This is a genomic window from Archangium minus (genome assembly GCF_044360475.1).
In the GTDB taxonomy this organism is placed as follows: domain Bacteria; phylum Myxococcota; class Myxococcia; order Myxococcales; family Myxococcaceae; genus Archangium; species Archangium minus.
The window spans coordinates 12,815,586-13,042,406 of sequence record NZ_CP043494.1 but is presented as its reverse complement, the minus strand read 5'-3'; the positions used below and the strand labels follow the sequence as shown (position 1 = coordinate 13,042,406).

Below are 226,821 nucleotides of genomic sequence, written 5' to 3'. Positions count from 1 at the left end.
CTGGGATGGCGCCGTGTCTTTCTCTTTCATGCGTGTCTTCGCCTCGTGGTTGGGTTTGGGACGTGCCCGACGAGGACAAGATAGGTGGGCTGGGACCATTATTGAAATCGATTGATGGTATGTGTGATCATCCACGGCATGGATTTGCACGGCATCGATCTCAATCTGCTCGTCGCCTTCGACGCGCTCATGGCGGAGCGCAGCGTCACTCGGGCCGGGACGCGGATCGGAAGGACGCAGCCGGCGATGAGCGCCGCCCTGGCACGGCTGCGCGCGCTCCTGCGCGACGAACTCTTCGTGCGGGGTCCGAGTGGGCTCCAGCCGACGCCCCGGGCGCTCGAGTTGGCAGAGCCGCTCTCGCGCGCGCTGGCGCAAATCCAGCGCACGCTGGAGTTCACGCAGGTGTTCGAGCCAGCCTCCTCGACGGGGACGTTCACGATTGCCTTGCAGGAGCATCCTGCCTTCGTCCTGCTCCCGCGCCTGGTCCTGGCCCTGCGCACCGTGGCGCCCCACATCACGTTGCACGTGCGCGGCTTCACGGCACGGGACGAAGCGATCGGCATGTTGGATGCGGGTGAGGCGGACGTGGCTGTCGGGGTGCCTCCGGCATCGACCGATCGGATCCTCACGCGCCCCTTGTTCGAGGAGCGCTTCGTCTGCGTGCTGCGTAAGGAGCATCCGGCGGTCCGCGAACCGCTCGACCTCGACGGCTTCCTCGCGCTGTCACACCTGCTGGTGTCACCCGAGAATGATCGCTTCGGTCACGTGGACGCGGAGCTCGCGAAGCGTGGCCTGAAGCGCCGGCTCGGGCTGACGCTCCCTCAGATGTACGCGGCGCCGAAGCTGGTGGCCTCTTCGGACATGATCGCGACCCTGATGGAGGGGGTGATCGAGGCCTCGGGGATGGCGCACGCGCTTCGCGTCCTGCCGCCGCCGGTGGAGTTGGCGCCCGCGGTCTTCGTCCTGTCCTGGCACCGGCGCAACGATGCGCATCCTGCGCAGCGCTGGTTCCGCGACTGCATCGCGGCCCAGGTCCCGGAGAGGGAGTCGAAGAACTCGAGCGACGTGACCCGGCACAACACGCAGCGGGAAGGAGAGAAGCGGAAGAGGCGTTGAGACGTCCCCACGCCCGGGCCTAAGTATTGTGGCTAGGGAGCAAACTGCGTCGGTGAGCAAATCCTCCCGGAAACTCCAAAGCCATTTACAGCCCATCTTCGGAAGGTTTGGATACCCTCGCCCCATAGGTCCAGAGGTACCGCCCAGCATGAGGAGCCCGAGGTCAATTTATGGGGAGGCCACCCTGTTCTGGGTTCGTCCGGCCCACTCGGCGGATCTCGTTTAGAAACCGGTCCCGCTCGTTCGGTGTTTCGACATTGATCACCTCGGCCTGCGCCATGGTGAGAAGCTCATGCGCCTCACTTACGGTAGAGGGGGAACCGGATATGATGTAGGCACAGAATCGCGGGGTCCGCTTGAGAGTACTGCGGTCGAAAATCTTGCTCCAAGCGAGGAACGTTTGGCTGATCTCGCGCAGATCCTTCCTCACATCTACGCGGGTACCAACAACAGGCTCCATCAGGAGCAGTTCTCGGCTACCAGGAACAAAGTGGGTTATTTGTCCTGCGTAGTCAGCGGAAAGACTTAGGGTTTCACCCCTAAAATGCCTGCGAACATAGTGAGCGACCTTCCACGTCTGGAAGAAACGGTTACCTACGGCCTCTCGCCGAGGTGCATAGGGTGCTCCCTCGCGCTGATCATCTGGGCCGATGGGCCGGTGCGGCAAGACAACTTGCTCCACCCACGCAACAGGATCCACCACCCCAACAGGGATCTCTTTCTGTGATGCGAGTTCCACATGGGGGCCTATGCTGGCCGGGAGTGCATCGAAGCGGGTTGTTGCACCAAGATCTTCTAGCACCATCTGCATGGTGCTCCATGCAGCCATGCCCCCAACGCAGTTTACTCCTGGTACAAATGGCGCGCGCACGACATGCACCCGACGCCTCTCATCTGCAACAAGAGCAGCGAGTGGCACGCGCATGCCAGAGAAGGGGTCAGGCACAAAATGTACGATGCGAAAGTGCGCGCTCATAACGAGGTAGTCCTGATTTTATCAAGATACTCTTCTACAATCGACGATGCACGTTGAAGGCGCATCCACAATGCTCCCGCTAGCAGGGCCTCCTCAGGCTCAAGAGCTAGGCGGCATGCCTCCTGCACGATCATATGAGCGAATGTGCTCGATAAGTTACGCGCAGCCTCAGCCGCCAAGAGGGCTCCTTCTTGGAGGAGGTCAACAGGAAGCCCCCGCGCGAGGTTCCGCACATCAGGAGTCGAGAGCGCCGCTTGCGCGAAGTCCTTCGGATGACCCACCAGCGCATTGCCCATATCGATTCCCCAAGCCCTGAGTTCCAGGTGGGTAGGGTCGGGCTGCAGGAGGATGTTGCCTGCGTGCCTGTCCCCATTGTGCAGAATCGCGTCGAGGGTCATCAGGCGCCCGAGGGCGTCCATGTTCACAATAAAATGAACGCGACTCGAGTTCCAGTGCGTAACCGGCTGGACGACGCGGCTCAGCCACGAAGCGTCATTGCCTTCACCTGAGATCGCGCCTTCCGGCACAGGCGCCTTCAACTCTCGCCCTAGGAGCAATCCCAAAGCTTCTGCCAGGAGGGGTTGGCAGCCAGTATTCATCACCGACTTACGCACCCACCTGCGTCCGTCACTGCTGAGTGCGTAAGACGCATCACTCGAATTATCAATGGGCACGGTGTGGTCATCCACAACGGATGCCACGCGCTCAATACGGTCACCAAAGAGCGTAGGGAGCACCACGCTCTCATGTACCTTGGCCATGCCCTCTCCTCAAGACCCGCAGCATTGACCTGATCTCCGGGTCGACGCAACTGTCGGCCCACCCTGGGAAGGTGTCAGATACTTCGTACGCTCACGCAACTCCCTCATCGCCTGGCTCGTGGATTCATGCCCCAACCGCCGCGGGCTGCTCGAGAGCGCCCGCTCCGGGTCTCGCGGAGACGATGCTAGGCTCAGCCTCCTCGCCCCGGTCCCCACGCACACGGGACTCCCTGTTTCGGGGCCTGGAGCCGCCCCACCATGACCACCTTCCTGGAGTCGGACGAAGAGCTTGTCCTGCTGACGAGCTGTGCCGACACGGCCGAGGCCTCGCTGGTGCGCAGCCTGCTGGAGGCGCACGGCCTCACCGCGCTCGTCCAGGGCGAGCACCACCACGCCATGCAGGGAATGATGAGCGAGCTGCAGGAGGTGCGGATCCTCGTCAAGAGGAAGCACCTCGCCGAGGCCCAGGCGGTGCTCGATGCCTCCTCCGTACCGGACGAGGAGCCGGCCTCCCCTCCTCCGAGTGCCGGGTCCACCATTGCTCCGGCGCCCGGCCCGGCGAAGCTGGAGGCGCCGGATACCCGGCGTGCTCGCCGGCGCAAGCGGCTGGCCTGGGCGGTGCTCATCTTCCCGTTCGTGCCATTCCTGATCCGGTTGTTCGAGCAGGACGCCTCCAGCCGGCGCACCGAGGTCCCCTCGTTCGCCGATGACCATCTGTTCCTAGGTGAGGTCCTCCGCCATCTGCGGCGGTACGGCGAGGCGGAGCTCCACCTTCGAAAGGCCATCGCCCTCTATCGGCAGCGGTTCGCCGCCTCCGAACGGCAGGCGGCTTCCCTCCAACTGGCGGCCGTGCTCCTGGAGTGGGAGCGGCCCGTGCTCGCGGTCTCGGCCCTGGAGGAAGAGCTCCGCGCCATCCCCGGGTCGGCGGAGGAGAGTCCTGAGCGCTACCTCCGCCTGGAGGCGCTGGCCCTCGCGCATCGGTTCGCGAACCAGCATGAGGAGGCGGTGAAGGTCGCCAGGCGTGCGCTCGCGCTGGGGGAGCGGCTCCACGGAGAAGCACACCCGGAGTTGCTCGACCTGCTCGAGACGTACGCCGGAGCCCTGCGCGCGCTCGGCCGCGGCGAGGAGGCGCTCGTGCTGGAGGCCAGGCAGCAGCGGAGCTCCGCGCAGCAGGTGCCGTAAGGCCGCATTGGCACCTCGGGAGCCGGAGTCTTGACGGTGAGTGGGTCGCTTCTACGATCGCTCGATGGAATCCGAACTGAGGAGCGTCCTTTCAACACCAGGCGCCTTGTGGGCCTTCGTCACGCACACCGAGAGGGTTTCTGTCTCGGGGTTCGATGAAGTCGTGAAGTCGTTGGAGGCTCGGGTGGAGCGCGCCACCTGCCTCTACCATGCGATAACGGCGGGTCCCGGGTCTGGAATGGTCTTTCTGGTGGACGTGGATGTCCTTCAGGTGCGCGGGAAGGAGGTGTCGCGCACAATCTATACCTTCCAGGACAACGGGCTTTTCCCCACGACCATGGACTCCGTCCTCGGCGAGCTCGGAAGCACGAGTGTCCGGCGTAGCTACAACACCGTCATGGAGTGTCAGTTGTTGACGGAGTTGCGCGCTCTGAACGCCGGCGAGCCGGGTGCCATCCGGCGGGTCCTGTGTGTGAAGGATGAGGCCCTCGCTGATTTCCTCTATGTGGACAACCGGGAGAAGGTCCTGGAGTGGCTCGATGGCCGTAAGCCCATGACTACCGAGCCCGGCACGCAGCTCAGCGTTTTCTGCGAGGCCCCAAGCTATTACAAATCCCTGTTCGTCGGTTTCTACTCCCCGAGCTCCGAGCTGGCCCCCTTCATCGAAGCCGAGCTCGCGAAACAGGGAGTCGTTTTCAAGAAGTAGCGGGACTCGGGTCCACGGGCGATGTCTATACAAAGCCGGCTGACTTCACGACGAGCAGCGTGTTGCTTTGGTTCAACATTCACGTTTCACCCATGGGCCAGGGTGTCACGCAGCCGGCCCATGGTTTCAGTCGTTCTCTCGCCGCTCCAGCTCAACAGCGCAACGCCTGCAAGGTGCACTTCAAAATTCAATGAAGGCATCCCTTTTGAAATAGAACTCAAGAGCACGCACCAGATCCGCCGCCTGAAGGTCGGGTCTTTGTAGCATCGCATTCCTCACGACCGACTGTACAACCTGGATATCAAGTACAGGGACGAGGGAGAGCCTCTTCGCTTCGTCAGGAAGCTCATCTGAGTAGGGATCGCGCTCCAAGACCGCACACCGCGTTTCAGCCGTCCACGGTGGTCTTGTCTCCGCGAAGAGGAAGTCCTGCCAGTGGAACTCCTCGATGCGCTGCAGCACGTCACCGAGAAGCGCGAGCTGACTGTCCATGATCGTTCACCTCTCCCCTCTCCCATACCTCCCTCATGGGTGAAGCGGGTGCAGGGGCTCCCTCGACTCAAGGGGTGCGCTACCCTGCGCATGCATCCAGACGACTACGAGGGACACATGAGACCGGAGGACACGCAGCACCTGATGCATGCCATCGACCTGGCACGACAGGCCCGAGCTCGGGGGGACAACCCCTTCGGCTCGGTGCTGGTGGACGCGAAGGGGCGCGTCCTGCTTGAGGGAAAGAACAGCCAGGGGACGACGGGGGACTGTACCGGCCACGCGGAGTCCAACCTCATGAGCGAGGCCACCCAGCGATACCGTCCCGAGGAGCTCGTGGGCTCCACCCTCTACGCCAGCACCGAGCCGTGCGCCATGTGCGCGGGTGCCATCTTCTGGGGCGGCGTGCGGAGGGTCGTCTTCGCGCTCTCCTCCGAGCAACTGAGCCACTTCGTCAACCCCTCCGCGCCCACCCTGCGCATGTCCTGCCGCGACGTCTTCGCCCGCGGCTCCGAGCCCACCGAAGTGGTGGGGCCGGTGGCGCTGCCGGAGGCCCGTGAGGTGCACGAGGGCTTCTGGAAGTAAGCGAACTGTGCGGGGCTCGGTGAATGGAGCCTCCTCGGGTTATGAGTGTGCGCAACCATGTCCACACCCATGCCGTCCGTCCTGACCGAGGTCTCCATCCAAGCCGCATGGCAACAACTCTCGGTGCTCGGCCCGTCCTGGTCGAGCCTGACCGCGACGCCCCTCACCGCGGCGGTCGCCCTGCTTGGGGCGGTGACGCTGCTGAGCTGGGTGTTGCAGGTCGTCACTGGCAACTACTCCTGGGTCGACCGGCTCTGGTCCGTGATGCCGCCCGTGTATGCTTGGGTCTTCGCCCTGTGGGGTGGTAGCCCCAACCCCCGGCTCGTGCTGATGGCCGTGCTCGCGACCGCCTGGGGCGCGCGGCTCACGTTCAACTTCGCGCGCAAGGGCGGCTACATCCCGACCGAGGAGGACTACCGCTGGGCCTTCGTGCGTGACTGGCTGGCGAAGCACGATCCGCTGCATCCGCTCGGACGCGAGCTCTTCAGCCTGCTCTTCATCGCGGTCTATCAGCACGTCCTCATCGGCCTGCTCATCATCCCCGCAGCGTTCGTCGTGCACGGGCTGGGGAGTGGCGTCGCGCCTGGCGCCGGAGACATCCTCGCCGCCATCGCCTTCCTCGCGTTCCTCGTGGGTGAGACCGTGGCCGATGAGCAGCAGTGGCGCTTCCAGCAACGCAAGGCGCGTCTGTCTCCCGAGGAGCGCGCACGGGCCGGTGGTGACTTCGCGCGCGGCTTTCTCACGACGGGGGTGTTTCGCTACTCGCGCCACCTGAACTTCTTCTGTGAGATCAGCCTCTGGTGGGTCATTGGCTGCTTCACGTTGCTGGCGGGAGCGGAGGTGCTCAACTGGACCTGGGTGGGGCCGGTCCTGTTGACGCTGCTCTTCCAGGGCTCGACAGCGCTGACGGAGGCACTCTCCGTCCGCAAGTACCCGGCCTACCGCGAGTACCAGCGGACGACGTCGCGTCTGCTCCCGCTGTGGCCGCGCGGCTCTTTCGACTCGCAGTCCTCGCGGGACTCGTCGCGGACGGAGCAGCCGGGTTGACTTGGTTCTCGAATCGACTCCAGAGGATGCCATCCATGAACAAGAAGCTCATTTCCGGCCTGTCTTCCCTCCTTCTGCTCGGAACCTCCACTCCCTCATTTGGAGAAGAGTGGACCGGTGATGGGCAGCCCTTCAAGTACATCTCGAGCTGCGAGCTCGATCTCGACAAGAATGGCCTGCCCGATATGGTCATCCTGGCCGAAACGATCCAGGGCCGTGAGCTCATCGCCATTCTCAAGGAGAAGAAAGGGCTCAAGGCCTTCTCGATCTGGACGGGACCGGCTTCCAATGGAATGCACCTGAGGTGTGAGTTCGCCCAGTTCAAAATCAAGGAGGCTCCCACGGCCTCGGCGGATGAACCTGGGAAGGTCCACAAGACCAACGGGGCGGTGATTCATCTCTTCAAGCCGGAGTCCTCTCAACGCAGCTTCTACTGGGACAAATCCCAGTTCAAGGAGGTCAGCACGGGTGATTGAGCAACCCGGGCGGCAAGGCGCTGGGCGGAACACGACGCTCCACTCCCTTGTCGTCTAGAGCGCGGGCGCTGGTGACAGCGGAGGCGGGTTCATCACGGCCTGCTGCATCATGGCTGCTCGCGCGATGTCCTCGCCGTGACGCATGCGCAGGCGGATGGTGGCGGGCGTGAAGTCGAGGACGTCCCCCAGCGGCCTCTGGGGATTGAGCACGGTGATGGGGCAGTAGCGGTAGGCGCTGCCATCCTCCCTCTTCAGCTCCAGCCCCATCTCGTGGGCCTGCCGCACCAGGTCGTTGATGCGGATGAACTCCTGCACGTCGTTGAGCAGGATTTCATTGATGGTGATGTCCGTGAGGCTGCGCTTGGCGACGTCGATGATGTTGGCGGGGCGGACCACCTGCTCCGACGCTCCCGAGCTGCACGGGATGACCACGATCTCGGTCGGGTGGAAGGCCAGTGCATCCCCGAGCGGGGTGACGTTGCGCAGGCCTCCGTCCACGAACGCCTGCTCGCCGATCGCCTCCCAGATGACGGGCATCGTCGCGCTGTGCCACACCGCGTCCAGGAAGTCGGGGGCATCGCTGTCGACCTGCTCGTACTCTCCCGACACGAGCGAGACCCGGCCCACGTGGGCGGGGATGCGGAAGGGCCTCCCCGAGGCGTGCTTCTGGATGAGGGCTCGCAACGGTGAATCATCGTAGAACCCGAGCTTGCGCTGGACGGCGAGCCGGTAGGCCACGACGGGCCAGGAGAACTTCCGGTAGATGTCTTCCTCGCGGATGTTCAGCCAGAGGTTCATCAACCTCGCGTACTCCTGCTGGGCGAGGAGTGTGGCGTTGAGGGCCCCCACGGACACTCCGAGGATGCGCTCCCAGCGGAATCCGAACTCCTCGCGAAGGACGCGCTCGGCGCCGATCTGGAATGCTCCCTTGGCCCCACCTCCGGACAGTACGAGCGTGGCAACACGTTCCGACATGGCAATCGCCCCCGTGGATACGGTTCCATAGCGGTGCCGCTCAGGGGCTGGAATCACCCCGAAGCAGGAGGGAAGGGTCTCGGGCGAGACGCCGGAAGCCTCCGAATTGAATGGGCAAGCTGGAGTCTCGTGTTAGATTCCCTACTCTTCCTGACGGATAGGAAGCGAAAGGGTCATCGCAATGTCTATGAAGACGGGTTCGCGGTTCGTGATGTCCACCCTCGCCGTGGCGGCACTGTGGGCCGCGCCGGCCGTGGCGGCCGAGACGGGTGATTTTAGTGCCTGCTACGAGGAGTACAATTACTGCGTCGAGCGGGCAAACCAGGAGCCGGAGGACTGGATTCGGGACTACAGCCTTCAGCAGTGCTACTCCTTTCTCAACCTCTGCTTTGCAACGCTCTACTGTGGCGATGGCTACTGTGACCAGAGTGTTGAGACCAGTTATTTCTGCCCGGCGGACTGTCATTAGTCCCGTGTAGCGGGTTGCTCCACAGCGCCCGGGGTCTTCACTGTCAGGCCCCGGGCTGCTGGCTACTCGATGACGATGGGCACTTCGATCCACTCATAGAACTCGGCGAGGCAGGAGCTGAAGCCTTCGCACGCCTCCACGCCGGCGCCCCCCTTGCCATACACCCTCAGGACATAGCTGCCGGCCTTCAGCGCGGGCAGGGTGATGCGGACGTGGTTGCCATCCATCAGGAAGGCCTCCACCTGCTGCGAGTCCGTTCCGCCCTTCACATCCACGTCCACCTGCGAGAGCCGGTCGGTCGCCGGCAGCCACTCGATGTCGAACATGGCCCCACTGCGAAGGGTCGCCTGCTCCTGGCCATTCACACGGATGCGCCGGGGCGCGCGGAGCGCCTGGAAGACAGCGCGCATCTTCGTGCGGCCCTCCGTGAGGAGAAACTCGGTGCGCGGCTCGTCGACCGGGCGCAGCGTGCCATCGAAGCTGGGGTACTCGCAGCTGAAGGCGCCATCGAAGCTCAGGTGTGTATCTCCCCGGCTCCACACCTCGGTGGCCTCCCCGTTGATGGTGAGGCGGGTGTCAGCGGGGACTCGGTAGCAGTCTCCGCCCATGCTCCAGTCGAAATGGAGCACGGCCGTCTCTTCTGTACTCGTCTGCGGGACGTAGAGCCTCAGGTTCGGAATGTCTCGCAGCTCCCGGTGGAGGGGCTCGCGTCCGCAAGCGGTGACAGCCAGGGCCAGCAACGGCATGAGCTTTTTCATGGGCGCGCCGCCTTGCAGGGTCCACGCCAGCACTTGGATACAGGGAGTTGCACCGCGTGGTGTGCAGCCGGTTGTACGGCGGGTGCACACGGGGGACACGCGTTGCACGGATGCGAAGCACCACCTGAAGTCCTGGCGGCCGAGCACGGAACGTAACGTCGCCCATCAGCCAGGCGAGCGAGGCCCCCAGCGTGTCTGGAATTTCGGTGCGTCCAGGAGGGCCACCCAGGAGGGGAGCGCTGAATAACCGGGGCGAGCACTTTGTTCGCGCCCGAACGCCTATGATCCAGCGTGCGGGCGCGACAACGTCACGGGGACGGGTTCTCGCCTGCGGGTGTGCTCATCGATGCTCGATATTCCAGGGTACAGGGTTCTTGACCTCATTCGGGGCACGGGCTCGAACGCGCTCTTCCATGCAGTGCGTAAGGCCGACAGCCTGCCTGTCATCATCAAGACGCCCCTGGTGGCCTCTCCGGGCCGCGCGGAGAGCGAGCGGTACCGGCGCGAGTTTTCAATCCTGCAGCGGCTGCGGGACGTGCGGGGGGTGGCGAAGCCGTACTCCTGCGAGTGGATCGGCGAGCGGCCCTTGCTGTTGCTGGAGCGGGTGCAGGGCGAGCCCCTGTCCGAGTCCACGCCAGCGGGCCAGCCCCTGGAGCTGTCCCGGTTCCTGACTCTGGCCCTCTCGCTGGTGGCCACCCTGGGGGAGGTCCACTGTCGCAACGTCATCCACAAGGACATCAAACCCTCCAACATCATCCTGGAGCCCTCGGGAGACGCGCGGCTCATCGACTTCGGCGTGGCCACGCTGCAGACGGTGGAGTACCTGGACGCGGCTCCGATGCACCTGGTCGAAGGGACGCTGGCGTACATGTCGCCGGAGCAGACGGGACGGATGAACCGGGCGGTGGACTACCGCACGGACTTCTACTCGCTGGGCGTCATGTTCTACGAGTTGTTGACGGGACGGCGGCCCTTCCAGGGGAAGGACGCGCTCGAGTGGTTCCACGCCCATCTGGCGCGGACGCCCAGGCCTCCGCACGAGCTGAACCCGCAGGTACCCCCGGCCTTGTCCGCGGTCGTCCTCAAGCTGATGGCGAAGACGGCCGAGGAGCGCTACCAGAGCGCCGAGGGACTCCGGGCGGACCTGGAGCGGTGCCGCGAGGTAGTGGGCCAGGACGTGCGAGAGGTATTCGCGCTGGGCACACAGGACACGCCCATCCGGTTCCAATTGCCGCAACGGCTCTACGGGCGTGAGGCCCAGGTGTCCACCCTGCTGGAGGCCTTCGAGCGGGTGTCGCGAACGGGACGGCCGGAGCTGTTCCTTGTCAGCGGGTACCCGGGCATCGGCAAGTCCTCGGTGGTGAACGAGCTGCACAAGCCCGTGGTGGAGCGCCGTGGCTTCTTCCTGAGCGGCAAGTTCGACCAGTTCCAGCGGGACATCCCCTACGACATCCTGGAACAGACCGTCCGGGAGCTGGTGCAGCAGGCGCTCGCGAGGAGCGAGGAGGAGATAGCGAAGTGGCGCCAGCAGGTGAACCAGGCCTGGGAGGGCCAGGGCCAGCTGCTCGTGGACCTGGTGCCCCAGATGGAAGCGCTGGTGGGCCCACAGCCCGCGCTCCAGCCGGTGCCCCCGGGAGAGGAGGTCCGGCGCCGCTTCTATTGGGTGATCCGCCAGTTCTACTCGGTCTTCGCCACCCCGGAGCACCCCCTGGTGGTGTTCCTGGATGACCTGCAGTGGGCGGACCCCGCCAGCATCCAGATGCTCGCCCATCTGCTCTCCGAGAAGGACATCCCACCGATGTTGTGGCTGGGCGCCTACCGGGACAACGAGGTGAGCGCCTCGCACCCGCTCATGCGGATGTTGGAGGGGGTGCGCAAGGAGGGTGGGAATCTGAGGGAGCTCCGCCTGGAGCCGCTGAGCGTGGCGCAGGTGGAGCAACTGGTGGCCGACACGCTGCCGGGCTCGACGCGGGAGGTGGTCGCTCCCCTCTCGGCGCTGGTGCATGGGAAGACGGGTGGCAACCCCTTCTTCCTGCTGCAATTGCTGGTGGCGCTCCACCAGGATGGCCTGCTGGTGCGGGTGCCCGGAGGCGGCTGGCAGTGGGATGCCGAGGCGGTGCGGACGCGCGACTACTCGGAGAACATCGTCGACTTCATGGTGGGCAAGCTGCGCCAGTTCCCCGCTGGCACGCAGCACCTGCTGCGCCTGGCGGCGTGCGTGGGCAAGGTCTTCTCACTCCAGATGCTGGGCATCCTCGCCGACCTCGAAGAGGAGGGAGACGTGGAACAGGGGCTCGAGCCCGCGCTCCTGGAAGGCATGTTGGTGCGCTCCGGCCCGGCGCACTACCGGTTCCTGCACGACCGCATCCAACAGGCGGCCCATAGCCTCTGCTCCGAGTCGGAGCTCCAGGCCGTCCACCTGCGCATCGGCCGGCTGCTGCTCGGGAGCTTGTCCCAGGAGCAGCTGCGCGAGTCTCTCTTCGACGTGGTGGGCCATCTCAACGCCGGGACCGGGCTCATGGAGGACGCCACCGAGCGGCATCACCTCGCGCGGCTGAACGCCGAGGCGGGTGACAAGGCCAGGGCCGCGGTCGCGCTCCGCCCCGCCAGCACCTACTTCTCGACGGCCTTCTCGCTCATTCCCGGAGACCCCTGGGAGACGGACCATGCGCTGGCCTTCCATCTGCGACTCGAACAGGCGCTCTGTGAGCTCAAGAGCGGCAACATCGCCGAGGCTCGCCGCCTGGCCGAGACACTCCTCCCCCGGGCACGCTCCCGTTCGGACATCGCGGCCGCCTACGGCCTGAAGCAGGACGTCCACTTCGCCGCGGGTGAGCGTCAGGAGGGCGTCTCCTGCATGTTGGAATGCCTGGCGTTGCTGGACAGTCCACTCTCGCAGCACCCCACCTGGGAGGAGGCGAGGGCCGCGCATGAGGAGGTCTGGGCCCTGCTGGGGGAGCGTCCCATCGAGAGCCTCATCGACCTGCCGCTCATGACCGATCCGGACATGAGGCTGCTCATCGGTGCCCTCTTCAAGCTCTTCAATTCCGCGTACTCCACCAACCCCCCCCTGCTCGTCATCCTCTTGAGCCGGGTGGTCTCCCTCTCCCTGCGCCACGGCTACATGGAGGCCGCGGTGCCCGGCTTCGGCTGGTTTGGCGTCATCACCGGCTCGGTCTTCAAGCGGTACCGGGAGGGCCTTGCCTTCGCGAGGCTTGCCCGCGAGCTCGTCGAGCGCAACGACCTGTCCTCCATCCGGGGCGAGGTCTACCTCAGCATGCAGTTCAGCAGCTATTGGAGCCAGCCGCTCGCCCAAGCGCATGAGTTCGTCGTCAGCGGCTTCCAACACGCGCTTCAAGTGGGGGTCACGGCGACCGCTGCCTACTGCGGCCTCGATATCGTCCTGAACCGCCTGGCCATGGGACACAACCTGGAGGATGTCCACCAGGAGTCGCTCGTCCGCGGCGAGTTCCTGCTCAAGTCGGGCTTCCTGGATCCCCAGGAGTCGCTCCTGGTGACGCAGCGCTATGTGCAGCAGCTGCGCGGATGCACCCTCTCGTTCGGCACGCTCGATGGGGACGGCTTCGATGAGCGGGCCTTCGAGGCCCGGCTGCCGCCAGTCGCCAGGAGGAGCACGCGCACCTTCTGGGTCACCCGGCTCCAGTCGCGATTCATGTGCGGCGACTACGCGGGAGCCCGCAGAGCAGCGGACAAGGCGGCCGAGCTCCTGAAGGTCAACAATGGCATCCTCTACTTCCGCGAATTCAACCTCTACCGCGCCCTGGCCCTGGCCGCGTGTTTCGAGAGCGTCTCCGCGGAGGAGCAGCGCCAGTTCCTCGAGGACATCCAGCGTCACCAGCAACAGCTCGCGGAGTGGGCGGAGAATTGCCCCGAGAACTTCCACGCGCTCGAGCGGATGGTGGCCGCGGAGCTGGCCCGCCTCCAGGGGCGGCTGGATGAGGCGATACGCGCCTACGAGGAAGCCATGCGCTCGGCTCGGGAGACGGGGGCCACCCAGTACGTGGCACTGGCCGCCGAGCTCGCGGCGAACTTCTGGCGCACGCGTCAGGCCCCCCTCGTCGCCCAGGGCTTCGCGCGCGAGGCCCGGGCGGCGTACCTGCGGTGGGGCGCCCTGGGCAAGGTCCATCAGTTGGAGTCCCAGTGGCTCCACCTCTCCTCCGAGGCCTCCACCCAGGACGAGCTGACCACCAGCAGTACGGTCTCGACCCGCCTCGACGCGCTCACGTTCGTCAAGGCCCAGCAGGCCGTCTCCAGCGAAATCGTTCTGGAGCGGCTGGTGACCACGTTGCTGCACGCGGCGATCGAGAACGCCGGAGCCCAGAGAGGCGCCCTGTTGCTCCCCGACGGGGACTCGCTGTCGGTGGCGGCCATCTCCGATGCCCCTTCGGAGGGGGTGAGCCCCGAGCTGCCCTGGTCGCTCCTCTCCTATGTGCGGCGCACGCGGGAGCATGTGCTCATCGGCGATGCCTCCAGGTTGCACCCCTTCTCCGATGCGTACCTGACACGCAGCGGAGCGCGGTCGGTGTTGTGCTTGCCCCTGGTGAGGCAGGATCGGTTCTCCGGAGTGCTGTACCTGGAGAGCAACCTGGCGGCCAATGCCTTCAGCCCGGCGCGACTGACGTTGCTGGAACACCTGGCCTCCCAAGCGGCCATCTCCATCGAGAACGCCCGGCTGTACGAGGACGTCCAACACGCCCGGTGGGAATTGCGCCAGGCGAATGAAGAGCTGGAGCAGCGGGTGGAGGAGCGCACGCGAGAGCTCAGGCAGGCTCAGGCCCGGCTGGTGGATACGGCGCGCGAGGTGGGCATGGCGGAGGTGGCCTCCAACGTGCTGCACAACGTGGGCAATGTGCTCACCAGCGCCGTCGTCAACCTCGAGGTGATGCGCAAGGCGGTGGGCTCACTGCGCGTGGGTCGCCTGAGGCAGGCGGCGGCGCTCCTCGCGGAGCAGCGGGAGAACCTGGCGGACTTCCTGACGACGAACCCCCGAGGCCGGCAGCTCCCGGACTACCTGACGGCGCTGGGGGAGGAGCTGATGGGCGACCAGATGCGCCTGATGGAGGACATGGAGGCGATGAACCGGCACATCGAGCACATCCGCGCCATCGTCCAGGTGCAACAGACGTATGCGAAGAGCTCGCTGATGACGGAGGAGTGCGAGCTGGCCCAGCTCATCGACGACGCGCTACGCGTCCAGATGGCGGCATTGCAGCGCAACGGTGTCACCGTGCACCTCGAGCTGGGGGCGGTGCCGCGGGTGAAGGTGGACAAGCACAAGGTGCTGCAGATCCTCATCAACCTCATCAGCAACGCCCGGCACGCGTTGGACCCGATGCCCGAGGGAAAGCGCAACCTGTGGGTGAAGCTGAGGGCGGAGGGGTCGGTGGCCCGCATCCAGGTGGTGGATGATGGCGTGGGAATCTCCCCCGAGGTGAAGGGGAGGCTGTTCTCCCACGGCTTCACCACGCGCAAGGACGGCCATGGCTTCGGACTGCACTCCAGCGCGTTGGCGGCACAACTCCTGAATGGCCGCCTTTGGATTGAGAGCGATGGACTCGGCCGGGGGGCCGTGAGCACGTTGGAACTTCCGCTCCACTAGGTTGCTGCACAGGGGCTCCAGAGGCCCAGGTCGCCTCTCGGGAGGCCTCAGGGCACCGAGGCGGCCGCGGTCTGCCCGAGCTTCCGCGCCTCGGCTTGCGCGGCGGTGTCCAGGTGGGCGAGGCCCTGCTCGAAGTCCTTGCCCACCATCGCGTCCATGTCCATGAAGGCCGAGAGCGCCTTGGCCATCACGCTGTTCTTCCCTTCCATGACCCAGCTCACGCGGGTCCCCGTTCCGGACGTCACGAGCGTGAAGGTCGTCATGTTCGTGGCCTCGAAGGGCTTGAAGAACTCGAGCTTGAGGGAGACGCGCTCGCCGGGCTTGCTCTCCACGATGGTCATGCGACCCGCTCCGCTCTTATCTCCGCTCCAGGCGTAGCTGGCACCCGGGCCGGAGACGGGACCCTCGAAGCTCTTCGTCATGTTCGGGTCGAGCTTTTCGTAGGGCGACCACTGACCCCACTGATGAAAGTCGTTGATCAACGCGAAGACGACCTCCGCGGGAGCGTTGATCTGCGCGCTCCGCTCGACACGGAAGTTCTCCGGACGCGTGCTGATGAAGGCGAACACTCCGACGATGAGGACGAGGACGACGACGATTCCAATCTTGATGGCCATGTGAACAACACCTCTTTCAGAAAATCCGAACGAACTTCTCGGGCTCTGCAGACACGTCGAACGGGCACCCGCGAGATCGACACGCCCGGTGCTTTTTTCTCAGCGCGGCCAAGTACTCGGAATGACGGGTCTTTTACCTGTTCGCGGGGCGCGGGGCTCGAGCGGGCGCGCCTGCCTGTGAGGACAGTGGGCGAGCCTCGGGGTGGCGGCTCCCTTCCATCCCGGGCCATGCACAGCGTGAACTCATGCTCGGCAACCGTACGTGGGATGACTGGATTTCAGAGTACTCGAAGAGTCACACCCACTCTGTCAACCGCTTCTGCCACACCCTGGGCATCCCGATGATCGCGGCGTCGGTGCCGCTCGCGCTCGCCTCGCCTTTCGTCCCGGGGCTGTGGAAGCTCCCCGTGAGCCTCTTCACGGTGGGCTGGGGCTTTCAATTCGCGGGCCACGCCTTCGAGGGCAAGCCACCGGAGTTCCTCAAGGACTGGCGCTTCCTCTTCGTGGGCCTGCGCTGGTGGGCCGCCAAGATGGCCGGCCGGGCCTGACTCGCTCAGGGCCTGGTGAAGAAGAAGGAGAGCATCAGCAGCAGGCTCAGCCAGAGGTGTGGCAGGCCCAGGGCAAGGTGCAGGGTGAACACCAGGGAGGCGGCGAGGAACAGCCACTGGTGCGTCACCCTCTGGCGCGGAGTCACTCGGAGCGAATGCTCGGACCGAGGCTTCAAGCGCATCACGAACGGTGCCAGGTACAAGGGGAGGGCCCACAAGACGCGCGGACCCATGGCCCAGAACAGGGCGCCCACGAGCACCAGGCGGGCCTGGTTTGCCGCGGCGAGGGCGACGGACGCCGACTCCACTCCATCCAGGTGCTGCTCCCGGAAGAGCCAGGCGGCGGAGGCCATCAGCACCTCGGGAAGGACCAGCAGGGCCGCGTAGAGGCCCAGGACGCCTGCGGCTCCGAGCGAGAGCGGGCCGTGGGACTCGGGGATGAAGCCGCGCAGGGCCGCGAGCACCCCGAGCGCGACGAACAGTCCGACCATGAGCCTGGCGCCCAGGATGTTGCGCACGCGCAGCAGGCGGCGGAACACCGGACCGAGCACGGGGCGTCCCGAGAGGCGCGCGATGAGCAGGGCTTGGCGGTAGATGGGCTCGTCTGGGTGCTGCGTCACGGCGGTCTGGAAGAGTGCCTCGGCCTCACGGACGTCGCCCTGGTCCAGACAGACCAGACCGCGGGACATGAGGGCCCTGGCTTCTTCGGGATTCCAGGTCATGGCCTCCCGGCTCGCCTCGTCCGCGGAGTGATGCCGGCCCAGCGCCCGGAGCGACATCGCGCGCATGGCGTGGAGCTCCGGGTCCCCCGGAGCCAGCGCGAGGGCCTGGTCCAGGAACTCCAACGCCCGCTCGTGCCGTCCACCCCGCTGGGCCAGGTGGGCGAGCACGCGAAGGGGGTCGGGGGCTTCCGGGGAGAGCCGGTGGGCCTCCTCGGCATGCTGGGTGGCCTCGCGGCGTTGCTTCGTTATCGCCAGGGTTCGCGCCAGACAGACCCGGACCCAGGCGTCCTCGGGGTCGAGCGCGAGTGCCTCGCGGCCTGCCTTCAAGGCCTCCGGCATCTGATTCAGCTCCTGGAGGCATTGCCCGAGCAGGGCGTGCGCATGGGCACGCGCGGGCTCCTCCGCGATGGCCTGTTTCAGCAAGGGGAGGGCGTGGGCGTAGAGCCCCTTGTCCATCAGGATTGACGCGCGGTCATAGGCGCTCTGCATGGCGGCGCGCATTCAAGCACAGGGACGCGCAGGCGGGGGTAGGAGGGGCCGACGCGATCCGCCACCGAGTGTTATCCAGGCTGCGCCCAGGGGGCGTGCGCCATGTCTCAGACGTCGCTCACGCGGCAGGGCGCCCGCTGCCTCCACTCTGGCCGCCGATGAAGACATCCACTGCGAAAGCTATCGGCTCTCGGACGAGGTGGGGCCCTCATTCAGGGCTTGCGCGCCAATCTTCCTGGCCGCCTCGAGGAACTCGTCACTGAGGCGCGTGCCGCGAACGGCTCGCGCCAACGACAGCGCGCCATACATGAGGGCGAGCAGCGCGAGCGCCTTCTCCCGGGACTTCTCGCCCTGCCCGATCAGGCCACTCAAGTCCTGGATGAACCCGGCGAGCTCCCCCTCCAGGGCCTCACGATAGGGCTCGCCTTCCCTCGCGACCTCGGAGGTGATGCTCGGCAGGGGACAGCCGACCTCCACGCTGTCCCGGTGTTTCCGCGACAGATATCGGAAGAGCACGTTCAGCACCGGAGGGCGCGACGTGTCGCTCTTCGACCGCTGGATCAACTCGTTCCACATCGTCCGTGCCGTGCGCCGGATGGTCTCCGCGAAGAGCTGCTCCTTGGAATCGAAGTGTCCATAGAAGCCGCCCACCGTGAGTCCCGCCCCCTTCATCACGTCCATGACGGAGCTCGCTCGAATCCCCCGCTCGAGCAGCAGCGCGGCGGCGGAGGCCAGGATGGCGTCGTGCGATTTCTGCTTCTGCTCCGCTTTCTGGTTCATGGCGTGACCTCGCTCCGGAGGGGCTGCACTGCTCCGGCAAGACACCAATCATATGATGAACATGATATTCCACCCATCATTGTTCATGGCTCGCTCGGATCCCCTCCGAGCGAAGGTCAGGAAGTCCACCTCATAGCCGCTCGATGAGGGTGGCGATGCCCTGGCCGCCACTGACGCACAGCGTGATGAGCGCGGTCTGCTTGTCGCTCCGCTCCAGCTCATCGAGCGCGGTTCCGAGCAACATCGCCCCGGTTGCGCCGAGCGGGTGGCCGAGCGCGATGGAGCCACCGTTGACGTTCACGCGCTCGGGGTCGATCCCCAGCGTACGAATGGTCTGCAGCACCACGCCGGCGAAGGCCTCGTTGATCTCCCACAGGTCGATGTCTCGCGCCGTCATGCCCGCCATGCGGAGCGCCTTCTGGCTCGCCGGCGCGGGCGCGGTGAGCATCAGCACCGGCTCGCTTCCGATGGTCGCCATGGCGCGGATGCGGGCTCGCGGCTTGAGGCCCTTCTCCCGGACGTATCGCTCCGAGGCGAGCGTGACCGCGGCGGCCCCGTCGACAATGCCGCTCGAGTTGCCGGCGGTGTGGAGGTGCCGGATGGCCTTCGCGCGCGGGTAGGCCGCGAGCGCGAGCTGGTCCAGCGTCTCCCCCTTCGGGCCAACGACCGTTCCACCCAGGGCGGTGAAGGCGGGCTCGAGCGCGGCGAGCCCCTCTGCCGTGGTGTTGGGGCGTGGGACCTCGTCACGTTCGAGCACCACCGTGCCCGTGCGCGGGTCCTTCACGGGGAACAAGGACTTGGCGAAGCGGCCCTCTTGGATGGCCCGCGCCGCATTCCTCTGGGAGCGGAGCGCCACGGCATCGAGCTCCTCGCGCGAGAACCCCTCGAGCGTGGCGATGAGGTCGGCGCTGATGCCCTGGGGGACCTGGAATACGCGCTCGCGCAGGTGCGTGTTGTTGCCATCCTGGCCGCCGCCGTCGGAGCCCATGGGGACGCGCGACATGCTCTCCACGCCCCCGGCGATGACGAGGTCCATCGCGCCCGAGGCGACCCCCATGGCGCCGAAGTGGACGGCCTGCAGGCCTGAGGCGCAGAACCGGTTGAGCGACACCGCTGACACCTCGTGGGGCCATCCCGCGGCGAGCACCGCGCTGCGAGCCAGATTCGCGCCCTGCTCCCCCACCTGGGAGACGCACCCCGCCATCACGTCGTCCACCTCGCGGGGCTCAAAACCCTGGCGCTGCTGGAGCGTGTTCAGCACCTGCGCGAGCAGCTCCTGCGGGTGGATGCCCGAGAGCGCTCCCTTGCCCGCCTTGCCGCGCCCTCGCGGGGTCCGGACGGCGTCGATGACGTAGCTCATGCCCATGGCTTTGCTCCTTGACTCCTTGATATTACGCTGTTCATATTATGAGCGTAATGCGTTCTGTCAAGCCGGGGTACCCCCGCGTTTGAACATGGCGGCCAGGCAAGCACGACAATAGACAAGCAACGCCAAACATCATCCCGGAGAAGAGAAACGTGAGCGCACAGATTCAGTACGTCGAGACTCCGTTCGGTCGGCTGGCCTACACCCTTGACGGTGAGGACAAGGGGGTTCCCTTGCTCCTGGTCCAGCGCTTCCGCGGAACGATTGACGATTGGGATCCGCGGTTCGTGTCGGCCCTTGCCGCCCGCCGCCGAGTCATCCGCTTCGACAACGCGGGCATCGGTCGGTCGAGCGGCCAGGTCCCGGACACCATCGAGGGAATGGCCGAGGTGGCCCTTGCCTTCACGCGGGCGCTCGGCATCGAGCGGGCCGACGTGCTCGGGTGGTCTCTCGGCGGTCTCGTCGCCCAGCACATCACCCTGGCGGCGCCGGCATGGGTCCGGCGGTTGATCATCGCGGGTTCGACCTCCGGTGGCGGAGCCGAGGGGCCGGCACAACATCCGCGGGTCCCCGAGGTGATGACGAAGCCCGTGAATGACGAGGAGGACTTCCTCTTCCTGTTCTTCACCGGGACGGAGACCGGGCGCGCGGCGGGGAAGGCGCATCTGGCGCGGCTGAACGCGCAACCGCAGCGAGGGCCCCTGGTCTCGGGCGAGTCCTTCATGCGGCAGGTGAAGGCCATCTCCCGCTGGCCTGGCGTGCGTGACCGGCTCGGTGAGCTCACGCAGCCCATCCTCGTGGCCAATGGCGTTTCCGACGTGATGATCCCCGCCTACCGCTCCTACGTCATCTCACAGCAAGCGCCCAACGCGAAGCTGGTCCTCTATCCCGACTCCGGCCATGCCTTCCTCTTCCAGTACATTGAAGAGTTCACGGACGAGGTCCATCGCTTCCTCAGCTGAACACTCCCGCTCGGCCAGTCACGGACGCTGGTGATTCCCTGGCACCGCTGGTTGGAACATATTACGCTTATCATATGAAAAGGGCGTCCCAGGTCCGCGGCGGCGGGGAGGCCTCATGACGTGCGCACACCGAGGAGACATCATGAACGGCCGAGTCGCTGCTCCCAAGACCACGCGGCACCTCCAGGAGTTGGAGCAGATCCTGCGGGGAGAGGCACCACCCCCTCCCATCGCCCAGTTGCTGGGGCTCCAGATCCTCAGCGTTGAACCGGGCCGCGTCGTCATGGGGCTGGAAGCCTCGGCGCGCCATGCCAACCCCATGGGGACCCTCCACGGTGGGGTGATCTGCGATCTGTCCGATCTGGCCATGGGCGCGGCGATGGCCACGACGCTCGAGGACGAGGAGAGCTTCACCACGTTGGATCTCACGTCGAAGTTCCTCAAGCCCATCTGGAACGCGCGCCTGCGAGCGACGGGACGTGTGATCAAGCGGACGCGAACGCTCGGGCTGGTTGAATGTGACGTCGAGGATGAGAAGGGGAGCCTTGTGGCCAAGGTGGTCAGCTCGTGCATGGTCCTGCGAGGGGACGAGGCGCGCGGGCGATGATGGCCACGACACCTGCTCTGGAGGTCCGGCGCGCGGAGGCACGTGTGGATAGCCGTGGCCTTGCTGTCGCTGTGCGCGGCTCCGTTGAGCCTCGGGGTGAGCACGGCCAGCTCTGCGTTGTCGGGCTCACACCGGCGTTCGGCGCGGGCTCAGTGATTGGCGGTTGATGCGCGCGGCACACCGGCAGCGCGTTGGAGCGCGGCCGGCGGTTGCCCGAACGCCCGGACGAACGAGCGCCGCATCCTCTCGCGATTGCCGAAACCGTTCTCGCGGGCCACCTCCTCGACCGAGAATCGGCCGGACTCCATCATCAATCGCGCGGCCTCGATGCGCAGCCGTTCGATGGCCTTCGCCGGAGACTGCCCTGTTTCCTCGCGGAACAGGCGACTGAACTGTCGCGGGCTCAGGTGGGCGGCGCGGGCCAGCTCCCGGACGGACAGCTCGGCGCCGAGGTTTTCTCGCGCATAGGCGAGGGCGGTCTGAACCCGGTCGGATTTCGCGTCGAGGTCCAGCAACGCCGAGTACTGCGATTGGCCACCCGCACGCCGGTGGTAGACGACGAGCTTCCTGGCGACCATCCGCGCCGTCTCGGCACCCAGGTCCTTCTCCACGAGCGCCAGCGCGAGATCGACACCGGCGCTCATGCCGGCCGAAGTCCAGATGGGCCCGTCGACGACGAAGATGCGGTCCGCGTCCACCTCGATCTTCGGGTACTTCTGCTGCAGCGTGCGTGCGAAGAGCCAATGCGTGGTTGCTCGCCGGCCATCGAGCAGACCCGCCTCGGCCAGAATGAAGGCGCCGGTGCAGATGGATGCGATTCTCCGTGTCCGGCTGTCGGCGCCGCGAAGGTAGCTCAACAGGCCCGCCGAGGCCGGTGCGCCGTCGGTGTTGCCAGCGACGATCAACGTGTCGAACGTGCGGCGCTTGAAGGCCGCCGTCTGGAGCTCATACCCCAGCGAAGTCGCGACGAGCCCGCCGTGCTCCGAGACCAGGCTGATCTTGTACTCGATTGTCCCGGCCTGCTCGTTCGCCATCTCGAACACGGAGGTGACGGCGAGGCTCATGGCCGAAAACGAGGGGTAGAGAACCAGTCCAATCGTCCGCATGGGGGCTCCTGGATGAACCATGTTCGAATGTCCCAAAAGGTGGCATCTATGACGTTCGGGACATGCGGCCCCACGCTACTCTTCTCACCATCAACCAGCAACACAGCTGGCCGAAATGGAGAACGAAGATGGGCAGCGTCTCGAATAAGGGTAAGGCGGTCGTCACTGGCGCGTCGTCGGGCATCGGAGCCGAGTACGCCCTGCAGCTGGCCGTGCGTGGCTACGATCTCATCCTGGTTGCCCGTAATCGGGCCCGGTTGGACGCACTCGCGGCGCGGCTGAATGGCATGACGGGTCGCCAGGTCGAAGTGGTCGAAGCGGACCTGGCGGCGCCCGAGGGCGTGCGTCGCGTGGAAGAGGTCTTGCGCTCCGACTCCCGCATCACCTTGCTGGTCAACAACGCTGGCGTTGGAGCGGTCGCTCCTCTGCTGGAGTCCGACCCCGACAAGATGAGTGACATGATTGCCATCAATGTCCTGGCGCTCACGCGGCTCACGATGGCTGCCGCACCGGGGTTCGTCGCGCGAGGTGGCGGAACGATCATCAACATCGCCTCGATTGTCGCGATCAAGCCCGAGCTGCTCAACGGCGTGTACGGCGGAACCAAGGCCTTCGTGGTCGCCTACACGCAGTCCTTGCATCACGAGCTGCGCGACAAGGGCGTGCGTGTCCAGGCGGTGCTGCCGGGTGCTACGCGGACGGAGTTCTGGGACATCGCCGGTGCACCGGTCCACAACCTCCCGGACGCGATCGTGATGAGCGCGTCGGACATGGTCAGCGCCGCGCTCGCGGGCCTGGAGCAAGGCGAGCTTGTGACCATCCCTTCGCTGCCAGACGCGGCGGATTGGGAGAAGTACGACAACGCCCGCAACGCGCTCGCGCCGAACCTCTCGCACAGCAAGCCGGCCGCGCGGTTCTACATCGGGGCGGCGGCCGCGTGAGCCAACGCCCCTTGGGCGGACGAGCGATGAGGCGCGCTACTCCTCGCGGAGGATGAGGAGTCCGCGCGTCATGTCCACGACGTACACGTAGCCGTCCCCCGGGACACGCAGGCCAATGGCCCCGTCGAGGAAGTCGTCCCGGCCCGGGTCCGTCTCCCGGTAGGTGTTGAAGTACGCCACCTGGGTGGGTTTCGTGGGGTTGGAGACGTCCAGGACCCGCAGTCCCTCTTGATACCAGGTGATGTAGAGGCGCTGGCCCACCAGCACCATGTTGTGGATGGAGATGGCGGTGCGCAGGCGGAACTCGCCAATCTTCACCATCCGGGTCGGGTCCGTGATGTCCAGCACGCGCAGGTGCGCGTCGACGTTCTCTCCGCCCTCGAAGGCAATGGTGCGGCCGGCGAAAGTGCCCACCGCGGTGGCGTGGCTGTACTGGTTGGGGAAGCTATAGGTGCCGAGCGTGCGGACCTCGCTCGGGTTGCTCGCATCGGCCACGACGAGGCCCACGTAGCCATGGGCGACGTACAGCTGCCCATCCCGGGCGAACATGTCGTGAGGATAGGGGAAGTCGACGGTGTTGGGTGCCAGGTAGCGGTTGAGCAGGGTGGGGGACTGAGGCGTTGAGATATCGAAGATGAGCACGCCCGACTCGGCGGTGGTGGCGGCATACAGGCGGTTGCCGTCGACGAAGACCGTGTGGGCGTTGATGGACTCGCCCGGGACGTCCTTCAACAGCCGAGGGTCCGCCGGTTGCGAGATGTCGAAGACGAGGACGCCGCGTTTATCGCTGGCCACGTAGAGGGTGTTGTCCTTGGTCCAGGCGCTGTTCCAATAGCTGTCGGTGGGGAGCGTGAAGACCTTCTTGAGGACCGGGGTGCTCTTGTTGCTCACGTCGAAGACGGTGAGTCCGCCCGTGCGTCCCTTGTAATCCATGGACACCACATAGGCGTGCCCATGGGCCACATGGACGTCCACCGGTCGGCCCAGGGCCACGTGGCTCTCCGAGACGAGCCGCAGGCCGGAGGACTCGGACTCGCCCTCGCGCCACGTTAAGCGAGTGGCGTGGAAGGTGCTCCCCTTGCCGGTGACCCGGCCATTGGTGCAGGAGAAGTAGCAGCCGGTGAAGTCCGTGCCGCTGGGGGACTCGCAGGCTGCCCAGTTGTAGCGGACGATGCCTCCGTCCGGCTGGGTGCTCTGCGCGGAGAACTGGAGGGTCCGTCCGTCGCGCACGAGGGAGGTGATGGGTCTGCCATCGGCGAGGCCGGTCCCCCCGTCCGCCGAGAAGAGGACGTTGCTTCCGAAGAGCGTGCCCGCCGCCTCGCTGCGGAGGACCAGGTTGTAGTGAGCGCCCGGTGGCACGTTGGCGAGCGTGTCCCGTTTGCACGCGGAGAGGTCGAAGTAGCTGAGGTCACCACAATTCTCCGAGGTGCCTCCATCGTTGATGATCCGGCAGGCGGAGAGGCGGCCGGTGTCCACCAGGTCGCCCAACTCCTCGAGGGGCGTGGCCGTCCCATCCCACCCCGCATCGGGCGTGGGTTGGCTCGGGCTATCCGGGCATCCAAGGAGGGCGACAACGAGGAATGAGAACAGGTGCACCAGGGGGACACGGGTCCACTTCATTCGAGTTGCTCCGGGAGGAAAGGGGTCATCCTCTCCAAGTCTGCCTTCACGATGCAAGTCATCGGCGCCGATGTAGATTTTGAATCATGCGTTCTTCGCGCAGGCGGTGGGGCAGCTTTGTCGGAGTCGCCGTGCTGGTCGGGGTGCTTTGGTTCTCGGCGCGGCCCTCGGAGCCGGCTCCTTCCAGCGTCCCCCCGCGTGCTTCGGTCACCTCCGGAAATGGTGGCTTCGTACGAGGGGCGGACGCACCGGACTCGTCACAGCAGAGGCTTCCCCTGAAGGAGGAGCCCGCGAGCACGGAGCGCTGCCGGGTGCGCGGGCGCGTCACGGATGAGAACGACCAGCCCCTGCCCGGCATCCCGGTCGAGGTGCGGGTCGCCGGCCGCCGCTCCTCGCATCCCTATGCGTCGGATACCACGGACGAGCAAGGGCTCTACGCGCTCGAGTCCCTAGCTCCTGGCGTGCCCTATTTCCTCTCCGCGGATGGGCCGGGCTACGTCGCCGTCTCCCTGCCTCTGGAGCTCGACTCCTGCGAGTCACGGACGTTCGACATCATGTTGCCGCTCGGCGTGTCTGTGCGTGGCAAGGTGGTGGACGAGGCCGGCCTCCCTGTGGTCGGGGTGCGAGTGGGGCTGAGCCTTCCTCCGCCGGAAGGAGGGGAGGATGCACCCGTCCTCGTCTCCACCGTGTCCGACGCGGAGGGGACGTTCAGCCTGGATGCGCCGGAGCCCAGGGACTACATCGCTCATCTGTCGCACCCGGACTTCCTCGTCACTGAGTGGCCTGTGTCAGCTCCGGTGGAGGGGGCACGGCTGGTGCTGCGCTCTGGCACGAACGTGGAAGTCGAGGTGGTGGACGAGTCTGGACAGCCCGTCGCGGAGGCCGAGGTGTCCGTCCAGGCCACGGGCGCCGAGGAGTCCCATGAGGAGAAGACGGGCACCACGGACGAGCGTGGCAGGGTGACGCTGAAGGGTTTCGAGCCCGGGAAGTACGTGGTGAGGGCCCAGCTTCCCTCAGAGGGGCATCTGCGCACGGTGAAGCGGAGCGTGGAGTCCCGAGGCGTGGAGTCGCTGCGGGTGCGTCTGTCATTCGAGGCGGGCCTGCGGCTCTCGGGGGTGGTGGTGGATGGCGAGGGCTATCCGGTGGAAGGTGCGCGGGTACAGCTGGTGCCAGTTCCCCGAGTGGACGCACGTGAGGCGGATGACTCGCAGGAGGAGTCCGTTCCCGAGTCCCTGCAGGACACGTGGGACTCCGAGTCGGCGCGTCCGCTCCTGACGGATGCGCGAGGGCGGTTCACCGTGAACCATCTGAGGCCGGGCCACTACCAGGTGAGCGTGCGGAAGGAGGGATATGTCCTCCGGGCGCCGACGGGGCAGGGGGTGATGGACTCCACGCCGAGCGTCATCGTGTCCGCTGAGGCGCGTGAGGTCCGCCTGGTGCTCGACTTCCTGGGCATGGTGAAGGGGAGGGTGGTCCGTGAGGATGGCTCGCCGGTGCGCCGCTTCCGGCTCAATGACCTTCCCCTGGAGGACGAGCAGGGCGTGTTCCGCCATCCCTTCGAAGGTGATGGAGAGCGGGTGCTGACCTTCACCGCGCAGGACCTGGCGGGCACGGAGCGAAAGGTACGCGTGCGGCGGGGCGAGGCCGTGGACCTGGGCGACATCGTGCTGCGGTCCGGGCGCGAGGTGCGTGTGCGGGTGGTGGACGCGGAGCGCTCCAGGCCGGTGCGCGGCGCCCTCCTGGACCTGCGGACGCCCGAGCAGGGGCAGGCGGATTTGCCACGCTCGTTGCTCTTCCGGGAGACGGAGCTCACTCGGCACAGCGGTCAGCTCCGCATGTCGGCGCGCCACTTCATGACGAACGAGGAAGGGCTGGCGGTGCTCCCGTATGTGGAGCCGCGACCGCTGCTGCTGGTCGTGAACCATGATGAGTTCTTGGAGGCGCGTGTGCCGCTCGGAGCGGAGCTGCGGGAGGTGGTGGTGCCGCTGCACGCCGGGGCTCGGGTGGAGGGCACCGTGCGGGCCGGGACGGTCACCGTCGACAGCGGCACGGTGCAACTGCTCTCTCCGGATGGAGAGATCGCCGCGATCGCGGTCATCCATGAGGGCGCGTATGCATCCGGGCCCTTGAAGGCGGGGCGTTACACCCTCCAAGTGGGGCACGTCGTTCTCGACGACGGTCCTCCCCCCGTGTTCTTCCCTCGGTCCGTGGAGGTACCCGCGAGCGGGACGCTGGCGGTGGACCTCGAGGCCGCGCGGAGCGGGACCGCCGTGGAGCTCCAGGTCTCTACTGAATAACATCCCTGACGAGCTGGCTCCTCGGCTGCGATTTGAAGGGAATGTCGTAGAGCTTTTGGCTGTGCATGCTGTGCGTCTCGGAGGGGCTCTCGGAGACATTCATGCCGTGAAGCCTAGTCGTTCCAAATATAAAGTTTCGTGAAGGTTCGTGGCGGCCTATTCATTTCGTCAGTCCAACCCGCGCTCCTGGAGACGCATCATGACTTATCGCCATCTCGTCGATCCCGCCCTCGCTCCGATGCTCGAGAACGAGTTCCCGGCCCTCTCCGCGGCCAACCTGAAGGACTTCCGGGCCGCGCTGGTCCACCAGTTCGATGCGGGACCCAGCCCGGCGATCCGCTCCGAGGTGCGAGTACGTACCCGCGATGGAGGTCCGGAGGTCCGTTTGATCATCCACACCCCTCACGGTGGAGGGTCGAATCGACCGGCCATCTTCTTCATCCATGGCGGAGGCATGGTGCTCGGCGATGCGGCGATGGGCGAGGGAATCCGTGGGGCGCTGGCCCTGCGGCATCAGGCCGTTGTTGTCTCCGTCGACTACCGCCTCGCGCCCGAGACGCCCTTTCCGGGCGCGATCGAGGACTGCTTCGCGGGTCTGAAGTGGCTGTTCGCCCATGCAGCCGAGCTCGGCGTTGACCCCTCCCGAGTGGTGCTGATGGGCGAGAGTGCCGGAGGAGGCCTCGCCGCCTCGCTCGCCCAGCTCGCGCGAGACGAGGGAGGCCCGCGGGCCTGCGCGCAGATTCTCATCTACCCGATGCTCGACTACCGCACGGGGAGCAAAGAGGACCCTCACCCGAATCCCGTCACGGGCGAGTTCTCCTGGACGCGCGCGAACAACCGCTTCGGCTGGGAGGCGCTTCGCGGCGACTACGTTCCGACCGATGCGCGCGCAGGCCATTTCTCCGCGGCGCTCGGGCGAGACCTCTCCAACCTGCCGCCCGCCTTCATCGCGACGGGCTCGCTCGACCTCTTCTTCGAGGAGATTGTGGAGTATTCGCGGCGGCTGTGCCGGGCGGGTGTTTCCGTCGAGCTCCACAGCTATCCCGGCGCCATCCATGGCTTCAACTTCGTGCCCACTGCGTGGATGACGGAGAGCTTCAATCGGGACCTCCACGGCGCCTTGTCACGTGCCTTCGGAAGAGGAGAGTCGAGCTCTGAGCAGAAGAACGCGTGGTGAGCGCCGCGGCTTGACGAGAGAGCATGGTACACTCGCGGGATGCTCACCATTCGTAGCCACCAGCTCGGTGTCTTCGAGGAAGCACAAGCCCAACACTTCCTTCTCCATCTGATGGCGCACGTGCGCACCCACTTTCCCGAAGAGGTAGGGGTGTTGGACGACGCGCTTCTGCGTGCGCGCATCGAGCAGGGCGTCCGGCAGGGCCATGCGCTCGGGTTGGTGACGCGTCGGGACCTCTCCCGCTTCATCAACCTGCTCGTGGCCTCGGATTGGGAGTTCGCCAGGGCTCCGGAGCACGCCTGGATGAAGGACTACCTCGAGGATCCTGGAGTCTCGAGCCCGAGCGTACGGCTCGAGCGCCTGGTGCAGGAGTTCATCCGCCGCGGAGAGCTCGAGGCGCGTAACGCGGTGCTGCGCGAGGAGTTTGGACAATGATTTTCGGAAAGCCGTCTCCGTCCTCCCAGGACGGTGAGGTCGACGAGGATTCGCCCTCCACCCTTCCCGAGCCCATTCGGCCAAAGGTGTTGACGTTCGGCCCACCAGCGCGTTCTTCCGGGCCACCCCCCTCCGAGGACAGCGCGGCACCAACACCCTCGAAGCCGCTTCGCGTGGCGAAGCTCAAAGCCGCGGATACGGTGAGCCTCGAGGAGCCGCCGGTGGTTCCCTCCAACTCCACCACGACGTGCCCGTACATGGAGCGCTACGCCATCGAGGTGCTCGTCGTCGGGGCCCATGACGAGCCCATCGCGGAGCTCGCCGTGGAGCTCCGCAAGAGCGATACGGAGGCGCTCGCGAGCAAGACCGATGCCTCGGGACGTGCTCGCTTCGAGGCGCTCCAGAAGCAGCGTTATGACCTCTGCCTGCCGACGCTCGACTCGGCGACGTGGGAAGTCGTCGGCCGCGAGCCGCTCCCCGCCGAGCGCGCCCGGAGCGCTGGCAACGCCACCTGGCGGGCTCCCGCGAAAGCGCCGGAAGCGTCGTCGCCGCACGTCGTGGTGCAGGGGGAGTGCCTCGCGGAGATCGCCGCGCGTCATGGCTTCCTGTCCGAGGTGCTGTGGAACCTGCCAGACAACGGAAAGCTCAAGGAGCTCCGCGGCGCCAGCGCCCTCTTGTTCCCCGGAGACAAGGTTGTGCTCCCCGCCCTCCGCGTGAAGACGCAGTCCTGCGAGGTCGGTGAGGCCTTCCGCCTGCGCCGCAAGGGCGCGCGAGAGCAGTTCCGGGTGCGCTTCCTCTCGGGGGACGGAAAGCCACGCGGGGGGATTCCCTACCTCCTTACCCTGGAGCTCGAGGGCGGAGCCGAGGAGCGCAAGGGGGAGACGGATGGGGACGGCTATGTCTCCGAGCCGGTCCCTCCGGACGTCGACAAGGTCCGGCTCGTGCTCGGCAAGGAAGAGCCGCAAGAAGTCTATGAGTTCCAGATGGCGTATCTGGATCCGCTCGAGACGATCAGCGGTGTGCAGGCGCGACTCACGAACCTGGGCTACCCGTGTGGCGAGGTGAGCGGTGAGCTCGACTCGTTGACACGCCGCGCGCTGCGAGACTTCCAGCGAGACCACTCGTTGGAGGTGACGGGTGAGCTTGACGACACCACCCGCAAGAAACTCGAGGAGCTGTACTTGTCCTGAGGACGGTCAGTCCACGGCATCAAGGGGGGAAATCCATGCCGCCAAACATCACAGGGGTCCTGCCCAACGCGGGACCGAGCTCTGGAGGCCTTGCCGTCTCCATCCAGGGTCAGGGCTTCAAGGACGGAGCAACGGTCCTCTTTGGCGTCGCCCAAGCGCAGCTCATCCAGGTCACGCCGACGTTGATCACCGCGCTCTCGCCAGTTGTAGCGCCGGGTCCAGTCGCCGTGACCGTGACGAACCTGGATGGCACCACGCACACGTTGGTTGCCGCGTTCACGTTCCACGCGCCAGCCCTCCACAACATCAACCCGCTCGACGGGCCGACCGCGGGCGGGACGTTCGTCACCCTCTCTGGGGCTTACTTCGCCTTGGGCGCGCAGGTGTCCTTCGATGGCACGGCCGCGCTCTCCGTGGTGCGCACGAGCTCCACGCAACTGGAGGCGCGCTCGCCCGCGCATGCCGCGGGGATCGTCAACATCACCGTGACGAACCCGGACGGTCAGAGCGCTCAAACCCCGTTCACCTACCAGACGCCGACCCTCACGGGCCTCGCGCCCGCTCATGGGCCCATCACCGGAGGGACGAACCTCACGATCTCCGGGACGCACTTCACGCCGAGCGTCACCGTGACGATCAACGGCACGGTTCTCCCACTCGCGAGGAGCGAGGGCGGCACGTCCATCCAGGTCGTCACCCCGGCGTCGGCAGCGGGCGCGGTCAACGTCACGGTGGCGAACTCCGACGGGCAGTCCGTCACCCGCGTGGGCGCGTTCACCTACGACGCGCCGCCCACGGTCACGGGGGTGGATCCCCCGGCGGCACGCAACTCCGACGGAGCCTCCGTCACCGTCACGGGCACCCACTTCGTCAACGGAGCGACGGTCACCTTCGGAGGCGTCGCGGCGACGAGCGTCACCTTCGTGAACGCAACGACCCTCACCGTCATCGCCCCCGCGCATGCCGCGGGTCAGGTGGACGTCGTCGTGACGAATCCGGATGAGCAGTTGGGAACGCTCGTCAACGGCTTCACGTATGTGGACGGGCCCGCTCCCACGGACAACGAGGTCACGTTCCTGATGGACGGAGAGGAGTTCTTCACCGAGCTCCAGGTGCAGATGAATGCCGTCGCCGCCGCTGCTCCAGGTCCGCAGACCTACGTGCGGCTCGCTTTCTGGAAGATCGACGCCAATGTGACGCTCGGTGACCGCAATCACTTCAACGTGGTCGGGCATACGATCGTCGACTACATCGAGAACGTGGTGATGGCCGGTCACGATGTCGATGTGATCGTCTGGTACCCGAACGCGAAGGATCGCTTGAAGTGGAGAGACTTCGCGGAGGGCCACGATCATCTCGCCAACGAGTTGAGCCGGATTGATCGGGCAGCCGCCACGGCTGTCGTGGTTCCTCCGGCCCCGCCTCCCGGGCGCGTGCGCATCTACCTCGAGCGCTATGAGGGATGGACCGGCTCGAGCAACCACCAGAAGTTCGGGATCTTCTCCATCAACGGCCAGCGCACCGTCATCATGGGTGGCCTCAACCTGGCCGACTATTACTTCGACTCCGACGATCACAAGCTCTTCCTGGGCATGAACACCAACCAGGCCTGGCACGACACGGCCATCCGCCTCGTCGGGCCGGCGACGGACGATGTGGAGAAGGAGTGGGTGCGGCGCTGGCAGCGAGCCATCGACATGCAGGCCTCCTTGATCTCGCTTAACAACCTGGAGAACCAGGTCCGGTCGCGTTACGTGGGGATAGGCAATCGCAACACCATCCGCCAGAACGCGGTCGCCGTCACGCGCAACCGCACGCCGCAGCCGACTCCCTTCGGAGCCAATGCCACGGTCCGTATCGCCCTGACGCGCTCCGAGCGCTCCACGCGCCACCGCGAGCTCCGGGACCTGCTGCTCGAACGCATCGGCGCGGCGAACCACTACGTGTACATGGAGAACAACCAGTTCACGGATCCGGAGATCGTCCGGGCGCTCTATACCCGGAAGGCCGCCGTCCCGACTCTTCGCGTCGTCATCGTCACGAACATGCGGGATGCGGGCGAGGGGTATATGACGCGCCGGTCCTGGCTCCAGCTCGTCCTGCGCATGCCGCACCCGGTCTGCGTGAGGGTCCACTATGAGTCGGAGCGCCGGGGCGGAGGTATCAGGCAGGTTGCTCGCGCGGGCGCTGGTACGTGGAACGTCCACGACTCGTATGACCCCAACGACCCGACGGCGACGCGCTGGCTCGACGAGGACGCGCTCGAAGTCGATGCCGCATCGGGAGGGACCAAGCGGATCAAGTTCAGCCGTATCACCGCCGTCGAGTGTGGATTCCACTTCTACTCGCCGGTGTGCATTGCCCAGATCCAGCACCCGGTGACGGGAGTCATGGCGGACACACTCATCAACCCCTGCATGCACTCGAAGTTGGCGATCATCGATGACCAATACCTCGTCATTGGCTCATCGAACTGGACCTACCGGAGCATGCAATACGATGGCGAGATCGCCGCGTTCATCGACGGAGGCGCGCCAGGGGGTGGACCCACCGTCGTCACGCAGGTTCGGGACAGGCTGATCGGCCATTATGATGATCTCACGGCGCTCACCTTGAGCAACGTGGGCAGTAACTTCGAGAACACGGCCCACACCAACGTTCAGAACTGGCGCGTGAACGGAGATGCCGCGTTTGGCGGCTACAACAACTACATGCTGATGCCGCTCGTCCATCCGGACATCGAGCTCGCGAACGTCCGAGAGGCACCCGGTTTGAGGTCGATGCCGAACTACACGTGGATTTGAGGCTCAGGGCGCGTTGGAGGTCTTCTTCATACAGTCGCGCAGCGCCCGCTCCCCGAAATGGCGCCGGAGGAGCTTCGTTCCCATTTCGAGCTCCTGTTCCAGCAGGGCGTCACGCTCGGGGTCCTCGCCCTTGGCTTTGCTCAGGGCCAGCGCATAGCGCGAGCGGGACTCGCAGATCATTGCGGCATCCCGCTTGTGCTCGCCGAGCAGGAGGAGGGCGGTGCCCAGGTTGTTCTGGTGGCTGGCCCACTCCGCGGGCGTCAGCTCGGGAACCTCGACCTCGAGCGAGGTACGCAAAGCCTCCACCGCCTGCTGGAGCCGCACTGGGTCGGAGCTCCGCTTCCCGAGCTCCGACAGGGTGCTGCCCAGGGCGGCTTGTGTCATGGCCCAACTTCGGGGGACTCGCTCCCGGGTCCGCTCCTCCAGGGCGGCCCGGTAGGCGGCCTCCGCCTCTTCGAGGCGGCTCGTTCCGGATTGGCGCAATCCGAGCGCCTGGAGTGTGTCTCCCAGAAGGGTCTGGGTCTCTGCCCACGTAAGGGGCGCATGCTGCCGGGGCAGCTCGCGCAGGGCCGAGCGATAGGCGGCAACGGCCCGCTCGAGGTTGTCCGGGCTGGTCTTTTGAGGACGGGTCCCCTTGAGGGTGTCTCCCCGGCGGGAGTGCTCCTGGGCACGTGCGAGCGCCTCGTGCCACCCCTTGGGCCGCGGTTGGACCAGTACCAGCCGGACACGCTCGGGGCGCAGGTAGGTGCGCAGGTAGTCGGCCAGCTCCGTCTTGGAGGCAATGAGGGTCTGAAACTGCTGTCGCCGGACGTTGATGTGGTCTGGCCGGCCCGTGACACGCAGGTCCATGGCCATGTCGCGGGTGGTGAGTTGTTTCGCCGATTCCTTGAAGATGGGGTTGCTGTATTCGGTGAGCACCCATCTCGTGAATTGGATGAGGTTGGAGTCCGACAGCCGATCGAGCTTGCCCAGGACCTGCCGCGCGAGCGTTTGGACTTCCCCCGCGTCTCGAACGTCCACCTGCGCGGCGAGCAGCATCAGCCCATCCGCCTTGTGGGTCTCGACGTCGAAATGGAGGACCTGGGGAGAGTTCTTGAACACCTCTTGCAACGTGAGCTTGAGCAGGATTTGGGTGAGCTCCCCATGGAGGACCTTCCCCGAGAAGGAACCGGGCAAAGTCCAGGCCATGTACAGACGTGGGGACTGCACCGGTCCCTCCAGCTGCGCCATGGGCGTGCCGGGAGGCAGCTCCTGGGGAAACGGAGGTGGCCTGCGTTGCACAGCGGAAACACGCGTGGAGGCATCCGTTCCGGTGAGGCCCACGAAGGCCCGCGCCACTTCGAACTTCGCGTCCGCGACAGCCAGGGGGCCGGCCACCACCACCACGGCGTGGGCGGGGGTGTAGTGTTGCTTCACGAAGGTGCGTACGTCCTCCAGGGTGATGCGTTCGATTGACTCGGGAGTGCCCAGGGGTAGACGTCCGTAGGGGTGGCCCGGCAGCAGCCGCTCGTGCAGCCACCACGTCATGAGGACCTCGGGCATGTCCTGCTGGCGCAGTGTCTCCGCGAGCAGACTGCGCAGTTGCAGGAATTCGTCCTCGGTGAGCGGGCCCAAGGGGTCCCGCATCCGTTGGGCCTCTGCCGACAGCGTCCGTGCGAGTTTTCCCGGGGGAAGCGTGAGAGTGAAATCCGTCGTGTCGTGGGTGAGGGCGGGGCGGATTCGAGCCCCTTCGAATTCCAATTGCGCCTGGAACGACAGGGCGGGGTGCTTCCTGTAACGGATGAGGGTGAGGAAGGCGGACAGGTGCGCCAGACCCTCCTTGCCCGCGGGGTCATCCGTGGCGCCCACCCGGTAGGACACGGTCATGGAGACCTCGGAGGCGCCGGGGACTTCATTCACCAGCAATCGCATCCCACTGGGGTACGTCACAAAGGCACCCCTGACGGCATCGGTCCCGGGAGGTGGCTCGCTCTGAGGGGGCGGGGAGGTCGCGCAACCCGAGGGGCCGAGCAGCAACAGGACGGCAATGAGCATCATCCAGACGCTCCGGGTCTCGGTACGGGAGCGAGGGCTGGGACAAGCTTTCATGGTGAGGCGTCCAGGGGTGATTCCGTGTTTCACGGAAGTGGGTGGCTGCTCCCTGGAGCAGGAAATCCAGCCAGTGGTTACAGCGGGACGGGTGACAATTCTGTAAATCGCCAGGATGGGCGTTCGTGCGCGGGTTTGCCCGGGGGGGGGCTGCACGCGACCGCGGGTACCCTGCGCGGCAAGTTCTGGCAGGATGGGTGGCCGGGGTGGATGGAGCAGAGCCCCAGGAGAGAGGGGGAGCGGATGCGTCTCGCGGTGCTGCTGCTGTGTCTGGTGGTTTCCACGGCGAGTTTCGCCGACGAGCGGTTCACGGGCTTCGACCACTTCGTCAGCCAATACCAGTCAGCCCGCGCGGAGGCCCGGCCGGAGTTGACTCGCGCCTTCGTCGAGTGGCAGCAGGCACACGGGGGCTTCCCCATCGTCGAGCCGACGGGACATGCCGTGTTCTTCTATGTGGGAACGGGCCAGGAGAAGGACGTCCGCCTCATTGGAGAGTTCCGGCGCGCCGGTTATTACAACCATGCCTGGGACCCGGCCGGAGTGCCCCTCGTGCGTGCCGCCGAGGGTGGTGCGGTCTTCTTCACGCGGCTCTCGTTCGAGAAGGACGCCCGGCTCGAGTACAAGTTCGTCATTGATGGTGCGGAGAAGCCGGACCCGCTGAACCCCCGCACTTACGACGGAGCCATCGTCGGCGTGGTCTCCGAGGTTTCGATGCCGGGCTATGTGCCGCCCCGCGAGGCGGTCGCGCGCGAGGACGTCCCCAAGGGCTCGCTGCACGTCGTGGAGGAGCCCTGGGCCACGCCCAAGGTCACCATCTACCTGCCGGCGAAGTACGACGCGGCGAAGCGCTACCCCGTCATCTACACGCCGGACGGCGCTGCGTGGATCAACCATCTCAAGCTGCCAATCATTCTCGACAACCTCATCGCGGAGGGCTCAATCGAGCCGGTCATCGCCGTGATGACGGACCCGACCGCGGACCGCTCCAACTGGTACCAGTTCAATCCTGACTACCTCTCGTACCTGGAGAAGGTTGTCGCCTATGTCGACAGCCACTATTCCACGAGGGCCCGCGCCGAGGACCGGCTGCACCTGGGGACGTCCGCCGGCGGGCGCATCGCGCTCTACGTGGGACTGGAGCGTCCCCAACTCTTCCGCAACGTGGCCCTGCTCTCCCCGTCCCTGATGGGCCCGCCTTCCTACTACGAGCCCTGGTTCAGTCGCCGGAGGCGCCCCAACCCGAAGCTGCGAATCTGGCTCAGCGCGGGCTCGTACGAGGGCTATATCGTTCAGGATACCCAGATGCTGGAGACCTACTTCAAGTCGGTGGGGCTCAAACCAAAGACTGTCTACACGCACCAGGGACACTCACTTGGCGCCTGGCGATACCTGGCTCCCGACGTGCTCAGGTATTTCCTGGGGACGAAGCCACGCTGATCCACCGTCTGCTGTTTCCCGAGGCCCGCGGATGACTTCCGACGAAGAGCCCCCTGACACACAAGAGCTTCCTTCGACCTCCACACCGGCCTCCCAGCAGGAGCGGGAGGCGTGGTTGCGCGCGCAGCTCGAGGCCGCAGCCCCCGCCTGTGAGAGCTGGGGGGTGGTGCCCTCGCGGCTGCACGAGGCGCTGCTGCGGAGCTACCGGAGCGGTTCTCTTCCCGCCACCCTGTTCCTGGACGACCTGGTGCTGGCGCTGGCCTGTGCGGACGGCCTCGCGCGTGCGCAGCGGGAGCTGGACCGGCGAGCCAGCGAGCGGATTGCTCAGGCGGCTCGCCGTGTGGACCCCTCCGCCGCCTTCGCCGAGGAGGTTCGACAGGCGGTGCGCGAGCGGCTGCTGCTGGGCTCCGAGGGCAGCACGCCCCGCATCCTCGAGTACTCCGGCCGAGGCCCGCTGGCCGCGTGGGTGGGAGTTGTCGCCATGCGCCTGGCGCTCAACCTGCGCCGCGGCGTCCAACCGCTGAGCCTGGACGAGCGGCTCGTCACGGGACTCTCCGTGCCCTCTCCGGACCCGGAGCTCGCACTCATCAAGAGCGAGTACCGCGAGGCCTTCCAGCGGGCCTTCCGCGCGGCGCTCGCCACGCTGGAGGACACCGAGGTCAACGTGCTGCGCCTTCACTTCTCCAAGGGGCTGAACATCGATGACATCGGCCGCACGTATGGGGTGCACCGGGCCACGGTGGCGCGGTGGATTGCCCGCGCGCGCGAGCGACTGCTGGTGGGCATCCGTCGCCAGCTCATGGATTCGCTGCGCCTGGGGCCGGAGGAGTTCGAGTCCCTCATGGAGCTGGTGAGGAGTCAGGTTCACCTGTCACTCTCGAAGGGGCTCGAGCCCTGAGCTGCGAATCCCCATCGTGCGGGTTCTTCTCTGTAACAGGCAGTCCTTCTACTTCGACGGCAACCTGGTCTACACCGCGAACGTCAGCATGCCCGACCGCATGTACATCCTGCTGAGCTTCCAGTTCGGCAGTGCCAGCGGCTCGGGCGATGCGTCAACGCCGACAGGGCAGGGGAACGCGTTCGACATCCGCTACATCCGGGCCTGGAAGTTCAAGTAGCCGCCTTCCAGGGGGCCGCACGGTCACTCAGTGGGCCGTGCGAGTCCCCGGCAACAGGCGGACCAGCAAGGCCGCCAGCGATGAGGTCGTCGCCAGCAGCGTCACCGCCACCCATCCCCAGTGGGCCAGCATGAGGCTGCCGCTTGCCGCGCCGAGAGACATGCCGATGAACACGCCGACGAACAGCACGGCGTTGAGTCTGCTGCGTGCCGCGGGATCGATGCCAAAGACAATCGCCTGATGCGCCACGAGCGTGATTTGGACGCCGAGGTCGAAGCCAATCGCGCTGGCGGCGATCAGCCACAGCCGAGCGCTCGGCTCGAGCCACGGCGACACGAGCATCGTGGCGAACGAGAGGGCAGTCAGTCCGGCGCCCAGGCGCGTGACCACTGCGGGGCCGAAGCGATCCGCGATACGGCCTGCCACCGGCGCGCCCAGTGCCCCGGCCGCGCCGGCCAGGCCGAAGGCACCGGCGGCCGCGCTGCCCAGGTGGAACGGTGCGCCGTGCAGCATCACCGCGAGGGTGGACCAGAACGCACTGAAGCCGACCGAGAGCAGGCCTTGCGCCAGCGCGGCCCGGCGCAGCGCACCGTGCTCGCGCCACAGGCCGGCGAGTGAACCGAGCAGGGCTCGATACGTGAGCGTGCTGGTCGGGCGGAAGCGAGGCAGGCCTCGCCATGCCACCACGCCAATCATGGCTACGCTGGCAGCGGCAATCATGTACATGGCGCGCCAGCCGAAGTGCTCGGCGACCACGCCGCTGATGACGCGAGACAGCAGGATGCCGAGCAGCAGGCCGGTCATCACCGTACCCACCACCTTGCCGCGTTGCTTTTCGGGCGCCAGGGTCGCGGCGGCCGGCACGATGTCCTGCGCCAGGGTCGCCGTCAGGCCGACGGCGAAGCTCACCGCCAGCAGCAGGTGGATGCCCGGGGCGATGCTGCCCAGCAGCAGCGCCACACTCAGGAGGGCCGCCTTGATGAGGATGATGCGGCGCCGGTCGAAGCGGTCGCCGAGGGGCGTCAGCAGCAGGATGCCCAGCGCGTACCCGAGCTGGGTGAGCGTGGGCACGAAGCCCACCGCGGTAGCCGAAGCGCCGATGTTGGCTCCGATCACCCCCAGCATCGGCTGGCTGTAGTAGAGCGACGCCACCGACAGCCCGGCGCCCGCGGCGAGCAGCAGGCTCAGTCCACCCGATAAAGGCGCGCTGCCGTCATGGCTGGCGGTCGCGGGCCGAGACGACTTGGGCGTCGTGGTGGAGGCCGCCGAGGCCACGGTGCCGTTTCCGGCGGTGCTATGTACGGTGCGAATGAGAGACATGGTGTTCACCCCTGGCGTTGAAGTCGAGGCAACTGTGCGCCAGGCGTGTGGGCGTCGGTAGTAGCGTGCTTCGCACAATGGATATACGTTCCGCGTATAAAGCTGCTGAACGTGCTCCGTTATGCCCCAGCCTTCAAAGCCGCCTCGACCGCGTGTTTCCCAGCCGCGGAGGTCCCAACCCGCTGCGCCGTCCACCGCCGACCGGCTCGAGCTGATGCAGACGTTCGTGCGCATCGTCGACGCAGGCAGCCTCTCCTCCGCCGCCGCGCAGTTGGGCACCACGCAGCCGACGGTGAGTCGCCGGCTCCAGGCGCTGGAGCGCTCGCTGGGACTGCGGCTCCTGCAGCGCTCCACCCATGCCATGAAGCTCACCGAGGACGGGGTGCGCTGTTATGAGCGCGCGAAGGAGCTGCTGGCCAGCTGGGAGATGTTCGAGTCCGACCTGCGCGGCGCGGGCGACGAACCGGAGGGCTCGCTGCGGGTCGTGGTGCCTCACGCGTTCGGGCAACAGCTGCTGGTGGGGCCGCTGACGGAGTTCCTGAATCGCCACGCGCGGGTCTCGGTCGAATGGCTGCTGTACGACCGAGCCGCGGACTTCATCGCGGACGGCATCGATTGCGCCATCCACGTCGGCGAGGTGCATGACCCCAGCGTGGTGGCGATCCGCGTGGCCGAGGTGCCGCGCATCGTGGTGGCCGCGCCGTCCGTGCTGGCGGGCCTGTCCATGCCAACCCATCCCGATGAGCTCGCACGGCTGCCCTGGCTGTCGCTGCGCACGTTCTATCGCAACGAGCTCTCACTGACCCACGTGACCACCGGCGAGGTCCAGCCCATCGCCTTCCACCCTCGCCTGAGCACGGACAGCCTCTACGCCATCCGCAGCGCCGCGGTGAACGGCCTGGGTATCTGCGTGGCCTCGGCCTGGGTGCTCCACGAAGACATCATGCAGGGGCGACTCCTGCACCTGGTGCCGCGCTGGCAGGCCGCGCCCTTGCCCATGTATCTGGTCTATCCGTATGCCCGGTTCTATCCGGCGAGGTTGCGCACCTTCGTGGCGTTGATGCGGGAGAGAATCCCCGCGGCCTTGGCAGCGATGAAAAGGGGTTCAGACGATTCGTAGGGACTCGGGAGACGTCGGAGTAGACAGCTCGGACTCGGAGTGCTCGCGGTTCACGCACGCGACTGGTTCCACTCCAGGCGGTACGAGTACATCTTCGACTGGCCGGAGGCGCCGAGCCGCAGGAAGAAGGGCAGCAGCCGATCCCGAAACCACTCCGAGACCGCGCCGCTCACGGCCTTGCCGCTCCCGTTGCGGCGTGCGGCGCGGAAGATGGCGTCCACCCGGGGACGACGGGCCTTCTCGAAGGCGGCAAAGGCCTTCGCCGGGGTGGGGATGTCTCTCAGGCACTGGGCCAGCACCAGCGCATCCTCCATGGCGAGGGACGCGCCCTGACCCGCGCTCGGAGACATCGCATGCGCGGCATCCCCCAGCAGGCAGACCCGGCCCGAGTGCCACCGCGGCATCGCGTGCAGGTCATAGATGGGCCAGGGCCCCAGGAGCTTCGGCGTGGCGCGAATCACGTCGCTGACCCACGGCGGATCCTCCCGATGGAGCTCCAGGAGTCGCTCGCGCTCCCGGGTAGGGTCCGAGTGCTTTCGGAGTGCTTCCAGGTCCGGGCTCTCGGGCGCGCCGTTGTGGAACCACCAGATCTCCCCCGACGGCGTGACGAAGGCGCCGAAGAAGGCCCGCCGCCCGAAGAGCATGAGGTTGACGCCCGGCGGCACGGGTACCTGGACGCCCTGGGCGAAGCCACCGTAATCGAGGAGCCCCGTGAAGCGCGGGGCCGGGGCGTCCGGGAGGATGAGCGACCGCACCCGGGAGCGCAGCCCATCACAGCCGATGAGGAGGTCCGCCGACGCCTCCGAGCCATCCTCGAAGCGGGCCATGACGTGGCTCGGGTGGGTCTCGTCCACGGCCACGAGCCGCTGGCCCCACCGGATGTCCACGCCCTGCCGGGCGGCCTCCTCCGCCAGGAGTGCGTTCAACTGTCCACGTCGGATCATCGTCAGGGGCCTGCCGAACGCGCTCGCATCCCCGCTGCGATCGATGGAGCCGATGGCTTCTCCCTTTCGATTGATGAACTGGAAGGATTCACACGCGCTTCCCGCGGCAGCCACGGCGGCGGCCACTCCCAGCGGCTCCAGGGCATTCATCCCGTTCGGAGCGACGCCCAGGAAGGCACCTTCTCCCACCGCGGCCGTTGGCCGGGCCTCGATGATGGAGACCTCCAGCCCCAGCCGCTTGAGCCACATTCCCAGGACCGGTCCCGCGATGCCTCCCCCCACAATCAGCACTTTGCGCATGTCTCTCGACCTCCGTTTCCAGCTTCATATGCGGAGACACCGATTCACTTGCAGTGATGATTCGTGATCATATCGTACACTGATATGAACCTGTCCTCCCTCGACCTGAACCTGCTCCTCGTGCTGCACACGGTGCTCGAGGAGAAGAGCGTGGCGAAGGCCGCGGCGTCGCTGCACGTGACCTCTTCGGCGGTGAGCAATGCGCTCGGACGGCTGCGCGGCCTGCTGGGAGATCCCCTGCTGGTCCGCCAGGGGCGCGGCCTGGTGCCTACACGCAAGGCCACCGAGCTGGCCCCGCGCCTTCGAGCCGCGTTGAAGGAGTTGCAGGGGGCACTGGAAGAGGCCGACGCCCCCTTCGTGCCCGCCCAGACCGACCGGATGTTCACGCTGGCGTGCTCGGACAATGACCAGCTTGCAAGGGTGCCGAGGATCGCCGCGGTTTTCTCGGCGCGGATGCCTCGCGCGACGCTGAGGATCGTCAGCATCGACCAACTCGAGGCCACGGACGGACTCGCCAGCGGACAGGTGGATGCTGTCATTGGCCCGCTCGAGGCAGCCACGCCGGGACTGCACGCGGCGGAGCTGTATCGCGACGAAGCGGTGATGGTGGTTCGCAGGGATCACCCCAAGGTGGGCAAGCGGCTGTCGAAGCAGGCCTTCAATGAACTCCAGCACGTGGACATCTGGCTCTCCATTGAAGGGCCAGGTGTAGGGCACCGCTTCATCGAGGGTTTCTTTCAGCGGCACGGCCTGCGGCGGTCCGTCTCCCTGGTGGTGCCCAGCTTCGCCGCGGCGGCGATGGTCGCCGCGACCACCGATCTGCTCGCGGGCCTGCCGCGCCTCGTGGCGGAGTCACTCGCCCAACACCTGCCCCTGCGAATTCTCGAGCTGCCCGTGGCCCCACCGCCTTTTCAGATGCACCTCCTCTGGCACGAGCGCACACATGCCGATGAGGGAGCGCGTTTCTTCCGGGAGCTCGTCCTCGGAGCCATGCGCCCTCCTGGAGTGGGCTAGGCCTCGGCGCGACAGCCCTCTTATGCACAGAGCCTTCTGGTATATGCCTCCGCATGAAAATCGAAGACATCCAGCCAGAGTGGCTCACAGAACTTCTTCGGGCCGGGGGCTCTCTTCCTTCGGGAGCCGTGGCTGCGGTGCAGGTGGAGCGCTCGTCGCGTCATTTCTCCACGGTGGCGCGGCTGCAAGTCCAGTACACCGCCGACGCGCCTTCCACCGCGCCCACAGCCCTGTTCCTGAAGAGCAGCAACCGTTCCTCGGAGGTGGTGTTCCACACCGAGGTGAAGCCCACGCTGCGAGACGCCCCCGCGCTTCGCTGCCTGGGCAGCCAGGTGGAGCAGGAGGTGACCTGGCTGCTCTTCGATGACATGACCGGGACGCATCTATCACTTCCCGAGAACGTGCCACCCACGCGGGCCATCTATGAGCAGCTGGTGGACTGCCTGGCGGGGTTGCATGTCCAGCGCTGGGAGGACGCTCAGATGCGCGAGCGGTTCGCCACCCGGAATGGGGATCCGTCCTACGGCTTCCTCTTCAAGCAGACGCTGGGGGCTTTTGGTGCGTTCGTGGACGCTCTGGAGGATCGCCTCTCCGATGAACGCCGCGCGCTCTACGAGCGGGTGCTCGCGGTCTGGCCCCGCATGTGCCTGGATCGAATCCAGCAAGGACGCGGTGTGACCATGATCCACGGCGACTCCCATCCGTGGAACTTCCTGCTCCCCCGGCCAGGTCAGGCGGGGAGGCTCTTCCTGGCCGATTGGGCGGACTGGCGCTTCGATTCAGGCACTCACGATCTGGCCTTCCTCGTCGCGCTGCCTTGCTTCCCGGAGCAGCGCGCGCGGATGGAGCAGGAGTTGGTGCGGCGCTACTGGCGGTGTCTGAACAAGGGCGGCGTGCGTTACAGCTGGGAGGAGTGCTGGCTCGATTACCGCAAGTCGGTGATTGGCACCCTGCTCTTCCCGGTGTTCTGGTGGTCGCTCGGCAGCCCCAGCAGCATCTGGTGGCCCAACCTGGAGCGGGCGGTGCTCGCGTTCCAGGATCTGGGCTGTGAGGATCTGCTCTGAGCGTGGTACTGGCGGGGCAGTCCATCGAACGCGACGTCTGTATTCGCAAGTCTTAGGGCTCAGGAATTGATGGACAGGGGTCCTCCTCAGGGCCCCTCCGTTCCAGCCCGTTCCCTCAAAAATCCTCCCATATTCTTATACGCCGCAGGCGTGGTCCTCTGTATGCGTATCGTGAATTCGGCGTCTCCTACGACTCTCACCTGCCGATATTGCGACCGACATCACAATTCGGTGCTCTCGTTCGTTTTGGAATGAAACTGCCTTGTCGCAAGCGTAGTTTCCTGTGCCAACCCCCCCACACATGGAGTTCCGCCATGCGTCGTGTGTCACGCTCGTTACTGTTGCTGACCGGCCTCGCCGCCACCCCGTGCGCCTTCGCGCAGAGCACGCCGGTCAACCTCGCGCTGAACCAACCGGTCAGTGTTAGCAGCACCGAGAACCCGGCGGCGTTCAATGCGGCCAACGCCACCGACGGCCGCCTGGACACCCGCTGGAGCTCGGAGTTCGTGAGCCCCTCGTGGATCACCGTCGACCTCGGCAGTGAGCAGTCGATCGGCCGCGTGGTGCTGCGCTGGGAGAACGCGCACGCCACCGTCTACACCATCAACGTCTCCAACGACGGCGTCAACTGGACCACCGTGTACACGAACGCCAGCGGCAAGGGCGGCACGGAAGACATCTCGTTCAATCCCGTCTCGGCGCGCTTCGTCTCCATGTACGGCACGGAGAAGAACACCCAGTACGGCTACTCGCTGTTCGAGTTCGAGGTCTACGCCACCGGTAACGGCGGCAACCCGACTGATCCCACCGACCCCACGGATCCGGAGCAGCCGGGCACGCCGGGCACGGTGCCCACCGTGTCGTACAACGCGCGCATCTCTGGCAACCAGACGGAACCCGCGGCGCCGTTCGACATCACCGACGTGGCAACGTTCAACAACCCGTGGGGCCTCGACTTCCTGCCCGACGGCCGTGTCGTGGTCACTGAGAAGAGCGACCGCATGTACATCGTGACGTCCGCGGGCGCGAAGACGTCCATCGGCGGCCTGCCGGTCTCGGTGGGTGCCAACGGCGGTGGTGGCCAGAGCGGCCTCCACGACGTGGCGGCCTCGCCGAACTTCGCCCAGGACCGCACGCTGTGGTTCAGCTACGTGGCCAAGGCCGCGGACGGCAACAACCACCTCACGCTGGCGACCGCGCGCCTCGACGAGAGCGCCGGTGCCGCGAACCTCTCCAACCTCAAGATTGTCTGGCAGGAGCCGTCGCGCTATTCGATGCGCGGTCAGCCGGGCGCGCGCATCGCGTTCGCGCCGAATGGCCAGCACGTCTTCCTCGCCGTCGGCGACGGCGACATTCCGGACGCCAACGGCAATCGCGGTGTCTCCGCGCAGATGCCGGACACCGGGCTGGGCAAGATCATCCGTCTCAACCTCGACGGCAGCACCCCCTCTGACAACCCCGAGGCGTCGGCCGGCGGCGTGCGCGGGCAGGTGTGGGCCACCGGCTTCCGCAACCCGTACGGCCTGGCGTTCGACGCGAGTGGCAACTTGTGGGAGACGGAGATGGGTCCCGCCTCCGGCGACGAGTTCAACTTCATCGTCAAGGGCGGCAACTACGGCTGGCCGCTGGTGAGCAACGGCAACCACTACAACGGCGATGCCTACATGCCGGGCCAGCCGTATCCGCGCCACGACACCGCGCCGCAGTTCGTGCAGCCGGCGGCGCACTGGGGCTGGTTCTCCACCACCAACTCCATGTCGCCCTCCGGGCTGGCGTTCTACAACGGCAACCTGTTCCCGCAGTGGAAGGGCTCCGCACTGCTCGGCTCCACCTCGTCCATCGCGCTGTACCGCGTGGTGATTGACCCGGCGACGAACAACGTCAAGGGTGTCGAGCGCTACGGCCGCAGTGCGAACGGCGTGTACACCGGTGCGGTGCGCGCGCTGAAGGTGTCGCCGTTCGATGGCAGCATTTGGTACGTCAAGGGCGGCAGCGACGGCGCGCTGCGCAAGCTGACCCCGAAGTCGTGAGCGTCATGATGGGACCGGGTTGAACCCGGTCCCATCAGCAGGTTGCGGCCGTGTGGGAGTGGGCTTACATCGCGCTGATCACGACCTGTCCGCGCGCGCGCCTGCTCGCCATGTGCGCCACGGCTTTGCCGGCCTGCGCGAGCGGATACGTCTTGTCGATCACAACCTTCACAGCGCCCGACTGAATCAGCGCGCCGATGTCCTCGAGGTTCTTGCGCGATGGAACGAATTGAATCGTGCGCCACTGCCTGGACTTGAAGAGCGCCCCGAAGGCCATGCTGGGCAGCGTCCCCAGCCACTTGTGGGTGCCGATGCTGTTGGGCAGCAACACCCCGTTCGCGGTGAGGACGCGCGCCGATACCGACGGAGGGTGGTTCATCACGTTGTCCATCACGACGTCGTAGCGCGCGTCCTGCTCCGGGTAGCTCGTCTGCGTGTAGTCGATGACGTGGGAGGCACCGAGCGAACGCACCAGCTCGACGTTCCTCGTGCTGCAGACGCCCGTGACCACGGCACCCAAGGCCTTGGCAAGCTGCACGGCGAACGTTCCCAGGCCGCCGGAGGCGCCGTTGACGAGCACCTGCTGACCTGCGCGGACGCGAGCGACATCGCGGATGGCCACCAGCGCCGTCACGCCTGACATCACAGCCCCGGCGGCTTCCTCGAAGCTGAGCTTCGCCGGCTTGTGCGCCAGTTGCGTCGCCGGGACCACGGTGTATTCGCAGAAGGTCCCAGGAGCGCCGCGCTTGTAACTTCCCGTCCACACCGAGCCGAACACGGCGTCGCCGGGTGCGAATCCAGTGACGTGGGCGCCCACCGCTTCCACGACGCCGGCGACGTCCGAGCCGCGGACCGGCGACACGGGCGCACGGAGGCCCATCACCGGGCGCAACGCGTAGGGAGCTCCGAGGGTGGCGATGCAGTCCGGCGTGTTCACCGACGTCGCGTGCACACGGACGAGGACTTCACCGTCCCCCGGCGTGGGGATGTCGCTCTCGCCCTGCACCAGGACGCGTTCAGGCTCGCCATAACCGCTTTGCAAGATGGTTCGCATGTGGACCACCCTACGCGTGCGGAAATGGGCGCCCAACGGCGGATTTCGGGATGCTGGCGTGCAAAAATGTGCGCATGGACTGGGACGACCTTCGCTACGTGCTGGCGCTCCACCGCGAGAAGACGCTGTCCGACGCCGCTGCCACCCTCGGGGTCTCTCGGACCACCGTCGGGCGGCGCCTGAAGGAGGCCGAGGAACGGCTGGGCGTCCGGCTCTTTGACCGCACCGAAGAAGGCTTCGCGGCCACGGCTGCCGGCGACGAGCTGGCCGAGACCGCGGCGCGACTGGAGGCGGAGATCCACATGACAGAGGGGCGGCTTCTGGGCCGTGACGCCGAGCTTCGCGGTCGGCTGCGGGTCTCGACGGTGGACTTCCTGTTCGCGGGTTTTCCCGAGGTGTTTTCCAGCTTCATCCAGCGTTATCCGGGGGTGGAAGTGACCCTCGGCGTGACCAATGTGCAGGTCTCGCTCCTTCGCCGCGAGGCCGATGTGGCGCTGCGTCTGGACAACAATCCGGCGGAGGGATTGGTGGGCCGCCGTGTCGGTCGATTGCAGTTCGAAGCCTACGCCGCGCGTTCACTCGTCGAGCGGGTGGGCCCCGGTGCCACCCTCGCGGACTTCCCGTGGCTCCATTCAGACGAGCGCTCCGATGGACGTTGGCTCGATAACTGGCTGGCCCGGAACGCGCCGGGAGCCAGAGTGTCGCTGCGCTCCGACGACTTCGCGGTCCGCCGACGCGCGCTCTCCGCCGGCATCGGCGTCACCTTCCTGGCGTGCTTTGACGGCGACGCTGATCCAGGGCTGGTGCGCGTGGGGGCGCGCCTCTCCGAAGAGGCGCGCGATCTCTGGGTGCTGACGCTGCCCGAGCTTCGCAACAACAGTCGTATTCGCGCCTTCATGGACCACGTCTACGAAGCCTTCAAACCCCATCAGCGCGCGCTCGAGGGGGGCTCATAGGCCAGAAACGGCCAGCAGCTCAGGGGAGCCGGAAGACGCGCACGTTCTCTTCTCCCTTGCGCACGTAGACGAGGGCGTCGTGCGTCGGCAGGTAGAAGAAGCGGTTCTTGACGAGATCGTGCCATCCGCCGAAGGCGCCGGCCTCCCACTGTGGCGCCTCGCTGAGCTTGAGGGTCGTCGGGTCGACCTCGAAGGTCCGGTACTCGAAGCGCCCATCCCCGTCGCGGTCATATGGGAACGCGGCGATGTAGCGGTTGAGCGGTGGCACGTAGGTGAAGAGCATTCCCTCGAAGTAATCGGTGTAGCAGCGTGAGAGCTCGAGGTCGTGCTCCAGGTCCAGGCGCTCCCACTTCCCCGTGTCCATGTCGACCGTGATCAGCCTCGGAGGGAAGGTATCGTGTTGCGACTCCGGGTAGGGGAAGCTCACCAGCTTGCGATTGACCCTGACCATCTGGGCGAAAAACCAGGCGGGGGGCGTGATGACCTCCCAGTTCCAGGACTGGTCGTCGGTGTCGAAGGACCACCACCTCGAATAGTTGTAGTTCTCCGTGGGACCAAAGAGGTACCGGTGTTTCACCTCGTCCCAGAACGTCCAGCCGGCAGAGCCGCCGTATCCGGTCGCCCCGTCGTAGGTGGCACCCGGGGTGTTGAAGGGGTTGTGGCGCTTCCAGGTGTGGGTGAGCAGGCTGTAGCGCCACATCCGCCGGACGCCAAAGGCCACCTCCTGGAGGTCCGGGTTGTAGACGAGCCCGTTGTACGTGTGGCGGGCCACCGGGTGGCCGGTTGACGCGGCGGGCCGGTCCGGGTCGAAGAACTCATCCGAGAAGACGTCACTGTCCGGGTGGGCCTTGGCGTACTCCGCGGCGGGCGGGTAGTTGCTGTACGTGATTCCATAGGTGACGCCTGCCCAGTTCACCGGGTTATCGGGGAGCTGCTCGATGCTCCAGCGCATCTTCGCCATGTCGAAGCGGTAGAGGCCGTTGTTGGAGCTGTCGGCGTGCCCGCCGCCGAAGGCCCACCAGCGGGCGCGAGGCGCGTCGACCGCCAGGCCGGAGTAGGCGTTGATGACCGCGGCGATACCCCCGGAGCCGAGAGCCCGGAAGCCAGGGAGCGCCGCCTTGACCTCCGCGTCGAGCGAGGTGAGCGGCGTACCCGCGACCTCGATCCACCGCCCCTTGGGGACGAGCGCCCACGACCCCTGGTTCACGAGTCCCGACCCGTCACGCCCAGGGGTCCACACGTTGCCCTCGAGTTTGCCGGTGTCCGTGCCGCTGCCCCAGGTGAAATCAGGAGGCGGCCCCGCGTCGGGTGGCGGAGGGCCCTCCGAGGACGGAGAAGTGCAGCCAGCGTGCACTCCCGCGACGGAGAGTGCCAGGAAGAGAATCCAAGATGACGAATGTCGGTCCAGACGGACTGCGTTCATGTTCCATTCCTCGATAGGATTGCTGAACGGCCACGCCAAGTGCGGAAGGCGCTCCTGTGCGCCTGCCCCGATTCATAGGGCGATCATCCTAAAGTGATAGGCTGACGCACTCTGAGTCCTAGCCCGTGGCTCGCGTCGCTGAGCCGCTGAGCTGGTGTCAGAGAATTCGAGCGGCACTGACAACTCTCCAGTCGCTGACAAACTAAATCATTAGTTGCATTCCAACTAAGACCTTAGTAGATTGCGGCTCGTGCGAAATACGACCGTTCGATTCATCACCGCCGCCGCGCTCGCTTTGACGACGATGGCCGCCCAAGCGCAATCCGTGGCCTTCACGTTCGACGACGGCCCGCATGTCAGCGACACGCCGCGCATGAACGCGCAGCAGCGCAACCAGGCCCTACTGGATGCACTGGCAAAACATCGCGTGCAGGCCGCGCTGTTCGTCACGGCGGGGAACGGCGCCCATACCGAGGCGGGCCTGGCACTGGCGCGTGCGTGGGGCAAGGCAGGCCACGCGATCGGCAACCATACGATGACGCATCCGGACCTGCACAAGGTGCCGCTCGAGGCATACCAGCGCGAACTGCTCGAGTGTGACCGCATCATCCGCGGCCTGCCGGGTTATCAGAAGTGGTTCCGCTTTACCTTCCTGCGCGAAGGGAACACGCCGGAGAAGCTCGACGGCATGCGCGGCTTCCTCAAGCAGCAGGGCTACCGGAATGCGTACGTGAGCCTCGATACCAGCGACTGGCGGCTCAATGACAAGTTGGTGGAGACGCTGACGAAAAATCCCGCCGCCGACGTGAGTGCGATCAAAGAGGCCTATCTGAGTCACATCCGCCAGCGCGCCCTGGCCTATCGCGACTTGTCGCGGAAGCTGCAGGGCCGCGATATCGCGCAGGTGATGCTCCTGCACCATAACCTGATCAACGCGATGTGGCTGGATGATGTGATTGCGATGTTCAAGCAGATGGGGTGGACAATCACCACGCCGCAGGCGGCGTTCGCCGACCCGATCTATGCGCTCGCGCCGGATCGCCCGGTCGCGGGACAAAGCCTGCTGCTGTCGATGTCCCGCGTGCTGGGCCTCGGCAGGTTCGAGGGATGGGAACGGCTGGTGGATGACGGCGATTACGAAATCGCCGCGCTGGCTGCGAAGGGATTCTAGGAATCCAGCCGCCTTGTGCGGTAGCAGGAGACTCCCAGTCATAGGCGAACCCGACGGAGTCAATCTGCCGGCGGAAGTGGGCGACGGAAGGGCGTAAACACAGGGCGGCCCCCCAGGGCCACTCTCCCATACCGAGTTCAGTCGATGACCCCACACCTTCGCTGGAACCCCCTGGCCGCGCTCGCTGCGGCACTGCTGCTGGCCGCCTGTGGCGGACAGCCCTCCCAGCCTCCCGGCGCCCCGGGCACGGCCCCCCAGGGCTTGGACGCGGCGAGCACCGGGCTGGCGTACTACCCGCTGCTCACCCCCTTCGACCTGCTGGACACGCAGGACACGCGCTTCCCGGTGGCCGCGTACTACGCGCCCGGCACGTTCCTCCGGGGCGTGCTGACGTACCCGGTGCGAGCCATTGGCGCTGTGCCAGCGGCGGCGCGGGCGGTTGTGGCGCGCGTGGCCCTCACCGAGTACTCGGGCGAGTGGGCCGACTGCTACTGGTACTGGAACGACTCCTCCGCGCAGGAGGAGTTCGTCTGCCCGTGGACCTACAACGACGTGGGCAATGAGCCTGGCTCGCCCTCGCGCTACCCGGTCGTGAAGTTCTCCGCGGCCGGCGTCCCCGGGTACATCCGGCTGGGCTCGGGCCCGGCGCGGCCCACGTCGCAGGTGGTCATCCTCCCGCTGTCCGCGGACGGCACCCTCACGGTGGAGACGCAGAGCGGCGTCAACGTGCACGTGGAGCTGCTGGGCTACCTCGCGGCCCCCAGCCCGGGCGGGCTCTACCTGCACCTGCTGTCCCGGCCCCGCAACCTCTTCGCCACGCTGCAGAGCTCCCCGTCCACCGCCCAGGGCTTCAGCCGGCTGCTGCGGCCCGGTGAGTCCCTCCGGCTGCCCGTGCAGGGCACGTGGACGACGGACGTCAGGGACGCCAACGGGCTGGTGCGCAAGGAGCCCTTCACCGTGCCCCAGAATGCCCGGGTGGTGATTGGCAGCCTGGAGGCCTTCGTCGTGCCGCCCAACAGCACCTGGCACCTCCCGCTGCGCAACGCCGTGTACGCCGACGGCGAGGTCGTCCCCGAGGAGGGCACGACGTTGTGGGACGAGCAGGTGGAGCGCGGCCCGTTCTGGTCCAACGTCAACGAGGACGGCAGCGTGCGCCTCTGGTCCAGCACCGACACCTCCGTGAGCCTGGACGTGACGGGTTACTTCAGCGCCACGGCGGCGGACGACGGCAATGGCCCGGGTCTGCTCTTCACGCTGGCGCCCCAAGCCACCGCCGCGGTGGCGACGAACACGGGGAACTGGGACCGCCGGGCGCTGCTCACGCCTCCGGCCGGCCTGCCCCGCGCGCCGCGCGCTGTCTCCGGGCGCCTGCACTACCGCAGCGTCAACCTCAGCCACGGCAACGGGGCCCTGCGCCTGCGCATCGCCGCCGAGGACGTCACGCCCGCGTACACCCGCGCGCATGACCTGGTGGGCTCCGCGGAGGACTCGCTCGACGAGACCACCTTTGTCAGCCGCCTCGGCGCGGGCAACGCGCTGAACTTCCTCATCCAGATGAACATCGACAACCCGCCGGCCACCGACCACCTGGAGGTGGACGTGTTCGGCTGGTGGACCGCCGCGCAGTAGCGCGGGCCCGGGCGTCGACCCGGGGCGGCCTCAGTGCCCCGGGTCCGCGCCGCGCAGGGTGTCCGGCAGTGAAAAGGTCGCGCCCAGGCCCCTGCCGAGCATCTGTTGGCGAGCGCTTTGCTATGTGCCCCGCCGGGCAGCATTCGGGTGGCGAGGTGGGCGATGGCGGAGCAGTTCGAAGCACGCAAGGCGTTGGTGGCGAAGGCAGCGACGCTGTTTCCGAATGACACGGTGGTGCGGGCGCTGGCGCTCATGAAGCGCTATGGGCTGGACCGGCTGCCGGTGGTGGACGAGTCGCGTGGGGAGCTCATCGGCGACGTGACGGCCGAGGAGCTGCGGAAGGTGTGGGAGCACTCCCCGCTGGCCTGTATGTCGGAAATTCTTTCCCTGAAATCCTTGCAGGAGGACGACGACGGCACCTCCTGGCGCCCTCGGGTGTCGCTGGTGTCGCCGCTGGTGGACGTGTACCGCACCAGCAAGAAGTGGAAGCAGTAGCTCCGAGCCTCAAGGGTCCAGTGTCACGAGGCCGGGATTGGTTTCACCCGGCTGAAGAAATGACTTCAGCCGGCAAGTACTCCCGTTGCGGATGCAATACCGACCCGTCCTCCGCGTTTGAGAGTCCACCCGGAATTTTCCGGGGGTATTCGGACAGGGATTCTCGAACCATGCGGAAGCTTTTTCGACGTCCGTTCACCGCGCTGACGTGCGCGATTGCATTGGGACTCCAGGCGTGTGGCGAAGGACCGCCACCGGAGCAGGGTGAGGCGCCGCCGGCGGAGGTCGCGGCCGTGAACGCCCAGGCGCTCCCCTCCACCGCGCAGGACGTGGAGCCGGACATCCTGGTTGCGCTGCAGTCCATCCCCGGGCTCACGGTGCGGGAGGGCCCGACGCGCATCCCCGGCACGCGCTTCTTCATCCTCACCTATGACCAGCCGGCGGACCACTGGCACCCGGAGGGCCAGCGCTTCCAGCAGCGCATGACGTTGCTGCACCGCTCGACGCAGGCGCCCATGGTGCTGGCCAGCACGGGCTATGGCATCGGCACCAGCGCCGGACAGACGGAGCCCACCGCCATCCTCCAGGCCAACCAGCTCCTCGTCGAGCACCGCTTCTTCGGTCCCTCCATCCCCGAGCCCGCCAACTGGGCGCACCTGACGCTGGGGCAGGCCGCGGCGGACCACCACCGCATCGTCAGCGCCTTCAAGTCCCTCTATGGCGCGAAGTGGGTGAGCACCGGCGCGAGCAAGGGCGGCATGACGTCCGTCTACCACCGCAGTCTCTACCCGAACGACGTGGACGCCACCGTGGCCTACGTGGCGCCCAGCAGCCACGGCCCGCAGGACCCGCGCTACGTCCACTTCCTCAGTACCGTGGGCGACGCCGCGTGCCGCGAGCGCATCCGCGACTTCCAGCATGACGCACTGTCGCGTCGCGAGGAGCTGGTGCCCCAGGTCGCCGCGGCGGCGACGGCCGGGGGCGCGCCGCTCGACTTCCTCGGCGCGGACAAGGCGTTCGAGTTCATGGTCCTCGAGCTGCCTTTCTCCTTCTGGCAGTACAGCCCTCCCGAGACGTGCACCACCATCCCCGAGCCCGGCGCGCCGGCGGAGCAGGTGCTGGAGGCGCTGAGCGGCATCGTCGGCTACTACAGCTTCAGTGACCCGGCTATCCAGTACTACGCGCCCTACTACTTCCAGGCGGGCACGCAGCTGGGCAGCTACCGCTCCGACGAGCGGCACCTGCGCGGGCTCGTGCGCTACCCGCGGCAGTACGCACCCGCCGCCCTGGTGCCCTTCCCGATTGAGCCCTACGGGTTCGACTTCTGGTCCATTCCCCTCATCGAGACGTGGGTGAAGGCGCGCGGCGAGCGCATGCTGTTCATCTACGGCGAGCTGGACCCGTGGTCCACCAACGCCTTCGACGTGCGCGAGCGCAACGACTCGTACCGGCTCTTCGTCCCCGGCGGGAACCACAACTCCTCCATTTCCCGCCTGCCGGAGACCGAGCGCGCCTTCGCCGTGGAGCGGCTCAGCACGTGGATGGGCCTGCAGCCCGTGGAGCAGGAGCGCGTCGCGCGGAAGGCGGCCCGCCTGGCCTCGGGCGAGGAGCCGGTGCAGTCGCTCATCATCGACCGCCGCCGCCCGCCGTCCCAGGAGTAGCCGTCACTCGCCGGCCTCTACCGTTCCCAGGTCAGCCGCACCCGCGTGCCATGGGGCTCCAGTGTGTCGATGGTGATTCCCCACGAGAACCGCCGGGCGAGCCGCTCCACCAGGGAGAGTCCGATGCCAAAGCCCTCCTGCCCCGGCTCGACCGAGCCGAAGCCGACGCCGGTGTCGGAGAGGGTCCACGCCGTGGGCTCGATGCCGATGACGATGCGCCCCTCGCTCGTGTAGGCGAGGGCGTTCTTGAGGAGGTTTCCCAGCATCACCCGGGCCACGGGGGCAGGGAGGGGGGCCAGGACTTCCCCCGCGGACTCGATGGAGAGCTCGACGCGGTCGCTCTGGCGCAGGTGCTCGTACAGCGCGACCAGCTCACGTGAGACTCGGAGCAGCTCGCAGCGCTCCTCGGAGCGGCGCTCCCGCGCCAACCAGAGGATGCCCTCCGTGAGCAGGCCCATCTGGCTCACGGCCTGGCGAAGGCGGCGGAACGTCTCCGCGTCTCGGGGTGGGTCGAGCTCCAGAATCTCCACCGCCCCCTGGGCCACGGCCAGGGGCGTGCGCAGCTCGTGGCTCGCGTCGCGGTTGAACCGCCGCTCACGCTCCAGCAGCTCCTGGATACGTTCGTCCCGCATTCGCAGCGCATCGAGCAGCGCGCGCACCTCGGCCACTCCGCCATCGTCTTCGGGGAGCGCTCCGTCCTCTTCCCGCAGCCGTTCCACGAGTTGCTCCAGCGGCCGACCGAGGCGGCGGGCCACGACGTGGCCGAGCAGCGCGGCAGCCAGCAGCGCCAGCAGCGCGCTGGTGAGGAGCAGGTCGGTTCTCCGCCGAAGCTGGGACGTCGTGCTCGTCAGTGCGGACACGTCGAGCGCGACATACCGGGGATTCCCATTCGCCGCGCCAGGGCGCACCGCGACGTGGAAGTGTCCGTGGCCATTGGTGGGGACCTCGTATTCGCCCTGGGGCGCCTCCGCCAGTCGCTCTCTCAGCCAGGGAGGCAGCGAGGTCTGGCCGGAATACGTGGTGATGCCCGGCAGATGCGCCGGCTCGGGCCGGTCCGCCTCGGCGGCGACGAGCCGGTTGAAGATGACGTCCTCGAGGTCATAGCTGAAGAGCGTGAAGAACGCGCCCATGAGCACCAGCGCGAACGCCGCGGAAAGCCACATGGAGCGGAGCAGGAGATTACGAATCGGTCTGGCACTTGCTCGCATCCAGGCAGTACCCCTCGTTTCGCCGGGTGGTGATGGCATGCTCGATTCCCAACCCGGCGAGTGCCTTCCGCAGGGCGTAGACGTGGGTGCGTAGCGCGCTCGAGTCCGGCGCGTCGTCCCCCCAGAGCCGCTCCGCCAGCGTCTCCGTGGAGACGGCGGCGGGCGCGGCCTCCATGAGGAGCCGCAGGATGAGAGCCTCGGTGCGATGGAGCCGGACGGTGCGCTCGCCCCAGCGCAGCTGTCCGCTCTCTGGCTCCAGCGCGAGTCCTCCCAGGGTCAGTCGCCGCCCGCTCGGGGGAACGGGCCGGCGTGCCAGCGCTTCCAGGCGCCAGCGCAGCTCCCGGAGCGAGAACGGCTTGACGAGGTAGTCATCCGCGCCCGCCTGGAAGCCCTCTTGCTTGTCCTCGAGCGTGTCCCGGGCCGTCAGCATGAGGATGGGAACGAGCCGTGGTGCGAGCTGCCGGTAACGCTCGCACACCTCGATGCCGCTCATGCCGGGCAGCATCAAATCAAGCACGATGACGTCGTAGGCGTTGGCCAGCGCGAGCGCGAGCCCCTGGGGGCCGGTGGCCGCGAAGTCCAGGAGGAAGTCTGGCTCCAGGAACCGGGCGATGTTGGCCTGGAGGTCACGATTGTCCTCGACGATGAGCACGCGCATGGAGGGAGCGCCGGACTCCTGTTCCGGACGCAACGAGGATGGTACCAGCGGCCATGTCAAACGAGTGTCAACGCGTGACTGACGCGGGGTTGACCTGTGTGTTGGCAGTGTGGGTGCCCTCTCTCAAGGAGGAGTACCGCGATGACGCGCTTCCTGTTGCTGGGTCTCTTGTTCCTGTCCACCTCCGTGGCCCATGCCGCCCGTCCCACCGTGCCGATGGAGGTCCAGGCAGAGGATGGGGAACGGATTCCCGTACTGGTGCTGGAACCGGAAGGAGACGCCGCGAATCCGCCCGTGGCCGTCCTCCTGCACGGCCTTACCCGAAACAAGGAGGACTGGCTGTCTGATACCGCTCCCACGTATGGCGGGGCGCTGACGGAGAACCTGCTGCGCTCCGGCTACCGGGTCTACCTCATGGACGCGAGGCGGCACGGGGCACGGGCGACTCCCGACGCGAAGCCCGGCGCCCTCGCGAAGCGAGCGCACAACGGGGACACCGCGCCCTATCAGGCGATGATCGTGGACACCGTGCGCGATGCGCAGGCGCTCCTCGCGCGGGTGCTGGCCAAGGGCAAGCCACCGCGGGTGCTCGTCGCGGGTTACAGCATGGGCGCCCAGGTGGGGCTCCTGCTGGCCTCACGCGAGCCACGCGTCACGCATCTGGTGACGATGGTGCCACCGCACGTCGACCCCGTGCTGGGCGACGCCGCGCCAGTGAACCGCATGGGCGGGATTCAGCAGCCTTGGCTGCTGCTGACCGCGACGCGCGACCAGTTCTCCACGGCGGAGAACAACCAGGCGCTGTTTGAGGCCGCGCCTTCCAAGCGCAAGGAGCGCAAGGCCTTCGACAGCGGGCACGCCTTGCCGCGCGAGTACCTCGACGAGGTGCGCCGCTGGTTGAGCGAGACGCGATAGTCCCCACTCGACGATGCGTTGGCCCCGGCACCTGCCAGGGCGGGCCGCGGCACGACGGAAGACCTGAACGTGCCACGTTGACAGGCGCCTGTCGAATTGGCATATCCCTGTCCATGGCGAAACTCACGGCGGCAGGAGAGGTCTTCACGGAGCTGGTGCTGGAGGTCTTCCGCATCAACGGCCTGGCCTTGGAGGCAGGCGACGCGCTGACGGAGCCCCTGGGGCTCAGCAGCGCGCGCTGGCAGGTGCTCGGCGTGGTGGACCACGAGCCGGCGCCGGTGGCGAACGTGGCGCGCATCATGGGGTTGGCCCGTCAGAGCGTGCAGCAGACCGCCGACGCGCTGGAGCAGGCTGGCTTCATCGAATACACGGAGAACCCGCACCACCGCCGCGCGAAGCTCATCACGATGACGGCGCGGGGCCGAGAGGCACTTCGCAAGGTGGAGGCGCGCCAGGCCGCCTGGGCGAACCAGCTCGCGGCGAGGCTGGACGCGAAGACGCTGCAGACCGTGGCGGAAGGACTGCGCCAGGTGCGGCAGTGTCTCGAAGAGGCCGCGGCGCCCACCACTGGCCGCCAGGGTGGAGGTGCCCGATGAGCGGCACGTCGACGATTCCCCTCCTGCCTTGTGTCTCGCTCGACGAGACGTTGGACTTCTACCGGGCCCTGGGCTTCGAGGTGACGTACCGGCAGACCGCCCCCAATCCCTACGCCGTGGTGCGTCGCCAGGACTTCGAGCTGCACTTCTACGGCCTGAAGGGGCTGGAGCCCGCGTCCAGCCACAGCACGTGCCTGGTGGTGATGCCCGAGGTGGAGCCCCTGCACACGACCTTCGCCGAGGCGCTGCGCCGCGCGCTCGGCAAGCTGCCCGTGTCCGGCATCCCCCGCCTCACGCGGATGAAGCCGGGCCAGGGCCGGTTCACCCTGGTCGACCTGAACGGCAACTCGGTCATCTTCGTGCGGCGCGAGAAGGCCGGAGCCAGCCGCGGCGAGGAGTACCCGCCCTGGAAGGAGTCCGACTCCCGGCTGGCGAAGGCGGTGGCCGCGGCAGCCCGCCTCCGGGACTTCAAGACAGACGACGCCGCGGCGGCGAAGGTCCTCGACGTGGCGCTCGCCCGAAACGAGCCCGCCCCTCCTCTCGACCGAGCCCGCGCCCTGGCGGCCCGCGCCGAACTGGCGGTGGCCCTGGGGGACAAGGCACGCGCCAGCGCCCTGCGCGCGGAGCTCCAGCAGGTGCCGCTCTCCGCCGAGGAACGCCAGCGCCTCCAGTCAGAGCTGGGAGCCGCGGATGACCTGGAGCGCGCGCTCCGGTAGCGGGACTTCATCGAGGTGCCGCGCACCTGCCAATCGGGAGGTGCGTTCCCTGGCTGCAACTCCGCCTTGACTCCTGCTCACTCACGTAACATATGAAGTGGCATGAAGCGCGACAGTCGGCTCTCCGTTGCACTGCACGTTCTCCTCCATATGGAGGAGATGGCTCCCGTGGTGACGTCGGAGGAACTAGGGCAGTTGATGAAGGCGAATCCCGTGGTGGTGCGGCGGACCATGGCGGGTCTGCGCGAGGCGGGGATCCTGCGCTCGGAGAAAGGGCACGGCGGGGGATGGTCGCTCGCGCGCAAGCTCGATTCAGTGACGCTGGGAGACGTGTACGACGCGCTCGGAACACCCACCCTGTTCAGCATCGGCCCTCGTCACGAGAGCCCCGGATGCCTCGTCGAGCAGGCCGTCAATCATGCACTCGGCAAGGTGCTCGGCGAGGCCGAAGCGCTCCTCATGATGCAGCTGCGAAGCATCTCGGTGGCGGACATCGCGAAGAGCGTTCACCGCGATCGTTCTCGTCCCGCGAAGAAGAGACCCGATGTCCATGCAGGACGTGCGCGTCATTCCATCTCACACCGAAAGCGAGCTCCATGACTGCCATCACGCACCGCACCGTCAAGACGAACGGCATCCACCTCCACATCGCCGAGGCCGGTGAAGGCCCCCTCGTGCTGCTGCTCCACGGCTGGCCGGAGTCCTGGTACTCCTGGCGCCACCAGCTCCCGGTGCTCGCGGCCGCCGGCTACCACGCGGTCGCACCCGATGTTCGCGGCTACGGCCGCAGCGACAAGCCGCAGGCGATCGAGGCGTACAGCATGAAGACCCTGCTCGCCGATTATGTCGGCCTGCTGGATGCGCTCGGGGAGAAGACCGCCGTCGTCGTCGGCCACGACTGGGGCGCGGCGATGGCGTGGAACAGCGCCGCGCTCTACCCGGACCGCTACCGCGCCGTCGTCGGCATGAGCGTGCCGCACCTCGGCCGCTCACCCATGCCGCCAACGCAGCTCTTCAAGGCCATGTTCGGAGAGAAGTGGGTCTACATCCTCTACTTCCAGGAGCCTGGCGTCGCGGAGGCGGAGTTCGAAGCGGACATCCCGAGGACGATGCGCACGATCCTCGCCGGAGCCCCTGGGTTCGACTCGGAAGCCCTGGTCGCACGGGCCAAGAAGAAGGGCGACAAGTTCCTCACGGGTCTCGACACCCCCGGTCCGCTCCCCGCCTGGCTCACGGAAGAGGACCTGGCGTATTTCGTGAGGGAGCTCACGGGCAGCGGCTTCCGTGGAGGTCTCAATCGCTATCGCAACATGGATCGCGACTGGGAGGAGTTGCCCGAACTGGCGACGGCCAGAATCGAGCAGCCGGCTCTCTTCATCATCGGAGAAAAGGACCCGGGGCGCGCGTTTTCCCCGGTTGAGCAGATGAAGCCGTTGGTGCCCAATCTCAAGGATGTACTCGTCCTCCCCGACGCGGGTCATTGGATTCAGCAAGAGCGCGCAGCCGAGGTCAACGCGGCGCTGCTGGCCTTCTTGAAGGCACTGCCCGCCTGACCGGGAATGAGCACGTTGCTTCAAGCCGCCACAGCCCGAGAGTCAACGGGCCAGGCCCTCCACGGTCTCGATGTGGTTCAGGAGCGCCGCCGCGAGCGGGGGCACGACGGCGCGTGGAATCGCGTGCCCCATTCCGTCGATGGTCACCAGGGTGGAGCGAGGCAGGGTCTCCGCGAGGAACCGCGAGTTGGACTCGGGATTGGTGGGATCCTCCGGGGTGGCGATGACGAGCGTGGGCACGGTGACGTGAACGAGCTCCGCCCCCCGAGCCAGTCCGGAGGCGTCAGCCCGCGCGTGAGCATTCGAGGTGTCGTGACGGCCAGCGTGGGCGATGATGCGCTGCTCGAGTGCGCGGAACTCCTCGGCGTCGAAGGGAAGCTTCCTCCCGTTGAGTCTGCGCCAGTTCTCGACCCACCATTCGATTTGCGCCTCGCGGTCGCGCGGCTCGAACATGTGGCTCCAGAACGCGTACAGGTCCGGGTCGATGGGGGCTCGTGCCGTCGCGTTGGCGCGGGCGGGAGCGCCTTCGAGGGCGGGCGCCCCGATGACCGTGGCGCTGAGCAGCCGCTCGGGATGCGCGACCAGGAGCCACTGCACCAGGAGGCCTCCCAGCGACAGGCCCACGACATGCGCGCGTTCGATGCCGAGCGCATCGAGGATGGCCAGCGCGTCCTCGGCCATCCGGGTCGCGGAGTAGGGGATCCTGTCGAAGGCCCGGGTGGACGCTCCGGTGTCCCGGTGGTCATAGCGGATGACCCGGTGCTTCCGGGCCAGGCGCTCGACGAGCTCGTCGGGCCACACCCGTCCCGAGACGGTGGCGCCCATGATGAGCAGAACGGCGGGTGCATCCTCCGGACCTCGTGATTCGACCCAGAGCGAGACTCCCTCGGCCACCTCGACGAAGCGTTCCATGGTCCCAGCTTCGCAGAATATCAGGGGGGAGGCGCTGTCTTGCCCAGGCCAGGGTTGATCATCCCCTTGAGGGCCCACTCAGGGGGAGCTCGACGACGAAGGTCGAGCCCAGACCCGTTTCGCTGTGAACGGCGATGGAGCCCCCCAGGTTGTCGACGATCTGCCGGCTGATCCAGAGCCCGAGGCCGAAGCCCCCGTAATGCTGGATCGACACTGCCCGCTCGAACCTCTGGAAGATGCGCTCCTGGTCCTGCGCCGAGATGCCGATGCCATGGTCCCGGACGACGAGGCGCGCGCTTCTCCCCAACCGCTGTAGGTCCACCTCGACGGGCCTGCCCGGCCCGTACTTGATGGCATTGGAGAGCAGGTTGCTGACGACCTGATCCACGCGGAGCCGGTCCCACCTGCCGATGACGCCCGTGTCCGTCCTCAGGTGCAGTGAGCATCCCGCCCGGTCGAGTTCCTCCTTGTACTGCCCCAGCACGTCCTGGAGGACCTCTCCGAGGTCCACCTCCTCGAGATGGAAGTCGAGCCGGTTCGCCGTAATGCGGGACACATCCAGGAGGCTGTTCACGAGCTTCGCCAGCCGATCGATCTGCCCGTGGATCCGCATGAGCTTGCGGCTCCCTTCCCCCTCCGTCTTCCCGGCAGCCACTTCCGTGCGGTGTTCCAGGGCGTGCAGGTTCAGCTTCACCGAGGTCAAGGGGGTCTTGAGCTCGTGAGAGGCAATGGACAGGAACTCGTCCCGGACCGCGACGGCCTCCTTGAGCTCTTGCAGAAGCCGCTCCCGCTCCTCCTCCGCCCTCCGCTTGTCCGTCACGTCACGCGTCACCTTGGCGAAGCCGCGCAGCCTTCCGTCCGAGTCCCGCAGGGCGGTGGTGATGACATGCGCCCAGTAACGGCTCCCATCCTTCCGGACGCGCTCGCACTCGGACTCGTGCCGGCCGTGGAGGCTCGCCGTCGAGAGATCCTCTTCCACGCATCCCTCCCGTCGGGACTCTTCTGTGTACAGCTCCGAGACGTGCTGTCCGACGATCTCCTCCGCTGAATGCCCGTAGAGACGCTCGGCGCCCAGGTTCCAGGTCTCCACCCGGCCACCCGCATCCAACATGAAGATGGCGAAATCCTTCACCCCCGCGAGCAGCATCCGGAAACGCTCCTCGCTCTCGCGGAGTGCTCGTGCGACCCTGAGGTGCTCGGTCACGTCCCGCGTGAAGCACCGGGTGTGGAGGAACTTCCCGGTCTCGTCGAAGCGGACGCTGGAGGTGATGGAGACCTCGCGCACGGAGCCGTCCTTGCATCGAAGTCGCGCCGAGTACTCCACGAGCTTCTCCCCTCGCGTGAGCCGCTGGAGGATGTCCGCGATGGTTTCCCCGTCCGTGTGGAACTCGGCGATGTTGTGGCCGATGTATTCCTCGGCCGTGTAGCCGAGCGGCTCATAGTCTGACTTGTTCGCCCACAGGATGGTTCCATCGGGCGCGACCCAGTGAAGACCCAGGGCAGCCGAGTCGACGAAGTCAGCCAGGGCCTCCTGCGAGCGAGGATGGCAGGAGTTGATCCCTTCCTTGCCGTTACCCCTAGCGAGGGAGCGTGCGCAATTTTGTTGATCCATGAAGAGCACGCAAGGTGACGCTTGAGCGACGTGGAGAATTTCAGCTCCAACGACTCTACAGCGGATGGCGGTCCTCATCCGTTGGAAGGCCGGTGCAGGGAGCAAGCGAGCCGTTTCTCCCTCGGCACCCCTGCTCGCTGCAGCCCTTCCTAACACGGCAGTGGCGCCACTTCCAACTCCACCGGCTCACTTCTCCGCGAAACGCCCCTGTGCTCCTGCCATGTCCTCGCTGCCCCGCATGCTCCAGCGCTTCGTCCAGCTGAACCACTGGAACAGTCGCCGCGCTGGCCCCAATAGCAGTGGCAGACACGTGAGGCCCGGCCACTCGGCGCTCCTCTCCACCAATCCCTCCTTCACTCCATGGGCTAGCACGCAGCGAAGCCTGCCTACCATCGCCTCATCGTCCAGCACCGGCTCCGCCGAGTAACGCCTCTCCCAGAAACCGCCGCTCCAGTCCACCAGCCTCTCTACCTTCCTGAACAGATTGGAGCGCAAGTACTGCATGAAGGAGGCGAGCGCGGCACCCCGCGCCCACACCAGCCTCCCACCACCTCGTTCACCTCCGCGCTCGGACGCAGCAACAGCCGTCCCTGGAAGCACCTGAACGTGACGAAATAGAGACCCACCTCCTGGAACATCCTCAACGGCCAGCCCGTCCCCATCCCCTGCGTACGGTCCGCTCTCCGGACACCAACCTCTGGTTCTTTGACACTACCTCCGGCGGGGCGACGCCGGCACGCCACGGGCGGGGTGAGCGGGTGCAGCGGGCCGCTCTACCGCTTCGTGGCCTGGGTTGGCATGGGCCATCAAGGACGCGTCATGACATGGACACATACGCTCGTGCTTATTACGCAGAGCCTCCATGGCTTCAGCTACCCCTCCTCTCATCTGGTCCAGGAAGAGGGGGACCGCGTAAGCCTCCAAGGAAGAAGGAGGAACCACGGTGACTCGACTGATGCGCGGCCGCAAACCCACTGGGCCCATCATGGCGGAGCGCAAGTTCAAGAGTTCTGGTGGCGCTCGTGCCTCCATCCGTGTCCGTGCACCGGCCAGGGATTCGCGGACAGGCAACTACAGGTGCAGCGTGGAGTGGGTGCACTCGGGGAAGAGGGAGCTGTTCGAACTCTGGGGAATCGACTCCATCTCCAGCAGGAGTCGGGAAATGCCATCGCGCGGCGCCGGGCGAAATGGATTTCTTGTATGATATATTCTCTAACCGTTGCCTGGCGATGGCACAAGCCGATGTGCATGCGAAGCAATCCGCTCGTCGTGAGCTTGGATTCAAGCATTCTCGATACCTCGTGCGGCGAGAATGGCCCCCTCGGTGATGGAACGGTGGAGGTACTCGTTCACCCTTCCTGGCGTTCAGACGAAGGAACTCGAGCCCTGGTACGAGCAGGGCGAGAAGTGGCGGCGGCTCAAGGTCACCTCTCCGAGCAATATCGCCACGCACAGCGCCGAGCAGAAGCTGTACGTCGATGCGGACGGTCTGCTTCGCCGGCGTGATTACCAGGTGGACATCGCGGGTGGCGTGCCGAGCGTGCAATACATGAGCGGCCATCGGGAGATCTCCGGCATCGTCATTCCCACGGCGCGAAAGATCCACGGCCGTGATGCCCAGAACCACGCGGTCTCGGGGCCCTCGTCGTCTCCATCGAACTCGACGACATCTCCGTCGACTGAGCGGGCCGGAGCGCTCCCGAGCGCCCCCCGTCGGGTGTCCCCCGTCGGGTGTCAGACGATTCGTAGGGAGCGAGGCGTTGGTACGAGTCCTTTGACACCTTTCTGGGTGCTGGTGAAACACTTCCAGGCGCTGCTGCCTGCGGTGAACACGATGCAGCTGGAGCGGTATGTGAAGCGTGACTTCTCGGACGTGTCCGAGAAGTACATCAAGGCCTGACGTCGGCTGAACGAGGGCCGTCCGCACCGCACAGACCGGCCTTGCCGGTGACGGGGATGCGAGGCCCGATGAGCCGACACACCCCCGCCCAGGTCATCCTGCTTTGCCGGGCACGGGCGTGTTGAGCAACTGTTGCTCCCACAGGAACGCAATGCCGAGGCCAGCCGCATGGTGCTTGAGCAGGTCGACGAATTCAGCCACGTGCGCCGTCCGCGCGTGATCGCGCTGCCATTCGGACACGAGTGCCAGCCACGTCATCATGTTGGCGCCGGCCGCGATCATGCGTTGGATGGCCACCTGATGCGCCTCCACCGAAAAGGCGCCACACGCATCGGTGATCACCGTCACATCCCAGCCCTCGCCGAGGGCCTGGATCACCGGCATGGCGACACAGATCTCCGTATACAGGCCCGCGATGATCAGCTGCTTGCGCCCCGTGGCCTTGACCGCGTCCACGACCTTCCGGTCCTCCCAGGTGTTGATGAACGTCCGGTCGATCACCTCCTGGCCCGGGAAGACATCGGTGATCTGCGGGAAGATGAGGCCGCCTCGCTCGGCGATCACGCTCGTCAGAATGGTCGGGACGCCATAGGCCTTGGCGGCCTTCGCCAAGGCCGTTGCATGGTTGACCACCAGGTGCGGATCGTGGCTGTTCACGTTCGCGAGCTGGAACGGCTGGTGGTCGATCAGGACGAGGACCGAGTCCTCGGGACGAAGAAGCGAAGAGAGGCCGTTGCGGAAAGTCATTGGAGCATCCTTGTGCCGTTGTGGCGAAGTGGGTGATTGAGTGGTGCGCCAGCGACAACGCCGCTGGGAACCTCAATGTGGCGTTCTGGCGCTCGACGCGGTAGTACGATTCCGTGGCGAGCTGTGTCGCGGAAAGTGGAACGCTGAGTTGGACGTCGAAGATCTGCGAACGTTTGTGGAGGTGGCTGATGCCGGCGGGGTCTCGCCCGCGGCACTGCGGCTCGGCGTGTCCAAGTCGATCGTCAGCCGTCGGCTCGTCCGTCTCGAAGGAGAACTCGGCGTCCAACTGCTGACCCGATCCACCCGGGGGGCTGCGCTCACGGAGGCCGGGGCCACGTTCCGTGACCACGCCGCCAGGGTGTGCGCCGAGATCGACGCGGCAAGGGAGACGATCCTTCCCGCCGGTGACCTTCGCGGACGTCTTCGTGTGGCCGCGCCACTGTCTTTCGGCCTGACTCATTTCGCTCCCGTGCTCGCGGAAATGGCGCGACGCCACCCCCAGCTTCACATCCAGACCAGCTACAGCGATCGCTTCGTCGATCTCATCGCCGAAGGGTACGACTGCGCGATACGGGTGGGATACATCCAGGACTCCAACCTGATCGCACGACGCATCGCCACGATCCACGGGAAGCTCGTCGCGAGCCCGGCCTATGTCCAGGCACACGGGTCGCCCGAGACCCCGCAGGAACTGCTCGCTCACCAGTGCCTGATGCAGGGCACCGAGACCTGGCAGTTCATGGACGGCGACGAGGTCATCACGGTTCGTCCGCAGGGACGCTTCAAGGCCGACAACGGCGTGGCGCTGCTCGCGGCTGCGACAGCGGGCATCGGGATCGCGCTCCTGCCCGACTGGCTCACCGACGAACACGTGGCCTCCGGAGCCCTCGTGCCCGTCATGACGCGGCATCCACCACCCGCGGCGGGTGCGTACGTGGTTCGACCGCCGGGTCAGCATCCCGCACGGAAGATCCGGGTGCTGACCGAACTCCTGATTGAGCATTGCGACCTGTCCATGCGCTCTGCGGGATTCGCCCCTTAGGAGCACGACCGCCCTTGCATGTCGTCAGGCGTGTGCCCAGGGGCTGCCGGCTCAGTTCGAAGTGGGAGGCCGTCATCAACCCGGTGCCTGAGGGCCGTCGCAGGCTTTCTCGACCGTGCGGCCAAGCACTGCGCTGAGACGGGTGTTGATCCCGACGACTTCGTGAACGCGCGCCTTTTCGACGACATGGCGCCCTTCCACTTTCAGGTCGAAGCCACATGGCACCATTCCGTGTGGGGGGTGGAAGCCCTTAAGACCGGTGTGTTCGCCCCGCCGGCCTTGGTCGGACCGGTCCCTTTCGCCGACCTGCAGGCGATGATCGGCAAAGCGGAAGTGGCGCTGGAGGCGTTCACGCCCGACGAGGTCGACCAATGCGCGGGCAAGGACCTGGACCTTCAGATCGGGCCGCGGAGGCTCGCCTTCACGTCGGAGACGTTCATTCTCTCGTTTTCCCTGCCGAACTTCCATTTCCGCGCCGTCACTGCCTACGACATCCTCCGCGCTGGGATGACCAAGCACCCGCTCCTGCGGGCGCTGCGTAGGGCAGGAGTCAGCCGCCCGGAGGGTTCCATCGGCTGGCACGACCTACGGCACACCTACGGCACACCTACGGCACACCTACGGCACACCTACGGCAGCCACCTAGCGATGCGGGGCGTTGCTCTCAAGGTCATTCAGGAGTTGATGGGTCACGCCACCATCGAGATGATCATGAGGTACGCGCACCTGTCGCCCGAGGCGCGGGAGAGCGCGGTGCAGGAATTGGATCGGCCCATCCCCCAGCCACGCGCCGCTCTGGGCTAGAGACGCCAGAGGGGCACACTGAGGGCACATGATGAAAACGAGGACAAAGAAAAACCCCGAAACCCTTTAAGCTTGCTGGGCTTCTCGGGATGGAGGCGGCGGGAATCGAACCCGCCGCCTGGCTCTCCCAGAGCGGGCCTGGCGGAGTCTGACCAGGGCCAACGACTTCTCTCATTCTGGTGGAGAGAGAAGATCTGCCCGGGCCTTCACCAGACTCTGAATACTGGCTCAGGGCGCTTTTGCTCGGAGCGCATGGATGAAGACGCTCAGCGCTGGCCGGAGCTGGCGGCGGCTCGGATAGTAGAGGTAGTACCCAGGGAAGGACGGACACCAGTCCTCCAGAAGGCGCACGAGCTTGCCGTCGGCAATCGCCTCCGCGACGAGCTCCTCGAACAGGTAGGCAATTCCCAGACCGTCCACGGCGGCTACCAGGATCATGTCGCCATCATTATAGACAAGCGGCCCATTCACTCGTACGTCCAGTCGGCGGCGATGTTTCTCGAAGCGCCAGGCATACAAGGCGCCGGCTGAAGCCAGGCGGTAGTTGATACAGCGATGCTCGGTGTCGGTGAAGCCGTCGTCGATATCGATTTCGACCTGGATGTCCGGGTAGGCGGCCAGGAATCTGGGCAGCATGGGTCGCACGAGCATCATGGCTGCGTGCTTGACCATCGTCAGCCGGAGGGTCCCCGCTGGCGTTCCGCGCACGGCGCTGAGAGCGGCCAGGCCCGCGTCGATCTCGTCCAGGGCCGGGCGCAGCGTCGCGAGTAGCGCTTCTCCTGCTTCCGTGGTGGCCACGCTGCGAGTCGTGCGCGAGAGCAGCCTCACGCCAAGCCTCTGTTCGAGTCCTTTGATGAGACGGCTCAGGGAGGACTGCGGCATCCCGAGTTTCGCGGCCGCACGCGTGAAGCTTCCTTCTTCCGCCAGGGTCGCGAATGCCGCGAGGTCATGGATGCTCACCTATAATGCGATGGCGTCACGAGCGCTGCAGCTCGGTTACGGCCGTATCGGGTCGGACGGAGTCGACCAGGCCTGGGGTCTGCCTCGCCGCATGCTCGTGGTGGCCGGCGCCAAGGACGGCATTGTTCGTCCCCAGATGGCCACCCGCATGCTTGCCCTGAACAAGAACGCCAGGCTCTCCATTTTCGAGAACGTCGGGCACGCCCCTCATGTACCACCGCAGCCCCGGCGGCCTGACCCGGCGACCGGCCTGCGGGAAAACGCAGACCACCGGTGGAAACCCTCTCCAGCTGGACGACGGCCCCGGCACCCAACGGGGGGCGCGCGCTTTTGGAGCACCTGGAGTTGCCCTCGCTGCCTGGGAGGCTGGCCCCTCCGGCGCTCCTCCTCTTCCCCGGTACCGCCCGCCATGCCGATCGTCAGCGTGCTTGGCTCGCGGGAAATCACCTGGTCCCCTCCCCGAACTCGCGATCGCCACCTGCTCCTTTGATATTGCATTTCCTCTGTTTTTACCCATGCTTCCGATTTCCTCTACAGAACGAGAGGATTTGGCCATGCCCATTCAAAATTTGACATCGCATTTTCCCTACACTGGCTCCGGGCCGTACTGCTACGCCAATTCCTTCGCAATGATGTTCGGCGATGATGCGCCCTCCACGGCCGTGATCGAGATCGCCACTGGCAGCCCATTCGGGATGCAGCTGATCGGCGGCACACTGCCGTTCTTCGACCCGTACGGCTGGGACCCCGAGGCGGGCTTCGAAGGCGCGTTGACCGCACTGGGCTGGACGTCCACGGTCACCCAAGGCGGCGGCGCCGACGAGGCCCTCGCCCGCCTCAGAGCGTCCCTCATGGACGGTCCGGTGTTTATTGGCCCAGTGGAGATGGGGCATCTGCGGCATCAACCGGGCAAGAATGGACCTATCGGCGCCGACCATTACATCGTTGTCCTCGACGTAGACGACGAGCGCGTGCTCATGCATGACCCGCAGGGTTATCCGTACGTTTCCCTCCCGTTGAGCGACTTCATGACAGCTTGGCGAGCCGAGACGCTCAGCTACGGCGAGCCCTACACGATGCGCACCGGCTTCACCCGGATCGCGGAAGTATCGGATGAGGACGTCATCCGGGCGTCGATCCCCGCAGCGCTCCGGTGGCTGTCGATGAATGGCAACCACAACATGCCACCGGGCAGCCTCGGCAACGGCGAAGCCGCTGAAGGTCTCGCGACTCTCATCGAGACCGGCTGCGAGGAAGAGCTGCGCGACCACCTGATCCACTTCGCGATCCGGGTCGGCGCGCGCCGAGTCGCGGACGCCGCAACCTGCCTGGCGCGCGCCGGATACGCCGAGGCCGCGCGGATCGCGGCCGAACAGGCGCGTCTCATCGGCTCGACGCAGCACCCGCTGGTCACCGGCGACGACGCGTCGGCGGCCACCGCGCTGCGGGCGCTCGCACCGACGTACGACAAGCTGCGGGCGGCGCTGGAAAGTCAGAGCTGAACATGCCGCGCGGCGCGATCCCGACAGCCCCTCATGCGTACCCGCCCGGCGGATGGCCTGGGTGCGCTCCGCGGTAGTGCTCGCGCCGATGTCTCAAGCAGGGGAGGAGCCGGGGCTGGAGGAGGAGAGCCCCGCCTTTGCAGTGACGGTGGAGGAGCCGAGGAAGGAGCGCACACCCCGTATGGACTGGGCCGGGCTGCTGCGCAGGACGTTCGCCCTGGACGTGTTGAAGACGCAAACGACAAAAACCCCATCCGCTTCTCGCTCCACCGCCGGGTCTTCAGGCTGTCCAGGCGCTCGTCGGCTTTGCGCGTAGCCGCCCAGCCAGGCGACCTGTGTCCACCGCAGCAGAGCATGGGCTGCCCGCTGCATTCGCGCTCGCCCTAGCCCGAGTTGCGGCTGCGGCCCCCTGGCCCCTTCTGAGCCCCCGGCGCGCTCGTCCGTAGCTGTCAGGGCACCCCGCCATACTCCGAGCGGCCCCGCCAGGACCCGGCAGGTCCTAGCCCGAATGGAGGACCTTCCCATGCGTTTCCGAGCCTGCCTTGTACTTCTGCTCTTGGCCTCAGCCTGCGCTAGCGCGCCCGCCCCGCAGTCGATGCCACGGCCCTATGCCTTCGCGTCGGCTCCCACCTCGGGCCCGCGCATCCGGCTCGTTTCCTCGCCGATGGAGCCGACGCCGGAACGGTCGTGGATTGGAAAGCCGGATCTAGACAAGGCCAGGGCACTGCTATTTCGGGCACGCCAAGACATCGAGCCGCGTCAATGGGAACAGTTGAATCGCAAGCTCACCGCAGCGGAACGGGCCTTCGAGCGCTTCTCGCGCGCCGCGAAAGCGAGCGGGCAAGCCGCCGAGGTGGCGAGAGGGGCGGAGGGCGTCGCGCAGGCGGGACGCGCCAGGACGCTGGCCGAATTCCTCCCCCGGGTGGGCCCGTTGCTCGTGGGCCTTGTCCTGCTCTACCCCTCCAGCACCGCCGGGCCGGACATCGACCGCCGCCCGGAGTGGCTCGACGCCCAGCGGGAGTACGAGGCGCGACTGCTGGACGTAGCGGAGGAGTCACGGCGGCTCATGGAGGAATTTGAGGGTCAGGAAGCAGAGGAGGTCGTGCCGGACTTTGATTCGGATCCGGTTGCGGCGGTCACGGCTCCCACCTCTTGGCGGACTGAGACCAATCCGGCGACGGGGAAGCCCTACACCAGTGTGGAGGAGTATGACCGGATTCCTCGCCATGCGAATCAGACCTGCAAGAACAGTCTGCTCGACACACTTCAGGCGGAGAAGGATAAGCTCAGCGCGTCAGTTCCCCCCTTCAATCCGAAGGCGCCCAACTCAAAACAGATGGATAAGGCGCCGTGCTCTGCCATCCGGCTACGTATCGAAGCTCTGGAGAAAATTGTAGATAAGCGATGGGAAATTCAGAAAAAATGCTTTGGAGGAAAGCCCGATGAGGGCCACAAGAAAATAATGCTCCAACTCGAACGGGCAATCACAAAGGCCGAGAAGCTCGAAAAGGAGAATTGCGCTCCGGGTCATCCGATGGCGGATAAATAAGGTATGTCGCAAGAACTCATCGCAGCGATCAAGAGGCACGATACGGTCCAGGTCAGGGCGCTGCTGGCCGGAGGGGCCGATCCGAACGAGCCGCAGTCGAAGTGGCCGGGGTTGCGTCCGTTGCAGGTGGCTATCAACGAACTCTCCGATGGAGGCGAATTCGATGTGGTCCTGGCGCTCATCGAGCACGGCGCGGACGTCAACGCCTGGGACGTCGAGCGGGATATGACTCCCTTGTTGGTAGCCGTCTGCGAAAACGAGCTGGCGGCAGTTGAAGCGCTCCTGAAGGCGGGGGCTGAGCCCAACGTGTGCAGCAGCGAGGGGGACACGCCGCTGCGGGCATGCGTAGAGAGGGGCAATGTGGGCATGGCCACTCTTCTCCTGGGCGCGGGGGCGACTCGGACGATCAACGACTGGGGCGGGCTGACCGGATACACCGCGCTCGGGCACGCGGCACGTCGGCTGGACCTTCCGATGATCAAGCTGCTTCTCGACGCGGGCGCCGATCCGAGGGCCCCGGACGAGGACGGTCGACCCGCCCACTACCGTCTGCCGCCGCGCGCTGAATCCGATTCACAGACGTGGGACGCCGCGTTCGAGCTGCTCGGAGGAGCGAAGGACCGCATGCCGTTGTAGAACGGAGGTCGCGCGCCTCGGGCTCACGGGCGCGCAGCTCGACCTGGACAACCCCGCGCACTTGGACCCGCTCCAACGGGCCTACGAGCGCTTGCCGGAGATCGGCGGGCGCGCAGCCCCTTGCGGTTCGGCACCTGAGGCATCCCCTCATAAAAGGCCAAAGGCTTCACGGAAAACGAGCTGCTCGCAGACAAGTTGGGCGAAGCGTTCAATGAGAGGCCGCAACTGAGCTTCGGGCATGTTGGGCAGAGCCTGGTAGTACATGCAGCCCTGGCGGAAGAGGGAGTAGGTCCGCTTCTTGGAGGTGTTGGCTTTGAGGTCGCGCTCCATGCCGAGGCTCTCGCCAGCAGCGCCCAGCAACGTCAGCAGGGCACACGCGAGGGCACTCAGAAGCAGCAGCCTGTCACGCCTGTCCGTCTCCGCGATTCGGAAGGAGGACAGGCCCATGCCGAAGCGCAAATCCTTCACGTCCCTGAAACTCTCCTCAATGGTGAATCTCCCACTGTAGAGAGCCACCACCTTGGCTCCGGAAGCCTCTGTCAGGCTGGTGGCCAGACACCAGGGCTCCTTCATGCCTTTCTTCTTCACGCATACCACCGCGGCGACTTGCACCTCATCGGCCGTGACGCGTGCGCCTTTGAGCTTGCGCAGGTGGCCTGAGGTCGGCACCCACTCCGCCGCGCTCCGGCGCTCTCCCTGGGCGCTGGTGACGATGATTCGCTGACGGAAGCGCACCACGTACTCAAAGCGCAACTCCTTGAGCAGGGCGTAGAGCTTCTGGTCCGCGAAGCCCCGGTTGGCCAGAATCGTCACCTTCACCTCGGGCGCAATCAACTCCCGCAGTCGCAGCAGGACGCTGTCCTCCACGTCATTGCGCATCCCCTTGAGCGTGGACTTGTGGACCGTCAACCACACCAGGGGAGTAGAGCGACCGTGTCCGGTGCGCAGCGAGGCCACCAACGTGGTGTGGTCGTCCTCGTCGAAGTCCGTCCAGTCCAAGGCCACCACAGCCTCGGTGCGCTGTCCCATGACGTAGGGCACCCAGAGGGAAAACAAGTGCCACACGTCCACGCCCGTGTTGGACAGCAACCTGTCCACCTGCTTCACCCCGTGCTTGCCCTTCATCCCCCGCGCCACTGCCAGGGCCTGCCCGATGGCGTACACCGAGAGGCTCGCGGCGTGGATGACGCCCAGCGTCGCCAGCGAGAGCGACAACACCCTCTTGGCGTGGAGGTCTTCTCCGAAGAGTCCGGCGAGGAATTCATGCACCTGCTGTTCGTTGATGGCTTGAGTACCCACTTCTCCGGTAACACCCATGACCCTACTGCTCAAACCATATGGCCAGATACACGCTTCCTCGCCTGCTTGCTATATGAGGGGATGCCTCAGGGAAGACCCTGGAGACCGGTGACCCTAGCGAGCACCCGTCCAGCTGTTCCCGCCGCCATCCTTGAACGAGAACGTCCCGGTCGAGACCTCATCCTTCGAGAACAGGTTTCCCGCATTCGCCCGAGCGCCGGTGATGCTCGAGTTCTTGAGGGTGATTGACCCCGTGGTGCCAATCTTCCCACTGAGCGGGCTGGGCGGGGCCTTGTGCGAGTCATTGGCCTCCATGCCGAACTCGCCGGACTTCTCCAGGACGATGCGGACACCGTCGAACTCGGTGTCCTCGATCCGCTGTCCCTGTGTGGTCTGGACCATGACTCCGGAATAGACGGGGTCGATGATGTCGACGTCCTTCAACCGGATGCCCTGGAAGCGGATGGGCGAGTACGGCTCGGCCGGAGAGTACGGGTTGGCGGCGAACAGCCAGACCGCGCCCCACTTGCGCCGCGCGGACTCGTCGCCCTGCACGCCGTCGTCGTCCCACCACATGCGGCCGCCGCAGCGCTCCACCGTCAGGTTCTGGAGGGTGGTGAGCCCGGAGAACTCGTGCTGGGGCGCGAACTCGTTGTCCACGGTGATGCCCGGGTAGCGCAGGGTGTCATAGACCACCGAGTCCTTGATCACGTTGTCATGGCCGCCGTAGACCGCGAACCCGGCGGCCCGCCAGATGAGCCCCGCGGTGCAGCGCTCGATGACATTGCCCTGATTGGGACCCTCGGGCTGGTGGACCCAGGGCGTGTCACGGATGGGGGCTCTGTCCCAGGTGATGGCGGACCACATGGCGAAGGCGTCGTCGCCGGTGTTTCGTGCGGTGCAGTTCACGATCCGCGAGTTCGTGGTTCCGTTGCAGAGGTTGATGCCGTCCGCGATGGTGTTGCGGAAGCGGCTGTCCTGCCACAGCAGGTTGTTGCCGCCCTCGACCCAGCCGCCCACGATCATCCGTTCGATCCACAGCCGCTTGAAGGTCGCGTTGTTGTGCATGTAGCGGTCGAAGGCGCGCCCGATGCCGTCGTAGCTGTCCCACGGCCAGTTGCCGAGATCGGCCGCGGCCTTGTTGTAGCGGACCGTCCGGTTGCGCCAGGTGCCGAAGATGGCGAAGTCCTGGAAGGTGATGTTGTCGCCGCTCAGCCGGAAACCGAACTCGTAGTTGTAGCCCACCTCCTTCGTGGGCGGAGGCACGAAGCGCGTGTACCACATGCCCGCGCCCTGGACGGTCAGACCGGCGGGAACGTAGACCTTGGGGACGGCCGGGTTCTCGTGGGCCATCACGTAGTCGCCGGGCGGGAGGAAGATGCCGGGCTTGCCGCCGCTCACGGCGTCACGCAGGGCCCGCACCACCGCGGCCTCGGTGAACTCGCTCACGACGACATAGTCCGCCGGGGCGGAGAGCGGCGCGGGCACGAGCTCCAGATCCATGAAGTCCACGGTGACGGGGAGCGCCGCGGAGGCATCCGGTGAGACGAGCTTCACCACATCGCCCGGGTTGATGGTCGCCTCGCCGTCGGTCGCGAGCAGCACGTGCGCCTCGTCGTAGATGTGGTGCGCGGCGTTCCAGGGCAGCTGCAGACCAAAACCCTTATCGCTGGCGCTCGGGTTCTGAGGGAGCTCGTCCACCTGCTGGCGCGGCAGGGCGTTGTGCGTCTGGGTGTTGTTGGGGCCGGTGTAGAGCCAGGCGAAGTCCGAGTTCACCGTGAGCGTGGCGACCTTCGCGTCATTCACATACACATCCAGATGGGCCTCCTTCTCGTCCGGCACGCTGTAGCGCACCAGGACTGAGTTGGCCTTCACGCGGCTCGTCCACGCGACCGCGTCGCTGGGACCCTGCAGGGTCACCGCCTTGCGGCCCGACGCCTCGCCGGAGAGCGTGCCCTCCAGCCATGGGCCACTGAGGGTCTGCTCGAGCGTGGCCCCTCCGGAGGAGACGCCCGCCTCCGCCTCGTATTCGTCCCAGGGAACGGAGGCACCGCGCGGGACGGGAGTGTCGCCTGGGTTGTCTCCAGGGTTGTTGGGGGGAGTGTCGCTGCAAGCAGCGAGCAGAAGGCACGCGCAGATCGACGCGAGGATCGGGCGCATCATCGTTGGCAGACTCCGCTTCGAGAGGTGAAGCGCCAAAGTATAGGAGGGCCCGAGTGTCGCGCACCACGCGCTCCCAGGGGTGAGAGCGAACTTCCGCCACCGGCCACCAGCGCGTTCCTGTATCCCGGTGGGCCCACAGGATTGCTCACCGCGTCAATGTTCTCGCGGGAAGAAGGAGATGCCCATGTCGCGCACCGTGCTCATCACCGGAGCCAGCGTCGCAGGCCCCGTGCTTGCCTGGTGGCTGCACCGATTCGGGATGAATGCCACTGTCGTCGAGCGCGCGCCCAGGTTCCGCGACGGCGGCCAGAACATCGACGTGCGTGGAGCCGGCCGGGTGGTGCTGCGGCGGATGGGACTCGAGCGGGCCGCGATGGAGGCAGGCACGGGCGAGCTGGGCATCGCCTTCGTCGATGCCGACAACCAGGTGAAGGCCCGATTCGATCGGGACATGTTCGGTGGCAAGGGTCCGACCGCCGAGCTGGAAATCCTCCGCGGTGACCTCGCGCGCCTCGTCTACGAGCACAGTCGCGGCACCGCGGAGTACATCTTCGGCGACACCATCCAGGCGCTCGATGACCGGGGGAACGGGATCGAGGTCACGTTCAAGAATGGCGGCACTCGCCGCTTCGACCTCGTCATCGCCGCCGAGGGGATTGGCTCGTCCACGCGCCGGCTCCTGTTCGGGGATGCCGCCCGGCGGCGACCGCTCGACCTCTACATGGGCTATTTCAGCATTCCAAAAGGTGAGAACGACGGCGATCTCGCTCGCTGGTACAACGCCCCCGGCGGGCGCAGCGTGTTCCTCCGCCCGGATCGGAGGGGCGGCACGCACGCAGTGCTCACCCTCCAGCAGGCGCCCTGCGGCTACGAGAAGCTGTCACCCGACGCGCAGAAGCAGGTGCTGATGGAGCGCTTCGCCGATGCTGGCTGGGAAACGCCGCGTGTGCTCGAGGGGCTCGCCCGCGCCGATGACTTCTACTTCGAGAAGATTGGTCAGGTGCGGCTCGACCGGTGGTCGAAGGGCCGGACCGTCCTCGTCGGCGATGCCGCCTACGCCCCCAGTCCGATCAGTGGCATGGGCACGACCCTGGGTGTGGTGGGTGCCTATGTGCTGGCGGGCGAGCTGTCGCGCCATGACGACCATTCCGAGGCCTTCGCCGCCTACGAGCGGATCATGCGGCCCTATGTCGAGCAGGCGCAGGACGTGCCGAAGCTGGGCCCGCGCATCGCTCAGCCCCAGACGCGGTTGGGGATCGCGCTCCAGCGGGCCGTCCTGAACCTCGCGACGAAGCCGGGCCTCCGGGAACTCGCTGGCAAGCTGCTCGAACCTCCCGCCGAGAAAATCGACCTGCCCGATTACGGGCACGGCGCATGAAGCGGCGGGACGCCCAGCCACGAAGGAACAGTTTCAATAGCGCTGAGTTCTATTTTACCAAGCCTTGTCGCAAGGGCAGATTGTTCAGGAGAGGCGGGCAAGGGCGCGAGCATTCCCTTGATGCAGAGTGCTTTGGGTTTCCCACCGCGCGACGCCCGAGGCCATCCTCCGCGCGGTTGCGGCGGCGAGGGCGGCCAGTTAGACAAAGGGCTTTCTCCACCCTTGGACATGTTTCCATCGATGGCGCTGCCTCTCGGTCGACTATCGTCTGGCGCCCGAGACGCCCTTCCCGGGTCCGGTCGAGGACTGCTACGCCGCGCTCAAGTGGCTGCATGCGAATGCCGACGCGCTGGGCGTGGACGCGCGGAGGATCGCCATTGGCGGCGAGAGCGCGGGCGGTGGGCTCGCCGCGGCGAGGTCAGGCACGCTCTTCAAAGTCATTCCGGAAGAATGGCGGTGACGCGGATCTCGACCCGCATCTTCGGGTCTCCGAGGGCGGCGACTCCCAGTTCAGTCCAGATGGGGGCGTGGTTGGGCATGTAGTGACGGAACTGCTCAGCCATGGCCCGGTTGACCTCTTCGGGAAACCCCACGTGGTAGGAATTCACATGGACCACGTGCTCCCAGCTCGCACCGGCGGTAGCCAACGTTCGCTCGACGTTGCGGAACGCCTGGGCAATCTCATCCGTGAGCGACTCGGGGAACTCCCACTCATCGTTCCAGCCGCCCTGGCCTGAGGTCTCCACCCGGTTGCCAATCTTGACCGCCTGTGAATAGTGCAACAGCTTTCGTTGGCGGTCGCCATAGCCGGGGGTGACGAAGAATTCAGGTTTGTTCATGAGGTCTCCCAGCGGATACACCTGGCCCATAGTGCAGCTGTGTTGCATGTGTTGGAAAAGTCGTGGCCGTTTCCCTCTCTAACGATGCACGCGCTCCCCGCGCAACATCACGGCACGGGCCGCGTATCCAGGTTGGGCTTGACAGTCAGAGCGTCTTATGGGAGCAAAAACAGCAAAACATGTATTTTATGAACAACCGGCCTCCCATGATGAGCAGTTCCAACCTGACCGTGAGCCAGAGGAGCCGTGCCGCGCCGTGGGCGGTCGTGCTTGGTGTGGTGGCACTCCTTGTCACGGCGGGCTGCAAGGTCCATGACCCGGCGACGACGCGCGTTGCGGCGACCGAGCGGCGGCCCCTCTCGTGTGAAATCGGCATCGTCGGTGGTGGCCCGGCCGGGACCTACATGGCGTACCGGCTGGCACCGCGCTTCGGCGCGGGCATCTGCCTCTTCGAAAAGGAGGTTGAGGTCGGCGGGCGCTTGCGCGACGAGACGCTTGGCGGCGTGCGGGTTGGGCGGGGTGCGCGTCGTGTCAACGACGGCCAGGAGTACGTGAAGGAGCTGGCACGCGAGCTCGACATCAAACTCGAGACGCCAGCGCCGCGCGGCCACCTCATGCTCGTCAAAGGCCACTTCGGCTACTCCCCCGACGATTTCGTCGAGCTCTTCCCGGGGCTGAAGGGGCCGCTCGACAATGATCCGGCGACGACGCGCGAGGACGAGCTCTACGCGCTACTCCTGCGCGAGAAGGCCAAGGCGAAGGCGTATCCGAATTTCCGCGACTTCGTCGAGGCCGTCGCTGGCCCGGCCGCGGTCGAGTACCTGCGCAGCGTGTCGCGATTCCACTCCGACTTCGACCTCTCCCATTCCGCCGCCAGCTACATCGAAATCCTCGAGGAGGAGATGCAACTCTCGAGCGTCAACCATTACCCCGTCGGCGGCATGAGCATGTTTCCACTCAAGCTGGCCGAGAAGGCGGCGGCCCGGGGCGTGCGCATCTACACGTCCGAGCCGCTCCTCTCCTTCGATGCCGCAGGCCCCGGCCCGGGCGCCGGCTACGTCTTGCGAACGCCGAGCTACGACGTGAAGGTGCGAAAGCTCGTCATCGCGGCGCCGCCGTCGGGGTTCGACTTCGTCCAGGGCCCGCTCGCGGAAGAGCTTCGCGCGCAGCCCGCGTACCAGGCGCTGCTCCCGCTCCGCATCGTGGTCATCAACCAGCGCTGGAGCGCGCCCTGGTGGGAGACCGTGGACAACCCGAAGCGCGAGGACCTGACCGGCAAGCCGTTCCGGGTCTACACCACCGACCACTGCGTCCAGCACACGGAGATCCCTCGAGAGCCCTACCTGGCCGGAGCGCACGTCCTTCGCTCCGTCTATGCCGAGGAGCCAAAATGCGTCGCCTTCTGGGAAGAGCTGTTCAAGAAGGGCGGTCTTCCGGCCGTGGAGGCCGAAGTCGTGCGCGGACTGAACCTGACGTTCAACACGGGCGCTTTGGGGCAGCAAGTCGCCGTGCCCAAGCCGCTCGAGACGACGTTCCACGTGTGGCCGGCCGGCTGGTACTACGTGCGCTCCGGGACCTCGATGACCATCGCCGAGATCGAGCGCTGGTCGATCGAGCCGCTGAAAGGTCGTGAAGACCTGATGCTCGTTGGCGAGGCGTGGAGCACCCGTCCGGGCTGGGCGATGGGGGCCTACCGTACGGTCGACACGGTGCTCAAGGCCCGCTTCGGCTTCTGACCAGGCGGCCGAGGAGAAGGGGGCGAGCGCGGCCAACCTCTACGCCGAGCTGGGGGGCCTGGGGCCCGGGTTGCTCTCCACCCCGGTCCTGGGCGGGGCCTGCGACAGCCAAGCGGCCCCCACGCCTTCAACAGGGCCCCCATCCCTCCTCGACTTGATGTCCTGATAAGCTGAGCGCCGTTGATTCGCGCCCCTTCGATCCGCCTCTTGCCGGCCCTGGCCCTTCTGCTCTGTGCGACGGTGTGCCCGCTGTCCGCCCACGCGGGCCCGCAGTCTCTTCTGGCGGGCTGTACGGCGGAGCCGTTCGGCGGTGAGGGGTGGAGCTACACGTGCGATGACTTCAGTGCCATCCTCTCGGACCACGCGGGCGTCTCCGCCCAGAGGCTGTGGCAGCGAAGCCGCCGCACCTTCCAGAGACAGGCCGCGGGGGGAGTGACGTTCAAGGTGGCGAAGGCCACGCTGGCGGGCCGCAAGGTGCGCCTGCTGCGCATGCGCGCGAAGGTGCCCGAGGCGCAGGAGGCCTCGGTGTTCGCCGTCGTGCCGATGAAGGGAAAGGGGGCGCGGCGGGTCCTCTGCAAGGCCCGCGGCACGCCGGAGCTGCAGGCCCGCTGTGGGCGGGTGCTGGAGCAGCTCGCGGCGCACCCGTGGAGGGCCCTCCCCGAGGAGGGGGTGGCCGTGGCGCAATCGGATGCCGCGCTCGCGGGCCGGGAGCTCGTCGCGCCTGACGGGTGCAACCTCACGGCGGAGAATGGCAGCGGCCGGATTGAGTGCGGCGACGGCTCACGGCTCGATTGGACTCGGCTCCCCGATGCCTCCCGTCTGCGGGACTCCGTGCGGGAGGGCCTGCTGACGTTCAAGGACGTCCCCCGGGCGAGCTATCTGGAGTCGCGCCTTCCCTGCACCATCGACGGCGCCAGGACAGAGTGCACGTACCTGCGCATGCTTGACTCAAGTGAACGGCGGGAAGCGTACTTCGCCGGTGCGGTGGTGCGCGGCATGCCGACTGTCATCTCGTGCATCGCGGGAAGGTCCTCGCGGCTGTTGCCCCAGGCGTGCCAGCAGGTACTCCGCATCCATTGAGCAGCCCATTCACTGCGAAGGGCTCGGCCCAGGGGGTCGGTGACGGTGTCCGCGCCCGTGGACGAGGGCCTGTTTGCAAAGAGTTCGAGCCGTTCAGCTCCGGACGGTGAATGCAGAGAACCACCCCACTGCCTGACTTCGTTCGAGTTGCGGGGCTCGGTAATCAGCCTGATACGCTCCGTAGAAACGAGCCGGGTCGTGCTGCTCTGCCTCGTGAGGTGCAGTCCCGGTGTGGTCGAAGTGGCCGCCGACGTGAGCGACGAAGAGTGCGTGCCAGCGCTCCTCTTCTTGAAGTTGCTCCGTCGTCAGGCGGTACAGGACCCAGCGCCGCATCTCGTCGTGCGCCCCGACGAGGTGCGGCTCGGCCACCACGAAGAGGCAGCGCTCTCCCTGGTACTCGGCGATTCCCTCAAGGGCTCCGTCCCAGAAGTCGTTCACCCAGAGAAGGCGTACGTCCTCCTGGGCCAGCCGGCTGAGGTGCGCCAGGTCGAGGTCGGGCGGATGTTCTGTCATCGTCGTCACGAGTTTGCCGCAGATCCAGGACGGCTCAATCCTATAGCCTGATGGCCGCTACGCCGAGAGCGCCATCACGCGTCCTGAGACATGTCCAGATGTTCGGAGGTTCGAACCCCCCGTCGTGTACGGCTGGCAGCTGGGGCTGGCTCGCGGTGGGTTCACTCACCATCGTGAGCCCCTCGACCCTGATCGTCGAGGGAGCTCTTTCGGGCAACCACATCAACGTTCAAGGCGCTGGAGGCTACCTGAGCACTCCGTGTGATGGGAGTCAGCCCCGGTCCACCACCTTCACCGCGACCTTCCCCGAGTTCTTCACCCACCCACAGACACCTTCCGTCGTCATGCACTGAAACTGGCGGCCGGGGGCGTGTGACGCGCAGGGCTCCCCAGGGCGTGCAACAAACGGCAGCAGGGCCTGTCCTAGATGATGGGACGGCGGCCTCCCCGGCTCCGCTCCCCTCTAGATAAGGAGAGAGGCCATGAACCTCCGTGCGTTGTCCCTTGCCGTGCTCGTGGGTGCTGTCCTGGTGGGCTGTGGTGGAACCGAGGTGGCACCCGAGGAGGAGACGGGCCGCGCCACCGAGGCGCTGAGTGCGTGCACCACGCTCGTGTCATGTGAGGCCGTGAGCGGCCGGGCCTGCACCGAGCCGCGGGCGGAGCGCGACTGCTGCAGCGCCGCCGGCACGCCGGGCACCTGTACCTGTGTGATCAACCGCTGGTTCTGCGTTTATTGATCGCAACAAATGGCGGGGGCGCCTGTCCTGGAGAATGGGACGGTGGCCCTCCTGGCCCCGCTCCCCTCTACACCAAGGAGAGGTCATGAACCGCCATCTGTTGTCGCTCGCCGTGCTCGTGGGTGCCGTGCTCGTGGGCTGTGGGGGTACTGAGCTGCCGTCGCAGCAAATTCCATCGCAAGTGGAGGAGACGGGGACCACCTCGGCGGCCCTGGTCACCTGCTCCAACAGCTGCGGGATGTCACCCAGCATCTCCTGTACGGGCTCGACGTGCTCGGCCGGCAGCGAAAGCGTGACGTGCGATGGCGTCACGACCTACTGCCCGCCCCCTGAGCCCTTTCCGACCGAGTGCACCGCCACCATGCCCGATTGCACGGGCCAGCATGGCGGGTACTGCTCCCCGAACAAGTCGTCCATCTACTGCTGCATTCAGAACCAGTGGGTGGGCCAGTGTTTCTGCTCCCAGAACTCCTGGACCTGTCCTCTCTGAGGCAATGGCGGCGCGGGGTGGACGTGTAGTGGGAGGGGGCTCCCGAAGGTGTACTACATTGACGGGCCCCCCACCCGTCCCCATGTCCACCTTCCCCCCTGTTTCGGACCTCGAGGCGCTCGCCGCTCGCGTGCGAGAGGCCCTCCCCGACATCCAGGTCGATCGGGACGCCTTCCTGCGCGCCCTCGCTGCCCACCCCGAGGGCCATGGCCAGGCCGTGGAGCTCTACCTCGCCTTCGCCTGCGCGCAGGGGGACGCGTGGGCGCTCGGCGAGCTGGAGCGGCGCCTCGGGTCGCTCGTCGGCGCCGCCATCACCCACCTGCGCCCGGACCGCGTCTTCGTGGACGAGGTCCATCAGCGGCTGCGCCAGAAGCTGCTGCTGCCCCGCGAGGGCCAGCGCCCCAAGCTGCTGGAGTACGCGGGCAAGGGCCCCCTGGTGCAGTGGCTGCGGGCCGTGGCCCTGCGCGAGGCCCTCAACCTGCTCGCCCAGCAGCGCACGGGTGCGCCCCTCGAGTCCGACACCTCCCTGCTGGAGCTGCCCGCGCCCGGGCCGGATCCCGAGCTGACGCTCCTCAAGCACCGCTACGCCCCCGAGTTCAAGGCCGCGCTGGAGGCCGCCCTGCGCGAGCTGCCCCCGCGCGAGCGCAACTTCCTGCGCCTCTTCTTCCTCGAGGGGCTGACCGTGGAGCAGATCGCCCGCATGGATGGCACGCACAAGTCCACCGTCAGCCGCCGGATGGCGAGCGCGCGCGAGAGCGTGCTCACGCAGATGCGGCGCCAGCTCCAGGAGCGCCTGGCGCTGAGCGTCTCCGAGCTGGACAGCCTCGTGGGGCAGCTGCGCAGCCAGCTCGACGTGAGCCTGGCGCGCGCCCTGGAGTGAAGGAGACACCCGGTGGGGATGAGCCTCCCAGAGCAGGCGCTGGAGTGTCCCGAGGAGCACCTCCTCCTGGACTTCATGGCGGGCACCCTGTCCGCGCCGGGCACGGACCGGCTCCACGCCCACCTGGACCGCTGCGCGCTCTGCCAGCGGCTGGTGGGAGAGCTGGCGCGGGCCGAGAGCCTGGAGGCCTCCGGCGAGGGCGCGTGCGGGGAGCCGCCGCTGATGCCCGGGGCGCGGTTGGATCGCTACTTCATCCTCGGGCAGGTGGGCGTGGGCGGCATGGGCGCGGTGTACGCCGCGTTCGACCCGGCGTTGGATCGCAAGGTGGCCCTCAAGCTGCTGCACCCCGCGTCCTCGCTGGGGGACTCGCCGGAGGCGCGGCACCGGTGGCTGCTGGCCGAGGCGCAGGCGCTGGCGCGGCTGTCGCACCCGAACGTCGTCACCGTCTATGAGGCGCGGGTGCTCGGCGAGCGGCTCTTCCTCGCGCTGGAGCTGGCCGAGGGGGGCACGCTGGAGACGTGGCTGCGCGAGCGGCGGCGCTCGTGGCGCGAGGTGCTGGGGGTGTTCCTCGCCGCGGGAGAGGGACTGGCGGCGGCGCACGCGGCGGGACTGGTGCACCGGGACTTCAAGCCCGCCAACGTCCTGCTGCGCCGAGACGGGCGCGTGCAGGTGACGGACTTCGGGCTGGCGCGCCAGGTGGAGGGGCCAGGGGGAGGAGGCCGCGCGCCGTCGGGAACGTCCGTCACCACCTGGAGGGGCGCGTGCGCGGGCACGCCGGCGTACATGGCGCCGGAGCAGCGGGAGGGAGGCCGGGTGGATGCCCGGGCCGACCAGTACAGCTTTTGTGTCGCGCTGTACGAGGCGCTCCACGGTGAACGGCCCCCGGATGCGGAGGCGGAGGAGCAGCCCCGGCTCCCCCGGAAGCGGGGCGTGCCCGGACACCTGCGCCGAGCCCTTCAGCGGGGCCTGGACCCCACCCCGGAGCAGCGCTTCGCCTCCATGCCCGAGCTGCTGGCCGCCCTGGCGCGCGAGCCGCTCGCGGCCTGGCGCCTGCCCCTGCTGTGCACGGCCGCGCTGGGCCTGCTGGTGACGGGGGGCGTGCTGGGCGGAGCGCGCGAGGAGCCCTCGCCGTGTCAGGCGGGGGCCCGCCGGTGGGAGGGCGTCTGGGACGCGGAGCGGCAGCGCGTCGTGCGCGAGGCCCTGGAGAAGAATCCCTCCGCTGGGGCGGCCACGTGGAAGGGCGTCCAGGGCACGCTGGACACGTATACCCGCGCGTGGGTGGAGCACTACACGAAGGCCTGTGAGGCCACGCGCGTGCACGGCGAGCAGTCCGAGGCCCTGCTCGATGCGCGCATGCACTGCCTGGAGCGGCGGGCGCGCGACGTCCAGGCCCTGACGGAGCTGCTCGCCCGCGAGGGGGCCCGGACGGACACCTCCGTGTCGGCCACCTGGAGGCTGCCGTCCCTGGAGACGTGCGCCGCGCCCAATGCCCAGGCCGCTCTCCAGGGCCTGCCCGCCCAGGGTCCCCTGCGCGAGCGGGCCGACGTCATCGCCCAACGGCTGAGCGAGACGCGGGCCCTCTCGGCCACGGGGCAGTACCCGCTCGCGCTGGAGCACGCCCTCCGGACCCTCGACGAGGCGGCACGGCTGGAGCATGCGCCCACGCGCGCGGAGGTGCTCCTGGAGGTGGGCAGGCTGTACATGACGCTCCTCCAGGTGGAGCAGGCCGAGCGCACCCTGCTGGAGGCGGCGTGGACGGCCGAGGCCGGACGGTACGACCGGGTGGTGGCCGACGCCCGGATCTCCCTGCTGTTCGTCTATGGAGACATGCTGGCACGGCCGACCGTGAATGCTCCCTTCGTCCGCGAGGCCCAGGCCGCGGTGGAGCGCCTGGGGGGAGACTCGGAGCTGGAAGCCCGGTTCGAGAGCACCCTGGGCGGCGTCTTGATGGAGCAGAAGCAGTGCGCCGAGGCCCTGAAGCACATCGAGCGCGCCCGGGTGCTCACACAGCGGGTGTCTCCGCCGGACGCGTCGCCCGGGCTCGACATCCTGGTGACGCTGGGCCGGGGCCATCAGTGCCGGGGTGACCTGGACGCGGCCCGGGCCATGTTCCGCCAGGCCATCCAGCAGGGCGAGGCGTCCCTGGGCCCGGAGCACCCCGCGGTGTTCAACCTCCTGCTCTTCGAGGCGCGGGTGGCACTCGAGCAGGGCGCGCTGGCCGACTCCCTGGCCCTCTTCCAGCGCTCCCTGGACCTCCAGCTGCGAGGCCGGGCCCCCAACGCGGAGGTGCTGGGTGTCACCCACGGCATGCTGAGCGAGGTGATGCTCGAGCTCGGCCGGCTGGAGGAGGCCCGGTACCACGCCCTGGAGTCGCTCGAGCACTACGCGCGCCAGGGCAACATGCACCCCACGCGCCCGGCCTCCTCCTGGCGCCTGTTGGGCGAGGTAGAGGCGCGGCTCGGCCGGGTAGGGGAGGGACTGGCGCTGCTCGAGCGGGCGCTCGCGGCCTTCGAGCCCCTCGATGCGTACCAGGCCGCCAACACCCGGCTGGAGCTGGCCCGGTGGCTGTTCCGCTCGGGCCGGAACGTGCCGCGCGCGCGCCAGCTCGCCTGGGAGGGCCATCGCGTCTACGTGAACACCCCCTACCTGCTCCCCGCGGAGCTCAAGAAGGCGGAGCGGGTCCTCGCGGAGCTGGGCCTCAGCTCCGCGGTTCGAGCAGCCCCAGCGCCATGAGCGCCACCAGCGTCATCCTGGCAGCGCGTAGGCATCCCTGACTTTATATAACAACTTATATAGTTAGTGATATTATGCGCCCCGGCACCACAACCACCCAGAAGAGAAAAACGACATGAGCACGGCAGCTCAGATGACGGGGCCCCGCCCTCCGTGGACCCGGCGCTTCTTCCAGTTCCCCCTGGTGCGCATCGTCCTCGGCGCCCTCGTGCTCGTGCTGGCGGCGTTCACTCCTGAAGCGATCATCCATTCGTATGTGGCGAAGGCGTATCGGCCAGTGTGGCCAGAGGTACTGTCCGCCGTGGTGGCGCTTCTGGCGTACCGCTTTCATGTGCGGCGGGCCGAAAAACGCGAGGCTGCGGAAACGTCCGGCGCTCGTGCCGTGCCCGAAGTGGCGGTTGGGCTGGGGCTCGGGTTCGTGATGGTGGGGGCCGCCATCGCCGCCCTGGCCGCCGCGGGCGCCTATCACTTCACACGGATGAACCCATGGAGCTTCGCCCTCGTCGTGCCGATCGGCGAAATGGTGTTTGTCGGCGTGCTGGAGGAGCTCCTGTTCCGCGGCCTCCTGTTCCGCATCACCGAGCGTGCGCTGGGCACCTGGCCGGCGCTCGCGATCTCCTCCGTGCTGTTCGGGCTCGCTCACATTCCGGGCTCCTCGGCGACCGTGCTGGCCATTGCCGTCACCGTGGTGGCGGGCGTGCTGCTGACGGCCGCCTACCTCGTGACGCGCCGCCTCTGGCTCGCCATCGGCATCCACATCGGCTGGAACTACACGCTGGGCACCGTCTGGTCGATTGCGGTCTCGGGCCACCCGGCCAAGGAAGGTCTGTTGACCGGGCAGCTGAGCGGCTCGGAATGGCTGACCGGCGGCGCCTACGGCTTGGAAGGTTCGGTGGTCACGCTGGGGGTGCTGCTCATCGCGACGGCCGTCCTCCTGCGCTGTGCCGCGGCGAAGGGAATTACTCCGCGCTGACCGTGCCCGAACGCGGGTAGACGCGGTAGATGCGGTTGTTGGTGTTGGAGCGGACCCGGATCTCGTCACCGGCCACGCTATCAAGATTGACGTAGTCGACGAGCGTCCACGAACTGCCGAAGGTGCCGGCACCGTTGATGGTCTGCAGGTAGCCGGCGCGTGGACGCAGGAGCAGCAGATTGCCGGTGCCGCCCTGGGCCATCGCGATTTCGTTGCCGGCGACGCCGTCGAAGTCGCGCACACCGTCGCGCAGCGTCGCGTACTGGCTGCCGATCCAATAGCTGGTGATCGTTCCCGATTGCAGCGACACGATCCGCACTTCGCTCGGCAGCGCGAGCAGCAGTTCGGCGCCGGTCACGCCGTTCATGTCGCTGGCACAGTTCGCGATCTCGGTGCAGACCTTCCAGTTGGTGCCGCCGATGTAGAAGCTGCGCAGTCCGGCACTCCGGCCGTAGATCATCAGGTTGCTGCCCGCCTCCAGCGGGATTTCCTTGCCTGCGTTGCCGTCCATATCCGAGACCGCGCCGGTGGCCACCCGGGAGGCCGTGCCCACGTAATGATCGGTGATGGTTCCGGTCCGCGCGTACACGATGCGGAGCTGGGTCGGGGTGGTGACGGCGATCTCGTTGCCGGCGATGCCGTCCACGTCGGCGAATGCGCCGATCTCCCACGTGGCGCCGATGTTGAAGTAGGACGTGGTTCGAGAGTAATGCTTGATGATCGTGAGCTGGTTGCCCTGCTTCAGCACGACTTCCGCACCTGGCGAACCGTCCACGTCGATGACGGAGGCCAGCGTCCAGTAGGTGTTGCTCAGCGGGTAGCGGGTCGCGGTCGTGCCGCTGACCACGTTGAGCTCGCTGTAAGCGTTGCAGACGGCTTCATTGGTGCCGTTGCCGTCGAGGTCCGCGACCTGCAGCAGCTCGCCGTAGTAGGCGGTCGAAGTGGAGCACGATTGGGCGAAGGCCTTGGAAGGCACGGCCGTGGCAGCGGCCATGAGCAAGGTGAAGCCTATCTTTCCGAGCAGACGGTACATGGGGAACTCCTTGTAGGTGAGGTGCGACGAGACGGGTCCGGACGGCGACAGCATCGTTTTCGATCCGGACCCGGAGCGCAGGACGAACGACGGTGACGTTTCCCGCAGTGCACCGCCCGGTTCCACCAGGACCCAGGCGGTGCGTCGGGTTGCTACGAATCAGATGGGCGCGCAGGTGGCCTGGTTCGGATTGGCGCTGCTACACGAGGGGCCGCAGGAGTAGTTGCACGAGTAGGACGTCGCACGCCAACCGGTCGGGCACCAGGTGCCGCACTTCGTGAAGGTGCCGGAGTCGGGCACGCAGGTGGCCTGGTTCGGATTGGCGCTGCTACACGAGCCGCCGCAGGAGTAGTTGCACGAGAAGGACGTCGCATGCCAACCGTCCGGGCACCAGCTGCCGCACTTCGTGAACGTGCCGGAGTTGGGCACGCAGGTGGCCTGGTTCGGATTGGCGCTGCTACACGAGCCGCCGCAGGAGTAGTTGCACGAGAAGGACGTCGAGTGCCAACCGGTCGGGCACGATATACCGCACTGGTTGAATGTGCCGCTGTTGGGAAAACACTCCACCTGGTTCGGCGTGGCGCTGCTACACGAGCCGCAGGAGTAGTTGCACGAGTATCTCTGGGGGTAGTAGCCGCTTGGACAGGAGGTTCCGCATTGAGTCAGCGCAGACTCGGTGGAGCCGAGCTCCTCGGCCTCCACGGTGTCCACTGCGTCATCTTCTGCCTGGATGCCTCCGCAGGCGGCCAGCGCAACCACGGCGAACACCAACGACAGTCTCTTCAGCATGGGCTTGTTCCTTGAACGTAACCGTTCACCGCGCAGGCTCGGTTGAGGAGGAGGCAGAGGGGAGGTGACCGGAGAAGTGGTGCTGGACAAGGGGACGGCATACGTGGTGTAGCAGAAGCATGGCCGAGGTCGACCCCCGAGACGCGCGCATCGCGCAGTTGGAAGCGATGGTGGCAGAGCGAGACGCGCGCATCGCCGAGTTGCTGGCGAAGGTGGAAGCACTCACGGCGCGCGTGGCGGAGTTGGAGGCGCGGCTCAAGCAGAACTCGAGCAACTCCTCGAAGCCGCCCTCCTCGGATGTCCCCGGCACCCCGCGCCAGCGCAAGAAGCCCACGGGCCGGCGTCCCGGTGGACAGCCCGGCCACAAGAAGCACGAGCGCGCGCTGCTGCCGCCCGAGCAGGTTCAGCACGTGGTGGAGTTGGTGCCCGGGGAGTGCAGGGGTTGCAAACGACGGTTGTATGGGCAGGACAGCGCGCCCCGGCGTCACCAGGTGGTGGAGGTGCCGCCCCTATCGGCCGTTGTCACCGAGTACCGCTGCCATGCATTGCAGTGCCCTGACTGCGGAGTGGTGACGCGAGGGGATGTGCCCGCGCACGCGCGCAGCGCCTTCGGCGACCGGCTCGCAGCGCTCGCCTCGTTGTTGGTGGGTAAGTACCGCCTGTCCAAGCGGCTGGTGAAGGACGCTTTGTCCGACGTGCTGGGGGTGGAGTTGTCGGTGGGCAGCGTCAGCAACCTGGAGGGCGAGATGGCGGAGGCGCTCGCACCAGCGACGGCCGAAGCCCTCGACTACGTGCGGGCCTCACAGGCGGCCAACGCCGACGAGACGGGTTTCGCGCAAGGACGTGAGGGCGGCCGGGCCACTCGCGCCTGGCTGTGGGTGGTGGCCACGGCGCTGGTGGTGGTGTTCCACATCGCCACGAGCCGCGGCGGCAAGGTGGCCCGCCAGCTACTGGGCGCGGACTTCGCGGGCTTCCTCACCACCGACAGGTGGAGCGCCTACGAGTGGGTGGACGCGGGGCTGAGGCAGCTGTGCTGGGCACACCTCACACGCGACTTCCAGGGCTTCATCGACAGGGGAGGCCGGGGTGGGCGCATAGGCCGCGAGCTCATGCGCGAGCGCAATCGCTTCTTCAAGTGGTACCACCGCGTGCGCGACGGCACCATGACACGCGGGCATTTTGAAAAGCGCATGCGCGCAGTGGAACGCAGAGTGGGCCAACTGCTGCGCAAGGCAGCACGACGGGCGGAGAAGAAGACGGCCGGCATGGCCCGGGAAATCCTCCAGTGGGAGAAGTGCCTGTGGACGTTTGTCGATGTGCCTGGCCTGGAGCCCACCAACAACTTCGGCGAGCAATGCATTCGCCACGCCGTCATGTACAGGAAGACGTCCTTCGGCACGCAGAGCCAGGAGGGCAGCCGCTTCGTGGAGCGCATCTTCACCGCCACCACCACCCTCAAGCTGCAGGGCCGTGACGTGCTCGCCTTTCTGACTGAGACCCTCGCCGCGCACCGCCGCGGCCTGCGCGGGCCTTCCCTCCTGCCCACCGCGCCCGCACCTCAGCTCGCTCTCGCTGCCTGAGCTGGTGAACGGTTACCCTTGAACAATGGGCTCATCTGCTTTTCAGATGGCCGGCGCCTTCCTAGAGCCTCAACCCATGCTTTTCAAGTTAGGTAATATTATATCATAGTATGAGATATCCGCTCGCGCCAGGCGAAGACGGGAGCGTCGGATCGTAGGAGCACGAACGGACTGCTGCAGCGCGCCCACTGGAAGATACTGAAGGCGATGGAGGCGTATAGTGATGTCAGTAGGAGCCTTACGCCGTGGACACGTGCCCGACCGAGTAGATATGGCGGTCCTCGAACCGGTCGCTGGAGGGCCGCTCGGCCCAAAGCTGAAAGCGCACCAGGGTCCAGGTGGTCGGCTCGAATCCGACGAGCGCCGCTAGCGCGCCGTCCTCGTGCACACAGTCCTTCGCGCGTCCGGTTTCGGATGCGCGCAGGGCATCGAGCGCGGCATAGGGCGGTATGGAACCCGATTCGCGCGTAGCGAAACGCGCATGCGTGATTCGCGGCGACACTTCCGCATGCCATACCGACCAGGTCTTCACGCTCGGCCAGCCGAACGATTGCGTCAGGCTGACGAAGCCCGGTCCGCACAGGAAATCATTCATCCCCGCAGGTGACTTCCAAAGGTAGAACGGCGCATACAGGTTCTCGGAGTCCGACGGCTGCTGCACCGCCTTCTGGGCGCTGAGATAGGCCTTGAATACCAGGCCCGGGAAGCCATCCATGAGGTGGCCCTTTTCGGCGATGCGGCGGCCGATAATCGACATGTCGTAGTCGGCGGGCAGAACAAAGCTGTATTGCATGGCAATCATCGTGACTCCTCCTGAATGGAAACACGGGGTACTGCTGCGATTCCGCGGCCGAACGACCAATCCTCGGCCTCGGTGGTGTTGACGACCACCATGACGTCCTCTGGCCGGAGTCCGGGCGCATCGGCCAGCAATTCGACCAGTCGCCGATAGAATGCCTGTTTGACGTCGCTCGTACGGCGCCTGCCCGCCGTAATGCAGACCAGGACGTAGTTGTCGGAGCGAGGACCGCACAGGTAGTGCCGGTCGAATGTCAGTTCTTCCGGTTCATGCTGATGAATGATTTGAAAACGATCGTCCGGGGGCACTTCGAACGCCTCGACGAGCGCGCGATGCACGTTGTCGGACAGCGCCTTCAAGAACGCCGGCGATCGTCCTCTGCGCAGCGAAATACGGGCGAGGGGCATGGCATGCGGCTCCTTCCTACCAGAGTACTCATTGCGTTGGTTTCTTGTGTTGATTGACAGCGACATGCTAGCCAGCCATGATAATTAATAAAATCGGGAAGTTTCGAATCGATCGTTCGAAAAAGCGGGATGGTTGCATGCGCAGGGTGAATTTCGATCTGGATGCGTTGCGCAGCTTCAGCGTTGGCATGGAGCTCGGCAGTTTCGCCAAGGCCGCCGACAAGCTGGGCCGCTCGACCTCCGCCGTCAGCGCGCAGTTGAAGAAACTGGAGGAGCAGGCGGGAACGCCGATCTTGCGTAAGGAAGGGCGTGGCCTGGGCCTGACGGACGCTGGCGAGGTGCTGCTCGGTTATGCGCGCCGTATCCTGGAGCTGAACGACGAGGCGTGTATGGCGGTAGGTGGCCTGGAGCTGGAGGGGTGGGTACGGCTCGGCTTGCAGGAGGACTTCTGCGAGCACCTCTTGTCCGAGGTGCTGGGACGCTTCGCGCGCAGCCATCCGGGCGTGCGCATCGAAGCGAAGGTCGCGCGCAACGGGGAACTGGTGACGCAGGTGCAGACGGCGAAGCTCGACTTGGCGCTTGCATGGCATACGGGAAACCGTACCCCGCACATGGAGCCGGTCGGCGCGTATCCGCTGCAGTGGATCGGACCTGCCGACCGGCTACCTGGCCCCTGGGGCGAACGCGGCGAGCCGGTGCCCCTGGTCGCCTTCGAAGCGCCGTGCTTGGTGCGCAGCATGGCGACCGAGGCGCTGGATCGCGCCGGCATTCCGTGGCGGCTCGTGTTCACGAGTCCCAGCCTCGGCGGTGTCTGGGCGGCCGTCGCCGCGGGGCTTGGCGTCACGGTGCGCACGCATTTCGGCATGACGCCGAACCTACGTATCCTGAGCCCCAGGGAATACGGTCTGCCGGCGCTACCTGAACTCGGCCTTGCCATTCATCGGGCTGAAGCCGAGCCTGCGCCGGCTTGCCGGCGGCTGCTTGAAATCGTGCGTGAGCGCGTCGCGGAGCTGGGAGGCCGGCTTCGGTAGGTGTCGGCAAAGCGTGTGCGGCTGTCGGCGCGTAAGGCCTGGCCGCCCACGAGTCTCCTGACACAGCCTCGCCTTACGGGTGCGGCACCACCACGGAAGTCTTCACGCCGTTGATATCTCCCTTCACGTTGCCCGACCAGTCGGCGTAGGTGACGCCGCAACCCGTGCTACACGTCGTGGTCTCTCCCCAGTGGTTCGGACCGAACACGTTGTTGCGAAAGACGAGGCCTTCACCGTTCTCGACACCCACGTCGAATGCCCCGAGAGAGATGAAGTTGCCCTCGGCGACGTAGTTGCGCAACACCGTGTCACCGGTTCCCTGCGTGAACAGCACTGCGGTGATCGCCTGCCAGTAGTTGTCCACGGGTTGCCCGGTCCCGGCATTGAAGCCCGGCTCGAGACGGTTGTTCCGAATGGTGACCGGACCGCTACCGCCGTACGGGAACACGCCACCCGTGTGAGCCTCCGATGGATCGGCCAGGTGAGCGATGTAGTTGTCGTGCAACCAGCTGTTCTCAATGGTGGTGTTCTCCCCGCAGAGACACATGCCACCACTGTTCGCCACGTCCACACGGTTCATGTTGATGTAGCAATTTGGAGCGCATCCGTTCGTGGCGTGATCCGTGAGGGCGGCGTTGATTCCGCCGAGCGGCACGGGTTCCGGACGAATGGTGGTGTCGATAATGTTGAGCGTGAGTCCACCGTTCGAGTTGTTGAGGATGCTCCGTTGGGTGGTACCTGGGGGAGGCGCAATGATCGAGTTCTTGATCGTCACCGTGCCCGAGCAGTGCGTTCCGAGGTAGATGAATCCGCGGATGTAGACGTGGTCGAGTACAATGGATCCGCAGGTATAGAGGTCGAATTCGCCGTTGGGTGGTGAGATCACCGTGTAGCCGGCCGGCACCGGAAGCTGGGCGTCGGTTTGGCTGTACGTTCCGACACCCGGCGCACCGACACTCCAACGATCAGGAAACGTGTTCCCGGAACTGGATGCTGTGGTCGTCGAGGTCGGCTGCGCGGTCGTCGTTGAAGTCGTTGCCGAGGCCTCCCCCATGGTCGCCCCGCCGACAACCAGGAGCACCCCCAAGGCGACGATTCCCAGGGTCCGTCGTTTCCGCCTTCCATGCATCCAAGCACGCTGAAACATTCTCAAGCTCCTCCCTTGCTTTCAGGTCTTCTCAAGGTAATGAGGATTATGAGGGTTGTCACTGTAAAGGTGCTGGTGTTGGCACAAATGATTAGCAGGTTGTTGAAAAATTCTGCGGGGCACTTTGAGTCGTCCACATCACCAGGAGCAGACAGGCTCCTATTGCCCCGACTCCCCCCAATACCCCCATCAAGACAATGACTTTATTCCCACTGGACCTGCTGTCGGACTTCGCAGGCATTGAGTTTCCGAGGGGGTGTCAAAGAATTTGAAACGCGGGACTCGAACGAGAACGAGGCTCGGCGTAGACAGGTGAACCTCGCGATCCAGGAGGAGGGATACTACTTCGTCACTTCCTGAGGCAATTCGACATGACTCCCCACTTCCTCCCTCGGCTGCACGCCATCCACCCCGGATGGCGGCACCTTTCCCGCCTCCGCTGCGCCCGCATCCCGGGCCCTCCCACTCGCCACGGGCGGGCCACCAACCCCCCCGGACTTGCCACGGGCTTCACCCCCGCCGTGCTGCGGCGGGAAGGGACGGCGCGGCGGGGAAGGTGAAGCCGCACTGGTCCATTCGTTTTCCCGAATCTGGACCTTCCGGACGGACCAGATCGGACGCACGCTTGCGGCCCTCTTCATCGGAGGAGTTGCATGCGTATCGAAGTGCTCGAGGTAACGACAGAGGCGGAGGCCGCCGCGTGCTTCCGGGTGATGCACCAGCTGCGCCCGCACCTGGACGAGGCCACCTTCCTCGCCATGTGGCGGCGCATGACGGGGAGTGGCTACCGGCTCACCTGTGTGCGGGAGGACGGGCAGGTGCGCGCGGTTGCCGGCTGGCGACTCATCGAAATGCTCCACACGGGGCTGCACCTGTACGTGGACGACCTCATCACCCACGGGGAGGAGCGCTCGCGGGGCCACGGCGCGCGCCTGCTCGGCTGGCTGCGTGAGCGGGCACGGACGGAGGGCTGCCGCACGCTCGAGCTGGACAGCGGAACGCACCGCACCCGAGCCCACCGCTTCTACTTCCGCGAGGGCATGCACATCAGCTCCTTCCACTTCCGTCAGGAGCTCCCTTTGGGGGCACGGTAACGATGCCTCCATAAGGCATGGGACTCCTCGCGGTTCGAGTCACTGCCGCGCAAGCAGTGAGCTGACGACGTGTGCTCCAATCCATATCAGCGATACGACGAGCGCGAGCGAGGCGACGGCAAGCGCCTGCACACGGCGAATCGCGGTCCGGGTCCTGGCCGGATCATAGTCATTCACATACCGCCTCGTGGCGCGCGGCAGGAGCCATGCATCGTTTCCCTCCCCTCCAATGGCACGCACGAAGCGGGCGAAACCGCTGCGCGGGTTCATGCGGCTCATGAGGAGCAGAACGAAGCGAGACGCCGGCAGCCGGCCAGGGGGCTGCCGCTCCATCCATTCGAGCCCTCTCGCGAGTGCGGCCGAGGCGGAGGCCGGGCCGCTCGCGTCCTCGAAGCAGTGCCAGTCCCCATGCCCAGGCAGGAGCCATGCAAACCGGAGCCGGCCCGCATCGGCCCACTCCTTCAGACGGCGCACCGAGGCACACTGGCGCTCCCAATCCTCCCAGCACTGGAGCCGGTACCCGGCGATGTGGCCCAGGCGCCGTGAGTACCCGAGGTGATCTCCGGTGAAGAGAAACCGGCCACGGTACACGAGGCACAAGGAGCCAGGCGTGTGGCCTGGCTGCGGAAGCACGGCCAGTTCGGCCTCCGCCAGTGCGTCCTCCGCGATGGGCGTCCCCTCGAGCGTCATCGGGCCCGGGCCACTGCCCAGCTTGAACTCCACGTCGCCCGTGGCGGCAGCGTAACCGCCCCCCTTCGGGTTCACGTCCGCGGCGCCCATCACGCGGCGGCAGCCTGGGAAGCGCTTCGCGAAGTCGGCATGGTGCTGCACATGGTCCCGGTGCGTCAGAAACAGCCAGCGCACCCCACCCTGTTGCTCCAGCCAGAGGAACAGCTCCTCACTTGGCTTGGGCACATCCACCAGCAGCCCCCCTCCTGGCAGCTCGATGAAGTAGGCGAGTGCACCGGCGTTCTCCGCCGAGGGATGCCCGAGAACCCAGACATTGTCCTCGAGGCGGCGTGGCCAATCACGCCACGGCGACCCCAGCTCTCCCGGAGGAATGCGTGCCGAGGGCCGCTCAAGCCGAATCGCGCTGAACGGGCACGCCGCCGCCGCGGTCCGTGCCGCGAGGTACTCCTCTTTGTTTCGCGGTTGGCGCAACACGCCCGTGAAGGCCCCCGGGTCATGCGAGCCCGGCAACACCGAGGGACCGCTCGGTTGCTTGTCGCCGTCATCACGCTCGGCATGGGTAGGAGCCACCTCGCCCAGGAGTTCTGGGGCGAAGTTGCGGCACGTGGCCGCGCCGATGCACTTCCGCGTCACATACAGCCGGCCCCATTCCTCTGCCGCCGGTTCTCGGGACTGCGTGTTGGAGGAGTCTCTGTCCATGGGCAAGCCACCTCTGGCTGGTCGCTATAACCATAGCTCGCTCCCGGACTACTCAGATCGACGGAAAGCAGTTCGAGTTCGTGGAGGAGCGCGGGTGGCTCAAGAACATCGAGCAGGTTGACAAGCGCAGCGCCACATCATCTCGGGCCACCGGGCAGCAGCCGCCCCCGCGACGGGCGAGAAGGCCCTGGCCGAGACGGCGGCCTACATCCGCGACTTCGCTCACATTCGTTCGCCGGGCAATTCGCTGGCTTGCTTCACCCAAGCGGCGAACTGAGCTTCGTCGAGCCGGCCGTCCTCATGGATGTCGAGGTAACGCGTGTCCTTGGTCTTGGACTCGCCGGGCGGGACAGGACGCAGCGATGCGCCGCGGAAGAAAGCCACTTTGACGTACTTCGTGAAGCAATGGATGCCGAGGAACCAGCCCTGGCCCTCGACTCCGTACAGCGGCGAGTTCCATTTGACCGCCTTGCGCACGCCGGGGACGGTGCGCACGATGAGCGCGTCGAGGCGGCGCCCGACGTCGCTTTTCCAGCCCGGCATGGCCGCGATGTAGGCCTGCACGGCGGCGTCGCCGTAGGCCTTCGCGATCTGAGGGTTGCCGCCTGAGAGGAGGGTCGGCTTCGCGGCCACTGCGGTGCCGGTGGCTTTGGGCACTGCTTCGTGCGCCGGCAGTTTCTTCGCCGTGGCCTTCGTGGGCTTGCGGGCGACCTGCTTGGCGGCGGCCTTCTTTGCGTCCTTCGCCGACTTCTTGGACGTCCTTTTGGTCATTGCGTTCGCTTGATCGGGCATTACGGACTCCGTCACCACGTCATACGCGGAACCTGGCGAGCTTGCGAAATCAGCGGCCTCCGCGCTTGGAGGGCGCGGCCTTCTTGTCTGAAACGTTCAGCGCCACGGCCTCGCGGATGAGTGCCTTCAGGGCAGGCGCGTTGAGCTCCTCGCCCTCGTGGATGTCGATGGCGCGTCGCACGTTCCCCTCGAGGCTGGAGTTGAAGAGGCGGGAAGGATCCTTCAGGAAGGCGCCCTTGGCGAAAGTCATCTTCACGACTTTCTTGTAGGTCTCGCCAGTGCAGACAATCCCCTCGTGCGACCAGACCGGGGTCCCCCTCCACTTCAACTCCTCGAGGATGTCGGGGTCTGCCTCTTTGATCAACGCGCGGATCCGACCGAGCATCTCACCGCGCCAGTCGCCGAGCTCCGTGATTTTCTTGCTGATGAGCTGTGCTGCGGACTCGCCTTCTTGTCTGGCCTCGGAACGTGTCATTTCCGCCTCGTCGGAATGATTCGCATCTCTCTGTTTCGGCTACGGGACCCAGCCGGGCACCGCAGCCGTCTGCTTCACCCATGTCGCCATCTGCGCCTCGTCGAGCTTATCGCCTTCGCGGATGTCTGGGTTTCCATTCGTGTGGGGCCGACGCGGCCTTTCGTCGTGCGGTCGGCCGCACGTTCATCCGGTGCGTCGCCCACTGCGCCACTTGGAGACATACGGCAGCGCGAACAAGTACAGGCCGGTGAACAGAAGCACGATGAGCGGGAATAGCGCCAAGAGGCCCACCCAGACGACATTCTTCTCCTTTGCCATGGCGACGAGGTTGGCGATGACAGCCAACGTAAAGGCAATGGACAGCCAACGGTGGATCTGCCGAATCCATTTGGTCCAGTTCACGGAGACCACCTCTGAAGACGAGCCCGAATCGGAGCGGTTCATGAAATCCTCGCGAGCAGGTCGACGAGCTTCCCGCCCATCATCTTCCAGCCGTAGCGCGCGCCACCAAAGTTCTGCTTCTGGGACGGTTTGAAGCCCGACTGCACGAGAGCCAGGTGGGTGCCCGACGCCGTGGGCGTGAGCGTGAAGGTCACCACGGTGTCCAAGGCCATGTCGCCGACGACCCACGTGTAGCTGATCTTCCGAGGCGCTTCGCACTCGAGGAGCCGGCAGTTCACGGTGCCATCCCAACCTGGGAACGGCTGCGTCTTGAACGTGAACGCGGTCCCCAGCTCGGGCTTGAACCCGGTGACTGGCAGGAGCCACTCGGTGAGCAGCACGGGGTCGGTGAGCGCGCGCCACACCTTCTGCGGCGAATGATGCAAATCAAATTCGAATGAAATGGATTCGGTTTGCGATGGGGCGGTCTTGTCGATGAGGTTCATTCGTCCATTTTCTCCAGGAGTGCTTCAAGGCGATCGACGCGCTCCGTCCAGAAGGAGCGGTAGTGCGCGAGCCAGTCGATGAGCGGCTTCAACCCGCGCGGCTCCACCCGGTAGTAGACACAGCGCCCCTCGCGTCGGCCGTTCACCAGGCCGGCGTCTTTCAATGCGGCGAGGTGCTGCGAGACCGCCGGCTGCGAGATGGAGAAGCGCGCCGTGAGGTCCTTCACCGCCGCTTCGCCACGCGTGAGTGACTCGAAGATCGCCCGGCGACTGGGGTCCGCCAGCGCCTGGAAGATCTTGTCTTCGACTGCGGCCGCTCTCATGAGGAACATATAAGTCGTCACTTATGAGTCGTCAAGTACGCGGAGCGGGCCGCTTGGGGTGACTCTGGACAGGGGCGGACAGGACGCGTGCCGTAGGCAGCGTCCATCCGAGGGGTTCAGGCGCGCTCGTTCCCGGCGAACAGGGTGCGGGTCCAAGGCGCGTCGACCTCGTCGGCGCCGATGGCGACGAGCACGTTGGTCAGGAGCCCATCCGCGATGAGGCTCCTGACCTGGTCGTCGGACGCACCGGCCGCGCTACGCACGTACTCCACCTGCTTGGCGTAGCAGGCGCGGATGGCTTCGCGGATGGGAGGCTCCGAAGCCGCGCAGTTGGCGTGCATCAACACTCGCAGCAGGTCACGGTCGTCCTGGATGAGCCGCGCGTATGCGGTCCGCATCGCGGCCAGCACCGTCTCCGGCTCGAGGCCCCGCGTCTTCGCCACCGCATCCGCCATGTTCTCGCGCAGCAGCGCGGCGCAGTGGTCGATGACCGCCACGAACAGCGCCTCCTTGTCGGGGAAGAGCCGGTACACGTACGCCTGCGAGATGCCTGCGGCCTTGGCCACCTCCGCGGTGGTCGTGCCGTAATAGCCCCGCGCCGCGAAGGCCTGGATGGCGGTGCGGAGCACGGTGCTGCGGCGCTCGTCGGCGGTGGACAGCTTCCGGGAAGTCACGGGCATGTGAGTAACTAATTGCTCACTCCACTCACCGTCAAGGTCCTCCACCTCCACACCCCACCACACAGCGCCCCAGACTCCACAGGCATCCACGGCTCTGGGCTTCCTGCCGCTTGACACTAAAACTGTGAGTGGTTAATTACTCCTCACGGGTCGCCGAGCGGCCCTTTTTTCAGGCTTCATCTGTGAGTGGTCAATCACTCATTGTTCTCGAAGTGCCCAACAAGGGAGTCCACCATGAGCACCACCGACACCAACACCCAGGCGATTCGCAAGCAGGCGCAGCAGACGTTCTCCAACCACCTCGAGTACCTGTCGAGCGGCCGCATCAACGAGTGGGTGGACCTGTTCACCGAGGACGGCGTGCTGGAGTTCCCCTACGGCCCGGAGGGCTTCCCCAAGAAGGTCACCGGCAAGGGCGAGTTGTACGAGTACATGAAGAACTTCCCCAAGCACTTCCAGGTGCGGTTCAACGGGCTGCGATTCCACGAGACGACCGACGCGTCGCTGGTGGTGGCGGAGTTCGCCAGCGAGGGCAAGGCGTTGACGACGGGCCGCCCCTACGACCAGAGGTACATCTCGCTCGTGGAGACGCGTGACGGGAAGATCTCCCGCTACGTGGATTTCTGGAACCCGCTGGTCGCCATGAAGTCCCTCGGCTCCGAGAACCTCGGTGCCTCGTTCCTCACCTGAGGCCGGGTGATGAGCGGCCCACCGGCCCTGGTTCATGCCGGGGTCGGCGCCGCCCTTTGCCGCATGGGCTTGTCCCGGCGACGTGGGCAGTAGGTTGACGATGGTGACTTCTGCGTGACGGCCCCGGTCCTTCTCCTTCGACCAGGGGATTCCGATGACCCGAATCCAGCCGCAAGCGTCTCTGTAGGCGTGAGGGCAAATTTCAGCCTCCGCCCGTTCAACAAGGCAGGATTCATGCTCCATTTCGACCGTTCAAAGCTGTTCCTTCGTGCCGCGTGCTCGGCGCTGTTGCTCACGGGCGCGTGCACGCCGGTGAGCAGTTCGCCTGACGGGCAGGACGACGTAACAGAGGCCGCCACGAGTCCGTTGCTCACCTCTGGCGTGAGCTTCAAGACGGTGCTCGGCAATCGGTACGTGGGCGCTCGAAACAACGGCGGCGGCGAGGTGATCGCGACGGCGACGGTCGCGCAAGAGTGGGAGAAGTTCACGATCGATGACATCAACGGCGGGGCCCTCGAGAGTGGAGACTCGATCTTCATCATCGCGGGCACCGGGCAGTACTTTCAGGCCGCGAACGGCGGCGGCTCGACGCTGAACGCCGCCAGCTGGAATCGCCTTGGCTGGGAGACGTTCCGCATCGTCAAGCAGAGCGGGAGCGGCCCGATCGCCAACGGCGACATCGTCGGCCTGCAGACGGTCACGACTGGCAATTGGGTGTCGGCGGAGAACGGCGGCGGCAGCACGGTGTTCGCGTATGGCGCCGCGCTCGGCCCGTGGGAGCAGTTGACGATCTCTGGCTTGTCCGGAGGCACGACGCCGCCTCCCGCTACGCGCTGTGACTCTCCCGGCCTCGTCTGGAAGACCGCCAACAAGACCCACTACACGTCGTACCCGGATCCGGGTAGCGAGGAGTGCATCAAGTACAACGGCTGCACGTGGGCAGGGCAGTTCGCGGCGTGCGAAGGGAAGAAGTCGGAGGCGTGGGTGGCGGCGCACAACATCGCCGCGGTGTTCCCCAACATGAACGCGCTCAGGCTCCATGACCTTTGCTTGAGGTCCGGCTCGAAGACCATCGTGGTCACCGTGCTCGACACGTGCGCCGACTCGGACTGTTCTGGTTGCTGCACCCAGAACAGGGGGGACGCCGACGCGCTGATCGACCTCGAGAGCTATACCAACGAGCGCTGGGGAGTCCCTGACGGCAGGATCCAATGGGCGGACCTCGGTCCGACCCAGGGGAGCGGCTGCGACTGATTCCCACTCGGGTTGAAGTTGTTGGTCGCCGAGCCGCCAGCTGGCAATCCGTTCAGCCCTGAGCGGGCAGGCCCACGGCCTTGCCCGCGAAGCGACGGCGGTAGGCGCGCTCCCAGAGGCGTGCGCCGGGCAGACCGATGAGCGTCGGCGCGAGCCAGAATACAATCGCCGTGGCGTTGCCCCCGAAGTGGCGGGAGTTGAGGACGAGAAACGCCGTCAGCGTGGCGATACCGGAGCCGAACATCGCCCCCATGTGCTGGTACCACCAGTGCATGCGCTCCCTGGGCGGGCGCACCCAATACAGGAGCTGGCCCATCCCGGTGATGAGCCCCACCGGGGCGAAGGCCACGAGGAGCATCGCGCCCGTGTGGAGGCCCAGGCCCGCGATGGCGAGGGACGCCAGGACGGTGCCCCCCGTGAGCGCGAGGTCACCCGGGTGCCGGTGCGCCTCCGTCCGCTGCTTGAAGCGCAGCACCCGGACGCCCACCACGGCGGCGTTGGCGGAGATGAGCCCGATGTACGCGAGGAAGAAGGACATGGGGGACGGCGCGGGCCAGTTGCGCACCACCTGGATGCTGGAGAGCGCCATGCCCGTGGCCGCGGAGCACAGCATCGCGATGACGTAGGCCATGCCCACCTTGCGGTGCAGGAGCGTGCCCTTCTTCGCGACGAGGGGGAGCCACAGTGTGGCGAAGGCGACGGCTCCGCACGCGATGTGAACGAGGCGCAAGGGCGAATACAGGGCTTCCATCCGGGTCTCCTCGGGGTGGGTGCGACGCCGGGGAACAGTAGGGGGCGGGGGGCTGCGGCACATGTGCCACCCGGGCTATGTGCGCCCGTATGACTTCCGGCATATGACCCCCGCCGGGAGGTTGTCTGTACACTGCCGTCCCTGCATGGGACGCTTCCTCCACCACTACCGGCTGCAGGCCGTCGCACTCCTCACATGGGCCGTGGTGGGCATCCCAGGCGTGCTGGCGTTGCTGGAGGGCGATGGCTCGCTGCCGCTGCGTGTCGTGTGGGCCGTGGCCTATGTGTTGTTCGCCGTGGGCTTCTTGGTGGTGCAGCTGCGCGCGCCCCGGCGCGAGACACGCTGGCTGCTGCTGCAGGTCGTGTGTGCCCTCGTCGTGCTGGCCGCCCGGCCCACGGGTTTCGAGGCCGCGTTGCTCACCCTCACGGCCGTGCAAGCGCCGTTCTTCGGGCGGAGGCCGCTGGGCTGGGTGTGGGTCGGCGCCCAGACGCTCGGTGCGCTCGTCATCTATCTGCAGAGCTTCCCGGTGATGCGCGCGCTGCTCGTGTGTGCCGTCTACCTGGGCTTTCAGGCGTTCGCGATGAGCGTGGCGCGGCTCGCGAGGAGCGAGGCGGAGGCGCGCGCGGAGCTGGCGGCCGCGCACGTGGCGCTGAAGGCCGCGCAGGCGGACCTCGTCGAGCGGGAGGGGGAGCGGCAGCGGCTGGACATCGCCCGCGAGCTGCACGACTCGCTCGGGCACCACCTCACCGCGCTCAGCCTCAACCTCGAGGCGGCCGCGTACACGGTGCAGGGACCAGGCGCCGAGCATGTGCGGCGCGCACAGGAGGTCGCGCGGCGGCTGCTCGGTGACGTGCGCGCGGCGGTGACGGAGTTGCGCGAGAGCGGGCCGGAGGACGTGGCTCCGGCATTGCGTGCATTGGCCTCCGGGGTGCCGGGGCTGCGGGTGAGCCTGAGCGCGCCGGAGGTGCTGGTGCTGGAGAGCGCGGGGGCTCGCCGGGCGCTGCTGCGCTGCGTGCAGGAGGCACTCACCAATTCCCTGCGGCACGCGCACGCGAGCGAGGTGTGGCTGGAGGTCCGTCCCGAGGCCGAGGGTATTCGCGTAACGGCGCGCGACGACGGGCCGGGGCTCGCCGGTCCCGTGGTGCCGGGCTCGGGCCTGAGCGGCATGCGGGAGCGCGCTTCATCCCTGGGGGGCCGGCTGGAGGTGCGCACGGGCCCGGGCCGTGGTGTGGAGCTGGAGGCGTGGTTTCCCTGTCAGGTGGTGCGAGCGGAGGGGGCGACGTGAAGACACGGGTCCTGTTGGTGGACGACCACGCGCTGGTGCGGCAGGGCCTGCGCAGCCTGCTCGAGCTCACACCGGACCTGGAGGTGGTGGGCGAGGCGGGTGATGGAGAGGAGGGGCTCGCGCGCATCGCCGAGCTGTCCCCGGACGTGACGCTCCTGGATGTGAGAATGCCACGCCTGGACGGGCTGGGGCTGCTGCGGAGGCTGCGCTCGGACGCGGCGCTGGCGGGGACGCGGGTGCTGCTGCTCACGACGTTCGATGATGACGTGGTGGTGCTCGAGGCGCTGCGGACGGGCGTGCAGGGCTTCCTGCTCAAGGACGTGCCGCTCGCGGAGCTCGCGGAGGCGGTGCGGAGGGTGGCGCGGGGGGACACGCTCCTGCCGGCGGCGCTCGCGCAGCGGGCGGCCCGGGCGCTGGAGGGAAGGCCCGCGCCCTTCGATAGCGCGGACCTCCCCGAGGGACTCACCCGGCGCGAGCTGGAGGTGCTGCGGCTGATGGCGCGCGGCCTGAGCAATCGGGAGATCGCCGAGGCGCTCGGTACGGCCGAGGGCACCGTGAAGAACCAGGCGTCCAGCATCCTGTCCAAGCTGGGCGTGAGGGATCGGACGCGAGCGGTGTTGAAGGCGCTGGAGCTGGGGCTGCTGTAGGCGCCTGGTGCCCTGCACGATGCTTTTGCACGCATCGGCCAGCTCCCTCAACACCGCCTCTCTCCTGCTTATACGCCCACGGTAGGCGGAGGCGTACGCGGCCAGGTGCGCGGAGGGCGCGTGCCCTGTCGACGCCTCAACCACTTCCCGGACCGCTGTCTCCCGTTGGGCGTCCCAGAGAGGGGGTGGGACATGGACCTGAGAAATAATAGGTCTACGCGCTTGCTTCATGCGGTTATCGGAGTTACACCATATAACTATGGTGACAGCGACTAACGAAGGAGCGCGTCATGAAGAGCATGTTCCCAGCGCCTCCTGGCGGGCGTGGGGTGTAGAACCGGCGCCAGCATCGTCCTCGGCCGGTGCCTCCGTCGGCGACTTCCGGCCGCTCGTCCCACTGGCCCTGGCCCAGTTCGCCGTGGTGCTGAGCACCTCCATCGTCAACGTCGCGCTGCCGTCGATTCACAGCGGCCTGGGGCTCTCGCCGACCGGACTGACCTGGGTGGTCAACGCCTACGTCCTGGCCTTTGGCGGATTCCTCCTCGCCGGCGGGAGGGCGGCCGACATCCTCGGGCGCCGCCAGGTCTTCATGGTGTCCCTTGCCGCCTTCGGTATTGCCTCGCTCGCCGCCGCCTTGGCGCCTGGGGCCGGCTCTCTCATCGCCGCCCGAGGCCTGCAGGGTGTCTCCGCCGCCGTCATGTCTCCCTCGGCGCTGTCCATCGCGCTCACCCGCTATCCGGATGGTGATGCCCGGAGAGTGGCTCTCGGTATCTGGGGGGGTGTGTCCGGTGCGGGCGGTGCCGCAGGGGTCATCGCGGGAGGGCTGCTCACGGCTACATTCGGGTGGCGCTCGGTGTTCGTTGTCGCCGTCCCGGTCGTGATCGTGGCCTTGGCCATGTCCCGTTCCTGGGTCGTCGCTTCCCCCAGGCCTTCCGAGCGGCCAGCCTTCGATGCCCCCGGTGCCCTCCTGGTCACCGGAGCGCTCGGTCTCCTCACCTACGGACTCGCCGGCGCCACGCACGGCGGCTGGCTCTCGGCCCGCACGATAGGGCTCCTCGCGGCCGGGGCGCTCCTGCTCGTCGCCTTCGTCCAGGTCGAGCGGCGCAGTGCGGCACCGCTGGTGCATCTCCGCATCTTCGCCAACCCGAGCGTGCGTTTCGCCAACGCCGCCATGACACTCGTGGGGGGCGCCTGGATGGGGCTGTTCTTCTTCCTTCCCCTCTACCAGCAGCAAGTCCTCGGCTATGGCCCGCTCCGAACCGGGCTCACGCAACTGCCGCTCGCCGTGACGCTCATGGCCGCCTCGGCTTATGTCCGCCGCATCACCGAGCGGATGGGGACCAGGAAGACACTCGTCGCCAGCCTCTTGCTCCTCACCGTCGGGCTTGCCTGGTTCGGCCGAGTCCCGGTCGAAGGGACCTTCGTCGCACACCTCCTCGGCCCCTCGCTCCTGGTTGGCACCGGCCTCGGCATCGCCTCTGTCGAACTGACCCGCCTCGCCACTCACGGCGTCACACTGGCTGAGTCCGGGTTGGCCAGCGGGCTCGTGAGCACCACACGCCAGTGCGGCGGAGCCATCGGCCTGGCCTTGCTCATGTCACTTGCCGCCAGCCGCATCGGGAGCGCCGCGGAGCCCGGAGTGGCCGCCCTCACCGAGGGCTACCGCGCTGCATTCCTCGCCGCCTCGCTGCTCACAGGCCTCGCCGCGCTCCTGGCGCTGCGCGCCCCCACCCTGCCGGCGGCGCTTGCTTCACCTGTCACCCACAACCCCTGACCCGCAAGGACACACGCACATGACCACCCACGCTCCATTCCTGACCGGTCCGTTCACGCCAGTCCCCGACGAAATCACCGCCACCCACCTGCGAGTACGAGGCTCCCTGCCGCCCGAACTCAATGGGCAGCTCGTGCGCAACGGCCACAATCCCATGCCGGGTGTCGTGCCGATTCATTGGTTCAAGGGCAGTGGCATGCTCCATGGAATTCGGCTCCAGGAGGGGCGAGCCGAAGCCTACCGCAACCGTTGGGTCCGAACGCCCGCCCTCCAGGGCGCGCCCTACATGACCGAACATGGCCCTGACTACACCGCCCACTCCGCTGGCACCCATGCGATCAGCCACGCGGGCCGGATTCTCGCCCTCAACGAGGCGGGCCTTCCCTTCCAGGTCACGCCCGAGCTCGACACCGTTGGCGTGTTCGACTTCGCAGGGAAGCTCACCACTCCGATGACGGCCCACCCGAAGATCGACCCGCGCACCGGAGAGCTCCATTTCTTCGGCTATGGACCCTTCCCGCCGTACCTCACCTACTACGTCGCCTCACCCCAGGGAGACATCATCCGGGCGGAGGTGGTGCCCGGTGCCGGCCCATCGCTGATGCATGACTTCGCCATCACCCAGCGCCACATCGTCTGGTTCGACATGCCCGTGGTGTTCGACATGAACGACACGTCGGGCATGCCCTACACATGGAACGACAACTACCCGGCACGAATCGGAATCATGTCCCGCGCGAGCGGAGCCGTCCGCTGGTTCGAGGTCGACCCCCTCTACGTCCTTCACGTCACCAACGCCTACGACGACGCGGAGGGCAGGGTCATCCTCGACGCCCCCGCGTTCGACCGCGCCGGCTGGGTGCGGTCGACGGCCTGGTGGGCAGGTCGTGCCGACCGTGGTCCAAGCCTCCTGAACGGGGCGAGCCACAGGCGCTGGACCATCGACCCCCAGAAGGGAGTCATCGGCACCCAGACCGTGGATGACCTCATCGTCGAGTTCCCCACCGTCAGTCCCGCTGTGGTCGGGCAGCCCTTCCGGTACGGGTACGCCCTCGCGCTTCCCGGTGGCGAGCGGGGCCCCTGGGCCATGGCGAAGCACGACCTGACCACGGGCGCCCGTCAGCTCCGCACCTTCAACCCCGGGCAACTGCCGAGCGAAGGGGTATTCGTGCCCGCGGCCGGAGCGACCCGCGAGGACGCCGGCTACATCCTCACCGTGGTGAGCAACGCCGACCAGTCGCCGGCGGAGTTGCTCGTGCTCGACGCCACCCACATCGCTGGCGAGCCCGTGGCGGTGGTTGAGCTCCCCCGCCACGTCCCCGGTGGCGTGCACGGCTCGTGGATGCCGACGGAGGCATGACCCTGGCTCTCGTTCCCACCCCATTCGAGGCGTCCATGGACATTGACCGAAATGCCCCCATCATCGTCGCCGAGGAGGTCCGGGTCCTGGCGCCACCCGCCCGCGTCTGGAACCTGCTCACGGAGATTGACCGGTGGCCGGACTGGAACCCCGACATCAACACCGCCGTCCTGGACGGTGCGGTAGCGGTTGGCGCGACGTTCCGGTGGACAACCGCTGGACTCGCCATCGTCTCCACCATTGGCGAGGTTGTACCCGGCAAGCGGCTGGGTTGGTCGGGCGACACCGATGGAATCTTTGGCATCCATGTATGGACTCTCGAGCCTGGTGACCCGACTGGCCGGACCACCCTGGTCCGTACCGTCGAGTCCTGGAGCGGAGAAATCGCCCAGCAGGACCCCGAGACCATGCGAGGCCTGCTCAAGGCCGCCATCACAGCATGGCTCGGCCATCTCCGCGCCGAGGTCGAGGCCAGAGAGGGTGTCATCGCTCTTCTCCGTTGAGTTGAGCCCAAAACCCGCAATGTCGGAACCCTCCCATTGCGTCCTGTGGAATCGAGCCCGCAGCGAGGCGAGCGCGAAAGCCTAGAGAACGTGCAGATCGTCCACTTCGACTGTGTAGGTTTCGCCCTGCTTGCTCGCCGTCAACGAAAGAGTCAGGTCACTGCGGCCTTCTTCCTTGGTCCACAGAGGTACATCCAGGGCTCAAGGGGTGAGGGGTGTGTCCCTCCTGTAACGCGAAGCGGGCGCATGTGACGGCGGTGCACCTGGTGGAGCGGGTGCTGCCGCACGTGCCCTACCGGCAATGGACGCTGTCCTTTCCACACCGGGTGCTGCGGCTGCTGGAGAAAAGAGGGGCCCTGCCCGCGCAAGGGCCCGAGGACGCACAGCATGCCCACCAAGCGCATTCCCTGCAGCAGCGACTGCGCTGGCTGGAGGTGGACGTCCGGCTCCCTCCCCGAAAGCAGCCCCGATGCGCCTTCCAGGAGGGCTTTTCCCTGCACGCTTGTCTTCACGTGGCGGCCGGGGGAGGGTGGGGAGCCCCCTGCGGAGGAGCCGCGTGATGTTTTCCAGGCGATTGCTGGCGGTCGTTGGAGTGGTCCTGCTCTGGAGTCTCTCGGAGCCCGCCCGGGCCCAGGCGCCCGACTCCCAGGGGCCCGCGCGCCTCGCGCTGCGCGCCGCGAGACTCTTCGACGGGAAGAACGCCCGGCTCCTGCCGGACGCGGTCGTCCTCGTCGAGGGACCGAGCATCCAGGCCGTGGGCACCCGCCTCCCCATTCCTCCGGGAACGCGGGTCATCGACCTGGGCGACGTCACCCTCCTGCCAGGGCTGGTGGACGCGCACTCGCACCTGCTGCTGGAGGTCCCGCTGGACAGTGATGGCTCCCTCCTGGACTACGTGGCCCGGACGAGTACCGCCGAGCGCGCGCTGCTGGGCGCGAAGCTGGGCCGCGAGATGCTGGAAGCCGGCTTCACCACGGTGCGCGATCTGGGCAATTCCGGTCGGAATGGGGACGTGGCGCTGCGCAAGGCCATCCAGGAGGGCTGGGTGACGGGGCCGCGCCTCTCCGCGTGTACCCGCGCGCTCGCGCCGCCCGGGGGGCAGATGGACACGCTCCAGCCGCTGGCGCAGGGCCTCATCGAGGAGGAGTACGCCACCGTCTCGGGCGTGGAGGCAGCCCGGCGCGCGGTGCGGCAGGCGCTCTATGACGGCGCGGACTGCATCAAGGTCATCATCGACAACGGCCCCAACCTGCTCACCCTGGAGGAACTGAAGGCCATCACCGAGGAGGCGCACCGCCGCAAGCGCCCGGTGGCGGCGCACGCCACGAACGACGACAGCGTGCGCCTCGCGGTCCAGGCGGGAGTGGACTCCGTCGAGCACGCGTACTCGCTGCCCGAGGACGTGCTGGCGACCATGGCGCGCAAGCGCATCTTCCTGGTGCCCACCGATATCGCGGCGGCGGATTGCGTCAGCGTCGGGGCGACGGCGGCCGACCCGGAGCTCCGGCGCCGCCTGGAGGAGCGCTGCAAGAAGGGCATTGCCCGGCAGCACGAGCGCCTCCGTCGCGCGGCGGCCGCGGGAGTGCCGCTCGCCGCGGGCTCGGACATGTACGGGGCGATACCGGGGCTGACGCGGGGACAGGCCAGCCGGCGGGTGCTCACCGCCTATGCCGAGGCGGGCCTGTCACCGGTGGACATCCTGCGCATGGCGACGGTGAACGCGGCGGAGCTGCTTCGCCTGCACGACCGGCTCGGCTCCCTCGAAGCCGGCAAGCTCGCGGACGTGCTCGCGGTGAAGGGGGACCCGCTGAAGGACCTGGGCGCGCTGGAGCAGGTCCGGTTCGTCATGAAGGAGGGCCGGGTGGTGCTGGACGCCCGGGCCGGGGAAGGACAGGCCGAGGGCCCCAACTGAGCCAGCCGCGCTCTCATGACGTGCTCCAACTCGGCGGCCGTGGCGAAGCGGGGGGCGCGCGGTGGAGCAGCTCGACCGGCCCGTGCCCCTGCTCCACGCCGCACCGGGTCCAGGGCAGTGTGGCTCACCGCTGCTGGGGCCGTCCTTGAACGTGCAGCTCGCTCCCGCTGGCGGAGTCCTGTGCCGGGGCTGCTGCGGCAAGGGGCATCGGCTCTATCGGCTACGAGGGCTCAACCGGAACGAGTCTAGGGGCGCCAGCCGAGGCGGGAACGGCCTGGATGCTCGGCACCGCTCCAGCTACGGGCAAGCCGACAAAAGTCCAGAGGCACTTCTCCCACTGGAGGACGAGCAGTGCGAGGCCGCCGAGCAGAGAACGCAAGACGTTGTAGCCCATAGCTGGTTCAGATCTCGAAGAGCCGGAGATTCCAGAGGAAGAGGGTCTTTTCCTCCTCTCATGGTCGAACCCCATTTTACGTGGGGTCGGGAAAGATGGCTCGGAACCAGCCCCTGGTTGAACCGCTCAGAGGGCGTTGAGCAGGAGCGAGCAGGCAGGCTACTTCCGTGTGGTCTTCGCAAGCGTCGTGTGCCTGCTCGTCCGCTGGGCAGGCACTGACTCGCGTGGTTGGTTGCACTAGCTCAACACCCTTAGCTGCTGCGAGGTTTCAACCGGAGCAATGACAGGGACGCTAGTTGAGGCACGAGCGCCCTGGATGCCCGGTATCCCCCCGGCTATGGGCAAGCGATCGCCTGTCCCTGCACTATCCGTGAGAGCGCGCTCGGCTGGCACCGTTACCGCCTTGGAGCCTTCCACAGCCCCGAATGCGGCTGACGTGTGTCGTTCCCTCCACCAAGCCCCGAGCCCCAGCAGCCGCGCCGCTGGAGTCTCCTAGCGCGGTCCAGGTGCGCGCCTCACGGTTTCACCGGCCATGGCCGGGGCGTGCAACCTGGCGCCCTAGAGCCTGCACTGCCCCCGAGCATGGGCTGCCTGCTGTGTTCGCGCTCGCCCTGGCCCGAGTTGCTGCTGCGGCAACCCTGGCCCCTTTCGTGCCCCCGGCGCGCTCGTCCGTAGTGTCGGGGCGCCCTTTCATACTCCGAGCGGCCCCGCCAGGACCCGCCAGGTCCTAGCCCAAAGGGAGGACCCACCAATGCGTTTCCGAGCCTGCCTTGTACTTCTGCTCTTGGCCTCAGCCTGCGCGAGCGCGCCCGCCCCGCGGTCGATGCCACGGCCCCATGCCTTCGCGTCGACTCCCACCCCGGGCCCGCGCATCCGGCTCGTTTCTTCGCCGATGGAGCCGACACCGGAACGGTCGTGGATTGGAAAGGCGGACCTGGACAAGGCCAGGGCACTGCTATCTCGGGCACGCCAAGACATCGAGCCGCGTCAGTGGGAACAGTTGAACCGCAAGCTCACCGCGGCGGAACGGGCCTTCGAACGCTTCTCGCGCGCCGCGAAAGCGAGCGGGCAGGCCGCCGAGGTGGTGAGGGGGGCGGAGGGCGTCGCGCAGGCGGGACGCGCCAGGACGATGGCTGAATTCCTCCCCCGCGTGGGCCCGTTGCTCGTGGGCCTCGTCCTGCTCTACCCCTCCAGCACCGCCGGGCCGGACATCGACCGTCGCCTGGAGTGGGTCGACGCTCAAGGGGAGTATGAGGCCCGTCTGCGGGAGGTGGCGGAGGAGTCGCGGCGGCTCATGGAGGAATTTGAGCGTCAGGAAGCAGAGGAGGTCGTGCCGGACGTTGATTCGGACCCGGTTGCGGCGGTCTCGGCTCCCACCCCTTGGCGGACTGCGACCAATCCGGTGACGGGCAATCCCTACACCAGTGTGGAGGAGTACGACCGGGTTCCCCGCCACCCGGATCAGACCTGCAAGAACAGCCGGCTCGACGAGCTTGAGGCGGAAAAAAAGCTGCTTATGAAGTTAGTTCCTCCCTACGATCCGAAGGCGCCTAGATCGAAGAACGTAGAGAAGCTGGACAAGGTGCCGTGTTCCAGGATCCGGCTGCGTCTTGAATCGATGAAAAGAGTTCTGGAGAAACGGTGGGAGATTGAGAAGGAGTGCTTTGGAGGCAAGCCCGACCCGGGCCACGATATAACAATGACCGAACTCGAACAGGGCATTGCGAATATCAAGAAACTCGAAGCAAAGAATTGTGCCCCTGGTCATCCGATGGCGGAGAAGTGAATCATGTCGAAAGAACTCTTCGCAGCGATCGAGCAGCACGATACGGCCCGGGTCAAGGCGCTGCTGGCGGGAGGGGCCGATCCGAACGAGCCACAGCAGGAGTGGCCGGGACTGCTTCCGTTGCAAGTGGCCATCCACGCACTCGCCGATGGAGGCGAACTCAGTGTGCTCCTGGCGCTTCTTGAGCACGGCGCGGATGTCAACGCATGGGATGCCGAGCGGGACAGGACCCCTTTGTTGGAGGCGGTCTGCGAAAACCAGCTAGCGGCAGTCGACGTGCTCGTGAAAGCGGGGGCCGAACCCAATGTGCGCAGCAGTGAAGGCGATACGCCGCTGCGGGCGTGCGCGGAGCTGGGCAATGTGGAAATGGCTTCTCTCCTGCTGGGCGCGGGTGCCACACAGACTATCAATGACTGGGGCGGATTGACTGGATGCACCGCGCTCGGGATTGCGATATCGCGGCTGGACATTCCGATGATGAGACTACTTCTCGACGCGGGCGCGGACCCAGAGGCCCCAGACGATAACCGACAGCCCACTCGTGACCGCCTGCCGCCACGCGATGACTCCGACCCTCAGAAATGGGACGCCGCGTTCGAACTGCTCGGAGGAGCGAAGGACCGCATGCCGTTGTAGAACGGAGGTCGCCCGCCTCGGGCTCACGGACGCGCCCGCGCAGCCCTTGAGGCTCGGCACGGCTCGCGGTGGCCGTGCTCAGGGCCCCGCCTGCTGGCACACCGGGAAGGTGACGTTCCCAAGGGTGACGGTGCGCGGCCCGGCTGCCCCCCACAGCTTGAGGGTGCAGGGGCAGCCGAGCTGCGCGCGCTCCCCCTCGATGCCCACCACGACGGCACCGGCCCCATTCGCGGGGATAGGCGCCAGTGGCCAACGGGCTAGCTCCACCTGTTCCCCCGCCGAGTCCACCAGCGCCGCCCCCGCCTGCGTCCAGGGCTCCGCGCCGGGGTTTGACAGGCTCAGCCGCACAGCCACGCTTGCCGGGTGGGCCTCACCCGGGCGGGTGTAGCTGTAGCTCCAGGCTTTATCCCACCTGAGCGCGTCTGCCGGATGGCGCTTCAACTCCCCGCCAAGGGGCAGAGACGCGAGGCTCCCAGCCCGCTCCATCCACGCGGCCCCCATGAGCCCACCCGGCCCCTCTCGCTCGGCCAGAAGCCGCGCCTTGTCCTCCTGGCACTGGCGCGCTTCGGCCTGTGCTTCGTCGCGCTCTTTCTTGAGCACGTCGGGCGGGCGCGGCTGCCGGAACACCTCCACCCGGCGCGTCCCCCTCTGGCACTCCCAGAGCGGGCTTGGCGGAGTCTCGTGGGAGCGTGGCGGTAGCGTGCGCTCTGGGTGTGGATCTCCGTCTGTCAGCTCAGGCGCGGTCCGACGGCTGGAGAGATCACGTCGGGCGCTGGAAGTCGAGCCCGAGTCGCTCCGGGGTGTCGTGGAGAGCGGCCTCCGCCTCGCAGGAGCCGAACCGAACGCCCCGATCGCCCGCCCGCTTCACGAAGGCGCCCGGTGTGAGCCCGACGAGCGCTCGGAAGTCGGCAATGAGGTGCGCCTGGTCGTAATAACCCGCGTCTGCGGCGATGCGTCCCCAGTCCTTCGAGGTCGCCGCCATCCCCACGGCACGCTGCAGGCGAATGGCCCGCGCGAAATCCTTCGGCCCGATGCCGACGCTCTCCGTGAAGGCGCGGCGAAGATGCCGCGCCGTGACGCCAAGCCGCTCCGCCACGCTCTCCACTCGAACCTCGTCTCCTTCGAGCAAGCGAATCGCGCGGCGAGCGAGCCGTGCCGATGCCGGGTCGAACGTCTGGTGGGCACGAAGGGCGATCGCGTGGGAGACTCGGTCGAGCATCTCCGGCAGGCTTCGCGCCGCAAGGAGCTCGAGGCAGAGGTCGCCGCCCGAACGGCCCCAGATGTCTTCCAGATGCACGATCTGGTCCGTCAGTGCGCTCGCTGCCACGCCCAGGAGCTGCGCCGACCAGCCTGGCTTGAACTGAAGGATGACCGCCCGAGTGACGCCGGTTGCGTTCTTGAACAGCGCCTGCGTTCGCGGGCCCGCGACGCACACATCCCCTTTCCGACCCTCCTCGAGCACTCGAAAGACAAGGATCGTTCTTCCGTCGGGCAGCCGTTCGTGACTTGCGTGTCCAGCGACTGGCACGACACCGCGAACGTCCTCGACGAAGCGGGAAATTGAGAAGGTCAAGGCGTCAATGTCCATCGTGCGTGACACCTTCATATCCTTGCGCGTCCACTGCGGCCATTCAATCTGGCGCGGAAGGAACGATGAAAATGTCCGGTCCTTCCAATTCACGGATCGCGCCGCGCGGCATGGTTCGCGCTCTCGTCTCCGGGCCTTTTCACGGGGCCGAGCCCACGAAAGGAAATCAGAATCATGAGCGAACCGACTTCCGCAGCCAACACCGCCCGCGCACCCACGCCGGTCCTGTCGGTCAGCCCAGTCGTGCTGTCAGCTCCCGGCCGCGCCGTTGAGCTCCAGGTGCGAGTCTCCGCGCCCGTGACCGGAAGCGAACTGCCCATCCTCTTGCTCTCGCACGGTCATGGCCGCTCCAACCACCTCTCCTCATTGAACGGCTACGCCCCACTCGCCAACTACTTCGCGGCACACGGCTTCGTCGTCATCCAGCCCACCCATCTCGACTCAAAGACGCTCACCCTCGACTCCAATGACCCCGATGCGCCTCTGTACTGGCGAGCGCGGGCCGAGGACATGAAGCGCATCCTCGACCAACTCGACGCGATCGAGCGCGCCGTCGACGCGCTCGCCGGGCGCTTGGACCGAAGCAGGGTGGCCGTCGTCGGGCACTCGATGGGCGGGCACACCGCGAGCCTGCTGCTTGGCGCGCGGCACAAGGCTCTCCACGACGGAACGGACGTGAACCTCTCCGAGCCCCGGATCAAGGCGGGCGTGCTGCTCGCCGCGCCCGGCAGAGGCGACGCCCTCAGCAAGTTCGCAGCCGAGAACTACCCCTTCTTCTCGACCATCGACTTCTCCAAGATGACGACGCCCGCGCTCGTGGTCGCCGGCGACAAGGACGACTCTCCCCATCTGACGGACGCAGGCGCCGACTGGCACGCCGATCCCTACTTCCTCTCCCCAGGCCCCAAGTCCCTGCTCACCCTGTTCGACGCAGGGCACGGGCTGGGCGGAGTCTCGGGATATGACGTCGCCGAGACCACGGACGAGAACCCCGAGCGAGTGGCTGCCGTTCAGCTTCTCACCTGGGCCTACCTCCGCACCGCGCTCTACCCCGGAGACCCCGCCTGGCAGGAAGCGCAAAACGCGCTGACTGGCGTAGCCAAGCCGCTCGGACGGGTCGAGTCCAAATAAGCAACCGGCGAAGCGCACCCCTCCGGCTTGTCGAGGTCGAACGTCCTCCTCAAGCCGACACGTCCGGGGCCGAGTGCTCCCGGCACAGCAGCGCGCTGTCCGCTCGGCTGAGCGGATCCTGCGTCAACCCGCAGCGAAAGCGTCCCTGCGCCTCCCGCTGGAAGTGGCGGCAGGATGCACACACTCCGAAGCTCGGCTGACCGTGCGTTACCAGCAGGGCCCGGAGCAGGCCTGTCAGCGAGGCCTCCAGCCCGCTGCCACCGTCCGGAAGCCCCTCGAGGGTGCGGCAGAAGTGCGCGGGTGGCAGCAGCGTCCCCAGCAGGGCTCGGCCTTCCCCCGTCAGGTGTAGATGGGTGACACGGCGATCCGTGCTGCTGCTCTCCTTTTCGACCAGCCCCTTGCCCTCCAGCAACGCAATCGTCTGCGACACCGTCCCCTTGGTGAGGCCCAGGTACTCCGTGAGCCCCGCGGGTGTGTTGCTGTAGCGATTGCACACCGAGAGGTAGTGCAACGCCTGCAGGTGCACCGGTTGCAGCCCATGCTCTTGTCCCACGGCGCGCTCCTCGTTGCGCAACAGGTTCGTGATGCGCTCGAGCAGCGTGTACAGGGATTCGGCACTCATGGCCTGAAAGGTATCGGCTCCAAACCTTCTTGACAAGAAAACCCAAGGCTCCTATTTGGTATCGAGTCGAAACCAACAGACCGGCCGAGGCCTCCCTGGCCCCGACCGCTCTCCACCCAGGAGCACCGTCATGTCCCAGATCGCCATTGCCCCCGTCACCCCCAGCACCACCCCCGAGGCGTCCAAGCCCACGTTGGAGGCACTCAAGGTGAAGTTCGGCGGCGTGCCGAAGATGTTCGCGACGTTCGCCCACTCGCCCGCGGCGCTCGAGGCGGTGGCCGGCTACTTCGGCGCGATGGGGAAGGCCTCGCTACCGGCGCGCACCCAGGAGGCCATCGCCATTGCCGTGGCCGAGGCCAATGGCTGCACCTACTGCTTGTCGGCGCACACGGCGCTCGGCAAGCTCCAGGGCGTCCCGGCCGATGAGCTCGCCGGTTTCCGCTCCGGCCGCGCGGCGAATCCGCGGGAGCAGGCCATCCTCGACCTGGCGCTGGCCATCGTGCACACGCACGGCGCGGACACGACCCGGCAGCTTGCCGCCGCTCGTCAGGCGGGCCTCACGGACGCGGAGCTCGTCGAGGTCATCTCCGCGGTCGCGCAGAACGTGCTCACCAACTACCTCAACGTGGTTGCCGGCACCGAGGTGGACTTCCCCAAGGTGGCCTGAGGGCATGTGCTCGCGTGGGATGCCTCCCCGTGACGCGGGTCCGGAGCATGGGCCCTGCGCGGGGGGGCATCCGACTGGCTTGTTGGTTCGCGCCAATCAGGCACGCGGCCCATGGTCATGCTTTTCGCGGTGGGCGCGGGCTCGCGGGGCCCCGTGCGCCTTCCGGGGCCTCCCTCTTCTTCCGTGGCGCCGCCTCGCGGGCCACGTCCACGAAGGCCCGCAGTGCGGGCGATACCTGCGCGCGGCTGGGGAAGTAGAGGAACAGGCCCGGCACCCACGCCGCGTAGGGCTCCAGCACCACGCGCAGAGTGCCTCGCCGCAGTTCCTCCGTCACCACGGGCTCGAACGCATAGGCGAGTCCCACCCCGGCCTCGGCCATCCGCAGCAGCAGGTGGATGTCCGAGGTGATGACGGGCCCCCGCACCGGCACGCGCCAGCTCCGCGGCCCGCGCTCCAGCTCCCATTGGTAGAGGCCTGACGTCGTGGTGGAGCGGATGCAGATGCAGTCATGGGACAGCAGGTCGTCCGGCGTCTCCGGCGTGCCCCTCCGCTCCAGGTACGAGGGCGCGGCCACCACCACGAAACGACACGCGTCCGACAGCCGGACCTGCACCATGTCCCGCTCGATGGACTCTGTCAGCCGGATACCCGCGTCCAGCCCCTCGGCCACGATGTCCACGAAACGGTCCTCCACCCGGACGTCCACCTCCACCTTCGGGTAGCGCGCGAGGAACCGTGGCAGCAGCGGCGCGATGAGGGTGGACACCGCGATGGTGGGAACCGTCAGCCGCACCCGGCCCGTCACCTCCCCCGGCTGCGCCGCGGCCGTCCTCAGCGCCTCCATCGCCTGGTCCACCGCCGGCCCGGCGTTCTCCAGCAGGCGCCTCCCCGCCTCCGTCAGCGCCACGCTCCGGGAGGTCCGCGTGAGCAGGGGGACGCCAAGCCGCTCCTCGAGCTGGCGGACCGATTGGCTCAGTGCGGACGGAGAGATGCCGAGCTCGGCGGAGGCGGCCGTGAAACCGCGCTTCCGGGCCACGGCGAGGAACGCATTCAGGGCATTGAGCGGGGTGAAGGCCATCTTGAAGTATTCCTAAATGGCCCATGTGAATCCTGCCAGTTTCGCGCGCTGTTCCCGGAGCGCATACGTGAGGGGCGCGTGGCCCCCAGGCCACGAAAACTCCCAAGGAAAACCCCATGCCGAAGACTCCTGCCTATGCCGCCCCCGCCGCTGGAAAGCCGCTGGCGCCCTTCTCGTTCGAGCAGCGCGAGGTCGGTCCCCATGACGTGCTCATCGACATCCTCTACTGCGGGGTCTGCCACTCCGACATCCACCAGGCCCGTGACGAGTGGGGCGGCGCCATCTTCCCCATGGTGCCGGGCCACGAGATCATCGGCCGCGTCAAGCAGGTGGGCCAGCGCGTCACGAAGTTGAAGGTGGGCGACATGGCGGGCGTCGGCTGCATGGTGGACTCGTGCCGCGACTGCCAGACGTGCCGCCGCGACCTGGAGCAGTTCTGCGAGCGGGGCATGGCCGGCACCTACAACAGCACGTACATGGACCGGAAGACGCCGACCTACGGCGGCTACGCGTCCCGCATCGTCGTCACCGAGCACTTCGCGCTGAAGGTGCCCGAAGGGCTCGACCCCGCCGCCGCCGCGCCGCTGCTGTGCGCCGGCATCACCACGTACTCGCCGCTGCGCCAGTGGAACTGCAAGAAGGGCGACCGCGTGGGCGTGGTGGGCCTGGGCGGATTGGGTCACATGGCCGTGAAGCTCGCCGCGTCCATGGGTGCGGAGGTGACGGTGCTCAGCACGTCCCGCGCCAAGGAGGCCGACGCGCGCCGCCTGGGCGCCCAGGGCTTCGAGGTCACCAAGGACGCGAACACCTTCAAGAAGCTGTCGGGCCGCTTCGACCTCATCCTCGACACCATCTCCGCCCCGCATGACTACAACCAGTACCTGGGCATGCTGCGCCCCCAGGGCACCATGGTGGTGGTCGGCGTGCCGCCGGAGGCGGTGCCCGTGAAGGCGTTCTCGCTCATCGGCGGGAACAAGCGCCTGGCCGGGTCGATGATCGGCGGCATCGCCGAGACGCAGGAGATGCTCGACTACTGCGCGAAGCACAACATCGTGTCGGACATCGAGATCATCCCCATCCAGAAGATCAACGAGGCCTACGAGCGCATGATGAAGGGCGACGTGCGCTACCGCTTCGTCATCGACATCGCGAGCCTCGAGCGCGCGTAGCGGAACTGGCGAGTGCCGGTGCGCGGCGGCGTCGCCACCAACGAGAACAGACCCGCGCGTCGCTCGCGGCCGAGGGGCCGGGCCTGGCGTACGCCTTCGAGCCGGAGGTGCAAGAGCCTCTGCGCTCCGGGCAGCTCGTGCGGGTGCGTATAAGATGGAACTGCGTCCCGCACCTGCGCACCTGCTTGGGGGAGCCACCTGGCGAAGGTGGCGCAGCTGTAGCTCTTCACGCCGTACAACCCCGCGGAGCTGCGCGAGACGGTGGTCACGGCGCTGGAGCAGGCAGGCGGCTGCCCGCTGTCCGCGGCCTGAGCCCTCGAGTCGGTGGGGTATTTATGTAAAGGGTTGAAATCACGAGGTTTTCGAGATTTCGCGTCCGGGTGTCACGCCCTCGCGCGCTGAGTCGTCTCCCGGGCGAAAAACAAGGAGACGTCATCATGCGCGTTGTCATCTTGGGTGGCGGTTATGCGGGACTCATCTGTGCACTTCGGCTCGCGCGGCGCACGCGCGGGCAGGTCGCGGTCACGCTGGTGAGCGCGAGCCCGTGGTTCGTGGAGCGCATCCGGTTGCATGAGCGGGCGGCCGGCTCGGAGCCGGTGAAGCGTGAGCTCGCCGAGATGGTGGCCGGCACGGGCATCACCCTGAAGATCGGCCGCGTCACCCGCATCGATCCGCGAGGCGAGATCCTCCTCGGCGACGAGCGGCTGCCGTTCGAGCAGCTGGTGGTGGCGCTCGGCTCCCACGTGGACCTGGACGGAGTGCCGGGCGTCCGTGAGCACGCCTTCACGCTGGACGCCGCCTCCGCCGCATCGCTGTCCGAGCGCCTGCCCGCCATCGCCGCCCGCAGGGGACGCGTGGTCGTCGTCGGTGGTGGCCTCACGGGCATCGAGGGCGCCAGCGAGCTCGCCGAAGCCCACCCAGGCCTCCAGGTGACGCTGCTCTACGCCGGAGAGCTGGGCGGTAACTACTCCGAGGCCGGACGGGAGCACCTGCGCCGGAGCCTGAACCGGCTTGGTGTCACTCTCGAGCAGGGGAGGGTGAAGCGGCTCCAGGCAGGCTCCGTGGAGCTCGAGGAGCGCAGCGTGCCGTTCGATGCCTGCCTGTGGGCCGGCGGCTTCGTCGCTCCGGAGCTCCTGCGTCAGTCGGGGTTGTCCGTGAACGCACGCGGACAGGCCCTCGTGGATGCGTATCTGCGCGCGCTCGGGCACGAGAACATCCACGTCATCGGTGACGCGGCCGCGCCCGTCGCTCCTCCTTCCCCCATGCTCATGGGCTGCAAGACCGCCCTGCCCATGGGGGTGTACGTCGCCGAGAGGCTCTCGCGGCTCTCGCGGGGCCAGGACTCGGAGCCCTTCGACTACCTGGACACGGCCTTCTGCATCAGCCTGGGGCGCCGGGACGGGCTCGTGCAGCCTTACCGTCAGGATGGCTCGCCGACGGGCTGGGTGTTCCGCGGCCGCCTGGGCGCCTGGCTCAAGGAGGCGATCTGCCTCGGCGTGAGCTGGACCCTCGCTGCCGAGCGCAAGGGCCTGCACTTCTTCGCCTGGCGCAAGACGGGTCGGAAGCTCTCGCCCCCGGCGGCGCAAGAGAGGAGACTGGCGGCATGACGGACGGAGCCCTGGAATCCTTCGAGGCCCATCGGCCCTCGATGATCGCCATCGCCTACCGGATGCTCGGCTCGGTCGCCGAGGCCGAGGACATCGTCCAGGAGGCGTGGCTGCGCTGGCAGGCCGCGGCGCGCGAAGACGTGCGCTCGGATCGGGCCTTCCTGTCGACGGTGGTCACCCGGTTGTGCCTCGACCGTCTCAAGAGCGCGCAGGTGACGCGCGAGGAGTACGTCGGGCCGTGGCTCCCCGAGCCCGTCCGCACCGACACGCAGGTGGATCCCGAGTCGATCTCGCTCGCGTTCCTGGTGCTGCTCGAGAGCCTGTCGCCCGTCGAGCGCGCCGTGTACCTGCTGCACGAGGTGTTCGGGTACAGCCACTCCGAGGTCGCCGAGATGGTGGGCAAGGAGGAGGCCGCGTGCCGGCAGATCCTCCACCGCGCCCGGGACCACATCCGGGCGCGGCGGCCGCGCTTCGCTCCCTCCAAGGAGTCGCATGAGCGGCTGGTGACGGGCTTCATGTCCGCCTGTGGCACTGGCGATCTGGAGGGCCTCAAGAACCTGCTCGCCCATGACGTGACGAGCTGGGCCGACGGAGGTGGCAAGGTCCGGGGCGCGGCGCGCAACCCCGTCCATGGCGCGGACGCCGTGGCTCGCCTGTTCCTCGGCATCATGAAGAAGGTCCCGGCCGGAGTCGTTCCGGAGCTCGCCGAGGTGAATGGCTGGCCCGGGTTGGTGCTGCGGTTGAACGGCGCCGTCATCGACGTCATCTCCTTCGAGACGGATGGAGAGCACATCCATGCCATCCGCTCGGTCCTCAACCCGGACAAGCTCGCGCGCATCTGAGCCGCGCTGGCGACGCTCCCCCAGGAGGAGGCGGCGGCAAGAGTGAGTGCGTCGCGATGGCGCGGCGTCCGACTCACCGTGCATCGTGGAAGATGATTCCCACCGGATGCCTCCGTCCGGAACGCAGCCGGCTCACGCCGTGTCGCATGTCGAGCGCCGCCACGCTGGAGACGACCCGGTACTTGCGCAAAAAGCGCGCGGGAGTGGTGGCCTGACAGGCCGCTGTCGTGAAGGCACAGGAGCGGCTCCACCGCAACGTGAGCACGCTCGCCATTGTCAAGCAGCGCTTACGAGTCTATCTACAATCAGCAACTCAATCGCGCGGGAGGGTTGTCATAGATTCTCTGCGTCGTGACGGAGCCGCGGTGACGAACTCACGCCCGCGGCCGCAGTCACTCCAGAGGAGACGATCATGAGGACTGACAAAATCAAGGGTGGACTCCGCTTCCTGGCTCTGACTCTGACTGCGCTGATTCCGAGCATGACAGCCGCGCAGGCTGTCGGCTCTTCCGGTTGCCCGGCGAGCGGCCCTGCCAGCGTAGGGGCGCTTCATCGTGAGTGGATTCTCGTGGGCTGGGAGAAGCAGGTCGGCGACGGGCCGTTCATCTTCCGTGAGAAGCTCGGGAAGTACTATGACTTCTCGGCCAATGACGTCGTTCTCTACGACGACTTCGACCCTCAGAAGCGCGTGGCGCACAGCGCGAAAGAGTATGGATCGTTCTGGGAGCCAAGCTTCTCCGCGCTGCGCAGCGTGCACCATCGCGTCGTCAACGGCCCGGACGTAGCGTCCGGCTCCGGCGGCCTGGCTGCCTCCACACTCGAGTTCGAGGCGCGCATCGAGGCCGCCGACGGCAATGTCACCAACATCCGTACCCGGTCGTCCCTCGTGTGGCGTTGTAGCGATACCGGTTGGAAGATCATCCGAGAGCATAACTCGTCGGTTGTGCTCCCCTCCGACGCTTCAATGCGGCGACGCTAAAACGGTATGGGCGAGCTCGCAGTGCCCGGGAGAGAGCGCGAGCGGGTGGAGAGAGGGATTCGCGCTCCTAGGGAGAAGGAGAGTCACGTGGGGAGCATCAGGAAGGTTCTCGTTACTGGCAGCTCGGGACAGCTCGGTGCGGAGATCTGCCGACAGCTCTCCAGCGACTACCAGGTCACGGGTCTGGACACCGCGCCCGGCCCCTTCACCCAGGTGCTCGGCAGCGTGGATGACCGGGCGCGGGTCTTCGAGCAGGTGGCGCAGGTGCACGCGGTCATCCACGTGGCCTCGCTGCATGCGCCACACCGGGACGTGTTGCCGAAGTCGCGCTTCGTCGACGTGAACGTCCAGGGAGCGCTCCACCTGCTCGAAGCGGCGGTGGCGTACCACTGCCAGCGCTTCGTCTACACGAGCACGACCTCGGTCTATGGACGCGCGATGGAGCCGCGAGCAGACGCCGCCATCTGGGTGACGGAGGAGCTCACGCCCGAGCCGCGGGACATCTACGACGTCACCAAGCTGGCGGCGGAGCAGCTCTGTCAGCTCATCCACGAGGAGGCTGGGTTGCCCGTGATCATCCTGCGCACCTCGCGCTTCTACCCGCAGCCGGGGGAGGCACTGGCCATCCACCGGCTCCACCGGGGGCTCGACGTGCGTGACTGCGCCCATGCCCACCGGCTGGCGCTCGAAGCTCCGGTGCCCTTCGGGCTGTACAATGTCTCCGCCCGCTCGCCCTTCGAGCGGGAGGATTTGAGGGAACTGCTGCACGACGCACCGGGGGTCATCCGGCGCCGGGCTCCCGAGGTGGCCGTGCTGCTCGCCCAGCGGGGCATCCCCATCCCCTCGAGCATGGATCGCGTCTACGTCATCGAGCGGGCGGAATCCGAGCTGGGATTCCACCCACGATTCAACGCGCTCGAATTCCTCCAGGGCGCGTGAGCTGGACCACCGCGGTGGGCAGTGGGGGCAATCGTCGCGCCAGCGGCCTCCTTATTCGAGTCAGGGCTCGGACGTGCTGCGCCGCTTCGCGCGAGGGCGGATGGGCGCGAGCACGAAGGCGAGGCTCATCAGGCGCTCGCGGCCGGGTGCCCTCGGCTGGCTGGTGAGCTCGCAGAGGCGCTCGATGAGCCTGTTGACCTCCTCCAGATCCTGAGGGCTCACCCAGCCCTTGTTGCGTGCCGTCCAGAGCTCGCGTCGTGGACCGTTGACGGCCACGTCCTCCAACCGCAGCGCCTCCTCGAAATCGCGCGTCGCGATTCGCAGCAGGCCGCGGGCGAACTTTGCCAGGGCCGCGAGGTTGCCGGCCTTTCCAGCGCGGTAGGCCAGACGAAGGGGCGCATCACCGGTGCCGGCGAGGCGGTAGCGCCGCTCTTCTCCCTCGGCGGACTCCACCTCGCGGACCAGCCCGCCGCGACAGAGCACCCGTAGGTGGTAGTAGAGCCCGTCCGCCGGACGCCCGAGCTGTTCCGCCAGGTCGGCGACACTCGCCTCGCCGCCGAGCGCGGCCAGGGTGTCCACGAGTTCTTGCCGCACCGGAGAGGAGAGCAGTCGAATCTGCGCCGTGTCGTGGATGGCGCGGCGGTCGAACGTCCTGGGCATGCGCTGCGAGCTCCCCTCTTTTTGTTGAAATTCACTGGCACTATTTCAACACTGTGTGGCCGGCGCAAGCCGTGCCGGCAGCCTCGGAGCCTCCATGTTCAACCCGTCCGTGCTTCAGGCCGTGCGCAGCGGCGCACTCGTGGTCTGTGCCGCCGTCCTTGCGTCATGTGCCTCCGTCCCCGCCTCTCCTGCCGCACCGGAGAAGCTCTCGCCCGAGGCGGTCCGAGCGGACCTGCGCTTCGTGAGGGAGACGCTCGAGCGCAACCATCCGGACCTGGCGCACTCGCTCAATCTGAGCGAGCTCGACCGCGTCATGGCCGAGGTGGAGCGCACGCTCGACCACCCCCTGACGCGCGACGAGGCGTGGGCGGCGCTGGCCCGGCTGAACCCAGCCTTCGCGGACGGACATGTGTTGATTGGCCTCCAGAACTGGCGGGAAGAGAGCCGCGCGCACCTGGCGCGGGGCTCCGGCTTCTTCCCGTTCGAGGTGTCCCTCACGGCGGACGGAGCGCTGAAGATTCTGTCAGCGCTCGGAGGCGGCCAAACGGCGCATGCCGGTCGGCTCCTCACGCGCATCAATGGCCAGGACGCGCGCCAGCTCACCCAGGAGCTGCTGGCCCGCATCCACGGAGACACCCCGCTCTTCCGCGCGGCACTGCTCTCGCGGCGCTGGTGGCTCTACTACTGGAAGCTCTACGGCACGCCCACGCGCTTCGAGCTGGAGCTGGACGGGGCCGAAGTCGTGCGCGCGCCGGCCGGCCGGGTGCTCCCCGCCGTCCTTCAGGATGAGGCCCACTTCGAGCACCTCTACCGCTTCGAGCTGCTCGACGGCGGGAGTGCCCTGCTCACCCTGGGCTCGTTCTCCTGGCCTGACAAGGAGCGCTACTTCACCTTCGTGCGGGACGCCTTCGGCAGGATGCGGGCCGCCGGGACGCGGCGGCTCATCATCGACCTCCGCGCCAACGGCGGAGGGGACGACGACATGTGGAAGGAGGGCATCCTCCGCTACGTGGCCGACCGCCCCTATCGCGCGGGCTCGAGCTACCTCAAGCGCGTGCTGGAGCCCTATCGCAAGTCAGGTGAAACCACCGGCCAGGTGGTGGCCGGTGAAATCACCAGCCTGGAGGAGCCCCGGCTGGACGAGCCGCTTCGCTTCGAGGGAGAGGTGTGGCTGCTCGTCGGGCCGCTCACCTACTCGTCAGCGGTCCTCTTCAGCAACGTGGTCCAGGACTACGGCTTCGGCGCCGTGGCCGGGGAGGGGGGTGCGGCGCGAGTCCGTCAGTCTGGCGGCGTGCAGAGCGTGGTCCTGCCCAACACCCAGCTGACGCTGTCCTACCCCAGGTTCGTGCTCGACCGTCCCTCGGGTGCGCGGGAGCCAGCGCTGCTGCAGCCGGAACTGGTGCTCGACGACGACCCGCTGCGGCCCCGCGCGGTCATCGATGCCCTGCTGTCGCGTACCGCGGCCCCGCGGAGCCCCTGAAGATGCCGCCGGAAACAACTCGTAAGGGGCTCGACCTCAGCGGCAACGAACTCTTGTATGGCCACGTAGATATCGCGCAAGGGACGATCAATCACTTGCTGCCCCCCTGCGGACTGCGGCCCGCGCTATACCTCGAATGACCTGGGCACGGCGGAGGGCATCTGCTCGTCCTCCGCGCCGAGCACCTCCTCCTCTCAAGGGTAGGGCACACATCCGGCCAGCCTGAGCGGCTCCTCGGGCAAGGACTCGATCTCATCGAGCATCACGTGGGCGAGACGCTCTCGCGCGGGCTCATGCGGTTCGATGCCCCACGAAGCCATCCGGTGGACGGTTTCGCGCAGCAGGCCGCTGATGGGCACCGTGCGCGGCGTCCCCGGCAGGCCCGAGCAGGCACGCTCCGCCACATAGACGCCCCAGCCCACGAAGGGACCATGCGAGCGGCCCGCGTGCAGGTGGTGCGGTGGGATCCAGATGCCATGCGTGGCCGGAACGGCCCAGGAGCCCTGTTCGCAACTGAAGGTGATGCCGTCCACACCCTGTGACGGCGATTGCTCGCGGGATGCCCGGGCCTTCGCGTCCTCCGGGCGTTGGCCTCGCGGCGTGTTCTCACTCGAAGCGACGACGGTACTCGCCGGGTGGATGGCCAGACCAGCTCTTGAATGCCCGGCTGAACGCCTCGTCCGACCCATATCCCACGCTCGCCGCGATGTCCTTGATGCTCACCCCTCCCTGCTCGAGCAGTCGCGCAGCATGGCGCATCCTCCACGCCGTGACGTATGCGAGCGGAGGCTCTCCCACCGTCCGGTGGAACTCGGCGGCGAACGTCGAGCGCGACATCGACGCGCGCGCGGCGAGCGACTCGACGGTCCACGGGGCCCCCGGCTCCTGGTGGACCGCGGCGAGCGCGCGTGCAATCGAGGGGTGCCCGAGCCCTCGAAGCCATCCTGCCTCGGCGGTGCCCCGTCCGATGCATACCCTCAGCGCGTGGATGAAGAGGAGCTCGGCGAGCCTCCCGAGGACGGGACCCGAACCCGGTTGGGGTGTGGCAACCTCGCTGGCGAGCGCACTCAACACGCCCAGCAGGCCGGCACCTCCCGCCTCCGCGGGAAGGTGCAGGAGAGCGGGTAGCGCGGACCCGAAGAGCTCGCGGCCGGTCTCGTCGAACTCGAGTCGCCCACAGACCAGCGTCGTACGAGGCCCCGTGCCACCCCAGCGAAGAACGCCGGACGCCTGATGGGCCGCGAGCCGGAGCCGTTCGAAGGGGACCGCCACACTGTGGCGCGTATCCTTCAATGCGAGGGCACGCCCGGCCGCCACCAGGACGATGTCGCCGCTCGAGAGCGAGACCTGCTCCCGCGGTGAGTCGAGCAGCTCGAGGTGTGCCACGCCACGAATGAGCACGTAGCAGGTGAGGTCCCCCAGCCCTGGCGTCTGAACGCCCCAGGGGGCTCCGAGCTCGGCCGCGCCGAAGACGCTCCCGCGGATGCGGATCCTCTCCAGGATGCTGCCCAATGGATCCACCGCCGATGGGCCGGACGATTCATCAACCATCTCGGACAACGTATCACCGCCCGTCCGAGGGGACGCCGGTATCAGTCAACGGCAACGCAAATCCTGCCCAACGGAGTCAGGAGGAGGAAACCCATGGATGAACGGAACCTGAGCGACGCGAACTTCGTCTTCGTGGGAGGCACGAGCGGCATAGGATTGGCCGCCGCTCGTGCCATGGGGAGTCGAGGTGCAGCCATCCTCATCCTGGGGCGAGACCCGGCACGGGGTGAGCAGGCCGTGCGTCAGCTCCAGGAGGCTGGCGCGAGAGAAGCCGCGTTCCTTCCGGCCGACATCTCCTCGATTGCCGGTGTGGCGCGAGCGGTGGAAGGAATCAAAGCCTGGCGACGAGCGCTTCACGGACTGGTGCACACGGCCATGACGGCAGCGAGGCACCGGGTTACCACCTCGGACGGCTTCGAGCTGGCGTTCGGGCTTCAATATCTCGCTCGCTACGCACTGAACCGGGCGTTGGTGGGAGAGCTCGCGGCCTCGGGTGACGGACGCATCGTCCACGTGGGCGCCAAGGTGCCGTCGAGAACCCTGCCGGACCTCGAAGACCTCCAGTTCGAGAAGAGACGGTGGTCGCTGCTCCCGTCCCTCATGTCCTCGCAGGTATTGGGCTATCTCCACGTGCAAGAGGCCGCGAAGCGATGGCGGGGGCTGCCGGTGAGAGCGAGCATTGCCTGTGTCGGGATGACCAACACGGACACCATTCGGGGATGGCCCTGGGCCGTGCGAGCGCTCTATCGCGTCCTTGGAGCCCCTCCCGAGCGCGCGGCGGAGAACACCGTGCGCCTGCTCACCGTGGCCGACTCGAGTGCAGCCCATGGCGCGGTCCTCTTCGACCCGAAACACTTCAGGCCCACTCCCCTTTCATATGATTCCGTCCTGGTGCAGCGGACATGGGAGCTCTCCGAGGAGTGGGTTCGCGAACGAGGACTCGCGTTCGACTCCAGCCGGTAGGCTCCAGCCATCGCCGCCTGCCTTCAAATCGTCTCGCGAGTGACGTCCGTGATGCTGCCGCACATCCGCAGTGCTCGAGGAGCAGCTCGACAGCAGCAAGGCCAGCAGGGCCAACAGGCTTGAACGCGACTTCGCCATCTTCATGCTGAGCTTACGGGGCAGGTTGTGGAGGGCGGTGCGCCTGGTGGCGCTGGTAATCCTCGGGCTGCAGACGGCGTGCGCGATGGGCTACCCCATGGGGGGTTGCTGGCTGGCGGCGTTGGCGCACCAGCGCGAGCAGCGTCAGGCCGAGCAGTCCCACGGGGGTTCCCGCCCCGGTGGCGGAGCAGCCCTGGTGAGGCTTCGGCGTGATGGTAACGGTGACGAAGGTGGGTTCACTGCTGAGCGAACCATCCTTCACCACCAGGCTGAAGCGCAGCTCCGTCTGGTTTTCCACTTCCGGCGCGGTGAAGGACGGGGTGGCGGTGTCCGCTCCCGAGAGCGTCACCGCCGGTCCCTCCACCTGGGCCCACTCGTAGGTCAGGGCATCGCCGTCCGGATCCGTACTGAGGGCGCCGTTCAACTGGACCTGGGCGCCAGACTCGGCGGAGCCTGCCTCACCGGCCTGGGCCGTGGGCGCGTGGTTGACGGCGCGCACCACCACCTCCACCGAGGTGTGGGTCGTCGTCTGGCCGTCGCTCACCCACAACAGGAAGGTGAGCGTCTCGTCGAGGTTCACCTCCGGAGCGACGAAGGTGGCCTGTGACGTGAGGGCGTTGGTCAGCGCCACCGGCGTGCCGGATTGCTGCACCCAGGAGTAGGTGAGGCTGTCTCCATCCTCGTCGCTCGCCGAGCCCATCAGCGTGTAGCTGGCGCGCTCGTCCACGACCCCCGTCACGCCCGCGTTGACCGTGGGCGCGCGGTTCACATTCGTCACGGTCACGGTGACGGTGTCGGTCACCGTGCTGCTTCCCGAGACGGACAGCTGGAACACCAGGTCGGTATTGGCGGTGACCTCGGGAGTGAGGAAGGACGGCATGAGCGTGTCCGCGTTCAGGAGCTTCACCGTGGGGCCGGACAACTGCTTCCACGCGGAGGTGAGGGGGGCCCCGTTCGGATCGGTCGCGCTCCCATGGAGCGTCTGGAGCGTGCGCTCCCCCACCTTCACATCGACTCCGGCCGTGATGACGGGCGGCGGGGAGTGCACGCACACATTGTCTTCCTCGAGCACGGAGGTGAAGGGAGTGTTCGTGATGCCGCTGAATTCCAGGTCGTCCAGCCACCAGCCGGTCGCCGCGGTGTTTTTGTCCGAGCCGACGCGGAAGCGCAGTTGCACTGTCTTGCCCGCGTAGGCCGTACCGAAGTCCAACGTGGCGGGAATGAGCGTGGGGAAGCCTTCGCTCTTGGCCACGAAGGCGTCCCGGCCTTTGAGCGGGTTGGGGTTGTCCGCGTAGGTGGTGATCTTTCCATTGTACAGGGGCGTTCCCACGTCCACCCACGTCCGTCCGCCATCCTCGCTCAGCTCGATGATGGCGCCGTCATAGTGGTTGGTGGCGCCCGTCTCGAAGTCCCATGCGTGCTTGAAATTGAGGACGAAGGGCTCGGTGGTGCTCACCGTGAGGGGCGGGGTGGTGAGACGCATGTCGCTCAGCCCGTCCACGTTCTGCGCGAAGAAGCGGTAGTTGGTGTCAGTGGGAGCTTGCCGGGCGGTGATCCAGTCCACGTTGCTCAAGGCTTCATCATGCGTCCTGGTCCAGGGCGGGTTGCTGCTCTCCGCGTCCTCCCTGCGCGAGGAGGCGGGTCGCTCGTCGTAGTTGACAATCAGGCTCAAGCTCTCTGTGTGGTCGCCCGGCCGGGACAGACTGCCCTGGCGCGTGGTGACGACGATGTCCAGCGGCTGGTGCGTTGCTGCGCCCTGGATCGACACCGGGACGGCCACCACCTCTTCCTCCAACACGTCCAGGGCTGGCAATCGCACCTGGCCGCCGTTGCCCAGTATCACGCCCTGGCTGGGCGAGGCGGTTACGGTGGCGAGGGTCTCCTCGGTCCGATTCGGACCCAGGTTGCGCACCTTGATGCGCAGCAGGCCTGTCTCCCCGTTGTCGAGAATGTCGTCCCAGTCACAGGTGTTGGACGATGTCTCCACGGAGACCCAGAGGATGGACACGTCCGCGGTTGCGGCATAGCTCTCCACGACGCCCTTGTGGTCGTTGGAGAAACGCGCCGGGGCCACTGCCCCCACGCCCGCTCCACGCCGGGCAAAGGCCTCCCAGAAGCGGCGTCCGTCCGCTTCATCCCCGGCGTAGGCCGCCGCGATGAGCGCATCACGCGCCTCCAGGTAGGTGGGCGCCACGGGGGTCAGCTTGTAGCCGTTCACCAGGTACTGCTTCATGCGCTGTTGCGCCTGCTGGAAGGGGTACGCGCGCAGCAGCGACACGTAGCAGTCCCACAGCATGGTGGCCCAGATCTCACCCGAGTTGTGGACCTCCGCGTTCTCCTTGTTCGGATGGATGGGCGCCGTGTCGGGCAGTGCCTCCCCATTGGCGATGTGACGGAAGGTGAGCGCGTTCTTGGTCATATCCGCCGAGTAGGCCACGCGCCGTTTGCTGAAGAAGGTGCTGTCCTTGGAAATGCCGCGCATCGCGTACTCGCCCACGCCGTAGGCCCCGTTCCAGTTGGCGTTGGACGGGACGTGGATGTCCTCCGCGCGCGTCATCATCAGCAGGGCGTGGAAGTCCGCCCAACCCTCGCCCATGGCGACGCTCTGGCTGCTGGTCAGGCCAGACGAGTTCCAGATGAGGCGGCTGCTGATGTAGTGACCCCACTCGTGCGCCATGATGGCGTTGTCGAGTGCGCCATCCTGGTTGAGGATCCGTTCACGGTGGAGCCGCACGGCGAGCCCGGGAATCGTGGCCCGGAGCTTGTTGCCATCCGCGCGTGTGATGAGCTGGGATGGGATGGTGATGCCCGGAGCGCTGCCAGGCATGCCCTTGATAGGGCCGTCCTCGTTGTGCGCGACGATGACACCGATGGCTCCAGCATTCTGCGCGTTCTGCACCTTCTGGGTGAAGCTGCAGTAGCCCAAATCGATGAGGGCGATCTTCCCAGCCACCTCCGCCGCGTTGGTCAGCGCGGAGCATGCGGTGGTGGTGGACGGGGAGCCGCTGGCCGTGAGCACGACCTCTCCGCTCACGTCATACTTCTCCGGTCCGAAGGTGGCGAGCCCCACCTGGTACCTGCCCGTGACCTCCGCGGGCGCGCTCGCCTCCAGGTAGGAGTCATGCTCGCTGGTCGAAGGACCGTTGAAGATGAACATCTGCATGAGAGGGGACGCGCCATCGGCGGGCGTCGTCATGACCGCGTTGTTGAGACCACTGTAGTCCTGTGCCTCGGCGATGAGGGCGTCATGCGCCAGACCTCCACGGCCGTAGTTGTCATGCTGCGCGTTGCCGGAAGCCTCGTCGAAGCCCACGTCGTAGAACCAGTCGTGCAGCCAGTTGTTCACGTAGAACAATTGTGTGACGGCCGCCTGGGTCTGCTGTGGATTGGCGTAGGTCTGGATGCTGAAATCCATGGTGCGGTCGAACACGCCCGGGGCCGTCACCGAGGCGCGAAGGTCCCCGTCGCTGAAGCCGCCCGGCCTGGTGAGATCCGCGTACGCATCCACGTTGTTGCCCCGGGTCTCCGTGGCCCCATTCGCCAGCCAGGGATCGTTCCGGCTGAAGGGCGCGTTCTGGAGGGTGATGAGGGAGGAGGGCACGAGCGGAGGCGCGTCGAAGGTATTGGGAATGCCCGTGGGGTGCGGCGTGGCGACGCTGCCCGCGGGCCCGTCCAGCGGGGTGTAGGGCGGCGTGGTGTCCGCCCAGACGCGGTAGGAGAAGTCCGCGTGCGCCGTGAGGTTCTTGCGCATGAGCAGCCGGCCATCGGCCGCGGACACGACGTAGGCGTAGTAGTCCGAGTCGGAGTCCTCCTCGTGTGCCGTGTTGAGCTCCAGGTAATAGGCGGGGAGCAATCCATCGGGCATCGGGAAGAAGACGCGCCTTGCACGCACGGGAATGACCAGGCCCTCGGCCAGCGGGCGCGCATAGGAGGCGAGCTGGTAGTGGGTGTACGGGTCCTTGTTTCCCGCGCGGACATTCAGCTGTTCGAGCAGGCTGCCGTCCAGGGCGGCTCCCGTCAGGTCCCGGTAGGCCGCGGAGATGGCCTGGGGGGCCGTCAACTGGTAGCGCAGGCTCGCGCTCCGGGAGAGGGACGTGTTGGCGGACACGTGCGGGGACAGGTTGCCGGAGAGCGCCACCAGCTCGTTGTTCGCGTTGAGGAGGACATGGAGCGCCTGGCGGAACACCTCCACGCCGTCCACCTGCTGAGCGACGGTGACGATCGTCACCCCGCTCGCGTCACGGCTGACGGAGGTCACGTTCGCGCCCGACTCGGTGAGCGATTTGTGGCCGTACAGGGACAGGTAATCGCCGAGCTGCTCGAGGGCGGCCTGCTCGGGCTTCATGTGCGTGAGCTGCGAGCGCGGCGACGTCGAGGAGGCCTTCTTGTTCGCCCAGACAAAGGTGGGCAGGTCCCGCTGCTCATCCCTGTGGGCGACGCGCGAGTCCGAGGCCTTCGCTGACAACAGCTTCGTGCTCTTGCCTGGTGTGGGGGGGCTGTCTTGCAGGACTTCGTAGTTCGGCGGGTGATGAGCCGCGGCACTCGTGCTCGCGAGCGCCAGCGCCAGGCTCGACCACTTGAAAATCAACCTCGTCACTTCGGGGGCTCCTTGGAGAGTGTCCTGCCCCTAAAGCACCGCTGCCCGGGCGAAGTGTCACCCGCCCTCTCCCCAGAGTGCAGGAGGAGGGTTTTGGCGTACGTGAAGGGAGCAGGAGGGGTGAGAGCGATTCTGGAGCACCTGGGGTTGCCCACGATTTGGTCCGACAAGAACAGCTTTGGTCCCCTAAGGCGCTCCACGCCTCCTTGTTAGGAGTGGGTTCGACTCAAGGCTGCGGGCAACCTCTATTGGAAGCGGCGGGAATCGAACCCGCCGCTTGGCGCTCCCAGAGTGAGCCTGGCGGAGTCTTGTGGGAGCCTGGCGGTAGCGTGTGCCCTGGCGAGGTGTGGCTGGGGAGGGGCTGGTGGGGGCGCACGGGTGGGAGTACCGGCGGAGGCGGCCGGAGGGGACAGTGTTGTATGCGGCGGTGAGGGACAACCTTGCCACGCTGTTGGCGGAGGCGAGCGAGCTGGGGCGCGGCCTGCCCCAGTACGTGGAGCGGGACTTCGCCCGGTACCTGGAGTGTGGAGTGTTGGCGCACGGCTTCGCGCGGGTGCGCTGTGAGAGTTGTAAGGACGAACTTCTCGTCGCCTTCTCGTGCAAGGGACGAGGGGTGTGCCCGTCCTGCAATGCGAAGCGGGCGCATGTGACGGCGGCGCACCTGGTGGAGCGGGTGCTGCCACACGTGCCTTATCGACAGTGGACGCTGTCCTTTCCGCACCGGGTGCGGTGGGTGCTGCTGAAGGATGCGGGACTGCTCTCGCACGTCCTCACCCTCTTCCTGCGCGCGGTGTTCGCCTTGCAGCGCCGGAGGGCACGGCGGCAGGGCCTGCGGGGTGCGCAGGCAGGGGCCGTGTCTTTCATCCAGTTCTTCGGGTCGTGCCGTTCATGATGCGTGTACCCCACTCGGACGTCCTGCTCCTGTCCTCTTGGAGGCCGCGCGCCTGGAGGCCACCAGGGTTTGCAAGCGCTTGGCCGTATCTTCGTCAATCTCCAGCCAGTAGACGGCCCGGCGGCTCTCAAAGTCCTCGCGCCGTGCTGGCACCAGGCCTCGCCGTATCCAGCCCCTCACCACCGTGGGGGTGACGCCAAACCGCTTCGCAGCCCCAGTCAGTGAGTAACGTCCATCCGGGTGACGCTCCGGTAAGGGCCAGGCGCGGGGTGCATCCGGGGCCACCAGCACGATGTCATGGTGGTAGCGCACCCACCGGACAGCCAAGAGCGTCCAGCGGGCCCCGGCAGCGGTTCGTATCCCCTCTGCATTCAGCTGCTCAGCCATGTCCTCATCCCGCAGGCCCTGAGCGGCCATGGTACGTATCCGCTCCACCACTGCGTCCGGCGTGCGCAGTTTCTCCCGCTCCGTGGGCCGGGGCACTTGCAGTTGGGTGACGGCGCCGCCCTGCCACTGCACCTGGATGCGGATGGTACGTCTGGGGACATCCACCGGCGTGAGCGCGATGGACTCCACCACCAACCGCAACATTGCCTTCTTGTCTGCAGTCCCAGTCGTGGAGGCACGCCAGACCGAGGGCAAATCCTTCGCCAGTTCACGGATGCGTCGCCGCTCCTGCTCGGACAGTTCAACATGTCGACTGCGCCGGGCTTCCGCGTACCGCCGTTCCACTTCCTCCAATTCTTGCAGCCGCTCTTCCCACTGGCGCTCCAAAGTGCGCGCCACCACCCGGTTCTCCGGTTCAACGGCCTTGTACCGGCGCTCGGCTCGGCGTGCCTCGTAGCGGGCCTGCTCCAAGCGCGCTTGCCACTGCTTCTGCAACTCCTGCGCCTGCGCCCCCACCTCACGCTCTACTGCCAGACTGAGGTCGAGCTCGTCAGGCACCAGGGTCTTCAAAAACAACTCCTCCACGGCTACATCGAGTGGCTCGCCGCATGTCATCCAGCAGAGACTTCTGCCGCTTTGGTCCCTCGCGCCTGGGCAGAAGTAATACCAATGCAGCTGGCCTCTGCGTCCATAACTCGTCCGCATCCGTCGCCCACACCGCCCGCAGAGCAGCAGCCCAGCCAGCAGGGCTCTCCCCTCGCGGGGGGCTCCTGGACTGGCCTCGTGCGAGCGGACGAGATTCTGCCTCAGTTTCTCCTGGTTGGAGAGGAACGTCTCCCAGTCAATATAGCCTGGGTGCGCATCGCGCTTGCACACCGTCCACTCCTCGGGTGCGCGGCCAGCGGCACGCACTCTGTGGATCTCACCCCGCACCAGCACCTTGCTCCGCGGCCTTCGCCGTAGGCGTACGCTCCGGCGTAGATGGGATTGTGCAAGAGCTCTGTGAGGCGCGTGACTCCAAGCTTCTTCCATTCCACCTCCCCACCTTCCGAAGCAGGGCGCCGAGTAGGGAACACGAGCCCCCTCTCATTCATCCAGCGCACCACGGCACAAGCGCTCGGCTCGACACGAAAGCGCTCAAACACCAGCCGCACCGCTCGCTGAATAGCCTCATCCGGATCCAACTCCAGGCCGCGCTCTGTCCACACGTAGCCCGTGGGTACACGCATGTGCAGCTCGCCTCGACGCGCCTTGCTTTGACGTGCTCCCACCATCCTCAAGCCCAGCCAGTGCAATTCTGCTTCTGACATGGTGCCCTTCAAGTCCAACAGCAACTTGTCGTCTCCTTCGGCTGGGTCGTAGAGCGTGCTCTCGTCGACCACCACCACCTGGGCGACCGCACAGAGCGCCAGCAACCGCTGCCAGTCCACAGAAGAGCGCGCCAGCCGCGACACCTCCAGAGCGAAGATGGCGCCGACCTCCCCATGGGCCACGGCGTCGACCAGCCGTGAGAATCCAGCACGCCCCTCTGTGGACGCGCCACTCTTGCCCTGATCCTCGTCAACGACTTCCACCGCCTCGCGCGGCCAACCCAGCGCCACGGCACGCTCCACCAAGGCGTACTGACGCTTCTTGGACTCAGCGTGCTCAAGCATCTGAGTCGTGCTGGACTGCCTCACGTACACGTAGGCTTTCCTCTGCAGGTGAACAGGTCTCAGCTCGCCCTGACTCATGGCTTTGCCCTCGCTGCCTTGCTTGCTCGGCCTCGGCCACCAGCACGCGGTGCACCAACTTCGCCCACCAGGGCAGAAGTCTCTCCAGCACCTCCGCGCCCGGTATGCTGGACCTCTCGTGCGTCGGCCCCCTCATTCAAGGGCACATGAGACCTCCGCTGCGTGACATCAAGTGCTCGGCGTTCTATGGCTCTCTCCTCCAACCGAGCAGTGACCCAGCCAGCCAGCGCCCGCACAGCCTCCGGCGCCAGCCGGACAGGTCGGCCCTGGTATCTGAGCGGTTTGGGGCGAGGGCGCAGACTTGTCCACTGGATGGGGAGGATGGTGAGCCGCCCATCCTGCAACTCGGCCCAAACCGCGTCCGGGCCATAGCGTCTCAAAACGAGGATGGGCTGCCCGAAGAGCGGGTGGATCCGAAGGGTGATGGTCTCCTCGGAGGAGGCCGTGGACGTGCGATCGACTTCAGTCTGCGTGGCGCTACGGTTCGGCCTTGCAGGTGACTCCGCACTTCCACTCGCTGGTGCCGGATGGCGTCTTCGTGCCGAGAGAGGGCGGCGTGCACTTCGAGGGGTTGGCGCCACCCACACAAGGCGAAGTGGAGCGGCTGCTGAAGGTGGTGCGGCACCGGGTGTTGCGGCTGTTGGAGAAAAGAGGGGCCCTGCCCGCACAAGGGCCCGAGGACGCGCTGCAGGCGTACCAGGCGCACTCGCTGCAGCAGCGGCTGCGCTGGACGGAGGTGGACGTGCGGCCCCCTCCCCGAAAGCAACCCCGGTGCGCCGTCCTGGAGGGCTTCTCCCTGCATGCCAACACGCACCTTCACGCCAACGACAGGCAGGGCCTGGAGCGGCTGTGCCGCTACGGGGCGCGCGGTGCGCTGGCGCTGGAGCGTTTGTCACGAGCGGAGGACGGCCGCATCGCCTACCGAATGAAGCGCCCGCTGCCAGACGGCACCACGCACCTGCTCTTCACCGGGCTGGAACTGTTACGGCGTGTGGCGTCCCTGGTGCCTCCGCCTCGGGCGAACCTCACGAGGTTTCATGGCGTCTTCGCTCCGGGCGCCAAGCTCCGTCCATTTCTGCTCCCTCAAGCGGGGACGGAGGCGGGCCCACAGAAGGAGAGCCTCTGCTTGGCCGCGACGGTGGAGGAGCCGAGGAAGCAGAGGACGGCGCGGGTGGATTGGGCCGGGCTGCTGCGCAGGACGTTCGCACTAGACGTGTTCGCCTGTCCGCGGTGCGGAGGCAGGCGAAAGGTGCAGGCGTATGTGACGACCCCCGCTGGGGTGCGCTCGATATTGGAGCACCTGGGACTTCCCACGCAGGCGCTGAAGCGGGCCCCGGCCCGGGGACCACCCCAGCGGGCGTGGTGCTGAACCTGGCGCAGCCGCTGTCAACACGCCCCAACTCCCCTGCCTCTCTCCTCAAGCGAGGGCGGCCAGGGCAGGGGTGTGCCCCAAGGGGTTGCACCGTCCCGTGTACTGGCGCGGCGCGCGGCCTTGCTAGCCCCGGCAGCGGCCTTTCTCGGCCTCTCCGCTCCAACCCTCACCCTCAACATGGCTTCTATCCCGCCTATACGCCATCCCTCTTATGCGCTTTCCTGTGGGCTCGACATTGAGTCGAAAGGGCAATGACCCGACAATCCAGTCCATGTCCACCCAGGTCCCTCCCACCCCGCCTCGTCCCTCGCGCTCGTCTCAGCGGATTCGTCCCTACCAGGCAGAAGACTGGGACGCGGTGTACGACATCTGTGTGCGCACGGGCGCCATGGGAGAGGACGCGCGGGGCCTGCTCGCCGACGCCTCCTTGTTGCCGGACATCTACGCCGGTCCCTACCTGACCTTCGAGCCGAACCTGGCCTTCGTGGTCGAGGACGCGGGCCGCGTGGTGGGGTACACGCTGGGGACCGCCAACACCGCGGCGTTCATCGAGACGTGGCGTGAGCGATGGTTGCCGCGCGTGGCCTCGCGCTACCCGCCCCCCGTGGAGCCGACCCGCACCACCGACGAGTGGTTGGTCTCCACGCTGCACCATCCCGAGCGAATGCTCACCCCCGAGATCGCCCCCTATCCGGCGCACCTGCACCTGGACCTGCTGCCCGAGGCGCGGGGAGGGGGGAACGGCCGACGACTCCTCGAGGCCTTCTTCCTCGCGGCGGCCGCGGCGGGAGCCCACTCCGTGCACATGGGAACGAACGCCAAGGCGGCGCCCTTCTTCGCGCGGATGGGGTTCGCGCGGCTCCCGGAGGCGGACCACAACAACCTCGTCTTCTTCCACGGCCTCACGGGGCCGCTGCCCTCCGCGAGAGCCGGCACTTGAGCCGGCCGGCACTCGCGCCACTTGAGGAAGGCAGGCCGTATCCTGTACTCACCCTGCGCGACATGAACCGGGTCCGCTGACGATGATCTATCTCCTCCTGCTGCTCACTGGGGTCAGTGCCCTCTATCTGATGAACCTGGCGGTCCTGCTGCGCCGGGTGATGCGGGCACTGCCCCGAATCACGCGACTGGAGGCACCGGCACCCGCGCGGTGGCCGCGGGTGTCGATGATCATGCCCGCGCGCGACGAAGCGCGCACGTTGGAGCCCGCCATGCGCTCCAAGCTGGGCAACTCCTATCCCGAGCTCGAGCTGGTCCTGGTGAATGACCGCTCGACGGATGCGACGGGCTCCCTGGCCGATCGCTTCGCCCAGGAGGAGCCCCGGCTCCAGGTGGTCCACATCGAGCAGCTCCCCGCAGACTGGCTGGGAAAGGTCCATGCCATGCAGCGGGGATTGGAGCGCGCGAGCGGCGAGTGGATTCTCTTCAGCGACGCGGATGTCCACCTCGCGCCCAAGGCCCTGGAGCGGATCGTCGCCTACGCGGAGCACGAGGGACTCGAGCGTATAGGCAGGAGAGAGGCCGTGTTGAGGGGGAGGGCAGGTGCAGAGGGGCCGAGGAGGGCCGCTGACGGGTGCCGGCCGAGCTGTGAGCCGGGCCGGTGCAGAGGCCAAGCAGCCTCCTTGGGCATGCCTGCCCAGGCTGCCCTCCCATGAGGAGCGCGGCAGGGGCATCAGGTCTCTTGGCTGTGGCGGCGTCAGCCTCAACACCAGCCGCGGCGGAGCTCGTGCTGCGGCACACGGGCCGGGCCGTGGGCGCGGGTCCCTACTGTCGGGACGCGCGGGTGGCCCGGCGGATGGCGGACCTGCCGGTGTTCTTGCGCCAGAGCCACGCGGAGCGGGACCTGGAGGCCCTGGCGGGACTCGTGGTGAAGGAAGGAGCGGGTGGATGGAGCCTGTGAATTCGCGGCGCATCTTCGACGAGGGCACCTCGGCTCGGGACTGGGAGGCCTGGAGTGGCCTGGACGTCCTGCCTTCCCTGGAGCCCGCCCTGCTGGTGCCCGAGGGCCGGCGTGCCGTCATCGTCGCGCCCCATCCGGATGACGAGGTGCTCGGGACCGGAGGGCTGCTCGCGCGGCTTGGCCGGCTCGGGCGGGACGTGTTGGTTCTCGCCGTCACGGATGGGACGGCGAGCCATCCGGGGTCCACCTCCTGGCCGGTGGAGCGGCTCGCGCGGACGCGGCCCCGGGAGACGCAGGAGGCGCTGCACCGGCTCGGGCTGGGCGGGGCGCGGGTGGAGCGGGTGGGGATTCCCGATGGCGCCGTCACCGAGAACGAGGAGCGGCTGGTGGAGTGGTTGGGCGCGCGGCTTCGTCCGGACGACGTGGTGCTGGCCACGTGGCGCCTGGATGGACACCCGGACCATGAGGCGGTGGGGCGGGCGGCGTCGCGGGCGTGTGCGGCGTTGGACGGCCGCTGCGTGGAGTTCCCCATCTGGATGTGGCACTGGGCCCGGCCCGGAGACACGCGGGTGCCCTGGTCCCGGGCGCGGCGCATCGAGTTGGACGAGGCCACGCTCGCGCTCAAGCGCCGGGCCATGGAGGCGTACGTGAGCCAGTTGGAGCCGGATTCCACCACGGGAAACCCGCCCATCGTGCCCCCTTACGCGCTCGAGCGGTTGATGCGGCCCTTCGAGGTGGTGTTCACATGAGCGTGCCCATGGCGCACTTCGAGCGCATGTACGCCGACAGCGAGGACCCCTGGGAGTACCGGCGGCGCTGGTACGAGCGGCGCAAGCGGGCGCTGACGTTGGCGATGTTGCCGCATGCCCGCTATGCGCGTGCGTTCGAGCCGGGGTGTTCGATTGGCGAGCTGAGCGCGGAGCTGGCGGCGCGCTGTGACGCCCTGCTGGTGAGTGACGGCAGCGAGGCGGCGGTGCGCGTGGCCCGGAGGCGCCTGGCGCCCTGGCCGCATGTGCGGGTGGAGCAGCGGCTGCTGCCGGACGCGTGGCCCGAGGGGACCTTCGAGCTCGTGGTGCTCTGGAGGAGGTGTCAGACTCGACTTTCGCCATTTTTGGGCAGCCGAGAGCCGTAGGTCATGCGGCTCTCGGCCGAGGCCGAGAAGTGGGTTGGGGCAACCGGGCGAGAAGAAGACGCGGGTCCACCCAGTCCACGGAGGCGAGCGTGCGCTGAGCCAGGCGCAGAATGTCAGCGAAGCTGACGGTGTGTTTGGTGCGGCACCAGGGACGTAGGGGCAACCCCATCCGCGAAGTGTCCCAACCCAGTTCCATATACCAGAGCACCAGGAGGGTGTAGCAAACACCCACCCAGGGCGCGGTCCGCAGTACCGCCAGGGGAGAGCGTGCTCGCGAAGAGGCGAAGCCCAGCAGTTGCTTGAGGTCGCGGAACAGCACTTCTATCCCCCAGCGGCTGCCATGGTCTTCAATGACTTGACGGGCCGTGCGGCTCAAGTCGGTGCAAAAGAAGACGCGCAGGGACAGCTCACCGCGTGGCACCTTGACGAGGACGATTTTGAGCAGGAGTTTGCCGGCGGAGCGATACCACCGGGCCACCAACTCCTTGTACTGCACCTGCGTGGTCGCTCCATACAAGGTGAGTGTCATGGACAGCCAGGGGTGCTTGTCGTCCCGGGCAATCTTCTCGGGCTTGGGCAGGAGAATATCCTTGGTGAGCAGGCGGCCCGTGGCGGGCGAGCGGCACGGGCGCGTGCGCGGACGGTGCAGCGTGGAGTCCGCTCGCATGGCTCCCACGAAGACAACGCCCGGTGGCAGGTGGCGCAGCACCTCTCGGCAAGAGTAGGCGCAGTCAGCCACCACCTCCACGGGCTTGTGGGGTAACCAGCGCGACACCTGCTCCAGGAGCTGGCGTGCCAACTGCGTCTTCTTCATGTGCTGGCCCCCTCGCTTCTGGCCTCGTGAGGTGTCAAAGGAATCGTTCCACCCTTCCTGCCCTACGAGTCCTTTGACACCTTCAGCGGGACAAGCACGATGATGCCCCGAGAAGTCCTACTACTCATCACGGAAGCGGTAACTTCGGCTCCTTCAACACTCGGGGCCACATTCCTCACTTTCTGTTGAGTAGGTTCGTCGCGAATGAGTTCGTCTCCTCGATTGCACAGCCTCGTTTTTCTGCTTCAGGCGTGCCTCCTGCTTTCCTGCGGAAGCAGCATCCGTTCTGTTCATCCTCCCGCGCCCGAGGAACTCCCCAAGCTGGCTCTGGTCATTCAAGACGGACCCGATGGCCAGGTCATGCACTCCTGGCGGCCCGCGGCCGAGTTCCAGGCGAGATTGCAGAACCTGCCCTTCCCCGTCAGAAGTAGCACTCCCTCGGAGGAGATTGTCCTCGTCAGTGGCCGCCTTCGCGACTGTGACCAGGAGCATATCGACTGCCACCGCAACTGCATGCGGCGCAAGCTGCCTGCTCCGAATCATTACATTCCCCGTGGGCACCCCCGCCACAACCAACTCTGCCGAGACAAGTGCTTACTTGCCTACAACGACTGCGTAGATGCCGAGAAGGCCAGAGCCCTGAGGTTTTCAGCGGTGGAAGATGCCGTCGGGTGGTTGAAGAAACATCGAACGGAACTCCTCGTGGGCACTGTCGTCGTCATCGCAGGAGTAACCTTCGTCACCATCTCCGCGGGAACGGGGCTGCTCGTCCTCTCCCCTCTCGTGCTGATGGCTTCAGCGAGCAGTGCGGATGCGCCAGTGCGTGGGGGAGGTGCGCAATGAATCGCGATGAGATGAACAGGAGGGTAGGGGCGATCCGTAAGGCCCAAGAGCGGCTCAGCGGCTCACCCGAGGTCGTCGAGGCTCTGCTACCCGCTCTGTATGTTTCCTACTTCCTGCTCGATGGCCATGGGCACAACTTCGAGGATTACCTCGCCGCATTCAGGGGCGCCTCTCTTCCGTTTCTAGGCGCCTTCTCCAGTCCGGAAGAGTTTGGCACCTGGCTGAAGACACACTTCGTGCCTCCCCCAAGAGGGAACATGCAAATCGCTGGCGAGCGCTATACCCTTGGCTACTCTCGCTTGAATGGCACTCCCCTGCTGTTGCGACTCCCTCTCGCCAAGGACTTGAGAAGACCGGGCGGAGCACAGGGGCAGGAGCGGCTCTGGCTTGCGCTGGACCAGGCCGAAGCCGTACTCAGTGATTCACCGGAGGACTTAGAAGGACTGCACTCCGCCGCGCTAGCCCTTCACTTCATTCATGCAGCTGGCTGCGAGCGGGAGTTCTCACACTTCCTGGCACACTTCGATGAGCATCTGCCGCCCCTCTGCTCCTTTTTCACGCGGGAAGAAGCGGATGCATGGCTGAAGAACCACTCAAGTCCTCCGCATGGCGCCAGCGTGATGGTGGGGGAGGACGAGTTCACTGTCGGGTACTGGCCCAGGAATGGCCACCGGGTCCTGCTGCGCGTTCCTCAGGACGAAGCGTTCGACGACAGCGATGACGAGGACCAAGACCCCACTCCATGAGCGAAGTCACTGGGACACCGCCCGCACTGAGTCGTAGATGCTGGACGCGGGAGCCCTACCCCGGGAGCTCGCCCCAGCGTTGGCGGGCCAACTCGAGGGTGCGGGCGTTCTCGGGCACCTGACGCAGGAAGCGCTCGCGCAGGGAGGGGTCGGGGATGTCGCTGGCCCGGGTGCGCGCGCAGTGAAGGGCCTCGCGCAGGGCGGCCTCTCCTGCAATCGCGTCTCCTTGCGCGAAGCAGGCTTCCACCAGAGCCAGACGCGTAGCCACCGCGTACACACCCGAGTTGCCCATCTGCTCCAACTCCCGCACGCCACGCTCCGCCTCCTGCCGGGCCTCCTCGGCGCGACCCTGGGCCAGCAGCGTGGCACTGAGGTACCCGCGGGCGTGGATCAACTCGGTCTGAGACGTGGCCAGCAGCTCACAGGCCTTGCGTGCATGCGACTCGGCTTCGCACGGCTCTCCCCGCTCCGTCATCACCTTGGCCAGCACGGCATGCATCATGCCCTGCCTGAAGAAATGGCCGTTCTCCGCGCCCGCCAGCCCCTCGCGAGCCTGCGTCTGAGCCTCCTGCCGGTGTTGTGGCTCGGGACTGTCAGCCAGCACCTGGCACAGGAAATTCTGGGCCGCGTCATTCGGGAGGGGCGCGCCCCCTTGCTGAGGAGCAAGCACCTCCCGTATCCGCTCCACACCCCCAGGGACATCCCCCAACGCCGCCAGGGCCATCCCTGAAAGGGTTTGCACCGTGAGTGCATCCCGCTCCATGCCCAACTCGCGGAAGTCCCGCGTCCCCTGCTCGGCCTGCACAAGGGCCAGCCAGGGTCTGGCCTCGAAGTGGTGGTGGAAGAAGGCCTGGATGTACCTGGCCCAGCCCGGCCCCATGCCGCCCGCGACCAACTCCCACAGCCGGTCGAGCACGGCCCGCACCTCCCAGCGAGAGCCGAGACGGTGTCAAAGGACTCGAAACGAGGGACTTGCGCGAGAACGGAGGACTTGGAGTTGGCCCACGGAGTGCATCCAGCCCGGCGGAGTGCACGCGGGGGCGGGGGATGGGCTGGCCGTTGAGGATGTTCCAGGAGGAGGGGCTCTATTTCGTCACGTCCAGGTGCTTCCAGGGACGGCTGTTGCTGCGTCCCAGCACAGAGATGAACGAGGTGGTGGGAGGCGTGCTGGCGCGAGCCGTCCAGCACAGCGCCGGCACCGTCCGGCTGCACGCCTTCACCTTCGCTTCCAACCACTTCCACCTGCTGGTGTGGGCGCGGGGAGCCGCGCTCGCCTCCTTCATGCAGTATTTGCGCTCCAATCTGTCCAAGAAGGTGGGGCGGCTGGTGGACTGGAGTGGCAGCTTCTGGGAGAGGCGGTACTCGGCGGAGCCGGTGCTGGACGACACGGCCCTGGTGGGCCGGCTGCGCTACGTGCTGGCCCACGGGGTAAAGGAGGGGCTGGTGGAGAGGAGCGTCGAGTGGCCGGGCCTGACGTGTCTGCCGCAATTGTTGGGGTCGGCTCGGCGAGTGTTCCAGTGGTTCAATTGGACAAAACGCTGGAACAAAAGGGGCAGCGCGGACATGGCGGAAGAGCGGGGACGCTTCGCGGAACAATGGGCCGAGCCCGTGGAGTTGGAGGTGGTGCCCCTGCCGTGTTGGAAAGGACTGGGTGAGGAGGAGAGGCAGCGTGCGGTGCGGGCACTGGTGGAGGAAGTGGAAGCCGAGGCTCGTGCAAGGGACAAGCCTGTCCTCGGGGTGAGAGCCGTGAGGGCACAGCACCCGCATACCCGGCCCCAGCACCTCAAGCGCAGCTCGCGGCCCCTGGGGCATGCCTCCACGCGCCAGGCGCTGCGGGAGTTACGTGAGCAGTACCGGACTTTCGTCGCGGCGTTCCGAGAGGCGGCGGCTCGCTGGGGGCGAGGGGATTTCTCAGCGCCCTTTCCGCCTTTCTCCTTCCCGCCGCGGGTTGTCCCGGACCGTGTCCCTCGAGTTCTTTGACACCCTCTCGCCCTCTCGGGGGAGAAGGATCCCAGGGGCTTCGCGGGGTGGCTCACGTACCTGGCGCGGACGCGCGGCGAGGTGCCTCCGCTGCCGCCACCTGTTCGGACGGAGCCCGTAGAGGACAAGGGCACCCTGATCGTTCTCGCACCCGATCCACGCCGTAACGGCTGACCCTCCGGCGCGCGACCGCGCGGGTTCGGCATCGGTCCCTCCCGCCGAGGCCCGTCGATCGGAAGGTGTGCTCCCTTCATGTTCGCACCATGCTGGCGCGATGCGATCCGCCAGGCAGCACCGGCACGCAGTCGGTGGCGGACGCCACCAGCATGCCGCGTCCGCAAGCGAGGAGGGCAAGGCATGCACGAGGTGATGACCTCCCGGACCATCTACGACGCGGACGGCATGAACTATGCTGCGTCCGCAAGTGAGGAGAGCAAATCATGCACGAAGTAACGACTGCCCGGATCATCTACGAGGCGGACGGCCTGAACATGGTCGCGCACTTGGCGCGCCCCCGTGGCGAGGGTCCCTGGCCGGCGGTCCTCATCGGACACGACGGCGTCGGTCTCGACGACTACCAGCGGAGCCGCGCCGATGACATCGCCGCGCATGGCCATATCGCACTCGCGATGGACTACCACGGCGGGCAGACCTTCTTCGGCAGGCCCGACGCCATGCTGGCCCGGGTCATGCCCCTGCTGGCCGACCCCGGACGGATGCGGGCCATCGGCCGCGCGGCGCTGGACGTCCTCCTCTCGACGCCCGGGGTCGACGCCGACCGGCTCCTGGCCCTCGGCTATGGTGCCGGCGGCCACGTCGTCCTCGAGCTTGCGAGGACGGGCGCACCCTTCCAAGCCATCGCGGTCGTCCATCCCAGCCTGCCCGAACCCGACGCCCGGGACTGGCGCGACGTGAACGGCACCTTCCTCCTCTGCACCGGTTCCGAGGACCCGCTCTGCACCCCCGACCAGCTCCTCGCATTCGGTCGGGCACTGCAGGAGGCCGGGGTTGACTGGCGCGTGGACATCTACGGCGGTGCCAAGCACGCCTTCTGGGCGCGCCCGACGAACCCGGACGGGTCGCCGGCCGAAGGGCTCATGCATCTCGAGGCGACCGTGCCAGGTGTCGGCTACCACCCGAAACACACCGTGCGCTCATGGCGGGCGGTCCTCGACCTCTTCGCGGAGGACCGAGGCGCCCGACGTGCATGAGGCAGGGGCGCGGGAGGAAGACGCGCGAACGCCCGACCCGCGGCCCCGCCCGCGAGGCGTCCGCGCGCGTGGTGGGGCGGCGGCCGCAGCACCCGCCGGGCGGCCTGGACGGTTCGGAGGCGACGCCCAGGGCGACCTGCGACACGGCGACCGCCGCGTCCCGCCGCATGCCGGCCGAGATCGGCGGCGTACGGCAGACTCACGTCGCAGAGAACCAGTGGATCCCGACCAGAGCAGCAGGGTGACGAGCGCCGACAGCGTCAGGCAGCCGGGGACGGCCCGGTTGCCCCGGGAAGGTGTCAGGCACCTCGTACGGGCACCTCGTACGGCGAGTCCCCGTCGAGAACCAGGTGGGACAGAGCGAACTGGGCCTGGCCCTCTCCCGTCCCCCGCGCTCCCGGCTCCAGGACGTGCCGATCGAGTCGTTTGACACCTTCTCCGGCTCGCCTCGCACGGCTCCAGGGCCGCACGCAAGTCGTCCACGATCTCTCCGGCAACGACATCCGGCTCAGGAAGGTTCGCTGAGTCCTCCAATGACTCGTCCTTGAGCCAGAAGATGTCCAGGCTCACCCTGTCCCGTTGGAACAGACAACGAACTCGTCGAACTCCCCCCGCTTCAGTGGGTTCGTCTTCAGCGGCCCCCGGCTTCACTCCGGGGAAGCCCGGTGCAGTGCGACGAGTTCTCGCGCGATGTCGAGGTCGGCGCTCGTCCGTCCCATGAGGCGAAATGCCGGACGGTGCCGGTTCGGAAAGACATGACCGCCGTCCTCGATGGTGACCGCGAGGACGGCGGCGTGCCCGTCCTGGGTGAACGAGCGCCGGACCACGGTGGTTCTGGTGGCGTCGCTCCGGGGAAGGTTCACGACCCGCGGCTCGTGGCGGATCCCGGCGCGCTCGACCCAGTACTTCTCGCTGTCGTCGAACGAGCTCATCAACCCGCGAGGGCGGAAGCCGAACAGGCTCGCCATGCCCCCTGCATAGGGCACGATCGGATCCCGCGTCCCGTGCACCAGCAGCATCGGCACCGGTCTCACCGCGGGCTCCCGCATTGGCAGGAGATTGCCCGGCGCCGGCAGGGTCGCGCCGACGAGGACCGCGGCGTCGAACAAGGTCGGCGCTTCGTGGAGCGCGCGGATCACGAGCTGACCGCCATTCGAGAACCCGAGGGCATACACGTGCTCGACCCCACGCGCCCGGTAGTCGTCCACGAGGGCTCGCAGGAAGGCGATGTCGTCGACGCCCTCGTGCCGGGCGCGGCTCTTCGTGCTCACCCGGGCGTCGTTCCACAAGCCCCGCTTCCACGATTCGGGATAGACGACGGGCTCACCGTGGCCGCTCCAGTCGTCGAGTGTCCGGCCGGTGAAGTCCCGGAAGCTCGCCGCGGTCTGGTTCGAACCATGGACGGCGATCAGCAGGCGTGTCGGGGGAGCCGTCTTCCCGGCGGACGTGACCTCGAGCAGTGAACGAGCGCGCCCGTCCACGACCCGCTCACGTCGGTGCGCCGTCACGCGCGAACGGGATGCGCCGCTCATGCCGCACTTCCCGGCAGCAGCACCAGCTTGCCGGCCGTCCCGGTGGCGAGGAGGCGATGGGCCTCCGGCGCGTCACGAAGCGGCAGCCGTGCACCCATCGCCGGAGCAATCTCCCCCCGAGCGGCCAGCTCGAGCAGGTGCGTGAGATCCTCGCGGAACCAAGCCGGGCGGGCCGGCACGAACGACGAGGAGAGATAGCCGCTCACGCCCACGCCCCGGATGAAGAGGGACAGCGCGGACAGGAATGGGGAGGTGAGCGCCATCTGGACGAGGCCGAGCAGGCTCCTCCTTCCGCCCCGAAGACTCCCCGACGCTCCGTACACCACCAGGTGGCCGCCAGGTCCGAGGAGGCCGAGCGAGCGCCTCGCGACGGCCCCTCCCTCGGCGTCGAACACCGCATCGAGTCCGGCCGGGGTCAGCTTGCGCGCCCGCGCCGCCCAATCGCCCGAGCGATCGAGTGGAACCACTCCCCGGTCTTCCAACCGTTTCAACCGGCTCGGCGAGGCGGTCCCCAGCACCCGCAGTCCCCGCAGCCGGGCGAGCTCCGCCAGCGCGCCGCCCACGCCACCGGAGGCGCCGTGGACCAGGACCGTTCCGCCCGCCCCGACCGGAGCGACCCGGGTGAGCATCTGCCAGGCGGTCGTGTAGTTCAGCACCAGCGCCACCGCGACCTCCCCGCTCAGCGCGGCCGGGACCGGCACCATCAAGGCCGGCGTGGCCTCCACGTGCGACGCGTAACCGCCCGTTCCGTCCGTCCGCACGGCGACGCGGTCGCCGACCGACACCCCGGTCACGTCCGCCCCGAGGGCCTCGACCACGCCGACCGCGTCGTATCCGGGAATCACCGGGAAAGCCGCCCCCGGTACCAGCCCTTCGCGCAGCAGCAGATCTCCGTACGCGACGCCCGCGGCTTCCACCGCGACACGGACCAGCCCCGCGCGGGGCTCGTCAAAACGGCGCGGCCTCACCGCGAGCGTCTCGGGACCACCCCGCTTCGACGCAATCACCACTTCGCCATCAATGTACCGATTCATGCCTCACTCCGGTATGCTTGAGTGACTCAAGGAGTAACAGGGATACTTGAGTGACTCAAGGAGAAGAGAGCATGGCAGCGCGCGACCGCGAAGCGATCCCGGAGATCGCGGCACTCATGAACCAGCTCACCACCATCCACCGCGCCGCAGCGGCACGGCTTCTGGAGGAGGTCGGCCTGACGGAGTTCGCCTCCGGTGTGCTCTGGACGTTGAGGCGGAGCGACCAGGGCCTCTCCATGAGCGCGGTGGCCGAGCAGCTCACCTGTGACGCGTCGAACGTGACCCTCCTGGCGAGGCAGCTCGAGCAGTCGGGCGTCGCCGAGCGCGTCCCCGACCCGGGAGATGGCCGCAAGCGATTGCTTCGCCTCACGCCCCTCGGGCGCCAGGTGAGCGACCGGCTCATGCGGGTCGTGAGCGATGCCTCACCGCTCGCTCGTCTCACCGAGCGCGAGCGCGCCGAGCTGCTCGCGCTGCTGACGCGCCTGATTCAGTACACGTTCTGAGGACATGGCCGCGACCGGTCCGGACGTCCACCCGGTCCGCTGCCCGATCTTGTGGATGGTCGGATCAACTCCTTCGACTGTCTGTCACGCCAGCGGTCCCCGATGAAGCCCAGTTCCTGGCCGGCCGAGGCCACCATCGCCGCGCCCACGGGAGCCAGGGGTCCCCCCACCGCCGTGGCCGCCGCGCCCACGGCGGGATCAGGCGACGCGCCTCGTCATTGTCCCGAGAGGGTGTCAAGGAACTCGAGCGACGCGATCCGGCGCGACACGCGGCGGGAAGGAGTAGGGAGGGAAGCTCACCCAGAAGTCTCCCCGCCGCCACCGCGCCGCCGCCTCTCGGAACGCCGCGACGAAGGCCGGGGAAGGTGTCAAAGGACTCATTCCGACATCTCGTCTCCTACGAATCGTCTGACACCTTCTCCGGACACCTTCTCCGGTCGTGGTCACGCGACGGGTTCGCCCCCAGCGTCGATCTGTGCGAACTTCCCGCCCGTGTAGAGATCGCGGATTCGGGGATCTTCGAGCACCGTGTGGGGGAAGACCGGCGGGATCGCGCTCACCTGGTCGAGACGCGCGAGGTGCTCGGGCGACAGCGTCACCCGTGTGGAAGCGAGGTTGTCTTCGAGCTGCGCGAGCGTGCGCGGCCCGATGATGGGAAACGAGCCCTTGGCGGCGACCCAGGCGATGGCGAGCTCGCCGGGCGTGGCGCCGGCCTCCTCGGCGACCGCGAGCAACGTGTCGAGGACGGCGGTGCGCTGCGGGGAGTTCTCGGCCTGGAATCCGGCCCCGGAGAGACCTTCGGCGCGTCCGCGCTCCCCCTTGCGGTACTTGCCAGTCAGCATCCCGCCACCGAGTGGCGAGAAGGCCACGACCCCGAGCCCGAGTGCATGGCCGGCCGGGAGCAGCTCGTGCTCGGTCGTGCGTTGCACGAGGCTGTGCTCGACCTGGAGGCCCGCGATCCGCGCGCTGCCACGCAGCTCCGCCATGGTCGCGGCCCGCGCGACCCGCCACGCGGGGAAGTCGGAAAGGCCCGCGTAGAGGATCTTGCCGGCCCGGACGAGGTCATCGAAGCCCCGCACGAGTTCCTCGAGCGGCGTGACGCCATCCGAGACATGGGCCCAGTAGAGATCGATCCGCTCGGTCTTGAGCCGCTTCAGGCTCGCCTCGACGGACGAGACCATGGCTTGACGGCTATTGCCCGTGGTGAGGATGCCGGAGCGGGCATCCGCCCGGCAGGTGTACTTCGTGGCCAGGACGAAGTGGTCGCGCCGTCCCGCCAGCAGGTCGCCGAGCAGCTCCTCGGACTGGCCGTCCTGGTAGCCATTGGCCGTGTCGATGAAGTTGCCGCCTGCCTCGGCGTAGGTGTCGAGGATGCGGCGGGCTTCGTCCGGCTCGGTGCCATGTCCCCACCGCGTCCCGAAATTCGCGGTCCCGAGGACGAGCTCGGAGACCCGCAGCCCCGTGTGTCTGCCAAAGAGTTTGTAGCGCATCGTGATGTCTCCCGCTATTGCCGCCGCTTTGATTGTGACCGCAATTTAAGTGACTTTGGTGGCGTCCGCAATTAAAATCGGGGCATGCGTGTTTCCAAGGAGAAGGCAGCGGAGAACCGGGTCGCGCTGCTGCGAGCGGCCAGCCAGCTGTTCCGGCAGCGGGGAATAGATGGTGTCGGTGTCGCGGAGGTCGCCAAGGCGGCGGGGTTGACCCACGGCGCGCTCTACGCGCACTTCCCATCGAAGGAGGCGCTGGTGGCGGAGGCCTTCTGGTACGGGTTCGAGAGGAACCTGGCCGAGGCCCGCGCGGCGGCGCCGGATCGGCGCCCCTCGTTCGAGGAGCACCTCGCCGATATCTTCTCCAGCGAAGCGCGTGACCGGCTGGAGACGGGCTGCCCGATGACCGCGTCCGCCAGCGAGATCGCGCGGCAGGGCAGCGACGTGAGCGCCCGGTTCGCGGGCGCTTTCGCGGAGGTGGTGGCGATGCTCGAGAAGTCGCTCGAGGAGGAGCTTCCACCGGCCCGGAGACGGCGGCTCGCGGTGGCCGCCGTCGCGGCGCAGATTGGCGCCATCGCGGTCTCGCGCGCGGTCGCCAAGGCGGACCCTGCCCTGGCGGACGAGGTGCTGAAGTCCACGCGAAAGACGATCTCCGCGGCCTGCACGGCCGAGACGTCCGGCCGTCAGCACCAGTCCGCCGGACAGAGATGATGCCTACCCCTCGCGACGAGCGCGCGAGGGGTGGGAGGACATGGCCTGAAAGCGTTGGTCCGTGAGCGCTTCTGAGTCTACGGTGAGAGCATGCATTCCTCCGAAGCTCTCTCATTCGAGACACCGCACCAGCTCGAGAAGTGGCTGGAATTGAATCATCAAACCAGGAAGGAACTCTGGGTGCGCATCTTCAAGAAGGAGACGGGCACGCCCAGTGTGACCTGGAACCACGGGACGGTACAACCCCTTGGGGCACACCCCTGCCCTGGCCGCCCTCGCTTGAGGAGAGAGGCAGGGAGTTGGGGCGTATTGACAGCGGCTGTGCTAGGTTCAGCACCACGCCTGCTGGGGTGGTCCCCGGGCCGGGGCCCGCTTCAGAGCCTGCGTGGGAAGTCCCAGGTGCGCTTCTGGCCGGAGCGGCTTGGAATTGGGGCAAGCTCAGCCCCAGGTGCTCCAGAATGGCGCGTACCCCACCAGGTGCCGTCATCTGGTCGACGCCGCGCGGGTCGCTTCGCTCGCTCGGAAGGTGCGTGGTGACGGCCCGGTCAAGGAGGCCGCGCGTGTCGCATATCTGGCGGAGATCGGCGAGCCCTCGAGGCGCTGGCAAAGCGGGGACCGCCGCCCCCCGCCCCGCATCACGCCGCCGCGTAACTCCGAAGTTGTTTGGCATCACAGGACCGCGACGCGCCGGAACAAGCAGCAGTGCTCGCGACTGAGCCGTGCTTACGGGGCTGCCATCACCGGCGGCGGGTGCAAACCGACGCTGCTGGCTGCGCAGTATGATCCGTCAATCGCAAATCGAGCCACCCTGCCCAGTCCACTCCTTCATTGGTCGATTGGACCAGATCACGCACGCATGGATCGCCGAGACGGCGGGGAGATGATTCACGCTCCGTGGCGGGAGCGGTAGATGGGCCGACCCCGCCAGCAGTTCATGCGTACGTGACCTGGAATAGCAGCGCCGCTAAGCATGTGAGGTCGCTCGTCATATCATCACAGAACGAAGTGCGACGGGGCGTCCAGCGATTCGGCCCTGCCTCCGGTAATGGACTGATTGACGAACGGGTCTTTCCTGAACTTGTGGGGATAGCCGAGCGGGATGGCACTGACCTTGTCCAACCGCTCGATCTGCTCTGCGCTCAGCTCGAGCTCGGCAGCCCTCAGGTTCGTGGTCAACTGCTCCGTTGTTCTTGGGCCGACGATAGGGATGACTCCCTTGGTCATCGACCAACGGATTGCGACCTCTCCAGGTGTCACGCCCGCGTCATCGGCGATCCCCTGGACGACATCAAGGATCGCGTTCTTGTTTCCATCGTCTTCCTTATGCACGAAGACGCTCAGGAACGTCTGCGCCCTGCCGCTCTCGCCGCGCCGATACTTGCCGGTCAACATGCCGCCGCCGAGCGGCGAATAGCCGAGGACGCCGATCCCGAAGGCTTCGGCCATGGGCAGGAGATCGCGCTCAGCCGCGCGTTCGACCAGGCTATATTCGAGTTGTATCGCCGCAAGCGGCGCCCACCCGCGCAAGCTGGCCACGGTCGCACCGGCCGCGATCCGCCAGGCCGGGAAGTTGCTCAGGCCGACATACAGCACCTTGCCCGACCGGACGAGATCGTCGAACGCCCGCAGGATCTCCTCGATCGGCGTGGCATTGTCGGAAGCGTGCGCCCACAACAGATCGATGCGATCGGTCTTCAAGCGCCGCAGGCTCGCCTCGACCGATTGGATCATCGACTTCCTGCCGTTGCCGGTCAGTTGCAGACTGCTGTCCGCCGTGGTTCCAGTCGTGTACTTGGTCGCCAGCACGACATCGTCGCGGTCGGATGCGATCATGTCCGCGAGGTAGACCTCAGCCTCGCCGAACTGATAATTGGTGGAAGTGTCGATGAAGTTTCCGCCCGCGCCGCGATAGTGATCGTACATCGCTTTCGCGTCGGCTGGGCTTGCACCATGCCCCCACGCGGTCCCGAAGTTGCCTGTCCCCAACGACAGGTTCGACACGCGAAGGCCCGACTGTCCCAGATATTTGTAACGCATCGTCAGATTCCTCCAAATGGGCCCGGGCTCTCACGCCTCGCGCCGTTTGCGAACGCACCCCCATCGCGCTACATTCAGCGAACCGGGGGCGCACTCCGCTTATTAACGGAGTGACACTCCGCTTATCAAGGATATTTTCTACCGATGCCCGACATTGTCCCGCCTGCGCCACGAAAGGCGCGCGCTGATGGCCAGCGCAACCGTGCCCTGATCCTCAAGGAGGCCAAGCGCGTGCTTGCGGAAAAGGGGGCCGGCGCGAGTCTCGACGAGATCGCCCAGGCTGCCGGCGTGGGGAACGGCACGCTCTACCGCCACTTCCCGACCCGGGCCGCGCTCCTGGAGGCGGTGTGTGCCGAGGATGCGCGCGGACTGATCGACACCGCCACCGAACTCGCTGCCACCCATGCACCTGTGGATGCACTCGTTGAATGGATGAAGGCGTTTGTGGAGTGCCTCGCCACCAAGCAGATCGTCGCGGAAACCACGAGCGCCTTGCTGTCGACATCGTTGGACCGCGACGATGAATCGTGCGCCGATGTCGGAGAAGCGCTGACAATGCTTTTCAACCGCGCTGTCGAGCACGGATGCCTACGACGCGATTTCGACCCGTTGGACCTCGTGCGTGCGGTGACCGGGGTGGCGACGGTTTCTCCGAGCCCGGATTGGCAGGAAAATGCGAGAAGGTTGAGCGGGGCGATTATCGCGGGTCTCAGGACCTGAGCGGCTGTCGAGCCGCCTGCATCGTAGCGGCCCCTGACGACGGCGTCAGCGCGGTCCGTCGTCGAGTCGCCGTCGAAGATACGACCCATGGCGTCTCCCTCGGCCACTGTTTCCGGAAGTTCTCGTCGAAAATCTCGTGGCGATGCTCTCGCAGGAACACGAACAGCTTGCGGCTCTTGCCCACCAGCCGTAGCAGTCGTGTCTCCCTCTCACTGCTCTTCACTCCAGGGGTCTCCCTCAAGCGGGGACGGAGGCGGGCCCCCAGAAGGAGAGCCTCTGCTTGGCCGCGACGGTGGAGGAGCCGAGGAAGCAGAGGACGGCGCGGGTGGATTGGGCCGGGCTGCTGCGCAGGACGTTCGCACTAGACGTGTTCGCCTGTCCGCGGTGCGGAGGCAGGCGAAAGGTGCTGGCGTATGTGACGGCCCCCGCTGGGGTGCGCTCGATATTGGAGCACCTGGGACTTCCCACGCAGGCGCTGAAGCGGGCCCCGGCCCGGGGACCACCCCAGCGGGCGTGGTGCTGAACCTGGCGCAGCCGCTGTCAACACGCCCCAACTCCCCTAGCGGAGGCGGCGGGAATCGAACCCGCCGCCCGGTGCCATTCAAGGCGGTCAGCTCAATCCAGGGTGACGGTCGTCGTCTCGAGAATCGGAGAGCTGGCGATCTCCTGTTCGGAGAAGAGGATGGGCCGCCACTGCTTCTGGGTGAAGAGCTGGAGCTGGTCGTTGATGCGGGCCGGGTCTTCAGACTCGCCGTAGGTGAGCACGGCCCGGGCCTCCAGGCCGCTGTCGGTGTAGCGCATGGCCATGAGGAAGCTCGTCCCATAATTGACGACATATCCCTGGGTGGTGAGGCCCGTCGTGGGAGTGATGACCGTGCCGCGCGGTGTCGGCGCGTCCAGCGTGGACTTCAGGGAGCGGTAGCTGACGACGTTCATCGTGCCATCCACCGCGACGCCACCGTGAAGGGCCGTGCGCGAGCCACCTCGTGGCGTGAACTGCACCTGGCCCAGCGGCGCATCCACTGCGATGCCGGCATCCCCCAGGCGCAGCACGGCCTCGGCCAGGTTGTCCAGGAGCGGATCCGCCCCCGACGTGGGCGCCGGCGCGAGCGTGTTCGGCGTCTCCAGGGGCTGCGAGGGGGAGAACGCCGTGGCGAACAGGGTGCCCGCGTTCTGCAGGGCCGCGGTGCCGTAGACGCCCATCAGCTCGCGCCAGAGGGGCGCGCCCACGCTGTTCGTGTCGTAGCGGCCATTCCACGCCGCCAGCACGGCGCACGCCTGGGTGAGGTCCACCCCCTGACCCCGAGCGGTACCCGTGGGGTTGCCCTGGCAGCGCTGGACCACCTGCGCGCGCAGCAGCTCGGCCGTCATGCTGCGGTTGTCGAGGACGGTGGCCTGCAGCTCCTCCAGGGTGAATCGGCCGTCGGGGCCGGAGGCGCCTCCCTCGCGCACCTCGGTGAGCGCGACGAGGTTCATCCGGGTACGGGGCGACTGGGGCACGCGCTCGAAGCCATGCAGGGGGGAGAAGCCCTCCAGAGGCTGCGCGGGGTTGGCCAGCCAATAGCTGTCATTGGCGTTGAAGACGAAGTCGCGGCGGGACAGCTTCGGCACCCGCGCGAAGGGTACGAGCCCCGGGCTGCGCGCTCCGGGCTCCTCCACCCACTCGTTGATGGCAGTGCTCCCGTCGAGCAGCACGAAGCCATGGGCCAGCAGCGCGGCCTGTGGCGAGCCGGGCGTGGCGACTGCCTGCTGCCACTTCGCCAGGGCCTCGGCGCTGAGGTTGGGCGTGGCCGAGGCATCCGTGTACCAGACGTTCCCCTCGGGATCCGTGGCCATGGTGTTCACCCAGGGGCTGCCCTGCGCGGTGGCGAAGACCTCCTGGAACTGCTGGAGGCTGGTGGCCCGTCCCATGCCCAGGAATTGGGTGAAGAAGGTGGTGTTGTCGAGGTTGGCGTCCCGGTAGCTGACGGCGATGGACTCAGTCCATCCCAGGCCGGGCAGGGCCAGCAGGGGGCCGTGGTGGCTGCTGTAGAGGGTACGGGAGACGTCCTTCAGTGAGCCATCGGGCTGCAGCACCTGGAGGGTGAAGGTCCGGGCCGTCATCTGCCGCTCCTGGCCCTCATACACATACGTGGTGGGCTTGCCGGGGACGAGCTTCAACAGATAGGCGGTGAAGCGCGAGCCGGACGAGAAGGTATGCGTCCAGGCCACGTCCTTGTTGAAGCCGATGAGGACACCCGGTGCGCCGAGCAGGGAGACGCCGTAGACGTCGAGCTGGTCGGGCACGGTGAGGTGGCTCTCCCACAGCCGCAGCTCGCCCTCCCACGGGAAGTGCGGGTTGGCCAACACCATGCCTCGCCCGTTGGCGGTGCGCTCGGCGCCCAGGGCCCAGCCGTTGCTGGCGAGGCCTGCCTCCTCGCGCGGCGGCAGCGCGGGCGGTACAGACTGCACGCCCTTCGGACTGGGAGGCTGCGCCGCGGCGATGGCGTCGACGAGGCGGTAGGTGCTGGCCGTCAGCGTGATGTTGATGAGGTAGGCCACCATCTCGTCCGCGCCGATGGGGCGCAGCCAGGGCTGACCGGCGCAGGACAACCGCGTGGCCCCGGGGCTCGCCAGGAAGTGGTTGTAGCCGGCGGTGAACCCTTCGAGGAACTGGCGGGAGTCCTCGGGCTGGGCCTCGAGACCCGCCTTGCCGCGCTCGAGCAGCCCCAGGGAGCGGTAGACGAAGTCGCTGGCGAGGTGGGTGTCTCCGGGGCCTGCCCCGAAGAAGCGGGCGCGCTCGCCGCGAACCTTGATGATCTGATCCGCCAGGACGCAGGCATGATCCTGCGCGAAGGCATACCCCTGACCGAAGCCCACGCCGCCGAGGTTGGGGGCCGTGATGTGAGGAATGCCGTAGGCGGTGCGGCGGATGGTGGCTTGGTAACGGGGCTGGGGCTCGGGGGGTTTTGGGTCCGGGTCCGGGCAGCCCGTGGAGGCCACCAGGGCCAGGGACAGCAGGAGGGTGGACCAGCGGTGCGGACGCGCGGACGCGTCAGACCGTACGAAGCAGTCCGAAGAGGAGGCGGTGTGCATGGGAATGGCTCCCAGTGTAGCGACGCCGCCTCCCCTGTTTAACTCATGCGGGGGGCCGCGGTTACTCCGGCATCAGGTGGAATCGTTGGCAGATGTTGTCTAGCCAGCTCCACTGGGCGATGTCGGTGCCGTCAGCGAGGCCACAGTTGGCCAGGTCGACGACCTTGCCGCTGTGCCGCGCCACCAGGCGCACCGCGCCATCGGCGAGGAAATCGACGCGCCATTGGCTGTGGGTGCTCGAGCATGAGCCCTGGTCGATGTTGGCGCCGTCCGCGGTGGAGCCGCTGCTGACCGCGAGGCAGCTGCTGGTGGCGTGGGTCGGCACGACTCGATAGAAGCCGTTGTCGGTGTGCTGGAAATTCCACTTCTGGCAGGCAGTGTTGAGCCAGGGCCATTGACGCACGTCGGTGCCGTTGGCGGTGGAGCAGTTGGCGACGTCGAGCACCTTGCCACTCTGCGCGCTGACGATCGCCAGCTTGCCCACCGGCTGCAGCCGCCACTGCTGGCAGTTGTTACCCTGCCAACTCCATTGACGGATGTCGGTGCCGCTGGCGGTGCCGCAGTTGGCGACGTCGAGCACCTTGCCGCTCTGGCGGTTCTGCAGCCGGAACCAGCCCTCCGTGGTGGGGATGACCTGCCATTGCTGGCAAGCGTTGTTCAACCAGGCCCACTGGCGCACGTTGGTGCCGTCGCTGGTGCCACAATCCGCCACATCCAGCACCTTGTTGCTGGAGCGGTTGACGAGCCGGTAGTAGCCGTCCGCGGTGGAGTCGAGCACCCACTCGGTGGAGGCCGAGCCGCAGGCGTGCTGTGCCACGTCGGCCCCGTCCGAGCCGGAGCTGCCGGTCACTCCCGCGCACAGGCCGCTGTTGCGGTTGACCAACTGGTACGCCGCACCTCGAACCGCGGTGGTGATCGGTCCGTGTTCCCCCGAGGGGACGGCCAGCGAGGTGCTGGTCGACACGGGGGAGCCAAAATGGGGCGTGCCATCGGCGTTCCAGGTGAACTTCTGGGCCCGGGTGGAGCGTGTCGAGCCACAGCCTTGGCTGGAGCTCGCATTGCCGTGGTAGACGATCCAATTCTCCTTGCCATCGGGTGAAGTGAAGAATCCATTGTGGCCTGGACCGTAGACGCCGTTGGCGGCCTGGAACACAGGGGAGGGGGACTTGGTCCACGACGAGGCGTTGAGCGGATCCCTCCCGGGGATGAGGGTCAACAGACCCAGTTTGTAGTACGGGGTGTTGCAGGAGCTGGCTGAGAACACGATGAACGTCTGTCCATTGCGCTGCAGCACCTCCGGACCCTCGTTGGTTCTGCCGCCCTCGATCTCCCAGCTGTAGCTGGGCTTGGAGATGTTCACCTTCGGGCCGGTGATGGTCCACGGATTGGTCATCCGCGCGATAAACAGACTCTGATCCGGGCCTTCCCACTCCGACCAGAGCAGGTAGAGATTCCCGTTGAGCTGCATGTAGCTGCCGTCGATGTTCCAGGTCGTCTCCATGGGAGACCCCTTGAGCGAGTACGGGCCCATGGGGTCATCGCCGGCGCTCTCCAGCACGGTGAGATGTTGGTAGTCGAGGGTGCCACTGCGGCCTGAGCTGTACATGTAGTACCAGCGGGTGCCGTTGGGCCCGGTGAGCCGGTGGAACTCTGGCGCCCAGTGGCTGCAACACCGGTCCGCGGTCGTGTCCGACCACACGTGGACGGGAGCCGCGGTGCGCAGGCCCGCGAGCGTCGGTGCCTTGCGCATCACCACCTGAGAGTTCCACGTCGTGGTGGCCAGATAGTAGTTGCCGTTGTGGTACTGCAACCAGGGGTCCGCTCCATTCTCGAGCAGCGGGTTGATAAACGTGAGCTCCCCTATGGCATGGGCGCTCGAGGCGGGAAGGGCAACGAGTGCCAGGCAGAGCAGCGGGGCACACAGCCCGCTGACAATTCCATTGCTGGGTCTGAACATGGTGAGCCTCTTCACAAGCGTCAATCCAGGTGGAACGTCGCGTCGGACCGGTCAGTGGTGGTGGTGAGTGTCTGGACGTAGAGCAGGTAGTCGTAGTGACGGATGTACCTGCCGGGGTAGTTGTACGACTCGAACGACAAGCCGCTGCTGTCCGCCAGGCCTGCCCTTTGGTGGAAGGACGCGTCGTTCTTGAACGAGGTGGAGCCGTCGCTCTTCTCCACCCACAGCTCGAAGTTCTTGTGCCGCAGGTAGTAGCCCGGGAAGTTTGCTGACTCGAACGAAACCGTGCCGGAGCCGGCGAGTCCTGGCACGAGCCTGAACTGCGAATCCCCCAGGTTGCTGACGTTCGTTTCGAGCTTCGCCCTGTACTCCCAGTGTCGGATCACATAGCTCGGCAGGTTGTGGGACTTGAACCGGAAGGGGGTGACTCCTTCCGCGACCGGAATCCCGAAGTTGGGAGTTCCGTCCGCGTTCCAATAGAGCTTTTGCACGCGGGTATGACGGTTCGGATCGTAGAGCGGATCGCCGACGATGGTTTTGTAGTTCCGCGCATGGTGGACGAGGATGTCGCTCTGCCCGTCCTCGGCGACGACGAAGGAGTTGTGGCCAGGGCCGTACTGGCTCGTCTTCTCGTTGCTCGTGAAGACGGGGTTCGGCGACTTCGTCCAGGATGCAGGATTCAGCAGATCGCTGTTCGCGGAGGCCGTCAGCAGTCCCAGGCAATAGCGGTCATCGGTCTTGCTGGCGGAGTAGGCGACGAAGATCTTTCCATTCCGCTTGATGACGGCTGGGCCTTCGTTGACCCAGAAGCCCTGGGTCTCCCAGGAGTACTGGGGCTTCGCAATAAGGACCGCGGGCAGGATGAGGGTGGTGGGGCTGCTCATCTTCGCGATGTACAGGTTGCTCTCCGGGTCCTTCTGCGCCCAGAGCATGTACCGCTGGCCGTTGTGCTCGAAGGTGGTCGCATCGAGCGCGAACGAATCCACGTGCGTGTAGATTCGGCCTTTCTCGGTCCAGGTGCCGCTCAGGGGATTGGCACTGGCGTTCTCGAGGGCATAGATGCGAATTCTCCAGATGTCGTTGGAGGCACCCGCGGCGAAGTAGATGTACCACTTGCCGTTGATGAAGTGGATCTCCGGCGCCCAGATGTGCGCGGCCATCTCGCCGGACGCATGCTTCCTCCAGATGACCGTTTCCGATGCGGTCGCCAGGCCTTGGATCGTCTTCGCGCGCCGCAGGATGATGCGGTCGTACTCCGGAACGGACGCCGTGAAGTAGTAATAGCCGTCGGTGTGTTTGTAGATATGGGGATCAGCCCGTTGCTGGATGAGCGGGTTCGTGTACTGGGGGGCCGCGGCCCCGGCGGTACTGGCCGTCAGCAGCAGGACCAGAGATACGACGAACAGCGCGGGGACGAACTGCTTCGCGAAGGATGACGAGGTCATGGGAATTCCTTCCTTTCGTCGGCTCAGGGGGTGACTTCCTTGAACGTCGCGTCCGCTTTTTCGACAGAGGTGGAGATGGGATCCACCCGGAGCACATAGTCGTAGTGTCGGAGGTAGTAGCCGGGCAGGTTGTATGGCTCGTAGGAGAACCAGCTCGAGTTGGCTAGACCGGGCACGTCCCTGAAGGTGGCGTCCTGTTTGAACTGGCTCGTGCCGTCATTCTTCGCGAGGACGACCAGGTAGTTGTCATGCCTCAGGAAGTAGCCAGGGAAGTTGACGGACTCGAACGAGATGGCGCCGCTGTCGGCCAGGCCGGCGACGATCCGGAACTGCGAGTCCTCCACCGGTGACACATTCGCGTCGATGCGGGCCTGATAGTTGTAATGGCGGGCGAAGCGGGTCTGGAAGTTGAAGGACTGGAGACGCCGGATATCGCCGGGCTGCCCCGCTTCCTTCAGGACGGTCAGGTGCCGGACGAAGCCCGTGAGCGAGGGGAGCTCCTTCTTGGCTGACCAGGAGGCGAAGGTGTTGGTGGAGTCGCTGTAGTAGTACTTCGAGGTGGTGTACGCGTCGAAGAGGATCCTCCAGGTGCCATCGTCCAACTGGTACAGGGCCGGGCCTTCCACCCAGTTTCCCCAGCCCGCCCAATCTCCGGTGCCTCGAAAGGTATAGGGGCCGGTCAGGCTGGAGGACGTCGCGTACTCGATGTACTTGGTTGTCTCGTTCTTGGTGAACGCGTGGTAGGTGCTCCCAATCTTGACGATGAAGGTGTCGATGTAGTTGGGACTCAGGCCCGCCAGCGGCACGGGAGCAGACCAGGCGCTCAGCGAGCTGTTCTGCGCCTTGATGACATGAGGGGTGAAGTTGGTGGCGCCGGTCGTGCGAAGGGACACGATGATGTTGACGCTGCCATCGCTGTCCTTGAACCACTCCGGCGCCCAGGTGTTTTGCAGGTTCGCGACGGGGAGCGTGACATTCCGGAGGAAGGTCCAGTTCACCCGGTCGGCGCTTCGGGCGAAGCCAATCGTATTGCCTTCCCAGTTCGTGGTGTAGGTGACGTAGTACATCCCGTCGGTGTGCTTCAGGATGCTGGGATCTCGGATCAACCCTGACGGAGGTGTGTACGCCGGTCCCTTCATCAGCCCGTAATGGGTCCCGTTATAGGACTGGTACACATACATGTTCGATTCACTGGAGCTCGTGAATGCGCTCATCGTGTACACGCTCGTGGTCGCGATTGCCGGGGTTGACCGGAGCGTGAACAGCAGCAGCGCAGCCCATAAAACCGGAAGAAGCGCGAGAGGAGGGGGCCCGCATGTGAGCGCTAACATGCCGGGACGGGAGTTGCTCACCACTTTCTTTAGACACATGGGAGTTCCTCGGGGTTGGGGTGCTAGGATATCGAGGTGAACATCAGGACGAGCGCCTCGAATCGTGTCAGGGTGAATGGATTCCGCGCTGGCAGTCAAGACCCAGAATCCAGATAATTCAGACAACGCATTGCGGCATTGACTGTCAGGCGGTGCGTGTTGCTCTCGTGCGGCTGCTCGCGTCCGTTCGCTTTCAGGCACGCGGTCGGCACTCGTCCTGAAGCCAACACTCCGGGGGTTACGGGGCACGGTTGAGCACGGTTTGCTTCAACCGGTTGCTTCGGTTCGACGTCCGCCTGGCGCTTCACCAAAGTATATGGCGTGGCGCTTCATGCCTTGGTTAGGTTGAGCGGATGTCCACTTCATCTCTGCGAGAACTCCTCGAGCGCCTCGGTCCAGACGGAGTGCTCGCCTGTACCTGCGGGAAGCACCACCGCATCTCTGTGAAGCAGGTGCTCGTCGGCGAGGATGCACTGCGAGAATCGGCCGAGCTCCTACGTCAGCAGCGGGGGGGCGGTCCGGTGCTCTGGGTGCTGAGTGACGAGCACACGGAAGCCGCCGCTGCGGAGCGGTGGAAGACAGCCGTCAGCGCCAGCCGGATTGCCGCGCGGGTTCTTCCCGGGGAGCCAAGGCCAGTGCCGACGCTGGCGCTGGTGAACGAGCTCTCCGCCGAGGTGCGGGCACTCTCCCCGGATCTCCTGGTCAGCGTGGGCAGCGGTGTCATCAGCGATCTGGTGAAGAAGGTGTCCCTGGATACCGGCGTGCCCAACTGGTGCGTTGTGACCGCGCCCTCGGTGGATGCCTACAGCTCGGCGACGGCGGCCATCCGCATCGAGGGGTACCATCGGGCCGTCCCGGCCCGGCCTTCCGAGGTCATCGTGGCCGACGTGGAGGTGATTGCTCGAGCTCCCCACCCGCTGTTCCTGGCGGGCCTGGGAGATCTGCTGGCCAAGTACCTGGCCCATCTCGACTGGAACCTCGCCCGGACGGTGACGCGTGAATCCCTCTGCGACACCATTGCCGGACTGGCCCTCGGGTCCGCCCGGGAGGCGCTCGCGGCCGCGCGCACCTGGCAGGCGCATCCCCTCGCGGCGGTTCGCTCACTCACCGAGGCGGCGCTCGTGTCGGGGTTCGCGATGCAGGCTCTGGGCAGCTCGCGACCGGCTGCCTCGGCCGAGCACACCATCGCGCATTTCTGGGAGATGGCGGGCGCCGTGGCCGAGGAGGAGCACGACCTGCACGGGCTGTTGGTCGGCGCCGCGTGCCGGCTCGTCCTGCCCGGCTATGTCGACTGGTACCGCCGGCTGGCGGAGACGCAGGTGGACCTGGAGGGGCGGCTCATGGCGTTGGAGCAGGAGCCGCCATGGGACGAGCGGTTGGAGGCGAAGATGGGCCCCTTCCGGCACAAGATTGCGGAGGAGATGCGGGGCCGGGTGCGCGACCGCGCGACGCTGGCCCAACACCTGGGAGCGTTTGCCCGGGAGAGAGAGTCCATTCAGCGCATGGCCGAGCCCCTGCTGAGGGAGCTCTCCGATGCGATCACCCTGCTGGCCGGTGCTGGCTTTCCCTTCTCGCTCGATGAGCTGGGAATCGACGAGCACTACCGGCTGCTGCCCGTGCGCAACGTCCGTCTGCTCCGAAATCGCTATACGACGTTCGATCTCGCGCACGAGCTGGGCCAGGAGGAGGCGCTCGTCGCCGCGATCTCTCGCGGCGTGCTCGGGTGAGCCGGCCTCAGCGCGCCTTCGCCGGGGAGGTGCTCTTGCGCAGGATGAGCTGCGTTGGGACCACGACGTGCTCCCTGGCCCGCGTGGGACCCTCGAGCTGACCGAGCAGGAGATGGATGCAGCGCCGCCCGACCTCGGCGAAGTCCTGGCGCACCGTGGTCAGCGGCGGCGTGAAGTACGCGGCCTCGGGGATGTCGTCGAACCCGACGATGCTGATCTGCCGTGGCGTCTCACGGCCGACCTCGTGGAGCAGGCACAAGAGCCCCAGGGCCATCTGATCGTTGGCCACGAAGACCGCCGTGACGTCGGGCGTCTGGACCAACTGCCGCCCGAGCTCGTAGCCGGAATGGGCACTCCAGTCGCCGCGGAGTAGGGGAGGAGCCGGGGCGCCGGCCTTCTTCAGTGCTGCTTTCCAACCGGCGACCCGCTGCTCGGCTTCAATCCAGTCCGCTGGCCCGGCGATGTGCCAGACAGTCCGATGGCCCAGGTCGAGCAGGTGCTGCGTGGCGGCCATCGCGCCACCGCGCTGGTCCACGGCGACCATCGGTACTGGGCTGTTGGAGCCGGCCTCGACCGTGACCACGGGGACGCCGGGGGGCAGGTGCCGCAGTGCCTCCACCGCCGTCTTTTGCGGCGCGATCACCACGACCCCATCCACTCCCTGGTTGCGCAGGCGCAGCACCGCATCGAGCACCGAGGCTCGGTTCAGTGACCGCAGGCTGGTGATGCTGACCGCGTAGCCCGCCTCGTGCGCCGCCTCTTCGATGCCAATCAGGGTCGACGCGGGCCCGTAGAGCGCGGTGTCGAAGCTGACGACCCCGATGACCATCGTCCGCCCCGTGACCAGCGCTTGCGCCACCGTGTTCGGCCGGTAGTTGAGCTGCCGGATGGCGTCGAGAACGCGCTGGCGGGTGTCGCCTTTCACATGCGGGCTGTCATGCAGCACGCGGGAAACTGTTTGATGGGAAACACGAGCCAGCTTCGCGACATCCGCCATCACGGGCGGGCGGTTCTTGTGACCTGGGGTCCTGCGTCCCGTCTGGGATCCACTCATTTCGACAGCCTATCCTCATCGCCCTCCGCTCGTGGACGCAGACGTGATGCCTGTCCAGGTCGGTCGGAAGGTTGTGCGACGCGTCATGCGTTGCGCATCGCATCATGCGTTACAAACGTCACGAATGTAAGCGCCTCGCTTGACGCCCCGCATGTGAGCGCTCACAATTCGCCGCCATTACCGGGTTCGCTGGGGGCCCGGCTGCTCCCCTCAATGCCGTTTTTCTGGAGGTCCCATGAAGCGCGAGGCGTTTGTCATCGGGATTGATTTTGGAACGGACTCCGTCCGGGCGGTGGTCGCTGACGCCTCGGATGGGGAGGTGGTGAGCGTGTCAGTCCAGCACTATCCCCGCTGGGCGAAGGGGCTCTACTGCGAGCCGAGCGAGAACCGGTTTCGTCATCACCCGCTCGACTATCTGGAAACCCTGCAGGCCTCCATCACGCAAGCGCTCGCACAGGCGGGAAAGGACGTTGCGTCCAGGGTCCGAGGCATCGCTGCGGACACCACCGGCTCGACGCCTGTCCTCACTGATCGGCGCGGCGTGCCTCTCGCCCTCACGTCTGGGTTCAAGGAAGACCCAGACGCCATGTTCATCTTGTGGAAGGACCACACCTCGGTGGCCCAGGCGGAGCGCATCAACCAGACGGCGCGGACCTGGGGCGGAGCCGATTTCACGAGGTACGAGGGCGGCATCTACTCCAGCGAGTGGTTCTGGGCGAAGGCTCTGCGGGTCGTCGAGACCAATCCCGCCGTGGGCCAGGCCGCGGCCAGTGTCCTGGAGCTCTGTGACTGGATTCCTGCAGTCCTGACGGGAATTGATGATGTCAGGAGAATCAAACGCAGTCGCTGCGCCGCGGGGCACAAGGCCATGTGGCACGCCGAGTTCGGCGGATACCCTGACGACGCGTTCCTTGCCCGGCTCCATCCTCGCCTGGTCGAGCTCAAGGCCTCCCTCGGACAGGAGACCTTCACCTCGGACATCCCCTTCGGCACCCTCAGTGCGGAGTGGGCGACGAAGCTCGGCCTGCCGCGAGACACCGTCGTCGCCGTGGGCGCCTTCGATGCCCACATGGGTGCCGTGGGCGGCAATATCAAACCCCACCAGCTCTTGAAGATCATGGGGACGAGCTGCCTGGACATGGTCGTGGAGCCCAGGACGCAGGAGCCGGAGAAGCTGGTTCCGGGCATCTGCGGTCAGGTGGATGGCTCCATCATCCCCGGAATGGTCGGCTACGAGGCGGGGCAATCTGCCTTTGGCGACGTCTATGCCTGGTTCAAGAAGCTCCTCGCCTGGCCTCTCGAGGCGATCCTCCCCGCCCTGCCCGGAGCGGACACGGCAACGAAGCAGTCCCTCTCTGACACGCTCCTGGAGCGCATCATTCCGGAGCTCGAGCGGGCCGCGAAGGACCTCCCGCCGGACGACAGCTCCCTCCTGACCCTCGACTGGATGAACGGGAGGCGGACGCCTGACGCGAACCAGCGCCTCAAGGGTGCCATCACAGGCATCAACCTGGGGACGGACGCTCCACGGCTCTACCGCTCCCTGGTTGAGGCGACGGCCTTCGGCTCACGCGCCATCGCCGAACGATTCAGGTCCGCGGGGATCCAAATCGACAGTGTCATCGCCATTGGCGGCGTGGCCAGGAAGAGCCCCTTCATCATGCAGACCGTGGCCGATGTGATGAACATGGACATCGCGGTCTCGGCGGGCGATCAGGCGGTGGCGGTGGGGGCGGCGATGTTCGCCGCGACTGCTGCCGGCCTTCATCCCAATGTCGAGGCCGCGCAGGAGGCCATGTCCCCTGGCACCGAGCGGACCTACCGGCCCGACCCAGCGCGCGCCAGGCGCTACGCGTCGCTCTATCAGAAGTACCTCGAGCTCGGCGGGTTCGTGGAGAGGGCGCTGACGCCGTCGGACGAGGCCAATCGCTGAGGATCGCAGACGGGTGCCACCAGTCCAGGCCTGGGCCGGGACGAGAAACAGGAGCAGGGTCATGAGCGAGCTGAAGAAGCAGGAAGTCTGGTTCCTCACCGGAAGCCAGCATCTCTATGGTGATGCGGCGCTGGCGACGGTCGCCGCTGATTCACGGAAGATCGCTGAGTTCCTCGACGACTGCGGGAAGCTCTCCGTCCGCGTGGTCTGGAAGCCCACGCTCACCGATCCCGAGTCAATCCTCAACGTCTGCCTGGAGGCGAACAACTCGCCCAACTGTGTCGGCGTCATCACCTGGATGCACACCTTCTCGCCGTCGAAGATGTGGATCGCCGGGCTCTCGCGCCTCCAGAAGCCTCTCGCTCACCTCCATACCCAGACCGAGCGCGAGCTCCCCTGGGACAAGATCGACATGGAGTTCATGAACCTGAACCAGTCGGCCCACGGCGACCGCGAGTTCGGGTTCATCGGCGCTCGGCTGCGGTTGGAGCGGAAGATCGTCGTGGGTTACTGGAAGGACGAGGACGTCCTGGCGAAGCTCGACGGTTGGGCGAGGGCGGCCTGCGGCCTCGCCGAATCACGGCGCATGAAGATCGTCCGCTTCGGCGGCATGAACATGAGAGAGGTGGCCGTCACCGGAGGCGACCGCGTCGAGGCGCAGATTCAGTTCGGCTGGTCCGTGAACGGCTACGCCGTGGGTGACCTGGTCGGCCGCATCGCCGACGTGAGCGACTCCGAGGTGGATGCGCTGATTTCGGAGTACGAGGACACGTACACCCTCGTCCCGGCCCTCAGGAAGGGGGGCGAGCGGCGCATGGGGCTCCGTGATGCCGCGCGGCAGGAGATTGGAATGCTCGGCTTCCTCAAGGAGGGCGGCTTCAGTGCCTTCACCACCACGTTCGAGGATCTCCACGGGCTCAAGCAACTGCCCGGCCTCGCCTGCCAGCGGCTCATGGCGAAGGGCTACGGCTTCGGGGCGGAGGGAGATTGGAAGACGGCTGCCCTCATCCGCATCATGAAGGTGATGAGCGCGGGGCAGCCCGGTGGCGTCTCCTTCATGGAGGACTACACGTACCACCTGGCCAAGGGGAACGAGCTCGTCCTCGGCGCGCACATGCTCGAGGTCTGCCCGTCGATCGCGGAGGGCAAGCCCTCGCTCGAGGTCCATCCCCTCGACATCGGCGGCAAGGCCGATCCCTGCCGTCTCGTGTTCTCGGCCGGTGCTGGTCCCGCGGTCAACGCGACCCTCGTCGACATGGGGGGCCGCATGCGGATGATTGTGAATGAGCTCGACGTCGTGAAGCCCGAGAATGCGATGCCGAATCTCCCCGTGGCGCACGCCGTCTGGCGGCCCCTGCCCGACTTCAAGCGGAGCTGCGAGGCGTGGATCCTCGCGGGTGGCGCCCACCACGCCGGCTTCAGCCGCGCCGTCTCCGTCTCCCAGCTCCAGGACTTCGCGGGAATGGTGGGCATCGAGTTCATCCACATCGGGCGTGGGACGGAGCTCTCCACCCTGAAGAACGAGCTCCGTTGGAATGACCTCGCGTACCGGCTGTCCCGGTAGGCGAGCACGCTGTGGGCCGTGTCATGGCAGGACTGTCGCTCGTCATGGCACGGCCGTTGTCACACCCCAGACAACATGAAGTGAGAGGCGACCTATGAAGAGAGTCCTGTTCAACGTAGCGTCCGCAGTCCTTCTCATCCTTGCGTTTGGCCCGGGACTTGCCCTGGCCAAGGACAAGATCGTGCTTGGCTTCTCCCAGGTTGGAGCGGAGAGCGAGTGGCGCACGGCCAACACCCAGTCGATCAAGGATGCCGCCGCCAAGGAAGGCATCACGCTGAAGTTTTCCGACGCACAACAGAAGCAGGAGAATCAAATCAAGGCGATCCGCTCCTTCATCGCGCAGCGGGTGGACGTTATTGCCTTCTCGCCCGTCGTGGAGACCGGCTGGGAGCCAGTCCTCCGGGAGGCCAAGCGCGCTGGGATTCCCGTCGTCCTGACCGACCGCTCCGTCTCCGTGAAGGACGAGTCGCTCTGGGTCTCGTTCCTGGGCTCGGACTTCGTGGAGGAGGGTCGCCGCGCCGCGAAGTGGCTGGTCGACTATGCGCCGGTCAAGGAGCTGGCCGCCAAGGGTGAGGTGAACATCGTCGAGCTCCAGGGCACCGTGGGCTCCGCTCCCGCCATCGATCGCAAGAAGGGCTTCGAGGAGATTCTGAAGAACCAGCCGAAGTTCAAGATCATCCGCTCGCAGACCGGCGACTTCACCCGCGCGAAGGGCAAGGAGGTCATGGAGGCGTTCCTCAAGGCCGAGGGCAAGAAGATCAACGTCCTCTACGCGCACAACGATGACATGGCCATTGGCGCCATCCAGGCCATCGAGGAGGCTGGCCTGAAGCCCGGCAAGGACATCGTCATCGTGTCCATCGACGCGGTGAAGGGCGCCTTCGAGGCGATGATCGCCGGCAAGCTGAACTGCTCGGTGGAGTGTAGCCCGCTGCTCGGGCCGCAGCTGATGAGCATCGTGAAGGACGTGGTGGCTGGCAAGCCGGTGCCCCGTCGCATCGTCACGGAGGAGGGCGTGTTCCCGCAGGAGACCGCCGCCAAGGAGTTCCCGAACCGGAAGTACTAGAACCCAGGCCTTGTGCGTGGAGGAGGGGTCCATGACTGAAGCCGTTCCGGTACTCGAAGTGAAGGGAATCTCGAAGCGCTTCTCCGGTGTCCAGGCGCTCCGCGGCGTCGACTTCCGCCTCCTGCCGGGCGAGGTCCATGCGGTGATGGGCCAGAATGGCGCGGGCAAGTCGACGTTGATCAAGATCCTGACGGGCGTGCATCGCCCGGACGCGGGTCGCATCCTCCTCCAGGGCAGTGAAATCAAGCCCAAGAGCCCGAGCGAGGCCCGGAAGCTTGGGATCAGCACGGTCTACCAGGAGGTGAACCTCTGCCCGAACCTCTCGGTCGCCGAGAACATCTGCCTCGGTCATGACCCCTCCGAGGCCTTCGCCATCCGGTGGAAGCAGCTGAACCGGAAGGCGGAGGCCCTCCTGGCGGACCTCAACATCCACATCGACGTCACCGCGCCGCTCTCCACCTATTCAATCGCGGTGCAGCAGGTATGTGCCATTGCGCGTGCGCTGAGCACGCAGGCGAAGATCCTCATCCTCGACGAGCCCACCTCGAGCCTCGCCGAGGATGAGGTGAAGATGCTCCTGTCGGTCATGAGGAAGCTCAAGGCCCAGGGGATGGCCATCCTCTTCGTCACCCACTTCCTGGATCAGATCTTCGAGATCTCCGACCGCATCACGATCCTCCGGAACGGTGAGCTCGTCGGCGAATACCCCGTCGCTGAGCTGTCGCGCATGGAGCTGGTGACGCGGATGGTCGGCCGCGAGATCGCCGAGACAGGCCCGAGCAGGGCCAAGGGCGCCCGCCTCTCTCCGGCGGAGGAGTCGGCTCGGGACGAGGCATACGAGGGCGTCGAGGCGCCCTTCCTCAGCGCGGAGGGACTTGGACGAAGGGGCTCGGTCCAGGACGTGGGCCTGGAGGTGAAGCGGGGGAAGGCGCTGGGCGTGGGAGGGCTCCTGGGCTCGGGGCGGACGGAGATCGCCCGGCTGCTCTTCGGCATTGATCGGGCCGAGGAGGGCTCCATCAAGATCGAGGGGAAGTCGGCGCAGCTCTCCTCTCCCTTGAAGGCCATCCAGCACGGCATTGGCTTCTGCCCGGAGGACCGTAAGCACGAGGGCATCGTGGGCGAGCTGTCGATCCGCGAGAACATGGTGCTCGCCCTGCAGGCGAAGCGGGGCATCTTCCGCACGCTCTCAAGGAAGCAGCAGGACGAGCTCGCGGAAATCTATATCAAGGCACTCGGCATCAAGACCCCCGATGCGGAGAAGCCCATCTCCCAGCTCTCGGGCGGAAACCAGCAGAAGGTGCTCCTGGCTCGCTGGCTGGCCACCAACCCGCGAATGCTCATCCTCGACGAGCCGACCCGCGGCATCGACGTGGCGGCGAAGCTCGAGATCATGGAGAAGGTCATGGAGCTGTGTGACAAGGGGATGGCCATCCTCTTCATCTCCTCGGAAATCGAAGAGGTCCTCTGCTACTCGGACCGCATCGCGGTCATGCGCGACCGCCGCAAGGTGGGTGAAATCGAGGCGGGCGAGGCGGACGAGAGCACGGTGTTCAAGATCATCGCGGGAGGTCAGGCATGAGCTCCCCGACGTCCGAGCTCCTGAGGGGGCTGGCGAAAAAGCGGGTCTTCTGGCCGCTGGTCACACTGGCCCTGCTCCTGCTGTTCAACCTGGCCTTCAATCCTCGGTTCTTCTCCATCACCATCCAGGAGGGGCACCTCTACGGAAGCCTGATTGACATCCTCAATCGTGCTGCCCCCCTGATGATCATCGCCATGGGGCTGACCCTGGTGATTGCCACCCACGGCATCGACATCTCCGTGGGCGCGGTGGTGGCCATCTCGGGCGCGGTGGCGGCGACGATGATTGGCGGCCAGTTGGACCTGAGCGGCGGGGCGCAGGACGCGACCCGGTATCCCTTGTTGCTCGTCATCGTCGTCTCGCTGGCCGTGGCGATGCTCTTCGGGATGTGGAACGGCATGCTGATCTCCTACTTCGGCATGCAGCCCATCATCGCCACGTTGATCCTCCTCGTGACGGGGCGCGGCGTGGCCCAGCTCATCACCGAGGGGCAGATCATCACCATCTACTACACCCCCTACTTTTTCATCGGGAATGGCTTCCTCGCGGGGCTCCCGTTCTCGCTCTTCATCGTGGCCGCCGTGTTGGCGCTGCTCCTGCTCCTCACCCGGAAGACCGCGCTGGGCCTCTTCATTGAGGCGGTTGGCCTCAACCCCGTCGCCGCTCGCTTCGCGGGAGTCCGCTCGCGCGCCATCATCTTCTGGGCCTACGCCTTCTGCGGTCTGTGCGCGGGGATCGCGGGCCTGATCGTCAGCTCGAACGTCAAGAGCGCGGACGGCAACAACGCGGGCCTGCTCTTCGAGCTGGATGCCATCCTCGCGGTGGTCCTGGGTGGCACCGCGCTCAACGGCGGCCGGTTCACGCTGGTGGGCAGTGTGTTGGGCGCCCTCATCATCCAGACGCTCACCACGACCATCTACTCCGTCGGCGTGCCGCCCGAGGTGACGCTCGTCGTGAAGGCCGTCGTCGTCTTCCTCGTCAGCATTCTTCAGTCCGACAAGGTGCGCAATCGCATCGCCACGCTGGGCAAGGTTCAGGAGGCACTGTGATGAACAATGGAAACTCCGCTGCTTCCGCCGCGGCATTCCCTGCTCTGACGTCGGCGCATTCGAGGCCTCGCCTGGACCCGCGTTTCCTGCCGCTCGTGGTCACCCTGGGGCTCTTCGTGGCGATGTTCGGGGCGGGCTCGGTTGCGTTCGAGGGCTTCTTCTCGCTCCAGGTCTTCCTCAACCTCTTCATTGACAACGCCTTCCTCTTGATCGCCGCGATCGGGATGACCTTCGTCATCATCTCCGGTGGCATCGATCTCTCGGTGGGCTCGGTGGTGGCCCTGACCACCATGGTCCTGGCGGTCCTGGTCGAGAACCGGGGCTGGAGCCCCGCGGTGGTCATCCCGTTGGTCCTGTTGATGGGCGCGACGATCGGCCTGGTCCACGGCGTCGTCATCCATTACTTCGAGATCCAGCCCTTCATCGTCACGCTGGCGGGAATGTTCCTCGCACGAGGGCTCTGCTACCTCATCAGCATCGACTCGATCTCCATCACGAATCCGTTCTTCAGCGAGATCTCCGCGGTTCAGTTTCCACTGCCTTTCGACACCTCCATCTCCGTCAACGTCGTCATCGCGCTGGGGATGCTGCTGGTGGCGATCTACCTCGCCCACTACACGCGCTTCGGGAGGACCCTCTATGCGATTGGCGGGAGCGAGCAGTCCGCCTTGCTGATGGGCCTTCCGGTGGCGAAGACCAAGATTCTCACCTACACGTTCAGCGGCTTCTGCTCCGCGCTGGCGGGCATTGCCTTCTCCTTCTACATGCTGTCCGGGTACGGGCTGCACGCGCAGGGACTGGAGATGGATGCCATCGCGGCGGCGGTGGTCGGGGGCACCTTGCTCACGGGTGGCTCGGGCTATGTCGCGGGCACCCTGGTGGGCGTCCTGATCTACGGCACCATCCAAACCCTCATCATGTTCGAGGGCAGCCTCAGCTCCTGGTGGACGAAGATCGTCATTGGTCTGCTGTTGCTCGTCTTCTGTCTGTTGCAGAAGGCGTTGGGGCGTGGCCCCCGGATCAAGGGGCCCGCCCGCGCGACCCAAGAGGTCAACGGGCAGCAGCGCTCCGCGCCCGCGGCCACTGAGCGGGCTGCCCATGTCGGCGGGTAGGCCGCGAGCACTCTCGAGCACTGATTTGAACCGCAGCGAGGTCTCATGGAATCGAAATACCGTGAACTGAAGGAACGAGCCTGGGCCGCGAACATGGAGATCCCCCGGCGCGGGCTCGCCATCTACACCTTCGGCAACGTCTCCGCCTTGGATGCCAAGGCGGGCGTCTTCGCCATCAAGCCGAGCGGGGTCGCCTACGAGAAGCTCCAGGTGGATGACATGGTGGTGGTCGATCTCGAGGGGAGGATTGTCGAAGGCACGCTCCGCCCCTCCTCCGACACGAGGACCCATATCGTCCTGTACCGGAACCTGAAGGGCCTCGGGGGCATCGTCCACACCCACTCGACCTACGCCACGGGCTGGGCCCAGGCCTGCATGCCCATCCCCATCTACGGGACGACCCACGCGGACCACCTGGCCGAGGACGTCCCCTGCACGGCGCTCATGACCGACGAGGCGGTGGGACGCGACTACGAGACGGAGACCGGGAACCAGATCCTGGAGTGTTTCCGGAACCGCAATCCGTTGCATACCCCCATGGTCCTGGTGGCCGGGCACGCGCCCTTCGCCTGGGGAGAGACCGCCGAGAAGGCCGTCTACAACGCCGCGGTCCTGGAGGAGCTCGCGAAGATGGCGTTCATCACCCGCGGTCTCTCTCCCGAAGCGGCCCGCCTCTCTGACCGCCTCATCCGCAAGCACTTCGAGAGGAAGCACGGCCAGAACGCGTACTACGGCCAGAAATAGCCTCTCAGCAGGCGCCTGGTTGCTGGCTTCTTCTTTTTTGCCTCCGTATGTGAACGTTCACATCCCTTCCGTCCCGAGAGAGGGGCCCGATGAAATCCGATACCTCCTGTCGTTCGACGTGGCGGATGGATCGCCGTAGCGTGCTTCGTTACACGGCCTGGGCAGGGATGGCGGCGGGGCTTGGCGTGTTCAGGAGCAGGGCGGCGGGTGCCGTGCCGGCGATGTCTCCGGGCATGTCGGCGCCGCCGACCTCCGAGATCCTGCTTCCCTTTCCCCTGGCGAACGTCACGCTGGCGGAGGGGGTCTTCTCTCGCAAGCGCGCCCTGATGCTCGACTATGGGCGGGGATACGACGTCAACCGCCTGCTCTCGGTGTTTCGTGCGAATGCCGGGCTTGACCCCGGGCAGGCGGTGGCTCCCGGGGGGTGGGAAGGGCTCGATGGCGAAGCGAACGGCAACCTGCGCGGTCACTATGGAGGCCACTTCCTCTCGATGCTCGCCCAGGCCTACGCGAGTACCGGCGAGGCGGTCTTCAATGACAAGCTCACCGCGATGGTGGCGGGCCTTCACGCGTGTCGGGAGGCATTGGCACGGACGAACCCCTGGGTCCTCAGCGTGCCCGGTCGGTTTGGCAGGGCCATCGAGAATGTTCGCGGTTCCTATCAGTACGTCACGCTGCCGCCCGCGGCGATAGGGTCAGCGAACCAATTGACCCTGTCGATGTGGGTCCGTCCCACTCGCTCCGATGCGTGGGCCAGGCTCTTCGATGCCGGCAACGACACGACGAGGTACTTCTACCTGGCCCAGCGCAACGACAGCGGCGTTCCGCGCTTCGCCATCACCACCAGCGGGCCCGCAGGCGAGCAGGCAGTCAATGGGACCGCGCCGCTGCCGCTCAACACCTGGAGCCACATCGCCGTCACCTTGGATGGACGCGCGGCGCAGCTGTACGTCAATGGTGTCCTGGTGGGCTCCAACGGCGCGGTGAGCCTCACCCCCGCGACGCTGGGGAGCCTGAGGGACTATTGGATCGGCAGGTCTCACTACGGCGCCGACCCGCTCTACGTCGGAGGCATCGACGAGCTCAACATCTACAGCCGGGCGCTCTCGGCCGACGAGGTGGCCAGGTTGCAGTGGGCTCCAGCGGCCTCGGGTCCCGTCGGTCGCGGCAACCTGGCGTCGTACGACTTCGATGACACGAATACGGCGACCATCACCGACTCCTCCGGGGCAGGCCGCCACGCGGGTCTACGGCGTACCTGGGGCGCCCCCAGTCATCCCGGTTTCCTCGCGGCGTATCCGGAGACGCAGTTCATCACCCTCGAGTCCATGACGGCCAGCAACTACTCGGTCGTGTGGGCGCCCTATTACACCGCGCACAAGATTCTCAAAGGTCTGGTCGACGCACATCTCAACAGCAAGGACGCCGGTACCCGTGCGAAGGCGTTGGAGCTCGCGTCCGGCCTCTGCGATTGGATGCACTCCCGGCTGAGTCGCCTGAGCCAGGCGGTTCGCCAGCGCATGTGGAGCATCTTCTCGAGTGGCGAGTTCGGCGGCATCGTCGAGGCCATCGTCGATACCTACTCCCTCACCGGGAAGCCGTCGCACCTGGAGCTGGCCGGCTTCTTCCAGCTGAACTCACTCATCGACGCCTGCGCGAGCAACACCGACATCCTGAACGGGCTGCACGCGAACCAGCACATCCCGATCTTCAACGGCCTCGTCCGGCTCTACGACGAGACCGGAGAGGAGCGCTACCTCACGGCAGCCCGGAATTTCTGGCCGATGGTGGCCGAGTACAGGACCTACAGCATCGGCGGGACCAGCGATGGAGAGTTTTGGAAGGCCCGGGGCGCGATCGCCAGCACCCTCTCCTCGGTCAATGCCGAGACCTGCTGCGCCCACAACATGCTGAAGCTCTCGCGCCTGCTCTTCTTTCACGAGCAGGATCCGCGCTACATGGAGTTCTACGAGCGCACCTTGTTCAACCAGATCCTGGGGTCGAAACAGGACAAGGCCGACGCGGAGTACCCCCTGGTCACCTACTTCATCGGCCTGGCCCCGGGGTCGCAACGGGACTTCACTCCCAAGTCCGGCACCACCTGCTGTGAGGGCACCGGCATGGAGAGTGCCACGAAGTACCAGGACTCGGTCTACTTCCGGACCGCGGGCGACGATGCCCTCTATGTCAATCTCTTCAGCCCCTCGGTGCTGCGCTGGGACACGAAGGGCGTCACCGTGACCCAGACGACGGGCTTTCCGGTCGAGCAGGGAACCACACTGACCATCGGCGGTTCCGGGAGGTTCTCGCTCCGGCTTCGCAGGCCAGGCTGGGCGACCACGGGCTACAGGGTGCGTGTCAACGGCACGGTCGTCGACACGTCCGCGACCCGCCCCGGTACGTACCTCTCGATTGACCGGGCCTGGTCCAACGGGGACTCCGTGACGGTCGACATGCCCTTCAGTTTCCGGGTCGAGGCCACTCCTGACGACCCGGACCTGCGGGCGGTCTTCTACGGCCCCATCCATCTGGTGGCCCGCGCTGCGTCCACGACGACGCTGTCCTTTTCGTTGGACCGGCTCACTCGGCTGTCTGGGGATCTCGTGGACACCTTCGTGCCAGTGGTCGGAAAGGCACTCCACTTCACCGTGGGCAATACGGAATTCGTGCCGTTCCTGGAGGGAACGACCGATCCGTTCCACTCGTACGTCAAGAACGTCACACCGACCGTTGTGTTCGCCGGCCTCGATAGCGGTGTCGGCAACGTGCGGGGGGCGAATGGGCTGCGGCTGCTGGATGCGATCTGGCGAAATGCGCCGTTTGCCTCGAAGGGAGACTGGGTCGAGCACGTCAGACAGACCTCGGCGGCATGGCTTGCCGGCGGTTTCATCAGCAATGCAGAGCACCAGAGAGTCCTGACGACGGCAGGCAATGCGCGGGTGCTGCCATGACGCTGGAAAGCGTCGAGCCCGAGACGATTGTGGAAGCTCTCCCCTCTCCCCTCTCCCCTCGGGAGAGGGACGGGGTGAGGGTATCGGGAACTCCCGGGTTGAACCCTCTGTCTCCACCGCGGGCCACGGGTTGAAGAACGGGTTCGGTTACCCTCACCCCCCGCCCTCTCCCAGAGGGAGAGGGGGCATGTGTAACCGGGGTGGTCAATTCGTGGCTTCTGGGAGACTCGCCTCTCGGGTTTCCACGGTCCGCGGGCTGAGCAGCCGCATGATGAAGACGTAGAAGACCGGCACGAAGATGACCGCGAGCACCGTGGCGGACAGCATTCCCCCGAGCACGCCCGTGCCAATGGCTCGCTGGCTGGCGGCGCCGGGCCCACTCGCGATGGCGAGCGGGACCACGCCCAGCGTGAAGGCGAGCGAGGTCATGAGGATGGGACGGAAGCGCAGCTGCGCGGCCTCGATCGCCGCGTCCAGGAGCGGCCGGCCCTGCTCTCGGAGTTCCTTGGCGAACTCGATGATGAGGATGGCGTTCTTCGCGGACAAGCCGATGATGGTGATGAGCCCGACCTTGAAATAGACATCGTTGCTCATGCCCCGGAGCATGACGGCCAGCACCGAGCCGAGCACTCCCAGGGGAACGACGAGCAACACGGCCAGGGGAATGGACCAGCTCTCATAGAGGGCGGCCAGGCACAGGAACACGAACAGCATGGACAGGGCGATCAGGAACGGGGCCTGCGAGCCCGACTGGATTTCCTGCAGGGATTGCCCGCTCCAGTCGAAGCCAAACCCGCGCGGGAGCTGGCTCGCCAGGCGCTCCATCTCCTGGAGGGCCTCACCGCTCGAATGGCCGGGCGCCGCGTTGCCGCTGATGCGGGCCGCGGGGTAGCCGTTGTAGCCGATGACCTGGGAGGACCCCACCCGCCAGTCCACCGTGGCGAAGGCGGAGAGGGGCACCAGGGTGCCCTGGCGATTGCGCACGTTGAGCGCGAGGAGATCCTCCGTCTGCATGCGCCGGCTTCCCTCGGCCTGGACAATCACCCGCTGCATCCGGCCCGCGTTGGGGAAGTCATTGGAGTAGGCCGAGCCGAGATTGGTGGAGAGGGTCTCGTTGATGTCGGCGAAGGAGACTCCGAGCGCGCTGGCCTTCTCGCGATCGATGCGCAGCTCGACCTGCGGCGCGTTCGCCAGACCCTCGAACATCACGCCGGAGAGGACGGGACTCTGGGCGGCGGCGGCCAGCAGTTGGTCCCTCGCGGCGGCGAGCGCCTCCTGTCCCAGACCCGCTCGGTCTTCCAGTCGGAAGGAGAAGCCGCCTGTGTTTCCCAGGCCTTCGATGGGCGGAGGCGAGAGCGCGAAGATGAAGGCATCCCGCACCGCCGAGAGCGCCGCGTTCGCCCTCGCGGCGATGGCCTCCGCGCTGTCCTCGGCCCCTCGCTCCTCCCAGGGCTTGAGCGTCGCGAAGCTCAAGGCCGCGTTCTGCCCCTGGCCGGAGAAGCTGAAGCCCAGGATGGCCACGACCCGGGCCACTCCCGGCTCGGCCAGCAGCGTCTTCTCCATCTGGACCACCGCGTCCAGCGTCCGGTTGACCGTGGCCTCCGGCGGCGCCTGCACCCCGAGGATGATGAAGCCCTGATCCTCGCTCGGAATGAAGGAGGAGGGGAGCTGGACGAACAGCCAGCCGAGCGCCGCGAACACCGCGACGTAGATGAGCATGAACCGGCCCGCACGCTGCAGGGTGCGGCCCACGAGCCCACGATAGGCGTGGGACGTGCGCTCGAAGCCGCGGTTGAACCAGCCGAAGAACCCCGTGCTCGCGTGCGCGTGCCCTCGGGTGACGGGCTTCAGGAAGGTCGCGCAGAGCGCCGGCGTCAGGGACAGGGCGAGCAGCGCCGAGAACAGGATGGACACCACCATCGTCAGCGAGAACTGCTTGTAGATGACGCCGACGGAGCCGGGGAAGAAGGCCATGGGCACGAACACGGCGCTGAGCACGAGCGTGATGCCGATGACGGCGCCCGTAATCTGCTTCATGGCCTTCTGCGTGGCCTCGCGGGGAGACAGACCCTCCTCGCTCATGATGCGCTCCACGTTCTCGATGACCACGATGGCGTCGTCCACGAGGATGCCGATCGCGAGCACCATGGCGAACATGGTGAGCACGTTGATGGAGAAGCCCATCGCGAACATCACCGCGCAGGTGCCGAGCAGGGCGATGGGGACGATGATGGTGGGAATGAGCGTGTAGCGGATGTTCTGGAGGAACAGGAACATCACCAGGAAGACCAGGAGCACCGCCTCGGCGAGCGTGTGGAGGACCTTCTCGATGGACACCCCCACGAACGGGGCCGTGTCATAGGGAATGTCGTACGCGATGCCCTTGGGGAAGAACCGGGACAGCTCCTCCATCTTCGCGCGGACCGCCGTCGAGGTCGCGAGTGCGTTGCCCGTGGGGGACAGCTGGACACCGATCGCCGCGCTCGGCTGGCCATTGAGGCGTGAGGAGATGGAGTAGTTCTGGCCGCCCAGCTCTACTCGGGCCACGTCCCGCAGGCGCACGGAGGAGCCATCCGCGTTCGCGCGAAGCACGATGGCGCCGAACTCCTCCGGTGAGGTCAACTGGCCCTTCACCAGCACGGTCGCCGCGACCTTCTGGGTGGCCGGTCCGGGTTGCGCGCCGAGCGAGCCCGCCGCGACCTGGGCGTTCTGCGCGCGAATGGCGTTCGTCACGTCCTGGGAGGTGAGGCCCAGTCCCTGCAGCTTGTTGGGGTCCACCCAGATGCGCATGGCGCGCTCGAAGGAGAAGAGCTGCGCCCGGCCTACGCCCGGGATGCGCCGCAACTCATTGAGCACGTTGCGCGAGAGGTAATCCCCGAGGCCGATCTCATCGAAGGTGTCGTCGGTGGCCTGCAACGTCACCATCATGAGGAAGCCGCTGCCCGCCTCCTCAATCTGCAGGCCCTGTTGTGACACGGCGAGTGGCAACCGTGGCTCGACCCGTTTGACACGGTTCTGGAGATCGACGGCGGCCAGGGAGGGATCCGTCCCCGGCGCGAAGGTCGCGGTGATGGAGACGGCTCCCGTCGCCTCACTGGTCGACTCGAAGTAGAGCAACGACTTCGTGCCGTTGAGCTCCTCCTCGATGATGCGCGTGACGCTCTGGTAGAGCTCCTCGGGTGACGCGCCCGGGTAGAAGGTCGAGATGGTGATCTGCGGCGGTGCCACGTTGGGGTACTGCGCCACCGGCAGGTTGGGGATGGCGAGCACGCCCCCCATGATGATGAACAGTGCGATGACCCAGGCGAAGATGGGCCTGTCGATGAAGAAACGAGGCATGGCGTTGGGGCCCTATCGAGGCTGGGAGGGGTTGAGGCCGGTTCCAGGCGCGATCCACGCCACCGGCTTGACCGGTGCGCCCGGGCCGATTTTCTGGAAGCCCTCGACGATGACCTGATCGCCTGCCTTCAGGCCCTCCTGGATCACCGCCTGGTTCTGGTAGACGCGAGAGGTCCGCACCGGGCGCATCTCGGCGGTGCCATTGCCCGCGACCACGAAGACCTGGGACTTGCCGGCGTTGTCTCGCTGGATGGCCTGCTGGGGCACGGCGAGCGCCTCGCTCAGGGTGCCTTGCTCGATGCGTCCCCGCACGTACATGCCAGGAAGAAGCTCGGCGTCCGGATTGGGGAACTCACCGCGTACCGTCACCTGGCCGCTGCCGGGATCCACCGTCACGTCCGAGAAGAGCAGCCGGCCCTCCTTCGCATAGAGGGAGCCGTCTTCAAGGAGTAGCTGGACGTTCGCCTGCTCGGGGGTGACGCCCTGGATACGCCCGTCCTTGAAGGCCTGGCGCAGACGGTGGAGCTCGATCGCGGGCTGGGTGAAGTCCACGTAGACCGGATCCAACTGCTGGATGAGCGCGAGCGCCGTGGGATCTCCCTCACGCACGAGCGCGCCCTCCGTCACCAGGGCCCGGCCGATCCTGCCGCTGATGGGCGCGCGGATCGTCGTGTACTCCATGTTGAGCTCCGCGCGGCGCACCGCAGCCCGGGCCGCCGCCACATCGGCCTCAGCACGCCGGAGTGCCGCCTGGAGCGTCTCGTGCTGCTCCTGGGTGACGACGCCGCTGGCGAGGAGCTTCTCGCCTCGCTCCGCCTGCTGGCGGGCCTCCGCGGCCGTCACCTCGGCCTTCGCCAGCACGGCCCTCGCGCTGGCGCGTTCGACCTCGTACATCGACGCGTCGAGCTTGAAGAGCACGTCCCCTGCCTTCACGCTGCCTCCCTGCCGGAAGACGCGCTCCACGATGATGCCGGACACGCGCGGACGCACCTCGGCGACCCGTGTCGGAGCGATGCGCCCCGGCAACTCATCGAGTACCGGAATGGTCGAGGGTTGCACCGTGACCGTCCCCACTTCCACGGCCGGAGGAGCGGCCTGAGGGGGTGCTTCGGGTGCCTTGCAGGCTGCTCCTCCCAGGAGGGAAACGAGGGCGAGGGTCGAGAAGAAGGGAGTCCGGGTTCGAGCGGAGTGCATGGAGCGTTCCTGGACGGTCCAGGGCTTGAGCAGCGACGGAGAGGATGAAAAAACCTGACGCACGTACCGGCCACGTGGGGGCTCGCGGTCAGGTGGGGAGGCTCGGTATTTCGAAAAGGACCCCTACCTAGCGGCCGGATTTTTAGGGGTCAATCGAATCGTGGCTCGAAGAAGTGCTCGGCGGGCGTGCCACATGGCTCGCTCAGGTGTTTTCTCCTCACGGCCTTTCTCATCCTCTCAATGGGTTGGACGTTGACCGCTGGCCGCAGCGCCACACCCACGCGGCCGTCACCAACAGCATGCCCGTGGCCAGCGTCAGCACGGCCACGAACGCGCTGTCGAATGCCGAGCGGGCGAGCGTGCTGATAAGCAAGCCCGATGCGGGCGGCAGGCCCTCGGCAACGCTCAGCGCCTCGTCCAGGCTGTCCTGGACCACGGTGGGCAGAGCCAGGTCTGCCGGGACGGAAAGCGACGCCGCATAGACCGCGGACAGGATGCTGCCCATCACCGTCACGCCAAGCGCGCCGCCCAGCTCGTAGGACACCTCCTCGACTGACGCCGCCATGCCGGCGCGCTCTGGCGGCGCTCGATGGAGGATCGTGCTGGAGGCCGCCGTCATGGTCGCTCCGATGCCAGCGCCGAGCACCAGCAGGCTTGCGACCTGTAGGACGGCGGGAGCGTCATGCGCCAGCAGGTAGCCGCCCATGCCCAAGGCGGCGCAGAGCAAAGCGGTCCATATGACCTGGACATCCCCCACCCGCGCCAGGAGCCGTCCGGTCAGCGGGCCGGCGATGAAGGAGGCAAGCGGCAGGGGCAGCGTGAACAAACCCACTTGGAGCGGCGACAGGCCGAGCACCAGCTGCAATCGCTGGCTGAACACGAGCTGTAAGCCCACCAGAGCGGATGAGGAGATGACAGCCGCCACCACCGCCGCCATGAAGGCGGGCTGGCGGAACAGGGCGAAGTCGAGCAGCGGGTGGACGCTGCGGCGCTGCCGGCGCACGAACATCGCCAGGAAGGTCGCTCCCAAGGCGAATGCCAGCAGGGCCGTCGTCCACGACGGAGCGCGCTTTCCGCATTCCTTGAGCGCATAGACCAGCCCGACCAATCCCATCATCACCTGCACCGAGCCGGCCAGGTCCCAGGGGCGTGAGGTGTCGCTGCGACTCTCGGGAATCAGCCGCCAGGCACACGGCAGTGTCAACACCACGATGGGGACGTTGACCAGGAACACCGCGCCCCACCAGAAATGCGCGAGCAGCAGCCCGCCCATCACGGGCCCCAATGCCGCGCCACCGGATGCGACCGCGGCCCAGATACCAATGGCGACGGCCCGCTCGCGGGCGTCGGTGAAGGTGAGGCGGATGATGGACAGGGTGGCTGGCATCATCATGGCCGCCCCCACGCCGAGCGCTGCTCGCGATGCGATCAGCGCGGCTGCCGACGGCGAGAAGGCGGCGCACGAAGAAGCGACCCCGAACACCACCAACCCGCCTAGAAACAGCTGCTTATGGCCGATCCGGTCGCCCAGCGTGCCCATGCCGAGGAGCAGGCCTGACACGACCAGCGAATAGGCATTGATGATCCACAGCTTGGCGGAAGCCGAGGCGCCCAGCGCGTGGGTCAAGACGGGCAAGGCGGTGTACAGCACCGTCATGTCGACGACGATCAACAGCAGGGCGACGGAGACTACTGCCATCACCCACCATTTCTTCTGAGGATTCACGCATTCACCTGATGGAGTCCTGGCCGTGGTGGTGTCACTCGCCCGACGGGGACTATAAATACGGGCGTATTTAAAGGCAAGGAGGCGCAATGGGGCGTTACCAGGCGGTGGACCGTGACAGCGTCCTGGACGCGGCGGAGTTGATCGTTCGCACGAGGGGCATCGCGGCGCTGACGATTGATGCCGTGGCCAAGGCAGCGGGCATCTCGAAGGGCGGCGTGCAATCGAGCTTTGGCACCAAGGACCAGCTGATCGCGGCGATGTACGCGCGGTGGGGAACGGAGTTCGAGGCCGCAATCGCGCGACAGGCCGGGGAGGAGCCGTCGCCCATGGCGCGACTGCGCGCCTATATCGAGGTCACGTATCGCACCGACAAGGCCGAGGGGGACCGCGCGGCGGGCATGATGGCGGCCCTGCTCAATGCGCCCGAGCACCTGAGGCAATTCCAACAGTGGTATGCGTCGCAGCTGGACGGCATCGACATGTCGACTCCGGAGGGGCGGCGCGCGCGGCTGGCCTTTCTCGCCAACGAAGGACTCTTCATGCTGCGCTCCTTCGGCTTCATGAAGATGAGCGAGCGGGAGTGGCGAGAGATCTATGCCGACATCCGCGGCCTCCTCGATGACGCGGAGGGGCGCAAGACGTAACCAACGCCAGGCCCTTGGCGGCGAAACGGACGCCTACCTGCCTGATGCTTGGGGAGCAAGCGAGTGGGTGAGCGCTGGGGCTTCGGAGACTACTGTGCCAGGTCATCCAGTACGTCGGAGAGGGTGGTGGCGTTCAGGGCCCGATCGAACCAGCGGTCGAGGGTCGACTGGTCCGTGCAGGTGAGAATGCGCTGCCGGGCCGCTTCGTCGACGTGCAGACCCCGCGCGGCGAGAATCCGCAGGACGTACTCGGCACGCCCTCGGATCAGACCCTCCTCCCGGCCCTCTTCCCGGCCCTTCGCCAGACCTTGTTGGCGACCGCGCTCGATGAGTTCCTCGCCATAGCTCCGCATCAGCTCCTCCGCTCGTTGCTCATCCAGCACCGAATGTAACACCCTCCCGGTGGCTTCATGGACGGCCTCGTCCCCGATCCACAGCAGGTAGCGGATGAGCACCACCAGGTGTTCGGCTCCCTCATGGGTTGTCTGCACCTGCGTGAAGAGTGCCACCCAATCGGGCAACTTCTGGGCCAGTTCCTCAGTACGCCCATAGCGCAGCACCAGCCAGGCCAGCCGGGCCAGCGGTGGGCCTGGGCGCGCTCTCAGCGCCTCCTCCCGCTCGGCGGTCAGGTCGTCCAAGAGGTACTCGAAGCGAGGCACCAACGCTCGCCACCGCGCCCGCTGTTCGTCCTCTCCATCCGGAAGGTCGAAGAGGTCCTCCACCCGGCGCGGCGCCGTCCAGGCTCCGTCTGGCCCGTGGTACATGACGAGTGGGATGACGAGGGGGAGAAGCGCACTTTCCGGGTGCTCCTGGCGCCAGCGCTCCACCTGGCGCACCACGTAGCGCAGCATGCGCAGCGCCATCCACCTGTCCACCGTGGACTGATGCTCCAACAGCACGTACAGCAGCAGCGGGCGGCCCGTGTTCAGTCGAGCCACGAAGAGCAGGTCGCTCTCGGTTTCCCGTAGCTCCGGGTCCACCACGCTGCCGGGCTCTCGCCGCAGGGACGCCCAATCCACCTCGGAGACGACATGCGGGGGCAGGACGGCGCGCAGCTCGGCCGCAGCCCGCTCGGGATGGCCAAAGGTGTAGCGGGCGAAGAGGTCATGCGGTCCAGACATGGCGGGTCGCGCCAAGCATGCGGCGGGCCAAGGGCGCCGGAACGAGTCCTTCCTCGAAGACACCTTCCTTGGCGATGCAAGTGACAGATTCGCCACTCGACGGACCCCTGCTTGGGAGTATCTGACGCGGACAGGCCCTCATCACGAGGAGTGACATGGGTATCATGCGCTGCGAGCACCATGGCCTGCGTGGAATCGAGCACGTCTGCGTGCATCTTCGCCAGGCGTTCGATGTTGGCTCCGAGCTCCCCGCGTTCGCGACGTACTCACTCAGGATGGAGGGTCCCTCTCCCGAGGTCTGGTTGGTCCTCTACTTCTGCCACGAATGCGTTGCACGACGGAGGCTCCCCGTTCCGGAACGGGAGCTCAGCGAAGCCGAGCAGACAGGCAGGTATCACGACCTCCTCGATAACCTTGAGATTGTCTGTGAGCGCTGCTTCCAGCGCCGGGCTTTCCCGTCGGATGGGGCCGGGCCGACTCCCCACTCACCGCTGGTAGAGCTTCACCCAGTCCACGTACATCTTCACCGGAGCGCCCAGGGTGGTGCGGAAGGCGTCGAGCTGGATGCTCAGGTGGTGTGCCACGTCCGGGATGGCATTGACGTCGCCACCACGTGCGACGCGGCCTCGAGCGAATACCCTCCGCTCGTCCCGGCCGCGGGCGTGACCTTCACCACGTAACTGCCCTCGGGCGCGTCCGAGGAACGGAGGGCTCGCGACAGGCTCGCCTGTCATGTCTTCCAGCCTTGGCGGTCCTGCTCGAAGCCGCCATTGGCGAGCAGGTTGTCCATCGCGGCGGCTGTGCTCGACCGGGTCTCGTCTGGCGTGAACGCACGGGCCTCCCGCTCAGCCCCACCACGCAGGCCAGCCGTACGCGCCGCCAATTTCCTCGGCCCACGAGAATTCTCATCATCGAAAACACTCCATCCACGGAATTTTTCTCTTCAAATGGATGGAGAGGAGCTCTCGCCCCGCCTCCCACAAAAGGCCAGGGCCTCTTGCCCAATGTTCAATCTTGAAATATTGAATATCCAGGAATCGGGTGAATTCGCCATTTCCGGGTGATTTCATTCCCACGCGCCTTCACCCACGCAGCCGCACTGATTCCTGACACGCCCGCGGCCTCTCAGGAGGAGTACGGATGCTCCAACGCACTCTCATTGCCCTCGTCGTGTGCGCGACCGCCTGCACATCTGTCGATGGCTCCCCCGACGGACAAGCCGACGCACTACCCGGTCAGACAAAACAGGCCGTCGAGCCGCTCGACAAACCCTCCGAGGAGAACGCCATCCGGTTCCTCGAGCAGGCCACCTTCGGCCCGCGCCTCGCCAATGGCGTGAGCCCTCAGCCCATCGACACCGTGGAGCGCGTGCGCTCCGTCGGCATCACGCAGTCCATCACCGACCAGGTCAACGCCACCCGCTCCACGTTCGATGGCACGACGACGAGCAAGGATTTGGGCTCGCAGTTCTTCTTCAACGCCGTCACGGGGAAGGATCAGCTCCGGCAGCGCGTGGCGTTCGCGTTGAGCCAGATCTTCGTCGTCTCGCAGAGCGGCCTCCCCGACCTCTCAGCCACGCCCGAGTCGGAGCCCAAGATCGCGATGGCGGGGTACCTCAACCTGCTGTCCACGCACGCCTTCGGCAACTTCCGACAGCTGCTGGAGGCGGTCACCCTCGACCCCGCCATGGGGAACTACCTCGACATGGTGAACAACCGGGCGTTCAACACGTCCGGCAAGGCCATCGAGCCGAACGAGAACTACGCGCGTGAGATGCTCCAGCTCTTCACGCTGGGCCTCTTCAAGCTGAACGAGGACGGCACCCAGAAGGTCGACGCCACGGGGGCGCCCATCCCCGCGTACACCGAGGCGCAGGTCCAGGCCTTCGCGCGTGCCCTCTCCGGGTGGACCTATGGCAATGCCGCGGGTTGCCCCACCGTGGGCCGTAACAACGCGGCCAACTTCTCGCTGCCGATGATTGGCTGCGACGTGAACCATGACTCCACGTCGAAGACGCTCCTCCGGGGCGCGGTGACGACCGCGGGCGGGAGCGCCACGCTCCACCTCAAGCAGGCGCTCGACAACGTCTTCGCCGACCCGAACCTCCCGCCGTTCATCTGCAAGCAGCTCATCCAGCACCTCGTCACCAGCAACCCGACCCCCGCGTACGTCCAGCGGGTGGTGAACGTCTTCAAGAACAATGGCTCGGGCGTGCGCGGCGACCTGCGCGCCGTGGTGCGCAAGATCCTGGAGGACGACGAGGCGCGCGGCCCGCAGGCACCGCTGGGGCAGTACGCCACCTACGGGCACCTCCGGCCGCCCGCGCTGTACATCACCGCGCTCGTCCGGTGGTTGAACGGAACGCTCGACACGGCGGAGGGCAAGGACCCGGGCGCGAAGCTCAGCTCGTGGAGCCGCTCGCTCGGCCAGTACGTGCCCCGGCCGAGCTCGGTCTTCAGCTACTACCCGCCGAACGCACCGGCCCCCGGCAGCAGCGGCCTGCTCGGCCCCGAGTTCGCCATCCTCGACACCGCCACCGTCGCCGCGCGCGCCAACATCGTGCACGAGCTGCTCTTCTCGACCGCACCCGCCACCGCGGGCGTCATCGTCAACCTGGACACGCTCCCGTCCGACCCGAACGACCTGGTGCTCTGGCTCAGCCGGTACTGGCTGCACGACACGATGTCGTCGGAGCTCCAGCTCGCCATCTACGGCGCCATCACCGACACGCGCGCCAGCACCGCTGCCCAGAAGAAGAAGCTCGCCCTCTACCTCACGTCGCTCTCCCCCGAATTCCAGATCCAGAGGTGAACCCATGTCCATGTCACGACGCCAGTTCCTCCGCGGCGCCTCCAGCAGCCTGGGTTTCCTCGGAGCCGCCGCGACCCTGCCCCGGTGGATCAGCCAGGCGCACGCCTCCACCCTCACCGGCTACGCGGGCTACCGCGCGGCGGTGTGTGTCTTCCTCCTGGGCGGCAATGACAGCAACAACGTCCTGGTCCCCCTGGGCGCCACTCCCTATGAGCAGTACCGTTCGGCCCGGCCCACCATCGCGCTCACGAAGGAGCAGCTGCGGGTCATCAACCCCATCGGGCAGGCCGCTGGCTCGTATGGCCTGCACCCCGCGCTCACGAAGCTCCAGGCGCTCTTCGAGCAGGAGCGGGCCGCCTTCGTGTGCAACGTGGGACCGCTCGTCCTGCCGATGCGGAAGACCGACTTCACGTCGAACGCGGTGGCCCGACCGGACAACCTGTTCTCGCACAGCGACCAGCAGGATGCCTGGGCGAGCGCCATCGCCAACCCCTCCACCGCCGCGTTGCCTCTGGCCCTCATCGGCAAGGTCACCGGGTGGGGCGGCCGGACCGCGGACAAGATCGCCAACCTGAACCCGGGCGAGTACCCCGAGGTGGTCTCGTTCGGGGGCAAGTCGCTCTTCGCCGCCGGCGGGACCCGGCAGCCCATGATGGTGTCCTCGAACGGCTCGCTCGCCTTCCGGACGTCGGGCAACGCCAACTTCGATGCCCACACGAAGGAGGCGCTCTCCGAGGTGCTGACCATCAACAACGACGCCGCCCTCGAGGAGTCCTACGGCACGGTCTTCAGCACGGCGATGACCTTCGCCTCGTCGCGGACCGCCGCGCGCGAGGCCGCCTGGAATGCGCTCCCGCAGGTGACGCGCGAGAAGATCGACGCCCTGTTCGTGCCTCCCGCCACCGGAAGTGGAGGCTGGACGCTGCACACCCAGCTCTATCAGGTCCTCCGGGACATGGTGGCGGGTGCGCTGGCCTCGGCGGCCGGCGGGCTCGGCCTCAAGCGTCAGGTGTTCTCCGTGGGCTTCGGCGGCTTCGACACCCATGTGGGCCAGGACTCGGCCCAGAACTCCCTGCTCACGCAGCTCGACTTCGCGCTCGACGCCTTCCACCAGGCCATGGCCCTGCTCAAGGCGGAGGCGATCTTCGGCTCGGCTCCCCCGCAGGCCACGCTCTTCACGATGAGTGATTTCGGCCGGACCCTGGTGGAGAACTCCGACAGGGGAACGGATCACGGCTGGGGGAGCCACATGCTCGTGCTCGGGGACCGCGTCCTGGGGCGCCGGCTCTATGGCACCTTCCCCAACCTGGACGTGTCGAACGGTGCGGCCAACAACCTCGACAGCGTCGACGGCAGGGGGCGCTGGATTCCCACGCTCTCGGTGGAGCAGTACGCCTATACCCTCGCGTACTGGCTGGGTCTCTCGACCACCGCCGAGCGCGACTACGTGTTCCCGAACTTCGCCGGCTATCTCGCCGCGGCGACCGCGAACGGCTTCCCTGCACTCGCGCGGACGGCTCGGATTGGCTTCATGATGCCGGACGCGTAAGGCGCCACGGCTTCCGAAGGGGGCGAACGAATCCGGAGGAGCGCCCCTCCGGGCACACTCTTCGGCCACTTGTCCGACTGTCGGACAGGTCGGAGAAAAGTGTGGCCCAGGGGCGTCACTCCGGCCACGTCTGTGGCTCCTCGTCCGCGTAGGCCCGGCCCGCTCCGTCGACGCAGCGGCTTCACGAGCCCTGGCACCGCGCTTGCTGTGACGGGGCGTATACGAGGCCATGCACATGAGCGACGCGAGGCGGAACGGATGGAAGCGAGCCGGAGTGAATCCCTGGGCAAGGGCCCTGTCTGCATGGGCCCTGGTGTCGGCGCTCAGCCTGAGCTGGAGTCCTTCCGCCCTCGCGCAGGGAGAAACCACGGGCGAACGCCTCGTCGAGAACAAGGATCCGCTCAATCGAACCGAGCGGCTCGATTGCCAAGGCGCGTTTTGTGTCTGGTGGAACAGCTGGCACAGCGCCTGCTCGGGCGAGTACTGCTTCTTCGACACCCTGTATGTCACCGACCGCGAAGGCCATGTGGTGAGTGAACATGCGAATGATAAATCCCCTGTGGGCCAGTACACCCATGAGGTGAGGTTCATCGCGCCGCGTCGAATTGAAATCCTCGAGCACAAGGGTCCCTTCAACCACGAGCGGGAGATAGGAGCGGAGACCGGCGTGGATCCGTCATGGGTTCGTCGCGAGGTGTGGAACCTGTCCTCGGATGGCAAGACGCTCACCCAGGACCCCAAGGCGGTGCGAGAGCCTGACTGGAAGAGACAGCCCCAGGCCCCTGCCCCCTCCCGGCGCCCACCGCCCAAGCCCGAGGTGCCGAGCCTCAAGGTGCCCGTGAAAGAGGCCGTGCTCGCCAAGGCCAGGGCCGCCTGTGAGTCGTCGGATGGGCGCTACCCCCTGCACCACGAGTGTCGCCGGGGCTCCTGCGTGCTCGTCCTCAGTTCGCAGCCGGAGTACGACGAGCTCTCCTGTCGGCAGATTCTGTGTCCCGTCCTGGTGAAGGGTTCCCAGGTACGAGCGCTCCCCCTGTCCGAGGAGGTGGTCCGCCTGGAGCTGACCCCCACCGAGTATGTCTTCACCGCCTGTGATGGTCCCTATGGCTCTCTCGGAAGCCAGTTGACGCTGCTGCGCGCCCGGCCGGAGTTCATGGTCTTCTCCGGGACGGAGGGGCTGCACGTGGAGGGCAGTGAGCCCTACCCCGTGCGGGAGGCGAAGTCCTTCGAGGCGGCCCGGGCGCTCGCCCCCACCGTGCACGCGTATACGCGGTTCCACATCCCCTGGGGTCGTGACGCCTGGCGCGACGAGCACGACCTGTCCCTGGCCTGGCAGTTGATGCGAGTGGACGGGCAACTGCGGCTTCACGCCGAGGTGGACGACGATGTCCTCGTCCCCTTCACCACGGGCACTGGCGTGCACTCGGACCACCTGGAGCTCACGGTGTCGAGGGGGCGCACTCGAGCCGAAGCCTTCAAGCTGGGCGTGCTGCTCGCTCCCGAGGGCAAGCTCCAGGTTCGACTCTGGCAACGAGAGGAAGGGGGCAAGAAGCGAGATGTCGAGGAGGCGTTCGCCGCCGCCCGTGGCACCTGGCGCAAGCGCGAGCGGGGCTACGAGGTGGAGCTCGACCTGCCGCTCGACTCCGTGCGGGACCCGGCCGCACCGCTCGTCTCGCACCTCTCGGTCTTCGTCTCCGACGCGGACAAGGCCCACAAGCAGGAGACGCTGATGGGCCACGAGGGCTCGCTGAGATTCTGGACCGAGTATCCGCCCAGCCTCGAGGAGTACCAGCGCACCCTGCGGCCTATCGAGTAACGCCCGCCGTCCCGCGTTACCGGTGCTCGCTGTCGAGGTGCTTCATCTGCGCCGGGTTGTAGCGCTCGCCGGAGATCTTCACGAGCGCATCGAGCGCGGTGAGATCGTCCTTCGACAGCGGCCGGGCCAGGGCGCCAAGCGAGTCCTCGAGCTGCGCGATGGTCTTCGCACCGACCACGGGGACGAACGCTGGCTGGCGCGCGAGCACCCATGCGACCGCGAGCTGTCCCGGCGTCATGTCGCGCTCCTGGGCGAACCGATGAAAGGCGTTCACGACCTCTTCGTTCTTCTCTCGGTTCGTGCCGGTGAAGCGGGGGAGGTGGGCGCGGAAGTCCTTGGGTCCCTGGGGCTTGCTGCCGGTGAGGAGGCCTCGCGAGAAGACGCCGTAGAGCGTGGCGCTGATGCCGAGTTCGTTGAGCACGGGGAAGATCTCCGCCTCGGGGCCGCGGCTCGCGAGCGAGTACTCAATCTGGAGATCGACGATGGGGTGGACGCGGTGGGCGCGGCGGATGGTTTCGACGCCGACCTCGGAGAGCCCGATGTGGCGCACGTAGCCCGCCTTCACGAGGTCCGCGATCGCCCCGATGGTGTCCTCGATGGGGACGGCAGGATCCAGCCGCGCAGGACGGTAGATGTCGAGGTAGTCCACTCCCAGCCGTGTCAGGCTGTAGGAGATGAAGTTCTTCACCGCGGCCGGGCGCGTGTCGTTTCCGTACCATTGCCCATCCGGCCCTCGGAGCGCACCGAACTTCACGGAGAGCTGCACCTTGTCTCTCCGACCCGCGATGGCACGCCCCACGAGGAGCTCGTTGTGGCCCATCCCGTAGAAGTCACCCGTGTCGATCAACGTGACGCCGCGATCGATCGCGGCCTGGATCGTCCGGATGCTCTCGGCGTCATCGGTCGCGCCGTACATGCCTGACATTCCCATGCAGCCAAGCCCCAACGGGAAGACCTCGGGTCCCGTGGCGCCCAGCTTCACCGTCTGCTGCGTCTTCTTCGATTCGTGCGTGCTCATCGTTCGTCTCTCCTTCTGGGCAAAGACTATGAATCGACACGATTAAATCCAATGAATAGGATGTATCCGAATCATGCACAGCATCTATGAAAAGGATCTCGACCTCAACCTGCTCCGGGTCTTCGTGGTCGTGGCGGAAGCGGGCAGCGTCACGGAGGCCGCGAGCCGCCTCTACCTCACCCAACCCGCGGTGAGTGCGGCGCTGAGGCGTCTCACGTCGACGGTTGGAGCGCCCCTCTTCGTCCGAGCGGGACGCGGGCTCGCGCTCACGGCGCGCGGGCAGCGCCTGTTCGCTTCAGCTCGGCCGCACCTCCAGGCGCTCGTCGAAGCCGCTGTCTCTCCAGGGACGTTCGACCCGAGGACGAGCGAGCGGACGGTGCGGCTCGGCCTGTCGGACGCGAATGAGACGTGGCTCCTCCCGCCGCTCCTTCGAGTGCTCACCGAGGAGGCGCCGCGCATGAAGCTCATCGTGGTTCCGGTCCAGTTCCGCACTATCGCCGAGGCGCTGGCCTCTTCGGCGGTGGACCTCGCGGTGACGGTGGCGGACGAGCTGCCGGCCGACACGCGGCGCCTCGTGCTGTACACGGGAAGCTTCGTGTGTCTCTTCGACCCGCGGCACGCCCGGCTAGGGAAGAGCCTGACGATGGAGCGCTACCTGGCGCACGAGCACGTCATCGTCTCGTACAACGCGGACCTGAGAGGCATCGTCGAGGACATGCTGGGCGTCCAACGGCGCGTCCGGGTGTCGGTGCCGACGTTTCACAGCATCGGTGCGCTGGTGGAGGGCTCCGCCCTGCTCGCCACGATTCCGAGCGCGGTGGCAGGGGAGATCACCTCACTGCGTCCGAACCTTCGCACGCTCCCCCTGCCGTCGCCGTTGGCCTTGGGGGGCGCGCCAATGGAGCTTCTCTGGCGGACCACGGTCGAGGACGACGAGGCCATTCGCTTCATCCGCGAGCTGGTGGTCCGCGTGGCGAAGACAGTGCTCCGGGCCGAGTGAGCATGGCATGGTTGTCAGCACCATGAGCCCTCACATCCTGTTCCTTCCTGGTGCCGGAGGTGCCGCGTCCTTCTGGCATCCGCTCGGCGCGCTGCTGCCGACGAGCTGGCGCAAGACCTATCTGAGCTGGCCGGGCCTCGGCCTCGAGCCGCATGATCCCGCGGTGCGAAGCCTCGACGATGCGGTTGCCCATGCCGCCAGCAGGCTGGAAGGCCCGAGCGTGGTCGTGGCGCAATCGATGGGCGGCGTTGTCGCCGTGCGGCTGGCGCTCGCCCATCCGGAGCGCATCAGCCATCTGGTCCTGACGGCTACCTCCGGCGGCATCAACGTCGCGAGCCTTGGCGCCAGCGATTGGCGCGGTCCCTATCGTGCGGAGTATCCGAAGGCGGCGGATTGGATTCTGAACGACAGGACGGACCTCTCGGCGGAGCTCCACCGGATCGCCATCCCGACGTTGTTGCTCTGGGGCGATGCGGATCCCATCAGCCCCGTGGCGGTCGGCCATCGCCTCGCGGAACTACTGCCCAGGGCTCGGCTGCAGGTGCTCGCCGGTGGAGACCACATGTTCGCCCGGGACCGCGCGGACGAGATTGTGACGTGGGTCGCGGAGCATCTCCGCGCTTCCGAGCGGCGTTGAGCGAACCCCCGGGCGAAGAGGGGAACGGTCATGGTGCCTGGCTCGCCGCTCGTGCCGCGGCGGCGTCGAGCGGCAGCTCCAGGGAGAAGGTGGCTCCGCCGCCGGGCGTGGTGGTGACCGTGATGTGCCCGAAGTGTGCCTCCACCACCTGCCGGGCGAACCACAGTCCCAGGCCGAACCCGCCGTACTGGCGTGAGGAGACCGCGCGCTCAAAGCGCTCGAAGATGCGAGCGCTGTCTTGCGGAGCGATGCCGATGCCATGGTCCGCCACGGTTACCCGGGCGGTGCCCCCGTGTGCTTCGAGGTTCACCTCCACCGGCCTGCCCATTCCAAACTTCACCGCGTTGGTCAGCAGGTTCCCAAGCGCCTGCCTCATGCGTGGGCGGTCACACATCGCCATGACGGATGTCTCACCGTGGAAGGAGAGCGGGGTGCCCGTACGCGCGGCCTCGTCCCGCACGGCGTCGAGCGCCTCGGTCACGAGCTCCCTCAAATCCACTTCGCGCAAGTGCAGGTGCAACTGACCGGTGTTGAGCCTTGAGACATCCAGGAGCGTCTCGACCAGCGCGGCCAGGTCCTGCACGGTCTGGCTGGCCGTCTCGAGCCGCGCCCCGACGCGCGCCCGGCTCTCCTCGCTCAGGCCGCGCCCCACGAGCTCCAATTGGAGGCGGAAGCGGGTCAGGGGCGTCTTCAGCTCGTGGCTGGCCACGGAGAGGAACTCGTCCCGGGCTTGAACGGCTTCCCGGAGGCTCGTCTCGCGTACCTCGCGGCGGACGATTTCCTGGCGCATCCTCGAGAGCGTGAGGTTGGAGCGCACCCGTGCGACCAGCTCCCGTGCGGAGAACGGCTTCACGAGGTAGTCATCGGCTCCCGCCTCGAGTCCACCCACGGCGGCTTCAGGACCGGCCTGGGCGGAGAGCAGGAGGAGGGGAATGGCGAACAGGTCCGGGTCTTCGCGGAGCCGTTGGACCAGCCCCAGCCCGTCCAGGCCCGGCATCATCACATCCGTGACGATGACGTCCGGGCGCTGCGTGTGGGCGACCTCGAGCGCGGTGAGCCCGTCCACGGCCCGCTGGACCTGGAAATAGGGAGAGAGGACACGCCACAGGTAGTCGCGCATGTCCGCGTTGTCGTCGACGATGAGCACCCGGCCGGAAGGTGTCTTCACCGGGGAGGTGGAGGGCTGAGGGGCGGGGCGTGGTTCCTCCTCCGCGCCGTTGGGCAGCCACCGGAGTGCTTCTTGGATGGAGGACCCGGCGCCTGTCGCGGCGGAAGCCGGCTTCGGCTCTACCTTCAGCTTCTCCTTCGGCAGATGCGCCGTGCCACGCGGGATGGACACCGTGAACCGGGTGCCCCGGCCCACCTGACTCTCGACCGAGATCGTCCCCCCGTGAAGCTTGACCAACTCCTGGACGAGCGCCAGTCCGATACCGCTCCCCTCGAAGGAGCGGGCACGTGCTCCTCGCACACGATGGAACCGCTCGAAGAGGTGGGGCAGCTCGTCCGCGGGAATGCCCGTCCCTGTGTCCTCCACCTCGAGGAGGGCGTGCTGCGCCGTCTCACGCAGCCGCACGGTGATGCCTCCCTCGAAGGTGAACTTGAAGGCATTCGACACCAGGTTGAGGACGATCATCTCCCACATGTTCCGGTCGACGTAGATGGGCTCGGACAGGGGTGGGCAGTCCACGACGAGCCTCAGCCCGGCGCGGTCCGTGGCGGACCGGAAGCTGCTGGTCAGCTCCGCCGTCAAGGAGTTGAGAGCGGTGGGCTCGTAGTGCGCCTCGGCGCGTCCCGCCTCGATGCGCGAGAAGTCGAGGAGGCTGTTCACGAGCCGCAGCAGCCGTTCGCTGTTGCGAATGACGCTCTCCAGGGCCTCGCCGCGAAGCGCCTTCTCCGGAGAGTCGCGCGCGTCCTTGAGCGGCCCGAGCATCAGCGTCAGGGGCGTGCGGAATTCATGTGACACATTGCTGAAGAAGTCCGTCTTGGCTCGATCCAGCTCGAGCAAGGCCTCGGCCCTCCGGCGCTCCTCTTCGTAGGAGTGGGCACTTGCCACTGCGACGGCGATCTGGCCCGCGGCGAGCTCGAAGAAAGTCTGGTAGTGCTTGTCGAGGGCCCGGCGCGGGCTCGGGCCCGCGATGAGAAAGCCCTGGGGGAGCTTCTGCTCCGCACGCGTGATGGGCAACACGAGCGCGCTCTGTGGGGGCTCGGGCCAGGTTCCTCCCGGCAACTCGAGGAGCCGACGCGGCAATGGTGTGACGAGCTCCACGGAGCCACTCCGCGCGACCTTCGCCAGGGGCCAGAGTGCGTGCTCGTCATTCAACGAGATGACGGCGGGGCTCAAGGACTGGCCCTCCAGGAGCCCCGAGGTGCTCACGAGTCGTGCGTGGGTTTGCTCCTCCTCCGTCAGATAGAGCGCCGAGAACGCGACGTCCGCGGTGTTGCGACTCAACGAGCGGGCGATCGACGCGCACGCCTCTTCCACGGTCTTCGCGCCCAGCGTGGCTTCTCCCAACTCCCTCAAGGTCCTCAGCCGGCGCTCGGAGATGACGTATTCCGTGGTCTCGTTTCCCGAGCAGAAGATTCCGCTGACCTTCCCACTGTCCTCAATCAGGGGCGCGAACGAGAAGGTGAAGTAGGTCTCCTCCAGGAATCCCCTGCGGAGGAGCTGGAGCGGCATGTCCTCCGACCACGAGGCCACTTTCGTGGAGCTCACTTCCTGGAGCAGGGGGTCCAGACTGCTCCAGGCCTCCGGCCAGACCTCGCGAAAGGGTTTGCCGAGCGCCCAGGGGTGCTTCATTCCAAGAATGGAGGTGTACCCCTGGTTGTAGATCAACACGAACTCGGGTCCCCACAAGACGAGGGTGGGGAAGCGTTGGCAGAGGCAGATGCTGACGGAGGTGCGGAGGAGCTGCGGCCATTGGCTCACAGGACCGAGCGGCGTCCGCGCCCAGTCGTGGTTTTGGAGGAACGCGCTCATCTCGCCACTCTGGGCGAAGAGTTCGTCGGAAGGGGCGCTGCTCATGCAGGAAGCCCTCCAGGGGGTCGGTGAGCCTGGATGCCGCAACTCCCCTCACGCAGCTCATCAGCCAGGGAGTAGGCGGGCAGAGAGGCACCCACCCCGTCCTTCGCGTCAGCCATGAAGACGGTGGTGCGCTCTAGCCGCCGCGGGCTGCGTGCGGAAACGCCCAACAGAGACCTCCCTCTATCGTCAAGGATGGGGCTCGCACCGGTGTCCGCCATCCTGGGAGGTCTCCTGCCAGCCCTATGGGCCAGCGCCGCGTCATTTCGAAGAGAGCCGCTTGAGGAGCAAGCGGAGCGGACACAGGGGGCTCGGAATCAGCGGTTAGCGATAGCCGGTGGCGTATCCCAGTTCATTCCTTGTGAACGTCCTGGAAGGCAAGCATGTCGCACAAGCGCTGCTCCCGGACATCATCGAAGCCGCAGGATGCATTCCACGAAGGAGGGTTATCGTAGGTGCCGAAGAGCATGTCCCACCAGACGATGTCGCCATAGTTGCCGCGGTGCTTGCCGTATTCGTGGTGGATGCGGTGCATCTCCGGGCGTTGGAAGAAGAAGCCTACCCAGCGGGGTGTGCGCACGTTGGTGTGGTAGAAGAACTCGCCCAGCGCGGTGCAGGCCGTGTAGACGGTGCCGGCCTCCAGGTTCAGCCCGAGCACGGTGTAGACGAGCAGGCTCCCGATGAGGGAGTTGGCCACCATCTCCAGCGGGTGCTTGTAGAAGCTGGTGATGACCTCGAGGCGCTGAGGGCTGTGGTGGATTTGATGGAAGAGGCGCCAGAGGATGTCGCTTTCGTGCCGGGCCCGGTGCCACCAGTAGAAGACGAAGGTGGCGATGACGTAGGCGAGCACCCCGCCGGGAAGTGGGGGCAGGTGGTGCGAGAGGTGGAAGAGGGAGCGCGCTGACAGCCAGCGCTCCCAGGTGAAACCCGCGAGCACCACGACGCCTACCTGCACCAGGTTGATCAGCACCACCCGCAGGTGCCAGGAGCGCACGCGCGGCAACCGCCAGCCGCGGAAGAGGTGCTCGATGACGAAACAGACGACGGCGATGCCGAACAGCATGGGAAGCATGGCGTCCTCGCGGGTGTGATGCGAGGTGTACGAGAGAGGAGGCTCCCCATGCCTGTCCGGCGCACAGACAATGTCACCTCGTGGCGAGCTAGCATCGCCGCTCCATGACCCGGAACCATCCGCTCGCTGACCGCCTCGGGCATGTGGCCTCTCAGGCCACCTTCATCCAGGCGGCGCTCCTGGCCGCGCATGGCGCTGGAGCCCGCACGGACGGCTTCCGGGCCTCCGATGTGCGCTTCTTCTTCCTGCTCTTCACCAACTGGGTGGAGCATGACGTCACCCGGCCCTCACAGGACCTGGACCTCACGCAGGTGCGCCGGACGTTGGCTCGGCTGTGCCGGAGTGGGTGGGCCGAGCCCATGGCCGAGGCGCGTGGTCAGAAGGTCGCTCGCGGCGCGCGCTACTCCTTGACGGAAGAGGGGGTGGTGTCCCTCGCGGAAGCGCTCGCTGGGTTAGACCGGGCGCCGCTGGAGGAGATGCTCTTCGTGGCGTGCTTCGCGGCCAGCTATCTCGAGGCCATTCTCGCGCGGGTGCGGGGACGGGCGGCGGTGCTCAGCACGGCCGCACGGCGCCGGGTGGCCCGGATGCTCGAGCCCGCCCGCCTTCTGCGCAATGCCCGGCGGAGCACGGAGGCTGTCCTCGCGGACCTGGAAGAGAGGGTGCGCTCCAGCTTTGCGCTCGAGGCGGCGGCGAGGGCGTCGCTGGAGGCAGGTGCTTCCGAGGAACAGGTGGTGCGGAAGCTGGAGTCGCTCGGCTCCTACCAGCTGCACCGGGTTCGCCCACTGGCGGAGGTCCTGCTGAGCCTGCCAGACGACCTGCGGCGCTTCGAGCTCGAGAGCGGCATGGGCATGCGCGCGCGCCTGCTCTTCGCTCCCCTGGCCGAGCGGGCCCGTGCGGAGCTGGCGCTGCTCGAGCGGCTCGAGCAGCACCTGACCCCGCACGACAAGGCGTCTAGGGCCAGAACCCCTGCCAGGTCGTGTAGAACGAGTCGCTGTCGATGACGCAGGTGTGGGGGGACTCGATGCAGCGGACGTCCGTGCTCGAGGTCGTCTTCCCGTAGGTGCCCGCGTTCAACCGGGTGGAGCCCCAGTGCGTGGTCGACGCCGTCAGGAAGCTGTCCTGGGTGTGGACCAGGCCCCGGTAGTTCCCTCCGCCCGCGGGGGTCGCCAGCCCGCTCGAGGCGAGCGTGTAGCTGGGGACCGTCTGCGCGGGGGTGCGGTCGGTCGGGCCCGCCAGCATGACGACCGTGTCCACCGGGTGGTCCTTGCCGATGACGGCAGCGTGTCCCGCGCCCTGGGAGTGCCCCGCGACGACGAGCTTGTTCCAGACGATGTCACAGGGAATGGCCGTGTTCTTGGTTCCCGTGCAGTGGGAGGGCGTGAGGTAGGCGCCCCATCCTCCGGCGGGGTCCTGGCTATCCCGCATGAACACGAGCAGCCGGATGAGGCGGGCCTCGATGCCATCGTAGTAGCCCATGTCCGTCACGGCGGAGCCCGGCTGCACGACGCCCGTGATGAAGGTGCGGCGCGTGGGCAGATGGCACTCCACGTTCGTGCCGCACACCTCCCGGATGTTCGGAGCGTTGCGGTGGGTAATCCCGACCACGCGATAGCCCTTGTTCACGGCGCTCGCGAAGAAGCTGGTCTGCGCGGTGGTGTGCTCGTTGATGTGGTAGAAATTGCCGGCGCTCGAGCCCGCCCCGTGGAGCATCACGACCAGGTTGCTCTTGGTGGGGGTGTTGGGGCGCAGCGCGTAGTGCGGACGGTTCCAGGCCGTCGTCCTTCCACCGAAGTTGGTGTCCGTGGGGAGCATCGCCCAGCACTTCGCGTTGGCGGGCGCCTGGCACGCGGACAGCGCTTCCTGTTCCCGGGTGGAGATGTCGTCTCCGGAGACCGGCGCCTCATCCTCGAGAGGGCCACACGCCGCAAGGGCCAGGAGTGCACACAGGGGCAGACTTTTCTTGAGTAGGTTCATTATTCCGTCGTCGCTGGTGGAAACTCAGCTTGCGCCTGATTTCCATGACATCCAAGTAGTCTCTGAAATGTGTTCAGTTCCTTTGGCAACGTAAGAGCCTGAGAGGGTGCTTTCTCAAGAGATGGTATTTCTTGGGGTGCTGGGGAGGGCAGGCCTCGAAACGTGGAAGTCGTTCGAAGGCTCTTCGCTCAAGGTGCACTCCTGGGGTTCGGTGGTCTTCCGGGGGCTCTCCCGGTCCCTTGCCCGCGTCTGGGTCGCACGAGGTGTAGGTGGCGAAAGAGCGCTCCGTGGGGTACGAATTCCCCACGTTGGAGTGACGGCCTGACCACTCGTGCCGAGGTCAAGCGCCGGAAGGGGGGCCACCGTGCCGAGACAGCACATCGTGCAGCAGGGGGAGTGTCTCGTGAGTATCGCGCGCCAGTACGGCCTCGCGAACTGGCGCACCCTCTACGAGCACCCGGACAACGAGACGCTGCGCCGCAATCGGCCCAATCCCAACGTGCTCTTCCCTGGCGACGTAGTCGTCGTCCCAGACCCGAAGCCGAAGACGGTCAGTCGCGTCACCGGCCGTACGCATACCTTCCAAGTGTCGCTGCCGCGCAAGGAACTCCGCCTGACGCTGCGCGACGTGCGCGACAAGCCCTTCGAAAACGCTCATGTGGAACTGGAGGTGGACGGCCGCTTCTGGCCTCCACCCGAGGGGCAGGAGGCCTGGACCACGGACGGCGAGGGCTTGCTCGCGGTGCCTGTACCGATAGGTGCGCGCTCGGTCGTGCTCGCGATAGGCGATTTCAAGGTGAGACTGAGGCTGTCTCACCTCAACCCGCTGCGGGACATCCCGGAAGGGAACCTCAGCGGAGTACAGGCCCGATTGCGGAACCTTGGCTATGACGGTGGAACGGGTGAGGGCCACATGGGGCCGTCCATACGCGCGGCGCTGGCGCTCTTCCAGTCTGACCAGGGCCTCGAGGTGACCGGCAAACCCGACGATGCAACGCTCCGCAAGCTTGAGGAGCTGCACAGCAGTTGATTCAACGCAGTGAGAGGGGGGAGCGCAGTGGAAGATGTTCGCGACGTGATGGTGGGAGCGCCCGGAGATAAGGCCGGCAATGTGCTCGTGCTGGGTGGGATGGATGTGGTCGTCCCGCTTGAGATGGACCTCGATGACGACCCGCTCCAGGATGACGAGGTGTGGTTGCGCCGGACTGACGGAAGTGTGGTCCAGGTGCTCTATGCGAATGATCCGGACGTGGAGCGCAACGAGGAACAGCGGCTTCTCTTCTTCGGATTTCGCGACGTCCCCTTCGGCGTCTATACGGTATCGGTGAAGGTGGGGGACCAGCTCTACGATGCCATCCGCGGTCTTGTGGTGTGTCGAGAGGGAGTGCTGCTCGGAGGGAAGAAGCTGGCCTCCTCCTGGACGGCTCGCCAACCGCCCTCCGTGACCCCCGCGCCTTCGGAGTCCTCGCCAGCCCAGCCCTCTGAGGAGCCTGCGCTTGCGCTGCTGCCGCAAGATGATGGGGCCTATCTCGACCAGGAGGATCTATGAGCCGGTCGATTTGCTGGTCCAACGAGCCCACTCCTAAGCGCTTCTTCCTGGGCATGAAGTACGCGGTACGTGCCCTGTCTGGCGGTGAACCGCTTACAGGGCTCTTCATTGCCTTTCGCGTGCTGCCACCGGCCCCGAGTGGCTTACCCACGGACCGGGTGGTGGAATTGGCGTACGAGGCTCCAGACGAGTCGGAGGAGGAGCGCTCCGCCCGCGAACGTGCGGAGAGGGTGTTCAGCCTCGCGTTCGTGGATCCGGACGGCTTCCTGCAGCCTGTCACTGACGTCAACCCCTGGTACGAAATCCACGCAGCGCTGCAGGCGAAGGTCGAGGCACAGGCCCGGCACGAGAAGCAATGGAACGCGAAGAAGCAGAACCGGGGCGTGCCGCCGCCGCCTCTTCCGCCGGTGAACCGCAATCCCGACAGCATCAAGCTGTCGCTGGGCACCCGGATGCAGGCGTGCCTCATCCGTCACCCCAGCGCTCACCTTGCGCGGGCCCTGTGCGATTGGCTCAGCGGTGGTGCGGACCCGCACGAGTACGGCTTCGCTCGGTGGGGGACACCGGAGAAGCTGCTGCGTGCCCTCGAGACGAAGCAGGACACCACCGTCGATGCCTTGAACCTCGACGGGCTGACCAGCGAGCCCGCTGACTACTTCCCACCTGGCCCCAAGCGTTACGGTGGTTGGACGCTCTACGTGGACATGCCGCATGCCTCTCTCCCCTCGGTACAGGAGGCGGTGGGACGTCTGAAGGACGACCTCGGCCGGTTGCGCTATCCGGTGGGAGGCAACTCACCCTACGGAGGCTGGAAGTTGGAAGGTGGTGCCAAGGTCGCGTCAGCCAATCGTGGTATTTTCGACCTGGTCTGTGCCTCCGCTGTCACGGCTTTCCAGTACCACGCGTCAGGACCCTGGGCCTTCAAGCTTGCGGACAAGGCGCTTGCCTATGGCTTCGCGCTAGAGCCTTCGCCCAGCGGCGATCGCAAGAAGCCCAAGAACAGCTGGGCATATCTCATCGGCTCCACGGTCAAGCGCTCCCCTGTGCTGGACGAGCGGGGATACGATCAGGGAGTGGTGGATGTGTCCACGTCAGCGGCCATCCGAGCATGGCTCGAGGAGGGCCTGCGCAAACCCGGGGTGGTGCTTCTCGAACTTCCCGCAACGGATGAGAAGGCGAGCGGCGCGCGCTGGGTTGACTGGGCCCGGCCCGAGCTCGCGTTCGCCTTTGAGCTGTGGCGCGAGTTCGCTCAGACCCTGGGGTGCGAGTATGGCCTGTCCTTTACCCACGTGTTCCGCAACGCAGAGGCGGCCGGTGGAGTGGGTCGTGCCGAGTGCTCCATCCACAAGACCGGCAATGCCGTCGACCTTGCCGTCAAGGGCTCACTCGTCGGTGGCAACGACAACGTGGTCGATTTCTCGCTGCCGGCAGCCCACTTTCCCATCCGCTTCGAGGCGAGTTGGAACTGGGATGCCCGCTCGGCCATTGGCAGGCTCGAACGAGAGCTCGACGGGGCTAGAAAAAAACTCGAGGCTGCGAGGAGGGACGCGAGCAAGGCCCTGCGCTTGCGGAGCACCAACACCCGGCAGGACATCGCGGACGCGTCCGCGAAGCAAGCCGAGGCCGCCAAGAGCAAAGTAAAGGTCCCCCGTTTCAAGGATGACCTCCGGCCAGGACGAACCCAGGTCTGGCTGGACGCTGCCGGCCTCCAGTCGCACCTGGCGATGTGCCAGACCCGGCTTGCCCACCTTGAGCGACTCTCCACCACGTTGGAGAAGGGGGAACTGGGAGCCGCAGTGGCGCCGGGGGAGCCGGAACTGCCCGAGGTCGTCAAGGTCCGGGCAGCGGAGGCACGGCTGAAAGTAGCGCAGGAGCAGTTTGACCGCGCCCATCAGACGGACACGCCGGTTCGTAGCGCCTACCGCATCAGTTGGCGGCTTTACGGCCATTCCACCTTGAATCCATTTCGTTATCAGGCTGACCCGTCACAGCTCGTTCAAGAGGTGGAGCGGCGACTCGGCGCTCCCCCCGTCGAGAGGCGGGCAGACCCGACCAGCTTGTGGACCATTGAGGCGAGATTTCGTCAAGCGCTACACAGCTATGTGCCGGCACCCGACGACCTCATGAGCGACACGCTCTCCACAGGTGACGTGTTCCTCGGACCTGTGGAGGACTACATCCTGCCGCCCGCAACGCCTTCCGTAGCCGATGAGTTGTGGGGTGGTCCCAAGCTGCCGGAGTGCGTGGACCCAGTGCCTGATACCGAGGAACTCGCGAGACTGGAGACCGCTTCTTGGGAGGAACTGGTCGACGCGGCTTTCGCCACACGGCCTGAACTCAAGCGCTGCCGTGAGGTGGCCCAGACGCTCGTCGATATGGGAGGGGAGGGACTTCTGCGCGCGCTCTTCCGTTTGAACGTGACGCAATTCGTCTATAACCCTTTCGAGGCGGATGGTGGGCATGACGGGCCGAAGGTGGACGCATCGGCAGATGTCAAAGACGGTGTGCTCGACTATTTTGATCAGACAGAGGTTCTCAGGCGCGCAGGAGTACCCGGCAAGGCTTGCTCATTCCTCAATCTGACAGCTCTTGGCTTCCTGTGTGGGCTGCTGCGCATCGGAGCCAACCGTGGTGGTTGGCGTGACCCGCGCACAGATCCGGGGGCCAAGGTGAAAGCGCCTTTCCAGAAAGTTCACGTGGATGGGCATCTTGGTCCGCTTGTCGGCATCCTCGAGCGCATGGGCGCGGAAGGCACTGACGATGACGACGATTTCTTCTTCGTCGCGTCCAAAGAGGGCCGGGTCGCTCATTGGGTGCATTCGGTCGACCGGTCCTTTCTCCTCATGTGGGCGCGTACGCTCAAAAAGGCGAGCGAGGATAATGCCAGAAAGAAGAAGACTCGCGAGCCCGCGGCCATCTATCCGGAACCCGCGGGTAGGTTCATCAGTTCGAGAATGGTATGCAGCCTTTCACTGCGCGAGGACGAGCAGGAGCAGGTTCGTACCCTGCTCAAAACGTTCGCAAGCAAGCGCTTCAAGGTCGTCCGCGTAGGCCAGAATGTGGAAGGGATCAAGGTGGATGATGTGGTGACGGGCCAGACGCTGCTTGAGCAGTTCGAGACGGCTCTTGCCAAATTCATCTCGGTTATTGAGGCCCGTGAAGAAGAGGCCCGGAGGGAGAAGGAGGAACGCAAGGCCGGTAGGAATGCCGCGCGTCGGGCGAAACCGCTCAAATCGGTTCCCCGGCTGCGGGATGATTGGACGTTCGTGCTGCAGCCCTACTTCGACCTGGACAGCCCTCCTCCCGGTGCCGAGGCCGTACTCACGCCGAAACTGCTCGAGGACAACGAGGCGAAGACCGGTGCGCTCACATTCAATCCCGGGGATTCACTTGAGGTCCCGACGCCAGGCATCGGCCGAGCCCTCGAGTGGTGGCACTATGAGACAGAGCACGCAAACCGGACACCTTGGGGTCAACTGCTTACCGAGATTGGCTACGGCTACCCGGTCCTCTCGGCCCCTGCCCTGCCCAGGCATGATATCCTACCCCGCCGATATTTCAGTCGTGGCATGGATTTCGACGAGAGCGACGAACTGGGCAAAATCAAGGGCGGTGGCGTCATCGGATTCATGCCTGAAAACGAGAGCACCAATGCTGAACCACCCGAGCGCGTGAAGTCTGCCGCCCACTCCCACCGTCGAATGAAGGGCTGAGGAACTGACTCCTTGGCCGAGCCGTGTCGGCGAGCTGAACGCTAGAGAGGTCTGCAATGTCGAGTTGGTCTCGCACGCTGTCGTTCCCAGGGGTATTGCTCCTCGCGACTGTAGGGGGCTGCCGGGGAGCAGAAGCCTCCTCGAAACCACCTTCCCCACCTACCGCACCGACTCCGGTGGCCACTCAGTCTGCTTCTTCCGTCCCGCGTGTGGACGTATCGCCAACCCCACGGACACAGACTTCAGCTCCAGTGCCCACGAAGCAGGATGACACTGGTGCATGGGGCGCAGGGGTTCGCGATCTGGTCAACGACCCGTATGACCCTCCGTCAAGCTACGTCGCGGTGAAAGCCCGGATCGAATCCATGCCCTGTGAGCAGGTGCTGCAACTCGGGCCCGAGGGCTTCCTCATTCGCTACACTCCACCCTATCGAGGGCGGCCTTATCTGCTCGACGTGCAGCGAGACATCGCAGACCATTACAAAAAATGCCGGGTCGAGGACTACCGCCCTCTGCTGGCAAAGTTGCCCCGCAAGGAGCGACGCGCGGTGGATGGGGTACGTCCCCGGATGCAAGCCTACATCAACACCCTCTACAACCTGCGCGAGCAGTGTAGCCCAAGAAATGACCTCGCTTACGACCACCGGGAGACGCTCGCCCTGCTGCGGTTGGAGGACCTCCTCGCTCGATTCGTCGAGCAGGTGACTGCTCCCGAGGGTGAGCAGGGGCCGCGCTGTGACACGCAGGACTTCGCGCCCGTACGTGCGGAGGCTACCGCACTCATCGCACGTCCCTGCCCTCCACCGGTGGATGCGGACGAAGAGGAGCGCCTCCTGCATGAGCGCGCGCTCAACGTCGCCGCACCGGGGTTCGATGTCTCGACTGATAGGCTGAAGCCCTACTGCGAGCATTTCCCTCGCGCTGCGATGCAACCATTGCTCGTCTTCGCACACGCGTTGTTGCTCCAGGAGAAATAGGGGAGCGACGGAGCCGAATTCGGCATAGCATTCGCAAAAGGGGGGCACTCATGGCGCACATCTTTCACTCGCGTTGGCGAGTACCTGGGCGATTTTCCGACTACGTCATCCTGCGTGGTTCGAGCGCCAGGGGAGAACGTATCGGCGAACAGGTACCGGAGGTTTTCGTTGCCTCCCTGTTGGAGGGATGGCTCACCTCTGGCCCCTTGCGGACCCTGCACGAAATCTATGAATCCCTCGGAGGGACGCTCCCTCTGGGCCTCACCGTGCAAGAGCGCACCCGGTACAACCAGCGGCTCAAGGAGCGCCTCCGGGATGCGTTCCTGTTTGGCGAGCTGGTTGCTTTCGAAATCAAGCACCCCCTGCCTCAGGCCTGGCCAGTCGCGCGAGTGAAGCCCCAGCCCAAATTCGCGGAGCCTGAGCCCGAGCCTGAGCCCGAGCGGACCTTCATCCTCATCCGACTGGTGGACGATGAGGGCAATCCTGTTCCTGGCGCGCGCTACCGCGTCGAATTGCCTGATGGTGCCGTCAGGGAGGGACGATTGAACTCCAGCGGCGAGGCCCGCGAGAACTACGTTGTCCCCGGGGAGTGCAAGATCACCTTCCCTGAGCTCGAGGACAGCGCTTGGAAGCCGGGCAGCCCACCCGAGAAGGCGACTGCCTGAACGGGCTACCACGTTCGGAGCAGGTCGAAAGCAGCGGAGGCGATGAGCCGGGGGTGAGCCCGTCCCATCGCCTCCGTGGTACCGGCCGGATCAATGAGATCGGCCGGGCCTTCGCTCCTGACTAGTTGAGCTGCTTCTTGATGCGGATGTTGCGCAGCTGGAAGTGGATGTTGCCACCCTGGTCACCCCAGGCGGGCAGCAGCTCCAGGACGGAGCTGACCTTGGCCGTGTTCCAGCTCGACTGGTAGCTCGGGCTGGAGAACGGAATCTTCACCGTCGTCCACGTCCCGGGCTCGGGGTGGCCGATGAGGGTCTTCAGGTCTCCAGTCGCGCAGGAGTCCGCCTTGCGGTCGCAGACAATCTTCACCCAGAAGTCCTGGGTGGTCGCGCCGTAGTCGAGGATGTTCAGCTCGAGCTCCACGCCACCGGTGGCGGCGATCGCGGAGACGTCCATCAGGTTCGGCTCCTTGAGTCCGAAGGCGAAGCCGCCGTTGCCGCCCCCCTCCTTGAGGCCGCTCATCTTGACGTCGATGACCTTCTCACCGCCGACGTCGAACGCGGGGTCCACCGTCACGGTGCCCGTCGTGCCGCTCGTCCACCCATTGGGGGTGGCGAAGAGCGAGGTGTCGGAGATGCCGTTGACGTAGGCGTCCTTGTCTTCCGTGATGGCGATGGGCGCCGGGGGCGGCTCGCCGCCCGTGCAGGACACGTTGCCGGCCTTGTTGGGCTCCCAGCGGATGTTGGCGAGCGACAGGTCCAGCGTGCCCGTGCTGTAGAGCAGGAAGGGGGAGTTCACGTTGGTGAAGTCCAGGCCCGTGTCCGCCATGCACTGCAGCGGAACGGCGAGCTCGGTCCAGCCCTTGCCCTCGAGCGCCGTGAGGGTCTGGGTGAGCTTGATCTCCCCGAGGCACGGATACACACAGTGCATGGAGAGGTTGACCGGAGCGGTCGGCGCGACGTTCACCTTCACGGAGAAGACCAGCGCGCCCTTGGAGTTGAGGTAGGCCGAGAGGTCACGGCCCACGCCGCCATTCTGGTTCTGCGTGTAGATCTGCCCCGTGCCGCTCCAGACGACGTTCATGGCCGCCCACTGGAGGCCGCCCGCGTCATCCACCGGGGTGGCCTTGATTTCATTGGCGGCCAGGCTGGTGGTGGCGCTGGTGTTCTGCTGCACGTCGATGCCGCCCCAGTTGGACGGCGCGCCCATGCGCATCACCCAGTTGTCCTGGTTGCCACGCTCGAAGATGACCAGCGGCTCGGTGGTGGTGCCGCCGCCGCCCGGCGTCGAGCCGCAGCCGTGGGTCTGGGTCGTCTCCTCGAGAGCGCCCAACTCCTGGGGCTGCGCATAGGTCAGACCATAGCCGTAGGCGAAGAGGGGGTCGTAGCTCGCATCGCCCTTGTTGAGCAACACCTGGCAGGGGCTCTTGGGCCACGAGTAGGACAGCTTGCCGTGGAAGTCGTAGTTGACCGAGCCATCCTCCTTGCGGAACAGCACGTCGGTGATGCCATCGCCCTCGGTGCCGGGCAGCCAGGCCGCGACGAACGCATCCGACGCGTTGAGCTCCTTGTTGGCGTAGAGCGGACGGCCGGAGAAGAGCACCGTCACGATCTTCTTCACGCCCTTGGCCTTCAGGGCGTTGATGAGCGTGATGTCCTCCGGGCGCAGCCGGGCGAGCTCCAGGGTCTTGTTCTTGCCGATGTCCCCCTGGCCCTCGGCGTAGGGCGTCTCGCCAATCACCACCACGGCGACGTCATAGGACGAATCCGCCAGGGCACCGTCCGCGCTGGTGTCGAGCGTAGCGGTGGGGACGAGCTTCTGGATGGCCTTCCACACGGTGGTGCCGCCGCCGATGTCGGCGTTCGTGATGTCCGTGCCCTGCCAGGTGATGGTCCAGCCGCCGGACTGGTTGGCGAGGTTGTCGGCGCTCTTGCCGGCCACGAGCACCTTGGCCGTGCGGGCCAGGGGCAGGGTGGAGCCGTTGTTCTTGAGGAGCACGAGCGACTTGCGGACGGCCTCGCGGGCGACGGCCCGGTTCTCCTCGGTGCCAATCTCGTGCGAGGCATTGCGCGCGGAGGGCTTGGGCTTCTCGAAGAGGCCCATGCGGAACTTCACGCGGAGGATGCGGCGGACGGCGTCGTCGAGGCGCGCCTGGGGAATCTCACCGCTCTGCACTGACTTGATGGTGTTGGCGATGAACGCCTTCCAATCCTGGCGGTAGGGCACCATCACCATGTCGACGCCGGCGTTGATGGACTGCGGGCAATCGCCGTTGGTGCAGGCGCGGGGCGAGTCGCTGTTGTCCGGGGTGATCTGCCCGATGCCGTTCCAGTCGGAGACGACGAAGCCGTCGAAGCCCATCTTGGTCTTCAGGACGTCCGTCAGCAGGTACTTGCTGCCGTGCAGCTTGTGGGCCTTGGCGCCCTCGCCCTGGGCCGCGTCCTGCCAGCTGCTGAAGGACGCCATGACCGTCTGGGCGCCGGCCTTGAGCGCGGTGAAATAGCCGCGGCCGTGGATGTTGCGCAGGTCCTTCTCGGTGACCTGGGTGATGCCCTGGTCCTTGCCTTCCTTGGTTCCGCCGTCGCCCAGGAAGTGCTTGGCCGAGGCGATGACCTTCTCGTTCGCCTTCGCGTCCTTGGCGAGCTGGCCCTGGAGGCCCTCGACGATCTTTCCGCCGAAGGACTCAACGATGGCCGGGTCCTCGGAGTAGCCCTCGTAGGTGCGGCCCCAGCGGTCATCCCGGACGACGGCGAGCGTCGGTCCGAAGGCCCAGTCCAGACCGGTGCGGGCCACTTCGCGGGCCGTCACCTCGCCAATGCGCTTCATCAGCTCCGGGTCGTTCGCGGCACCCAGACCGATGTTGTGCGGGAAGATGGTGGCGCCCTTCACGTTGTTGTGCCCGTGCACCGCGTCCACGCCCCAGATGATGGGGATTTGGTGGGGGTTGGCCGGGTCCATGGAGGCTTCCCAGAGCTGGTCGGCGAGCGCGTTCCACTCCGCCACCGTGGAGCCCTTGTTGCCATTGGGCCAGGAGCCGCCACCGTTGAGCACCGAGCCGAGGTGGTACTGCTTCACCTCCTCGGGCGTGACGTGGAGGATCTCCACCTGGGTGATCTGCCCGACCTTCTCCTCGAGGGACATGGTGGAGAGCAGGGCCTCGACCTTGGCCTCGATGGCCTCGTCCCGGGGGATGGCGCTCTGGATGCGAGGCCAGTCATCCGGCTGCTCGGTGGGAGGCGGCTGTTCGGTGGGGGGCGGCTGTGGCGTGGGCTCCGGGTCGGGCTTGCAAGATGTCAGCGTCAACAGCAGAAGGGCCGCGCAGGATGCGCTCTTCCGCCGGGAGAACAACCGTTCCATGTCCATCTCCTGGTGTCTGAGGTGCGCTGACTCCGTGAACGGAAGAGGGGGTAACTCTCGGTCCACGACGAGCGGCGTGAGCTCGGATGACTGGGGCTGGGATTCACGCCCCGGCGTCAACGCGCGGCGAACGTAGAAGTAAAAACAATGTCACGCAAGACGACGGCTCGGGAACTCAGCTCGGACAGGGCTTGTGTTCACCAGGCTTCAGTCCCCTGTGTGGAGCTGGAGCGGCGCACCGCGTCATCGCTACGCGGTGTGTCATCCGCGAAGGGCCACGGTGGCGATGACCGCTGGCGCACGTGGCGGATCATCTCCCCCGGCCGGGATGCGGACGCGCCTGTTTGACGGACAGCCGTGGCGGCTCGCCGGGCTCGCCGTCGAACTTGAACTCGACATCCATGGCGTACCAGCCGGTGTGGCCCGCGCGAGGCCCGTAGGCCGGAGAGAAGCGCTCGTGGATGAGCGCGAGGGCCTTGCCGAGCTCGAACACCTGGGCAGACGTCAGCACCGTCTGGCCGGCCCCCACCAGGTTGGAGTGAGAGAGGTACGTGAGGGGGAGCCCGGGTTGGTGGAACTCGTAGATGAACTGGTCGCTCGTGATTCCCGGCGGTGGGTGCACCACCTCGGCATCTCCGCCCGCCTGGACGTTCACATAGAACCCCGGCTGCAGGCCGGATGGGTCGAAGGGGTTCGCCGTGAGTGCCACGCCATTGGCTTCCTCGTCCGGGAAGTTGTGGTGCACCAGCAGCGCCATCACGACGGACTTGTGAGGGATGCTGTTGTACTCGCGCTCCTCGAACGTGCGGAACAGCCAGACACTGGCCCAGGTCTTCCGGATGGCCTCGAGGACGTCCTCCCAGTCACTGGGGTCTCCCGTGTGTGACTCATAGCAGCCCGCGCACGGGAAGCCCTCCAGGTCCTCGCTGTTGGTGCTGGTGCGGAACCGCATGCTCAACCCTGGGTAGTCCGCCGCCAGCTTCGCCTTCAGCAGCGCCTGGAGCTCGGCGTTCACCGGCGCCTTCTTCATCTCGGCACGGAGCTCCTTCAGGCGCGCGTCACGAACCTCGGGCTTCTCCTTGAACGTGGGATCGGCGAGCAGCGCATCCACCCGGGCGAAGAACCCGTTCTCCTCCATGAATTGCACGTAATAGAAGGCGGGGATGGCGAAGGCCTTGCGGACGGGGAGCCCCTCTGTCCTGGCCAGGAGGGAGTAGTGCGCGGCCTTGCCTCCAAATGCGGGGACTGCGGCCTTGATGGCCTCGCGCAGCGAACCCTGGCCTTCGACCACGACGTCCTCGATGTCGCGCAGGTCCGTCACCGTCAGGTCCGCCGCGGGAAGCACCACAGGCACCGGCTTGTGTGCTTCCCAATAGGCATCAGCTTCCTCGTTCGTCACCTCTTCGATGCTCCAGCTGAACGCACCGACGGTGAGTCGGACCCATTTGCCTTCGAGCGCTCGGAGCTGGGGGTGGCTCATGGCCTGGCGCAGCCCCATGTTGGGCGTCTTGCGGTTCTGCGACAGCACGTTGACGTGGGACAGCGGCGTCTGGAACTCCTCGGTGATGATGCCGACGACCGCCGAGATGTCATTGGGCAGGCGATCCAACACGACGATGTCGCGGTATGCGAGATAGGTCGTCTTCAACTCATCCGCCATAACGAAGCGCAGCCGTCCGACGGAGGTGGCGAGGTTGAGCGGTTGATAGTCGATGGCCGCGTAGAGCTCGTCCGTCGTCATGACCCGGATGGCCGGCGCCAGGTGCTTCGCCTCCGCCTCGACCGCCTGAGAGGTGGGGTGGAAGACCAGCTCGGAGCCGAAGTAGCCCGCGTTGCGAACAGCCTCGTAAAGCCGGGTCAACATCTCCGCGGAGGCGGTGTCGTAGGGGGCAATCTCCAGGGCCCAGACGCCGGGCCCTTCGTAATACGTGACGGAGCCGAGCAGGAAGCGGCGGTCTGGCGCGTAGTATTCAGTCTGGTTGAAGTCCGCCAGCGAGCCGACCAGCGGCAGCCCTTGACCGGAGAGGTGCGAGGAGACGAACGCGTAGTGGATGGCGTACTTCTGGCTGTTCTGGAAGTAGAGCGCGTCCCCGTCGAACCCATCCAACACCACCTTCACGGAGCGGGCGCCCGGGATGCTCGTGTCGAGCGGCTCCGACGCGAGGGCGTGAAAATCCCGCTGACAGCCGATGCGCTTCAAGAACTCGGGGACCGAGGCCTCTTCTGCCAACGCACAGGCCGCTGCCGGCTCCTGTCCCTGGGGAGCGGACGGTTGTGACGAGCACGAGAGGACGAGCGCGAAGGTCACCCAAACAAACAAGTGCGGGCGCATGGTGGTTTCCGTGTATGTCCCCTCTCCCTCTGGGAGAGGGTTAGGGTGAGGGTATGTCCGCCTTGTATTGCGAAAGGGCGTCACTCCACTAGGGCGAGAGTGCAAAGCAATAAATGGCGCCGTAGCCGCCAGCGCCGCCCACCGTGTTCGTTCCAGTGCCGGGACCGTTCTCGACGAGACTGACCCCGGGGGCACAACCTGGCACCTGGTGATCCGAGAGCCAGTGCGCACCTCTGGAGGCGCCACTGCGGCGGGGCCAGGAGTGACCACAGTAGGGCCGCCCCGTCGAGCCGAGCGCGCTCGTCCAGTCATTGCACGTGCCGCCCATGCCTCCGCCCTGGAAGCGCCCCTGCTTGTCCGAGCCCGTCAGGATGTCGTGGTTATCGACGCCCTGATGGTTTGGCTCACCCCGCTCGTTGGGCAGATCGTTCTTGATCTGCGAGTGGCTCCGCGGACGTGCGTCGCCCAGGAGCCCGGCCTTGTCCTGGGCGACGAGCCGGCCGTTGCGGTCGTACCAGGGGCCCTCGCCAATGCGCTCAATGGCGTGGACGGGACCACCATCGGGGCCACCCTGCGAGGCGCTCAGGAAGGCGCGCCAGACCTTCTGGCCAGCGCCGGGCAGGGCCTTCTCGGCGATGGTGCGGCAGATCTTATCCGCCCCTTCGAGCCCCGTCGCTTCACCGAAGCGGAGATCGCCGCCGAAGCCCTTCTGGCTGCCCGAGAGCTCGCGCATGGCCTCGAGGCTGGTCACGAAGAAGCTGAACCGGGGCGGCTCCCCTGGAGGGGCCGGTTCTCCTCCCGGGTCGCCTCCGGTTGGATCCTCGGTTCCTCCGGTTCCATCCTCACCGGCATTCGTGTCCCATCCCGTAGAACCGCCGTTTGGAAGACAGGCAGAGCCGTAGCTTCCGAGGGAGAACAGGGCCACAACGGAAAGGATGCGTGTGATTCGCATGGTGGAGACTCCTTGCATGCTGCCTCATTGACAGGTGAGGTCCGGCCGGCAGGTCTTGCCCTCAGGACAGTCCTCGTCGTCGCTGCACGACACGAGTCCGGGGATGAGGAGCTCCCGGTCCACTTGGGATAGGACCAGCAACTCCACACACCCGGCGCTGGTGGCCGCCGAGTCCGCGGAGCGCCGACTGAGCGTGAGCTTGGGAAAGCCGGCGACGCCCACGTCGAGCAGCCGCGAGATGAGCCCGGAGGGGAGGGTGAAGCTCCCGGTGTCTGCGACTCCATCACATTCGAGCGAGGCGGCGATGCCACCGTGATGCGCGAGATCCACGAGGATGTGGACGCGAGCCGCTCCGGGAGCCGCGGACGGAGTCCATGACACCGTGACGGGCTTGCCGCGCTCGAGGGTGATGGGCCCCTCGGGGACGGAGAGGGCGCTGACCCCCTGGGCGCGCAGCGTGAACGCCTCTACCTCCGCACCACTGGCCACGAGCTGGATGCGGGCACCTTCGTCGAAGCCCGGGTGGGGGAGCGTCGACGCGCCGCTGGAGTAGAACCTCCCCGAGTTCGGCGTCAGGGAGAGCTCCGTCTTCAAGCCCTGGAATCGCACGGAGCCCACGTTCCGCGCAGTCGGATAGGGGATGCAGACGCCGCCTTCTCCACACGTCTGCGATGCACCACAGGTCGGCTCACAGAAGAGCGTGCGTCCACGCAGGAGGCGGCACTCGCCCTCCTGGGCTTCCACTTGTCTCACCTGAGCCGGAACGACTCCGCTGAACACTCGCCCCTGGACCGCCGTGTAGTCCGCTCCGAGCTCAACGGTGAATTGCCCGACCCGCTGACTCGCGTCGCACGGTTCGTAGCGGAGCTCGGACGTATCCGTCGTGTCCTCGGGCTCAGTCGAAGGCGCTGGAGACGTGGAGCCGCAACCAGTTCCCCACACGGAGAGAAGGAGCAGGTAGCCGGCGTAATCACGTGTCTTCAAAGGCACTCCCCCCAAACCATTCGGCGCGAACGATTCGACTGGGGTCGGCCCGGAGGGAGTCATCTCAAACGGGTTTCGTGCACTTCCCCATGCTCACGGGGACACTCGTTGACGGAGCGACACGCCACCTGCTCCGCGGTGCTCCTCCCGGAGGCCGATGACCTGTATGTCACCGGATGGTGCGCATGCTCCCTCTCCCTCTGGGAGAGGGCGGGGGGTGAGGGTCGTCACCCTGCGCGAGACTTCCGGCGGCACTTTGCAGGGCGGAGGGGCCTGTTCAGGCCGGCTCCTCCCATTGCCGAAGAATCTCCGCGGCCAGGTCGTCTATCGCCTCTACCTCCTCGCCCGAGGTGGGGTCGGAGGCAATCCGTGTCAGCTCGGGCCGCAGCGCTTCGGCGGTGGCCCGGGGCATCATCCTGACGATGCGGGCCACCACGTAGTACTTCCAGAGGTCGTCGTCTCCCCGCAGGATGTCACGCACGTGGGGGACGATGGGGCTTCCGATGCTCGCGAGGAAGGGAGCGAGGATGTGGGCAACGGGCCAGTTGCCGTCCTTCACCCACTCCAGCAGCTGTGGCAGCAAGGGTGCGACGGCAGGATAGCCACGCTCGACCACCCGGTGTGCATTGTCCAGGTCCGTCTTGTGGCGGGGCAGCAGGGTTTCGAGAGGGTCTGTCACTGGCGAGCGCCTCCGTCAGAGCTTCGTAATGCGGAACCCGTTGAAGTTCCAGCCGCCCGTCTGGGCGTTGTACGCCCCGAATCGGTGTTCGCTAGCGGGCTCGTGATACCGTGGCTGGTGATGGCACCCCGGTCGAAAACCTGCCCTGGTTGCGAGACGGCGATGAAGCCCGTTCTGGCGAAGGACGTCGAGCTCGACTGCTGCCCGAAGTGCGGCGGCCTGTGGTTCGACTTTGGCGCGCTCACCCGAGTGGCGATGCGCGAAGCGGCGCCGGAGCTGATTGGCGGCCACACCTCTCGCCGGTGCGCCTTCTGCCGCATCAGCCTGGAACCCGCGCTGCTGCCTGGCGCGATACCGGTGGAGACATGCTCCGCATGCCGCGGCATCTACCTCGACGCGGAGGAGCTCGAGGAGTTTGCTGGGCGCCCCATCTCGCTGACGTCCCGGGACGGGCTCCCGTGGAAGCACGCCAGGCCCGAGCAGGGACGCGCCTCCGGTGCGGCGGTGCCTTCGTCTCAGAGCTTCGTGTGTGTGAAGTGCGGGTGGAGCTTCCCCTTGCGCGAGGGCCACGCGTTGCGCGACGGGCTCGCCTGCCAATTCTGTACGCCCCAGCCGCAGACCACCGCAGCCAAGAAGCGTGACGCCCACGCGTCGGGTGGCCTCTTCTCTGGCGCAGGGGGTGGGGATGGCTTCGACTTCGACTTCGACTTCGACTTCGGCGGCGGAGACGGCGGCGAAGGCGACTTCTTCCCGGACTGAGCCGGGCCCCGCTCGCCCGTCACGCCTGGTTGGCTCCTCGCTCTTCTTGGTGAGCGCCTGATTTTATTCTCCCGCTCCGTTTTTCCGCGGGCTGGTGTCCGTGCAGCAACCGGCCTGCCGAGGCGCGCGTGGACACCCGTTGCCGCCCGGCGATGACAGCCCAGTTTGCCCTGGACTCGTGACGCCTCGTGCATCACGGGTTTCACGTGACACGGAGATGCATCTGCAACGGGAATCGTCACCGTCACGTGACATGTACGCGCAACCACAAGGAGACACACGTCATGGCGAACAGGGACTACGAGACGCGTCGATACCTGGGTGAGGACCGGGAGCGCTGGGCAGGTCGGGATCGGGACCTCGACGAAAGCTTCCGGGGCAGTGACATGGGACAGCGGCAGGAGCGCGGTTCGTGGCAGGGCGGCCAAGGGTACTCGGGCAGCGGCCGCGGCTTCGAGGATTACGGCCGGGGTCTACGCGAGGACACCAGCCGCTATAACCGTGACATGAGTCGCGATTACGACCAGGACCGCGGCTACAACCCGGGCAATTACAACCAGGGTTACTACAACCAGGGTTACTACAACTCGCAGGGCAACTACGGGGGTGTCGGGTACTCCGAGCGCGACCTCGGGTACGACCGGGGTTACGGGACCTACGGGGTGCGCGACAGGAACGAGGGCCTCTACGGCCGCCGCGACTACAACGAGCGCGGCCCGATCGAGCGGCTCGGTGACCGGTTCCGCGAGGGCCTGCGCAAGCTGGGCGGCAAGGCGCCCAAGGCCTACACGCGCTCGGATGACCGCATCCGTGAGGACATCTACGACCGGCTCATGCACGGGTGGGTGAACGCCGAGCACGTGGAGGTGCAGGTGAAGAACGGTGAAGTCACCCTGACCGGTCTGGTCGAGGAGCGCCGCGACAAGCGCGTCATCGAGGACATCATCGAGGACGTCCTCGGCGTGAAGGACGTGCACAACCAGCTCAAGGTGGGCACGTCCGAGCAGTTCAGCACCACCACCGGGGTCTCCGGCTCCTCGGTGACGAAGGTCGTCCGCTCGTAGCGTGGGGATGCATGGCGGGCTCCCCGCGACGGTACGCGGGGGGCCGCCGTGTCACTGCATTCCTCGCGGTGCGTTGAAGTTGCCGAGCTCGGCCTTGACTCCCCAGTGCGCCAGCATCGTGGGCATGTCGAAGCCGATTTCCTTGTAGTAGGCACGAACCCGCTCGCCGGCCTTGTCGAGCGCCTCCTTGCTCTCCCACACCGCGATCGTGGCGATGTTGAAAGTGGTTGGCCCGTCCGTCTTCTCGAAGACCACATGCCCGCGAAAGCCCGGGAGCTTCTGGATGAAGGCCTGAGTGCGGCGCATGGTTGCCTCCAACTCGGCACGGGCCGCGTCGGGGACGGTGAAGTTGTCGATGCGGAAATACAGGTTCGGGTCGTTCTCGAGGTCGATGGTGATTTTGGACATGGAGGACTTCTAGTCGTGGCGCTCGGGCGCGACTTGTACGAATTCATTGACGTGCTCGCCGCCGTGCGCGCGTCCGTGCTCTAGTCGAGCCATGGAGAAGAAGGTCTTCGCACCGAGCGCTCGGCTGGCGCCCTTCGTCCGTGCGTTCGAGGTGGTCGAGGCGCACGAGGAGCTGACGCACATGTTGCTCCCCGAAGCGGGCGTCATCGTGGGTTTCCGCTACCGCGGTTTCTCGATGCTGTTCGAAGGGACGGAGGCACTCCGGGTCCCGGACCGCGTCATCACCGGCCTGCGCGCCACGGTCCGCCGCATGTACACGTCGGCGGGGGGCGGCATCGTGCTCGCGAAGTTCCACGAGGCGGGCGCGGCGCTGTTCTTCGACGTGCCATTGCACGAGCTCTTCGGTGCGACGGTCGCGCTCGACGACCTGGTCCCACACGCCGAGCTTGAGCGTGCGGCATCACGGATGGCGGGCGCGAAGGAGCACGCGGAGCGCATCGCCCTCTTCGAGGAGTTCCTGCTCGCGAGGTGCAAGCGTCGGACGCCGGATCCGCTCGTGACGGCCGCGGCCCGAGCGATCCTCGCGGAGCGCGGCTCCGTCCGCATCGGCGAGCTCGCGCGCGACCTCCACCTCAGCCAGGACGCACTCGAGAAGCGCTTCCGCCGCGAGGTCGGCGCGTCGCCGAAGCAGTTCGCATCGATCGTCCGCCTGCGGCAGGCGATCGACCTGTATCGCTCGGACGTGAGCCTGTCGCGCCTCTCGCTCGAGGCCGGCTATTACGACCAGTCGCACTTCATCCGCGAGTTCCGGGCCGTCACCGGCGATGCACCTCGGCGCTTCCTGGGGGCGGCGGAGTTCTGCTGAGGACGCTCAGTCCTGCATCATCAACGCCTGCAGCTCCGGGGGCTCCTCTCCGAGCCACTTCGGGTTGCTCGCGGTCCCGTCGTAGATGGACGAGGTCTTGAAGGGCTCGTATTTGCCCCGGAGAGCGGCCTCGCGTGTCCTGGCCAGCAGCGCTTGCAGCTCCGCGTCCGAGAAGGGCTTGAAGGTGCGTGCCGCCTCGAAGGCCTGGTCGAGGATGGCCAGGCTGTCCACGCCCGTGATGACTACCGACGTGGGCAGATGGAGCGCGTAGTGCAGACACTCAATGGGCGTCACCGTCTTCGACTGGAGGATGGAGCCGTTGGCGAGTGTCTTCATCGCGAGCACGCCAATGCCGTCCTTGACGAGCTCGGGCAGCACGAGCTTGGAGAAGCTGCGGAAGTGCGCGTCCATGAGGTTCAAGGGCATCTGCACCGCGTCGAACGTGAAGCCGTTCTCCCGCGCCACCTCCAGCATGTTCAGGTGGATGCGCGGATCCTTGTGCCCGGTGAAGCCGATGTAGCGCAGCTTGCCGGCCTTCTGGGCTTCCAGCAGCGCGGCATGCGCGCCGTTCTCGCCAAAGATTCGGTCAGGGTCCTCGTAGCGGAGGATTTCATGGTGCTGCACGAGGTCAATGCAGTCCGTCTGCAGCCGCTCGAGCGAGTGCTCCAGTTGGCGGGTGGCCTCCTTCTTGGTGCGGCCGTCGATCTTCGTCATCAGGAAGGCCTTCTGCCGGTAGCCGTCCCGGAGCGCCTTGCCCATGCGCAGCTCGCTGAGGCCCTCGTTGTAGTCCCAGCAGTTGTCCATGAAGTTGATGCCGCGGTCGATGGCGTCCCGCACGATGCGGAGGGCCAGCTTCTCGTCCACCTTGGGCAGCCCGAGGTGCCAGCCTCCGATGCCGATGGCCGACACCTTCTCTCCGGTACGGCCCAAGGTCCGATACGGCATCTCTCCGCGCTTCTCCGCGTCCGCCATGCTTGTCTCCCGCAGGTCCACCCAGACACGCTGGGGATGCGGGGCTTGTCTGGGAAGCCGTATCGCTCGGCAGGTCGGCTGCTCGCCTGCATGGCGCACGCGTCCTTGAATCCCTTCCCGGGATGGTGCCAAGTTCCGCGGCGCTCACGGGCGAAGGGGGGAGATGTGATCGGGCCGGACGACCCTCGAAGGCCGCCACAGTGATGCGAGGAGAGAGGGACGTCATGAAGAAGGCCTGGTGCCTGATAGCGGTGTTGGCGTTGGCAGCGTGCGAGGACGAGCCGGGGGGTGGCACGTCGGATGGCGGCGTGGAGGTTCCGGACGCTGGAGCCCCGGATGCCGGAGGACCCGACGCGGGCCCCGGAGATGGGGGACAGCAGGAGGGAGAGGCCTCTCATTGGAGCGCCCTCTCCGTCCCAGGTGTGGGGACGCTGAACGCCGTGTGGGGGAGTGGGCCGAAGGATGTGTGGGCGGTGGGCGAGTCCGGCTTCATCGTCCATTGGGACGGCGCGCAATGGACGCAGGAGACGCGCGTGCCTGCTGACTTCGCCTTCACGCTCCATGACGTCTGGGGCAGCAGCGCACAGGACGTGTGGGCGGTGGGTGCGGCGGGCGTCATCCTCCATTTCGATGGTCAGGCCTGGCAGTACGCCGGGATTCCGGAGCAGCCGTTCTGTTCCCCGAGCAATGTGTGTTCGGGCAGCCTGCTCGCGCTCTGGGGCTCGAGCGCCACCGACGTGTGGGCCGTGGGCAAGTCCGACGCTTCCAAGGGCGTGGTGTCGCACTGGGACGGGACGCGGTGGAGCCACGCGGTGCTCGAGGACGTGGGCAGGTTGGAGAGCGTCTGGGGGAGTGGCGCGACGGAGGTGTGGGCCAGCTCCCTGACTCGGCTGGTGCGCTGGAACGGTGCGACATGGCAGGCGCATTCCACCGGCACGTCGACGTTCTCAGTCCCTACGGACCTGTGGGGCGTTGCCGCCAATGATGTGTGGGGGGTGAACCTCGCGGGAGAGATTTCCCACTGGGATGGAGTCCGGTGGGCGGAGGTGGCTCTCGAGGGCGAGGACGTGGGGCCCCTGCGCGCCATCGCGGGGACAGGGGCCGCACAGATGTGGGCCGTCGGGGGAAGCAGCAGCTCCGCGCGCACCCTCCTGCACTGGGAGGGTGGGACGTGGAAGCGGGTGGAACTGGCGGCAGGACCCGCGCTGGTGGACCTCTGGGTCCTGCCGGGTGGAGAGGCCTGGGCGGTGGGATTGCAGGGCAGCCTGCTGCACCGCCAGCCGTGAGTTGAATCCTCGGCTCAGGCGCGGCCGAGGAAGTCCGACTTGCCGATGTCCAGGCCGTTGTGCCGCAGGATGGCGTAGGCCGTGGTGATGTGGAAGTAGAAGTTGGGCAGCACGACGTTGAGCAGGTAGGGCTGTCCCTGGAACTGCATCTCCTGGGAGCGCATCTTGAGGGTGACGGTGCGCTCCTCGCTGCCGTCGATCTGCGCCGCGCTCACGCTCTTCAGGAAGTCGATCGTCTTGGTGATGCGCGCCTGCAGCTCGGCGAGGGTGGTCTCGGTGTCGGGATGGCTGGGGATCTCAATCCCCGCCAGGCGGGCGGCACAGCCCTTCGCGGAGTCACAGGCGATCTGCACCTGGGCGGAGAGGGGAAGCATATCGGGCGCCAGTCGGGCGTTGACGAGGACGCTCGGATCAAACTTCTTCGTCTCGGCATAGGTGACGGCCTTGCCGAGGATCGCCGACAGATTGCCCAGCATGCGGATGAAGACGGGGACAGACGCCTGGTACATGGACAGGGACATGGTGTTTGCTCCGAGGGGGTAAGGAGTGGGCACGCGTGACGTGCCGCCCGCTAGGTAGTGACCGCAACTGGGGCCGTCAACGAAAACGGAGGCGGACGGGAGCGATACCCGCTGTGCGATTGACGCGAGGGGTCGGTGGGGATCTCCTGGACGCATGTCCGAACCCACTCCTCCCGCGCCTGCCGCCGACGTCCCCGCTCGTCCCGTGGATGTCTCCGAGCGGGTGACCCTGTTGGATGTGCTGCGCGGCTTCGCGCTGTGTGGCGTCTTCGTCTCCAACAGCTTCTCCTGGTTCAGCGGACGCGTCCTCATGCCGCGCGAGCAGGTGCTGGCGCTGGCCGCTCCTCCGCTCGAGACCGTCGTCACCTTCCTCTACAACTTCTTCATCAACCAGAAGTTCGTCTCGATCTTCTCCTTCCTCTTCGGACTGGGCTTCTCCATCCAGCTCGCGCGTGCCGAGGCTCGGGGGGCCTCCATTGTTCCGGTGTACTCGCGGCGGCTGCTGGTGCTGCTGGGCATCGGCGTGACGCACATCTTCGCGCTCTGGGTGGGGGACGTGCTCTCCACCTACGCGGTGGTGGGCTTCGCGCTGCTGCTCTTCCGCCAGCGCTCGGACCGGACGGTGCTGATATGGGTCGGGGTGTTGATGGGGGTGATGCCGCTGCTGATCCCCGCCCTCCAGCGCTTCGGCCCCATTTTGCTTCACGGTGCGGAGGCGGCGGCCGAGGCGGCAAAGGCCAGCGAGGCCTACGACAACCAGCTGCGGGCGCAGTTCCTGGCGGGGCTCTCCAGCGACTCTTTCTGGACGAGTCAGGCGGCGAATGCGCGCTACTACGTGGACTCGTTCTTCCGAGCCAACCGGCCGCTCTGGATGAGCGTCATCCTGGGCCGCTTCCTGCTGGGCCTGCTCGCGGGGCGGTACCTCTTGCTGCAGGACGTGGAGCGCAACCGCCCCGTGCACCGGAAGCTCATCCTCTGGGGGCTGGTGCTGGGCGTGCTGGGCAACGGCACGTGGCTCTTGGTGCAGCGCCTGCGCATCGCGGGGCTGGTGGATCCGGCGAAGGACTCCTGGATGTTTGTCATGACCTCCATCTCGGAGCTGGGTTACCTGGGCCTGGCCGCGGTGTACGTGGCTGCCTTCGCCCTGCTCTTCCAGCGCGAGCGGTGGCGGCGCGTGATGCAGGTGCTGGCCCCGGTGGGTCGCATGGCGCTCACCAACTACCTGCTGGAGACGGTGGTGAGCCTCTGCATCTATGACGGCTGGGGGCTGGGCTACGTGGGGCGGATGCCGCCCTCGTCCTGTGTGGCGGTCGCGCTGGCCGTCTTCGCGCTGCAGGTGCCCTTCAGCCATTGGTGGCTGTCACGCTTCCGCTTCGGCCCGGCCGAGTGGCTGTGGCGCTCGCTCACCTACGGACGTGCGCAGCCCATGCGGCTGGCGCCTCGGAGCCCCACGGCACCCGCGGCGAGCTGACGTCCGGAAACGACAGGGCTCCGGGCACCGCGTGAGACAGCGGGCCCGGAGTTGCCTCTCACCTGGGCCCCATGGGCGCTCAGGGGTTCAGGGGAAGTCCGGCGGGAAGGTATTCGGGTCGTTGGGATCGACGCCGGAGTTCATCAGATCCTTCATGAGCTGGCTGTGGGCCTCGCACAGAGGCGTGCCGGTCGACGAGCGGACGATGAGGGTCTTCCAGGCCAGCATCGCGCCATCCGGCATCTTCTGGGTCTGGAGGATGAAGTCGCCCAGTTGCTCCTGCGCCACGACCGTGTCGGCCGTGTTGCGCGTGTCTCGCTGGCCACGCGTGTTGTAGAGCGGCTGGGTGCCGATGACGTCGTCGTTGAGCGAGTCCTCGAAGTAGAGCTGGGACGTCACGGACTCGGTGCCGGCGATCTTGATGGTGAAGTGGATGTGGATGGCGCGGCCCGCGTACCAGCCAGGGAAGCAGGTATCGAAATCCACCCGGCCGTCGGCATCCGTCGTCTGCACGCCACGGAACCACCGCGCGGCGCGGGCCTCCTGGTTGTCGGGATTGCAGAACGGGTGCTGATCGTCGCCCGAGTAGACCCCCTCCGGTCCGGCATGCCAGATGTCGACGGTCGCGCCCGGGACGGGCTTGCAGGACTCATCCAGCACGCGGAACGCGAGGCGCACCGGCAGCCCGTCATGGCCCTCGCTGATGTCCTTGCGGACCAGCGTGGTCCCATAGCAGGGGCCCAGAATCTGTTCACACGTCAGCTTGCACGCCGTGCCTGAATCGGAGGTGAACGGGTTGGGGTAGGCGCTGGCGCCAGTCATCGCGGCGGTGCCCCCGGTCGCCCAGCCTGTTCCTCCTGTCACCGGGTCCTTGTCACCGCAGGCGAGGAGCTGACTGAGTGGCACCGCTGCCAACGTCAGGCCGAGTCCGCCGAGAACCTCCCGGCGCGTCATGTGGTTCTTCGTCGTCGTGCTCATGAGGGGTCTCCTGGACAGTCAGGTACCTTGTCCCTCCATGGGCAACAAGACAGCGAAAACGAAACCCGAGGTTGCCATGTCGGCAACGACTCCGGACGACCTGAGGGACCTGCGTGCCTTCTGCCTGGTCGTGGACCATGGCTCGCTCACCGCCGCGGCGAAGCAGTTGGGCGAGACCAAGGGTTCGGTGAGTCGAAGGCTCTCCCGTCTGGAATCGACCCTGGGTGTTCCCCTCGTTCGTCGCAGCCCACGGCTCGTGCAGCCCACGGAGGATGGAGCCTTGTACCGGCAGCGTGTCGGGCGGGCGCTCGAGCTACTCGAGGATGCAACGGATGCGCTCAAGGAGGCACAGGGACACCCGCGCGGGCGGCTTCGTGTCACCGCTCCGCCGGACTTCGCTCATACGGTGCTCGCTCCGGTGTTCGCGCGATTCTGTGAGGCCCACCGGGACATCTCGCTGGAGCTGCTCCTGACCGACCGGCAGCTCGATTTCGACGCGCACCAGTTGGATGTCGCGCTTCGCATCGCCTCGTCCCTCCGAGACTCCTCACTGGTCGCGCTTCGGCTGCTCGACGTGCAACTGGGTTTCGTCGCCTCACCCGCGTACCTCGAACGGGAGGGTCACCCGCGTCGCCTGGCGGAGCTCACGGCGCATCGCGTCCTGACGATGCGTCGCGAGAGTGGACCGAGCACCGTTCATCTCTCACCGAGTGTCGTGGTGCAGGATGGCGCGTTCCTCCGCTCCCTGGCATTGGAGGGGGTGGGGATCGCCATCCTGCCCCTGGCCCTGGTCGAACCGGATCTCTCGCAAGGGCGGCTGGTGCAGCTGTTGTTCGATCAGGACAGTCCGCCCAGGGTCTCCTTGTTCCTCCTGCATCCGGCCACCCCGTTGCTCCCCGCCAGGGTCCGCGCCTTCCGTGACTTCATGGCCCACGAGCTCCTGAAGCAGGGCCGTGGGCCAAGGGTCTCCTAGAACAGCACCGGAATCCGGTTGAAGCCGCGCATGCTGGCGACACTGCCCCACTTCATCTCCTCGGCGGGGACGGCCAGCCGCAGCTTCGGGAAGCGCTGGAAGATCGTCTCGAAGGCGATCTGTGCCTCGAGGCGGGCCAGCGGCGCACCGATGCAGACGTGGATGCCCTTGCCGAAGGCGACGTTGCGGTGGGCGTCGGGCCGGGTGATGTCGAACACGTCCGGGTTGGCGAAGCGCGCCGGGTCCCGATTGGCCGAGGCGAGACCCAACGACAGGTTCTCACCCTTGGGGATGTGCGTCCCTCCCAGCTCGAGGTCCGCCTGGGCGACGCGGGGCGTGCTGATGTAGTCGACCGGTCCCCAGTAGCGCAGCGTCTCCTCGACGAGCCCCTTGGCGTGAGCAGAGGGATTGGCCATGAAGAGGGCGTGCTGCTCGGGGTGGGTCAGCAGCGCGACGACGCCGTTGCCAATCAGGTTGACGGTCGTCAGGTGCCCCGCGAAGAACAGGATGAACACCATCGACACCATCTCCTGGTAGCTGAGGGTGTCGCCGTCCTCCTGGACGTGGAGCATCTGGCTGATCATGTCCTCGGCCGGTTCACGCCGCTTCCGCTCGAACAGCTCGTTCAGATACTGGGAGAACGCCCGCAGGCCGGCCCGAACCTTCTGATCCGCCATGGATTCCTGGCGGTCGGTCTTCACGAGGATCTCCGCCCAGCCATGCACCTTCTCGCGATCCTCCAAGGGGATGCCGAGCATGTCGCTGATGACCGTGACGGGCAGCGGATACGCGAAGGACTCGACGAGGTCCATCCGGCGCTCCGACGCGACCTCCCCGCGCTCGGCCGCCTTGCGCTCGATGGTGTCGAGCAGGTCATTGACGAGCTTCTGGATGCGCGGACGGAGCAGCTCCATGGCCCGAGCGGTGAAGTTGGGCTGGACCAGCTTGCGCAGCCGCGTGTGGTCGGGCGGGTCGAGCATCAGGATGCTGAACGCGATGGGCCGGAACTCCTCCGGCATGGACGCCTCCACCCGCGCGCGCTGCTCCGGTGTCATCGCCGAGCGGAAGTCGGACGAGAGCCGGTCATCGAGCAGCGCGGACACCGTCTCGTCGTACCGAGTCACGAAGAGCCTGTCACGGCCAGGCACCTTGCCGGACGCGCGAGCCTGTGAGCCCACCGGATGGGCTCCATCCGCGATGCCGCGGCCGAAGGGGCAGCGCACCACGGGCGCCGTGTCTCGCAGCTCGGAATAGATGGCGTGGGCCTTGGCCATGAACTCGGGGCTCTCCCTGTCCAGGAGCACGGAGTCCACGGTCGGGGCCTCCCGGAGCGCCTTCATGGGACAGGTGCCGCCCTGGTCCGGTACCGTCGTCACAGCTTCCTTCTGCGTCTCCACTCGATTCGTCGTCATTGTGTCCTCCGTCCTGGGTGTCACTTCTGGCCGCTCTTCGTGGGCGTCTTTCGTCGTGCCGTCCTGACGCTCCTGGCTCGCGGCTCTGCTGGGCTTCGCTCGTCAGCGGGCGGGGCCCACGTCTCCTCGTCGTCTTCCACGCCGTCTTCCTCCGCGCCGCAATCCAGAGACGTGGACGTGCGGTTCTCCAGCGCGACGAGCGCTCGCTCCACGAGGTCCAGCGCGCGGTCCAGCGCCTTGAGTTCCGTGGGGGAGGCGCTCGCGAACTGAGTGGCCAGGTCGTTGGCCAGCGCTTGCTGGACCTGCTGTCCCACCGTCAATCCGGCCTCGGTCAGCACCATGCGGAGCCGCCGCCGGTCATCTGGGTCTGCCTCGCGGCGCACGTAGCCGTGTCGCTCCAGGCGATCGAGCAGTCCGGTGATGACGGCCGGCGTGACCCGTAGTCGCCGCGCCAGATGCCTGGGCGAGGAGATGCCCTCGCGGATGGCGTAGAGCACGGTGAGCTGGCGCAGGCTCAACTCCCCACCCAATCGGTTCGCCTGCACGCTCGCCACGGCCCACCGATTGAGGCGGGGGATGAGCCGCAGCACTCGCAGCGCGTGATCGAAAGGCGGGTTGTGCCTGGTCATCCGTCCCGCTCCTAGCTCTCGCGGACAGCTTCGCCGGATTCGTTATCTTTGATAACGATATGCCAAGCAAACGAATCTAAAAAGCCCTTCCAGTCCCCATCGTGCTTTCCAGTCCAGGCGGTCAGGAGTTGGACCCACGTGGGGCAGACAGTAGGGCTTGGGCCTACCAGGTAGGCTTAGGAGCGGAAGCGTCGGTACGACAATCCGGTGCGGAGTGCCTCAGCGAGGCCGGACGTCACCCGGCCGACCAGTCAGCAAGTGGTGGCGGTGATGCCGATGCACGACATGTTGCTGACCATGCCGGCCAACTCACGCCGACGCTCTGGAGTGCTCACGGCCGCGACGAGTCGTCGGGTTCCTCAATAGCCCTTGGCCATGGAGAGAGGATAGAGGGCTCGGTGGCCGATGTGGGGGTAATACGCCGCGAGGTAGAATTCACCTGCGATGGACACCCATGCCCATCTGGCCGGGTTGGGTTGTGATTGCAGCCATGCCTCTGCTTCCTCGTGATTGTCGAAGGACGCGATGGCGGTGGGCGGCTCTTCTCGCTCGAGCTCGGCGAGGTAGTACTCGAGGTCCCGGTTGCGTGGCAGGCGGCGGATGTTCGTGTTGCGGTCATAGACCACGTCGTGATGCGTATTGGCGATCAGGACGTTGGCGGAGACGGGGGGATGAGGGTGCTTCTCAAGCCAGGCTTCCGCCTCCTCCTTCGTAGCGAAGGAGGCCACGACGTAGGGAGGCGCGCCGGCCTTGACGTGCTCGAGATACTCACCCAGAGCGCTGTGTTGAGCGGTCGCGGAGATGAAGTGAAGCGCGTCGAGAATGACCTGGATCAACTCCCGGTCCTTGGATGATTCGGGCTTGTCGCGGAGCTTCGTGAAGAAACCTTCTGTTTCGCGCAGACGCTCCTCGAGAAGCGCAAGGTCCTCTCGCGGTTGCTGGAGAGCACGGGGAGCCCGATGTGCAGACTCCAGGTCCTTGCGGAAGTCCTCGAAGCGATACCGCTGGCCCATGACGGAAATGAAGCCGAGAACGTCTCTCGCCAGCCCCAGAATCCGTTCTCGCTCAGGTGGCGAAGCCTTGCTCCAGAGCCTCCCAATTACTGCTTGTGGGTCCGACAGAAGGGTGTGGTTCGTCATGGCTTCAAACGAGCAGGAGACCGAGGCTCGAAACGAGGAACCGCTGAGGAGTCGAAGCCGTTCTCATGGGGATAGGGTTGTCGCGTTGTCTCGGCAGTGCCCGTGTCAGAGGGTGCAAGTGCCGTATCACGGAGAGAGCGCGAGCGGTTCGGTTTTCTCGTGCACGGAGGGCAATCGCGCCATCCAGCTCGTGCACTGGCTCCTCGTCTCCGTTCGTGTCCTTCCGGCCTACCGTGCCGAGGCTGCGTGAGCTCCCGCGCGTGAACGCGGGAGCTCCCTTCACCCCCGAGGCCAGGATGCTCGGGGGGAAGCCGTCTCAGTTACACGAGTACGTGTACGAGCTCGGCGTGCTCCAGGTTCCATCCGGGTTGATCTGCCGCACGGTGTAGCCGCTGAACGGATAGGACGAGCCCCAGCAATCCCGAGCGCGGACATCGTTCCGAACGGCGGTGGACAGGTCCCAGTTGCCCTTGCGGCGCAGCTTCTCGTAGATGGCGACGCGGTCGATGGCCTCAATCCACGTCGAGTCGGCGGCGAGCGTGTCGCGGCGCTTCTCGAGGAACTTCTGCAGCCAGGCGCTCTCAGTGATGCCGTTGTAGCCAATCACAGGCGCGACCTGGCCCGAGTTACCCAGGGCGGTGTTGGCCGCACGGATGAACTCCTTGGCGCCGTACTCGCCGTGGTTGATGAACGCGTCGTACAGCGCGGCCTTGGTGAGCGCCGTGGTGAGCCCCCACTTCTTCGCGGTGGCGAGCATGGGCGAGTAGTACAGGCGGTCATTCACCTGGTCCTGGCAGCTCTTGAAGTCCGCCCGGGTGGTGGTGTTGTTGTAGCTCGCGGCCCAATCCGCCGTCCAATTGCCGATGACGTCCAGCTCGGACGTCGACGCCTGGGACTGACCCGTCGAGAGGAAGCGGTTGTTGATGGTGATGAGCCCCGGCATGTACTTGGCCATCAGGTTGCCATTGCTGGCGCTGCGCAGATTCACGTAGCACTCGATGACCTGGATGGCGTCTCCCGTGCCCGTGCAGAAGCCCGCGCGGCCATTCGTGTAGCCACGGCCATCTTTGATGTTCTCGGAATAGGCGTAGTCGATGACGGGGGTGTTGTTCTCCCAGATGCTCGTGATGGCCTCGGCCACCTTCTTCTGGTTGGCCGTCATCCCTCCGTCCGTACCTCCGGTGCCACCATCGGTGCCACCGTCATTGCCGCCCGTGCCGCCGTCGGTTCCGCCATCGGTGCCGCCGTCATTGCCGCCCGTGCCACAGCTGGGGTCGCTGATCTGCACGTTGGTCGCGGTGAACGACGCGTTGGACGTCGTGGAGTAGTAGAACGTGTACGAGGCGTTCA

The 226,821-nt window shown here is 66.6% G+C and carries 198 protein-coding genes and 6 pseudogenes (2 of these 204 running past the window's edge); 118 read left to right on the top strand and 86 right to left on the bottom strand.

Features of this window, described 5'->3' with window-relative positions; all coding sequences use genetic code 11:
- On the bottom strand, positions 1-30 hold the 5' portion of the coding sequence (locus F0U60_RS53925) for an ester cyclase (protein ID WP_395812329.1). Its footprint begins 450 nt before the window's first position; the window shows 30 of its 480 coding nt (coding positions 1-30); it begins with the start codon at positions 28-30; the stop codon falls past the left edge of the window.
- A gap of 84 nt (positions 31-114) precedes the next feature.
- On the opposite strand from F0U60_RS53925, the gene F0U60_RS53920 reads away from it, so the two are divergent.
- Entirely contained in the window at positions 115-1,116 is a 1,002-nt protein-coding gene (locus F0U60_RS53920; RefSeq protein WP_395825880.1) for a LysR family transcriptional regulator, read from the top strand.
- Between the two features lie 163 nt (positions 1,117-1,279).
- Here F0U60_RS53920 and F0U60_RS53915 read toward each other — a convergent pair whose 3' ends face one another.
- Together F0U60_RS53915 and F0U60_RS53910 are read right to left on the bottom strand one after the other, a co-directional pair.
- Entirely contained in the window at positions 1,280-1,927 is a 648-nt protein-coding gene (locus F0U60_RS53915) for a hypothetical protein (RefSeq protein ID WP_395812328.1), read from the bottom strand.
- Positions 1,928-2,088: 161 nt separating this feature from the next.
- Complete coding sequence (locus F0U60_RS53910) at positions 2,089-2,853, bottom strand: hypothetical protein (RefSeq protein WP_395812327.1); 765 nt, start codon at positions 2,851-2,853, stop codon at positions 2,089-2,091.
- Between the two features lie 258 nt (positions 2,854-3,111).
- Between F0U60_RS53910 and F0U60_RS53905 the strand changes: the two genes are divergently transcribed.
- Both F0U60_RS53905 and F0U60_RS53900 read left to right on the top strand, forming a co-directional pair.
- Positions 3,112-4,035, top strand: a complete 924-nt coding sequence (locus F0U60_RS53905) for a putative signal transducing protein (RefSeq protein ID WP_395812326.1) — start codon at positions 3,112-3,114, stop codon at positions 4,033-4,035.
- A 40-nt stretch (positions 4,036-4,075) separates the two neighbouring features.
- Positions 4,076-4,741 carry a hypothetical protein gene (locus F0U60_RS53900; RefSeq protein ID WP_395812325.1) on the top strand — a complete coding sequence of 222 codons (666 nt, stop codon included), beginning with the start codon at positions 4,076-4,078 and terminating at the stop codon, positions 4,739-4,741.
- Positions 4,742-4,921: 180 nt separating this feature from the next.
- On the opposite strand, the gene F0U60_RS53895 is transcribed toward F0U60_RS53900, so the two are convergent.
- On the bottom strand, positions 4,922-5,233 hold the full coding sequence (locus F0U60_RS53895) for a hypothetical protein (RefSeq protein WP_395812324.1): 312 nt from the start codon (positions 5,231-5,233) through the stop codon (positions 4,922-4,924).
- Between the two features lie 117 nt (positions 5,234-5,350).
- Here F0U60_RS53895 and F0U60_RS53890 point away from each other — a divergent pair, with 117 nt between their 5' ends.
- Genes F0U60_RS53890 through F0U60_RS53880 form a run of 3 tightly spaced genes read left to right on the top strand, consistent with a single transcriptional unit; the run spans position 5,351 to position 7,341 of the window.
- Positions 5,351-5,818, top strand: coding sequence for a nucleoside deaminase (locus F0U60_RS53890; protein WP_395812323.1), 468 nt, complete (start codon positions 5,351-5,353; stop codon positions 5,816-5,818).
- A 57-nt stretch (positions 5,819-5,875) separates the two neighbouring features.
- Positions 5,876-6,865 (top strand): DUF1295 domain-containing protein, encoded by a 990-nt coding sequence (locus tag F0U60_RS53885; RefSeq protein WP_395812322.1) that lies wholly within the window; start codon positions 5,876-5,878, stop codon positions 6,863-6,865.
- 35 nt (positions 6,866-6,900) lie between these two features.
- On the top strand, positions 6,901-7,341 hold the full coding sequence (locus F0U60_RS53880; RefSeq protein ID WP_395812321.1) for a hypothetical protein: 441 nt from the start codon (positions 6,901-6,903) through the stop codon (positions 7,339-7,341).
- Positions 7,342-7,395: 54 nt separating this feature from the next.
- Here F0U60_RS53880 and F0U60_RS53875 read toward each other — a convergent pair whose 3' ends face one another.
- Positions 7,396-8,316, bottom strand: a complete 921-nt coding sequence (locus tag F0U60_RS53875; protein WP_395812320.1) for a patatin-like phospholipase family protein — start codon at positions 8,314-8,316, stop codon at positions 7,396-7,398.
- A 181-nt stretch (positions 8,317-8,497) separates the two neighbouring features.
- Here F0U60_RS53875 and F0U60_RS53870 point away from each other — a divergent pair, with 181 nt between their 5' ends.
- Positions 8,498-8,785, top strand: coding sequence for a hypothetical protein (locus F0U60_RS53870; RefSeq protein WP_395812319.1), 288 nt, complete (start codon positions 8,498-8,500; stop codon positions 8,783-8,785).
- A gap of 62 nt (positions 8,786-8,847) precedes the next feature.
- Here the strand turns inward: F0U60_RS53870 and F0U60_RS53865 are convergent, their stop codons facing one another.
- Positions 8,848-9,543 (bottom strand): hypothetical protein, encoded by a 696-nt coding sequence (locus F0U60_RS53865; RefSeq protein WP_395812318.1) that lies wholly within the window; start codon positions 9,541-9,543, stop codon positions 8,848-8,850.
- A 346-nt stretch (positions 9,544-9,889) separates the two neighbouring features.
- Here F0U60_RS53865 and F0U60_RS53860 point away from each other — a divergent pair, with 346 nt between their 5' ends.
- On the top strand, positions 9,890-15,163 hold the full coding sequence (locus F0U60_RS53860; RefSeq protein WP_395812317.1) for an AAA family ATPase: 5,274 nt from the start codon (positions 9,890-9,892) through the stop codon (positions 15,161-15,163).
- Positions 15,164-15,210: 47 nt separating this feature from the next.
- Here the strand turns inward: F0U60_RS53860 and F0U60_RS53855 are convergent, their stop codons facing one another.
- Positions 15,211-15,780 (bottom strand): SRPBCC family protein, encoded by a 570-nt coding sequence (locus F0U60_RS53855; protein WP_395812316.1) that lies wholly within the window; start codon positions 15,778-15,780, stop codon positions 15,211-15,213.
- A gap of 245 nt (positions 15,781-16,025) precedes the next feature.
- Between F0U60_RS53855 and F0U60_RS53850 the strand changes: the two genes are divergently transcribed.
- On the top strand, positions 16,026-16,328 hold the full coding sequence (locus F0U60_RS53850) for an Mpo1-like protein (protein WP_395812315.1): 303 nt from the start codon (positions 16,026-16,028) through the stop codon (positions 16,326-16,328).
- A 5-nt stretch (positions 16,329-16,333) separates the two neighbouring features.
- On the opposite strand, the gene F0U60_RS53845 is transcribed toward F0U60_RS53850, so the two are convergent.
- From F0U60_RS53845 to F0U60_RS53835, 3 genes are all read right to left on the bottom strand, one after another.
- The gene (locus F0U60_RS53845) at positions 16,334-17,539 is read right to left on the bottom strand and encodes a tetratricopeptide repeat protein (RefSeq protein ID WP_395812314.1); all 1,206 of its coding nucleotides are present in this window, start codon (positions 17,537-17,539) and stop codon (positions 16,334-16,336) included.
- Positions 17,540-17,719: 180 nt separating this feature from the next.
- A complete protein-coding gene (locus F0U60_RS53840) occupies positions 17,720-18,319 on the bottom strand; it encodes a TetR/AcrR family transcriptional regulator (RefSeq protein WP_395812313.1) in 600 nt (199 codons plus the stop codon).
- A gap of 130 nt (positions 18,320-18,449) precedes the next feature.
- Complete coding sequence (locus F0U60_RS53835; protein WP_395812312.1) at positions 18,450-19,685, bottom strand: acetyl-CoA C-acetyltransferase; 1,236 nt, start codon at positions 19,683-19,685, stop codon at positions 18,450-18,452.
- Between the two features lie 152 nt (positions 19,686-19,837).
- Between F0U60_RS53835 and F0U60_RS53830 the strand changes: the two genes are divergently transcribed.
- On the top strand, positions 19,838-20,647 hold the full coding sequence (locus F0U60_RS53830) for an alpha/beta fold hydrolase (RefSeq protein WP_395812311.1): 810 nt from the start codon (positions 19,838-19,840) through the stop codon (positions 20,645-20,647).
- A 142-nt stretch (positions 20,648-20,789) separates the two neighbouring features.
- Positions 20,790-21,254 carry a PaaI family thioesterase gene (locus F0U60_RS53825; protein ID WP_395812310.1) on the top strand — a complete coding sequence of 155 codons (465 nt, stop codon included), beginning with the start codon at positions 20,790-20,792 and terminating at the stop codon, positions 21,252-21,254.
- A gap of 149 nt (positions 21,255-21,403) precedes the next feature.
- On the opposite strand, the gene F0U60_RS53820 is transcribed toward F0U60_RS53825, so the two are convergent.
- On the bottom strand, positions 21,404-22,360 hold the full coding sequence (locus tag F0U60_RS53820) for a GlxA family transcriptional regulator (RefSeq protein WP_395812309.1): 957 nt from the start codon (positions 22,358-22,360) through the stop codon (positions 21,404-21,406).
- Positions 22,361-22,422: 62 nt separating this feature from the next.
- On the opposite strand from F0U60_RS53820, the gene F0U60_RS53815 reads away from it, so the two are divergent.
- Entirely contained in the window at positions 22,423-23,301 is an 879-nt protein-coding gene (locus tag F0U60_RS53815) for an SDR family NAD(P)-dependent oxidoreductase (RefSeq protein WP_395812308.1), read from the top strand.
- Positions 23,302-23,337: 36 nt separating this feature from the next.
- Here the strand turns inward: F0U60_RS53815 and F0U60_RS53810 are convergent, their stop codons facing one another.
- A complete protein-coding gene (locus F0U60_RS53810; RefSeq protein ID WP_395812307.1) occupies positions 23,338-24,294 on the bottom strand; it encodes an LVIVD repeat-containing protein in 957 nt (318 codons plus the stop codon).
- Between the two features lie 713 nt (positions 24,295-25,007).
- On the opposite strand from F0U60_RS53810, the gene F0U60_RS53805 reads away from it, so the two are divergent.
- The 5 genes from F0U60_RS53805 to F0U60_RS53785 all read left to right on the top strand — a co-directional run bounded on the left by F0U60_RS53805 (position 25,008) and on the right by F0U60_RS53785 (position 32,824).
- A complete protein-coding gene (locus F0U60_RS53805; RefSeq protein WP_395812306.1) occupies positions 25,008-27,218 on the top strand; it encodes a collagen binding domain-containing protein in 2,211 nt (736 codons plus the stop codon).
- Between the two features lie 199 nt (positions 27,219-27,417).
- A complete protein-coding gene (locus F0U60_RS53800) occupies positions 27,418-28,395 on the top strand; it encodes an alpha/beta hydrolase (protein WP_395812305.1) in 978 nt (325 codons plus the stop codon).
- A gap of 39 nt (positions 28,396-28,434) precedes the next feature.
- A complete protein-coding gene (locus tag F0U60_RS53795; RefSeq protein WP_395812304.1) occupies positions 28,435-28,830 on the top strand; it encodes a hypothetical protein in 396 nt (131 codons plus the stop codon).
- 173 nt (positions 28,831-29,003) lie between these two features.
- Positions 29,004-30,020, top strand: a complete 1,017-nt coding sequence (locus tag F0U60_RS53790; RefSeq protein ID WP_395812303.1) for a peptidoglycan-binding protein — start codon at positions 29,004-29,006, stop codon at positions 30,018-30,020.
- A 35-nt stretch (positions 30,021-30,055) separates the two neighbouring features.
- The gene (locus F0U60_RS53785) at positions 30,056-32,824 is read left to right on the top strand and encodes an IPT/TIG domain-containing protein (RefSeq protein ID WP_395812302.1); all 2,769 of its coding nucleotides are present in this window, start codon (positions 30,056-30,058) and stop codon (positions 32,822-32,824) included.
- Between the two features lie 3 nt (positions 32,825-32,827).
- Here F0U60_RS53785 and F0U60_RS53780 read toward each other — a convergent pair whose 3' ends face one another.
- Positions 32,828-34,861: a M16 family metallopeptidase gene (locus F0U60_RS53780; RefSeq protein ID WP_395812301.1), complete on the bottom strand. Its 2,034-nt coding sequence runs from the start codon at positions 34,859-34,861 to the stop codon at positions 32,828-32,830.
- 294 nt (positions 34,862-35,155) lie between these two features.
- On the opposite strand from F0U60_RS53780, the gene F0U60_RS53775 reads away from it, so the two are divergent.
- The 3 genes from F0U60_RS53775 to F0U60_RS53765 are packed head-to-tail and all read left to right on the top strand — an operon-like array spanning position 35,156 to position 37,467.
- On the top strand, positions 35,156-36,349 hold the full coding sequence (locus F0U60_RS53775) for an alpha/beta hydrolase-fold protein (protein WP_395812300.1): 1,194 nt from the start codon (positions 35,156-35,158) through the stop codon (positions 36,347-36,349).
- A gap of 31 nt (positions 36,350-36,380) precedes the next feature.
- Positions 36,381-37,247 carry a sigma-70 family RNA polymerase sigma factor gene (locus tag F0U60_RS53770; protein ID WP_395812299.1) on the top strand — a complete coding sequence of 289 codons (867 nt, stop codon included), beginning with the start codon at positions 36,381-36,383 and terminating at the stop codon, positions 37,245-37,247.
- Between the two features lie 16 nt (positions 37,248-37,263).
- The gene (locus F0U60_RS53765; RefSeq protein WP_395812298.1) at positions 37,264-37,467 is read left to right on the top strand and encodes a hypothetical protein; all 204 of its coding nucleotides are present in this window, start codon (positions 37,264-37,266) and stop codon (positions 37,465-37,467) included.
- A gap of 27 nt (positions 37,468-37,494) precedes the next feature.
- Here the strand turns inward: F0U60_RS53765 and F0U60_RS53760 are convergent, their stop codons facing one another.
- Positions 37,495-38,787: an MFS transporter gene (locus tag F0U60_RS53760; protein ID WP_395812297.1), complete on the bottom strand. Its 1,293-nt coding sequence runs from the start codon at positions 38,785-38,787 to the stop codon at positions 37,495-37,497.
- A 214-nt stretch (positions 38,788-39,001) separates the two neighbouring features.
- Here F0U60_RS53760 and F0U60_RS53755 point away from each other — a divergent pair, with 214 nt between their 5' ends.
- Positions 39,002-39,907, top strand: coding sequence for a LysR family transcriptional regulator (locus tag F0U60_RS53755; RefSeq protein WP_395812296.1), 906 nt, complete (start codon positions 39,002-39,004; stop codon positions 39,905-39,907).
- Positions 39,908-39,957: 50 nt separating this feature from the next.
- On the opposite strand, the gene F0U60_RS53750 is transcribed toward F0U60_RS53755, so the two are convergent.
- Positions 39,958-41,151: an FAD-dependent oxidoreductase gene (locus tag F0U60_RS53750; protein ID WP_395812295.1), complete on the bottom strand. Its 1,194-nt coding sequence runs from the start codon at positions 41,149-41,151 to the stop codon at positions 39,958-39,960.
- Positions 41,152-41,235: 84 nt separating this feature from the next.
- Here F0U60_RS53750 and F0U60_RS53745 point away from each other — a divergent pair, with 84 nt between their 5' ends.
- The 3 genes from F0U60_RS53745 to F0U60_RS53735 all read left to right on the top strand — a co-directional run bounded on the left by F0U60_RS53745 (position 41,236) and on the right by F0U60_RS53735 (position 45,259).
- Complete coding sequence (locus F0U60_RS53745) at positions 41,236-42,165, top strand: LysR family transcriptional regulator (RefSeq protein WP_395812294.1); 930 nt, start codon at positions 41,236-41,238, stop codon at positions 42,163-42,165.
- A 53-nt stretch (positions 42,166-42,218) separates the two neighbouring features.
- Positions 42,219-43,229: an aminoglycoside phosphotransferase family protein gene (locus F0U60_RS53740; RefSeq protein ID WP_395812293.1), complete on the top strand. Its 1,011-nt coding sequence runs from the start codon at positions 42,219-42,221 to the stop codon at positions 43,227-43,229.
- Between the two features lie 314 nt (positions 43,230-43,543).
- A complete protein-coding gene (locus tag F0U60_RS53735; protein WP_395812292.1) occupies positions 43,544-45,259 on the top strand; it encodes a PQQ-dependent sugar dehydrogenase in 1,716 nt (571 codons plus the stop codon).
- A 64-nt stretch (positions 45,260-45,323) separates the two neighbouring features.
- Here the strand turns inward: F0U60_RS53735 and F0U60_RS53730 are convergent, their stop codons facing one another.
- Positions 45,324-46,313, bottom strand: a complete 990-nt coding sequence (locus tag F0U60_RS53730) for an NAD(P)-dependent alcohol dehydrogenase (RefSeq protein ID WP_395812291.1) — start codon at positions 46,311-46,313, stop codon at positions 45,324-45,326.
- A gap of 74 nt (positions 46,314-46,387) precedes the next feature.
- On the opposite strand from F0U60_RS53730, the gene F0U60_RS53725 reads away from it, so the two are divergent.
- Positions 46,388-47,269, top strand: coding sequence for a LysR family transcriptional regulator (locus tag F0U60_RS53725; RefSeq protein WP_395812290.1), 882 nt, complete (start codon positions 46,388-46,390; stop codon positions 47,267-47,269).
- A 19-nt stretch (positions 47,270-47,288) separates the two neighbouring features.
- On the opposite strand, the gene F0U60_RS53720 is transcribed toward F0U60_RS53725, so the two are convergent.
- A complete protein-coding gene (locus F0U60_RS53720) occupies positions 47,289-48,692 on the bottom strand; it encodes a hypothetical protein (protein WP_395812289.1) in 1,404 nt (467 codons plus the stop codon).
- Positions 48,693-48,942: 250 nt separating this feature from the next.
- Here F0U60_RS53720 and F0U60_RS53715 point away from each other — a divergent pair, with 250 nt between their 5' ends.
- The 4 genes from F0U60_RS53715 (at position 48,943) to F0U60_RS53700 (ending at position 53,648) form a co-directional block, all read left to right on the top strand.
- Positions 48,943-49,863, top strand: coding sequence for a polysaccharide deacetylase family protein (locus F0U60_RS53715; protein WP_395812288.1), 921 nt, complete (start codon positions 48,943-48,945; stop codon positions 49,861-49,863).
- Positions 49,864-50,007: 144 nt separating this feature from the next.
- Entirely contained in the window at positions 50,008-51,492 is a 1,485-nt protein-coding gene (locus F0U60_RS53710; RefSeq protein WP_395812287.1) for a hypothetical protein, read from the top strand.
- A gap of 162 nt (positions 51,493-51,654) precedes the next feature.
- Positions 51,655-51,987 (top strand): CBS domain-containing protein, encoded by a 333-nt coding sequence (locus F0U60_RS53705; RefSeq protein ID WP_395812286.1) that lies wholly within the window; start codon positions 51,655-51,657, stop codon positions 51,985-51,987.
- A 170-nt stretch (positions 51,988-52,157) separates the two neighbouring features.
- Positions 52,158-53,648 carry a S28 family serine protease gene (locus F0U60_RS53700; protein WP_395812285.1) on the top strand — a complete coding sequence of 497 codons (1,491 nt, stop codon included), beginning with the start codon at positions 52,158-52,160 and terminating at the stop codon, positions 53,646-53,648.
- A 17-nt stretch (positions 53,649-53,665) separates the two neighbouring features.
- On the opposite strand, the gene F0U60_RS53695 is transcribed toward F0U60_RS53700, so the two are convergent.
- Positions 53,666-54,811: a sensor histidine kinase gene (locus tag F0U60_RS53695; protein WP_395812284.1), complete on the bottom strand. Its 1,146-nt coding sequence runs from the start codon at positions 54,809-54,811 to the stop codon at positions 53,666-53,668.
- Positions 54,812-54,827: 16 nt separating this feature from the next.
- Entirely contained in the window at positions 54,828-55,514 is a 687-nt protein-coding gene (locus F0U60_RS53690) for a response regulator transcription factor (protein WP_395812283.1), read from the bottom strand.
- A 141-nt stretch (positions 55,515-55,655) separates the two neighbouring features.
- On the opposite strand from F0U60_RS53690, the gene F0U60_RS53685 reads away from it, so the two are divergent.
- The 5 genes from F0U60_RS53685 to F0U60_RS53665 all read left to right on the top strand — a co-directional run bounded on the left by F0U60_RS53685 (position 55,656) and on the right by F0U60_RS53665 (position 59,294).
- Positions 55,656-56,429, top strand: a complete 774-nt coding sequence (locus F0U60_RS53685) for an alpha/beta hydrolase (protein ID WP_395812282.1) — start codon at positions 55,656-55,658, stop codon at positions 56,427-56,429.
- A gap of 113 nt (positions 56,430-56,542) precedes the next feature.
- Positions 56,543-57,025, top strand: a complete 483-nt coding sequence (locus tag F0U60_RS53680) for a MarR family winged helix-turn-helix transcriptional regulator (RefSeq protein ID WP_395812281.1) — start codon at positions 56,543-56,545, stop codon at positions 57,023-57,025.
- Positions 57,022-57,741, top strand: a complete 720-nt coding sequence (locus tag F0U60_RS53675; RefSeq protein WP_395812280.1) for a hypothetical protein — start codon at positions 57,022-57,024, stop codon at positions 57,739-57,741. Before F0U60_RS53680 ends, F0U60_RS53675 begins: the two co-directional genes overlap by 4 nt.
- A 102-nt stretch (positions 57,742-57,843) precedes the next feature.
- Positions 57,844-58,341 (top strand): Rrf2 family transcriptional regulator, encoded by a 498-nt coding sequence (locus F0U60_RS53670; protein WP_395812279.1) that lies wholly within the window; start codon positions 57,844-57,846, stop codon positions 58,339-58,341.
- Positions 58,338-59,294, top strand: a complete 957-nt coding sequence (locus F0U60_RS53665) for an alpha/beta fold hydrolase (protein ID WP_395812278.1) — start codon at positions 58,338-58,340, stop codon at positions 59,292-59,294. Before F0U60_RS53670 ends, F0U60_RS53665 begins: the two co-directional genes overlap by 4 nt.
- A gap of 42 nt (positions 59,295-59,336) precedes the next feature.
- On the opposite strand, the gene F0U60_RS53660 is transcribed toward F0U60_RS53665, so the two are convergent.
- The 3 genes from F0U60_RS53660 to F0U60_RS53650 form a co-directional block, all read right to left on the bottom strand.
- Positions 59,337-60,206 (bottom strand): alpha/beta fold hydrolase, encoded by an 870-nt coding sequence (locus F0U60_RS53660; RefSeq protein WP_395812277.1) that lies wholly within the window; start codon positions 60,204-60,206, stop codon positions 59,337-59,339.
- A gap of 58 nt (positions 60,207-60,264) precedes the next feature.
- On the bottom strand, positions 60,265-61,818 hold the full coding sequence (locus F0U60_RS53655) for a PAS domain S-box protein (RefSeq protein ID WP_395812276.1): 1,554 nt from the start codon (positions 61,816-61,818) through the stop codon (positions 60,265-60,267).
- Between the two features lie 186 nt (positions 61,819-62,004).
- Positions 62,005-62,355, bottom strand: coding sequence for a hypothetical protein (locus tag F0U60_RS53650; protein ID WP_395812275.1), 351 nt, complete (start codon positions 62,353-62,355; stop codon positions 62,005-62,007).
- A 790-nt stretch (positions 62,356-63,145) separates the two neighbouring features.
- Between F0U60_RS53650 and F0U60_RS53645 the strand changes: the two genes are divergently transcribed.
- Entirely contained in the window at positions 63,146-63,718 is a 573-nt protein-coding gene (locus F0U60_RS53645; RefSeq protein ID WP_395812274.1) for a hypothetical protein, read from the top strand.
- A 93-nt stretch (positions 63,719-63,811) separates the two neighbouring features.
- Here the strand turns inward: F0U60_RS53645 and F0U60_RS53640 are convergent, their stop codons facing one another.
- A complete protein-coding gene (locus F0U60_RS53640; RefSeq protein ID WP_395812273.1) occupies positions 63,812-64,465 on the bottom strand; it encodes an isochorismatase family protein in 654 nt (217 codons plus the stop codon).
- 148 nt (positions 64,466-64,613) lie between these two features.
- On the opposite strand from F0U60_RS53640, the gene F0U60_RS53635 reads away from it, so the two are divergent.
- The 3 genes and pseudogenes from F0U60_RS53635 to F0U60_RS53625 form a co-directional block, all read left to right on the top strand.
- Positions 64,614-65,507 carry a LysR family transcriptional regulator gene (locus tag F0U60_RS53635; RefSeq protein ID WP_395812272.1) on the top strand — a complete coding sequence of 298 codons (894 nt, stop codon included), beginning with the start codon at positions 64,614-64,616 and terminating at the stop codon, positions 65,505-65,507.
- A gap of 18 nt (positions 65,508-65,525) precedes the next feature.
- Positions 65,526-65,951: pseudogene (locus F0U60_RS53630) on the top strand (DUF1993 family protein); the annotation flags it as partial.
- A gap of 51 nt (positions 65,952-66,002) precedes the next feature.
- A pseudogene (locus tag F0U60_RS53625) lies at positions 66,003-66,311 on the top strand (tyrosine-type recombinase/integrase); the annotation flags it as partial.
- Positions 66,312-66,539: 228 nt separating this feature from the next.
- Here the strand turns inward: F0U60_RS53625 and F0U60_RS53620 are convergent.
- Entirely contained in the window at positions 66,540-67,271 is a 732-nt protein-coding gene (locus F0U60_RS53620) for a LysR family transcriptional regulator (RefSeq protein WP_395812271.1), read from the bottom strand.
- 554 nt (positions 67,272-67,825) lie between these two features.
- On the opposite strand from F0U60_RS53620, the gene F0U60_RS53615 reads away from it, so the two are divergent.
- The 4 genes from F0U60_RS53615 (at position 67,826) to F0U60_RS53600 (ending at position 71,187) form a co-directional block, all read left to right on the top strand.
- On the top strand, positions 67,826-68,773 hold the full coding sequence (locus F0U60_RS53615; protein ID WP_395812270.1) for a hypothetical protein: 948 nt from the start codon (positions 67,826-67,828) through the stop codon (positions 68,771-68,773).
- A 523-nt stretch (positions 68,774-69,296) separates the two neighbouring features.
- The gene (locus tag F0U60_RS53610) at positions 69,297-70,322 is read left to right on the top strand and encodes a hypothetical protein (RefSeq protein ID WP_395812269.1); all 1,026 of its coding nucleotides are present in this window, start codon (positions 69,297-69,299) and stop codon (positions 70,320-70,322) included.
- Positions 70,323-70,325: 3 nt separating this feature from the next.
- A complete protein-coding gene (locus F0U60_RS53605) occupies positions 70,326-70,958 on the top strand; it encodes an ankyrin repeat domain-containing protein (RefSeq protein WP_203408995.1) in 633 nt (210 codons plus the stop codon).
- Entirely contained in the window at positions 70,885-71,187 is a 303-nt protein-coding gene (locus F0U60_RS53600) for a DUF5953 family protein (protein WP_395825877.1), read from the top strand. Before F0U60_RS53605 ends, F0U60_RS53600 begins: the two co-directional genes overlap by 74 nt.
- Here the strand turns inward: F0U60_RS53600 and F0U60_RS53595 are convergent.
- A complete protein-coding gene (locus F0U60_RS53595) occupies positions 71,106-72,257 on the bottom strand; it encodes an IS4 family transposase (RefSeq protein WP_395825874.1) in 1,152 nt (383 codons plus the stop codon). The genes F0U60_RS53600 and F0U60_RS53595 overlap by 82 nt on opposite strands.
- A 114-nt stretch (positions 72,258-72,371) precedes the next feature.
- Entirely contained in the window at positions 72,372-74,420 is a 2,049-nt protein-coding gene (locus F0U60_RS53590) for a secreted glycosyl hydrolase (RefSeq protein ID WP_395812268.1), read from the bottom strand.
- Positions 74,421-74,604: 184 nt separating this feature from the next.
- On the opposite strand from F0U60_RS53590, the gene F0U60_RS53585 reads away from it, so the two are divergent.
- Positions 74,605-75,798, top strand: coding sequence for an FAD-dependent monooxygenase (locus F0U60_RS53585; RefSeq protein WP_395812267.1), 1,194 nt, complete (start codon positions 74,605-74,607; stop codon positions 75,796-75,798).
- A gap of 250 nt (positions 75,799-76,048) precedes the next feature.
- Positions 76,049-76,213 (top strand): annotated as a pseudogene (locus F0U60_RS53580) (alpha/beta hydrolase fold domain-containing protein); the annotation flags it as partial.
- Positions 76,214-76,235: 22 nt separating this feature from the next.
- On the opposite strand, the gene F0U60_RS53575 reads toward F0U60_RS53580, so the two are convergent.
- Positions 76,236-76,637 (bottom strand): RidA family protein, encoded by a 402-nt coding sequence (locus F0U60_RS53575; RefSeq protein ID WP_395812266.1) that lies wholly within the window; start codon positions 76,635-76,637, stop codon positions 76,236-76,238.
- Between the two features lie 206 nt (positions 76,638-76,843).
- Here F0U60_RS53575 and F0U60_RS53570 point away from each other — a divergent pair, with 206 nt between their 5' ends.
- A complete protein-coding gene (locus F0U60_RS53570) occupies positions 76,844-78,373 on the top strand; it encodes an FAD-dependent oxidoreductase (RefSeq protein WP_395812265.1) in 1,530 nt (509 codons plus the stop codon).
- Between the two features lie 180 nt (positions 78,374-78,553).
- Positions 78,554-79,453, top strand: coding sequence for a hypothetical protein (locus F0U60_RS53565; protein WP_395812264.1), 900 nt, complete (start codon positions 78,554-78,556; stop codon positions 79,451-79,453).
- A 93-nt stretch (positions 79,454-79,546) separates the two neighbouring features.
- Here the strand turns inward: F0U60_RS53565 and F0U60_RS53560 are convergent, their stop codons facing one another.
- The gene (locus tag F0U60_RS53560) at positions 79,547-79,966 is read right to left on the bottom strand and encodes a hypothetical protein (protein ID WP_395812263.1); all 420 of its coding nucleotides are present in this window, start codon (positions 79,964-79,966) and stop codon (positions 79,547-79,549) included.
- 173 nt (positions 79,967-80,139) lie between these two features.
- On the opposite strand from F0U60_RS53560, the gene F0U60_RS53555 reads away from it, so the two are divergent.
- The 6 genes from F0U60_RS53555 to F0U60_RS53530 all read left to right on the top strand — a co-directional run bounded on the left by F0U60_RS53555 (position 80,140) and on the right by F0U60_RS53530 (position 85,779).
- Positions 80,140-80,319: a hypothetical protein gene (locus F0U60_RS53555; protein WP_395812262.1), complete on the top strand. Its 180-nt coding sequence runs from the start codon at positions 80,140-80,142 to the stop codon at positions 80,317-80,319.
- Positions 80,320-80,448: 129 nt separating this feature from the next.
- Positions 80,449-80,703 carry a hypothetical protein gene (locus F0U60_RS53550; RefSeq protein WP_395812261.1) on the top strand — a complete coding sequence of 85 codons (255 nt, stop codon included), beginning with the start codon at positions 80,449-80,451 and terminating at the stop codon, positions 80,701-80,703.
- Between the two features lie 85 nt (positions 80,704-80,788).
- Positions 80,789-81,193, top strand: coding sequence for a hypothetical protein (locus F0U60_RS53545; RefSeq protein ID WP_395812260.1), 405 nt, complete (start codon positions 80,789-80,791; stop codon positions 81,191-81,193).
- Between the two features lie 82 nt (positions 81,194-81,275).
- On the top strand, positions 81,276-82,073 hold the full coding sequence (locus tag F0U60_RS53540; RefSeq protein WP_395812259.1) for a sigma-70 family RNA polymerase sigma factor: 798 nt from the start codon (positions 81,276-81,278) through the stop codon (positions 82,071-82,073).
- 18 nt (positions 82,074-82,091) lie between these two features.
- The gene (locus tag F0U60_RS53535; RefSeq protein ID WP_395812258.1) at positions 82,092-84,806 is read left to right on the top strand and encodes a tetratricopeptide repeat protein; all 2,715 of its coding nucleotides are present in this window, start codon (positions 82,092-82,094) and stop codon (positions 84,804-84,806) included.
- Between the two features lie 115 nt (positions 84,807-84,921).
- Entirely contained in the window at positions 84,922-85,779 is an 858-nt protein-coding gene (locus tag F0U60_RS53530) for a lysostaphin resistance A-like protein (protein WP_395812257.1), read from the top strand.
- On the opposite strand, the gene F0U60_RS53525 is transcribed toward F0U60_RS53530, so the two are convergent.
- Both F0U60_RS53525 and F0U60_RS53520 read right to left on the bottom strand, forming a co-directional pair.
- Positions 85,766-86,812, bottom strand: coding sequence for a hypothetical protein (locus tag F0U60_RS53525; protein ID WP_395812256.1), 1,047 nt, complete (start codon positions 86,810-86,812; stop codon positions 85,766-85,768). The genes F0U60_RS53530 and F0U60_RS53525 overlap by 14 nt on opposite strands.
- Positions 86,813-86,971: 159 nt before the next feature.
- Positions 86,972-87,241, bottom strand: coding sequence for a hypothetical protein (locus tag F0U60_RS53520; protein ID WP_395812255.1), 270 nt, complete (start codon positions 87,239-87,241; stop codon positions 86,972-86,974).
- A gap of 479 nt (positions 87,242-87,720) precedes the next feature.
- Between F0U60_RS53520 and tnpC the strand changes: the two genes are divergently transcribed.
- Complete coding sequence (gene tnpC, locus F0U60_RS53515; protein ID WP_395806238.1) at positions 87,721-89,181, top strand: IS66 family transposase; 1,461 nt, start codon at positions 87,721-87,723, stop codon at positions 89,179-89,181.
- 238 nt (positions 89,182-89,419) lie between these two features.
- On the opposite strand, the gene F0U60_RS53510 is transcribed toward tnpC, so the two are convergent.
- Positions 89,420-89,983: a DUF4865 family protein gene (locus F0U60_RS53510; RefSeq protein ID WP_395812254.1), complete on the bottom strand. Its 564-nt coding sequence runs from the start codon at positions 89,981-89,983 to the stop codon at positions 89,420-89,422.
- Complete coding sequence (locus tag F0U60_RS53505; protein WP_395812253.1) at positions 89,980-90,387, bottom strand: tautomerase family protein; 408 nt, start codon at positions 90,385-90,387, stop codon at positions 89,980-89,982. The genes F0U60_RS53510 and F0U60_RS53505 overlap by 4 nt, the downstream gene beginning before the upstream one ends.
- A gap of 146 nt (positions 90,388-90,533) precedes the next feature.
- On the opposite strand from F0U60_RS53505, the gene F0U60_RS53500 reads away from it, so the two are divergent.
- Positions 90,534-91,418 carry a LysR substrate-binding domain-containing protein gene (locus F0U60_RS53500; protein ID WP_395812252.1) on the top strand — a complete coding sequence of 295 codons (885 nt, stop codon included), beginning with the start codon at positions 90,534-90,536 and terminating at the stop codon, positions 91,416-91,418.
- Positions 91,419-91,491: 73 nt separating this feature from the next.
- On the opposite strand, the gene F0U60_RS53495 is transcribed toward F0U60_RS53500, so the two are convergent.
- Positions 91,492-92,565 carry a hypothetical protein gene (locus F0U60_RS53495; RefSeq protein ID WP_395812251.1) on the bottom strand — a complete coding sequence of 358 codons (1,074 nt, stop codon included), beginning with the start codon at positions 92,563-92,565 and terminating at the stop codon, positions 91,492-91,494.
- Positions 92,566-93,218: 653 nt separating this feature from the next.
- Between F0U60_RS53495 and F0U60_RS53490 the strand changes: the two genes are divergently transcribed.
- On the top strand, positions 93,219-93,659 hold the full coding sequence (locus F0U60_RS53490; protein WP_395812250.1) for a GNAT family N-acetyltransferase: 441 nt from the start codon (positions 93,219-93,221) through the stop codon (positions 93,657-93,659).
- A 39-nt stretch (positions 93,660-93,698) separates the two neighbouring features.
- Here F0U60_RS53490 and F0U60_RS53485 read toward each other — a convergent pair whose 3' ends face one another.
- The 7 genes from F0U60_RS53485 to F0U60_RS53455 form a co-directional block, all read right to left on the bottom strand.
- On the bottom strand, positions 93,699-95,048 hold the full coding sequence (locus F0U60_RS53485; protein ID WP_395812249.1) for a hypothetical protein: 1,350 nt from the start codon (positions 95,046-95,048) through the stop codon (positions 93,699-93,701).
- A 222-nt stretch (positions 95,049-95,270) separates the two neighbouring features.
- Entirely contained in the window at positions 95,271-95,840 is a 570-nt protein-coding gene (locus F0U60_RS53480; protein WP_395812248.1) for a DUF1801 domain-containing protein, read from the bottom strand.
- A 49-nt stretch (positions 95,841-95,889) separates the two neighbouring features.
- On the bottom strand, positions 95,890-96,315 hold the full coding sequence (locus F0U60_RS53475; protein WP_395812247.1) for a DUF1801 domain-containing protein: 426 nt from the start codon (positions 96,313-96,315) through the stop codon (positions 95,890-95,892).
- A 183-nt stretch (positions 96,316-96,498) separates the two neighbouring features.
- Complete coding sequence (locus tag F0U60_RS53470; RefSeq protein WP_395812246.1) at positions 96,499-96,759, bottom strand: hypothetical protein; 261 nt, start codon at positions 96,757-96,759, stop codon at positions 96,499-96,501.
- Positions 96,756-97,202 carry an SRPBCC domain-containing protein gene (locus tag F0U60_RS53465; protein WP_395812245.1) on the bottom strand — a complete coding sequence of 149 codons (447 nt, stop codon included), beginning with the start codon at positions 97,200-97,202 and terminating at the stop codon, positions 96,756-96,758. Before F0U60_RS53465 ends, F0U60_RS53470 begins: the two co-directional genes overlap by 4 nt.
- Positions 97,199-97,525 (bottom strand): ArsR/SmtB family transcription factor, encoded by a 327-nt coding sequence (locus F0U60_RS53460; RefSeq protein WP_395812244.1) that lies wholly within the window; start codon positions 97,523-97,525, stop codon positions 97,199-97,201. The genes F0U60_RS53465 and F0U60_RS53460 overlap by 4 nt, the downstream gene beginning before the upstream one ends.
- A 116-nt stretch (positions 97,526-97,641) precedes the next feature.
- Positions 97,642-98,205 carry a TetR/AcrR family transcriptional regulator gene (locus tag F0U60_RS53455; RefSeq protein WP_395812243.1) on the bottom strand — a complete coding sequence of 188 codons (564 nt, stop codon included), beginning with the start codon at positions 98,203-98,205 and terminating at the stop codon, positions 97,642-97,644.
- A 234-nt stretch (positions 98,206-98,439) separates the two neighbouring features.
- Here F0U60_RS53455 and F0U60_RS53450 point away from each other — a divergent pair, with 234 nt between their 5' ends.
- Both F0U60_RS53450 and F0U60_RS53445 read left to right on the top strand, forming a co-directional pair.
- Complete coding sequence (locus tag F0U60_RS53450) at positions 98,440-98,895, top strand: nuclear transport factor 2 family protein (protein ID WP_395812242.1); 456 nt, start codon at positions 98,440-98,442, stop codon at positions 98,893-98,895.
- 234 nt (positions 98,896-99,129) lie between these two features.
- Positions 99,130-100,149, top strand: a complete 1,020-nt coding sequence (locus F0U60_RS53445) for a fascin domain-containing protein (RefSeq protein ID WP_395812241.1) — start codon at positions 99,130-99,132, stop codon at positions 100,147-100,149.
- A gap of 52 nt (positions 100,150-100,201) precedes the next feature.
- Here the strand turns inward: F0U60_RS53445 and F0U60_RS53440 are convergent, their stop codons facing one another.
- Entirely contained in the window at positions 100,202-100,900 is a 699-nt protein-coding gene (locus F0U60_RS53440; RefSeq protein WP_395812240.1) for a DUF2306 domain-containing protein, read from the bottom strand.
- Between the two features lie 145 nt (positions 100,901-101,045).
- On the opposite strand from F0U60_RS53440, the gene F0U60_RS53435 reads away from it, so the two are divergent.
- The 9 genes from F0U60_RS53435 (at position 101,046) to F0U60_RS53395 (ending at position 111,197) form a co-directional block, all read left to right on the top strand.
- Complete coding sequence (locus tag F0U60_RS53435; RefSeq protein WP_395812239.1) at positions 101,046-102,185, top strand: sensor histidine kinase; 1,140 nt, start codon at positions 101,046-101,048, stop codon at positions 102,183-102,185.
- Positions 102,182-102,832, top strand: coding sequence for a response regulator (locus F0U60_RS53430; protein ID WP_395812238.1), 651 nt, complete (start codon positions 102,182-102,184; stop codon positions 102,830-102,832). Before F0U60_RS53435 ends, F0U60_RS53430 begins: the two co-directional genes overlap by 4 nt.
- 259 nt (positions 102,833-103,091) lie before the next feature.
- The gene (locus tag F0U60_RS53425; RefSeq protein WP_395812237.1) at positions 103,092-104,606 is read left to right on the top strand and encodes an MFS transporter; all 1,515 of its coding nucleotides are present in this window, start codon (positions 103,092-103,094) and stop codon (positions 104,604-104,606) included.
- A gap of 19 nt (positions 104,607-104,625) precedes the next feature.
- Complete coding sequence (locus F0U60_RS53420) at positions 104,626-105,966, top strand: carotenoid oxygenase family protein (RefSeq protein WP_395812236.1); 1,341 nt, start codon at positions 104,626-104,628, stop codon at positions 105,964-105,966.
- A 35-nt stretch (positions 105,967-106,001) separates the two neighbouring features.
- On the top strand, positions 106,002-106,469 hold the full coding sequence (locus F0U60_RS53415; RefSeq protein ID WP_395812235.1) for an SRPBCC family protein: 468 nt from the start codon (positions 106,002-106,004) through the stop codon (positions 106,467-106,469).
- Positions 106,470-106,684: 215 nt separating this feature from the next.
- Complete coding sequence (locus tag F0U60_RS53410) at positions 106,685-107,029, top strand: hypothetical protein (RefSeq protein ID WP_395812234.1); 345 nt, start codon at positions 106,685-106,687, stop codon at positions 107,027-107,029.
- Positions 107,029-108,381, top strand: coding sequence for an amidohydrolase family protein (locus tag F0U60_RS53405; RefSeq protein ID WP_395812233.1), 1,353 nt, complete (start codon positions 107,029-107,031; stop codon positions 108,379-108,381). The genes F0U60_RS53410 and F0U60_RS53405 overlap by 1 nt, the downstream gene beginning before the upstream one ends.
- A 1,394-nt stretch (positions 108,382-109,775) precedes the next feature.
- Positions 109,776-110,561 carry a hypothetical protein gene (locus F0U60_RS53400; RefSeq protein ID WP_395812232.1) on the top strand — a complete coding sequence of 262 codons (786 nt, stop codon included), beginning with the start codon at positions 109,776-109,778 and terminating at the stop codon, positions 110,559-110,561.
- Between the two features lie 3 nt (positions 110,562-110,564).
- On the top strand, positions 110,565-111,197 hold the full coding sequence (locus F0U60_RS53395) for an ankyrin repeat domain-containing protein (protein ID WP_203406454.1): 633 nt from the start codon (positions 110,565-110,567) through the stop codon (positions 111,195-111,197).
- A 78-nt stretch (positions 111,198-111,275) separates the two neighbouring features.
- Here the strand turns inward: F0U60_RS53395 and F0U60_RS53390 are convergent, their stop codons facing one another.
- Positions 111,276-111,929 (bottom strand): DUF2381 family protein, encoded by a 654-nt coding sequence (locus F0U60_RS53390; RefSeq protein ID WP_395825871.1) that lies wholly within the window; start codon positions 111,927-111,929, stop codon positions 111,276-111,278.
- Between the two features lie 28 nt (positions 111,930-111,957).
- The gene (locus F0U60_RS53385) at positions 111,958-112,785 is read right to left on the bottom strand and encodes a helix-turn-helix domain-containing protein (protein ID WP_395825868.1); all 828 of its coding nucleotides are present in this window, start codon (positions 112,783-112,785) and stop codon (positions 111,958-111,960) included.
- A gap of 174 nt (positions 112,786-112,959) precedes the next feature.
- Between F0U60_RS53385 and F0U60_RS53380 the strand changes: the two genes are divergently transcribed.
- Positions 112,960-113,916, top strand: a complete 957-nt coding sequence (locus F0U60_RS53380) for an alpha/beta hydrolase family protein (RefSeq protein WP_395812231.1) — start codon at positions 112,960-112,962, stop codon at positions 113,914-113,916.
- Between the two features lie 49 nt (positions 113,917-113,965).
- Here F0U60_RS53380 and F0U60_RS53375 read toward each other — a convergent pair whose 3' ends face one another.
- A complete protein-coding gene (locus F0U60_RS53375; protein ID WP_395812230.1) occupies positions 113,966-114,538 on the bottom strand; it encodes a MarR family winged helix-turn-helix transcriptional regulator in 573 nt (190 codons plus the stop codon).
- A gap of 130 nt (positions 114,539-114,668) precedes the next feature.
- Here F0U60_RS53375 and F0U60_RS53370 point away from each other — a divergent pair, with 130 nt between their 5' ends.
- Positions 114,669-115,205 (top strand): carboxymuconolactone decarboxylase family protein, encoded by a 537-nt coding sequence (locus F0U60_RS53370; protein WP_395812229.1) that lies wholly within the window; start codon positions 114,669-114,671, stop codon positions 115,203-115,205.
- A gap of 115 nt (positions 115,206-115,320) precedes the next feature.
- Here F0U60_RS53370 and F0U60_RS53365 read toward each other — a convergent pair whose 3' ends face one another.
- Positions 115,321-116,283 (bottom strand): LysR family transcriptional regulator, encoded by a 963-nt coding sequence (locus F0U60_RS53365; RefSeq protein ID WP_395812228.1) that lies wholly within the window; start codon positions 116,281-116,283, stop codon positions 115,321-115,323.
- A 116-nt stretch (positions 116,284-116,399) separates the two neighbouring features.
- Here F0U60_RS53365 and F0U60_RS53360 point away from each other — a divergent pair, with 116 nt between their 5' ends.
- The 3 genes from F0U60_RS53360 (at position 116,400) to F0U60_RS53350 (ending at position 119,901) form a co-directional block, all read left to right on the top strand.
- Positions 116,400-117,452 carry an NAD(P)-dependent alcohol dehydrogenase gene (locus F0U60_RS53360; protein ID WP_395812227.1) on the top strand — a complete coding sequence of 351 codons (1,053 nt, stop codon included), beginning with the start codon at positions 116,400-116,402 and terminating at the stop codon, positions 117,450-117,452.
- A 437-nt stretch (positions 117,453-117,889) separates the two neighbouring features.
- Complete coding sequence (locus F0U60_RS53355) at positions 117,890-119,059, top strand: NAD(P)/FAD-dependent oxidoreductase (protein ID WP_395812226.1); 1,170 nt, start codon at positions 117,890-117,892, stop codon at positions 119,057-119,059.
- Entirely contained in the window at positions 119,056-119,901 is an 846-nt protein-coding gene (locus tag F0U60_RS53350) for an RNA polymerase sigma-70 factor (RefSeq protein WP_395812225.1), read from the top strand. Before F0U60_RS53355 ends, F0U60_RS53350 begins: the two co-directional genes overlap by 4 nt.
- A 73-nt stretch (positions 119,902-119,974) precedes the next feature.
- Here the strand turns inward: F0U60_RS53350 and F0U60_RS53345 are convergent, their stop codons facing one another.
- A complete protein-coding gene (locus tag F0U60_RS53345) occupies positions 119,975-120,175 on the bottom strand; it encodes a 2OG-Fe(II) oxygenase (protein WP_395812224.1) in 201 nt (66 codons plus the stop codon).
- A 138-nt stretch (positions 120,176-120,313) separates the two neighbouring features.
- On the opposite strand from F0U60_RS53345, the gene F0U60_RS53340 reads away from it, so the two are divergent.
- Positions 120,314-120,880, top strand: coding sequence for a nuclear transport factor 2 family protein (locus F0U60_RS53340; RefSeq protein WP_395812223.1), 567 nt, complete (start codon positions 120,314-120,316; stop codon positions 120,878-120,880).
- An 87-nt stretch (positions 120,881-120,967) separates the two neighbouring features.
- Positions 120,968-121,819, top strand: a complete 852-nt coding sequence (locus tag F0U60_RS53335; protein ID WP_395812222.1) for an NAD-dependent epimerase/dehydratase family protein — start codon at positions 120,968-120,970, stop codon at positions 121,817-121,819.
- 60 nt (positions 121,820-121,879) lie between these two features.
- On the opposite strand, the gene F0U60_RS53330 is transcribed toward F0U60_RS53335, so the two are convergent.
- Positions 121,880-122,479, bottom strand: a complete 600-nt coding sequence (locus F0U60_RS53330) for an ArsR/SmtB family transcription factor (RefSeq protein ID WP_395812221.1) — start codon at positions 122,477-122,479, stop codon at positions 121,880-121,882.
- 94 nt (positions 122,480-122,573) lie between these two features.
- Between F0U60_RS53330 and F0U60_RS53325 the strand changes: the two genes are divergently transcribed.
- Entirely contained in the window at positions 122,574-123,959 is a 1,386-nt protein-coding gene (locus F0U60_RS53325) for a S41 family peptidase (protein ID WP_395812220.1), read from the top strand.
- 194 nt (positions 123,960-124,153) lie between these two features.
- Here F0U60_RS53325 and F0U60_RS53320 read toward each other — a convergent pair whose 3' ends face one another.
- Both F0U60_RS53320 and F0U60_RS53315 read right to left on the bottom strand, forming a co-directional pair.
- Positions 124,154-124,492 (bottom strand): hypothetical protein, encoded by a 339-nt coding sequence (locus F0U60_RS53320; RefSeq protein WP_395812219.1) that lies wholly within the window; start codon positions 124,490-124,492, stop codon positions 124,154-124,156.
- A 73-nt stretch (positions 124,493-124,565) separates the two neighbouring features.
- Positions 124,566-125,510: an AraC family transcriptional regulator gene (locus F0U60_RS53315; RefSeq protein WP_395812218.1), complete on the bottom strand. Its 945-nt coding sequence runs from the start codon at positions 125,508-125,510 to the stop codon at positions 124,566-124,568.
- 93 nt (positions 125,511-125,603) lie between these two features.
- Here F0U60_RS53315 and F0U60_RS53310 point away from each other — a divergent pair, with 93 nt between their 5' ends.
- Positions 125,604-126,473 (top strand): SDR family NAD(P)-dependent oxidoreductase, encoded by an 870-nt coding sequence (locus F0U60_RS53310; RefSeq protein WP_395812217.1) that lies wholly within the window; start codon positions 125,604-125,606, stop codon positions 126,471-126,473.
- Between the two features lie 151 nt (positions 126,474-126,624).
- On the opposite strand, the gene F0U60_RS53305 is transcribed toward F0U60_RS53310, so the two are convergent.
- The gene (locus F0U60_RS53305) at positions 126,625-131,208 is read right to left on the bottom strand and encodes a myxosortase-dependent M36 family metallopeptidase (protein ID WP_395812216.1); all 4,584 of its coding nucleotides are present in this window, start codon (positions 131,206-131,208) and stop codon (positions 126,625-126,627) included.
- A gap of 427 nt (positions 131,209-131,635) precedes the next feature.
- On the opposite strand from F0U60_RS53305, the gene F0U60_RS53300 reads away from it, so the two are divergent.
- Positions 131,636-132,100 carry a transposase zinc-binding domain-containing protein gene (locus F0U60_RS53300; RefSeq protein ID WP_395812215.1) on the top strand — a complete coding sequence of 155 codons (465 nt, stop codon included), beginning with the start codon at positions 131,636-131,638 and terminating at the stop codon, positions 132,098-132,100.
- Here F0U60_RS53300 and F0U60_RS53295 read toward each other — a convergent pair.
- The 3 genes and pseudogenes from F0U60_RS53295 to F0U60_RS53285 form a co-directional block, all read right to left on the bottom strand.
- Entirely contained in the window at positions 132,095-133,057 is a 963-nt protein-coding gene (locus tag F0U60_RS53295; RefSeq protein ID WP_395826038.1) for a MerR family transcriptional regulator, read from the bottom strand. The genes F0U60_RS53300 and F0U60_RS53295 overlap by 6 nt on opposite strands.
- Before the next feature lie 60 nt (positions 133,058-133,117).
- A pseudogene (locus F0U60_RS53290) lies at positions 133,118-133,363 on the bottom strand (recombinase zinc beta ribbon domain-containing protein); the annotation flags it as partial.
- Positions 133,294-134,220 (bottom strand): recombinase family protein, encoded by a 927-nt coding sequence (locus F0U60_RS53285; protein ID WP_395812214.1) that lies wholly within the window; start codon positions 134,218-134,220, stop codon positions 133,294-133,296. The pseudogene F0U60_RS53290 and the gene F0U60_RS53285, both read right to left, overlap by 70 nt.
- Positions 134,221-134,716: 496 nt before the next feature.
- On the opposite strand from F0U60_RS53285, the gene F0U60_RS53280 reads away from it, so the two are divergent.
- From F0U60_RS53280 to F0U60_RS53255, 6 genes are all read left to right on the top strand, one after another.
- Positions 134,717-135,589 carry a transposase gene (locus tag F0U60_RS53280; protein ID WP_395825864.1) on the top strand — a complete coding sequence of 291 codons (873 nt, stop codon included), beginning with the start codon at positions 134,717-134,719 and terminating at the stop codon, positions 135,587-135,589.
- A gap of 274 nt (positions 135,590-135,863) precedes the next feature.
- Complete coding sequence (locus F0U60_RS53275) at positions 135,864-136,532, top strand: GNAT family N-acetyltransferase (RefSeq protein WP_395812213.1); 669 nt, start codon at positions 135,864-135,866, stop codon at positions 136,530-136,532.
- 82 nt (positions 136,533-136,614) lie between these two features.
- A complete protein-coding gene (locus tag F0U60_RS53270) occupies positions 136,615-137,247 on the top strand; it encodes a glycosyltransferase family 2 protein (protein WP_095978874.1) in 633 nt (210 codons plus the stop codon).
- Positions 137,248-137,318: 71 nt separating this feature from the next.
- Positions 137,319-137,492 (top strand): hypothetical protein, encoded by a 174-nt coding sequence (locus F0U60_RS53265; protein WP_395812212.1) that lies wholly within the window; start codon positions 137,319-137,321, stop codon positions 137,490-137,492.
- Complete coding sequence (locus F0U60_RS53260; RefSeq protein ID WP_084738119.1) at positions 137,480-138,241, top strand: PIG-L deacetylase family protein; 762 nt, start codon at positions 137,480-137,482, stop codon at positions 138,239-138,241. The genes F0U60_RS53265 and F0U60_RS53260 overlap by 13 nt, the downstream gene beginning before the upstream one ends.
- The gene (locus F0U60_RS53255; RefSeq protein WP_395812211.1) at positions 138,238-138,624 is read left to right on the top strand and encodes an SAM-dependent methyltransferase; all 387 of its coding nucleotides are present in this window, start codon (positions 138,238-138,240) and stop codon (positions 138,622-138,624) included. The genes F0U60_RS53260 and F0U60_RS53255 overlap by 4 nt, the downstream gene beginning before the upstream one ends.
- A gap of 1 nt (position 138,625) precedes the next feature.
- On the opposite strand, the pseudogene F0U60_RS53250 reads toward F0U60_RS53255, so the two are convergent.
- Positions 138,626-139,453, bottom strand: a pseudogene (locus F0U60_RS53250) (transposase); the annotation flags it as partial.
- A 660-nt stretch (positions 139,454-140,113) separates the two neighbouring features.
- On the opposite strand from F0U60_RS53250, the gene F0U60_RS53245 reads away from it, so the two are divergent.
- A complete protein-coding gene (locus F0U60_RS53245; RefSeq protein WP_395812210.1) occupies positions 140,114-140,281 on the top strand; it encodes a hypothetical protein in 168 nt (55 codons plus the stop codon).
- Positions 140,278-141,027 (top strand): hypothetical protein, encoded by a 750-nt coding sequence (locus F0U60_RS53240; RefSeq protein ID WP_395812209.1) that lies wholly within the window; start codon positions 140,278-140,280, stop codon positions 141,025-141,027. The genes F0U60_RS53245 and F0U60_RS53240 overlap by 4 nt, the downstream gene beginning before the upstream one ends.
- A gap of 55 nt (positions 141,028-141,082) precedes the next feature.
- Here the strand turns inward: F0U60_RS53240 and F0U60_RS53235 are convergent, their stop codons facing one another.
- Positions 141,083-141,943, bottom strand: coding sequence for a hypothetical protein (locus F0U60_RS53235; protein ID WP_395812208.1), 861 nt, complete (start codon positions 141,941-141,943; stop codon positions 141,083-141,085).
- Between the two features lie 131 nt (positions 141,944-142,074).
- Here F0U60_RS53235 and F0U60_RS53230 point away from each other — a divergent pair, with 131 nt between their 5' ends.
- From F0U60_RS53230 to F0U60_RS53220, 3 genes and pseudogenes are all read left to right on the top strand, one after another.
- Positions 142,075-143,007 (top strand): transposase, encoded by a 933-nt coding sequence (locus F0U60_RS53230; RefSeq protein WP_395812207.1) that lies wholly within the window; start codon positions 142,075-142,077, stop codon positions 143,005-143,007.
- A 30-nt stretch (positions 143,008-143,037) separates the two neighbouring features.
- Positions 143,038-143,181, top strand: a pseudogene (locus F0U60_RS53225) (Imm52 family immunity protein); the annotation flags it as partial.
- Between the two features lie 266 nt (positions 143,182-143,447).
- Positions 143,448-144,218 carry a dienelactone hydrolase family protein gene (locus tag F0U60_RS53220; protein ID WP_395812206.1) on the top strand — a complete coding sequence of 257 codons (771 nt, stop codon included), beginning with the start codon at positions 143,448-143,450 and terminating at the stop codon, positions 144,216-144,218.
- 647 nt (positions 144,219-144,865) lie between these two features.
- Here F0U60_RS53220 and F0U60_RS53215 read toward each other — a convergent pair.
- Entirely contained in the window at positions 144,866-145,750 is an 885-nt protein-coding gene (locus tag F0U60_RS53215; RefSeq protein WP_395812205.1) for an alpha/beta hydrolase family esterase, read from the bottom strand.
- A complete protein-coding gene (locus F0U60_RS53210) occupies positions 145,747-146,784 on the bottom strand; it encodes a zinc-binding dehydrogenase (RefSeq protein WP_395812204.1) in 1,038 nt (345 codons plus the stop codon). Before F0U60_RS53210 ends, F0U60_RS53215 begins: the two co-directional genes overlap by 4 nt.
- A 71-nt stretch (positions 146,785-146,855) precedes the next feature.
- On the opposite strand from F0U60_RS53210, the gene F0U60_RS53205 reads away from it, so the two are divergent.
- Complete coding sequence (locus F0U60_RS53205; RefSeq protein WP_395812203.1) at positions 146,856-147,287, top strand: MarR family winged helix-turn-helix transcriptional regulator; 432 nt, start codon at positions 146,856-146,858, stop codon at positions 147,285-147,287.
- Between the two features lie 443 nt (positions 147,288-147,730).
- On the opposite strand, the gene F0U60_RS53200 is transcribed toward F0U60_RS53205, so the two are convergent.
- Positions 147,731-148,777, bottom strand: a complete 1,047-nt coding sequence (locus F0U60_RS53200; protein ID WP_395812202.1) for an aldo/keto reductase — start codon at positions 148,775-148,777, stop codon at positions 147,731-147,733.
- Between the two features lie 84 nt (positions 148,778-148,861).
- On the opposite strand from F0U60_RS53200, the gene F0U60_RS53195 reads away from it, so the two are divergent.
- On the top strand, positions 148,862-149,485 hold the full coding sequence (locus tag F0U60_RS53195) for a TetR/AcrR family transcriptional regulator (RefSeq protein ID WP_395812201.1): 624 nt from the start codon (positions 148,862-148,864) through the stop codon (positions 149,483-149,485).
- Positions 149,486-150,478: 993 nt separating this feature from the next.
- On the opposite strand, the gene F0U60_RS53190 is transcribed toward F0U60_RS53195, so the two are convergent.
- Positions 150,479-151,522, bottom strand: a complete 1,044-nt coding sequence (locus F0U60_RS53190) for an aldo/keto reductase (protein ID WP_395812200.1) — start codon at positions 151,520-151,522, stop codon at positions 150,479-150,481.
- Between the two features lie 144 nt (positions 151,523-151,666).
- On the opposite strand from F0U60_RS53190, the gene F0U60_RS53185 reads away from it, so the two are divergent.
- Both F0U60_RS53185 and F0U60_RS53180 read left to right on the top strand, forming a co-directional pair.
- Positions 151,667-152,242 (top strand): TetR/AcrR family transcriptional regulator, encoded by a 576-nt coding sequence (locus tag F0U60_RS53185; RefSeq protein WP_395812199.1) that lies wholly within the window; start codon positions 151,667-151,669, stop codon positions 152,240-152,242.
- 280 nt (positions 152,243-152,522) lie between these two features.
- On the top strand, positions 152,523-152,765 hold the full coding sequence (locus tag F0U60_RS53180; protein ID WP_084738122.1) for an ATP-dependent helicase HrpA: 243 nt from the start codon (positions 152,523-152,525) through the stop codon (positions 152,763-152,765).
- 92 nt (positions 152,766-152,857) lie between these two features.
- On the opposite strand, the gene F0U60_RS53175 is transcribed toward F0U60_RS53180, so the two are convergent.
- From F0U60_RS53175 to F0U60_RS53160, 4 genes are all read right to left on the bottom strand, one after another.
- On the bottom strand, positions 152,858-155,317 hold the full coding sequence (locus F0U60_RS53175; protein ID WP_395812198.1) for an acylase: 2,460 nt from the start codon (positions 155,315-155,317) through the stop codon (positions 152,858-152,860).
- A gap of 61 nt (positions 155,318-155,378) precedes the next feature.
- Entirely contained in the window at positions 155,379-157,274 is a 1,896-nt protein-coding gene (locus F0U60_RS53170; RefSeq protein WP_395812197.1) for an RICIN domain-containing protein, read from the bottom strand.
- Positions 157,275-157,294: 20 nt separating this feature from the next.
- Positions 157,295-158,719 (bottom strand): family 43 glycosylhydrolase, encoded by a 1,425-nt coding sequence (locus tag F0U60_RS53165; RefSeq protein ID WP_395812196.1) that lies wholly within the window; start codon positions 158,717-158,719, stop codon positions 157,295-157,297.
- A gap of 23 nt (positions 158,720-158,742) precedes the next feature.
- Positions 158,743-159,933: an AbfB domain-containing protein gene (locus F0U60_RS53160; protein WP_395812195.1), complete on the bottom strand. Its 1,191-nt coding sequence runs from the start codon at positions 159,931-159,933 to the stop codon at positions 158,743-158,745.
- Positions 159,934-160,442: 509 nt separating this feature from the next.
- On the opposite strand from F0U60_RS53160, the gene F0U60_RS53155 reads away from it, so the two are divergent.
- Entirely contained in the window at positions 160,443-161,816 is a 1,374-nt protein-coding gene (locus F0U60_RS53155) for an iron-containing alcohol dehydrogenase (RefSeq protein ID WP_395812194.1), read from the top strand.
- Between the two features lie 7 nt (positions 161,817-161,823).
- Here F0U60_RS53155 and F0U60_RS53150 read toward each other — a convergent pair whose 3' ends face one another.
- Positions 161,824-162,813 carry a LacI family DNA-binding transcriptional regulator gene (locus tag F0U60_RS53150; protein ID WP_395825861.1) on the bottom strand — a complete coding sequence of 330 codons (990 nt, stop codon included), beginning with the start codon at positions 162,811-162,813 and terminating at the stop codon, positions 161,824-161,826.
- A 292-nt stretch (positions 162,814-163,105) separates the two neighbouring features.
- Here F0U60_RS53150 and F0U60_RS53145 point away from each other — a divergent pair, with 292 nt between their 5' ends.
- The 8 genes from F0U60_RS53145 (at position 163,106) to F0U60_RS53110 (ending at position 174,868) form a co-directional block, all read left to right on the top strand.
- The gene (locus F0U60_RS53145) at positions 163,106-164,803 is read left to right on the top strand and encodes a ribulokinase (RefSeq protein ID WP_395812193.1); all 1,698 of its coding nucleotides are present in this window, start codon (positions 163,106-163,108) and stop codon (positions 164,801-164,803) included.
- 61 nt (positions 164,804-164,864) lie between these two features.
- Entirely contained in the window at positions 164,865-166,367 is a 1,503-nt protein-coding gene (gene araA / locus F0U60_RS53140; RefSeq protein ID WP_395812192.1) for an L-arabinose isomerase, read from the top strand.
- A 94-nt stretch (positions 166,368-166,461) separates the two neighbouring features.
- Positions 166,462-167,433 (top strand): ABC transporter substrate-binding protein, encoded by a 972-nt coding sequence (locus tag F0U60_RS53135; protein WP_395812191.1) that lies wholly within the window; start codon positions 166,462-166,464, stop codon positions 167,431-167,433.
- Between the two features lie 31 nt (positions 167,434-167,464).
- Positions 167,465-169,012, top strand: coding sequence for a sugar ABC transporter ATP-binding protein (locus F0U60_RS53130; RefSeq protein ID WP_395812190.1), 1,548 nt, complete (start codon positions 167,465-167,467; stop codon positions 169,010-169,012).
- Entirely contained in the window at positions 169,009-170,061 is a 1,053-nt protein-coding gene (locus F0U60_RS53125; RefSeq protein ID WP_395812189.1) for an ABC transporter permease, read from the top strand. The genes F0U60_RS53130 and F0U60_RS53125 overlap by 4 nt, the downstream gene beginning before the upstream one ends.
- A complete protein-coding gene (gene yjfF, locus F0U60_RS53120; RefSeq protein ID WP_395812188.1) occupies positions 170,061-171,173 on the top strand; it encodes a galactofuranose ABC transporter, permease protein YjfF in 1,113 nt (370 codons plus the stop codon). Before F0U60_RS53125 ends, yjfF begins: the two co-directional genes overlap by 1 nt.
- Positions 171,174-171,218: 45 nt before the next feature.
- Positions 171,219-171,917, top strand: a complete 699-nt coding sequence (locus F0U60_RS53115) for an L-ribulose-5-phosphate 4-epimerase (RefSeq protein ID WP_395812187.1) — start codon at positions 171,219-171,221, stop codon at positions 171,915-171,917.
- Positions 171,918-172,042: 125 nt separating this feature from the next.
- The gene (locus F0U60_RS53110) at positions 172,043-174,868 is read left to right on the top strand and encodes a beta-L-arabinofuranosidase domain-containing protein (protein WP_395812186.1); all 2,826 of its coding nucleotides are present in this window, start codon (positions 172,043-172,045) and stop codon (positions 174,866-174,868) included.
- Between the two features lie 204 nt (positions 174,869-175,072).
- Here F0U60_RS53110 and F0U60_RS53105 read toward each other — a convergent pair whose 3' ends face one another.
- The 3 genes from F0U60_RS53105 to F0U60_RS53095 all read right to left on the bottom strand — a co-directional run bounded on the left by F0U60_RS53105 (position 175,073) and on the right by F0U60_RS53095 (position 181,127).
- Positions 175,073-178,207: a multidrug efflux RND transporter permease subunit gene (locus F0U60_RS53105; RefSeq protein WP_395812185.1), complete on the bottom strand. Its 3,135-nt coding sequence runs from the start codon at positions 178,205-178,207 to the stop codon at positions 175,073-175,075.
- 12 nt (positions 178,208-178,219) lie between these two features.
- On the bottom strand, positions 178,220-179,401 hold the full coding sequence (locus F0U60_RS53100; protein ID WP_395812184.1) for an efflux RND transporter periplasmic adaptor subunit: 1,182 nt from the start codon (positions 179,399-179,401) through the stop codon (positions 178,220-178,222).
- 229 nt (positions 179,402-179,630) lie between these two features.
- Positions 179,631-181,127, bottom strand: a complete 1,497-nt coding sequence (locus tag F0U60_RS53095; protein WP_395812183.1) for an MFS transporter — start codon at positions 181,125-181,127, stop codon at positions 179,631-179,633.
- A gap of 89 nt (positions 181,128-181,216) precedes the next feature.
- On the opposite strand from F0U60_RS53095, the gene F0U60_RS53090 reads away from it, so the two are divergent.
- Positions 181,217-181,774 (top strand): TetR/AcrR family transcriptional regulator, encoded by a 558-nt coding sequence (locus tag F0U60_RS53090; protein WP_395812182.1) that lies wholly within the window; start codon positions 181,217-181,219, stop codon positions 181,772-181,774.
- Between the two features lie 89 nt (positions 181,775-181,863).
- Here the strand turns inward: F0U60_RS53090 and F0U60_RS53085 are convergent, their stop codons facing one another.
- Together F0U60_RS53085 and F0U60_RS53080 are read right to left on the bottom strand one after the other, a co-directional pair.
- A complete protein-coding gene (locus F0U60_RS53085; RefSeq protein ID WP_395812181.1) occupies positions 181,864-182,895 on the bottom strand; it encodes an Rpn family recombination-promoting nuclease/putative transposase in 1,032 nt (343 codons plus the stop codon).
- 485 nt (positions 182,896-183,380) lie between these two features.
- Positions 183,381-183,629 (bottom strand): hypothetical protein, encoded by a 249-nt coding sequence (locus F0U60_RS53080; RefSeq protein WP_395812180.1) that lies wholly within the window; start codon positions 183,627-183,629, stop codon positions 183,381-183,383.
- A gap of 406 nt (positions 183,630-184,035) precedes the next feature.
- Between F0U60_RS53080 and F0U60_RS53075 the strand changes: the two genes are divergently transcribed.
- From F0U60_RS53075 to F0U60_RS53065, 3 genes are all read left to right on the top strand, one after another.
- The gene (locus F0U60_RS53075; protein WP_395812179.1) at positions 184,036-185,706 is read left to right on the top strand and encodes a DUF1800 family protein; all 1,671 of its coding nucleotides are present in this window, start codon (positions 184,036-184,038) and stop codon (positions 185,704-185,706) included.
- A gap of 4 nt (positions 185,707-185,710) precedes the next feature.
- The gene (locus F0U60_RS53070) at positions 185,711-187,255 is read left to right on the top strand and encodes a DUF1501 domain-containing protein (protein ID WP_395812178.1); all 1,545 of its coding nucleotides are present in this window, start codon (positions 185,711-185,713) and stop codon (positions 187,253-187,255) included.
- A 235-nt stretch (positions 187,256-187,490) separates the two neighbouring features.
- A complete protein-coding gene (locus F0U60_RS53065) occupies positions 187,491-189,068 on the top strand; it encodes a hypothetical protein (RefSeq protein ID WP_395812177.1) in 1,578 nt (525 codons plus the stop codon).
- Positions 189,069-189,084: 16 nt separating this feature from the next.
- On the opposite strand, the gene F0U60_RS53060 is transcribed toward F0U60_RS53065, so the two are convergent.
- The gene (locus F0U60_RS53060; RefSeq protein WP_395812176.1) at positions 189,085-190,086 is read right to left on the bottom strand and encodes an aldo/keto reductase; all 1,002 of its coding nucleotides are present in this window, start codon (positions 190,084-190,086) and stop codon (positions 189,085-189,087) included.
- A gap of 73 nt (positions 190,087-190,159) precedes the next feature.
- Here F0U60_RS53060 and F0U60_RS53055 point away from each other — a divergent pair, with 73 nt between their 5' ends.
- The gene (locus F0U60_RS53055) at positions 190,160-191,086 is read left to right on the top strand and encodes a LysR family transcriptional regulator (protein WP_395812175.1); all 927 of its coding nucleotides are present in this window, start codon (positions 190,160-190,162) and stop codon (positions 191,084-191,086) included.
- 22 nt (positions 191,087-191,108) lie between these two features.
- Positions 191,109-191,723, top strand: a complete 615-nt coding sequence (locus F0U60_RS53050; RefSeq protein ID WP_395812174.1) for an alpha/beta fold hydrolase — start codon at positions 191,109-191,111, stop codon at positions 191,721-191,723.
- Between the two features lie 28 nt (positions 191,724-191,751).
- Here F0U60_RS53050 and F0U60_RS53045 read toward each other — a convergent pair whose 3' ends face one another.
- Positions 191,752-194,745, bottom strand: a complete 2,994-nt coding sequence (locus F0U60_RS53045) for an ATP-binding protein (RefSeq protein ID WP_395812173.1) — start codon at positions 194,743-194,745, stop codon at positions 191,752-191,754.
- A gap of 349 nt (positions 194,746-195,094) precedes the next feature.
- Entirely contained in the window at positions 195,095-195,814 is a 720-nt protein-coding gene (locus F0U60_RS53040) for a sterol desaturase family protein (RefSeq protein ID WP_395812172.1), read from the bottom strand.
- A gap of 104 nt (positions 195,815-195,918) precedes the next feature.
- On the opposite strand from F0U60_RS53040, the gene F0U60_RS53035 reads away from it, so the two are divergent.
- On the top strand, positions 195,919-196,815 hold the full coding sequence (locus F0U60_RS53035) for a hypothetical protein (RefSeq protein WP_395812171.1): 897 nt from the start codon (positions 195,919-195,921) through the stop codon (positions 196,813-196,815).
- Here F0U60_RS53035 and F0U60_RS53030 read toward each other — a convergent pair.
- Positions 196,766-197,788 (bottom strand): hypothetical protein, encoded by a 1,023-nt coding sequence (locus tag F0U60_RS53030; protein ID WP_395812170.1) that lies wholly within the window; start codon positions 197,786-197,788, stop codon positions 196,766-196,768. The genes F0U60_RS53035 and F0U60_RS53030 overlap by 50 nt on opposite strands.
- A 403-nt stretch (positions 197,789-198,191) precedes the next feature.
- Between F0U60_RS53030 and F0U60_RS53025 the strand changes: the two genes are divergently transcribed.
- The 5 genes from F0U60_RS53025 (at position 198,192) to F0U60_RS53005 (ending at position 204,692) form a co-directional block, all read left to right on the top strand.
- Positions 198,192-198,818, top strand: coding sequence for a peptidoglycan-binding domain-containing protein (locus tag F0U60_RS53025; protein WP_395812169.1), 627 nt, complete (start codon positions 198,192-198,194; stop codon positions 198,816-198,818).
- A 27-nt stretch (positions 198,819-198,845) separates the two neighbouring features.
- Positions 198,846-199,337: a hypothetical protein gene (locus F0U60_RS53020; RefSeq protein WP_395812168.1), complete on the top strand. Its 492-nt coding sequence runs from the start codon at positions 198,846-198,848 to the stop codon at positions 199,335-199,337.
- Complete coding sequence (locus F0U60_RS53015) at positions 199,334-203,050, top strand: hypothetical protein (RefSeq protein ID WP_395812167.1); 3,717 nt, start codon at positions 199,334-199,336, stop codon at positions 203,048-203,050. Before F0U60_RS53020 ends, F0U60_RS53015 begins: the two co-directional genes overlap by 4 nt.
- 365 nt (positions 203,051-203,415) lie before the next feature.
- Positions 203,416-204,027, top strand: coding sequence for a hypothetical protein (locus tag F0U60_RS53010; RefSeq protein WP_395812166.1), 612 nt, complete (start codon positions 203,416-203,418; stop codon positions 204,025-204,027).
- Between the two features lie 50 nt (positions 204,028-204,077).
- Complete coding sequence (locus F0U60_RS53005) at positions 204,078-204,692, top strand: carboxypeptidase regulatory-like domain-containing protein (RefSeq protein WP_395812165.1); 615 nt, start codon at positions 204,078-204,080, stop codon at positions 204,690-204,692.
- Positions 204,693-204,813: 121 nt separating this feature from the next.
- Here the strand turns inward: F0U60_RS53005 and F0U60_RS53000 are convergent, their stop codons facing one another.
- From F0U60_RS53000 to F0U60_RS52980, 5 genes are all read right to left on the bottom strand, one after another.
- Positions 204,814-208,047 carry a glycoside hydrolase family 3 protein gene (locus tag F0U60_RS53000; protein ID WP_395812164.1) on the bottom strand — a complete coding sequence of 1,078 codons (3,234 nt, stop codon included), beginning with the start codon at positions 208,045-208,047 and terminating at the stop codon, positions 204,814-204,816.
- Between the two features lie 310 nt (positions 208,048-208,357).
- A complete protein-coding gene (locus F0U60_RS52995) occupies positions 208,358-210,379 on the bottom strand; it encodes a PEP/pyruvate-binding domain-containing protein (protein ID WP_395812163.1) in 2,022 nt (673 codons plus the stop codon).
- A gap of 88 nt (positions 210,380-210,467) precedes the next feature.
- Positions 210,468-211,331: a hypothetical protein gene (locus F0U60_RS52990; RefSeq protein ID WP_395812162.1), complete on the bottom strand. Its 864-nt coding sequence runs from the start codon at positions 211,329-211,331 to the stop codon at positions 210,468-210,470.
- Between the two features lie 24 nt (positions 211,332-211,355).
- Positions 211,356-212,315, bottom strand: a complete 960-nt coding sequence (locus F0U60_RS52985; protein ID WP_395812161.1) for a hypothetical protein — start codon at positions 212,313-212,315, stop codon at positions 211,356-211,358.
- A 277-nt stretch (positions 212,316-212,592) separates the two neighbouring features.
- On the bottom strand, positions 212,593-212,994 hold the full coding sequence (locus tag F0U60_RS52980) for a DUF5071 domain-containing protein (protein ID WP_395812160.1): 402 nt from the start codon (positions 212,992-212,994) through the stop codon (positions 212,593-212,595).
- A gap of 120 nt (positions 212,995-213,114) precedes the next feature.
- On the opposite strand from F0U60_RS52980, the gene F0U60_RS52975 reads away from it, so the two are divergent.
- Together F0U60_RS52975 and F0U60_RS52970 are read left to right on the top strand one after the other, a co-directional pair.
- The gene (locus tag F0U60_RS52975; RefSeq protein WP_395812159.1) at positions 213,115-213,753 is read left to right on the top strand and encodes a zf-TFIIB domain-containing protein; all 639 of its coding nucleotides are present in this window, start codon (positions 213,115-213,117) and stop codon (positions 213,751-213,753) included.
- A 284-nt stretch (positions 213,754-214,037) separates the two neighbouring features.
- Positions 214,038-214,817, top strand: coding sequence for a BON domain-containing protein (locus F0U60_RS52970; protein ID WP_395812158.1), 780 nt, complete (start codon positions 214,038-214,040; stop codon positions 214,815-214,817).
- A 51-nt stretch (positions 214,818-214,868) separates the two neighbouring features.
- Here F0U60_RS52970 and F0U60_RS52965 read toward each other — a convergent pair whose 3' ends face one another.
- Positions 214,869-215,225, bottom strand: a complete 357-nt coding sequence (locus F0U60_RS52965) for an antibiotic biosynthesis monooxygenase family protein (RefSeq protein WP_395812157.1) — start codon at positions 215,223-215,225, stop codon at positions 214,869-214,871.
- A gap of 91 nt (positions 215,226-215,316) precedes the next feature.
- Here F0U60_RS52965 and F0U60_RS52960 point away from each other — a divergent pair, with 91 nt between their 5' ends.
- The gene (locus F0U60_RS52960) at positions 215,317-216,090 is read left to right on the top strand and encodes a helix-turn-helix domain-containing protein (RefSeq protein WP_395812156.1); all 774 of its coding nucleotides are present in this window, start codon (positions 215,317-215,319) and stop codon (positions 216,088-216,090) included.
- Between the two features lie 6 nt (positions 216,091-216,096).
- On the opposite strand, the gene F0U60_RS52955 is transcribed toward F0U60_RS52960, so the two are convergent.
- On the bottom strand, positions 216,097-217,062 hold the full coding sequence (locus tag F0U60_RS52955; protein WP_395812155.1) for an aldo/keto reductase: 966 nt from the start codon (positions 217,060-217,062) through the stop codon (positions 216,097-216,099).
- Positions 217,063-217,286: 224 nt separating this feature from the next.
- Here F0U60_RS52955 and F0U60_RS52950 point away from each other — a divergent pair, with 224 nt between their 5' ends.
- On the top strand, positions 217,287-218,348 hold the full coding sequence (locus F0U60_RS52950; protein ID WP_395812154.1) for a hypothetical protein: 1,062 nt from the start codon (positions 217,287-217,289) through the stop codon (positions 218,346-218,348).
- Between the two features lie 14 nt (positions 218,349-218,362).
- Here F0U60_RS52950 and F0U60_RS52945 read toward each other — a convergent pair whose 3' ends face one another.
- Complete coding sequence (locus F0U60_RS52945; protein ID WP_395812153.1) at positions 218,363-218,869, bottom strand: DUF1993 family protein; 507 nt, start codon at positions 218,867-218,869, stop codon at positions 218,363-218,365.
- A 154-nt stretch (positions 218,870-219,023) separates the two neighbouring features.
- Between F0U60_RS52945 and F0U60_RS52940 the strand changes: the two genes are divergently transcribed.
- A complete protein-coding gene (locus F0U60_RS52940; RefSeq protein ID WP_395812152.1) occupies positions 219,024-220,340 on the top strand; it encodes a DUF418 domain-containing protein in 1,317 nt (438 codons plus the stop codon).
- 87 nt (positions 220,341-220,427) lie between these two features.
- Here F0U60_RS52940 and F0U60_RS52935 read toward each other — a convergent pair whose 3' ends face one another.
- Positions 220,428-221,318, bottom strand: coding sequence for a protocatechuate 3,4-dioxygenase (locus F0U60_RS52935; protein ID WP_395812151.1), 891 nt, complete (start codon positions 221,316-221,318; stop codon positions 220,428-220,430).
- 76 nt (positions 221,319-221,394) lie between these two features.
- On the opposite strand from F0U60_RS52935, the gene F0U60_RS52930 reads away from it, so the two are divergent.
- A complete protein-coding gene (locus tag F0U60_RS52930; RefSeq protein WP_395812150.1) occupies positions 221,395-222,291 on the top strand; it encodes a LysR family transcriptional regulator in 897 nt (298 codons plus the stop codon).
- Here F0U60_RS52930 and F0U60_RS52925 read toward each other — a convergent pair.
- The 4 genes from F0U60_RS52925 to F0U60_RS52910 form a co-directional block, all read right to left on the bottom strand.
- Positions 222,288-223,703 carry a cytochrome P450 gene (locus tag F0U60_RS52925; protein WP_395812149.1) on the bottom strand — a complete coding sequence of 472 codons (1,416 nt, stop codon included), beginning with the start codon at positions 223,701-223,703 and terminating at the stop codon, positions 222,288-222,290. The two genes, F0U60_RS52930 and F0U60_RS52925, sit on opposite strands and share 4 nt — an antisense overlap.
- 20 nt (positions 223,704-223,723) lie before the next feature.
- Positions 223,724-224,332: a MarR family winged helix-turn-helix transcriptional regulator gene (locus F0U60_RS52920; protein WP_395812148.1), complete on the bottom strand. Its 609-nt coding sequence runs from the start codon at positions 224,330-224,332 to the stop codon at positions 223,724-223,726.
- Positions 224,333-224,691: 359 nt separating this feature from the next.
- Positions 224,692-225,345 (bottom strand): hypothetical protein, encoded by a 654-nt coding sequence (locus F0U60_RS52915; protein WP_395812147.1) that lies wholly within the window; start codon positions 225,343-225,345, stop codon positions 224,692-224,694.
- 442 nt (positions 225,346-225,787) lie between these two features.
- Positions 225,788-226,821, bottom strand: partial view of a chitosanase gene (locus tag F0U60_RS52910; RefSeq protein WP_395812146.1) — the 3' portion only. Its footprint extends 358 nt past the window's final position; 1,034 of the gene's 1,392 nt are visible here — the last part of the coding sequence; the start codon falls outside the window, past its right edge — the gene reads right to left on this strand; it ends in the stop codon at positions 225,788-225,790.

Bases quoted from the DNA above. Each gene is read 5' to 3' on its own strand.
- F0U60_RS53385 (WP_395825868.1), bottom strand. From the start codon at position 112,785: ATGGACATTGACGCCTTGACCTTCTCAATTTCCCGCTTCGTCGAGGAC.
- F0U60_RS53450 (WP_395812242.1), top strand. From the start codon at position 98,440: ATGAGCACCACCGACACCAACACCCAGGCGATTCGCAAGCAGGCGCAG.
- F0U60_RS53015 (WP_395812167.1), top strand. From the start codon at position 199,334: ATGAGCCGGTCGATTTGCTGGTCCAACGAGCCCACTCCTAAGCGCTTC.
- F0U60_RS53355 (WP_395812226.1), top strand. From the start codon at position 117,890: ATGCGCGTTGTCATCTTGGGTGGCGGTTATGCGGGACTCATCTGTGCA.
- F0U60_RS53330 (WP_395812221.1), bottom strand. From the start codon at position 122,479: ATGCCCAGGACGTTCGACCGCCGCGCCATCCACGACACGGCGCAGATT.
- F0U60_RS53475 (WP_395812247.1), bottom strand. From the start codon at position 96,315: ATGACACGTTCCGAGGCCAGACAAGAAGGCGAGTCCGCAGCACAGCTC.
- F0U60_RS52990 (WP_395812162.1), bottom strand. From the start codon at position 211,331: ATGCGAATCACACGCATCCTTTCCGTTGTGGCCCTGTTCTCCCTCGGA.
- F0U60_RS53585 (WP_395812267.1), top strand. From the start codon at position 74,605: ATGTCGCGCACCGTGCTCATCACCGGAGCCAGCGTCGCAGGCCCCGTG.
- F0U60_RS53495 (WP_395812251.1), bottom strand. From the start codon at position 92,565: ATGTTTCAGCGTGCTTGGATGCATGGAAGGCGGAAACGACGGACCCTG.
- F0U60_RS53920 (WP_395825880.1), top strand. From the start codon at position 115: ATGGTATGTGTGATCATCCACGGCATGGATTTGCACGGCATCGATCTC.
- F0U60_RS53090 (WP_395812182.1), top strand. From the start codon at position 181,217: ATGGGGCGTTACCAGGCGGTGGACCGTGACAGCGTCCTGGACGCGGCG.
- F0U60_RS53425 (WP_395812237.1), top strand. From the start codon at position 103,092: ATGGTGACAGCGACTAACGAAGGAGCGCGTCATGAAGAGCATGTTCCC.
- F0U60_RS53795 (WP_395812304.1), top strand. From the start codon at position 28,435: ATGCTCACCATTCGTAGCCACCAGCTCGGTGTCTTCGAGGAAGCACAA.
- F0U60_RS53835 (WP_395812312.1), bottom strand. From the start codon at position 19,685: ATGGGCATGAGCTACGTCATCGACGCCGTCCGGACCCCGCGAGGGCGC.
- F0U60_RS53160 (WP_395812195.1), bottom strand. From the start codon at position 159,933: ATGAGCGCATTCACGAGCTCCAGTGAATCGAACATGTATGTGTACCAG.
- F0U60_RS52995 (WP_395812163.1), bottom strand. From the start codon at position 210,379: ATGCGCCCGCACTTGTTTGTTTGGGTGACCTTCGCGCTCGTCCTCTCG.
- yjfF (WP_395812188.1), top strand. From the start codon at position 170,061: ATGAACAATGGAAACTCCGCTGCTTCCGCCGCGGCATTCCCTGCTCTG.
- F0U60_RS53340 (WP_395812223.1), top strand. From the start codon at position 120,314: ATGAGGACTGACAAAATCAAGGGTGGACTCCGCTTCCTGGCTCTGACT.
- tnpC (WP_395806238.1), top strand. From the start codon at position 87,721: ATGGCCGAGGTCGACCCCCGAGACGCGCGCATCGCGCAGTTGGAAGCG.
- F0U60_RS53820 (WP_395812309.1), bottom strand. From the start codon at position 22,360: ATGCGGACGATTGGACTGGTTCTCTACCCCTCGTTTTCGGCCATGAGC.
- F0U60_RS53435 (WP_395812239.1), top strand. From the start codon at position 101,046: ATGGGACGCTTCCTCCACCACTACCGGCTGCAGGCCGTCGCACTCCTC.
- F0U60_RS53205 (WP_395812203.1), top strand. From the start codon at position 146,856: ATGGCAGCGCGCGACCGCGAAGCGATCCCGGAGATCGCGGCACTCATG.
- F0U60_RS53200 (WP_395812202.1), bottom strand. From the start codon at position 148,777: ATGCGCTACAAACTCTTTGGCAGACACACGGGGCTGCGGGTCTCCGAG.
- F0U60_RS53470 (WP_395812246.1), bottom strand. From the start codon at position 96,759: ATGAACCGCTCCGATTCGGGCTCGTCTTCAGAGGTGGTCTCCGTGAAC.
- F0U60_RS53370 (WP_395812229.1), top strand. From the start codon at position 114,669: ATGTCCCAGATCGCCATTGCCCCCGTCACCCCCAGCACCACCCCCGAG.
- F0U60_RS53175 (WP_395812198.1), bottom strand. From the start codon at position 155,317: ATGCACACCGCCTCCTCTTCGGACTGCTTCGTACGGTCTGACGCGTCC.
- F0U60_RS53905 (WP_395812326.1), top strand. From the start codon at position 3,112: ATGACCACCTTCCTGGAGTCGGACGAAGAGCTTGTCCTGCTGACGAGC.
- F0U60_RS53075 (WP_395812179.1), top strand. From the start codon at position 184,036: ATGCTCCAACGCACTCTCATTGCCCTCGTCGTGTGCGCGACCGCCTGC.
- F0U60_RS53840 (WP_395812313.1), bottom strand. From the start codon at position 18,319: ATGAACCAGAAAGCGGAGCAGAAGCAGAAATCGCACGACGCCATCCTG.
- F0U60_RS52935 (WP_395812151.1), bottom strand. From the start codon at position 221,318: ATGAGCACGACGACGAAGAACCACATGACGCGCCGGGAGGTTCTCGGC.
- F0U60_RS53610 (WP_395812269.1), top strand. From the start codon at position 69,297: ATGCGTTTCCGAGCCTGCCTTGTACTTCTGCTCTTGGCCTCAGCCTGC.
- F0U60_RS53060 (WP_395812176.1), bottom strand. From the start codon at position 190,086: ATGAGCACGCACGAATCGAAGAAGACGCAGCAGACGGTGAAGCTGGGC.
- F0U60_RS53210 (WP_395812204.1), bottom strand. From the start codon at position 146,784: ATGAATCGGTACATTGATGGCGAAGTGGTGATTGCGTCGAAGCGGGGT.
- F0U60_RS53065 (WP_395812177.1), top strand. From the start codon at position 187,491: ATGAGCGACGCGAGGCGGAACGGATGGAAGCGAGCCGGAGTGAATCCC.
- F0U60_RS53695 (WP_395812284.1), bottom strand. From the start codon at position 54,811: ATGTGGCTTTCCGCGGCGTTCGCGCTGGTGCTCATGGGCGCGTTCTTC.
- F0U60_RS53640 (WP_395812273.1), bottom strand. From the start codon at position 64,465: ATGACTTTCCGCAACGGCCTCTCTTCGCTTCTTCGTCCCGAGGACTCG.
- F0U60_RS53420 (WP_395812236.1), top strand. From the start codon at position 104,626: ATGACCACCCACGCTCCATTCCTGACCGGTCCGTTCACGCCAGTCCCC.
- F0U60_RS53815 (WP_395812308.1), top strand. From the start codon at position 22,423: ATGCGGCCCCACGCTACTCTTCTCACCATCAACCAGCAACACAGCTGG.
- F0U60_RS53850 (WP_395812315.1), top strand. From the start codon at position 16,026: ATGCTCGGCAACCGTACGTGGGATGACTGGATTTCAGAGTACTCGAAG.
- F0U60_RS53860 (WP_395812317.1), top strand. From the start codon at position 9,890: ATGCTCGATATTCCAGGGTACAGGGTTCTTGACCTCATTCGGGGCACG.
- F0U60_RS52945 (WP_395812153.1), bottom strand. From the start codon at position 218,869: ATGTCCCTGTCCATGTACCAGGCGTCTGTCCCCGTCTTCATCCGCATG.
- F0U60_RS53115 (WP_395812187.1), top strand. From the start codon at position 171,219: ATGGAATCGAAATACCGTGAACTGAAGGAACGAGCCTGGGCCGCGAAC.
- F0U60_RS53745 (WP_395812294.1), top strand. From the start codon at position 41,236: ATGAACCTGTCCTCCCTCGACCTGAACCTGCTCCTCGTGCTGCACACG.
- F0U60_RS53030 (WP_395812170.1), bottom strand. From the start codon at position 197,788: ATGAACCTACTCAAGAAAAGTCTGCCCCTGTGTGCACTCCTGGCCCTT.
- F0U60_RS53375 (WP_395812230.1), bottom strand. From the start codon at position 114,538: ATGAGTGCCGAATCCCTGTACACGCTGCTCGAGCGCATCACGAACCTG.
- F0U60_RS52930 (WP_395812150.1), top strand. From the start codon at position 221,395: ATGTCGGCAACGACTCCGGACGACCTGAGGGACCTGCGTGCCTTCTGC.
- F0U60_RS53880 (WP_395812321.1), top strand. From the start codon at position 6,901: ATGAACAAGAAGCTCATTTCCGGCCTGTCTTCCCTCCTTCTGCTCGGA.
- F0U60_RS52915 (WP_395812147.1), bottom strand. From the start codon at position 225,345: ATGGGCCAGCGGTATCGCTTCGAGGACTTCCGCAAGGACCTGGAGTCT.
- F0U60_RS53855 (WP_395812316.1), bottom strand. From the start codon at position 15,780: ATGGCCATCAAGATTGGAATCGTCGTCGTCCTCGTCCTCATCGTCGGA.
- F0U60_RS53490 (WP_395812250.1), top strand. From the start codon at position 93,219: ATGCGTATCGAAGTGCTCGAGGTAACGACAGAGGCGGAGGCCGCCGCG.
- F0U60_RS53805 (WP_395812306.1), top strand. From the start codon at position 25,008: ATGCGTTCTTCGCGCAGGCGGTGGGGCAGCTTTGTCGGAGTCGCCGTG.
- F0U60_RS53105 (WP_395812185.1), bottom strand. From the start codon at position 178,207: ATGCCTCGTTTCTTCATCGACAGGCCCATCTTCGCCTGGGTCATCGCA.
- F0U60_RS53825 (WP_395812310.1), top strand. From the start codon at position 20,790: ATGAACGGCCGAGTCGCTGCTCCCAAGACCACGCGGCACCTCCAGGAG.
- F0U60_RS53560 (WP_395812263.1), bottom strand. From the start codon at position 79,966: ATGACAGAACATCCGCCCGACCTCGACCTGGCGCACCTCAGCCGGCTG.
- F0U60_RS53700 (WP_395812285.1), top strand. From the start codon at position 52,158: ATGCGGAAGCTTTTTCGACGTCCGTTCACCGCGCTGACGTGCGCGATT.
- F0U60_RS53165 (WP_395812196.1), bottom strand. From the start codon at position 158,719: ATGACCTCGTCATCCTTCGCGAAGCAGTTCGTCCCCGCGCTGTTCGTC.
- F0U60_RS53145 (WP_395812193.1), top strand. From the start codon at position 163,106: ATGAAGCGCGAGGCGTTTGTCATCGGGATTGATTTTGGAACGGACTCC.
- F0U60_RS53010 (WP_395812166.1), top strand. From the start codon at position 203,416: ATGCCCTGTGAGCAGGTGCTGCAACTCGGGCCCGAGGGCTTCCTCATT.
- F0U60_RS52925 (WP_395812149.1), bottom strand. From the start codon at position 223,703: ATGACGACGAATCGAGTGGAGACGCAGAAGGAAGCTGTGACGACGGTA.
- F0U60_RS53465 (WP_395812245.1), bottom strand. From the start codon at position 97,202: ATGAACCTCATCGACAAGACCGCCCCATCGCAAACCGAATCCATTTCA.
- F0U60_RS53365 (WP_395812228.1), bottom strand. From the start codon at position 116,283: ATGGCCTTCACCCCGCTCAATGCCCTGAATGCGTTCCTCGCCGTGGCC.
- F0U60_RS53050 (WP_395812174.1), top strand. From the start codon at position 191,109: ATGAGCCCTCACATCCTGTTCCTTCCTGGTGCCGGAGGTGCCGCGTCC.
- F0U60_RS53575 (WP_395812266.1), bottom strand. From the start codon at position 76,637: ATGAACAAACCTGAATTCTTCGTCACCCCCGGCTATGGCGACCGCCAA.
- F0U60_RS52940 (WP_395812152.1), top strand. From the start codon at position 219,024: ATGTCCGAACCCACTCCTCCCGCGCCTGCCGCCGACGTCCCCGCTCGT.
- F0U60_RS53645 (WP_395812274.1), top strand. From the start codon at position 63,146: ATGGAACGGTGGAGGTACTCGTTCACCCTTCCTGGCGTTCAGACGAAG.
- F0U60_RS52965 (WP_395812157.1), bottom strand. From the start codon at position 215,225: ATGTCCAAAATCACCATCGACCTCGAGAACGACCCGAACCTGTATTTC.
- F0U60_RS53255 (WP_395812211.1), top strand. From the start codon at position 138,238: ATGAGCGTGCCCATGGCGCACTTCGAGCGCATGTACGCCGACAGCGAG.
- F0U60_RS53100 (WP_395812184.1), bottom strand. From the start codon at position 179,401: ATGCACTCCGCTCGAACCCGGACTCCCTTCTTCTCGACCCTCGCCCTC.
- F0U60_RS52975 (WP_395812159.1), top strand. From the start codon at position 213,115: ATGGCACCCCGGTCGAAAACCTGCCCTGGTTGCGAGACGGCGATGAAG.
- F0U60_RS53680 (WP_395812281.1), top strand. From the start codon at position 56,543: ATGGCGAAACTCACGGCGGCAGGAGAGGTCTTCACGGAGCTGGTGCTG.
- F0U60_RS53170 (WP_395812197.1), bottom strand. From the start codon at position 157,274: ATGTTCAGACCCAGCAATGGAATTGTCAGCGGGCTGTGTGCCCCGCTG.
- F0U60_RS53185 (WP_395812199.1), top strand. From the start codon at position 151,667: ATGCCCGACATTGTCCCGCCTGCGCCACGAAAGGCGCGCGCTGATGGC.
- F0U60_RS53750 (WP_395812295.1), bottom strand. From the start codon at position 41,151: ATGCGCAAAGTGCTGATTGTGGGGGGAGGCATCGCGGGACCGGTCCTG.
- F0U60_RS53345 (WP_395812224.1), bottom strand. From the start codon at position 120,175: ATGGCGAGCGTGCTCACGTTGCGGTGGAGCCGCTCCTGTGCCTTCACG.
- F0U60_RS53545 (WP_395812260.1), top strand. From the start codon at position 80,789: ATGAACCGCCATCTGTTGTCGCTCGCCGTGCTCGTGGGTGCCGTGCTC.
- F0U60_RS53135 (WP_395812191.1), top strand. From the start codon at position 166,462: ATGAAGAGAGTCCTGTTCAACGTAGCGTCCGCAGTCCTTCTCATCCTT.
- F0U60_RS53415 (WP_395812235.1), top strand. From the start codon at position 106,002: ATGGACATTGACCGAAATGCCCCCATCATCGTCGCCGAGGAGGTCCGG.
- F0U60_RS53195 (WP_395812201.1), top strand. From the start codon at position 148,862: ATGCGTGTTTCCAAGGAGAAGGCAGCGGAGAACCGGGTCGCGCTGCTG.
- F0U60_RS53525 (WP_395812256.1), bottom strand. From the start codon at position 86,812: ATGTACCGTCTGCTCGGAAAGATAGGCTTCACCTTGCTCATGGCCGCT.
- F0U60_RS53895 (WP_395812324.1), bottom strand. From the start codon at position 5,233: ATGGACAGTCAGCTCGCGCTTCTCGGTGACGTGCTGCAGCGCATCGAG.
- F0U60_RS53540 (WP_395812259.1), top strand. From the start codon at position 81,276: ATGTCCACCTTCCCCCCTGTTTCGGACCTCGAGGCGCTCGCCGCTCGC.
- F0U60_RS53710 (WP_395812287.1), top strand. From the start codon at position 50,008: ATGACCCCACACCTTCGCTGGAACCCCCTGGCCGCGCTCGCTGCGGCA.
- F0U60_RS53780 (WP_395812301.1), bottom strand. From the start codon at position 34,861: ATGATGCTCATTGCCGTCCTGTTGCTGCTCGGCCCCTCGGGTTGCGCG.
- F0U60_RS53915 (WP_395812328.1), bottom strand. From the start codon at position 1,927: ATGCAGATGGTGCTAGAAGATCTTGGTGCAACAACCCGCTTCGATGCA.
- F0U60_RS53770 (WP_395812299.1), top strand. From the start codon at position 36,381: ATGACTTCCGACGAAGAGCCCCCTGACACACAAGAGCTTCCTTCGACC.
- F0U60_RS53315 (WP_395812218.1), bottom strand. From the start codon at position 125,510: ATGGTTGATGAATCGTCCGGCCCATCGGCGGTGGATCCATTGGGCAGC.
- F0U60_RS53720 (WP_395812289.1), bottom strand. From the start codon at position 48,692: ATGAACGCAGTCCGTCTGGACCGACATTCGTCATCTTGGATTCTCTTC.
- F0U60_RS52950 (WP_395812154.1), top strand. From the start codon at position 217,287: ATGAAGAAGGCCTGGTGCCTGATAGCGGTGTTGGCGTTGGCAGCGTGC.
- F0U60_RS53380 (WP_395812231.1), top strand. From the start codon at position 112,960: ATGAGCGAACCGACTTCCGCAGCCAACACCGCCCGCGCACCCACGCCG.
- F0U60_RS53655 (WP_395812276.1), bottom strand. From the start codon at position 61,818: ATGGATCAACAAAATTGCGCACGCTCCCTCGCTAGGGGTAACGGCAAG.
- F0U60_RS53445 (WP_395812241.1), top strand. From the start codon at position 99,130: ATGCTCCATTTCGACCGTTCAAAGCTGTTCCTTCGTGCCGCGTGCTCG.
- F0U60_RS53125 (WP_395812189.1), top strand. From the start codon at position 169,009: ATGAGCTCCCCGACGTCCGAGCTCCTGAGGGGGCTGGCGAAAAAGCGG.
- F0U60_RS53155 (WP_395812194.1), top strand. From the start codon at position 160,443: ATGTCCACTTCATCTCTGCGAGAACTCCTCGAGCGCCTCGGTCCAGAC.
- F0U60_RS53535 (WP_395812258.1), top strand. From the start codon at position 82,092: ATGAGCCTCCCAGAGCAGGCGCTGGAGTGTCCCGAGGAGCACCTCCTC.
- F0U60_RS53240 (WP_395812209.1), top strand. From the start codon at position 140,278: ATGAATCGCGATGAGATGAACAGGAGGGTAGGGGCGATCCGTAAGGCC.
- F0U60_RS53760 (WP_395812297.1), bottom strand. From the start codon at position 38,787: ATGTCTCTCATTCGCACCGTACATAGCACCGCCGGAAACGGCACCGTG.
- F0U60_RS53730 (WP_395812291.1), bottom strand. From the start codon at position 46,313: ATGCGAACCATCTTGCAAAGCGGTTATGGCGAGCCTGAACGCGTCCTG.
- F0U60_RS53785 (WP_395812302.1), top strand. From the start codon at position 30,056: ATGCCGCCAAACATCACAGGGGTCCTGCCCAACGCGGGACCGAGCTCT.
- F0U60_RS53800 (WP_395812305.1), top strand. From the start codon at position 27,418: ATGACTTATCGCCATCTCGTCGATCCCGCCCTCGCTCCGATGCTCGAG.
- F0U60_RS53070 (WP_395812178.1), top strand. From the start codon at position 185,711: ATGTCCATGTCACGACGCCAGTTCCTCCGCGGCGCCTCCAGCAGCCTG.
- araA (WP_395812192.1), top strand. From the start codon at position 164,865: ATGAGCGAGCTGAAGAAGCAGGAAGTCTGGTTCCTCACCGGAAGCCAG.
- F0U60_RS53085 (WP_395812181.1), bottom strand. From the start codon at position 182,895: ATGTCTGGACCGCATGACCTCTTCGCCCGCTACACCTTTGGCCATCCC.
- F0U60_RS53735 (WP_395812292.1), top strand. From the start codon at position 43,544: ATGCGTCGTGTGTCACGCTCGTTACTGTTGCTGACCGGCCTCGCCGCC.
- F0U60_RS53405 (WP_395812233.1), top strand. From the start codon at position 107,029: ATGTTTTCCAGGCGATTGCTGGCGGTCGTTGGAGTGGTCCTGCTCTGG.
- F0U60_RS53675 (WP_395812280.1), top strand. From the start codon at position 57,022: ATGAGCGGCACGTCGACGATTCCCCTCCTGCCTTGTGTCTCGCTCGAC.
- F0U60_RS53260 (WP_084738119.1), top strand. From the start codon at position 137,480: ATGGAGCCTGTGAATTCGCGGCGCATCTTCGACGAGGGCACCTCGGCT.
- F0U60_RS53270 (WP_095978874.1), top strand. From the start codon at position 136,615: ATGATCTATCTCCTCCTGCTGCTCACTGGGGTCAGTGCCCTCTATCTG.
- F0U60_RS53875 (WP_395812320.1), bottom strand. From the start codon at position 8,316: ATGTCGGAACGTGTTGCCACGCTCGTACTGTCCGGAGGTGGGGCCAAG.
- F0U60_RS53685 (WP_395812282.1), top strand. From the start codon at position 55,656: ATGACGCGCTTCCTGTTGCTGGGTCTCTTGTTCCTGTCCACCTCCGTG.
- F0U60_RS53690 (WP_395812283.1), bottom strand. From the start codon at position 55,514: ATGCGCGTGCTCATCGTCGAGGACAATCGTGACCTCCAGGCCAACATC.
- F0U60_RS53590 (WP_395812268.1), bottom strand. From the start codon at position 74,420: ATGATGCGCCCGATCCTCGCGTCGATCTGCGCGTGCCTTCTGCTCGCT.
- F0U60_RS53035 (WP_395812171.1), top strand. From the start codon at position 195,919: ATGACCCGGAACCATCCGCTCGCTGACCGCCTCGGGCATGTGGCCTCT.
- F0U60_RS53845 (WP_395812314.1), bottom strand. From the start codon at position 17,539: ATGCAGAGCGCCTATGACCGCGCGTCAATCCTGATGGACAAGGGGCTC.
- F0U60_RS53910 (WP_395812327.1), bottom strand. From the start codon at position 2,853: ATGGCCAAGGTACATGAGAGCGTGGTGCTCCCTACGCTCTTTGGTGAC.
- F0U60_RS53865 (WP_395812318.1), bottom strand. From the start codon at position 9,543: ATGAAAAAGCTCATGCCGTTGCTGGCCCTGGCTGTCACCGCTTGCGGA.
- F0U60_RS53485 (WP_395812249.1), bottom strand. From the start codon at position 95,048: ATGGACAGAGACTCCTCCAACACGCAGTCCCGAGAACCGGCGGCAGAG.
- F0U60_RS52955 (WP_395812155.1), bottom strand. From the start codon at position 217,062: ATGGCGGACGCGGAGAAGCGCGGAGAGATGCCGTATCGGACCTTGGGC.
- F0U60_RS53705 (WP_395812286.1), top strand. From the start codon at position 51,655: ATGGCGGAGCAGTTCGAAGCACGCAAGGCGTTGGTGGCGAAGGCAGCG.
- F0U60_RS53505 (WP_395812253.1), bottom strand. From the start codon at position 90,387: ATGCCCCTCGCCCGTATTTCGCTGCGCAGAGGACGATCGCCGGCGTTC.
- F0U60_RS52920 (WP_395812148.1), bottom strand. From the start codon at position 224,332: ATGACCAGGCACAACCCGCCTTTCGATCACGCGCTGCGAGTGCTGCGG.
- F0U60_RS53725 (WP_395812290.1), top strand. From the start codon at position 46,388: ATGGACTGGGACGACCTTCGCTACGTGCTGGCGCTCCACCGCGAGAAG.
- F0U60_RS53665 (WP_395812278.1), top strand. From the start codon at position 58,338: ATGACTGCCATCACGCACCGCACCGTCAAGACGAACGGCATCCACCTC.
- F0U60_RS53510 (WP_395812254.1), bottom strand. From the start codon at position 89,983: ATGATTGCCATGCAATACAGCTTTGTTCTGCCCGCCGACTACGACATG.
- F0U60_RS53890 (WP_395812323.1), top strand. From the start codon at position 5,351: ATGAGACCGGAGGACACGCAGCACCTGATGCATGCCATCGACCTGGCA.
- F0U60_RS53740 (WP_395812293.1), top strand. From the start codon at position 42,219: ATGAAAATCGAAGACATCCAGCCAGAGTGGCTCACAGAACTTCTTCGG.
- F0U60_RS53275 (WP_395812213.1), top strand. From the start codon at position 135,864: ATGTCCACCCAGGTCCCTCCCACCCCGCCTCGTCCCTCGCGCTCGTCT.
- F0U60_RS52970 (WP_395812158.1), top strand. From the start codon at position 214,038: ATGGCGAACAGGGACTACGAGACGCGTCGATACCTGGGTGAGGACCGG.
- F0U60_RS53350 (WP_395812225.1), top strand. From the start codon at position 119,056: ATGACGGACGGAGCCCTGGAATCCTTCGAGGCCCATCGGCCCTCGATG.
- F0U60_RS53480 (WP_395812248.1), bottom strand. From the start codon at position 95,840: ATGCCCGATCAAGCGAACGCAATGACCAAAAGGACGTCCAAGAAGTCG.
- F0U60_RS53080 (WP_395812180.1), bottom strand. From the start codon at position 183,629: ATGACAGGCGAGCCTGTCGCGAGCCCTCCGTTCCTCGGACGCGCCCGA.
- F0U60_RS53460 (WP_395812244.1), bottom strand. From the start codon at position 97,525: ATGAGAGCGGCCGCAGTCGAAGACAAGATCTTCCAGGCGCTGGCGGAC.
- F0U60_RS53130 (WP_395812190.1), top strand. From the start codon at position 167,465: ATGACTGAAGCCGTTCCGGTACTCGAAGTGAAGGGAATCTCGAAGCGC.
- F0U60_RS53615 (WP_395812270.1), top strand. From the start codon at position 67,826: ATGCCCATTCAAAATTTGACATCGCATTTTCCCTACACTGGCTCCGGG.
- F0U60_RS53395 (WP_203406454.1), top strand. From the start codon at position 110,565: ATGTCGAAAGAACTCTTCGCAGCGATCGAGCAGCACGATACGGCCCGG.
- F0U60_RS53230 (WP_395812207.1), top strand. From the start codon at position 142,075: ATGGGCTGGCCGTTGAGGATGTTCCAGGAGGAGGGGCTCTATTTCGTC.
- F0U60_RS53550 (WP_395812261.1), top strand. From the start codon at position 80,449: ATGAACCTCCGTGCGTTGTCCCTTGCCGTGCTCGTGGGTGCTGTCCTG.
- F0U60_RS52960 (WP_395812156.1), top strand. From the start codon at position 215,317: ATGGAGAAGAAGGTCTTCGCACCGAGCGCTCGGCTGGCGCCCTTCGTC.
- F0U60_RS53220 (WP_395812206.1), top strand. From the start codon at position 143,448: ATGCACGAAGTAACGACTGCCCGGATCATCTACGAGGCGGACGGCCTG.
- F0U60_RS53190 (WP_395812200.1), bottom strand. From the start codon at position 151,522: ATGCGTTACAAATATCTGGGACAGTCGGGCCTTCGCGTGTCGAACCTG.
- F0U60_RS53870 (WP_395812319.1), top strand. From the start codon at position 8,498: ATGTCTATGAAGACGGGTTCGCGGTTCGTGATGTCCACCCTCGCCGTG.
- F0U60_RS53755 (WP_395812296.1), top strand. From the start codon at position 39,002: ATGCAGACGTTCGTGCGCATCGTCGACGCAGGCAGCCTCTCCTCCGCC.
- F0U60_RS53775 (WP_395812300.1), top strand. From the start codon at position 35,156: ATGCGTCTCGCGGTGCTGCTGCTGTGTCTGGTGGTTTCCACGGCGAGT.
- F0U60_RS53605 (WP_203408995.1), top strand. From the start codon at position 70,326: ATGTCGCAAGAACTCATCGCAGCGATCAAGAGGCACGATACGGTCCAG.
- F0U60_RS53310 (WP_395812217.1), top strand. From the start codon at position 125,604: ATGGATGAACGGAACCTGAGCGACGCGAACTTCGTCTTCGTGGGAGGC.
- F0U60_RS53045 (WP_395812173.1), bottom strand. From the start codon at position 194,745: ATGAGCAGCGCCCCTTCCGACGAACTCTTCGCCCAGAGTGGCGAGATG.
- F0U60_RS53530 (WP_395812257.1), top strand. From the start codon at position 84,922: ATGAGCACGGCAGCTCAGATGACGGGGCCCCGCCCTCCGTGGACCCGG.
- F0U60_RS53040 (WP_395812172.1), bottom strand. From the start codon at position 195,814: ATGCTTCCCATGCTGTTCGGCATCGCCGTCGTCTGTTTCGTCATCGAG.
- F0U60_RS53360 (WP_395812227.1), top strand. From the start codon at position 116,400: ATGCCGAAGACTCCTGCCTATGCCGCCCCCGCCGCTGGAAAGCCGCTG.
- F0U60_RS53440 (WP_395812240.1), bottom strand. From the start codon at position 100,900: ATGGAAGCCCTGTATTCGCCCTTGCGCCTCGTTCACATCGCGTGCGGA.
- F0U60_RS53005 (WP_395812165.1), top strand. From the start codon at position 204,078: ATGGCGCACATCTTTCACTCGCGTTGGCGAGTACCTGGGCGATTTTCC.
- F0U60_RS53055 (WP_395812175.1), top strand. From the start codon at position 190,160: ATGCACAGCATCTATGAAAAGGATCTCGACCTCAACCTGCTCCGGGTC.
- F0U60_RS53570 (WP_395812265.1), top strand. From the start codon at position 76,844: ATGATGAGCAGTTCCAACCTGACCGTGAGCCAGAGGAGCCGTGCCGCG.
- F0U60_RS53215 (WP_395812205.1), bottom strand. From the start codon at position 145,750: ATGAGCGGCGCATCCCGTTCGCGCGTGACGGCGCACCGACGTGAGCGG.
- F0U60_RS53885 (WP_395812322.1), top strand. From the start codon at position 5,876: ATGTCCACACCCATGCCGTCCGTCCTGACCGAGGTCTCCATCCAAGCC.
- F0U60_RS53150 (WP_395825861.1), bottom strand. From the start codon at position 162,813: ATGGCGGATGTCGCGAAGCTGGCTCGTGTTTCCCATCAAACAGTTTCC.
- F0U60_RS53110 (WP_395812186.1), top strand. From the start codon at position 172,043: ATGGATCGCCGTAGCGTGCTTCGTTACACGGCCTGGGCAGGGATGGCG.
- F0U60_RS53670 (WP_395812279.1), top strand. From the start codon at position 57,844: ATGAAGCGCGACAGTCGGCTCTCCGTTGCACTGCACGTTCTCCTCCAT.
- F0U60_RS53285 (WP_395812214.1), bottom strand. From the start codon at position 134,220: ATGAGTCAGGGCGAGCTGAGACCTGTTCACCTGCAGAGGAAAGCCTAC.
- F0U60_RS53325 (WP_395812220.1), top strand. From the start codon at position 122,574: ATGTTCAACCCGTCCGTGCTTCAGGCCGTGCGCAGCGGCGCACTCGTG.
- F0U60_RS53660 (WP_395812277.1), bottom strand. From the start codon at position 60,206: ATGGAACGCTTCGTCGAGGTGGCCGAGGGAGTCTCGCTCTGGGTCGAA.
- F0U60_RS53455 (WP_395812243.1), bottom strand. From the start codon at position 98,205: ATGCCCGTGACTTCCCGGAAGCTGTCCACCGCCGACGAGCGCCGCAGC.
- F0U60_RS53000 (WP_395812164.1), bottom strand. From the start codon at position 208,047: ATGGAACGGTTGTTCTCCCGGCGGAAGAGCGCATCCTGCGCGGCCCTT.